The sequence below is a fragment of the Thiomicrorhabdus sp. 6S3-12 genome (genome assembly GCF_017571475.1).
Classification (GTDB): domain Bacteria; phylum Pseudomonadota; class Gammaproteobacteria; order Thiomicrospirales; family Thiomicrospiraceae; genus Thiomicrorhabdus.
Window position 1 is genome coordinate 173,015 of sequence record NZ_JAGETW010000001.1, and the last position, 230,686, is coordinate 403,700.

Sequence of the window (230,686 nt, forward strand, 5' to 3'; positions counted from 1 at the left end):
TATGAGCGAACAGGAACTGACCGATTTTCAAAAACTTCTGGTTCACTTTACCGAACAGAACGGTTCCGACGTATTTGTAACCGCCGGTCGACCGATTGTCATGAAAAAAGACGGTGGACTGGTTAATCTGACCAAAGACATCGTCACTCAGGATATGGCTCGCGAACTCTGTTACGAGATCATGAACCATGATCAGCTGACAACTTTTCAGACCACTTCGGAAGCCAACTTCGCCTACCGTATTTCCGGTCGCGCCCGCTATCGTGTTAACGTTTTCGTGCAGCGCGGTACTCCGGGAATGGTCATCCGTTCGGTACATACTGAAATCCCTGATTTTCACTCCCTGAACCTGCCGCCGGTTCTTAGAGAACTGGTTTTGAAAAAACGCGGACTGATTCTGATCGTCGGTGGAACCGGTTCCGGTAAATCAACCACTCTGGCCAGTATGATCGGGGTACGCAACCATGAAACTCAGGGGCATATCATTACCATTGAGGATCCGATCGAATTTATCCACCGTCATGCCGGATGCATCGTGACGCAGCGCGAGGTCGGCGTCGATACGGACTCATACGAAAACGCTCTGAAAAACACCCTGCGTCAGGCGCCGGACGTCATTCTGATCGGGGAGATTCGCGCCAGGGAAACCATGGAACATGCGATCGCTTTCGCCGAAACCGGACACTTGTGTTTATCGACACTGCACGCCAACAACACCAACCAGGCACTGGACCGGATTATCAACTTCTTCCCGGTTACCCATAAAAACCATCTTTTACTCGATCTTTCTTTGAACTTACGTGCTATCATCTCGCAGCGACTTATCCCTAAGATCGGCGGGGGAATGATCGCGGCGGTAGAAGTTCTGATCAACTCGCCGCGCATCGCCGAACTGATTCTTCAGGGAAGTGTCAGTGAAATCAAAGAGATTATGGCCAAGTCGACGGCTCAGGGAATGCAGACCTTTGACCAGCATCTGTTCGAACTTTACGAGACCGGACAGATCAGCTACGAAGAAGCGCTGAGAAATGCCGATGCCATGAATGATCTGCGCCTGAACATCAAACTTAACAGTAAGCGCCCGCCACCAATGGCAATGGGAGATACCTCCGAAGAACAGGGCTTTACCTTAAGAGAAACCAGTACGGAATGATCTTTTCAAAAACAAAAAAAATAATTAACCAATCGCTTCTACTCGGAATGGCCGGTCTCTGCCTGGGGCTGGCAACCACTTCCGCTCATGCTTTAAGCGGGACTCAAACTTCAATCGACGGCTACTGTAAAGAATGGGCCGAAAAACTGCGCACGATTCAATACCAGGGCTGCAAGGAATTAGATCTGCAGGTCGCCGATCAACGCAGTTTTGAAAAACGTCTGCTTACTTATAAAGAGTTCGTGCCTCTAAACAGCGATCCCGACAAAGAAACCCCAGCGCTTCCGAAAGGGAAAATCCTTTTTATCAGCGGTATTCATGGCGACGAATATTCGGCGATCAGTATCACCTACCTGTGGATGCAGGCGATGCTCAATAATCGGGAATCGACGCAACACCATTGGCTTTTCCTGCCGATCGCCAACCCGGACGGACTTTTCCGCAGCGATCCGGCCACCCGTGTCAACGCCCGCGGAGTGGATCTGAACCGCAACTTCCCGACACCGGATTGGGATGACGCCGCCCTGAACTTCTGGAAGCAGTACTACCGTAAAAATAAACGCCGTTATCCCGGCCCAACAGCGGCTTCTGAAGTGGAAACGCGCTGGCTGGTCGATACCATCAAACGCTTCCAACCGGACGCAATTATCTCGATTCACGCGCCTTACGGTCTTTTGGACTACGATGGTCCGGAACATGCAACACCAACCAAGATCGGCATCCTGACCCATCGTGAGCTTGGGACCTATCCGGGATCCTTGGGGCGCTATGCCGGCGAGTTTCTAAAGATTCCGGTTCTGACGCTTGAATTGCGCTCGGCCGGCAGTATGCCGAAAGAAGAAGATATCGTACAGATGTGGCAGGATATCGAACAGTGGTCCAACGAAAAGATTGAGCATCAGGAAAAGGATTTCTAAATTACTGCTTGGCTCTCTTGCAACCAATAAAAAAGGCCGTTATTGCAACGGCCTTTTTTATTACTGAACGATGTATCCCGACTAACGACGGAAGACATATTTGATTTCATTGTTTTCAGTGTCTTGAAGCACCACTTTCCAATCCCCTTCCATATCCCGGCGCCAGAACTGGTGCACCATCTTATCCTCCTCCTTGGCAGGATAAGTCACATAGAACAGGTCTTTTTCGTTCGGATAAAGGTAAACACTAACCTGCGACCAATCGACTTCCGGCTGATTGTCGCCCAACCATGCCCGAACCTCTTTAACCAGATACTTGGAATCCAGACTGAAATTCAGGTTTTCGCTCTCCTCGTCGACGATCAGAATCGGCGTACTCAGCGGCAGCTTGTATTCGGATAGCAGTTTCTGCATGGCGCTGTTATTCAGAACCACACAGCCCCGACTTGAACGCGGTGCACGAGTATAAGTATTACGCGGAACGCCATGCAACCAGATACCGGAACCGGTTTTACCCAGAGACTGATCCCATTTATTCGGATAATTCAGCGGTAGAGCGCCAACACCGTACAGATCCGGCAACTTGTCATCTGAAATCATATCAACGACATGATATACCCCGATCGGAGTACGCTGATCACCTTCACGCTGTTTACCGGCACCTTTCGCACCGATGGTGACATAGTAGTCAGCCAACTGCTCAATCTGCTGTTTTGCGTTGCGCCCGAACAGATACAGGCGGCTCTCTTGCAAATTGACAATGACAATATTTTTTTGTGGCCCGGCCTTAAGCACATAATGATCAAAACCGGAGTTTTGCTGCAGCGCACCTTGGGCAAATTCCCAGCGCACCTTGGCTTCGTCTTCCAGCTTGCTGATTTCGTCTTTATGCGCCTTGCGATAGGCATCGATCATACTCGGCTGCCCCGCTTTCAGAGCCAGCAGATCCGCTTTGACCAACTGCACCAGTTTGTAAGTGGGATGCTCTTCGCTGAGCTGATCAAAAGTATTCAATGCCTGTTCAAACGACAGGGACTGCATGGATTGCAACCCGGACAGTAGTTTCTGCTCAACCTGTAAAACTTCGTCAGCCTGCGCCACCTGAAGGGAGGCCGCCAGAGACAAAGCGAAAACAAGTTTAGTTTTTCTTAGCATAAACTACTTCCTCTTGAATGATCTTCCAGTCGCCGCGATCTTTTTTCCATAACAGCACTTTATGGATTGTATCCTGAAAGCGGTCAGACTTGTAGCGCTGTCTGAAATCCACTCTGACTAATTCACTTGTGATTTCAATTGCTTGAACATCATCCAGATACACTTTAATGAATTCCGGATTGCGCAGACTGCGGTGACGACTGCGTTCCCAGGCTTCATAATCCATACCGTTTTTGGGCATGAACTGACGATCGTCGTAGAAACTCAGATAACGATCAACATCCTGGCTGGCCCATGCCTGACGCCAGCCCTCCACCAGACCGGTCACCTCAAATGCGGCTTCGCTGAAGCGGTTCTCGGGCGCGCCCTTCTTATCCTGACGAGTGTTTTCCGTTTTCGCCAATCTGTTTAGATCAATGACCAGCCAATCGCCCTTCGGCTCTTTGAGTTTGCTTTTTTCAAAAACACGGTTATAGGCCTTCTGTGCCTGATAAGCGTATATTTGATTTAAATTATCCAGTGTTTTGGCAACCTGTTGATCGGCCTGCAAAGCGGCGTCAAGGCGTTTTTGCGCCTGATCGTACTTCTTCTGACGCATAAGCACCACCGCCAGATTGTTTTCCAAGGCTCGCTTTAATTCCGGCGCATTAGAGGGATTCTGACTAAGCTGGTTCCAAATCTTATAGGCTTTTTTCAAGTCATCACGTTGCGCGGCGACCCACCCTTCCTTAAACGCCTGCGCCTGCTGTTTCGGCGTCAGAAAAGACTCCTGAGCGGCTGCATGAGCGGCGCTTAGCGGCAAGGCGGACGCGACTGCAAACGCGAGCACAAAAGACGTTTTCCGAATGTATTGATATGACTTTCGACAAGACTTTTTATATGCCGACAAGAAACCGTTATCCATTTCTATCCCAAAGTAAAAAATTTCCATCAAGCGGGCTATTCTAGCCTAAATCTCCAACTCCGACCATGCTCGATTTAAGAGATTTAATCTGATCACGCAGACCGGCGGCCGTTTCGAAATCGAGATCTTTGGCCGCCTGATACATTTTTTTCTCTAACTTCTTGATATGGCTCGCAATCTGTGCCGGGGTCATCTGCTCTTCTGCATGATAATCCGAACTGCTTTCCGCCACTTTTGCCGTACTGCTCCGGCTGGTGGATTTGGCGGCGTAAGGCGATCCTTCAAGGATATCGGATACTTTCTTGTTCAACGGCTGCGGCGTGATCCCTCGCTCTTCGTTATAACGGATCTGCTTTGCACGACGCCGTTCGGTCTCGTCCATCGCCGCTTTCATCGAACGGGTAATTTTATCGGCATACAGAATCGCCTTACCATCGACATTTCGCGCCGCACGCCCGATTGTCTGTATCAGCGAGCGCTCGGAGCGCAGGAAACCTTCCTTATCGGCATCCAGAATTGCCACCAGTGCCACCTCGGGAATATCCAGCCCTTCTCGCAGCAGGTTAATCCCGACCAGAACGTCGAATTCTCCGAGACGCAGATCGCGAATGATCTCAATCCGCTCAACCGTATCGATATCCGAATGCATATAGCGCACCCGAACATTGTGGTCCTCAAGGTATTCGGTCAGGTTTTCTGCCATCCGCTTGGTCAAAACGGTCACCAGAATGCGCTGTCCTTTTTCCGCGCGGACTTTGATTTCACCCAGCAGATCATCAACCTGAGTCAACGCCGGACGCACTTCCAGCTCCGGATCAACCAGACCGGTCGGCCGCACTACCTGCTCGATAATCGTATCGGTATGCTCGCCTTCATAGGTTCCCGGCGTCGCAGAAACAAAAATGGTCTGCGGCATGAGTCGCTCGAACTCCTCGAACTTCAACGGGCGGTTATCCATCGCCGACGGCAGACGGAAACCATAGGTCACCAGATTCTCCTTACGAGATCGGTCTCCCTTGTACATCCCGCCGATCTGAGGAATGGTGACGTGACTTTCATCAATGACCATCAAGGCGTTTTTGGGCAGATAATCCATCAGAGTCGGCGGCGGTTCGCCCGGCCCTCTTCCGGAAAGATAACGCGAGTAGTTCTCGATCCCCTGACAGTATCCGAGTTCCATCATCATTTCGATATCCAGTTTGGTGCGCTCTTCGAGACGTTGGGCTTCGACCAGCTTGCCCATTTCGCGCAACTGGCTCAGACGCTCTTTAAGCTCGACCTTAACCTGCTCGATCATTTCCAATACGCGCTCGCGCGGCGTAACATAGTGGGTTTTCGGGTAGATTGTGACGCGACTCGGCTTACTGAGCGTTTCACCGGTTAAAGGATCAAACCAAACAATCTGCTCAACTTCATCGTCAAACAGCTCAATACGTACCGCATACTCTTCCGCTTCAGCCGGAAAGATATCAATCACGTCGCCGCGAACACGGAAAGTACCACGCCACAGTTCGATATCGTTGCGGGTGTATTGCATGGAGGTCAGACGCTGCAGAATATCTCGCTGAGAAATTTCATCGCCGAGACGCAACTGCAGAATCATCTTCAAATACATTTCCGGGTCACCAAGACCATAGATGGCCGAGACTGTCGCGATCAAAATAACGTCCTGACGTTCCATCAATGCTTTGGTTGCCGACAAACGCAACTGTTCTATCTGCTCGTTGACCGATGAGTCCTTGGCGATATAGGTGTCAGAAGCAGGGACATAAGCTTCCGGCTGGTAATAGTCATAATAGGAGACGAAATATTCCACAGCATTGTTGGGGAAAAAGCTTTTCATCTCGCCGTATAACTGGGCGGCCAGCGTTTTGTTATGCGCCAGAATAATGGTCGGGCGCTGAACTTGAGAAACCACATTGGCAACGGTAAACGTTTTACCGGAGCCGGTTACCCCAAGCAAAGTCTGATACGCTTCGCCATGCTGCAAACCTTCAACCAGTTGCTGAATCGCTGTCGGCTGATCGCCGTTCGGGGCGTAGGATGAGACTAATTCAAATTTCTTAGCAGTTTTCGCCACAATTATTCCTTTTTAACTACCCCTAAATCCAGTAAAATGCCCAGTAATATTTTTGTAATAGAGCAATGATTTTACGCCCCTTCCCGACAGGGCATCTCGAAAAACCCATTGTAGGAATTTTTATGGGTTTTGATCCCGCACTTTAAAGAGGAAAGCCGAGTCTTTCGCAAAGACTTGAACACAGCAACTCTAATCGATCCTACCGGAAGAGCTCCGGAGCAGATCAGGGACTTTTCGAGATCGCCTCTTTTACCCTTCCGGCGTGCGTATTATACAAGCTCGAGAATTTGTGGAGAACAACAATACAATGGCCCTTCTATCCGATCGCGTGAATCGAGTAAAGCCTTCTCTTACTCTTGTTATTACCGCTAAAGCCGGCGAAATGAAACGTGCCGGCAAAGACATTATCAGTCTCGGTGCAGGAGAGCCTGACTTCGATACGCCGGATCATATTAAAGCCGCGGGGATTGCCGCCATTGAAAACGGAGAAACCCGTTATACCGCGGTGGACGGAACTGCCGACCTGAAAGAAGCGATTCAGGCTAAATTCAAGCGCGATAACAATCTGGAGTATGCAGCCAACCAGATTCTGGTCTCCTCCGGCGGAAAGCAAAGTTTCTATAATCTATGCCAAGCCGTCCTGAATGACGGCGACGAAGTAATCATTCCGGCGCCTTACTGGGTTTCCTATCCGGACATGGCATTGCTGGCAGGCGGTGAACCGGTCATTATCCACGCCGGTATTGAACAGGGCTTTAAAGTTACCGCCGAACAGATTGAAGCCGCCATTACCCCGAAAACCAAACTGCTGGTGCTGAACAGCCCGTCCAACCCGACCGGTGCCGTCTACAGTGCTGACGAGTTGAAGGCGATCGGTGATGTATTGGCCAAGCATCCGCAGATCCTGATTGCATCGGACGACATGTATGAACACATCATGCTCAGCGACAAAACTTTTACCAATATCCTCGAAGTGTCGCCGGAACTGTATGAGCGTACCATCGTCATGAACGGTGTTTCCAAAGCCTACTCCATGACCGGCTGGCGTATCGGTTATGCCGGAGGCCCGGTGGATATTATTGCGGCAATGCGCAAAGTTCAATCGCAAAGCACATCGAACCCTTGTTCTATTTCGCAAGCGGCCTCGGTCGAAGCGCTGAACGGCCCTCAGGATTGTATTCAGACAATGCTGGTGGAGTTCAAGAAACGCCACGAATATGTCGTCGAGCGCGTTAACCGCATTCCGGGCTTTAAATGCTTGCATGCCGACGGTGCTTTCTATGCATTTATGGATATCTCAGAAGCCATGAAAATGAAAGGTTTTGCAACGGATGCCGACTTCGCCACCGCCATTCTGGAAGAAAAACTGGTTGCCGCGGTTCCGGGTTCCGGCTTCGGCAGCGAAGGTCACTTGCGAATCTCTTTTGCAACCAGCATGGAAAACCTGGTCGCCGCTCTGGATCGCATCGAGGCCTATATGCAGGCTTAACAGTTAATTCGATCCTTAAATAAAAAGCCGCCTTTGTGGCGGTTTTTTTATTGTGCTTCGAACGGCTGGCTCTCCAGATTTAAACTGCGAACTTCCTGAGCGGAAAACCTCTGTCGAATGTAAACTGCAAAACGTGGCAGACCATGCCGAGTCAAACCACTATACTTAAATGTAACCATCGCGCCAACTTCAGGAGGATCCATGCGCTCTCGATCACTCAGCCCTGAACCGAGATAAATAATCGTCTGCGAAGAAACCGGTAACTCGGGGAACAGGCGAGACTTCTGGTGATTCAGCAAAGCACACGACAAAGAACCGACCTTACCCTGCAACCGCCCTTTACCCGGCCTATAGCCGACAACAATACATTCTGCATCACTGTATGGCTTTACTTTAACCACACTTTCTAATCGACCCGTCTGATACTCTAAAACCCCATTACGGAGAATAACCCCTTCCCCTCCTGCGTCCACGATTTTTCGGAAGTACGACCTTAGCTGTCTGGAGGAACTGATTCGATACTGCTCAACCGGCTTCAGATATTTAGACGGATACGCCCGCAGATAATCTTTAAGTATAGACATCCTTGCCATAAGCCCTCCCGCCTGATTTGGAACCTCAAACACTCGGTAGGTCACAGCTCGCCAACCCTCCTCCCATTGCCTACTGTCGACTGAAGAGCGAATCAATCCACTAATAAACGAAAAATGACCTGTCGCACTCCATAATTCGCCGTCCAGCGCAAAAGAGGGAAACGCATCGGTAAACCAGACCGGAGCAGAGATCCGGTTTCCTTGCCGGGTCAACAAATCTGTTCCATTCCAGTAGGCCCGGACGCCATCATACTTACGGCTTAAAAACCACTCGTCCGCTCCGTCTGCGGAAACTTCTATCAAACGGCCTGCTTCCGATAAAGACAATGACGTCGGCAAAAATAATTCCGGTCTGGTCGCTATTTCCGCACTGGCGACACCACTCGACATGCAACCGGAGAAGGTTACAAAAAAGCCCAGCAGGGCCGGGCTTAGCGTAAGCGATCTCATATGTTTCAATCCGTTAATCCTCGAAGCGTAAATCTTCACGGATTTTCTCCAGCGTTTTAACACCAATTCCTTTGACACTCAGCAGATCCTCCGGCTGCTTGCATTGAACTTCCTGGCAGTACTCCACAATTCTCTGGGCTTTGACGCTACCGATGCCATTCAATGCCTGAGCAACTTCTTCACCGGAAGCGGTATTCACATTGACCGGACTGGCATAAACAAAATGACTGAAAACCAACATAGACAACAATAAAAAAATTCTCATTAGACCCTCCTAAAACAACAATTATCTACATGCATATACAACACTATATACATACGCATTTTATACACATAAACCCTGCAGATTTACAAACAGTATTTTTTATACAACGCAACAAATATACTTATTAAAATGTATTTTTATTAACGATAAAGGAAACTTTATTATCAATATAAACTTAGAAGGCAGCTTAGTACCGTGCTTTTCCAGGTAAAGATCAGCAATAGCCAAAAGATAGCGATAAAATAAATGAGTCAATGAACCACTCTGCATTTTCAACAACTTTAAAGGATTCACAATGACCCCTAAAGAGCGTTACCAGAAACTGGAACAGCTTCTCAGCCTGGAAAATCCGGTTCTGTTGGAAATCATTCAAAGTTACAAAAATCTTGATAAGGTGGGATATAAAACCGGCCTATTAGCGCGGACAGAGTCCTATGCGGAACATATTTCGTGGTGGCCACTGATTTCAGTACTAGGAACCTTTTCAGCGGGCAAATCCAGCTTTATTAATCAATATGTCGGCAAAAAATTACAGGCTACCGGGAATCAGGCGGTAGACGATAAATTTACCGTGATCTGCCACGGAAACAGCGACGAAATCACCACCCTGCCGGGACTCGCACTGGACTCCGATCCACGCTTTCCGTTTTACGGCATGAGCGATCAAATCGATCAGGTCGAATTCGGAGAAGGAAGTCGAATCGACAGCTACCTACAGTTGAAAACCACCAAGGCGGACGCTCTGCGAGGGAAAATTCTAATCGACTCTCCCGGATTTGACGCCGACTCGCAAAGGGACGCAACGCTGCGCCTGACAAACCATATCATTGACTTGTCGGATCTTGTCCTGGTCTTCTTCGATGCCCGCCATCCAGAGCCAGGGGCTATGCGCGATACCTTAGAACACTTGGTCGCCTCGACCAGAACCCGTCATGACGCCGACAAAGTACTGTACATCCTTAACCAGATCGACACTGCCGCCAAGGACGATAACCTGGAAGAAATCATCGGTTCCTGGCAGAGAGCCTTGTCTTCGAAAGGGCTGATCGGCGGAAACTTTTTTGCCATCTATAATGAAGAAGCCGCCGAATCCATTTCCGACCCTGCGGTTAAAGAACGCTTTCAGCGCAGACGCGATAAGGATATTCAAAAGATCGTGCAGCGCATGGACAAGGTCAGTATAGAACGCAGTTACCGTATTGCCCGCACCCTGGAAAATATCGCACATGAAATCACACAAACCCAGGTTCCGCGCCTGAAACAGGAACTCGCTAAATGGCGACGACGAGTGTTGTTGACGGACGCTGCCGCATTTACAGGGATTTTTCTACTCCTGACTTTTATCCTTTCAAGCTTCGGCGCTTTAGACACCCCGTTTTCCGAATGGTCAATCGTCACCGCAATCGGCGAATCATCGATTTTTGCCAGCCTGTTTTTCATCGCAATTTTAACGGCTGGTTTCAGCCTGCATCAGTTTATCCGTCTGAAATTATCGCAGTGGCAACAGAAAACCTTGCGCCAACAGGATGAGTCGCGTCTGGCAAATGCTTTAGCCCACAGCACACGTTTTTGGCGCGGCCTGTTTAATGAAGATCCACGAGGCTGGAGCCGAGGTACACAAAAATTGCTCGGCAAAATCGGACAGGCGTCGAAAAAATCGATACAAAAACTTAACGATCAGTTTACCAACCCATCCGGGCAAGATAACGGACCATCGAAATCAGAAAGTGTTGATAAGGAAATACTGAGCGAAAACATCGACAGCACGCCGAAACCGGACGTTAAAACCGAGTCGGAAAATCAATCGGAAGAAAAAGAAGAGAAACTTAAATAACAGAACGAGGAGATCGAGCAGAAACCTGAATTCAGGAATTATCAGGCAATATCGTTCGACCCCTCAAACAGAAAAACCAGCGCTTACGCGCTGGCATAACATATCAATTTAAGGAGCCAAACAAAAGCAATTACATCAAGTCAAATGATTTGCTTAGACCCACTACGAAGTAGGTATCGTCTTCAGCATTTTCGCCGCTGAAGATCAGGTTGGCAGTAAAGTCCAGACCGTAATCCAGAGTTGTGCCGTAAGCGATGTCAAAGTAGCTCGCACCATCTTCGAAATCATCATTTTCATAAACGGTCGTACCGTAAGTCAAAGAAACACCGGTAATATATGGGTCTAGATCAAGAGAAGCGGCATAGTGGTTGTAATCAAGCTCATCAGGACCGGTATTATCTTTACCTAGATCCAGATTGAAAGACAACATGCTCACGCCAACAGACAGGTTAACTTCTTCAAACGCCTGGAAATCAGAGTCGCCCACCTCTTCCGAGTAACTGTATGCGGTATAACCTACGCCGAAGTCAAAATCAGAGATTTTGCCGGCCCAACCGATATACAAATCGTATTCGTTCTGATCCGCACCCATAGTAGAACCCCAGATACCTGCATAGATACCCATGTCGTTCTGGTAGTCGATACCACCCTGCATAGACAGGCCACCGGTTTGGTCAAAACCACGGAATACATAGTTCGTTACACCACCCAGATTCGCCGTAACACTTGCTTCTGCATGCGCTGCCGGAGCTGCGGCAAATGAAGCCGCGCCAGCAATGGCCATTGCTGCCATTAAAGGCTTGATAGATAATTTTTTCATATACACTCTCCCAATCAAGATGTCATTTAAATTAAAACAAAAACAACTTAAATACCAGTTTTCGTTTCTATTACATTATCAATAAGTTACTTTAAACTAAACAAAACCCGCCTGATTTAAAGTCTTTTTTGAGTATTTTAACTTAAGGTTTTGGTGCAAACAATGCACCCTATTAAAATCTGCCGCCAATCCATTACAAATCTAAATTGAAAGCTTTAATTTGCTGGCTGGCCTGCTGTAAAAAGGTTTCAAAATCCTTTTCCATCTTCCGAAAAAGAGCGATCAACGCCTTCCCTTTGGGCGTCAGAACACTCCCTCCTCCAGATTTGCCCCCCTGCGCTTTAACCACAAGCGGCTCATCATATATCTCATTCAGTTCGTCGATCAGTTTCCAGGCTTTTTTGTAAGACATGCCCATCTCTTTTGCCGCGCGGTTCATTGAGCCGAAACGCTCTATATTCTCCAGCAGCTCAACCCGCCCGATACCGACAAAACTGGCATTTTTCCCTTTAATCCAAAAACGCGCGTGAACCCAATCCGAATAGGCTCCGCCCGGGATCTTTTCACTCGCTTTAATCTCTTCGTCCAGTTTAGGCTGACTCATACCAATTAAAACTACCTCATATTATTCTTCGAAACCATTGGATTATCAGAGAAAACGCATAAATCACGCTCAACCACGATCCAGATCAACTTTAAAAAGCAAAGTCCCTTAAAAACCGTTCTAAATCAGGACTTAATTTATCAAAAAAAACCTGAAAAGATTGACAATCTTTGCAGGAATTAGCACGATAATAACGCCTCCAAAACCTCGATTCCAAAAGCAGGTTTAAAGGAAAAGAAAACCAATATACAAATTACAAAACCTTAACTCAAAGGAATACTCTTTATGAACGTTGGCTTAGTTGATCGCATTATCCGCATCTTGATCGGTGCGCTGCTTATCGCGCTTTCTTATTTCGATATTATCGGCGCATGGGGTTATATTGGTGTTATCCCGCTTGTTACCGGTTTAATTAAATGGTGTCCGCTGTACACGCTTCTAGGCATTCAGACCTGCCCGGTACACGCTAATATTAAATACGACAAGTAAAGATTCCGGCAGTCACTACGACTGCCGAATTCTCTCCACATTCAATTCTCTTGCATGACATCATCAAACCGCCCCAGCTGTAAAATCAACTTAATTTGCGGAACCCTGGGTGCAGGGAAAACCACCTTATTGCGACACCTCTTAACGCAAAAACCGATTGCCGAAACTTGGGCGATCATCGTTAACGAGTTCGGCGCGATCGGTCTTGACGGTGCCATACTCAGTAGTCAGAATTCAGCAACCGTTCACGAGATTCCCGGGGGCTGCATTTGCTGTAGCTCCATGCCCGAGCTGCAGAAAACACTGGATGCGTTACTTCGCGAGAACAGATTCGACCGAATCCTGATCGAACCGACCGGTCTCAGTGAACCCGAAACGCTGGTTGATCTCTTGAAAAACCTGAAGCAGGAACTCGATGCACAACAATCCGTTTTTCTTGAAAACATCCTTTGCGTATTTGCCGCCAACGAGCTAAACCCGGAGCTATGGCAGGAAAAATTGAGTTACCGCAATCTCAGCCATATGGCTGACATAATTATTTTAAATAAAAGCGACCTGTGCAGTGATGAACACCTCGCATCCCTCACTGAGTATGCCTCCGGACTCTACCCCCCGAAACAGGCAGTCGAACTGACCCAACAGTCCGCCGCAGATGTAACGCTACTCAAACCTGCTCCAAAAGCAGCTGAGCTGTATTTTTTACGCGATTCGCAAACGACTAAGATCACCTCTTCAAACCGCAAAGCACTCCATCAACCGCTTCACACCGTCCAGGAATCGATGCCAGAGCACCCTCAACTTCTCGATTACCAACAGCAACAAAGCAGTACAACCCTCAGTTACGGCTGGCTGTTTTCTCCGGAAGCAGAGTTCGACTGGCAAAAACTGCACACCCTGTTCGAAGAATTCAACAGCAAACCTGCCTTTACCGGAATGAGACGAATGAAAGGGGTTTTTCGTGTCGGCAAACCATGGATGCTTTTTCAATGGAGACAAAAACAACTCAGCCGCGAATTGATCAGCTACCGAAAAGATTCGCGGATCGAAATCCTTGTCGCGGCACACGAGAGCGACAAACCATTTAATCCCGTTGACTTCTACCTAGCACTGCTGAGCTGCCTAAAAACGCAAGACTGATTAAGTTATAAAATTGCAAGCCCTTAAGACCAATAATCAGTCCGTTTTGACACTAAAATTTTTTAAAAGTAAATAAAAAAATTTTTCTTTTTTTAATTTTTGTATTCACAAAGTTATCCACAAGTTATCCTTAACAAAAAAGCACTGAAAACTCGGGGTTTAGAGATTATTTCCACAGAAATCCGTATCGCGACCTGTGAATTATCCCCACATTTTAACCTCTTGCGATTCATATAAATTTACACTATATTCTGTGTAACCGAGCAGACGCATCACCATATCTTGTAGAGCTTCTTTACCTTTAACACTATAGATTAAGGCACACAGTTCACAAGCTACTGCTCATCTAGGCGCTAAGCCTATGAAATAGAAAATAAATCTGTTAATTCCATCAGAATTAACGATGTTTTATTTATACACAGGTTAAAAGATCCGTTCATGAGTCAGCCAAACATCCTAGTTACTAAGCGCAATGGTGCCACCGAAGCCATTGATCTGGAAAAAATTCACCGCGTCATCCGCTGGGCCGCTGAAGGCCTGGAAAACGTTTCCGTTTCCGAAGTCGAACTGCGCTCGCACATCCAGTTCTACGAAGGCATTAAAACCGCCGACATCCACGAAACGATCATCAAGTCTGCAGCAGACCTGATCTCCGAAAGCGCCCCGGATTACCAGCACCTTGCCGCCCGTCTTGCCATTTTCCACCTGCGTAAAAAAGCATTTGGTCAGTTCGAACCACCACACCTGGAAACCCATATTCAGGCAATGACCGATAAAAAGGTCTACGACAGCCAAATCATGGAAGACTACACTTCCGAGGAACTGGACGAACTTAACAGCTATATCGACCATAGCCGTGACATGAACTTCAGCTACGCCGCCGTAAAACAGCTTGAAGGGAAATACCTGGCTCAGAACCGTGTCACCAAGCAAATTTATGAAAGCCCGCAGTTCATCTACATGCTGATTCCTATGTGCCTTTTCGGTCATTACCCGAAAGAATCACGTCTGCAGTATGTCAAAGACTTCTATGATGCGGCGTCTCTGTTCAAACTGTCTCTGCCGACACCAATCATGTCCGGCGTACGTACCCCGACCCGTCAATTCAGCTCCTGTGTACTGATTGAATGCGGCGACTCACTCGACTCGATTAACGCGACCTCTTCATCCATCGTGAAATATGTCTCGCAACGTGCAGGGATTGGTGTCAACGTCGGACGAATCCGCGCCCTAGGTTCGGAAATCCGTGGCGGTGAAGCTTATCACACCGGCATGATTCCTTTTATCAAGCACTTCCAGACAGCCGTTAAATCCTGCTCGCAGGGCGGTGTTCGCGGCGGCGCTGCAACCCTGTTCTATCCTATCTGGCACTTGGAAGTCGAATCCCTTGTGGTCCTGAAAAACAACCGCGGCGTCGAAGAAAACCGAGCCCGCCATCTGGATTACGGCGTGCAAATCAATAAGCTGATGTACCAACGCATGTTGGAAGGCGGCATGATCACACTATTCAGCCCGTCCGACGTACCAGGATTGTATGACGCTTTCTTCGCCGATCAGGATGAATTCGAACGCCTGTATAAAATTTACGAAGCCGATCCAACAATCCGTAAAAAACAGCTTAAAGCGATCGAACTGTTTACCCAGGTTGCCCAAGAGCGAGCACAGACCGGCCGTATCTACATTCAGAACGTGGATCACTGTAACAACCACAGTCCGTTTGATGCGCATCAGGCGCCGATTCATCAATCCAACCTGTGCTTGGAAATTGCTCTGCCCACCAAACCGCTCAACTCTGTTGAAGATCCTGACGGTGAAATCGCTCTGTGTACACTATCGGCATTCAACCTGGGCGCGCTGGAAAACCTTGATGAACTGGAAAAACTTTCCGATCTGATCGTACGCGCTCTGGACAGCCTGCTCGACTATCAAGACTATCCGGTTCCGGCAGCGGAACGTGCCAGCATGGGGCGTCGCACACTGGGTGTCGGCGTAACCAACCTGGCTTACTATCTGGCCAAGAACGGAACGAAATACTCCGACGGTTCCGCTAACGGCTTGGTTCACCGCGCTTTCGAAGCAATTCAGTACTACCTTCTTAAGGCCTCCAACCAACTGGCACAGGAGCACGGTGCTTGCGATTATTTCAATGAAACCACCTATTCGCAAGGCATTCTGCCGATCGACACCTATAAAAAGGATATCGACACTGTCTGCAATGAGCCGCTGCACCTGGACTGGGAAGCACTGCGCAGCGACATCAAACAACACGGCCTGCGTAATTCGACCCTAACGGCTCTTATGCCTTGCGAAACCTCCTCGCAGATCACCAACTCGACCAACGGAATCGAACCGCCTCGAGGTTACGTCTCGGTCAAGGCTTCCAAAGACGGCATCCTGAAACAGGTTGTACCGGGCTTTAAAGAATGTCGCGACAACTACGAGTTGCTATGGCACATCCCGAACAACCACGGCTATCTGCAACTGGTCGGAATCATGCAAAAATTCGTCGACCAGGCGATTTCCGCCAATACCAACTACGACCCATCACGCTTTGACGAAGACAAGGTGCCAATCAAAGTCATCCTTCAAGACCTTCTGTACGCATACAAGATGGGATTGAAAACGCTTTATTATCACAATACCCGTGATGGCGCTGACGACGCGCATGAAGACGACGGCTGCGCTGGCGGAGCCTGTAAACTGTAACCCTCGGTTACTTAGAAAAAGCCCTTTTAACCAAGGGCTTTTTTATTCCCGCAGCATATCTCACCTTTGCAAACACCTCCTCAAAACCCTGTCCCTAAAAACCGAAAACAGACCACCAACTCAAAAAGTTCACCCTTCCGAATAAGAAGTAATAAGCCGCTGTATCTGCCGATCAATTCTTGATCCAGAACAAAAAAACCAAACATTGCACCAATAATAAAAAAACCTCACCAATAAAGTGCGGAATAAACCTTTTAAACCAAACAAAAACCAATTCAAACATTGTATTTCAAAGACTTATAAAAAATGGCATGCTCAATGCTTAAACAGAGGCGAAATTTTCTTCAACCACTCAATCTAAGGAAAATTCTATGGATAACAAAATTTCGCCAGCAACAATGAAACGACGAAAAGTTCTTAAATCACTCCTTGCCATTCCAGCAGCCATGGCTCTGGCAGGCGGAACTTTCGGTTCTCTTGCTCACGCTTCAGAAGTTAACACTACAGGCCTGGCCGTCACTGACGACACGGTAAAAGTGGGGATTCTTCACTCTGTAACAGGGACTATGGCAATCAGTGAAACCGGTTCCGTTCAGGCAGAAAAACTGGCCATTGAGCAAATCAACGCAATGGGCGGTGTTTTAGGCAGAAAGATTGAATATATTCAAGAAGATGGTGCAAGTGACTGGCCAACCTTCGCTGAAAAGTCTAAAAAACTATTGGTTAACGACAAAGTTGCGGCGGTATTCGGATGCTGGACATCTGCTTCACGTAAAGCAGCACTTCCAGTATTTGAACAATACAACGGTATGCTTTTCTACCCGACTTTCTATGAAGGGCTAGAGCAATCTCCTAACGTAATCTACACAGGTCAAGAAGCGACTCAGCAGATCCTGAAAGGTATCGACTGGGCGAAAGAAACCAAAGGCGCTAAGAAATTCTTCCTACTTGGTTCTGACTACATCTGGCCTCGTACTTCAAACAAAATCGCGCGTAAACACATCGAGAAACTTGGTTTGAAAGTTGTCGGTGAAGAGTACTACCCTCTGGGTCACACTCAGTTCAACTCTGTAATCAACAAGATCAAACTTAAGAAGCCAGACGTTATCTTCACAACCGTTGTTGGTGGTTCTAACGTTGCATTCTACAAGCAGCTTAAAGCAGCCGGTATCGATCTAACTAAAGAGAAGCCATTAGTACTGACTCTATCTGTAACCGAAGATGAAATCCTAGGTATTGGCGGTGAAAACGTTGAAGGTCTATACGCTTCAATGAAGTACTTCCAAAGCTTGCCTAACGACAACAATAAGAAATTTGAAGCTGCATTTAAGAAAATGTGGGGAGAGAAGAGCGTTATTGGTGACGTAACTCAAGCGGCATATCTTGGTCCTTGGCTATGGAAAGCAGCTGTTGAAAAAGCAGGTTCTTTCGATGTTGACGCAATCAAGAAAACACTTCCAGGCATCGAGTTGACGACTGCACCAGAAGGTTATGTAAAAGTTCACCCGAACCATCACCTATGGTCTAAATCTCGTATCGGTCATGCTAAAGCAGACGGTACTTTTGATGTCGTTTATGAATCTAAAGAATTGATTGAACCAAATCCATTCCCTAAAGGTTATCAATAAGCACTTAGTGCGCGTGCAGCTAACAACAGGCTGCCGCGCCTAATTAAATACTTTCTATAGAGAGTATTTAATTAGGCGAATTCAAAATAACAAGATCCTTTTTTTCACTTCCGAACAACTCACTTTATCCACTAGGAGGAAAGTACATGTTTGCCGATTATACATGGGCTGAACTCGGCTCAATCTTTGCAATGCAAGGCTTCTCTGGATTAATACTGTTTGCAGTATTACTCCTGATGGCCTTAGGTCTAGCGATCATCTTCGGACAGATGGGCGTAATCAATATGGCACACGGGGAATTTATGATCCTGGGCGCTTATATCACATACCTCACATCCAACCTTTTTGCCGACTTTCTTCCTAGCCTGTTCGACATCTATTTCTTCATCGCCATGATCTTTGCCTTTATAGGGACTTTCCTCTTAGGCATGCTCGTGGAATGGAGTCTAATTCGCCATCTATACAAAAGACCACTGGACACGCTTCTAGCGACATGGGGACTGAGTCTAATCCTACAACAACTTTACAGAACCGTTTTCGGGCCTCGTGAAGTAGGCGTAAGTCTTCCGGATTGGATGATGGGATCTTATGCACTGACAGATACCATCGAAATTCCGATTAACGGGATTATCGTTATGGTCATCACTTTCGTTATCACCGTAGGCGTATTCCTGTTCCTACAAAAATCACGAAAAGGCAAACAAGCGCGAGCAGTCGTTCAAAACCGTGCCATGGCCGGTGCTGTTGGTATTAATACCGCTAAAGTCGACCGTTTCACCTTCGCACTGGGTTGCGGGATTGCCGGGATTGCCGGAGCGACTTTCACCATGATCGGCTCGACAGGACCAACTTCAGGCCAGCTGTATATCGTAGATACCTTCCTGGTCGTCGTATTCGGTGGTGCAGCAAGCTTACTTGGAACCATTGCATCTGCGTTCTCAATTGCACAAGCACAATCCATTATGGAGTTCTTCTTAAGTGGCTCTATGGCAAAAGTATTAACCCTACTAGCGGTCATCGTAATTTTGATGCTACGTCCGCAAGGCTTGTTCTCGCTTAAAGTGCGTAAATAGGAGGCATGATGTTACAAAGTAAATTTAAATCGTTAACCCCAAGAAATGACGTACTGTCATTTGTTGTACTCGCAGTTTTACTGCTTGTCCTACTGCCTCTATTGTTTGATATTTTCCGACTAAACTTGATCGGAAAATACCTAACCTTCGCATTCGTGGCAATCGGCCTGGTTTTATCCTGGGGTCTTGGAGGAATTCTGAGTCTGGGGCAAGGGATCTTCTTTGGTATCGGCGGCTATGCCATGGCGATGTTCCTTAAACTGGAAGCATCGACACCGGAAAATACGGCAATCCAATCAACTCCTGGGATTCCTGACTTTATGGACTGGAACCAGCTAACGGCTCTGCCATGGTTCTGGGAACCCTTCCACAGCTTTGGCTTCACACTTGTTGCAATCATCGTCTTACCGGCAATTTTTGCTTACATTATCGGTGCTGCAATGTTTAAACGACGCGTGGGCGGGGTGTATTTCGCGATCATCACTCAGGCAATCGCTGCTATCTTGACCATCCTTATCATTGGTCAGCAGGGGTACACAGGTGGTGTTAACGGTATTACTGACTTAAGAACGCTACTTGGCTGGGACATTCGTACCGATTCAGCCAAATATATACTCTACTTCGTCAACGCCATCTTACTTCTAGCGGTTCTAGTTGCTGCACAGTACATTCGTAAAAGCAAACTGGGGCGCCTACTGGTCGCAATGCGCGACAGTGAAGACCGTGTCCGCTTCTCCGGATATGACGTAGATAACTACAAAATTTTCATCTTCTGTATCGCAGGGATCTTCTCTTCGATCGGTGGCGCCATGTTCACGCTGCAAGTCGGATTCATGTCGCCTTCACTGATCGGTATCGTTCCATCGATTGAAATGGTTATCTTCGCAGCCGTAGGTGGAAACCTGTCTATCTTCGGTGCCGTTTACGGAGCGCTGATCGTCAACTGGGCAAAAACCATCTTGTCCGAATCCTACCCGGAAGTCTGGTTGTTTGCGATGGGTGCACTGTTCATCGCGGTTGTACTGGCATTCCCTAAAGGTTTGGCAGGACTGTATGAGACTTACCTTCAGCCAAAAGTCGACAAACTTCTCGACAAGAAGCTAAAGAAAGATAAAGCAGAGTAAAAAGGAAATTTGGAGAAGACCATGTATCAACAAAAAGATTTTGTACTCAGTGTTGAAGGCTTAACGGTTTCATTTGATGGATTCAAAGCGGTGAACAACGTTTCCTTCTACATCGAAGAACAGGAAATTCGCGTCATTATCGGCCCTAACGGTGCCGGTAAGACCACCATTCTGGATCTTATCTGCGGAAAAACCAAATCAACAGAAGGATCCATTAAATTTAAAGGTAAAGAACTTACCAAACTGCGTGAGCACGAAATTGTTCACGCTGGTGTCGGCCGTAAATTTCAGAACCCGTCAATCTATGAAGATTTAACGGTATTTGAAAACCTGGAGCTTTCTTACCCTAAGGGCAAGAAAGTATGGGGTGCTCTAACCTTCACTCGAGACCAAGCGGTTATCGACAAGGTAAATGAGATTGCCGAAATGATTTTCTTGAAAGAAATGCTGCAAAGCAAAGCCAGCCTACTGAGCCACGGCCAGAAGCAGTGGCTGGAAATCGGCATGCTATTGATTCAAGACCCTGAACTTCTAATGCTGGATGAGCCTGTCGCCGGTATGTCGGTTTCGGAAAGAAAGCAAACCGCGGCACTACTGCAAAAAATTACCCAAGACCGTTCAGTACTTGTTATCGAACATGACATGCACTTCGTTGAAGAGATTGCTGACCGTGTAACTGTAATGCACCAAGGTCAAGTACTTTCGGAAGGTTCAATGGATCACGTTCAGTCGGATCCGAAAGTTATCGAAGTCTACCTAGGTCATTAAGAGGAGATCTACAACATGTTAGAAATTAAAGACTTACATGTCGCCTACGGAGAGAGTGAGGTCGTAAAAGGGTTAAATCTTTCTCTTAAAGAAAACGAAATCATCGCGGTACTGGGACGAAACGGGATGGGTAAAACCACACTCATGAAATCCCTGATCGGCATGATCCCAACCAAAAGCGGTTCAGTTCAACTGAAAGGAAAAGAGCTCAGCGGAATGAAAAGTCATGACCGCGTTGCCGCTGGCGTCGGCTTCGTTCCTCAGGGGCGAATGATTTTCTCGACCATGACCGTTGAGGAAAACATTGAAACCGGCCTGACGACGACTAAAGAATCCAAAGTACCGGAAGAACTGTACAACATCTTCCCGATCCTGCGCGATTTCCGCAAACGTCGCGGCGGAAACCTATCCGGTGGTCAACAGCAGCAGCTGGCGATTGCCCGCGCGCTGGCCAGTAACCCGGACGTACTGCTTCTGGATGAACCAACAGAGGGTATTCAGCCATCGATCATCAAAGAGATGGCGCACACCCTGAAAGAGATTCGCGATTCGCACGGACTATCCATCATCGTTTCTGAGCAGGTTTTGAGCTTTGCACTCGATGTTGCAGACCGAATCATCGTCATCGAAAAAGGCAAAATCATTCACGATCAGCCTAAAGACGAAGTCGATGAAGAACAGATAGCGAAATTCCTGTCGGTTTAACAACAAACGGAATTCCTCTCAACCACTAACTTCTCACAACCACAACGGAGCTTTTAAAATGGCTGAAACGATAGTTAAAATCGACCTTTCAAAGTCTGCCTACGACAATGAACAGGTTCATAACCGCTGGCACCCGGACATCCCGATGGCTGCAACCGTCAAACCTGGCGATGATTTCATTCTTGAATGTTATGACTGGACAGGTGGACAGATCAAAAACGACGACGACGCATCGGATATCCGTGACGTTGACCTGTCTCAGGTTCACTTCCTCTCCGGTCCGGTCGGTGTTGAAGGCGCACAGCCTGGTGACCTTCTTGAAGTCGATATCCTTGATATCGGTACTTTCGAAGAAAGCAACTGGGGGTTCAACGGACTTTTCTCGCTTAACAACGGTGGCGGTTTCTTGACCGATCACTATCCTGATGCTCAGAAAACCATTTGGGATTTCAACGGCATCATGACCAAATCCCGTCACATTCCAGGCGTTGAATTTGCAGGTCTGCTGCACCCGGGTCTAATCGGATGCCTTCCATCAAAAGAGATGCTTAAAGAATGGAACGAGCGTGAAAAAGCGCTTTACGATACTGAGCCTGATCGTGTTCCTGCACTGGCTACCCTTCCGTACGCTGAAACCGCACACATGGGGCAGATGAAACCGGAAGCAGCGAAAGAAGCGGCTAAAGAAGGTGCACGTACCGTACCGCCACGTGAGCACGGCGGTAACTGTGACATCAAAGATTTGACCAAAGGTTCAAAAATCTACTTCCCTGTATACGTAGATGGTGCCGGCCTATCCGTTGGTGACCTTCACTTCAGCCAGGGTGACGGCGAAATCACCTTCTGTGGTGCGATTGAAATGGCCGGTTGGATTCACCTGCGCGTCAATCTGATTAAAGACGGTATGAGCAAATATGCCATCAAGAACCCAATCTTCAAGCCAAGCCCGCTAACGCCTCGTTACGACGACTACGTTGTCTTCGAAGGTATCTCGGTTGACGAAGAAGGTAAACAGCACTATCTGGATGTTAACGTCGCATACAAACAGGCGTGTTTGAATGCCATCGAGTATATGAAGAAATTCGGTTATACCGGTGAACAGGTTTACTCGCTACTGGGTACAGTTCCGACTCAAGCGCATATCAGCGGTATCGTTGATATTCCAAACGCCAGTGCGACGCTTTGGATGCCTACCGGAGTATACGACTTTGATATCAACCCTAACGCCGAAGGACCGACTAAACAAGTTGATGAAAGCGTAACGGTTCCAATCGCTCCAGACGAGAAATAATTTAAGGAGTTTTGCCAATGCCTGTTTATGATTACAAATGCCAAGAACATGGAATTTTTCATGAGTTAGCGACCATTGATGATGCAGCTGAACCCATGCCATGTCCACACTGTAAAGAACTTGCGCCAAGAATCCTGATGGTTCCGCCGGAAATTCTCGACATGGCCCCTGAAAAGCGAAAAGCCATTGAGAGAAACGAAAAAGCCCAGCATGAACCAAAAATGTCGACTAAGGAAAGTCGTGCAGAGGACGAAGAACGCCGCAAGTTTGAAGAAAAGCTCCACAAACACCATCACAAGGGTTGTGGTTGCGGAGGCCATCATAAGAAAAAGGCTTCCAAGCTGATGTGGACTGCAAATGGCGAGAAAATGTTCCCGTCAATGCGTCCTTGGATGATTAGTCACTAAACAGCTCCGGCAAAGAAAAAGCCTCGAATATTCGCCTGAATATCGGGGCTTTTTTCATCTATACATCCAACGATTCCTGGTTACTTTACCGGCCTGCCTCTACTTATTCTGATTATCCCGACTCACTTCACAAGGTTAATCAACAATTATCGAGTTCAGCATTTATTGGGAATATCATCGCGGCCCGAACCGACCTCAAGCTTCAACGTTATTAAAAGGATAGATAATTGAAAATCACAACATGGTTACTCCTGCTTTCAAGCTTCTTTGCGACTCAGAGTCTGGCAAGTGACACTGACGATAAACAACAGCAAATTGAAATCGGCAAACTTTACTACCAGAACCTGTTCGACAACCAGCCTGGCAAAAGTTACGAACTGCTCTCATCCAAGGACAAGGAATCCTTTAGCAAGGAACAATTCACTCGAGTCATCGCTTTGAAAACCTCTGTTTTGGATAAAAACAGAGTGGTCACCATCAAAGGGGCAAGCATTACCGAATCCGATGAAAGCATGGCTGTCGTCCAGGTAACCGCTGAACTCTCAACCCCGGGCAGCATGGAAGTGAAAACCGTAAAAGCAACGCAATTACTGTTAAAAGAAAATAATGAATGGAAAGTGTATTCTGCGCACGCGATCGCTTCGATCCTCATGCAAGCTAAATATGCCTGTGATAAGGACACCACTATCGCCCAGCAACTAAAAGAAGAAGCTTGTAACCTCTATTACGGAACAAAAACCCCGAACGAAGGGCAAAAGTAATCAATTAATTATCGGACCCGCACGGGAACATAGACATGCCCAGCTATTTTTGAATCTGCAACTGGCGCCAAGAATGAGAAGAAAACGTCTCTCCGCCCCCTTCCCCTCGCGTAGAAAAGCGCATAAAGCCTAACCAAGACATTGGCCAAGCATCAGGCCATCAGGCCAGAAATGACTTAAAGACCTTTAAATACAGCTTAGTCAGGATTTGCGGAAGCTTCTCCGCATGCTCGACCACCTCATAATGCCCTTTTCTGAAAATTTTCTGCACATAATCATCCGCATTCTTATCCAGAGAAAGACAGAAAGTCTTACAGCCGGCCGATTCTATGTCTTTAATCGCCACCGCGCTATCTTCAATCAAATACTGCGGGTCGTACACATCGATATCGGAGGGTTGACCATCAGTAATAACCAGAATCAGTCTATGTCGCTCAGGGCGGCGGCTGATTTTGTGGAAGGCATGACGGAGAGCAGTCCCCAGACGCGTTGAATAAGCCGCTTTGGCCTGTCCCAAAGCTGCCAGAGAGGTTTCCGATTCGCCATCAAAGTCTTTAAAATTGTAATAGGACACTTCGCCACGACCATTGGAATTAAACCCCTGAATCGCATACGAATGCCCGAGGCCGTCCAGCAGCTGGGAAAGCACGACGGTGGAATCCAAAGTCAGATCCAGCACACTCTCGGCCCCTTCGGCATGCGGATCGTTCATCGATTCGGATAAATCCAGCAACACCAGCAGAGAGAGCTCATGCTGACGCTCGCGAACATGATCGATATAGATACGCGACTCCGAAGCCGCACCGCCCTTTTTCAATTCTACCAGCTGGTCTACAAGCGCCTCGAAATCCAGTTCTACGCCGTCTTCCTGCTTCTTTCGGCGATGCATCTGCGACTGATAGGACTGAATAATATGCTGCAGTTTGTTTACGAAGCTACGATAGTGCTCTATCCGCTGTTCAAGCGCATTTGAATCTTGTTCGTGAAAGGTAATTTCATCCAGCGAACACCACTTCTGCTTCCAGCGGGCGATCTTATAGTCCCACTCGGGATAGGCAAACATTTCATGCGTCGGCGTATGCTTTAACAGCGAGGACTGAACCTCTTCGTCGACGGTCGTAAAAACCAGACCGTCAACTTCGCCGGCACCTTCTTTATAACTGGAAACCGACTTGCCATCCAGAACCTCTTCGTAGCCGATTCCGGTCACACTGACCGATTCGTCATCTCCGCTGGCCTGTTCACTTTGGGTCGCGACTTCCTCATAGGCGTTCCACAGATAGGAATTATCATCGCGGTAATCAACCAGCCTGAATTCGTCTCTTTCATTCATACTGATGCGCATCTGGCCAACATCGTTAGCCAATGCAAGACCGATTGCACGGAAAAGCAATGGATTCTCCACATCCTCTTCTACCGCCTCCTGAAAAAGCCGGCGCGCTTTGCTGACAAAAGGATTATCCGCAATATCCACCTCATTCACCAAGGCATAAGCGACGGCATAGGCAATCTCGGCGAACTGCAACGAGTTAGACGGTTTTTTCGTGTAATTCCTGCGGAAAAGCGAGCGCATGCCCGGAAAGACCTGAGAAGCCAAATATTCCACTCTGGCATCTTCCAGCAGCGAAATAAGAACCAGCTGACGATTATTCAGCCCGGAGGAGTCTTGCGGTACGGAATACACAATATGTGCAGCCGCATGTAAAGCCGAGCTTAAGAAACGCTGACGGGCTTCTTTATCGGTCTCGGCTTCAATAAATTCGGGAAGGAAAATGGTACCGGCTCTGACAAGCGGTACCACTTCATTATCATTTAGTGGAAGCACCCTGAATGAGCGCCCCCAGAAGGCTAATAATGTAAGTTCTAATTGACGCTGTACATCATTTAATAAAACGTTATAACTCATGCATACATCGTCAATTCAGAGGAGCTTAGCGATGCTCGGTTGTAGTCTCTTCGTTAGGAATTCCGTCGATAGGACATTCAGCCGTACCAACAGTCTTACGGGTAATCTTCTCGACCTGCTCTTTGGCTTTTTCAGGATCATTGATCCAGGTTGAGTAGAATTCGTAAGGACACGCAGCCACACCCTGATCGCCTTCACCGGAGTTGATCTTGCCGGTATAACCGCGGTGCAGAAGTTTGAACAGGTGGTTCTGAGACTGAGCATTTTTGCGGAAGTCACGGATCTGAGAAACAGACAGCTCGGCATACTGAATACCGTAATCTTCTTCACCACACTCACCCAAAGTATGACCGTCGAAACCGATGATTGCAGAGTGACCGAAGTATGAGTAAACACCGTCGAAACCACTGGCATTGGCAACCGCAACGTAGGTATTGTTCATCCAGGCCATCGCTTTGGAAACCATAACCTGCTGTTCTTTAGCCGGGTACATGTAACCCTGACAACGAACAACCAATTCAGCACCTTTCATTGCGCAGTCACGCCAGATTTCAGGGTAGTTACCGTCATCACAGATGATCAAACTGATCATCATGCCTTTAGGTCCTTCAGTTACATAAGTCTTATCACCCGGGTACCAGCCTTCAACCGGACACCAAGGCATGATTTTTCTGTACTTCTGAACAATCTCACCTTCGTCGTTGATCAGAATCAAAGTGTTGTATGGCGCCTTGTTAGGATGCTCTTCATGCTGTTCACCAGTCAGAGAGAAAACACCCCAGGTTTTCGCTTTCTTACAGGCTTCAGAAAAAATTCGTGTTTCGTCACCAGGAATCGTTGATGCCGTATCGTACATTTCCTTGGCATCATACATAATGCCGTGAGTGGAGTACTCAGGGAAAATTACCAGATCCATCCCCGGCAACCCCTGTTTCATGCCAATAATCATATCGGCGATTTTCTGTGCATTATCAAGCACTTCATCCTTTGTATGCAGGCGCGGCATTTTATAGTTAACAACCGCGACACCTACTGTATCGTTACTGGAAGAGATATCTCCATGTCTCATGCTTAATTCCCCATAAACTCTGAATTACTAAATTAAAAACCTTAAACCTGCGTTATCGTTGCAATGGGCAATAGTTCACAGCCCCAACGCAGTACATAGGAACTATCATTAACAAAAGACATGCCAAGAACCTCAATTTAAAACCCGATGTAAAAAATTAACTATCTACTTGATTTAAAAGAAAAAAATATCACTATTACAAAATAGCAGCTCAAGTGAAAAATTCAATACACATTACTACATGGTTGAATGACAAGACTGCACCATAAAAGTGCATTCAAATTCAAAAACGAAACATCGCCCAAATCACTTTAGTTCAAAACACCGTTCCGTGTTGCAAAAACAAAAAAACAGGCCGGAGCCTGTTTTTTTTAAGAAGCATTTGCAATCAACCAAATAGGAGATAACCGCCAACGCCGATAGAGGTCACCCCCATAAGCGAATAACCGCCGCGCAGCAGCGCTTTAGACTGCATCAGCTTTTGATTCAGAAGCATGAGCGCAAAGCCGAAAAGTACAAAAATAATCGCCACGCCCAAGGTAAAACTAAGAATCATCATCGGGCTGACCGCCTGTTCAGACAAGGCCGCTAAGGAAACCAACATACCGCGTGCCCCGCCGATTCCCATCAGCACACCCAGCGTCGCCGCCATTGCCCAGCCTTTTTTCGTCACATCGACCGTCTTTCCGTCGGCATGGCTGTGTGATTTTCCGTACCAGATATGAATATGCTCACGACCATTATGCGAGTGCTTACTAAGGTGAATACGATCGGCCAGCACCAGATACAGCAGATAAGCCCCCATAATAATTAACAGCGAAACACCGGCAATATCCCCCCAAGCCAGTAACTCGTCGGACAAAGCAAACTGCTGCAACAGCAAAGCAAACAGATACAGACTGACACCATGGCCAATGGCAAAACCGAGCGCCACCTTAAACACGCGACGGCGCTCACGACCAATCGAAAAATCTGCAATTGCCGTAAGATGATCCGGCCCGAAAGCGTGCAGCATGCCGTAAAAAAAGACGATTAACAGGCCGGTTTCCAGCATCACAACATCCCTTTTTCAACAATAAAATCGACAACCGTCTGCAGGCCTTCGAGTTTTTTCAGATTGGTAAAAACATATGGCCGCTCGCCGCGCTGCATTTTAGTATCGCGATCCATCACCTCCAGACTGGCCCCGACATACGGCGCCAAATCGGTCTTATTGATAATCAGCAAATCCGATTGCGTAATGCCCGGACCGCCTTTACGGGGAAGTTTGTCGCCGGCAGCGACATCAATAACATACAACGTCAGGTCGGAAAGTTCCGGACTGAAAGTCGCGCTTAAATTATCACCGCCGGATTCGATAATCACCATATCAAGATGATCGAATTTTTCCTGAAGCTCTTCGATCGCCGTCAGATTCATCGACGCATCTTCGCGAATCGCCGTATGCGGACAGCCGCCGGTTTCAACCCCGACAATACGCTCTTCATCCAAAGCATTCTGACGAATCAGGATCTGCTGATCTTCCTTGGTATAGATATCGTTCGTCACGACGGCAATATTGTAATCGTCGCGCATCGCCTTACATAACATCTCAATCAGAGCTGTTTTTCCCGAGCCAACCGGCCCGCCAATTCCCAATCTCAAAGGACCTTTCATGCGTACTCCATCGTTTTCTTATGAACGAAATAATCGTGAATATTGAATTTCATGCTGGGCACTGAGAATGGCGTAATTCGGCAAACTCATCCCCAAAGCATCTTTAGGTAAATTTTGTGCCGTCTTAACCGCTTCCAGCACAACCTCGTCTAATTCGAGCATCATCACTTGAGCCTGCGTCTGGCCGATCGAACAAAGCTTCAACAAAGCGGCGATCTGATTTTCCAGCCAACTCCAGGCAAAGGCGGTCAGAGCCTGCTGCAGATCAACCCGCCAGACCTGTGCAAATCGGGCATAAACCACGGGAAACGAAGTCTTGCGGTTAAACCGATCATCGATCGGCACACCCATCGGCTCTGCCAGTCGTAGCAGAGCGCGACTTAAATGGGAATCTTCCTGTAAAAGCTCCTCGGTTTCTCTTAATGCCCGACTGGTCTTGGCCAGTAAATTAAGCTGCGCATAATCCTCTTGCTGCCAATGCGCATACGCCTGGGCAATCACGGCCAAATCATTGTTAGCCAGTGATTGCCTGAGCAGCAAGGTCATCCATGCCTTGGCTTGCTTGATATCCGCAACCTGACCTTGATGAACGGCAGCTTCCAAGCCTTGCGAATAGGCGTAGGCGCCAATCGGCAAGCTCGGACTATTAAGCTGCAGTAGTCTGAGGAGTTTTTGCTGTGACACTCGCAGCCCCCGTTAATCAGTGATGATGATGGTGATGATCATGGCTGTGTGAATGAGCATGAGAGTGCTCATGCCCGCCGTGATGATGGCCACCGCCATAAGCACCGCTCTCCGGCTGGAAACTTGCCATTTCGGAGGTAACGGTTCCGCCGAGCTGACGAACCATGTCGTCCAGAACATGGTCGTGCACATAGCGCAGCCATTCCGGCTCGACCTGCAAAGGAACATGACGATTTCCCAGATGATAGGCGATGCGCAGAAGCAGATGGGTGTCGGGTGCCGTAATCGTCGATACCGATTCCAATGCCGCTTTAACGACAACGCTTTCCCCCTGCTGGTTACTCAGAACATCGCCCTCTCGCAACACCGTACCGCGCGGCAAGAACAACCCGACCTCTTCTCCACTGTCCAAAGAGGCTTTTAAACGGCTTTTCTCCCGCTGACTGAAGTTCAGCGTCAGGGTCCCAAGATTCAGATCATCCTGTTTTACCTGATTGACAACAAAAAACTCTTTCATAAACGATTTCCTTAAAACAAAAAGTAGCGCTGAGCCAGAGGCAGCTGATCGAAAGGCTCGCAAATGATCAATTCGCCATCCACCCTCACCTCATAGGTTTCCGGATCAACCGTAATGTTCGGCATCAGATCATTCAGCACCATATCCTTCTTACGGATATTGCGCGTATTACGCACAGGCTTGACGATCTTTTGCAGCTTCAATTTATCCGCAATTCCGTCCTCATAAGCCGTCTGCGAGACAAACGTAATCGAGGTATTACTCATCGAAGGCCCTTGAGCGGCAAACATCCCTCTATAATGAACCGGCTGAGGCGTCGGGATCGAGGCATTGATATCTCCCATCGGCGCTGCGGCAATCATGCCACCCTTGATAATCATTGAAGGCTTGGCGCCGAAAAAAGCCGGTTTCCACAGCACCAGATCGGCAAACTTTCCGACTTCGATCGAGCCGACATAATCGGCAATACCGTGGGTGATAGCCGGGTTGATAGTGTATTTCGCGACATACCGCTTGGCTCGGAAGTTATCGCAATCCGCTCCCTCATCTTCCGGAAGAGCGCCTCTCTGAACCTTCATCTTGTGCGCCGTCTGCCAGGTACGGGTAACCACCTCCCCGACACGCCCCATCGCCTGCGAATCGGAGGAGATCATCGAAAAAGCCCCCAGATCATGCAAAATATCTTCGGCAGCAATGGTTTCGCGGCGAATCCTGGACTCGGCAAAAGCGACATCTTCGACAATATTCGGATCAAGGTGATGGCACACCATCAACATATCGAGGTGTTCGTCAATCGTATTCACTGTAAACGGGCGCGTCGGATTAGTTGAGGAAGGCAAGACATTCGGCAGCTTACAGGCCACGATAATATCCGGGGCGTGCCCGCCTCCGGCACCTTCTGTATGATAAGTATGGATAACACGATCTTTCAGGGCAGCGATCGTCTCTTCGACAAAACCGGATTCGTTCAAAGTATCCGTATGAATCGCAACCTGTATATCGTAGTCTTCGGCAACCGACAGACAGTTATCGATAGCCGCCGGCGTACTTCCCCAATCCTCATGCAGTTTCAGTCCGATGGCACCGGCTTCCACCTGCTCAATCAGCGGATCGGGAAGCGACACATTCCCTTTACCGAGAAAACCCAGATTCATTGGAAAAGACTCTGCAGAACGCAGCATCTGATGAAGATACCAAGGGCCTGGAGTACAGGTCGTCGCATTGGTTCCGGCTGCAGGACCGGTTCCGCCGCCGATCATGGTCGTCACCCCGGACATAAGCGCTTCTTCGATCTGTTGCGGACAGATAAAGTGGATATGCGCATCAATACCGCCCGCGGTCAGAATCTGACCTTCACCGGCGATCACTTCCGTTCCGGCACCGATCTCAAAATCCACACCCGGCTGAACATCCGAATTACCGGCTTTACCGATGGCGGCAATATTTCCGTCCTTAATGCCGACATCAGCTTTCACGATTCCCCAGGTATCCAGAATCAACGCATTGGTAATAACGGTATCCATAACCCTGTCAGAACAGGCTTGTCCCTGCCCCATGCCGTCGCGAATAACCTTACCGCCGCCAAATTTGACCTCTTCGCCGTATAAAGTGTAGTCCTGCTCGACCTTGATCCACAGTTCGGTATCGCCCAGACGCACCTTGTCGCCGACAGTCGGGCCATACATCTCACTGTAAGCTTTTCGATCCAATTTATAACTCATGCATCCTCCCCAAGCGGTCCCATGACTTTCTGTTGAAAACCGTAAACTTTGCGTTTACCGCCAATGGCAACCAACTCGACTTTGCGAACCTGCCCCGGTTCGAATCGAACCGCAGTCCCTGCCGGTATATTCAAGCGAAACCCCTTCGCCATTTCCCGCTCGAACTGCAACGCCGGATTCACTTCATAAAAATGGTAATGCGACCCCACCTGAACAGGTCGATCTCCCGCATTGGCAATTTCAAGCGTGATCAACTTTCGGTCGACATTCAGCTCGACATCGCCTTCGGCAACAACTATTTCTCCCGGAATCATTTCGACCTCCTATACGATTGGCTGATGCACGGTAACAAGCTTGGTTCCGTCCGGAAAGGTCGCTTCTACCTGCACTTCATCGATCATCTCGGGCACACCGTCCATGACCTGTTCCCGGCTAAGAACCGTGGTTCCAAAATCCATCAGCTCGGCAACGGTTCGTCCATCTCTGGCCCCTTCCAATATCGCACAGCTAATCAGCGCGATCGCTTCCGGGTAGTTCAACTTCAGGCCGCGGGCGAGCCTGCGTTCTGCAACCAGACCTGCCGTAAACAGCAACAACTTATCTTTTTCTCTCGGTAAAAGCTCCACTCCGCCTCCTTGTAACCTTACTTAACGAATACCGACCCTAAGTCTTCCAAATTCTCGGATAGACTGGAGGAACGCCAATAATTAAAGACCTTGAAATCTCCCAAGCGCGAATCAAACGGTTTTTCAAATCATCGAGATCGCAATCCAATGTTCGTAAAACCAACACCTCATCGACCAGTGAAATGCCGCACCTATCCGACCACGGCTCCTCAAGCAGCAGCGCCCTGATTTTTTTAAGAACGTTTTTATCCGCATGATAAAAAAGCATGGTCGCCATCAGCGTCTGCGCGGCAAGGGAAAAAGGACTGCTTAAAAGCTCCGACTGACCCGAAAATACAAACCGGTCGATAAAAATCGGCTCTTTATGCAAATTGACAGTCAAACTCTGCACAAGATGACCGTTCTCGAATGTTTCTTGCATGGCCGGACGACCCAGGCCGACGATATCCCAGGCAATCAACCGGCAATCTGTATCGTGCAAATTAAAGACCAGAGTGTTTTTGACACTGGAACGATCGAAAAACAGGGTTTCCTGAGGCAGCCACTCAAGCTCACAACCACCCGACACTTCGATCGTTTGCGATTGACAGGCTGTTTTGCCCAGACTCCGATAGAATTTCGTTGCCGCAGGCGTACTGATCAACGCTTTGGAGTCGGGCTGCATATCGACATTTAAAGACAGCTGATCTCCGGCAACAACACCGCCCGGCGGATGAATAACCAGAATCGTCGGCCGATCATCTTCCTGATAATAAGGCCTTTGCAGCACAAGAGGACCAAAGTGTTTCTTATCTTTTACAACGGTTTTATTCCATCGGTTGACCAATGAAAAAGATAAAAAACCTTTCCATCCCTGATTCAGTGAGGTATTAATCATTTTGAATAAAAAAAGGAGCCGCAGCCCCTTTTTTCCTTAACTAGGCTGACCAAAAGTCAGATTAGAAAGTAAAGCCGTAAGTAAGCTGAAGTAGAGGCTTCTCTAGTGCAGTATCGTCTACCGCATCACCGAACGCCTTGCTCAGTTTGAAGCTTAGGTTATCAGTTGCTGCATAGCTGATGTTTACATCGCTGTATTCAGCTGCATCGTTATCAGACAGAGTGGTACCGTAGTGAAGACCGATTGCACCCATTCCGTAGTCCAAAGAAATGTACTTGTAGTTATCTGCATCATCAGTCTCTGTATTGATATATGCAGTTGCAGAGAAATCTTTATAACCTAGACCAAGAACATATTCAGAGATCAAGTTCCCGTCGTCGCGATCATAGCTTGAACCACCTGCTGCAGGATAGAAATAAGCTGCATAACCGATATTCAAAGAAACATCACCAAAAGTTGGTGCATAACCACCGTAAACATCAAATTCAGTACTTCCTGAAGCACCTTCAGAAGAAGTCCAAGTACCTAGATACAAACCTGATTCATGAGAATAATCGGCTCCACCAAAAACAGTACCAGCACTCTCACTGATCTGCAGACCACGCCACAGATACATGTTACTTACTGCTGCGTTATAAGAAATCTCACCCGCTTGAACTGATGCAGGCGTTACTGCCATAGCTGCAGAACCAGCAACAGCAAGTGACAGAAGAAGTGGTTTTAGTTGTAGTGATTTTTTCATCTATTAAATCTCCAAGACGGGTTTGAGTTGTTATAAAAAAAGCAAATTAATTTCACAAACCCTATTAACCCGATATAGGCCAAAAAATAAATAAAGCTTATATTTCAATCACTTAAAATTTATTACCAAAAAACAAGGTTTTTACCACCCTGAATAGAGCACCAAAAAAGAACACAAAAAGAAAACACTTGGTGCAATATGAATTCGCTTCAATCCACTACAAAGTCGGATCCAAAGTGTTGTGAATTGACCGTATTTGCTCCGCCCTAAAACAAAAAAGCCTCCGGTAACCACCGGAGGCTTTTTCAACAACAACGCATAACTTTAGCGCTTTACATAACTTCGGGAATGGCCGGCCACGGGTAATCTTTCTGGCAAACCGAAATAAAGAAAGGATTTAACAGAGTCGGTGTCTGCACATATTCCAGAGGATGACCGGCGGCATTTAACACAGCCCCTCCGGCAGCCTCGAGAATGGCTTGCGATGCCGCCGTATCCCACAGAGAGGTCGGACCGAAACGGGGATAGACATGCGCCTTGCCTTCCGCAACCAGGCAGGTTTTTAACGCCGAACCCATTTTAACGGTTTCATTGCTGCCCAACTCCGCCATGAATTGCTGGGTTCGTCCTCCGTGGCGACGGCTGACGGCGACCTTAGTCACCTCTTCCTCACTTAGGCGAGCCGCTTTGATTGGCTCGGCTGCAGACAACAGACTATCCACATTCAGCTTGTCCAGATCCAGCTGATAAATATCCAGCGGCAGTTTATAAGCGGTCTCCTCATCACGAAGCGCATAATAAAGCGTTCCCACTTCCGGGCCGAATACCACGCCAAGGACGGGATGATGCCCGACAATCAAAGCAATATTCACGCTGTATTCGCCGGTACCGGCAATAAACTCTTTGGTTCCATCCAGTGGATCGACCAGCCAGAACACCGGCCAGTTACGTCGCTCCTCGAACGGAAAACGGGAAACACTTTCTTCGGTCACCAAAGGGATATCCGGAGTCAGTTTCTGCAAGGCTTGAAAAATCAGATTGTCGGCATGGCGATCGACTTCGGTGACCGGGGTTCCATCCTTTTTATGCTCGATATCCAATTCCCGGTTATCCCGGTACATTCTGGAAATTTCCAAACCGGCATTCAAAGCAATCCGACACACTTCCGGAAGCCATTCTTGAAGCTGGTTCAGCGGAATCGAATCCTGTTGCATTTAAATTTTCCCCAAATGTTTCAGAACCAATAAAAGTGCCGCATAAGCGCGCCCTTCGGAAAAATCCGGATGGGCAACCAGTTCCTGCCAGTCATCCAGATGCCACGGAACGACTTCCAACGGTTCCGGTTCATCGCCCGGCGCTTCGGAAGGATGAAGGTCGGTGGCCAACACTATATGTGTCTGGTGCGTCATATAACCGGCCGCCAGACTGACGCTGTCCAGCAATTCAACCCTTTTCGGCAGATGACTGATCTCTTCCTGGCTTTCTCTAATCGCAGCCTCTTTCCAGCCTTCGCCAGGATCGATCTTGCCTTTTGGGAAACCGAGTTCATAACGTCCGACACCGGCGCCAAACTCGCGGATCAACAGTAAAGTACCGTCTTCCAGTACCGGCACGATCAACACCGCTCCGCCACCGCCGGCAAGCAGGCGTTCATAGACTACCTCTGCGCCGTTCGAAAACGCCAGATGCTGCGATTGAACGGTAAAAATCCGCGACTTGGCCGCGATTTTTTCCGCTAGAATAGAGGGCAGTTTTTGACTCATACAACCTCATCAGGCTTTTGATATTAACGATCAAATAATCATACGCTAAAGGGGAAAGGCTTGCCAATGAACTGGAATCAGATCGACACCGTTTTGCTGGATATGGATGGCACTTTGCTGGATCTGCACTTCGATTATCACTTTTGGATGGAAAGCATGCCCGAAGCCTACGCACATCAGAACCATCTCTCCATCGAACAGGCCAAAGAGCAGATTCACCAGCAGATTCACTCGCAAACCGGCACCTTGAACTGGTACTGTCTGGACTACTGGAGCGAGACACTGAAACTCAATATTGCCGAACTCAAGCGGGAATTCAAAGACCAGATCAAAGTTCATCCGGAAGTCATCGACTTTCTGGCTGCTTTGCGCCGACACGGCAAAACCGTCGTAATGGTCACCAACGCGCACCGCGACAGCCTGGCCATTAAACTCGAGATGACCGAAATTGGTCAATACTTCGACCACCTGATCTCGGCGCATGACTTCGGCATCCCCAAAGAAGATATCCGCATCTGGAGCGAGATCCAGCATGTTCAGCCATACGATCCAGAGAGAACGCTACTGATTGACGATAACCTGCATGCGCTGCAAACCGCCAAGGAGTATGGTATCGCCTTTCCGCTGTGCGCAACTCATGTCAGCCCGAAACTGGATAAAATCGACCCCCAAGGCTTTGCGCACTTTGAGAAATACTCGGAAATCATGCCGCGCTGAATACAACCTCGTTCAGGGGCGGAGAATCAACACCTTTTCGACAACACGATTGCCTTTGCGCTCGAAAACTTCCTGATCAACGACCTCGATCGAAGAAAAACCGCCGAACAGCTGCCGGACTTCCTGTTCGCTCACTGAAAACGGCGGACCGGCCATCGAAGACTGATCGTATTCCATAACCACCATTAAAAACGGTACCCCTTTCGGCAAAATTCGTTGCAGATGCTGTGCATACTCCCGGCGCATCTGCGGCGGCAGAGCGACAATCGCCGCCCGATCGTAGACCGCGCCGACACCTTTGCAGTCTTCGGCCGTCAAACCGAAAAAATCACCGCACAAAAGCGTCATCTGCTCCAGTTCATAACCGCAATAGCAATCATGCTGTACCGGCTGAGCCGTCAGGCTGTTTTCCTGCAGAAATTCGTCCAAAGCTTTCTGCGACAGCTCAACACCGATGACATCATGCCCTAAGTCACGAAGCCAAAGCATATCCAGCGTTTTTCCGCACAGCGGCACCAACACCTGCTCATCCCCGCGCAAATCCAATCGGGGCCAAAAGTCCCGTAAAAAACGATTAATCTCTTTCTGATGAAAGCCAACAACTCCGCTTTCCCACATCTCGTGCCAAAAATCCGCCTGCACTGCGTACTCCCTGATAACTTGCTGCGTATGCGTTTATAATAAGCGCGCAAAATTGTGCCATATTTTACAAGGATCGGCGATGGAACAGACGCAAAACGCTAAAAGCTCAAAACTCTGGCATAAAGCCTGGTTCAAGAACCTGTTAACGGTTTTGGTTTTCGTCGCCGTCTTTTTGGCATTGCGCCCGTTTATGCAAGGTGACGTCCTCGAAGGTCAGGCGCCGAAACTGCAACTGACCAGCCTGAACGGACAAACGCTGGACCTGCAGAAAATGAATGCCGAAGGCGAAGTGGTACTGATTCACATCTGGGCTACCTGGTGTCCGATCTGCAAATTCAGCCGTGACGGCATTGAGGATATTGCCGCCGATTACAAAGTAATCAGTATTGCCACCCAGTCCGGCGATGACGAGCAGCTTCTGAGTTATGCCCGCCAGCACGAGATGAACGCCGACTATCTGGTTAACGATCTGGACGGCGCGCTCGCTGCGCAGTTCGGCGCCAAAGCGGTACCGGCGGATTTTGTCATCACCCCCAGTGGTGAAATCGCTTTTGTCGAAGTCGGGTTGACCAGTTCCATCGGTCTGCGCCTTCGTCTCTGGTGGGCAGGACTCTAGAGCATTCATATGAAATTTAACGGCATGATTATCCATACGGCGCGCGACGAGTACGGCCTGGTTCAGGTTGTCGAAAATCGCACTACCCGCAAACTGCACTTCGACTCACCTGTCGAGCAAAGCTGCATTTTCCGCAACGCGCCCATGACCTTGAACTTCGAATACCAGCAGAAAATGATCGCGCTGGTCAACGAACATTTCCAAGCCCGTAAACAGCCCAAAAACTATCGGGTATTGATGCTCGGCATGGGCGGCGGCACCATGGCGCACCACCTTTATCACAGCCTACCAAATCTGCAAATGACAATAGTCGAACTGCGCCGGATCGTGATCGATATTGCTTATAAATTTTTCGGTTTGCCGGATGCTCCGGAAATCGAAGCGGTGCAAGCCGATGCGATTGAGTACATTCAGGAATTAGCCGCAGAGTGCGAAAGCGACGCCATTTTTAAATATGACGCCATTCTGATCGACATCTTCGATTCCGAGGGACTGCCTTCCGAGCTGAGTTCACACCCCTTTCATCAGGCGATTAGCCGCTGTCTGAAACCCGGCGGCCGACTGATTTTCAACTTATGGAACCGTATCGAAGCAGGCAGAGAGCGAGAAAATACCGCAGAGAGCGCGGAAGTCCTCGCCTATTGGCAGAACGAAAAAACCCATAAAGCACAAAACCAGTATCTGATGCATTCAACCAGCAACCTGATTTTGTGCCTGGATTTTTAATCCTCAGTCGTTATCCGACAAACGCTGTCCCGTCATGCGTTTTAAAGTGACGTCCTTATCGATAAAGTGATGCTTCAAAGCCCCTGCAATATGCAGAACTACAGCCAAGATAATCAGATTACCGCCCAGCCCGTGCAATGTCTTTCCTAAACCGGCCAGAGTTGCATTCACCGCAATAACTTCCTGTGGGTTCTGCGGATCCGGGTTTCTGGCCATTAATTCCAGTCCGAAAAATGGAATGCCGTGACCGCCCAACCCTGACATCATCATGCCCGAAATCGGCATCAGAACCGTCCCGATAATCAACACCCAGTGAACAACTTTAGACAAAGTGATTTCCAGAGGCTTGTACTCGCGCACCGGCTCCAGCCAACCGTTTTTCACGCGCCAATAGATACGCCACAAAATGAAGGCCAACAGCAAAACTCCAAACGACTTATGCCACGGATAGAGCGCAAAAACCTCCGCTTCATCCATATAAATGCCGGAGGCCAGCATCGCAATCATTCCGAAAGCGACCAGCCAATGAAGAAAAAGAGTCTGTCTGCTGAGTTGTTGTTTTGTATCCATTTAATCCTCCTGGGAGCAGTGAGCTGAAGATAATAAAAAAGCCTTGAATATTTTAGGAAACGGCGGCCACTGAATATGAAACTTTTATTATGCCCGCCTGCGGCCGCCGGCTAATCATTCCCGCTTACGCTGCCGGAGCAAATGCTCTCTGCGGTAACTTGGCGCGCTGCTCGTCCGTTAACAGCTTATGCACTTCCTGGCGTGTCTGCTGACGCATCTGCTGCATATTCTGTTGTTTTTGCATCAGTACTTTACGAATTGCGTCCTGCTGCTGCGTGCTTAAATTCAGCTTGCGAGTCATGCGTTCGATGCGGTTTTCCACTTTCAACTGCATCAAGGCTTGACGTTTTTCGGCACTCATGGCGTTCTTGTGAAAACCGCCCTTGTGCATAGCCTTGTGCATAGCCTTGTGCATTGAAAAATGCCCCCCTGCATGAAAATTGTGACCGGTGCCTTTCAGACGATTGTGTTTATGCATCATGTATTGCTGATGGCCATAACTCCCTTCGCCTTTATACATCCCTTTGTTCTGACAGAAATCTCCGTTTCCGGCAAAAGCCACTGTGGTGATTCCAGCCAGGGCAACGATACCGATAATAGATGCTACTTTTTTCATTGTCATTCTCCTGAACAATTTATTGAAACCGAAGGGTTTGCTTCGGGTTGTGTTCAGTATGCAATCGAATCGTGCAAACTTTATGCAAGGAAAAAGAGATGCTGTGCAAGATTATGCACCGGAAGCCGATTCACTCTCCGCAAAAGCATTGGCGGCAAACTTGTAACCGACGCCATAGACCGACTGAATCCAGTCATTTTCCCCTAAGGCCGCACTCAGCTTCTGGCGCAGTTTTTTAATATGACTGTCAATGGTACGATCGGAGACGATCCGGTGATCGTGATAAATGCTGTCAATCAACTGCGCGCGGGAAAAAATTCGCCCCGGCGCCTGAGACAAAGTACGCAAAATCTCAAATTCCACCGCCGAAAGATCCACCTTGTCACCCTGATAACGAACCTGATAACGTTCGCCATCCAGAATCCAGCCGTTATCCTGAGGGTGTTCGCTGCTCGGTTTGGCCCGGCGCAAAAGCGCTTTGACTCGTGCGACCACTTCCCGCGGACTAAAGGGTTTACAGATATAATCATCCGCCCCCATCTCCAAGCCGAGAATTCGGTCAACCTCTTCGACTCTGGCGGTCAGCATCATAATCGGAATCTGACTGAATCCACGGATCTGCTGACAGAGTTCAATGCCGTCGCTATCGGGCAACATAATATCCAGAATAACGCAGTCGGCCCGATTCTCCTTGAGCCACGATACTACCTGTGCACCACGTTCGAAGTACTGTGTCTCGTAACCAAAACTATGCAGATATTCGATTAAAATTTCGGCAATTTTGGCTTCATCTTCGACGATGACAATCCTCTCCTGGCTCATCCATGCTCCTTTTTCGGTAACCTAACCGCAACTTGTAAACCACCTGATTCGGAAGCGTCGAATTGCACCGATCCGCTATGCGCTTCAACGATGCGACTGACTATCGCCAATCCCAGCCCGGCTCCTCCAGAGCGACGATTGCGCGACGGATCGGTACGGAAAAAACGCTCTGCCAGCTTCTGCATGTCTTTGGTTTCCACGCCCGGCTCCGAATCTTTGATCAGGATCAGCCAGCTTCGATTCTCTTCCTGTAACGATAATTCAATCATCCCTTGATCTCCATTGCTGCGTTCGGCATCCGTATAGGCCACCGCATTGTGCAACAGGTTATTCAACATCTGCGTCAGGCGCTTTTCATCACCATGCACCAACACCTTCCGCGATGCGGGAATGTTCAGTTTGAAAGCGATGCCCTTGGCTTGCGCTTTGGCTCGATAATTCGCCGAAACCATTTGCATCAGCTCCGTCAGATCCACCGTCTGCATCACATACTGCAAGGCGCCGACATCGCTTAAACTCAGCTGATAAAGGTCTTCGATCAAATGCTGTAACAGCTCCACTTCCTGATGCAGGTTGTGCAAACTTTTCTCATCCAGCGGACGGATACCGTCACGCATGGCCTCAATGGAACCTTTCAATACCGTCAAAGGCGTTCGCAGTTCGTGCGAAATATCGGCAACCCACTGATTACGGCTCTGCAGAGAAGCCTGCAAAGTATTAGCCAGATGGTTGAAGTCTCTTTGCAAAGCACCGAACTCGTCCGAGCGACTGACTTTAGTGCGCTTCTGATAATCTCCTTGAGCCAGAGCGCGAACCGACCCGGTCAATTCACGAATCGGCACCAGAAAATGGTTAGCCAGCGGCCAGAGAATGACCAGAACCAGCAAGGTGATCAGAATCGCCCCCAGCGTTAAAATTTTAAATTGTGTCTGGGCGAATTCGATATCCGCCTGCTCGATCAATTCACGCAAGGGGTGATAACCGATCTGTGCTACGACCTTGCCGTTTACCTGGACCGGAAGGCGCATGCAGGCTTTAGTCATTTTCGGACCGAGAATCACTTGCCCGTCGTTACTCATCAGACTGACACGTTCTTCAAATTCATCCGGCGCATACGGTCGTCTTTTGGGCTCACGTTTGAGAATAAACGGCAATATTCCCGGGTTCTGACTTAAATCGATACGATGCGAGAGGTGCAGCAGCCGCTGCCAGTTGGAAAGCGGGAGACCTTCGGCCTCATCGGTCGACTCATACTGCAGATAGATTTCCAGGTTGTTTTTCAAACGTTCCAACCGCTGCTGATCCCGCTGGTCGACATAGTGCAGAATCGTCTTGTGCAGAACATATTGGTTACTCCACAGCAAGGTGCCGAGAATGACAAACCCGAACAACAGCAGAAAACCGACCAGTTTTAAACGAATCCCCATAGCCTTCCCTTTGGCACTAATTCAATTACTTTACCGTAAAACCGACGGGCAAAATTGCAAAAAATATGCAACCCGAACCGGGGCGAACTCCGCTTAATCGCGAACAATAAACTGCTATACTCATAACTTGATCAGTTATCCCGAAACAAACCACAGCAGGCATCAAAGAGTCCGCGATTCCATGAAACGATTTTCACATTTATTCAGCGCTTTTCTGACGATATTTCTTTTTATTAACCCGCTCAATTTGGCTCAGGCCAACCCGGCTGCAGAAGGTCATTCGGAATCGAACCATACTCCGAAACTTGCCTATCTGGTCTCCGATATCCATATCCCTTTCTGGGAAATCATGAGCCGAGGCATTCAGGAGCAGGCGCACACGCTCGGCTATCAGCTGGAAATATACAGCGCGCACAACGAAGCTAAACGCGAGCTGAAAAATACCATTCAGGCGATCAAACAGAATGTTTCCGGAATCATCGTTTCGCCAACCAACTCTTCCGCCTGTGTCACCATTCTTGAACTCGCCCGCAAGGCCGGCATTCCCGTGGTTATCTCGGACATCGGAACCGAAAGCGGCGACTATGTCAGCTATATCTCTTCGGATAATTTTCAGGGGGCCTACCAGATCGGACAGGTTCTGACCGAAAAAATGCAAGCACTCGGCTGGCAGAACGGCAGCGTCGGCATCATCGCGATTCCTCAGGCAAGAGAAAACGGCAAAAACCGGACCGCCGGATTCCTGAAAGCGCTGGAAGAAGCCGGTATTAAGGGCGGCGGTCTCAAACAGCAGATTACCTTCTCCTATCAGGAAACCTATGACTACAGTAGCGAACTGATCAACCAGACGCCGAACCTGAAAGCGATCTGGCTGCAGGGTTCCAACCGCTATCAGGGCGCACTGGATGCCATCCGCGACAGCGGTAAAGAAAACGAAATCCTGCTGCTGACCTTCGACGCCGAACCGGAGTTTCTGGAATTGATTCCGCAAGGCGTCCTGATCGCTTCCGCCATGCAGCAACCATTTCTAATGGGCTCCACGGCCGTCTCGGTATTGGATAATTTTTTACACGGGAAAAAGGTTGAAAAAGAGATTAAACTTTCCGTCTTGCCGATTTCGATGGCGAATATTAAAAAAATGCAGCCGACCATCAAACGAAATGTACTGGGAATACTGAAGTAACTTGTGAACGTGAAAAGCAAACCGATCAAAAACAATTCAATCTACCTGAGATCCGGACTGATCATTATCACTTCAGTGCTGCTGGTTATGGCCGTCACAACCCTTTTTGCCTATCAGGGCGAAAAACAGCGCCTCGATCTAGAAATCAAGGAAAGCGCGCATCGAACCATGATTGCCGCCGAAGATCATATTACCGACATGATCGCCTCCTACTCGGTCAACGAATACAGCAAAATCGTTCACAACGAGATCGAGCACAACGGTCTGTTTGCGATGATCATCCAGGACAGCAACATGAGCACCCTCCTCGGAGAGAGTGTTTATTACAAAGGCTATATTCGCAATCATAAAGGGGAAATCGTCGAATACGACCCTGCCGACAGCCGACAGGCGCAGCAGCTTCACGACGCCTATTTCTCCCAGAAAAAAAATCTGACCGATGCTCAGGGAAATCCGCTCGGCACCATCACGGTCTATATCTCCGATGACGAGCTGCACAAGCGGCTGGATAATCTGCTGGTCGAAAACCTGCTCAGTGCCTTGGCGATTTCACTTTTACTGGTCGCGACCCTATTTATTATGATGCGCATGCAGCTTTTGCGCCCGCTGACGGAGATTATCGAAACCATTTCTCACCGGGATTCCGACGGCCTGCCCAAACACTTTGTACCGATCAAAGGGCCTAACGAGATCCAGACGCTGGGCCGAACCCTTAATCACATGGTCGGTGCCATCAAAGCCTCACAGGGCCAGCTGCTGCAACAACAAGAGGCATTGAAAGCCGCGACCAACCGCTTTCAACTTGCCATTGAAGGCTCCCGCGACGGACTTTGGGACTGGCTCATCAAAGATAATGACATCTACTTCTCGGAGCGCTTCGCCAATATGCTCGGTTACTCTCCGGACGATTTTATTTCGACGCCCGAAGCTTGGATGCAGCTCATCCACCCCGATGACCTCGACAAGGTGCGCTATCGCATTAACCAATACCTGAGCGGCAAAGGCGACAAAACCTACGAGAACACTTTCCGCATGCAGACCAAACAGGGCGAATGGCGCTGGATCAGCGCACGAGGCAAAGCCCTGTTTGACGAAAACGGCGAGGCTACCCGTTTTGTCGGCTTTAACTCGGACATCACCAAAGCGATACAACAGCAGGAAGAGCTGCAGGAACAGAAAAACATTCTGCAGTATTACGCCAGCCACGACCCGCTGACCGGTCTGGCCAACCGCAGTCTGTTTTATGACCGGCTCGAACAGGCCATCAGGAAATCACAGAGAAATTCCGAGAAACTGGCCGTCTTCTTTATCGATCTCGATAACTTCAAAGAGATCAATGACTCTCTGGGGCACGATATCGGCGACGAAGTGCTCAAAGCGGTTTCCGAACATCTCAAAAAGCTGATCCGCTCCGGCGATACTTTCGCCCGTTTGGGCGGCGATGAATTCACCATTCTGATTGAAGAACTCAAACAGGAACAGCACGCCTCTATCCTGGCGGAAAAGATCGTTAAAGACCTCAATCAGCCGATCCTCGTGCGTAACCACGAGCTCCATCTCGGTTGCAGTATCGGTATCAGCATCTACCCGGAAAACGGCGACAACCCGACCGACCTGCTGAAAAATGCCGATGCCGCCATGTACCGCGCCAAGAATCAGGGGCGCAACAACTTCCAGTATTATTCACGGGAGATGACCGAAGAAGCTTTCGACCGTTTGAATATGGAAGCCAATATCCGCTCCGGAATACAGAACGGCGAGTTTGTAGTGTATTACCAGCCGCAGATCGATTTTAGCAACCGTAAAATTCTCGGCATGGAGGCTTTGGTCAGATGGAATCATCCGGAACTGGGCTTTATTCCTCCGGCGAAATTTATTCCGGTAGCGTCCAGTACCGGGGTGATTGTCGATCTTGATCGTCATGTCATGCACAAAGCGGTGCAGGACTTTGCCGGCTGGCATAAACAGGGATTGGAACCGGGTCGTCTGTCGATGAATCTGAATATCAAACAATTGCAACGCGAAGACTTTGTCGAGTTCCTCAAATGGCTGATTACCGATTCCAACTGTCAGGCTCGGTGCCTGGAACTTGAAGTGACCGAGGGCGAGCTGATGAATAACCCTCAGCAGTCGATCCAGCTCCTGAAACAGATCGATCAGCTTGGCATCACCCTCTCTCTGGATGATTTCGGAACCGGCTATTCGTCACTGTCGTACCTGAAACGACTGCCGATCTCCAAACTGAAAATCGACCAGTCCTTCGTACGCGACCTGCCGGACGACAAAGAAGATGCTGCCATTACCGGTGCGATTATCGCTCTGGCGAAGAGTCTGAAGCTGGATATTCTGGCCGAGGGTACCGAAAACGAAGAACAGGTTCGCTTTTTGAGTGAACAGGGCTGCTCGAACTTCCAAGGCTACTATTTTGCCAAACCGATGCCTGCCGATAAGATCAAAGACTATCTGAACCAATTCCGCTCCGAAGCGTTCGCGGAAGATAAAGGGTAATGACACAGAAACGGCTGAGCGCTCTGTCAAAAAGATAAATCAAAAATAAACCGAGGCAAGCGAAGTTTTAAAAAGCGCAATCGGCGAAGCGGGAACAACGTCTCCCGGAGCAGAGTCCGCTTCCGGAAAGACGCCAAAAAGAATGCTCGGGAGCGATTATTCTTTTGATCTGAAAATGCAGTTTTCAGCGTAGGATTTCGCTTCGTTTGCAGACCACTCCCCTTTCGGCTTCTGATCCATCTCTTCACACCAGGCCTGACTACCGACTTCAGCCGAACAGCCACCAAGAATCAGTCCACTCAGCAAAACCGTTAAATAGAAACTTTTTTTCATTTTCTTTCCTCTATGTAAATACACCGGCGGAGACGACCGTCCACTCCGCTTGAAAATATGCTATCACTATCCGCATAAAACTTCGCAAAATCATATCCCTAAAAACCGCATGGACACTGTTTTTCCGCGACAGATCCATTCCCGTTTCCGTTTCCGCAAAAGAAGCCGGACAAATCGAATCCTCTGCACTCGACGCAATACAAGGTTTATAATCTGCAAATTCTTTATTGAGCACTAAGGTATTTGTATGGCACTGCTGTTTCTACGCGATATTCAACTCAGCTTCGGCTCGGCGCCGCTACTCGACAAAGTCAGCTTGCAGATCGAACCAAATGACCGGGTCTGTATTGTCGGACGAAACGGTGAAGGCAAATCCACCCTGCTTAAAGTAATTGAAGGCATTATCCCGCCGGACGACGGGACGCGCATCGTTCAGGATGGCGTACATATCGCCAAATTACAGCAGGAAGTACCGCACGACACCCACGGTTCGGTATTCCATATCATTGCTCAGGGACTCGGCGACATCGCTCCGCTGCTGGAAAAATTCCATAAATTGAGCGTCAAAATGGAGCAGGATTACTCCGACGAGGTTTTGGCGCATTTCACCCAGGTGCAACAGGAAATCGATGCCAAAAACGGCTGGGAGCTGAATCAAAAAGTCGATACCGTCATATCCAAACTCGGTCTGCCGCCGGATGTCGAATTCTCAACCCTTTCCGGAGGAATGAAACGCCGCGTCCTGCTCGCCAAAGCTCTGGTTCAGGAACCGGACATACTCTTGCTCGACGAACCGACCAACCACTTGGACATCCCTTCGATTCAGTGGATGGAAAACTTTTTAACCTCGATGCGTTGTGCACTGGTTTTCATAACCCACGACCGTTCGTTCCTGCAGGCGCTTGCCAATCGCATCGTCGAACTGGATCGCGGCAAGCTCTCCAACTGGGAATGCGACTACCATACTTACCTAGAACGCAAGGCTGAATGGCTTGCGGCCGAAGCCAAGCAGAACGCAGAATTCGACAAAAAGCTGGCTCAGGAAGAAGCCTGGATCCGTCAGGGAATCAAAGCACGCCGTACCCGCAACGAAGGTCGTGTGCGCGCCCTGAAGCAACTGCGCGATGAACATAAAGCGCGCCGTTCGCAGCAAGGCAAAGCCAATCTGCAGACCAATATTGCCGACACCTCCGGAAAACAGGTTATCGAAATCAAAGAGCTGGGCTTCAACTATCCGAATAAACCGATCGTTAACGGCTTGTCGAGCGTGATAATGCGCGGAGACAAGGTCGGCATTATCGGTGAAAACGGCTGCGGTAAATCCACGCTGATCAATTTGCTGCTTGGCAAACTGGAACCTCAGGAAGGTTCGATCAAACTCGGGACCAACCTTAAAATCGCGTACTTCGACCAGCATCGTGCGCAGTTGAATGAAGAGTTGCCGGTCATCGAAAGCGTCCTCGAGGAAAGCGATCATGTCGAAATCAACGGTCAACGCAAGCATGTCATGGGCTACCTGGGCGACTTCCTGTTCAGCCCGGATCGAGCACGCCAGCCGGTCAAAGCGCTCTCCGGCGGGGAACGAAACCGACTTCTGCTGGCGCGCGTCTTTGCCAAACCGTCCAACCTGCTGATTCTGGATGAGCCGACCAACGATCTGGACGTCGAAACACTGGAACTGCTTGAAGAGCTGTTGATGAACTATCAGGGTACGGTGCTGATCGTCAGCCACGACCGTGAATTCCTCAATAATGTCTGCACCAGTTCACTGGTCTTCGACGCGCCGGGCGACGTCAACGAATACGTCGGCGGCTACGACGACTGGTTGCGCCAGCGTCCGAGACACTATACGGAACAGAATAAAACCGAAAAACCGGAAAAGAAAACCGAGAAAAAATCGGAGACTCCAACTGCGGCCAAAAGCGAAAATAAACCGCCGCAAAAGAAAAAACTCAGCTACAAAGACCAGCGCGAATACGACGCGCTACCGCAATTGCTGGAAGACCTGGAAGCACAAATCGAGACTCTGAACGAAGAAATCTCCCAGCCGGATTTCTACTCTCAGGATCAGGAGACGATACAAGGCGTGCTGGGCAAACTGCAGGAAAAAGAAGCCGAACTCGAAGCCGCCTTTGAACGCTGGGAAGAGCTGGAAGCGATGATTTCGTAAGACCACAGAGGCGGCTCATTCATGAGCCGTCTTGCACTTAGTTAAAATCTATCACACATTGTAAAAACCATTGTATTTTCCTATACAACCTTGAAATAGAGCTTTCACTTTGTTAGTGTATGCACCAACTTTAAGCAACCAAGACTTAAATTATCTTTTTTCATACTGCAATTACATTGCTGTCTTTTGCGTTTAGGCGCACTTTTTTAGGCCGTGAAAACCGGTCAAGTCTAATCCCTAGGGCAAAACCCTCAGGATCAATCGTAAGGCATATGCAGCGAGGGGCAACCCTGCCTCAGTCAATTCACCGACTTTACGCTGTTTCGAATATGCTCTTAACGTCTTTTGTGTTTCTCAAATTAACTTTTGTTTCAGCGCGATTGGTCAAAGACTCATCTTTAACCGAAGACTTCTACTATGGAGATCGATACAGATAATTCCCTGATTAAATATCGCCGTCCCCGCTTGGAAGACGGTCTCAGAATTTACCAACTGATTGCCGATTCACCTCCTCTGGATCTGAATTCGAGCTATCTGTACTTTTTGCAAAGTTCACATTTCGCCGACACTTGTGTTGTTGCGGAGAGTGACGGCGAATTGCTGGGCTTCATTTCCGGCTATTTACGTCCAGACAAACCCGAAGAGTTGTTTGTCTGGCAGATGGTCGTCGCCAAAACGGGCCGGGGCCGGGGCATCGCCAAAGGTTTGGTCAAGCAATTGATCAAACAGAGCCTGGCTTTCAGCCAAACGCCTTTGCAATCCCTAAGCTGCACAATCAGTCCGAGCAATCAGGCATCGCAAGGCGTATTCAAAAGCCTGGCAAAGGCTTTCGGACTGACCTTACGCAGCGAAACCTTCCTGACTGAGGCGCATTTTGCCGGTCAGGAACATGAAGCGGAGGATTATTACTTCCTGACCGCTCCCGATGGCCAGAGCCTGAATGATTACTTAACCGATACTTAAATAGATCTATTGCCTTATCGCAATTGCGCAGTAGTGAAACTGCCCTATTTAAACCGTTTTAAACAAATTTAAGATTGAGAGAAAACTATGTCAGATTTAGAAATTTTTAACACTTATGAATCCGAAGTTCGCGGGTACATTCGTTCTTTCCCGACCATATTCGATACCTCCAAGGGTGCCGAAATCTGGGATACCCAAGGAAAACGTTATATCGACTTTTTCGCCGGTGCCGGTGCCTTGAACTACGGACACAACAACCCGAAAATCAATGCCGCAATTATCGAATACCTGCAACGTAACGGCATTGGTCACGCACTGGACATGGGAACGGTCGCCAAGAAAGAGTTTATCGAAGCTTTCGTTACCAAAATCCTGCAGCCGCGTCACTTGAACTACAAACTGCAATTTGTCGGCCCGACAGGTACCAACGCCATTGAGACGGCGCTAAAAATTGCGCGTAAAGTGAAAGGCCGTAAGCAGGTCATGAGTTTCACCAACGGTTTCCACGGCATGTCAATGGGTTCTTTGAGTATTACCGGTAACCAGTATTATCACGACGACAGTTACGGCGTTCCGGGTTATACCTATCAGGTACCTTTCCATAACTATCTTGGCGATAAGGTCGATACCATCGCTTATCTGCGCAAAATTCTTGAAGATGCGTCTTCGGGTACCGAGCTGCCGGCAGCAATCGTACTGGAAACCATTCAGGCTGAAGGTGGTATTAATGTTGCCGGTCCGCAGTGGTTGAAAGACCTTCGTAAAATCTGTGATGACTTTGACATCCTGATGATTGTTGACGACATTCAGGTTGGTAACGGTCGTACCGGCGACTTCTTCAGTTTTGAACGCGCCAACATTCAGCCGGATATCGTTACGCTATCGAAATCCATCGGTACCGGTCAACCTATGTCGCTGGTATTAATGAAGCCGGAACTCGATAAATGGTCACCGGGCGAACACTCAGGAACCTTCCGCGGTAACAACCTGGCATTTGTCGCGGCAGCCACCGCTATCAACGAATACTGGTCGGACGACGACTTCGCCAACGAAAACAAAGAAAAATCCAAATTGATTGAAGAGCGTATGCAAGATTTGGCGCTTTCGTACCCGCACCTGACCAAAGATGTGCGCGGACACGGCTTTATCTGGGGGATCGAATTCCGTGACCCGGACTTGTGCGGCAAAGTATGCAGCGAATGTTTCGAAAAAGGTCTCGTGATTGAGACGGCCGGTTCGGAAGGCAACGTCATCAAATTCTTAGGGCCTCTAGTCATCACGGAAGAACTGATTAACGAAGGTTTTGACATTCTGAAGAACGCGATTAAAACCTGCTCGGCAGACTACTAATCCATAAACGATGAATAAGAGAAGGCTTGCCGCTTGGCGAGCCGAAAACAAGGAATTTCCATGATTGTAAAAAACCTATATGACGATGTTATCGGTACCGACGCCGATGTTGACAGTAAACAATGGACCAGCCGCCGCTTGCTGCTGGCCAAAGACGGCATGGGCTTTTCCCTGCACGATACTTTGATCAAGGAAGGCGAAGATCTTCACCTCTGGTATAAAAACCATCTTGAAGCGGTTTACTGCATTGAAGGCGAAGGTGAAATCTACGATAAAGCGACCGGAATTACTCACCCGATCCGAGAGGGAACCGTCTATGCACTGAACGAACATGACCAGCATATCCTGCGCGCTAACAAGGGTTCGCAGATGCGCATGGTCTGTGTATTCAATCCTCCGGTTACCGGTCGTGAAACGCATGACAAAGACGGATCCTACAACCTTCCAAGCGAAGACTAAGCGTTTTTAAGGTTCCCTTCGGGAAGCGGCAATTTTTTTATTGATTAGTGCTTTCCGGAGAAGATTAATTCTTCCCTTGAGAAAAGTGTGGCGGTAAAATATCGCCCATTTTTCTCAGGCAAGTAAATGGCCCTTAAAAATCGTTTTAGAGATCGCTAAACCTATGTCAAACCAAGAAAATTCACAAAGCGCGCCCCGTCAACTGAGTGTTGAAAAAATCGGCGGCACCTCGATGAGCGCCTACGAAGCGGTGCGCGACAATATCGTGCTCTACCCGGCATCCCCTTACAATCGAGTTCTGGTCGTCTCGGCCTACGGCGGCGTGACCAACCTGTTGCTTGAGCACAAAAAAAGCGGACAGCCCGGTGTTTACGGCCTGTTTGCCCGTGGCGACGACAGCCATAACTGGCAGGAAGCGCTGGAAACCTTGCGTGCCGAACTGCTAAAAATCAACAGCGAACTGTTCAGTGACGGCGAACAGCTGAAGCATGCCAACGCCTTTATCGACGCGCGTATCACCGACACGCGCGAGGTGCTGGTTCATCTGCATGAAATCTGCCGTCACGGCCATTTCGAACTGCGCGAACATCTATTAACCGTGCGCGAGCTGTTGGCCTCGATCGGTGAAGCCCATTCGGCCTATAACCTGGCCGAACTGCTGAAGAACCAAGGGGTCAACAGCGTATTTGTCGACCTGACCGGCTGGGATCGCAAAGAAATCCTGCCTTTGGACGAGCATATCGAAACCGCTTTTGCCGATATCGACTTTGCCACAACCTTACCGATCGTCACCGGTTATGCACACTGTGAAGAAAACCTGATCAGTACCTTTGACCGCGGATACTCGGAGATGACCTTCAGCCGAATCGCCGTCATGTTGAAAGCGACCGAAGCGGTCATCCATAAAGAATTCCACCTTTCTTCCGCAGATCCTCGTCTGGTCGGCGAAGAGAATGCCGTACCGATCGGAAAAACCAGTTACGACATTGCCGATCAACTGGCCAATCTCGGTATGGAAGCGATTCACCCGGGCGCAGGTAAAGGCCTGCGTCAGGCACGAATCCCGCTGCGCATTATGAACACTTTCGAACCGGAGCATCACGGTACCCTGATTACTGCGGACTATAAGAGCGAAGAACCGAAAGTCGAAATCATCGCCGGTATGGATTCACTGATTGCTGTCGAAATCTTCGACCAGGAAATGATGAACGAGCAGGGCAACTACGAAGCGCAAATCCTGAAAGTGACCAATCGCAATAAATGCCAGGTGGTCAGTAAGGATTTCAACGCCAACACCATCACCCTGTATATCAACAGTAACTTGAACAAGGTGAACCACGCGACCAGCCAGCTGGAAGAACTGTTCCCATCGGCGCAGATTACCACCAGCAAACTGTGCATGGTTTCGGCAATGGGCAGTAATATGCGCGTCAAAGGGCTTCTGGCCAAAGCAATTCAGAGCCTTGCCGACGAAGGCATCAATATCGAAGCCATGCATCAGAATACCCGTCAGGTGGAGATGCAGATCTTTGTCGATGCCGACTGCTACGCGACTGCCGTCAAAGCATTACACCAGAAACTGATCGAGGTGCATGACCACGGTATGGCAATCGCCTCGCACTAAGCTTAAATAGGCGCCGACGTTCGCTCGGCCTTAAAAAAGAAAGCGATGTCGGACTCTCCGCCATCGCTTTTTTTCTCTCTGCTCCCCTGAAAATAACGGATACTATCCGTCTGAATCCGTTTACGGACCGAAAATCGAACCGTCAGCAAAAAGCCACATACAACACTCGCTATAACCACTATAAATTGTTACCATACAAACCAAAACACACAACCTATAGTAAGAAGACGCAAAAGAGAGACGCTTTTCTGAAATATTTTAAATGACAATTAATCTCATTCAGTACTAAAATAGTCAATCTCTTAAAATTTCGGGGCGCAAACCCCTGTTTCGATGTAGAAGGAATAAACGGAAATGAGTTGCCAAGATAAAAACACCTACTCAACTTTTTGTCAGAGTCACAATGACCCAATGAAAGAGCCGATGTTCTTTGGACAAAATGTGAATGTGGCGCGTTACGATCAGCAAAAATATCCGTTTTTCGAAAAGCTGATCGAAAAGCAACTTTCCTTCTTCTGGCGCCCTGAAGAAGTGGATATCTCGACTGACCGAGCCCAGTATTCACAACTGCCGGCAAACGAGCAGCATATCTTTGTCAGCAACATCAAATATCAGACCCTTCTGGACTCGGTTCAGGGACGCAGCCCAAACGTAGCTTTGCTGCCTTTGGTATCCATTCCCGAACTGGAGACCTGGATCGAAACCTGGGCCTTTTCCGAAACGATCCACAGCCGCTCCTATACTCACATTATCCGCAATATCTTTACCAATCCGTCCGAAGTCTTTGACGATATTGTCGATAACGATGAGATCACCAAGCGCGCCCTGGCCGTCACTTCGCACTATGACGAACTGATCGCCTTGACCAACAAAATGTACGCCGAAGAGATCGACCTGAATGAGAACCCGGAATTCCGCAAGCAGATCAAGAGCCAGCTCTATCTGACCATGGTTTCGGTCAATGTCCTGGAAGCAATCCGTTTCTACGTCTCCTTCGCCTGCTCGTTCAGTTTTGCCGAAAGATCGCTGATGGAAGGTAACGCCAAAGTGATCAAACTGATTGCCCGCGACGAAGCCCTGCATCTTTCCGGAACTCAGAACATCCTTAATCTGATGGCCGATGGCAAAGACGATCCTGAAATGGCTATCATCGCCAAAGAACAGAAAGAAGCCGCCATCGACATTTTCCGCTCCGCGGCGCAACAGGAAAAAGAGTGGGCCGAATACCTGTTCAAGGACGGTTCGATGATCGGGCTGAATGCCAGCATTCTGAAAGAGTATGTCGAATACATTACCAACGTACGCATGAAAGCCCTGAATCTGGAACCGATTTTTGAAAACCGCAGTAATCCGCTGCCATGGATGAATAACTGGCTGGTCAGCGATAACGTGCAGGTCGCACCGCAGGAATCGGAAATCAGTTCCTACCTGGTCGGGCAGGTCGACTCCAAAGTCGATACCAACGACTTCAGCGACTTCTCCCTGTAACGGAATTCCCTCTCTTTTTCCATCGGCGGCAGCTCTTCTGCCGCCCTTCCCCCGTCATAAATTTTTCACCTAGGTGTGACATAAGCGTCATTCGTGCTCACTAAACTGGCCGAATGAAACGATGTTATTTAGCTTTTTTACGCCACGCACAGTACGAACAGCAGCCGCAGATGCCGAGCGCTCTGCAACCCTACGGATTGACCGAAGAAGGGTTTGCGCAAAGCAGTAAAGCCGCCAAAGCGCTGCAGAAACTGATCAAGCACCAGAAGTGGCAACTTTACCCAAGCATTTACAGCTCGAATCTGTTGCGCTCCTGGCAGACGGCAACCGAAATCAAACACCAACTCAAACAGTCCTGTCAGATTGAAACAACCGCCGCTTTGAACGAACGTTCCGTCGGCGCTCTGGCCAATCTGACGCTTGAACAGATTGAAGCGGTGATTGACCAGGATCCGCGGTTCGCGCCTCTGCCGCCGCACTGGAAAAGCAATTCCGACTTCTGCCTGCCGGTGGACGGCGCCGAATCCTTAATGCAGGCCGGCACCCGTGTCAGCCAATTCATTCAGCAGACACTGCTTCAGGTCATGGCCAACAGCGAGTCGAATAATCAGTTGATCGTAATGGTCGGCCATGGTGCAGCCTTTCGACATGCTGCCTACAAACTCGGTCTGCTGGAAAAAGCGGAGATCGGTCGTTACTCGATGCACTATGCGCAACCGATGGTTTTCGAATGCCGCCTCAAGGCACACCAACTGGAAATCGACCTGCTCGCCGGAAAATGGAAAGTGCGCCAGGAAGAAGAACGTCCGGATTAAACGGATCACAAGATTTTAGTGGAGGACTTCCAATGAATGCCCTGACAGAGAGTTGGTCGACTACCGGCGAATTCAATCACCCTCACGGCTGGCAGACGCCGCAAAAAGAGATCTACTTTTTCTGCGACCTGCATGCCGATGCCGACGCCTTGCTTAACTCCCTGAAATTGAGTGGTCTGATCGAACAGCGTTCGACTCATGAAACGCTTTATCTCTCGCCCGGAGCTGAAAACGCACAGATTCTGATCGGCGGCGACTGCTTTGACAAAGGCCCGAGCAATCTGGCGCTATTCCGCCTGTTGAATAAACTGCGTGCACAGCATCCCGATCTGGTTCTGCTTTCAGGCAATCACGATCTGAGAGTTTATGCCGGGCTTTTAGCGACCAATCATCTGGACGATCTTCGACAGGCTCACTTTTTCGTGCGTATGGGTCGAAAAACTGCGGCTTTTTTCGCCGAAATCTTCGAGCAGTATTGCCGGGATGAAAAAATTGCATCCATACCGCAAAGCTTGATCGAAGCTCAACTGATGCCCGATGAACAGTGGTTCGAACTTTTTCCGCAGTACGCCTGTAACTTTATGAGCGCTAAGCAGCTCAAGAAAGAGCTCAAACAGATCCGCAAAAAGAAACAGGATTTCATCGAGGCGTGGAACTCATACGGCTATGACTGGAACCAGCTGATGATGGCGGTCACTACGGCCAAACAGTTGTTCATCGAACAAGATGGTGAGTTTTTCTGGTTCTTCCAAAACCTGCAGTTAATGCAGCGTCACGGCAGCTATCTTTTCTGTCATGCCGGAATCGACGACCGGATCGCGCATCGCCTGCTGAAAGAACCGGTCGAAGACATCAACCAACAGTTCAATCAGGCATTACAGCTAGGCAAGATTTTCGAGATCTACTACAGCGAACTGGGCAATGTCGTGCGCACAAAGTACCGCAATAAAGACTGGGCCTTTTCCGAACTGGGCGCACAGGCTCTGAAAAACCAGGGAATCTATGCACTGGTTAACGGACACCGAGCGCATCACGACGGTCAGCAGCTGATTATTCGCCAGGGAATTCTGCATTTTGAATGCGATACGGAGCTCAACGCCAACTGCCGTGCCAAAAGCAACCTGCCGGCAAACGGTCAAGCTGTTACAATATTCTCTTCCGACGGCACGGTTCAGGCGTTAAGCAACGACCTCACGGCGCCGAAACGGTTCCACCCTTCAAGGTTTACAAACCCGAACGTTAGGTTCAATTAATTAGCGGGCAAAAGAGGGAGTTCATAATGGCAAAGAAACCGCAATACTTCGAACATGAATCTCTGCAGGACAAAGAGTCCGTTGTTAATTACCTCAAAGCCTTGTCCAAAGGAATCGAAAAGGGTGAAATTCTGCTGTCGGACGATGAAGACACCCAGATCCTCAATACCAGCGAACTTACGCAAATGAGTATCAAAGCCAGCAAAACCAAAAAAGAACAGAGCCTGCGCATCAAACTCAGCTGGACCAACGATACCGATGACGACGATCCGGATAATGCTCCGCTTTTTATAAAAGCGAAAAAGCCCAAGAAAAAGAAATAAGCCACTTGTCACCTGATCTGTCTTGTCAATTTCACGGTACACAACCACTATGAATCATTTTCCCGAGGTCTATGAAAGTCTGCGCTTTCTATTGATCGATCTGCAAAAACAGCTGCAAGCCATCTACGACGGCATAGCGGAAAATGATCCGAGCCTGTTCCTCAAAAGCCTCGAGCGCATCGACTATATCGAAAACGCCCATCTCAGCTTACTGAACCGTTCTTATAACAGCAGCCTGCGCCAAGACCGCGAATATCAGGCGCAACTTCAGGGCTTTGAACATATTTCCTACAGCCTGCATCACCTTTCCTCGCAACTCGAAGCCTTATGCTTTCAGCTGGAACAGTGTAAATCGCTGAAGCTGTTGCAGAAAAAGCGCATCTTCGCCGCGCTTGAAGACCTCAATAAGGGATTGTTGCTGATTGAACCGGCCGTCGAAAGCGAAGAGCTGACCCTGTCGATCGACATCTGTCAGCTTCAGGGGCGGATTGAAAAAAGCTGTCGCCAGCAACTGGACCGTTATCAGGACAACCTGAAAACCGGACAGTACAGTCAGGCGCTGATGCAGAGCAGTTTTATCGTCCGTGACATCCTGAATATGGCCGATGCCCTGCTCAAAGTCGGAGAAGGCATTATCTCCGGGAAACTCGGCCAGTTCATTCAGATCGATCGCTATCAGACGCTGGAAGCCAGCTTGTCTGAGCTGGATTACGATCTGACCGAGCAGAGCATCAATATCCACTCCATGGGCGAAACCAAATCCGGCTGCACGATTTCCGGCGTCACTTCGGCCAGCGAAGCGCAGGAAGAAATTCTGGCAATCTTTAAACAGGGACGTAAAGACAAGCTGCTGGAAGAAAAAATCGGCATCGAAAGCTGGCACGAGAAATTCCCCGGCATTGCTCCGGAGGTGTATTCCTATCAGAAACAGGGCGATAAAGCCGCCCTGCTGTTCGAATACCTGACCGGGAAGACCTTCGACAAGCTGCTACTGGAAGATCGTCAGGCACTGCAATCAGGACTGAACCGACTGTTTGCCACCCTTAGCGAAATCTGGCAAGCCACCGAAAAAAGCAAACCGATCAGCGCTAACTTTATGCGACAGCTGCAGAAACGCCTGAAAAGCGTCTACGCGGTACACCCTGAATTCAACCTTAAAAGCAAGGGGCTGCGCATCGGCGATGCTCAGCAAGCCTCATTGGAACAGCTGATTAAGCAGGCCGCCAAACTGGAAGAGAAGTTTGAGGTGGCCAATGCTGTCTATATCCACGGCGACTTCAACGTCGACAACATCCTTTACGATGCCGATAAGGACGATATCAGTTTTATCGACCTGCATCGCTCCGAATACCTCGACTATACGCAGGATCTCTCGGTACTGATGGTCTCTTTCTACCGTCTGACCAACTATGATCCGAAAGTACGTCAGCGCATCCGTCTGACCATCGAAGCTATTTACGACTTCGGTGCCGACTATGCCGAACAGAATAACGATAATGACTATGCAAAACGCATGGCGCTCGGGTTGGCGCGGTCTTTTATCAGCTCGACCCGTTTCGTGCTCGATAAGGAACACGCCAAATCCATGCTCTTTAAGGGGCGTTACCTCTTGGAACAACTGATAAATCTTCCGAAAAAAGAACTGCCCAACTATCAGCTACCAAAGGAGCTCTTCCGTGACTAATCTGAAAATTGGCGTTGTCGGCATTCCCGGCAAATGGTCAACCGAAGTCCTGGCCGACGAAATCGAAGCGAAAACCGGTTTCCGAATGGTCATCGATATCGAAAAAGTCGTCGCCGATCTCTCGACGCCGAAAGTCACCTATCAGGGGCAGTGCCTGTGCGAACTCGACGCTATCATTATCAAAAAGATCTCTCAGACCTACAGCCCAATGGTAATTGACCGTCTGGAAATCCTGCGTTTCGTCGAATCCTGCGGCGTCAAAGTCTATTCCAAACCAAGCGAGATTATCCGTCTGGTGGATCGCATGAGCTGCACCATCTCCCTGGCACGGGCAAAAATCCCCATGCCGAAAACCTGTATTACCGAAGATCACGACGCCGCCTTCAAGACCGTCAAAGAATTCGGCGAAGTAGTGCTCAAGCCGCTATTCTCCACCAAAGCGCGCGGCATGGAAGTGATTAAAGCGGATCAGAAAGACGACTTAATCCGCAAACAACTGCAGGCGTTCTATCGCACGCATCAGTTTTACTATATTCAACAAAAAATGAATTTACCCGGTCATGACATGGGGCTGGTTTTCCTCGGCGGAGAACATCAGGGAGCCTACGCCCGGGTCGCCAACGGCGACAGCTGGAACACCACCATTCACTCCGGCGGGAAATATGCCGAAGTGAAACCGTCGCAGGACATCATCGAGATGGCGCAAAAAGCGCAAGCGCAATTTGACCTCTCCTATACCACGGTCGACATTGCCGAAACCGATCAGGGCCCGGTCTGTTTTGAAGTTTCCGCATTCGGAGGATTCAAAGGCGCCAAAGAAGGATTGAATCTTAATATGGCGCAGGCCTACACCGATTACGTCATTCAGGATTTACAGAAAAGCGGTGCCAATGATTAATGCGACCCTGATTTCGGAATTGATTGACCGTCAACCCGCGACCTCTGCATCCAGTCTGGAGCTGCGCCTCAGTGAAGTCAGTTATCGGCTGCAAAGCAACAGTGAAGTCCTGTTGCAGGAACTGGCCGACTATTTCGGTAATCAGGCTGTGTGGAGCGACAAGAACACTGATAGCGATAAGACGCAGACTCGAGAGACGGTATTTATCTACGAATCATCCCTTGCGGACAAACTGATTGCCGCCACCGAATGGCAGGACTGGAAACGCGAAGCGGGTAAAAGCGGACGCAAAGATGCGGTTTACGACCTCGATACCGCACACGGCAAACTGCGCCTGCTGTATAAGGTCAAAACCGGGATGCTGTTCCTGCAACCGGCCGAAGCGAATCCACAGTTCCCTCTTATGGCCTTCGGCCCGGCGGAAAAACATCCTAACCAGATTATCAACTTTATCCTGACTCAGTATCTGAACCGGCATATCCGGAGTAACTGGCTGCTCGGACATGCCGCCGGATTACAGATTAAACAACAGGGTGTCGCCATCGCCGGACTCTCCGGCGGCGGTAAATCGACTCTGATGCTGCACCTACTGGAAGAGGGCGAGCACTTTATCAGCAATGACCGCCTGCTGTTCAAAGCGGATGCATCAGATCGCATGCAGATGCGCGGCATTCCCAAGCAACCGCGAATCAATCCAGGCACGATTGTTCACAACCCGCGCCTGCATTCACTGATCAGTGAACGGCAACGCTGCGAATTTCTCGCTATGCCGCAGGAAGAGCTGCGCGCTCTGGAGATGAAATTCGATGCACCGGTGGACCGACTGTATTGGGGAAATTGCTATTTGCAGGAATGTGAACTGGACTGGATAGTAATTCTGAACTGGCAGGCGAGCAGCGATGAAAGCACTCAAGTGCATCGCACGACTCTGCAGGAATCGCCGCACCTGATCCCGGCACTGGTCAAAAGCCCCGGCCCTTTTTACAGCGATGCTTCGGGCAAATTTCTGAAAAACGGTCTGATTCCTGACCCTCTCGACTATCAGCAGGCTTTAGGCAAGGTAGCGGTTTTGGAACTGACGGGGAAAATCGATTTTACCCAAGCCAAATCGTTAATACTCGACCAACTGAATCATCCGCAAGAAAACGCGTAACCCATCAGAACTGCGGTAGATAAAGCGCCTGCCCGTTGTCGTCATGAAAGGTTTGCAGCTGCATCTCCAGCGCTTCCTGCAGAATCAGCGGCTGCAATACCTCTTTGGCTTCGCCCTCGGCGACAACCTGTCCCTGCTTCAACAAGAGAACCCGATCGGCCAGCTGCATGGCCAGAGGCAAATCATGCACCACCATAATCACACCCAGCCCCTGACGACACCATTGGCGTAACATTGCCGCAAAACATTGCTGATGACGCATATCCAAAGCAGCATTCCACTCGTCCATGAACAGCCATCTGCCGCTGAAGTCCATCTCTTCACCCTGCTTTTCGCAGTCCCCCAGAGGCCATATCTGCGCCAGAGCTCGCGCCAGCTGCGCCCGTTTAAACTCCCCTCCGGACAGACTTAAAATCGAGCGATCCAGCAGATTATCTAGATCACAAACTGTAATAATCCGCTGCAGACAGCGCTCGAAACGACCTTCATGCCGATAGGCTTCCAGCAGTTCACTGCTGTACTGAATTTCCAGTCCCAGACTGACGAGCTGGCGGACGGTGAAATCAAACTGCACCCCCTGCTGCTGCTCAACGACCGCTCTTTGTCGCGCAAGCGCCTGCAGACTCAGACTGGAAAGCGGTTCATTCTGCCACACAATATCGCCCGCGCTCGGATCGAGGCTTTTTGCCAGCAGGCTCAGCAAGGTTGATTTACCCGCGCCGTTCTGTCCTAGAATGACATTGATTTGTCCGCTCTGGAATTCGGCATTGATCTCATCAAGCAGTTCCGTTTTCGCGATACGATAAGCAAGGTCCTGACAGACAATCCGTTTCATTGGCGCCATCCTCTGCGCTGTTTAAGCAACATCATCAGAAAAAAAGGCGCACCGATCAGAGCCATCAAAAGCCCGATCGGCAACTCGAGAGGATGCAGCAGGACTCTCGCCAGCCAGTCAGCCAGAACCAGCAGTATTGCTCCGCCCAAGGCACTCAAAGGCAAAACCAGACGATGATCGGAACCGACCCATAAACGGACGATATGCGGCACCACCAGACCGACAAAACCGATAACGCCGACCACCGAGACGGCACTGCTGACCATCAGCGCACTGAAAATCATCACCTGCCATTTAAAACGACCTGTATCGTACCCCATATAACGGGCACTGTTTTCCCCTAGAACAAACGCGTTCATCGCTCGGACCAGACGCCACAGAACCGCTGTACAGAACAGCACGACCGTTGAAACACCCACGACCGACGGCCATGAAAGATTGACCAGCGAGCCCATCAACCAGAAGGTCACCGTCCGTAACTGCACCAGATCCGCGACACTGAGCAGTAGCTGGGTGGCCGCCCCCATGATTGCGTTAACCGCCACCCCGGCCAGCAGCATCAGCGCAATATCGGTCTGACCCGACTTGGTCGCCAACCGGTAAATCAGCAGAGTCGCCAGAAGCCCGCTCGCAAATGCGAAAAAACCGATCTGCCATAATGCGACCTGTTGCCACAGCCAGCCGCCAAGCACCATAATCGCTACCGCACCAAATGCGGAACTGCTGGCGACGCCAATCAACCCCGGCTCGGCCAACGGATTGCGGAAAAGCGCCTGCAAAGCGACACCGGCGACTGCCAGACCGGCTCCGACAATGATTGCCATCAGTACGCGCGGCAAACGGAACTCTTGCAGAATAAACCACTGCTGGCTACTGACTCCTTCCGTCAACAAGCTATTCCAGTTCAGCGAACTGTGTCCCACAAACAGATGTCCGATCACAGCCAGCAGCAGAATCCCGCCCAATATCACCGATCTGCGTGTCGGAAACGCCCCCGCAGAATTTTTCATGCCTGCGCCTCAGTCGCCTGCGCTTTTAATCGCGCCTTTTTCCAGCCCAGATACTGTTCGCTGAGCGTTGCAACCACGGCACCGTTCCAGATCACGATAAACCAGATCAGATAAAGCCAAAGCAGAAACAGCGGCACGGCAGCAAAAGCGCCGTAGACAAGATCATAAGTCGGGAAGAGTTTGACGTAGACTCCAAAACCGACTTTAAGCAATTCCATCTGCAGCATGGCCATAAAACCGCCTAAAAAAGCCGCACGAGTGGAAACCTGGCAAGCGGGAACGAATTTATACAGCAAGGTAAATCCGAGCCAGCTCAAAGCAACCGGAATAATTTTCAAACCGAACAACAGCTTCTCGATAAAAGGCGTGGTATCGCTGACCAAAGGCAATGCCAGAATCGCCGAACTGACCAGCAGGCTCAATCCGAGGAGAATCGGTCCAAACAGGCTGATGCCGAGATAGTGCAGCAAACTGACCCACCAGCGTCTTTTCGCGCCCTCCGGCCAAAGCTGATTGAGTTTTTGATCCACTTTCCACAGCAGCATCACGGTGGTTATAAACATCATAATCAACCCCGGCCATTTCAGATGCGTTGCCTGAAACGAGAACTGCAACAGATAATCCTGAATTACCGGCTGGGAACTGGGCATCAGATTTTTTACGACCTGATCCATCACCAGCGCCTCGAAATCGTAGAAGTAACTCGATACCGAAAACAGTGCCAGCATCACACCCAGCATCGGCACAATACCGATCAGCGAGGTGTACGCCAGAATCGCGACGGCATCGGAGCCTTTCTGCTGCTGAAAACGCACCGCCGACCTGAACCAGAAACGCCAGTGGGCAATGTTTTTAAACACGGAAAAGGAACTTTTATAATCTGCTTGTCGTGCCGAAGGCATAGTCGGAAGGATCCTTGGAACAGTTTTTAGACATTTGCGCCTATAATAACGCCGCTGGAGCTTTTTTTCTTGCTCTGCGTGCCATTGAAGGCAAAAACAGAGACAACTTTTTCAAACGGAAAATCAACGGGGAAATAGAGTGGGTGTAAAACAGTGGCAATTCTGGATAGACCGCGGCGGAACCTTTACCGACATCGTCGCTCAAGCTCCTGACGGCAAGCTGCACACCCATAAACTGCTTTCGGAAAATCCGGAACGCTACCAGGACGCCGCCATCGCCGGTATCCGCTATTTTCTACAGGTCTCCGAACCGGCACCGATCCCGGTTGAACAAATCGCTTGCGTGAAAATGGGCACAACCGTCGCCACCAACGCTCTGCTGGAACGCAAAGGCGAAGCGGTGGCGCTGGTTACCAACCAGGGATTTGCCGACGCGCTCAAGATCGGCTATCAGAACCGCCCGGACATTTTTGCTCTGGAAGTTCGCACCGCGACGCCCCTGTACCAAAAGAGCATTGAAATTCCCGGGCGAATGAACGCCGACGGTAAAGAAATCGAAGCACTCGACGAAGCCGTAACCAAAAAGGGGCTACACGCCCTTAAACAGGACGGCTATCAAGCCATTGCGATTGCATTGCTGCACAGCTATCTCAACCCGCAACACGAAAAACAGGTAGCCCAATGGGCGGAAGAGATCGGTTTCACTCAGATATCCACATCGGCGGATACATCGGCACTGATCAAATATATCGCGCGCGGGCGCACAGCGGTCGTTGACGCCTATCTTAGCCCGATTTTGCACCGCTATGTACGTCAGGTTGCCGCTCAACTGCCCGGAGTGGATCTGCAGTTTATGCAATCACACGGCGGTCTGTGTCAGGCGGAGCGTTTCCAGGGAAAAGACGCCATTCTATCCGGCCCTGCCGGCGGCATTGTCGGCGCAGTGAAAACCGCGAAAATGGCCGGTTTTGATGAAATCATCGGTTTCGATATGGGCGGCACCTCGACCGATGTCTCGCACTATGCTGGGGAGTTGCAACGCAACTTCGAAACCGAGGTCGCCGGCGCGCAAATGCGCGTGCCCATGCTCGACATCCACACGGTCGCGGCCGGAGGCGGATCGATTATTCACGCCCACCACGGCGAGTTACGAGTCGGCCCGGAATCTGCCGGTGCCAATCCGGGACCGGCAGCATACCGACGCGGCGGCCCTCTCAGCGTGACCGACGCCAATCTCCTTCTCGGCCGCATTCAAAGCCAACATTTCCCGGCCGTTTTCGGAGCCGACGGTACACAGCCATTGGATAGAGAGATCGTCGCGCAGAAATTTTCCGACCTGGGCCAAGCGCTGAACATGACGCCCGAATCACTCGCCGAAGGCGCTTTGCAGATCGCCGTCGAGACCATGGCGAATGCGGTACAGACGATTTCCACCCAACGCGGCTATGACCTGAAAGACTACACCATGGTCAGTTTCGGCGGTGCCGGAGGACAACATGCCTGCGCCGTCGCCGAAAAACTGGGGATTGCCCAGGTTTTACTGCACCCCTACTCGGGCGTTCTCTCTGCTTACGGTATGGGACTGGCGCAGAATTCGGTGCTGATTACACGCTCTCATCAGCAGTCTCTTGAGCACCTCGACAAACTGCAAAGCAGTCTGGAATCACAGAGAGCCGAAGCCAGAGAAGAGCTTGAACAACAAGGTGCGCAATTCGCCGAAGACAAGATCACACTGCATCTTAACTATCAGGGCAGTGACACTACTTTGGATGTCCACTGGCGGGAAAAGGCCGGCGCTGACGACTATCGGCACGCCTTTGAAGTTCAGCATCAGCGTCAGTTCGGTTTTCGCCTGGATGCAGACATTCATATCCATAGCATCAGCGTTGAGGCTTTGAGCACGGCCCATCAGGCCCGTAAACTGGCGCCAGCCGAGCAGGAAGCCGCCAAAGCGGAAGAACAGGTGCAAACCTACCATCATGGCCAATGGCACGATACGCTGGTTTTTCAACGCGACCGGCTCGCTTTGCAGCAGATCTTACAGGGACCGGCGCTGATTCTGGAACCAACCGGTACCATCTATCTACAGCAAGGATGGCAGGCGAAACTGCTGCAAGACGGACAGCTGCTTCTGGAAAAATATCTGCCGCAAGATGTTGCACGCGAAACTGCACCAGGCAGCGGTTCGCTGGATATCAACACCGAGATCGATCCGGTCAAACTCGGACTTTACAATCACCGTTTTATGGCCATTGCCGAACAGATGGGGGCGGTTCTGGCAAAGACCGCACACTCGGTCAATATTAAGGAACGTCTGGATTTCAGCTGCGCACTCTTCGACAGTCACGGCCAGTTGATCGCCAACGCCCCGCATGTTCCGGTTCACCTTGGTTCGATGGGCGAATCGGTTAAAACCGTCATTCAGCGGCATGCCGAACAGCTTCAGGAAGGCGACTGCTTCGCCCTGAACAACCCTTACGCGGGCGGAACCCACTTGCCGGATATAACCCTGATCTCGCCGGTATTTATTGACGGAATCTGTCGTTTTTATGTCGCATCACGCGGGCATCATGCCGATGTCGGCGGCCTGACCCCCGGTTCTATGCCGGCTGACAGCCGTCATATTGAAGAAGAAGGCGTTCTGCTTGACTGCGTGCAGGTTGTTAAGGCGGGTGAACTGCAGTCCCTGATCATTCACAAAGCGTTTAGCCAAGCACGCTATCCGGCGCGTAATCTGACCCAGAACCTGCACGACCTGCAGGCGCAAATTGCCGCTAATCAGACCGGAATAAGCGGTTTGCAGAAACTCTGCGCCAAAACCGGCGTGGCCGAGGTCAGTGCTTATATGGCGTTTGTTCTGCAACATTCTGAACAGGCGGTCAAAGCATTGCTTGCGCAATTAAACAACGGACACTTCTGTTACGATACCGACCAGCAAACACAAATTTGCGTGCGCATCGATATTGATCGCCGCGCCGGTAAAGCCCGTATTGACTTTAGCGGGAGCAGCGCGCAACAGAACAACAATTTCAATGCCCCCTATGCTATTACCCGCGCAGCAACTCTGTATGTCCTGCGCACCTTGATCGATCAGCCTATTGCGCTGAACGACGGTTTTCTTCGCCCTATCGAACTGGTTGTTCCGCCGAACTCGATGCTCAATCCGAGCTATCCGGCGGCGGTAGTCGCGGGCAATGTCGAAACCTCGCAAGTGGTAACGGATGCACTCTACGGCGCCTTGAAAATTCAGGCCGCCTCACAGGGAACCATGAACAATCTGACTTTCGGTGACGAAACCTGGCAGTATTATGAGACGCTGTGCGGAGGAACCGGCGCCGGAAAGCATTATCACGGTGAAGACGCCGTTCACAGCCATATGACCAACTCTCGCCTGACCGATCCGGAGATTTTCGAGCTGCGCTATCCGGTTCGTTTAAAACGTTTTGCGATTCGCCACAACAGCGGCGGAGAAGGTCGTTTTAACGGTGGTAACGGCTGTGAAAGGCACATCGAATTTCTGAAACCGATGACCGTCTCGGTGCTGAGCAATCACCGCACCGTCGCACCTTACGGTTTGGACGGCGGCGCTCCGGGAAAAACCGGACAACAGGGCTATCTGGCGAGAGAGAGTGACCATGTCGAATGGCTGAAGAGTACCTTTACACAAACCTTCAACCCCGGCGATCAGCTATGGATGCACACACCGGGCGGCGGCGGTTACGGTAAAAAGTAGAACAACAAGAAACGTTTCCTTGTATCGAATTCAAACAGGGAAACGGCTGCGGTTAATGCTTCGCTTACTGTAATCGATCCCGGAAAATTCGGCGAAATCCTGCAGACTCCTTTCGCTTCCCAAACCGAAAGCACCCAACGGCTTACCGTAATACAGCAGATCGGCCATTCTTTGCCGCGCCAAATCCTTTAACTCATACCAGCGGTAATCTCTCTGTGAATCCCATTTCTCGTGCCAATGATGCGAATCGTAAGCATTGTCCGGCATCTTATAAAGGTGATACAGAGGAATATGCGGCGGGTGAAAAATATCCCAGCCACGGGTAAAGGCACGAATTGCTAGGTTTTGCTCTTCGCCATGGAAGTATAAACGCGGGTCGTAGGGCACTTCGTCCACAAAACGTCCCCAGGTGAAGATAAAACCGCCTGCCAGATGAAATCCGCGAACCATTTCGCGCGTCATCAGATGTTCCGCGCGAAAATGCAGAACCGGATCGTCGTCTTTTAGTACTTCCTCCGCCTTTGGTCTTAGCACCAGCACCGTTTCTTCGGAAGGTTTGGACTTGATTACCGGTTGAGTGCCTTCGAACTCGAAGGCATAAGGATAGGTTGACAGAATCGGCTTGGACGACAGGCGATCAAGCGCATGAAACTGCTCGATTAAAACCGAATCCCAGCCCTGTTCGAAATAGGTATGTGAATCGATCTGCAGTAAATAGGTTTCATTCTGGTAAAGCGAAAAAACCAGTGACCGAGCCCAGGAAACACCTCGACTTTGCACCGGATCGATATGCACATAGCGGATCTGTTTCTGGAACTTGAAACGGCGGATAATATCACTGCGGCTTTGCGGGTGTTGATCAACCACGCCGAATACCAAGCGTTCCGGTTGATCCGCCTTGGCATAGGCCTGAGCCAGAGTAAACAGCAAAACCGGGTCGACATAAGATGCCAGAGACACAAAAATCTTATCCATTCCCGTGACCCTGTTTACGCTCTAACCAATCCGGCCTCGACAGTTTGCCGTACATCCGCCCCCTGCAGTTTCTGCAGAAGATGCAAAGCAAAATCCATTGCTGTCCCCGGGCCTCTGGAGGTAATAACCTGACCGTCTTCCACGACGGCCTCGTTCGAAAACTGCATGTCATGCGCAGGCTGTTTTTCAATTACCCCCGGATAGCTGGTGGCCTGCTTGCCATCCAGCAAGCCAGCAGAAACCAGAACCTTCGGCGCCGCACAGATTGCGGCCGCCAAACCGCCCATTGCGACCGTACTTTTGAGTTTTGCAATAATCCGAGAATCCGCCTGCAGATAATCCGCACCTGGCAAACCACCGGGTAGAACGATCAAATCATAATGATCATCGATCACTTCATCCAGCGTGCTCTGGGCAACTAATTGCACACCGCGACTTGCGGTGATGGTGGTATTGTCGTCCAGACTAGCGGTCACGACCTCTACGCCGCCGCGCACTAGAATATCGATAATGGTAACCGCTTCGAGCTCTTCACACCCTTGTGCCAAAGGAACCAGTACTTTGCTCATTTTTCACACCCCTATGCCGTTTTTTCATCCTGACAAATAAAAAAGCCACCGTCACATTCGTTCGGGTGGCTTTATTTCGCTCATACGCGCTGCTTATTTAAGCTGCTGGGCCAGAATCATGGTTCTGACAATACGCATGGCCTCGCTCAATTCAAAGTCTTTATCCAGCAGCGCTTCCGTTTCCTTGGAAACTCTTTCCTGCTCGGTCAGTTCTTCTTCCTCTTTATCGCCATTGCCGTTAGACAGGTGCCCGGAAAGATCCTTCTCTTTGATATTACCGATCTTGGACTTTTCGACCTTCTCGACTTTCAGCAGATCAATCTTCACATCCGGCTGAATCCCTTCGGCCTGAATCGAACGTCCCGACGGCGTAAAATAACGGGCCGTGGTAATTTTCATCGCCGCACCGTTATTCAGCTGCATCAGCGTCTGCACCGACCCTTTACCAAAGGTATCGCGACCGGCAATAATCGCGCGTTTCTGGTCCTGAAGCGCTCCGGAAACGATTTCGGAAGCCGAAGCCGAACCTTCATTCACCAGCACGACAATCGGCTTACCTTTCATAAGATCTCCACCCTCGGCTTCGAAACGCATCTGCGAATTGCGAATACGTCCTTCGGTGTACACAATCAGTCCGTCGTCAAGGAAAGCGTCGGAAACTTCAACCGCAGCGGTCAGAACACCGCCCGGGTTGTTACGCAGATCCAACACCAGACCCGATAAAGGCTTGCCGTTCTCTTTTTCCAAAGTTGAAATCGCTTTACTCAGATCCTGACCGGTACGCACCTGGAACTGGCTGATACGGACATAACCGATATCGTCTTTAAGCATACGCTGCTTAACGCTTTTCACCTTGATGATAGCGCGCGTCAATTCGACCGTAAAAGGCGCATCAACACCATCTCGCACGACGGTCAATTCGATTTTGGTTCCGGGCTTACCGCGCATAATCTTGACCGCTTCGCTCAAGGTTTTGCCTTTAACCGGTTCTGAACCGAGCTTGATAATCAAGTCGCCGGCTTTCATACCCGCTTTCTCGGCAGGAGTATCGTCGATCGGAGAGATGACCTTCACAAAGCCATCTTCCATCCCGACTTCCATCCCTAAGCCGCCAAACTCGCCTCGCGTATGCTCTTCCATCTCCTTGGCATCGACCGGAGGCAGATAAGCCGAATGCGGATCCAGACTGGAAAGCATGCCGCTGATTGCGCCTTCAAGCAATTTTTTATCGTCAACCTGATCAACATAATCCGTGGAGATTCTTTCATAGACTTCAACAAAAGCGCGCAGCTCCTGCAAAGGAATGGAATTGGTCTGTTGAACAGTCGTTTCGTCGCGATCCGCCCACACAGTGGTTCCGACAGCAATCATAGCCCCAAAGATTACGCCGGTTCCGACCCACATGACTTGTTTTATTTTCGATATAGCCACAAGGCTCTCCAATTAGATAAATCTTCACAATAATCTAGCATTTATAATGTTTTAAACCACAGGATTCAAGTTTGTTCGCCATTTTTCCACAAAAAAATATTAGCAACTCATAAAATATCCTTGAGGTGACTTATTCAGGTAAGTTCTATAGAATTTACATAAATTTTCAGTAATATCGTTATATAGTGAATTGATCAGAATGAGTGAAGAAAACGTCCCATTTGAAATGAAAGAAGACAATATCAATAAAGCCTCTAAAGCATTAAAAGCGATGGGGCATCCTCTTAGGCTGAAAATTCTTTGTGTTATCGGACAAAACGAATTGCCTGTAATGGAAATTGTCAAGCAAGTGGGTACAACTCAAAGTAACATTTCCCAACACATCGATATTCTGCGTGAAAAAGAGATTATCACCTCCCGCCGGGAAGGCAGCAAAATCCTTTGCCGAGTCCGCGATCATAACATTCTCACTCTAATGAGTGCGATGCAGCAGACTTTCTGCCCGACCGAAAGCTAATATAATTCTGCTCTCGGTTCAAAGCGAAAGGCAACGTCAGCCTAACGCTTAAACGCCCATTTTCTACAAATGTTTATCATACCGTGGAAGCATTAAGCACCGTTCAGATTCATACGCAGATCAAACTGCGCTCTTGCCGCCTGAAGCTGGTCGGATCTCTGCGCTAAATTAGCGGCCTCAACCGGAGTTGACCGATTCTCCATCTGCGCCGTTTCAGCCTTAGGAAGAATAGTAGTCGCCGTTTCCATACGAGAATCACTGTCAGAATCCTGCATGGAATCGGCTTCCCTTATCTCAGAAGATTCAGCTGTATCGCCATAACTCTCTGTCGTTTGCCGAGCCATTTCCGCGCGTGCCTGCATCATCATCTGTGAAGCTGCAGATGCAACCCGCATATCTTGCGCAGAAGGTTCGGCTGGCGCCAAGGCAGCATTTTGTATCACTATCGCTTTTTGCAGAGTCGCTTCCGGATTATTGGCCACGGCCGAAGTATCTATGCCAACTTCTCCACCAATAGCATAGCGTTTACCATCCGGACCTGTCTGATAGGTAAAACTCATTCCCCGTGCATAGGCTCCGGCAACACTTAAGTGTGCCATTTCATGCGCCCGCACTTCCCTATCACGAGATTTCAGCTGACTGATCACCTGTTCGACTTGCTGCTGACTGAGTCGCTGCTCTTGGGTCTCTTGAGGTGCCTGATTGCCGGAAACAGTCTGCTGCGGCTGATCGGAAACGGTTTCCCGATCCGGCACTCGCTGCGAAGGCTGAGATTTTAGGTTCTGTTCTGCGGCAGAATTCGTTTTCGAAGACAGCAAGTCCGCAGCACTTTCCTGAGGCAGCACTTTACCCTGTCCGGTAAAAGCCGAACTTAAAGGTATCAAAGTTGCAGGTTGTGATGAGACAGTGCTGAATGAAATCGCCATCGTTTTACAAAACCGTTAAAAATCACAGTCGATAAATTGATTATAATAAAAACGGTTGGACTTGATAAATAAAAGTCACTTACGAATCATAGACTTAGTTTTTCGGAGGTCTATTATGGCGATTTCTACAGACGGATCAGTGAATGCGTTGCAGATGCAACCGGCTTATGGTCAGCAGCAGGCGCAAGTCGGCATGCTGAAAAAATCCATTGACCTGCAAAGCCAGGCAGCAATGATGCTAATCAACAGCATTCCGCAAGTTTCACAAGTTTCCAGCAATCCGACACCGCAGGGAAATCTGGGACAGAATATCGACGTCAAAGCTTGAGTGGCTCGAGCAAGAAAACGACAAAACCGATCAGTCTTACATAAAACTGACCGGTTTTTCTCGCAACGCCTGCCTTACTCGACCGTTACCGATTTAGCCAGATTACGCGGCTGATCGACGTCGGTACCCTTTATCAGGGCAACATGATAGCTCAATAATTGCAGCGGGATATTGAAGGTGATCGGCGCGGTAATCCGTCCGACATTAGTGGTCGCCTTAACGACATGAAAATTATCATTATCACTGCTGACACAAGAACCTTCGTCTTCAAAAACAATCATCTGACCGCCACGCGCCTTAACTTCCTGAAGATTGGATTTCAATTTCTCCAGTAACTCGTCCTTCGGAGCGATGGCAACCACAGGAATCTGCTCGTCGATCAACGCCAGAGGACCGTGTTTCAACTCGCCCGCCGGATAGGCTTCAGCATGAATATAGCTAATCTCTTTAAGCTTGAGCGCCCCTTCCATGGCAATCGGGAACATGGTTCCTCGCCCGAGGAAAAGAGCGCTGGTTTTATCCGCAAAGGAGAGCGCGATCTCTTTGATCGTCTCTTCATGCTTAAGCGCATTCTGAATCAGCGTCGGAAGCTTTTGCAGCCCATGAACAATGGTTTTTTCGCGTTGTTCCGTCAAACGCTTCTGTACCTGACCGATAGCGGTCATTAACAGGGCAAGCGCAACCAATTGAGTGGTAAACGCCTTGGTCGATGCCACACCGATTTCCGGACCGGCGTGCGTCAGGAATACCAGATTCGACTCACGCGTCAAACTTGATTCCGGCGCATTACAGATTGTCAGGGAAGCGATTCCCGGAAATTGCTGTTTGGCTTCTCGTAAAGCCGCCAGAGTATCGGCCGTTTCGCCGGACTGACTGATGGTAACCAGCAAGGTTTTATTGCGAATCACCGGGTGGCGATAGCGGAATTCGCTGGCAACCTCGACCGAGCAAGGCAATCCGATGATGTCCTCAAACCAGTATCTCGCCACCATTCCGGCATGGTAGCTGGTACCGCAGGCAATGATTTGAATATTCTCAATCTCGGAAAAAATGCTTTCCGCGCGATGACCGAATGCGGAAACCAGAACCGAAGAATCCGTTATACGCCCCTGCAAAGTATCGACAACCGCCTGCGGCTGCTCGAAAATCTCTTTGTGCATATAGTGTCGGTGCTCGCCAAGCTCGACAGAGTGGCTGCTTAAAGTGGAGGTTACAATCGAACGCTCAACCGGCTCGCCGTCTTTATCGAAAATCTGCAACTGATCGCGGCGGATGCTGGCGACATCTCCTTCATCCAGGAAAATAAATTGCTGCGTCACCGGCAGGAGTGCAGAGACATCCGAGGCGATAAAGAATTCACCGATACCGACGCCGATCACCAAAGGGCTGCCGTAACGGGTCGCCACTAACAGATCCGGCTCATCCAGCGCAATCACACCCAAAGCATAAGCACCTTCCAGATGTTCCACAGTGGCTTGCACGGCCTTCAGCAAGTCGCCGTCAGCTTTATCTAATTCGGAGTCCAGACAGTGGGCAACTACTTCAGTATCGGTTTCAGAGGTAAAGCGATAGCCCTGCTCAATCTGTTTTTCTTTCAGCTCGGCAAAATTTTCAATAATGCCGTTATGCACTACGGCAACGCGATTGTTACAGATATGCGGGTGTGCATTCTGCTCGGCCGGAATTCCATGGGTTGCCCAACGGGTATGCGCAATGCCAATTTGTCCTTGAAACGGGTGTTCCGAGCGTTCGATCTTATCATTTAACTGTCGAATCTTACCAATTGAGCGCACTCGCTCGATTTCTCCCTCTGAACTGATCAAGGCAATACCGGACGAGTCATAGCCACGATATTCAAGACGACGTAAACCCTCAAGTAGAATTGGAGTCAGATTCCTTTCCGTGACTCCCCCAACAATTCCGCACATAGTTATTTTTCTCGTATCAAAATTTACCGCTTATAGTAGCATTTTGCGGCCTAAAGCCCCAACCAAAACCTAGTTATAAGGTCAAAGATAATTACTGTTCAACCGACCACTTAAAAAAGAGAGACGAATAAACTAAAAAAGCAAAGCCGATTCATATCAGCTCTGCTTTTTTAAGGGGAATCTTACAGCAATTCCTAACAGGCAATGTCAACCGACCCGGTATCGATCGGCGTTAACCCCCAAATCTCGTCGTTATACTGCTGCATGGTACGATCGGTCGAAAAGATACCGCTGCGCGCGGTATTAACGATACTTTTACGCACCCAGCTTTCGCGATCCTGATAGGCGTGCGCCGCCTGCTCCTGAACGGAAATATAACTTTGGAAATCCGCCAAGGTCATCCACGGGTCTTGTGAAGATTTCATCGAACGGATAATCGGATCGAAAATCCTCGGCTCAAACTGATTGAAATGTCCGGATTCGAGCAGTCCCATCACCGCCTGCAGATCGTTGCTCTGATCGATAAAGATCTGCGGGTTGTAATAACGGCGCAGTTCTTCCACTTCCGGGGTTTTCAAACCGAAAAGGAAAAAGTTTTCTTCACCAACCGTATCCAGAATCTCGACATTGGCTCCATCCAAAGTACCGATGGTTAAAGCGCCGTTCATCATAAACTTCATATTGCCGGTACCGGAAGCCTCTTTACCCGCTGTCGAAATCTGCTCGGAGAGATCCGTCCCCGGACAGATGACCTCCATCGCCGAGACTCGGTAATTCGGAAAGAAGGCCACCTTAAGTTTATCGCCGACATCCGGGTCCCTATTGACCACATCGGCGACATTATTTATCAGCTTGATAATCAACTTCGCCATGGCATAACCCGGCGCCGCCTTACCGCCGAAAAGCACCGCTCGATTGGTCCAGTTATCGATTTGGCCACGTTTAATGCGTGAGTACAGATGAATGACATGCAACACATTCAGCAATTGGCGCTTATATTCATGAATACGTTTGACCTGAACATCGAACATCGACTCCAGAGGCAGATTTACACCGGTTTCTTCAAAAACCAGATCCGCCAGGCGCTTTTTGTTCTTCTGCTTTACCTCATGCCAGCGTTTACGGAACATTGCATCCTCGGCCAAAGGCTCAATCTGATGCAAATCCTCCAGGTGTGTAATCCAATTTTCGCCGATATGTTCTTTCAACAGAGAGCGCATATCCGGGTTACATCCCGCCAACCAGCGACGCTGGGTTACGCCATTGGTTTTATTATTGAACTTCTCCGGCCAGAGCTGGTAGAAATCATTAAACAGCCCTTCTTTAAGAAGATTGGAATGCAATTCCGCCACGCCGTTGACCGAGTGGCTGCCGACAATCGCCAAATAAGCCATAGAAATATTATCATTCTCGTCGACAATCGACATTCGACGCTGTCGTTCCGTATCCGCCGGCCACTTCATAGCGACTTCGGTCAGAAAACGACGATTGATCTCGTAAATGATATCCAGAGGTCGAGGTAATAACCTCTGGAACAGTTCCCTAGGCCATTTTTCGAGTGCTTCAGGCAACAACGTATGGTTGGTATAAGCCATAGTCTGCGTCGTAATGCTCCACGCTTCGTCCCATCCCATACGTTCCTTGTCGACCAGAAGTCGCATAAGTTCGACTACCGCCAAGCTAGGATGCGTATCATTCAACTGGAAAGCGTTATATTCTGCAAAATCGCTGAAATCGGAACCGTATTTTTCCGTCCATTGCGTCAGTACATCCTGAAGGGAGGCGGACACCAGAAAATACTGCTGTTTAAGGCGCAACTCCTTACCGTTTTCACTCGAGTCGTTCGGGTACAAGACCTTGGTAATATTCTCCGCTTCCGATTTTTTCGCAACCGCTTCGTGATAAGAGCCGGCATTAAATTCGGACAGGTCAAAACCTTCCTTAGCCATCGCCCACCATAGTCGCAAAGTATTGACCGTCTCGTTTTTGAAACCGGGAATAGGGACATCATACGGAATCGCCAATACCACATCGGCATGTTCCCAGTGCGCAATCAGATTGCCGGAAACCGGATCAATATACTCACGCGACTCCCCGCCGAACTTGACCACTTGCGTATATTCCGCCCGCTGAATTTCCCATGGATGCGGGCCAAATCCCAACCAGTGATCCGGCTGTTCGACCTGATAGCCGTTCTGAATTATTTGCCGGAACATCCCGTATTCATAACGAAGACCATATCCCATTACCGGAAGCTTCAGTGTCGCACAACTGTCCATAAAACAGGCGGCCAGACGCCCCAGACCGCCGTTTCCCAAGCCAGCATCGCGTTCGGTATGTTCAATCTCTTCAAAATCCAGACCGAGATCGTAAATCGCTTTTTCGGTCGCGTTCTCGATACCTAAATTCAATAGATTATTCGTCAGTGAACGGCCGATCAAAAACTCCATTGAAAGGTAGTAAGCCTTTTTGAGTTTTCCGTTATGATTGTAGGCAGCCCAGGTTCGCTTCCAATGCGTCATCAAGCGATCACGCGTTGCATAGGAAAGCGCTTTGAAAAGATAGTAATCCTCGGAGGTCAGCTGCCTTCCCAACGTATGACACAAATATTTCAAAAAATCCGCTTCGATCGCGTCTTTGTTCATACCGATATTAGGCAGCATATCGCTGATCACTTCCAGCCTTTTGGCTTCTATTTCCGTAGGCATCAGAGTATCTCCTTATAAAGGGATTCATACTGTTTGGCGCTTTCTTTCCAGTCGAACGTCTGTAGCATCCCCTGCTTTTGAATCTGTTGCCAGCGACGCTTTTTATTGGTAAACAGATAAAGCGCATGCAGAATCGTCGAAAGAAGTGCATGTCGGTTAGGCTCATAAAAGACGAAACCGGTCGCTTCCCCCGATTTCAATGCATCCTCGTTCGCATTCACCACGGTATCGGCAAGCCCTCCGGTATGATGGACAATCGGAGGCGTTCCATAAGCCAGACTGTACATCTGATTCAAACCACAAGGTTCGAAACGCGATGGCATCAGGAACATGTCCGTCCCGGCCTCAACCAGGTGCGCCAATTCTTCCGAATAACCGATATGGCACCAGACTCTTTTCGGGAAATCCCGTGAAATGCGGCATAACTCGGCTTCGAAATGTTTATCACCTGAACCGATAAACGCAAAATTGGCATCGGTTGTAGCCAGAATTTCCGGCAGCACAGACAGCACTAGATCAATACCTTTCTGCGCCACCAGACGACCGACGAAACCGATTAAAGGTCTGTCCAGCCATTCGTCAAAACGGTTTTCATCCGGCAATGATTGATCCGGGTGCAGAGCGCAAAACGTTTTTAGAAGCTCCGCTTTGTTTTTTCTTTTGGCACTGGTGCGCCCTTTCTTCTCGGAATAACGGTAAGGAATCAATGGATCACTGTGCGGGTTCCAGACATGCTCGTCAATCCCGTTAAGAATACCGATCAGTCGGCCTTGCCCGGCTCTTTCCTGAAGAATTCCCTCAAATCCGTACGCGTATTCATAGGTACAGATCTGCCGCGCGTAGGTCGGGCTGACCGTAGTAATCCAATCGGCATAAGCAACACCGGCTTTCAGCATCGAAAAATGCCCCCAAAACTCAACGCCATGCATTGACCACAGATTATTAGGCAACCCCAGTCCATCAAACAATTGTTTCGGAAAATTGCCCGGGTAAGCCATATTGTGGATCGTAAAAATCGTTTTTGGACGATGGATTTCGACACTCAGTAAGCCGGCGGCCAGACCTGTCTGCCAATCGTTCAGGTGCACCACATCCGCCGCCCACTTAAGGTTACAACGATCCATTGCCAGCTCGGTAATCACCTTGGAAAAAACACCGAAGCGCTCACCATTATCCCACCAGTCCGTTCCGTCCTCGGCTAAATAAGGGTTCCCGGCACGCCCGAAAAGCGCGGGAATATCCACCAGCCAGACCGGAACCTCTATCGAATCAAAAGCACCCGCCTTTAATTGCAGAATACGAACATCCAGCTGTTTGCCACACCCACCGATCTTAAAACTGGCAACCTGACGATAGGACTTATCCGGGAGCTTCTCCATCACATCGTGATAGGCGGGAAGCACCATACGAACCTGATGTTTAAGCTTTTTCAAGGCATTCGGCAAACTGCCGCTGACATCTGCCAGACCGCCGGTTTTAATTAAAGGATGCGCTTCCGAAGTGGCAAATAAAATTTTCATAATGGCTGTTCAAATCCGTTTTCTCAATCTTTTCTTTTTAAGACCAATACACCCAAAGGCGGCAGGGTTAAGTCCAGATGGAATGGCTGATTCATCCAATCACCCTCCTGTGCCGGAAGGTGGCCGCCATTGCCGAGATTACCGCCCCCGAAACATTCCGCATCCGAATTGATCAATTCCAGATACTCGCCCGCCTCCGGAACACCGATACGATAGTTTTCTCGTGGAACCGGCGTAAAATTGAAAAGGCAGATCACAGTCTCGTCATCACTGTGACGCATAAAACTCAAAACCGACTGCTGATAGTCATGACAATCAATCCAACTGAAACCATCGCCTTCAAAATCTCTCTGGTGCAAGGCGCTATGATCCTTATACAGGCGGTTCATTTCTCTGCTAAACAACTGAACGCCCCGGTTTAAAGGATGATCACACAAGTACCAATCCAGAGCATGCGACTCGGACCATTCTCCCCATTGTGCAAACTCCGATCCCATAAAGAGCAACTTTTTACCCGGATGCAGCATCTGATAACCTAGAAGCAGGCGTACATTGGCGGCTTTCTGCCAGTCATCTCCCGGCATTTTACCGATCAGCGAGCCTTTCAAATGCACCACTTCATCATGCGACAGCGGGAGAATAAAGTTTTCCGAATAGGCATACATCTGACTGAATGTCAGTTCACTGTGGTGGTACGAGCGGAAAACCGGCTCTTTTTCTATATAGGAAAGCGTATCGTTCATCCATCCCATATTCCATTTCATCGAGAACCCGAGTCCGCCCATCCAGGTCGGACGCGACACCATTGGCCAGGAAGTCGACTCCTCGGCCATAACCAATACGCCCGGAGCCTGAGCATGGACTTCGGCATTCATCGTCTGCAAAAATTCGATGGCGTCTAGATTCTCCCGACCGCCATATTTATTCGGCAACCAGTCACCGTCATTTCGCGAATAGTCCAGATAGAGCATGGACGCCACCGCATCCACCCGCAGACCATCGATATGCAACTCTTTAACCCAATAGAGCGCATTGGCAATCAGGAAATTTCGGACTTCGTTGCGTCCGAAGTTGAAAATATAGGTGCCCCAATCCTGATGCTCGCCCATACGGGGATCTTCATGCTCATACAACGCGGACCCGTCAAAACGCCCCAAGGCAAAACTGTCTTTCGGAAAGTGTGCCGGAACCCAATCGAGGAACACGCCAATCTGATTCTGGTGGCAGTGATCGACAAAATAGCGGAAATCGTCCGGTGTTCCGAAACGGCTTGTCGGAGCGAAATAGCCGGTCGTCTGATAACCCCAGGACTGGTCAAGCGGATGTTCGGAAACAGGCAAGAGTTCAATATGCGTGTAACCCATCCATTGCACGTATTCGACCAGACGATGCGCAATCTCCCGATAATTGAGAAAATTCCCGTCTTCGTCTTTTTGCCAGGAACCCAAATGCACTTCATAAATATTGATCGGCGCCTTATGCCAGTCGAAATGCCCACGTGCTTGCATCCAACTCTGGTCTTGCCAGCGATAATCCGATTCGGCAATTCGGCAGGCAGTCGCAGGGCGAATCTCCATCGATTGGGCATAAGGATCCGTTTTGACCATCACCTGACCGCTATCGCGGTTACGGATCTCAAACTTATACAAATCGCCCAGCTGCAAGCGCGGAATAAAGATTTCCCAGACACCGGAACCGCCCAAGACTCTCATTGAATGGCGCAAGCCATGCCAGCCGTTAAAGTCACCAACGACCGAAACACGTTCGGCCGAAGGGGCCCAAACAGCGAAACGCACACCGGGTATGCCGTCGACTTCCATAACCCGGGCGCCGAGAACTTCATACAGGTGCCAGTGACGACCTTCGGAAAACAGGTGTAGATCAAGCTCTCCAATCTGCGGTAAAAAGGTATAAGGGGATTCCGCCTTATGCCATTCGCCGTTGCCTTCACACCATTGAACCTCGTAATGCTGCGGCAGCTGACGGAACTGCTCCTCGTCCAACAGGGCATAAAACAGGTCGCTGTCCGGATAGCGCAGCAGATCGATAAAATCCTCTTGCCGCAGTTTCACCCTTGCTCTTTCCGCCGTCGGCAACCATTCGCAAATGACCCACTGTTGCGCAGAACCAGCTTGTACGGCATGAATCTTGTGAACCCCCAGAAAATCGTAAGGATCATGATGGCGCCCTTGTTCAAGACGATTAATATGATCTTTTACTTCTGGAATAAGACGGTCCATCGGTTCGGCAGCCTGAAAGCTATTTGGCATAATTTTTCCTTAAATCGAACTTTATTACCGCGAAATGATTAAAGCACTTTCGCGATCTGTTTTTATTATCACGCACTGTCACCGCGAGCGGTCAAGACAACTAAAGCAGCAATTTCCTTAGCCGTTTCTTTCGAAAGCTGAGACCAATCGAACTGCCAGCGCCAATTCCCCTCGGCGACGCCTGGAACATTCATCCGGTGTTGCGAATCCAGCATCAGAAAATCCTGCATCGGCACAATGACTCTTTGAGCGACTGAAGCAAAAGCGGCAACGATTAACGGCCATGGCATAGCGTTTTCAAAGCCAGATTCCTCCAAAAGCGATCCACAATGTTCTTCAAGCTGCTGCCATACCCAAGCCTTACCACCCTCATCGAGTGCTTCAAACCAGCCAATGGTCGTATCGTTGTCGTGTGTCCCGGTATAAGCCACCGAATTGACAACCTGCTCATCCAACGCATGCGGATTATCGGGCAAGCCGTTAAAACCGAACTGCAATACCGACATGCCCGGCAGATCGAATTTCTCCTTGAGTTCAACCACCTCTTCGGTGATAACCCCAAGGTCTTCCGCTATTAACGGTAAATGCGGAAACTCTTGCTGCAGCTTGTCAAGAAGGGCTTCGCCCGGAACCTCTTTCCAGTGTCCATTAATCGCCGTGTCTTCCTTGGCGTCAATCTGCCAGCACGCCTGAAGACCTCTAAAATGATCAATACGCAAAAGATCAAACTGTCGCAGGGCATGCTCGATACGTCTTATCCACCAGGTAAAGCCGTCTTTGCGCATCGCATCCCAGTCATAATGCGGATTCCCCCAACGCTGGCCGGTCTCGGAAAAATAATCCGGTGGCACTCCGGCGACCACCTTCGGCATCAGGGACTCATCCAATAGAAATTCTTCGGTATTCGACCAGACATCCGCGCTGTCCAGAGCAACAAAAATCGGCATATCGCCAAACAGCTGAATGCCTCTCTGGTTGGCATCACGCTTGAGTTTCTGCCATAAATAATCCAGTACGCACTGCTGTTTCTTTAGTTGCTCGATTCGCTCCTGATGCTGGCGGCTAAAACGTTTCAAACTCTCTGGATCGCGTCGCTTGAGTCCGTCTGGCCAGTTCACCCAACTGACGCCCTGCAATTGCTCACGGATCGTTACAAAAAGCGCATAGTCCTGTAACCAGTGTGGTTCATTCTGCAAAAATTGGGCATAACGCTCGGCGTTGAGGTACTGCATCCAATCGTCCGGCAAAAAAGCCGGATTAAACGCAAAGGCCGACAAGGCCGAATAAGGCGAAAGGTCGGCATGCGGATGATTCAATGGCAATGTCTGCCAGATACTGAGACCGGACTCCTGAATCCAATCCAGAAAACGCCATGCTTCGGAGTTCAATTGACCCGGTTTTTCCGCCGCATTCGGCAAGGAGGTAATATGCAATAAAACGCCGGCTTGGCGTAACGGTGAATCGGACGGCTCTGCTCTATCAATCATTTTTTTCACTGCAACCGCCTCCCGATACTAATTTCGACGCATGGTGCCGGAGTTTTCCATCTCTCCGCCCCCGAAAGAGATCGGAGTCTCCAGATTTACCGGCGGAGGCTCATCCAGAATCTGATACAGTTTGCGCAGGTGAGAACGGAACAACAGATCAAAATCACTGACACTGTCAGCCGGGTTATATCCGCCAAACCACCAGAACCAATCCGAACCTTCACAGATTGCCAGCTGCTCGGTCGCCTGCTTCTGTTGCTGGGCCGTCAACTGACCCGACGCGACTTTCTTATCATACGCCTGTTTCGCCTCAATCAAACGATCCCAGCCAACATTCTTATCCGGATCGCCCATCCAGGTCGAAAAAGAACCATAAACCCAGCTTCCTGCCTGAATTTCCGGCAACGGAATCGGGGTAACGCCCGATTGCAAAGCCTCACTGAAAGTCGTCAACTCCACATGAGAGTGATCAGAAAGTACCGAATATAGCTCAATCAGAAAGTGATAGGCGTTATCCGGGTAATATTCCCAGGCATTTTCACCATCGAGAATGACGCTGACGGTATGCGGCTGCCCGTCTTTACAGACAAAATTAGCGATATTGGTCAGATGATTTGCAAAATCGTTCGCCGCATCTTCAGCGCGCCAGTCTTTGTACTGAAAACCGATCAGATCGGAAAGACCGTCGTCACGGAAAAACAGCGAGCACTCTTTCCCTACCGGACGCATCGGACGGTAAAGTGCTTTTTTACTGTTAAGGTCGTGTTCATTAATGTGCGATTTTTCACAGGAATGGCGCCAAACCCCTTCACCCGAAGCACTCCACTTAATTTTATATTCATCCAGCAAAGCGATCGCGTCATTACTGATCGCGCCCTCAGACAGCCAGACTCCGCCCGGTTTACGACCGAAATAATGTTCGAAGACATCAAGTCCTTTCTTCATATGCCAATGCGCTCTTTCCCGACCGCCCGGATATTGCGGATAGGACGGCATAGGAGCATTCGGCATCGCTTCCAGCAGACTGTCGAAGTCCAGTAACAACGGAACAATCGGATGCCCGTATGGCGTCATCGACAGTTCGACCTGCCCTCTGTCCTGCAAAGCCTTGTAACGGGGAATAATCCCGGAAATGGCATCCGCCATAATCTGCATCAAAAGGCGCTGGTCTTCCGCAGAAAAATTACGTTTTTTGAACATCAGCGTCTGAATACGAGAGTCGTCCTGACGCAAACTTACTCCCATCCATGCGAGGTGGTACCAGACAAGCAGATCTGTAAAAAACTGGCTGTTAAGGTAAGTAATCAATGTCTGGTTCGGCTCATCCAGCAATTTGCTTTCATTCAGCAGATCCACCAGTTCACGGAAAGCGGGGAAAACATTAATAATGGTCGGTGCATGCGCTTTCTGACAGGCTTCCGCAATCGCAATACGCTTTTCGACATCTTCAGGAATCGCCTGTGCGCCGGAGACCCAATTCAACAACGGATCGGACATCAGGCTGCCATCATCCAACCACGTCTGAATCTGCGCCTGATAATCGTCGAGCTGCTCAAGCAGCACCGGAGCGAAATTCACCACCGCCTTCGCGGCAGGCTGCTGCTCAAGGTGCCAGACCATATCGGTATAGTCTTTAAGGGCATGCAGATAAACCCAAGGCAGTCGATAGATGCCATCCTCACCATCGCGATAGTGCGGCTGGTGCATATGCCAGCACAAGACAACTTTAAGTTTATTTTCCTGCATAATGCTTACCTTTTCTTAATATCTGAAAGTCCCTTAGCGAACGACATGCAATCGCTGGCCGAACATGTCCGGGGTCACCAGAACAATACCGGACGCTTCTTCAACATAAAAACGTTCAGCATCCGCTACCGGGTCTTCGCCGATAATGGTTCCCGGAGGAATAACGGTTCCTTTGTCGATCACGGCATTCTGAATACGACAGTTACGCCCGACCTCAACACGCGGCAAAATAACCGAATCCTTGATCAGACTGTAGCTGTGAATATGGCATCCGGTCGAGATAATCGAACGTTTAATGCGCGCACCGGAAACAATACAGCCGCCGGAAACGGATGAGTCGATCGCTTCCCCACGACGCCCTTCATCATCGAAAACGAATTTAGCCGGCGGATACTGAGCTTGGTAAGTCCAGATCGGCCAGTCACGGTTGTAGAGATTCAATTCCGGTTCGACCGAACACAAATCCAGATTCGCCTTCCAGAAAGACTCGATGGTTCCGACATCACGCCAATAAAGCGGCTCTTCTTTTTCATCTACAAACGGATAGGCGCGAACATACTGATCGTCGATGACCGACGGAATAATATCCTTACCGAAATCGCGGCTCGAACTTGGATTATCGCGATCTTCAATCAATTTCTGATACAGGAACTCGGTCGAAAAAATATAAATCCCCATCGAAGCCAACGCCATATCCGGTTTGCCCGGCATCGCTTCCGGATCCGACGGTTTTTCGGTGAATTTAGTAATACGCAGCGTCTCATCAACCGACATGACGCCGAACCCTTTAGCCTCTTCGCGCGGCACTTCGATGCACCCAATCGTTACATCCGCACCGGAATTAGCGTGATCGAGAAGCATTTTGCTGTAATCCATCGAATAGATATGATCGCCACCGAGAACCAGAACATACTCCGGATTATGGCGGCGCATAATATCCAAGTTCTGATACAGAGCATCCGCGGTGCCTTTATACCAGTCTTTATCGATACGCTGTTGCGCCGGAAGCAATTCGACAAACTCTCCGACTTCATAGCGCATAAAACTCCAGGCACGCTGAATATGGCGGATCAGCGAGTGCGACTTGTACTGAGTTAAAACCCCGATCTTGCGGATCCCGGAATTCACGCAATTGGAAAGTACAAAATCGATAATCCGGTATTTCCCGCCAAACGGCACAGCCGGCTTAGCTCGCCAGCGGGTCAACTCTTTCAAGCGGCTTCCTTCTCCTCCAGCCAGAACTAGAGCCAGGGTCTTGCGGGTTAAATCCGAGCTGGTTTTGGTCTCAGTGTAATATTTCATTCAATCTCTATCCTCATCTAGCTATCATCGCTTTAAAGAAACGTTCCATTTTGGTGTCGTGCACCAAAATGCATCGCAAAGGAAACCATTTAAAGCAAAAACATGCCTTGAAATGCCTACAGCAAAAAACAATCCTGATTTATTATTTTCTGTTTAACAGACCAGTTTTTTTAAGGTTTTATGACGTCTCAGTCACCTATTCAATAAACTTTTCAGGTTTCCGGTACGCTTTTAGACATGCATCTTTGGCTAGAATAGCAAAAGGAAAAATACTCGGTCCGGATTCTTTTCCGGAATCCGAGGAATCGTATAAAATCTTGATACTACGCAAATTCACATAATTCAATTTAAAAACGAAATCGATTAAAAACCGCAATAGGTCGCTAACAGATCGCTAATAAATTGCTAGGAAGACGGTAAAACCGACCTTGCATCCGGCTTTCACTTTTAGGCAAGCCGCCCGAGAATATCGGTATAATCTGAACCGTTTAAAAAGCAAACGCGATCTGTATTACGTTTTTCAGCAAGGACGCCACTGTCGATGACCAATCAATACCAAAACATAGCCAAACGAGTTTTCAATATAGAGGCCGAAGCCATTGCCAATCTTAGCCAGCAACTGACCGACGACTTCGATCAGGCGGTAACTGCCATTTTGAAGACCCAAGGCAGAGTGGTTATTTGCGGCATGGGAAAATCGGGACTGATCGGTAAAAAAATCATGGCGACACTGGCCAGCACCGGAACACCGTGCTTCTTCATGCACCCGGGTGAAGCCTTTCACGGCGATCTCGGGATGGTCGCACCGAACGATATTTTTCTGGCCTTGTCCAACTCGGGTGAAACCGAAGAAGTCATTCGCCTGCTGCCTTTCCTGAAGGACAACGGCAATACACTGATCTCGATGACCGGCAGACCGCAATCCACTCTGGCGACCAACTCCGATTACCATCTTAATATCGATGTTCCTCAAGAGGCTTGTCCGCACCAACTTGCACCAACCTCCTCGACTACCGCAACATTGGTGATGGGCGATGCGTTGGCCGTGGCACTGATGGAAGCGCGCGACTTCCAGCCTCATCATTTTGCCCGTTTCCATCCGGGCGGAAGTCTTGGACGCAAACTGCTGACCCGCGTCAAACACGAAATGAGCGCTCAGGTTCCATCCGTGGCTCCGGAAGCCCCGATGAGCGAAGTGATCCACGCAATCAGTCAGGGGCGCTTAGGACTGTGTGTTGTCGGTAACGGTGTAGGCATTATCACCGACGGCGACCTGCGCCGCCATATGGAACAGGATCCTGCAAGCCTGATGCAAAAAACCGCTCAGGATATTATGAGCCGCCAGCCGAAATTCATCTCAGCGGAAGCGCGTCTCTCCGAAGCGGAAGAGGTTATGAACCAACATAAAATTACCGCCCTACTGGTTCGCGAGAAAGAACAGGTTGTCGGCATCATTCAAATCTACGACCTGAAATAAACTTTCGTAGAGTGACATGCGAAATCTGCTCTATCTGCTACTGACCCATCTGGCCCTTCCCGCTGTCGCCTGGATCAGCTGGCGAAAATGCCTTAGAGCAAAAAAAGACAACCCGTTGCTGCCGGACTGTTTTGCTGATAAGTTCGGTTATATCCACCCACAGAAACGGCATGGCATTGTCATTCATGCCGTCTCGCTAGGCGAAACCCGTTCCGTACTCCCTTTAATCAGTGCCTTGCAGGAACAGCATCCCGACCTGCCGATCACCTTAACCAACGGCTCGGTACGCGGCGCAAAGCAATTGGCCGGTACCTTGCCCGAAGGCGTCGAGCACCACTTTCTGCCTCTCGACTATCCGTTTGCGGTCAAACGCTTTCTGCATGCCCTGCAACCCAAACTGGTCGTTGTTGTCGAAACGGAAATCTGGCCAAACCTGATTCGCACCTGCGAAAAACGAAACATCCCGATTGTTCTGGCAAATGCCCGCTTAAAGGCGAGTTCAATGCACTCTTATCGCAAATTCGGCGGCACCTGGCTACAAACCAGATTGCAGGCATTCAAGTGGATTGGCTGTCAGTTTGCGGCGGACAAGCAACACTTTCTCGAACTTGGCGTACCGGCCGATAAACTGAAAATTCACGGCAACCTCAAGTTCGACCTGAATCTTGACCCACAACTCGCACACAAGGCCAGCGAGTGGAAACGGCAATTTGCTTCGACCGCCGAAGAACGCTTTATCTGGGTTGCCGCCAGCACCCATGAGGGCGAAGAAGCGTTAATGCTTGAGGCTCACCGCGCCCTGCAGGCGCAACACCCGAACGCGCTTTTAATTCTGGTACCGCGCCAGGCCGATCGATTTACCGAAGTCGAGCAGCTTCTTCAGCAACAACAGTGCAATTACGCCACGAGATCTAGCAAAGCCCTCATACAGAAACAGACGGAAATCTTACTGGCCGATAGCGTCGGCGAAATGATGCTTTGGTTTGAACTGGCGGATGTCGCCTTTATCGGCGGCTCTCTGGTTCCTTTCGGCGGCCACAACATTCTGGAGCCTGCCGCAGTGGGGACGCCGGTTATCTCCGGAAAATGGCACCACAACCTGCAAACACTCTACGATGCCATCAAGCAGGACAACGGCGTAATTATTGTCGCTAGCGCCGAAGAGCTGGCCCAACAGCTATGCCTGTTTGCAGACGCACCCGATCAACGACAGCAGCAGGGCCTGCGGGGCTATCAGGCATTCCGTAAACACAGCGGCGCTCTGCACAACCTATTACAAGACATCGAACAGACCCTCCGGAACCGTTAAATGCCAATAAAAAAAGGAGCCGGAGGCTCCTTTTAAAAACAGACGGTTCTAATGAATTATCTTATTTCATTCCGTTGATCGTCTTATATTCAGCCATCAAAGCAATCGGCTTCTCTTTTTTGTTACTCTTATTGAGTACAAAAACCACCGTTTCGCCTTTAGGGCCCGCACCGATCTGCGTGTACATATAAGATGGTTCGCCAACTTGGCGCACAGCATCCATATCGTCTTTTGAAGAGAATACATAAATACGGCCGTGCTTTCTCATCTCACCGTAAAACTCGCCCTCAACCTGTGACTTGCCATCCCAGATCATCGCCGCAGGTGTTTCGGCACCTTTCTTTTTGTCCGCTTTCGCCAGACCGAAGACCAGTGTCTCGCCGTGCGGTCCGCCACCGATACGAGTCAGACGGTAAGCCGTTTCACCGACACTCAAAAAAGACTGATAGGTCGCAAAGTCGTAGAAACTGTAATAACGGCCGTCATGAACCACATCAAACAGCTGAGTCGTAACCGCTGCTTCCTGCACCGCCGGCGCTGCAACTTTTTGCTCTTGTGCTACAGGCGCTTCGCTTTTTACCTGTGTGGACTCACACCCTGCCAATAAGGCCGCACTGACCGCGGCACCGATTACTACTTTAGAAAACTGCATGGGAATACCCTTCTCTGATAATTTAAAATTCGTCAATACGCCTGAAAAACGTTGCGCCAAGAATAAATTAAATTAATAACAGACAAATAACAGCTTGATGACAGTTTTGTTTAACGGACAAGAACACCGGAACGACAGACAATAAAAAAACCCGCTTGGGTTCAACTCAAGCGGGTTTTGCCAAACAGGAAACCTGTTGATTCTAGTGCGAGTAGGCCTTATGCGAAAGATAAAGCGCCAGAGCGACTAACATGATCGCCAGAGAGTAGTACAGCAATTCCAGAGGCGCGGTCGGTTTAAGGAAAATCGCCTGCTCGAAGAACATGACCACCAGAATCATCAGAATCACTTTAGCCAGCTTATCCTTAAGATCGTCCAGCGAGTTGATAATCAGAATTTTACTGGTACTGTTGCCTTTCGCCAGATCAATCTTGGAAATAAACAGTTCATACAGCCCCAAAGCGAAAATCAACATAATCGCCCCGAGCAGAAAACCGTCGACCGAACCGACTACATGCGCCACCGTCTGTGCTTTCAAGATCGCACGATCGGCATCGCCCAGTTCATGATAGTGCGTCAAGTGAGCGATGGTATAGAAGACATCAATTGTCGTGGTATAGAAAATCGCAAAAGCCGTCAGCAGACTGGCAACAACCGCTACCATCACCACATAACGGCTGTTCCATAGAGCCGACTCCACGACTCTTTCGGTAACACCTTGTTCTCTTGGCGTACAGACCATTGCGGACTCGTCAGCCATCTCTTCGAACGTTTCTTGTTGCGCGTGTTTTGCTTGTTGCGCCATAAATTACTCCTTAAATCGAATAGACGGAAAACGCTTATCCTTCGCGTTTCAGACTCTCGATCGTCAAATTATGGTTAGTATAGATACACAGATCGGCGGCAATGGTCAGAGATTTCTCAACCACATCATGCGCACTGAGCTCGGTATTTTTCATCAGGGCCGCCGCTGCCGCGTAAGCGTAATTACCGCCGGAACCGATGGCAATAAAATCTTCCTGAGGCTCAATCACATCTCCGGTACCGGAAATCAATAGCATATTGTCCTGATCGGCAACCAGCATCATCGCCTCGAGTTTACGCAGCGCGCGATCGGTCCGCCAATCCTTGGCCATCTCCACAGCGGCACGCATCAAATGACCGCTGTGCGTCTGCAAACGCGCCTCAAAGCGTTCAAACAATGTAAAGGCATCCGCAGTCGCTCCGGCAAAACCGGCGATGACTTTACTGCCGTACAGACGACGCACCTTACGCGCATTGCCCTTCATCACAACATTGCCCAAAGTAACCTGGCCGTCACCGCCAATCACCATTTCACCTTCGCGTTTTGCACATAATATTGTGGTACCTCTGAAGGACATCGGCTCTCCTTTATTCCTGGTTTATTTCTGGTTCGCCGCCGCAAAACGACGGGGCGATATTTCCATAATCGTTCAATATTAGCCGGCACTATTCTAAAGGAAATCCGCAATAGAAACGAGATGAATAAAATAACGGTGCAAGGATTAAGCGTCTCTATCGCCCGCTTCGGGACAAAAACCGCTCATTATTACTGGCGGCGCTTCTTGGCTCGTGGGTGGGCCTGATCATAGACCTTGGCAAGATGCTGCAGATCCAGTTTGGTATAAATCTGCGTAGTAGAAAGGTTTTCATGGCCGAGCATCTCCTGAACCGCGCGCAGATCTCCGCTGGACTCCAGTACATGGGTCGCACAGGCGTGTCGCAACCGGTGCGGCGACATCTTGGTCGGCAGCCCGGCCTCCGCGGCACGCTTATCCAAGCGTGACTGGATTGAACGCACACTCAAACGGTTTCCAAACCGGTTCACGAACACCGCATCTTCTCCGGTTTTCGCATACTCATGACGTATTGCCAGCCACGCCTGCATTGCCTGCTGCGCTTTGGAACCGACCGGAGCCAAGCGCTCTTTGGCTCCCTTTCCGAAAACCTGAACCCAACCTGCGGAAAGATTATCCAAACCGGGCGACAAATCCAGCTGAGCGCACTCGCTGACACGCAATCCGGCCGAATAGAGCAGTTCGAAAATCGCCTGATCGCGCACATCTTGCCAGGAATGAAGCGGTTGATCCAGCAACTGAGAAGTCAGATCCACGTCCAGACTTTTCGGCAAAGGCTTGGGCAGTTTCGGGGCTTTCAGCCCTTCGGCCGGATTAATTTTGAGCTGTTTGCGTTCCAGCAGAAACTGAAAAAAACTGCGCAGGCTGGAGAGTTTACGCGCCAGGGAGCGCGCCTTGATTCCCTCGGCAAAACGCTGACTGATAAAGTGTTGGACATCTTGGGAATGTAGTCGCGACCAGTCGACACGACCGGATGCAGAGAAGATCTGCAGATCTGAATGCGCCAGATAGTCGATAAATTCGTTTAAGTCCGCGCGGTAATTTTTAATGGTATGAGGCGAACGGTTCTGCGCCTGCATCGATTCGCAGAAGCGGACAACGGCCGTGTCCAATTCCCGCGACAAAGCGCTCCCCTGCTCTTCCCGATACAAACCCGTCACTCCTTCTCCGAGGCGGTCGCAGGCTCCACTACACGTAACTTCGCTCGCTCACCGGAAGACGCTTTCGTTTTTCTCAAGGGCTGGGCCTCCTTGTTAAACAACCATTTCAGCCTGGCATCGACCATTTCGCAAATCAGGCGTAAAAAGAAGTGACCAAAGTCGTTTTCGAACCGCAAATCATGACTGCCCAAAACCAAGATGCCCCAAATCCGTTCTTCCCCTAAAGGCAGAATACACACGGAATGAATCGACTCGCCGTTTTCAAACAACCCTTGACGCCACTCCTTTTCCAGAGCGCCGCAGAACGGGGTCTTAGGCGTCAAGAGTGCGCTCAAGGCCGCGGTCCACTTTGCCGACATCCCGAGCTGGCGAATACCGGCAACGCTGCGAACCGGCATATCAAAAGAGTGAATCACGCTCTGATCGACCCGGAACAGCTCGCGTAGCTGATCATGCAGCAAACGAACCGCCTCTTCTTCCGTTCGGCTGGCCATCAACCCCGAATTCAATTGCATCACACGCTGAAACAGCTGACCGTTCTCTCCTGCGATATCCAGCATTGTTTCAACTTCGACCTGATAACGATCCCGCTGTTCGCGGAACTGGTGCAGCTGGCGTTCGATCAATGAAATGGCGTTGCCGGTCTGCGGATGCGGCAAACTCAGCGTTTCCAGTAATTCCGGATGACTATGAAAAAAATCCGGATGCGCACGCAGATAACGGCTGACCTCCTCCGGCAACAGAGTACGATCATTCATCGGCAATGACTCCCTCGAAAACCGTTTCCGCCGGTCCCGTCATCCAGACAACAGAATCGGGCTTACCGCTCCATTCAACCAAAAGGTCGCCGCCCGGGAGGCGAATTTTGACACGGTCACTGACCAGCCCCCAGTTGTGCAGTACAACCATCGCAGCACAAGCACCGGTTCCGCACGCCAGAGTTTCCGCCGCGCCGCGCTCGTACACGCGCAGGCGCACTTCTTCAAAATCCAGTACCTGGGCAAATCCGACATTGACCCTTTCCGGAAAAAGTTCGTGCGACTCCAGCGCTTCGCCAAGAGCTTCCACCGGCGCGGAATCGATATTGTCGACCTTAACCACCGCATGCGGATTCCCCATGGAAACCGCACCGAGTACCACATCTTCGCCAAGAACGGGAACCAAATAGCGCTGCTGCTGCTGCGGTACCAGAAACGGCAAGCTCTGCGGCGCAAAGTTCGGAACGCCCATATTCACTTTGACCCAGCCGTCGTCCTGAACATACAGCACGATAATGCCGGAAGCGGTCTCAACACGAATCTCTTTTTTATCGGTGAGCTCCTTGTCGACGACAAAACGTGCGAAGCAACGCGCGCCATTGCCGCACTGCTGAACTTCAGAACCGTCAGCATTGAAAATACGATAGCGGAAATCCACATCGGCCTGCTGCGCCGGTTCGACCACCAGTAACTGATCAAAACCGATGCCGAAATGGCGGTCGGCCCAACGGCGAACCTTTTCTTCGGAAAACGTCACCTGCTGGTTAATGGCGTCTATGACCATAAAGTCATTGCCAAGCCCATGCATTTTGCTAAAGCGTAACTCTTTCATCCTGTATTCTTTTTGTTAATTCTCTTAATTGTCACTTGCGCTGCGGATACTTAATACCGCCGGACAGCGCTGTGCCGTATGCCCGAGAAGGCATTTCACTTCCGCTGAATTTAGCAAACAAAGCGACAACAGGCAAACCGCCATAAAAACCGTTTTTCCGTTCAAGCAAGCGCCAGGCGACGCCTCGGAGGAAGCTTAGACAGCTGCCGGAAAAAACATTTTGCTTTGTAAGGAAGTATTATGACTTATTCACCGCTTCCTTAGCGACAAAAAAGCTTGATAAGTTTTATAATGCCCCCATTAATCCAATTCGGCGGCAAACTCCCGCCACATCGAAAACCAAATAAGCATTCCAGATTAAAACGAGATTTAAAGGACCCGAATCATGATGACGCCAAAAGAGATTGTGCACAGCTTAGACGCCCATATCGTTGGTCAGGCAGAAGCAAAAAGAGCCGTAGCGGTTGCGCTGCGCAATCGCTGGCGTCGCAGTCAACTGTCCGAAGAGTTACGCGCCGAAGTCACGCCGAAGAACATTCTGATGATCGGGCCGACCGGGGTTGGTAAAACCGAAATCGCTCGCCGTCTGGCCAAACTGACTAACGCCCCCTTCCTGAAAATCGAAGCAACCAAATTCACCGAAGTCGGCTATGTCGGGCGAGATGTTGATTCGATTATCCGCGATCTCGCGGAAACCGCTGTCAAAATGCAACGCGAGCAGGCGATGAAAGAGGTGCAGCGTCAGGCGGAAGATCGTGCCGAAGAACGTATTCTGGATATTCTGCTGCCTCCGGCGCGCGGCCGCGAAGAGGACAGCTATAACAATATGTCCGAAACCCGCCAGAAATTCCGCAAGCGTCTGCGCGAAGGCGATCTGGACACGAAAGAGATCGAAATCGACCTTAGCGCAGCGCCAAGCCATGTGGAAATTCTCGGTGCGCCGGGAATGGAAGAGATGACGCAACAGCTGCAAGGCCTGTTTGAAGGCATGGGTCAGGGCAAAAAAGAGAAGCGCAAGATGCCGATCAAACAGGCGATGAAAGCGCTGATCGAAGAAGAAGCGGCAAAAATGGTCAATGACGAACAGATTAAGGCGCAGGCCATCGAAAGTCTTGAACAGAACGGCATCGTCTTTATCGACGAAATCGACAAGGTAGCCAAAAATCAGGATAACAGCAGCGGCAGCGTTTCCCGCGAAGGCGTACAGCGCGACCTGCTTCCCCTGATTGAAGGCTGCAGCGTGTCCACCAAATACGGCATGGTTAAAACCGATCATATCCTGTTTATCGCGTCAGGCGCTTTCCATCTTTCCAAACCGTCGGATCTGATTCCGGAACTTCAGGGGCGTCTGCCGATCCGCGTCGAAATGAAATCCTTGAGCGTAGACGATTTCGTACGCATTCTGACCGAACCGAAAGCCGCCCTGACCACTCAGGCAATCGCCCTGCTGGAAACCGAAGGTGTCGAACTTTCGTTCACCGACGAAGGGATCCGTCGTCTGGCGGAAATCGCCTTCCAGGTGAACGAAGGCACGGAAAATATCGGCGCCCGCCGTCTGCACACCGTTCTGGAACGCCTGCTGGAAGACATCTCCTTCGAGGCGTCCGATATGCGTGGTGCGCGAGTGGAAATCACCGCTCAGTTTGTCGATGAGCGTCTTGGCGAACTGGCGGTCGACCAGGATCTGTCACAATACATTCTATAATTGGAGAGAATCCGTGCCGCATCCAATCGAAATCAAACTGCACCAGAAATCGCGTAAACTGGAAATCGGTTTCGATACCGGGGAAACCTTCGAGCTCAGCTGCGAGTTTTTGCGCGTCTACTCCCAGTCGGCCGAAGTAACCGGCCACGGCCCCGGGCAGGAGACTCTGCAACTGAATAAACAGAATGTGAACATCGAGGCTATCACGCCTGTCGGCAATTACGCCGTCAAGCTGCATTTCGACGACGGTCACGACACCGGACTTTATACCTGGGAACGCCTGTACGATTTAGGGAAAAACCAGCACAAGTACTGGATGGATTATCTGCGCCGTCTTATGCGCGAGGGGCATTCCCATCCTGAACTGGACGCATTAAAATCGCAACAAACCCATTAAATGACCGTCAGTACAGCCGGCTAGCAAAACGAGGAAAATTATGAGCGACAAGAAATCCACCATCGACTTTGGCTTCACCGAGGTTCCCCTCGAAGAGAAAGTCAAACGCGTCAAAGGCGTCTTCGACTCGGTTGCCGGCAATTACGACATTATGAATGATGTCATGTCGATGGGTGTTCACCGCCTGTGGAAGCGTCAAACGATCGATCTGAGCGGCGTGCGCCCGGGGCACAAGGTTCTGGATCTGGCCGGTGGTACCGGTGATCTGACCAAAGCCTTCGCCAAGCGCGTCGGCAAAAGCGGTCAGGTGGTTCTAGCCGACATTAACGAAAGCATGGTTCGGGTCGGCCGCGACCGCCTGATCAACGAAGGCATCATCGGCAATGTGGAATACACCATTACCAATGCCGAAGCGCTGGCTTTTCCGGACAACACTTTCGATCTGGCAACCATCGCCTTCGGTCTGCGTAATGTCACCAACAAAGACAAGGCTCTGGCCGAACTGTACCGGGTTTTGAAACCGGGCGGTCAGCTTATGATTCTAGAGTTTTCCAAAGTGACCAATCCGGCTTTCGCCAAGCTCTACGACTTCTACTCGTTCAATATCCTGCCCAAAATGGGCAAAGTCATAGCCGATGATGAAGAAAGCTACCAATACCTGGCAGAGTCGATTCGCATGCATCCGGATCAGGAAACCCTGAAACAGATGATGCTCGATGCCGGCTTCGACAAGGCCGAATACCTCAATATGACTCAAGGCATTGTCGCCCTGCACCGCGGCTGGAAGTACTAGACGATCAGGAATAAAACCATGAGCACCGAACTGCAAAGACTCCCGATTTTTCTCGCCGAAGCACTGGAGAAGACATTAAACGGCAGCTTACGACTCGACAGCGATCACGGCGCTTCGATCAAAGCCTTGCCGGAATGCATCATCACCTTGCAGATTCTGCCGCTGAAAACGCCTTTCTACTGCCTGATCAATGAACAACAGATCTCGGTGCAGACTCACCTTCAGGGAGAAAGCGACGCCTCCATCTCCGCTCAGGCGGCAGACTGGATCGCGCTCAAGCATGCGAAGGATCTGTCCTGCTTCGAACTTGACGGTAATCGCGACTTGGCGCAACAGTTCCTGCACGCTCTGGCCGCAATCGATATCGACTGGGAAGAGCACCTCTCCAAGATCACCGGTGATCTGATCGCGTTCAAAGTCGGTCACGGAGTACGATCCTATATGCAGCTCAAACGCGACCAGCGCGATTACATCATGCAAACCCTGAAAGAGTACCTGCAGTTCGAACTTCAGGCCGTACCGAGCAAACCGCAGATCGCCGCTTTCAGCCAGGAAGTCTCCGCTGTCGAGCAACGCCTGCAAGAGCTGGAACAGCGTTTTAACCAGCTCGACGCCTCTTCAGTCAACCGTTAACCCCATTTAGAAGCACATTCATGAAAGCCATCAAGCAACTGCGCCGCCTTATTAAAATCAACCGAGTCCTGAGCCATTACGAAATCGATAAAATGGTGCTGAGCGGCAGTAAATTCGCCTGGCTGGTCTGGTTTAACAAACTCTTTCCGTGGAACTGGAAAACGCCGTCCAAACTGAGCCGTGGCGAACGCATTCGCCTGGCTCTGGAAGAACTCGGACCAATTTTCATCAAACTCGGTCAGGCACTTTCGACCCGTAAGGATCTACTTCCGTACGACATCGCCATTGAACTGGCCAAATTGCAGGATGATTGCCCGCCGTTTGACGAACAGCACTCGCTGCAACTGATCGAAAAAGCATTGCAAAAACCGGTCGGCGAAGCTTTTTCGGAATTTGACCCTATGCCGATGGCCTCCGCGTCTATCGCTCAAGTTCATGCGGCCAAACTGCACGACGGCACCGAAGTGGTCGTCAAGGTTGTGCGTCCGGACATTAAGCCGGTGATCGAACAGGATGTGGCGATTATGTGTATCCTTGCCAGCCTCTTCGAAAAGGCCGTCAAAATCGCCAAACGCCTGCATCCGGTCGAAGTGGTCGCGGAATTCGAAAAAACCATTCTCGACGAACTGGATATGATCCGCGAAGCGTCAAACGCCGCGCAGCTGAAACGCAATTTCGAAGACTCGGATCTGTTGTATGTGCCGGAGATTTACTGGTCGCACACCGCCGAAAACGTCATGACGATGGAACGTATTTACGGCATCCGCATTTCGGAAACCGAAAAGTTGATTGAAGCCGGCGTCGATCTCAAAGACCTTTCTGCCAAAGGCGTAATCATCTTCTTCACTCAGGTCTTCAAGCATAATTTCTTCCACGCCGACATGCATCCCGGCAATATTTTTGTTCTTCCCGACGGTCGTTACGCCGCGATCGACTTCGGTATTATGGGAACTTTGACGCCGGAAGATCAGCGTTATCTGGCAGAAAACTTTCTGGCATTCTTTAACCGCGATTATCTGCGCGTTTCCGAACTGCATATCGAATCCGAATGGGTGCCATCCGATACCCGTGTCAATGAGCTGGAAGCGGCGATTCGTTCTGTCTGCGAACCGATCTGGGATCGCCCGCTGAAAGAGATCTCCTTCGGTCTGGTGCTGATGCGCCTGTTCCAGACTGCACGACGTTTCGGGATGGAGATTCAGCCGCAACTGGTTCTGCTACAGAAAACCCTGCTTAATATCGAAGGACTGGGACGCCAGCTGGATGACGAACTGGATCTGTGGGATACCGCCAAGCCTTTCCTCGAAGATTGGATGCAGGAACGTGTCGGACCTAAAGGCCTGGTTAAAAACATCAAGGCCAACCTGCCTTTCTGGATGGAACAAGCACCGACTTTACCGGGTCTGTTGCACACAACACTAAACAAACTTGCGCATCAGGGCGTAGGCCTGCAGTCTGAACAGTTACAGAAAATCGAACGCGAACTGGAAAAGCAGAACCGCCAAAACCGCAACCGCTGGATCGCCGTTGCTCTCGCCGCTGCGCCATTCCTGGCCGCCAGCCAGAATATGCCGCTGGATCAAAATGTCACCTTGGCAATCTGGCTTTTGGCTGTCTGGTTCCTGATTAAAAAATAAATGCGATCTTCGTGAATAGCCGGGCCAGACCCCGGCTTTTTACTATTTAGCGCACTGTATTTATGGAGAAAATTATGTTATCCCGTCTGGCCCTCTTGACACTGTTTTCCGTACTTTTAAGCGCCTGCGCCAGTTCAAACCCTCTAGGCATGAGCGATGAGCAATGGCAACAGCTTACGCCAGACGAGCGCAAAGAGCTGTTATTACGCGAACAGCAGATCCGTGCCGAGCGCAGCAAAGCTCAACAGATTGCGAACAATCAGGCTCGCAAACTGGAGCTTCAGCGACAGATTGAAGAACAGAAACGTCTCGATAAACTGTACGCTGCACCGCAGAACGGCAATGTCATTCGCGTTAATATTATGGGCGGCAGTTTCCAGCGCGATAAGCAGCACTATAAAATCATGCCGCAGAGCTACACGCTGGCTCGGGGAGAACGCTATGAAATTGATATCGAATTGCGTGATGCCGCTAACGGCCGCTTGAGGGATCTGCCAGCCTATCTTCATTATCGTCCCGACGGAGCCGGTGTAGAATTGAGTCTGCATTATCAGAACAGTTCGGATCAACTGCGCTTTCTGAATGATGGCGACTGGCAGTGCGGCAGCCACTATCAGCAGTCGCTGAGACTGGACAAAAAAGAACTGATCAAACTGAAAACCTATATCGAATACCTTGGCGGCAAGGCAAACCGCTGCAACCGATATCGATAACAAATACTAGTGAGGAGTCCTACCGATGCGAAATTACCATAAAAAAAGCTCGGTCAGCCTGAAAACCATCCTGCTCGGCCTGCTACTGAGCCTAAACCTTTCCCATGTAAGTGCCGGAGACGTACTTCCGCTGGCCGTCGACCTGCAGAAAGCGGGGCAATCCGCCGCCAAAAAGAATGTTCCGGTGGTTATTTTCGCCACGGCAACCTGGTGTAACTACTGCAAGAAACTGGAACAGAATATTCTCTACCCGCTTCTGCAGACGACCGATCTGGAAGAGTACGGGCATTTCAGTCAGCTGGTTCTCGACAAGGATCACTGGATGATGAAAGATTTCCAGGGACGAGACATCGAAATGAAAACTCTGGGACCGAAACTCGGCGTCAAGGTTGCTCCGACGACACTGATTTTCGACTCTCAGGGCAACCAGATCGCCGATCCGATTATCGGTCTTACGCTTGAAGAGTTCTATCCGGGAAATCTCGAACGCGCCATCAATCAGGCACTGGAAAAGCTGGGCAATCCAAAACGGGTCGACATCTATAAGATGGTTGAAGAGAGCAAAGTGGATTATCAGCCGCAATAATCTCTCTTACCCCCCGTGACCATATAACGCAAAAGGCTCGGAACTCCCGAGCCTTTTTACTTTTAAATGACTTTTAAACAGCTGTTAAACGCCTATTAAAACGTCCTAGACAACTAACGCAGCTGATAACGCGGTTCACTCATTAAAGGCGCAACCAGCTCGACATCGCGATCCTTATCCAGCATCTCGATCATATCGTCGTAGGACTGAATCGGTTTGACATCGATAATCACCGTATCCGGCTTCGGCAAGCGGGTCACCAGACGAAAACCGTAGCGTTCAATCACCTCATCAAGGTGCTTCGCCCGATAGGTTTTTAAAAGAAAAGTTCCGGTCAGAACGGCATTGCGCCCGGTCTTTTTATTCAAAAGCACCGGCATGAACTGAAAGTTTTTGCCCTGTACCGTTCGTAGCTGAGGCCCGCAGGTTCGGCGTTCAAACCACGGCTCCGGTGTCTGATAGATATACCAGCCGCCATGACGCTCGAGCAACTCCAAGCCCATCGCTGCCGGCAAATCCTCCGGCGCCGTCATGGAAGCAACCCGCTGCAACTTTGCTTCATACACATCAGACCCAGCCATCTGCGTTACCAGCTGACAAGGTAAGAGATACGCCTGTACCTGAAAAGAGAGGAATAAGCCGGCGATTGCCAGTAATTTCAAAAAGGTTCTTTTAAACAGCATATTTACGACTCATGCACATAGAATTTAAGAGACCAATCGACCAGCTTTCCTTCGCCGGTCAGCTCGGCTTGTGAATCCAGATCACGGACAATTAACTTCCAGTCGCCATTCAGGTTTTCACCATAAAACGCATGACTGATCATCGGAAAATTATTGATATCGTAGTTCTTATCAAATCCATGGAACGGAGTCATCACAATACTCTGGGTGCCATTCGGCGACTCGAGAAGTATTTGATAATCACTAAAGTCAAAATTGTGCCCGGCGGAACCGTTGGTCTGAGTGTCAATCCCGTTGAGCGAAATGGTTAACTGAACACTCTCGACAATCGGGTTCCCCGTCTCGTTAACGCTTAGAGTTTCACTAATCCCTGATGCAGATGCATCGGGGATCTCACCGGTATTGGTAACCGGACCGGCGAAACCGTTGTCTCCCGGAAGCAGTTGCATTGCCGGAAGGAGCGAGTAACCGTTCTTCGCCATACTGATAGCGGCATCCGCATCCAGAGCGCCAAAACCGAAATAATTGGAAAAATGATAACCTGCCGCATTATCGACCCAGCCATCTTCGAGCACAACCTGACTCAACCCAAGCGTCAAAGTTTTTTCGGCGTAGCCCGGATCGATCTTACGCGCCGTTGTTGCCAGAATATGCTTGATATCACGCCAGGTCAAAGCCGGATTCGCTTCCAGTAACAAGGCCGCAGCCCCACTGACAACCGGCGTAGCCGCGGAAGTTCCGTTAAAGATACTGATGTAATTACACTCAAGATTTTCTTGCGTATTACCATTATCGAAATCCGAAGTGCTATAGGAGGAATTGGTTTGGCTATAACCCGCGTCACAGCCGCTTTGATCCGTTGTCAGCATGGCTGGACTGAACTGCCCGTATTCACCGCCGGGAGCCGCAATCCAGATCGACGATCCTGTACTGGCATAGCTTGCTCTCTCGCCCTCTGCGTTAAATGCCCCGACCGGGATCACAAACGGATAGGCCTGATCACGCTCCAGGTTGGTATTGAAACAGGTCACGCCGTTTTCGATGGCCTGGGTACATTTCTCTACCGGTAACGGATTATCTGCCGGATTGGTGTATTCACTGTCTTCGTGACCGGAAAACTCATTCCCGGCGGCTTTGACATACAAAGCACCTTTGCCTTCTCTGAGGTTTTCCGTTCCCCACTGTTGCGCATACACTAAAACAACGTAATACAGCGCTTCCCCGCTCGGCAGATCATAAGTTATGGTTCGTCCGTAACTCAAATTGAAAATATCGACCTGAGGAGAAGTTAATTCCGGGTAATTGCCGTTATTGACAGTATCCTGATAGCCCAGCGCAGCCAATTCGTTCGGATAGTCCTGGGCCAAAAGCATATTGTACCCGCGCAGTTCTGCGCTCGGCGCCACGCCCGTTATACCGAGTGCATTCCCCCCGCGGGCAGCGAGATAACCGGCGACACTGGTGCCATGCCCACCGCTGGAATAGGTCGCGGTCGGGTTATGTAATCCCTGTCCATTGGAAGGAACCGTGTCTTCGGCGACATAAGTGAAGTTATAAGACGCATCGGGAACAACATTCTGCTGCAGGTCTTCATGGGCAATTTCCAGATCGGAATCAACGACCGCGATTTTGATGCAATCACCGCTGTACCCCTGAGCCATCTGACCGGCGGCGAAAATATTAATATCTTCACCGGCGACACCACCGCTTCCGTCAGCGGTCAAAGCTGTTTGGCCAGTATTTTCCAGATACCACTGATACCCGAACAGAGAATCATCAATCGAAGTTATCGGGGAATCTTCGCCGCAGGTTTCGTACTCAACTGCGGGTGTATCCGATGAACCGCCTCCACCGCCGCAGGCGGTTAAAACACTCGAACATCCCAACAGCAGCAACAAATTAAATCCGGACTTCATATATCAACTCCATGGCAGCCCGATTAATTGAGCGCCCAATTCCCCTGAAAACGGCTCTGTGCCGAAGAGTCCGAAGAGTCCGAAGAAGACTTCATCAGACTGGCCCAATTAGGCAAACTCTCAGCAGAGGGCGCCGAAACCTTGACTAACCCCTGATATTGAATCGATTGCAATCCCTTTTCCCGTTTAAGCGGCGTCAAAACAATTTCACCGCTCATCGTCCATTTTTGTTCGGCAGAGAGTTTAATAATGACCTGCTCATCCTGCTGACTGACGGTAATAAACACCGGCGGCAAGGATTCCCCCAGAAAGCTGAATCCGTTGAGACGCATGGCGCCCTGTGTTTTTTGCAACCATTGTCCGGCATCGACCCACCGGGTTTGCAGAGAAATCCCCTCGACTCGTCCGCTTAAACCGTTCAACCAGCGTCCGATATCCCGATTCAATGCCAGCAGCGGCATAATATCTTCAAACTGGAGCGTACCTTCACTGAGACTTAGCGCAAGGTCGCCCGACAAAAGAGACCACTCTGCGGAGAACGGCAATTCACTGCTTCGTCCGCGGAACTGCCCGTTCAGCTGCGGATGCAACAGCAACCAGTCGAGATAAGACTGCTGCCAGCGCAGAATACCCAAAGGCTGATAATCCGGATTCGCAAGCCCGATAGCCAGAGAACCCTGCGCCAAATCTCCGTTAAGTTCACTGAACTGAACAGGCTTGTTTTCCATGCCTATAAATGAATTCAAGGCACTGATTTTAAAAGAACTTATCAGTGAGATACAAAACAGCACTATTGCCAAAAATAATAGCAGAATTACCTGTTTCTTTCTAAAGAAATACATATAAATCAATCTTTATTATGAGTAAACCGGCGCGTTTCCAGCCACCAAACACCTGCACCTACTCCGGTACAACAAATTCAATCTGAGCCTCGACCACACCGCCTTCAAGAGGAACTATCTGCGCCCTTTGACTGACAACACCTTCCTGCTCCAGGGTCGCCAACCATTGCAAAAGCCTCGGGGCATCCGCCTGTTTGAATACCACTTTCACCCCCTTGGATGTCAGATCGACTTTGCTGATCTGTTTATGCAGATTAAGTTGGCGTAAAGACTGTTGAACCTTGCTCATCAACTGATTGCGGTTTGAAATCGCCGCCTGATTCTGCTCCTGTCCCTGACGCTGCCAAAGAGGTATCTGTTGATTAAGCCACTGCCATTGGTTCTGTGCATTCAACAACTGCTGATGCGCTTCCTTCTGCTGTTGCTGAATCGGCTGCCACAACAACGCGTACAGCAACACCCAGAAGAGGAAAATACCCAGCATCGCCAGCAACACTTTTTCCCGGTCGGCCAGCGGTTGCCAGAAAGCATTAAAGCGCAGCTTGATCGGCTGCAGAAGATTTTCAATTTGCGACCACATTTAACTCTCCCAGAGCCACTTCAGGCGTGACATTCTTAATGCTCAACTGCGCCTGCAGTTTACCTGCCCGCTGTTGAATCTGCTGCTGCAGCTTTTGCAAATCACCGCTCTGTTTCGCCGTCAGACGCAGATTCAATTTGCCGCCCTGAGCCTGGCGCTGCCAATTCAATTCATCGATACGAACTTTTGTCTGCCCGGATAACACCGGTTCGAGCTGGTAAACGAGCGGCATTAAACGCGCACTCGTTACATCTTGCGACGGCGCTCTCAGGCGGGTCATGGTCTGCGTCTTGATACTGACCACTCTCTTTACATCAGGAAACATCGCTTTAAAGAGCTGCTCGCTCTGAGAACGGTAAACCTGCGCATCCTGCAGCGCCTGCTCCTTTTCTAGCCAGTTTGATCCCAGCAATACCACGAACAGAAGCCCCGCGGCCAGATTCGGCCATAACCATTGACGCCAGAGATTTTGCGACTCCTTCAACGCGAACTCGCCGACCGCCAGATTGGTGCTCTGTAACTGCTGCCAGGCACTCGGCGAAAAGGCGATTTTCTGCCATTGCGCCTGCTGAGGCGTCAAATTGCGCACCTCCTCGGAAGAAGATGCCAACTGCTCGCTAAGCGTTTCGGGAATGGCAAAACCGCTATAACGCCCATCACGATAGATCACCACCGGCGCTCCGGGAAGCACCATCGCGACAGATACGTCAGTTTCCGGTTCAGGCAGAGCGAAACAATCGGCGCTCAACAGACAGTTATCCAGTTCGAGACGCTTAAGGGCTTGATACCATTGATTCATTAAAACCTTGGCGATCACGGCAACCTGTAACTGTGTTCCCTCTTGCGCCGGCTGTTTGTGCAAAATAACAAAATGGTAATTCTCGACCGCGTCGGACAGTTGCTCTTCAAGTGCATACGGCAGGGCTGCGCGCAACTCTGACTGACGGCTTCCCGGCAAAACAACCTGCGCTATAACCAACTGGGAAGTCGGAACCCAGACAACACCGATCTGTCGGAGCTGTTCCGAAGTGATACGCCCCTGCTGTAGAAGCGATTCAACGCTTCGCCCCTGCTGTAGAAGCGATTCAACGCTTTCCTCTTTGACATCCGCTGCCCCGTCGGCGAATTGCCGCAACAGCAACTCCCCCTGCAGATTGAAGCACAGAGCCTTAGCGTCGGCTTGTAAAGTTACATTCGAGTTATTCGGGGACACTTAACCACCTTTGCAGTATCTTCACCTGATTTTGCTCATTACGATAGAACAGCCCTGAAACCTGCTGCCGCGCCAGACCAAAATCAATTCGTCCGTTTAAAATAAAAAAATCACTTCTGACCGAAATCAGGCCTTCCGGCAAATCCTTAGCCACCTCTTCCAGAGTCAGCCCCGTAACGCCGATCAGAAAACGATGGAAATCATCCACCTTCTCGGCCGGATTGCCGATCCTCTGGTTTAACCAGGCCTGCACAACCTGCACCGTCATCCAGGGACTCAAACTGAGCAACACCGCTTCGGAAGCGGTATTAATATTGACCGCAGTCTCCTGCGGCAAGGCGCTTAAGTTCGCCACAAGCAGCGTTTTCTGCTGAAAAGTTAACGTCTGCACTCCTTGCAGATTGAACACTTCCTGCGGCGTAACCATCGGCTGATTGGCGGCACTGAAAGCCGGAGTATTCAATAGATATTGATCGCTTTCCGCGCCACCCGCCAACGGCTCTGAATCACGGTCAATCCAGTCCTCGATCAGATCCGCCAGATTCAAATTCAGGTTCTGCTGCTGGGCATAACGGTTAAAAACCGCATGCCACAACTCTTTACGCTTAGCGTCAACACTCAACAGAGCGTTTACATTCAGTTTTGCCTGAGCATCCAGCAACTCGCCGGAAATTTCGCCGTCCTCAAACGGAATCGGCGGCAAAGGCTGCGCCCAGAGTTCGCCCAGATGATCGGTTTTATTGTTTTTCCCATCCAGAGCCAATCCCTGTTTCACCCAGGACTCCAGCCCCCAGGCAACACTCAAAGCCTGTGTCTGATGCAGCATATAACCGCTGCGCTGAATCTGTGCCTGTTGCTTGCTTAAAAGCTCCGAACTGATAATCGCCACCAGAGCAGCCACCAGAATTACAGTAATCAAGGCGAAACCGGACTGAGTTTGTCGCTGCCGACTACTCATTGACTCCCTCCTGTCCGGAGACACTGTCCAATGCGGCTGCCGGATAAGGGTTAAACTCCATCCAATCCGTGCCTAAAAAAAGCCGCTTCACTTCACCAAGCCGATTAAGCATGCGCACCTCGACGGCCTTCGGCAGGAGATTATTTAACGGCGGTGTTTCACGGTTTTCCGGCGGCCAGTTTTCCCGCCATTGACTCTGCTCATCGAGAAAACGCAAATCAAACCTTTGCACATCCTCAAGCAGAACCCTTCTAACCGGAACCGAATCCGGCGCCCGATCCATCACCGGCCACAGCAGACGCACCAGCTGCTTGTTTTCCAGACGATAGGCCACACGATTCAGCCCATAAGAACCCGCCATCGCCATAGGACTTTGCGCATCACTTAAACGACTGAACTCCAAACCCAAATCAACGCGATAGGTCATAGCAGGAAGTGAACCGCCTAAACCGTCGTTGACCGCTCTTGGAGCCATCTGAATCAGATCCTGTTCCAGCCACCACCAGGCACCTTGCAGGCGCTTCAGTTCCTGCTGATGCGTCTCCAGAGACTGATTGACCCGTACTCCCGAATCGATCGTCTGGTAAGCCAGCATACTGATAATCGCGGCGATAGACATGGCGATCAACAACTCGATCAGGGTAAAACCTTTCTGCGATTTCATGGTACGCCCACCACAGTGACCAGACGAGTACTGACAGATGCGTCATCGCCTGTAGACGCTGTATCCGGCTTGACCTCTATCGTCAATTTTTTGAATTGCGCCAACTGTGTCGCTTCGATCTTCTGGGTAAGAAGCCAGTTTCGTCCCAGCATCTTCTCTTCACGGGAAAACTGGTTGCTGCCGGTTTGGATCTGTTGCTGCGTTAACGCATTTTGCGCGACCCAGGTCGCCACCACCTTCTCTTCTAGCAAAGACTGATTATGTGTAGTCACACCGAAACTTCGACTCAGCGCCGCCAATGCGATCGCCGCGATCACCAAAGCAATCAGCACTTCAATCAGCGTGAATCCACTTTGGCGCTGTAAAGTCTTCACCTGTGCCATGCCAGCCCCGTCAAACCGCATCATCCGCAACCAATTCAAATTCCAGCCACTGATCCCATTCTAAAATCGTGTCTTCATCCTCAGCATTTTTCAATCGCCAGCTGATCGAACCGGGTTGAACCTCACCGCTCGGTAGAACCCACCAGCCGCGGTTAAGCAGGTTTTCCTCGCGACTCTGCAATGCTGGCAACTGCCAATCAACCTCAAAAGGCGTCTTCCATGACAGTACCTTGGCCTTGTCATCTTTATGCCACTGGCCTTGCTGCCACTTGAAAAGCGTCACCCCCTTATTATCCGGAATCAGCAGATAAGTCCTCTGCTGCCATGTCGCCTGATCCTGAGCGTAATGAAACAGAGCCTGAATCTGGCTCGCCTGCTGGCGGGACAGAGCACTGTCGCTGTTTTTAAAACTCAGACTGGCGGCCGTCAACAAAAGGCCGATAATCAAAAGTACGACCATCAGCTCAATCAAAGTGAAACCCTTTTGCCGAAGACGCACCCGTGGCTCCAAATCGTCTATTTCTGCTGCCAGTTACCGATGGTGGCGTTGATATCTTCACCGCCTTCGGCGCCATCCGCCCCATAGGTGAACAGATCGAACTCCCCATGTTCGCCGGGAGAAAGATACAGATAAGGGTTCCCCCAAGGATCTAGGGGCAGAGTATCCAGTAGCTTTTTCCAATTCTTCGGCTGTGGATCATCGCTTGGTTGTGTAACCAGTGCTTCCAAGCCCTGATCGGTTGTCGGATACTGATAGTTGTCCAGCTTATACAGCTGCAGAGCGGAAGCGATCGCGGCGATGTCTTGCTTCGCCTTCACTATTCTCGCTTCATCCGGGCGATCCATCAGTTTCGGCACTACAAACCCGGCCAGAATCGCCAGTATGACGACCACAACCATCAATTCGATCAAGGTAAAACCTTTCTGACGTGACTGTTTCCACTGCTGTCTGTCTAATCTCATTTTCTTTATCCTAAATTTACAGTTAACCTATCATCTGATTCATTTCGAAAATCGGCAGCATAATCGCCAATACTATGACCAGCACGACCGCGCCCATCACCATAATCAAAATCGGTTCGATCAGGCTGACCAGAGTCGAAGCGGCATTCTCCACTTCGTTTTCGTAATGCTGAGCGCCGCGCAACAGCATTGAATGCAGCTGCCCTTTACCTTCCCCTGTTCCGACCAGGTTCAGCAGCAGCGGTGGGAACACCTTCGACTGTTGCATCGAATAGTGCACGCTTTTTCCCTGGCGAACCAGTTCGACCATATCCATCACCGACGCTTTCAGCGGCGCCAGAGTCATCACTTCGGCGGAGATCGCCATCGCATCGCGCACCGGAACACCGGAAGCCAGAAGGACGCCAAAGGTTCGCGCCCAACGCGCAGCAGCCGAATATAATAAAAATTTTCTCGCCCCCGGGAGACGCAACCAAATCTGATGGATCCGGTAACGGCTTTTTTCCCGCGAAAGAAGCCAGCGGTACAGCAACCATACGGAAATCAGCTCCAAAGCGATCCAGCCCCAGTTGGCCTGCACAAAATCACTGGTTGTCAACAGGCCTTGAGTCAAAGGAGGAAGCGTCTGCTGCATATTATCGAACACCGTAACCACTTTAGGCACGACATAAACCATCAGGAACAGCACAATCGCAATCGACACAACAACCATCAATACCGGATAGATCAGCGCGGTTTTAAGCTTTTTGTTCAACTGTTCACGCTGCTCGATCGTATCCGCCAGACGCGACATCACTTCAGTCAAATGACCGCTGTGTTCCCCAGCCTGAATAATGGCGATATAGTCGGACGGCACTTTATAGGGAGCTTTCTGCAACGCCTGCGTCAGCGAATACCCTTCCCCAACCTTGGCGTGCAAACTGCGGATAAAACGCATCATGACCTTTTTTTCGGCCTGTTCGGTCAGCGCTTTCAAGGCCTGATTGAGCGGCGTCCCGGCATCCAGAAGAGTATGCAATTCACGGGTAAACAGCGCCAGATCGGCTACCGCCAACTGACTCTGTAAAAATTTTGCCGAGCCGTCGGCCGTTTTACTGCTTTTGGCCTGAACCTCCTGCAGCGCAATTGGCGTCAATCCCTGATCGCGAAGCTGTTGGCGCGCCAGACGTTCGGAATCGCTCTCCAGCATGCCTTTCTGGGTTTTTCCGCGTCTGTTAAGCGCCTTGTATTCAAATACCGCCATATCGTTTTAAACCCTGAACTACGACTGGGTGACCCGTAAAACCTCTTCCAGAGAAGTTTTGCCGTCCAGCACCGCCTGATAACCGCTTTCGTTCAACGAAGGCGTGGTTTTGCGCAGATAAGCTTCGATTTCCGATTCGGAGTGGTTGGAGTGGATCATAGAGCGAACCTCTTCATCCACCAGAAGCAATTCATACAGTCCCATGCGCCCGGAATACCCTGTCTGCTGACAGTGATCGCAGCCTTTCGGTTGATACAGCGTCGCCTCCTGAACACCGAGCAACTCGCATTCCGCCTGATCGGCAGAGTGCGCCTGTTTGCAATGCGGACAAAGCCGACGAACCAGACGCTGCGCGAGCACGCCGTTCAGACTCGAGGCCAGAAGAAACGATTCGATGCCCATATCCCGCAGACGGGTAATGGCACCGATGGCCGTATTGGTATGCAAAGTAGACAGCACCAAATGCCCGGTTAAAGATGCCTGCACGGCAATCTGAGCGGTCTCATGGTCGCGTATCTCCCCGATCATGACGACATCCGGGTCCTGACGAAGCAGCGCTCGCAGCCCTTTGGCAAACGTCAGTTCCGCTTTGGTGTTGACCTGTGTCTGGTTAATGCCTTCGATGTTATATTCGACCGGATCTTCAATCGTCATAATATTGCGTTGAGAATCATTCAGTCGCGTCAATCCAGCATACAGCGTCGTTGTTTTACCGGAACCGGTCGGACCGGTCACCAGAAAAATTCCGTGCGCCTTGGACAGCGCCTGCTGCATACCCTCTTCCAGTCTTTCCGGCATACCGAGATCTTTGAGTGTCAGGCGTTCAGCGCCCTTATCCAGCAGACGCAACACCACCCGCTCGCCGAAACTGGACGGCAAGGTAGACACTCGCAGATCAACGGCGCGACCGCCGAGTTTCAAAGCGATACGGCCATCCTGAGGAATCCGTTTTTCAGCGATATCGAGACGCGCCATTACTTTGATACGCGACACCAGCATCGAAGCCAGCGCCGGTTTAGGCGACAATACGGTTTTGAGTACGCCGTCGACACGGAAGCGGATGCGCAACTGGTTTTCATAAGGTTCGATATGCACATCGGACGCTTCCGAACGAATCGCTTCGGTCAGCACCGCATTGAGTAATTTAATAATCGGCGCGTCGTCGGCACTGTCCAGCAGGTCTTCCGGCTCGCCGATTTCCGCCACCACGGAAGCCAGATCGTCAGTCTCGATCGAATGTGCGACCTCGATGGAATTGGAACCGCTGTCGGCATAAGCACGCTGAACTTTGGCTTTAAACGCCTGTTCGGAAATTTTCTGCCAGCGGATTTCAGCAATTCCCGAAGCCAGCAGACGCGCCTGAACATCTTGCAGTGCGACTCTTGGCGTCTGCTCGGTGAAAAAGACCTCCGGCCCGTTATCCGACTGCAGTAGAACCTCGTTCTTGCGGGCGAAACTGAACGGCAGATCAATAGTCGCCATTGGCAATCGCCTCATAAGCCTCATAGGCGCTCTGCGTTTTGATGTCTTCGACTTTCTCGACCTTCGCGGCTTTGTCCTCGGCGACTGGGGTCGTTTCGGATAACTGCGGCGCTCGATTCTGATCCGATTTCAACGGAATATTCTGAGGATTTTGTTCCGGCGTATTGTTCTGCCATTGCTGATAGTCCGGCAGCTTAGGACGTAATCCAGGCGTCACCCAGGACTTTTGCGGCTGATCCAGCAAACGCTGCTGCTGTTCATTGATATATTTATATTTCTGCTGGCTGTAGAAATCGCTCTTAAGATTGTCGCGTACGATTACCGGACGTAGGAACACCATCAGATTGACCTTCTCACGCGTGTTTTTGGTTGAACTGAACAAAGCCCCCAAGCCCGGAATATCCCCCAAGCCAGGAACCTTAGAATCAACCTGCGTCTCTTTCTCGTTAATCAGTCCGCCCAATACGACCACATTACCGTCTCCGACAATCACTCTCGTCTTGATCTGACGTTTGGTCGTTTGAATATCGACAGCCTCGCCTTTGGGAAGAACATCGGACACTTCTTGATCGATTTCCAGATAAATTTCGTCACCTTCGTTGATCTGCGGCTTGACCACCAAACTTAGACCGACATTTTTACGCTCAATGGTGCTAAACGGATTGGACACACTGGTTGTCGTCGACGTATAACTCCCGGTCTGAAACGGCACTTCACGCCCGACCAGAATTTCCGCCTCTTCGTTATCCAGCGTCAGCAACGAAGGCGTCGCCAGAATATTCGAGGCCGAATCACTGTGTAGAGCCTGCAATAAAGCACCCCAACCGCTGTTGGAATCATAGTCGCCGACGGCAAAATTGGCACCGGTGCTTAAAGCACCGACCTGCGCCAAAGGATTACCGACATTACCGAGAATGGTCGGTAAAGTACCGGAGAAATTAATTAACCCGGCGCCTTTCTCGCCCAAAGCTCCCCACTCGACACCCAAATTGGCAGCACGGTCTTCGGAGATTTCGACAAAAATCGCCTCGATCAAAACCTGAGCACGGCGAATATCCAGTTGGCGGATGACCTCTTTCAATGCGGTTAAAATCGGCGTCGGCGCGCTGATGACCAGTGCATTCATACGCTCATCGGCTTCAATACTGATCTGTTCCTTGAGTTGCTTTTGATTCGCCAGAGTCAAAGGGTTGGCCGAAGTTGCCGGTGACGCGCTTTTTGATTCGCCAACGCCATTATCTGCCGGCGTCGCAGGCGCAACATCGACAGGCGTATCGTTTGCTACCGCAGCCTGCGCCAAAGACTGATTTGAGGAAATTTTTTGCAGCACCGGAACCAGATCCGCCGCCTTCGCATAGCGCAGATAGATAACCTGAACCCGACCTTCGGAAGCCATCGGCACGTCCAGTTCCGCCAGCAATGCCCGCAGCATTATGCGTTTCTGCTCGTCTCCGGTCAGGATAATTCGATTGGAACGTTCATCGAAAGAGATCGTGACATCGGTACCGCCTTTGTTTTTCGGAATCAGGCCTTTCAGGGTTTTGGCCAGATCCTCCGCCGGCGCATGTTCAACCTGAATCACTTCAAATTGACCGTAATTATCGATATCCACTTTGCGCAATACCGATTTGATACGACGAATATTGGCAACGGTATCGGTAATGATCAAACGATTGCTTTCCGCCAGCCCGACCAGATGGCCTTCGCGCGCCACCAGCGGTCGCAGAACCGCAACCAGTTTGGTGGCCTCGACATGCTGCACATCCAGCACCTCGGTGACCCAATCTTCAGAGGTTTCCTGGTAATTTCGATAACTCAGCTGATCCTTAGCCAGGTTCGCCGGAACAACCTTGGTCACTCCGCCGGATTCCACCGCAACATAACCGTGAACACTGAGAATCGATAACAGCGTCTGATACAACTCCTGCGGGTTCATGCCTTCCGGAGCAATCAGCGTCACCTTCCCTTTTACCCGTGGATCAACCACAAAGTTATGTCCGGAAATTTTCGCTACCGCTTCGATGACCTTTTCCAGTTCAACATTCTGGAAATTACCGAAACTCTGCTCACTCATGGCGTCATCAGTCTGCGCAAAAATCGGCGCACTGTAACCTACAAAGCAGAGTGAACCGGCCAGTAAAACGCTTTGCAGCCATTTATGGGTCGAGTTGAAAAGCGGGGTCTGTTTCATGAAATCAAGCCTTTAAAATTAGCCGGTTTTATTAATCGTTTTGCGGTTCAATGTGTATGCTACTGCAATACCACGGACAGACTTTGCTGCTGTCCACTACGTTCAATCTGCAGATCAAAGCGGGATTTCTGCAACAGTTTCTGCATCTGCTGAGGATCACCGGCCAATGTCGAAACCGCGACACCGTCTACCTGCAGGATTTTGTCACCATTCTTAAACCCGAGACTCTCAAACAACTGCCGTTCTCTGCGCGGCCAGACCTGAATGGCATTCACCTGACCGCTCTCCTTCAACATACGGAAACGGACATAACGATTCAGAGCAAGTGGAGACTTACGAACTTCGTCACGAATCTTCTGCAAATCCGCTGTCTGACCTTGGTTTAAAGAAGCGCCACCCGCGATTGCAACCGCTTTGCCAGGTAAATCACTTTCTTCAAGCATCAACCGTTCCAAACCACCGCGGTTATTCAAGACCACAAAGTCCGGTTGAATCTGTTCAACCGTAATCCCTTGACGAAGCACTTCCCCCTCCTTCAAAACAAACGTCTCGCGCCCGGATTCGATAACCGCCACGGAAGATTGCGGCGTATAAATCACACCGGTCAGTTTGACATTCAAGCGGGTTTGTTTGATTTCGTCCTGGTTAAGCAATTCTGTCTTGTTCTTGGAATCACGTGCCTCCGGCTGACCGAAGAGGAAAGAGGGCTTTTGCGGCATCAGCTCGACTGAAGAAGTGTCCGACAACTTCTGTAAACTCGGCACCAATACCTTGACCGGCGGTTCGAGCCATACGGCAACCAAGTTTCCGACACCCCACACAGACAGTAAAAATAAGGCCAGAGTCGCGCCCTGAACGAAAAGAGTCTGAATGTTTTTTTGTAGAACGGAAAAACTCAAGATCACCTCTGAGCGACGGAAAACAAGAAATTAATCGTAAATTGTAGCTTAATCCCAACAGGGTTTGGTTATCAATAATCGAAGGATAGATGACGATTGCGTGACAAACGCAAGGAAAGGTAAGCAAAACTCATTTTTTTAATGGCGTTCTTTAGATACGACGCCGAGTGATATTTTGCCCGCCATGCCCATCCTGCATTGGCAATCTGCAGCATGGAAAAGAAATGCGATATTCAATCAATTAACGCATTTCTTAATAATTTACAAATGCTCTGTGAAGTTAACTAATGCCGCCAATTCTTCTATGGACGGCACCTCCAAAGCCTAATTACGAGTGCTTTTTCAACATCAAATCCCGCAAGAGTTTCGAGCGAAAAGAGACACGCATGTTATTTTTTTGCTCGACAAACTTCCTGAATTCTTCATTGCTGTGCACAACCTGACAACCATAGACGTTATGGTCATGTAACTCGGTAACATGCATCACTCTCAAGACGCACTCCACAGAATCCACGCCCAACTCGGTAATGCCGCCTATCTCGAGAATAATATGCTCATGCAACGAAAACTTTGAGCTCGAAATAAAACCGACCCCGTTTCCATCAAGAGAAAGATCTTTTAAGTGACAAGGATACTTAATCCCTCTTTTTTCGATGACACATTTTCTACGTGCGTTAATCCTGTCGGATAACCTACGGTTAGTACCCATACCCCTCCCAAAAAGTCACTATCCATGTAAATGGGCGTGTTCCAATAGTACACTTAGTTTTACGCAATTAGCAACCGGAGCCAACACCGAAGTTCGCTTGAATCAATTTCCTGTCTTGGATCGAACTGAAAGACTGAAAACCCAAAAGAGGTTCAAAAAAATCACCCTCGACTTGAGCGGCTTGAAACGACTCTCAAGAGTAAAAGCGTCCTTTCTCATCGCCAGAAATCCAGGCAATAAAAAAAGCCCGTAAACACAAGTGCTTACGGGCTTTTAAAATATGGTGGCTACACCGAGATTCGAACTTGGGACCCCATCATTATGAGTGATGTGCTCTAACCAGCTGAGCTATGTAGCCATAAATGTGGTGCGTATTATAAAGACTGTCGACCAGCTGTCAACCCAATTTTTAGAAAATTTTAAATAAAGCGGATTATTTTTTTCAACCCTACTCTACGTGATAAACCAAGGCGATCAGACGGCCCATTCAGACGCAAAACCCATTCGTTCACATACCTTCTCTTGATCAAGATCTCGCACAGCACATAACCGCTCGCAGCTTTGATCGTTTAATAATTCCGGACAGAGCTTGATTAATTGGGAAAATATTCCCAAATAAGTTGATTTTGGATTTTTTGGGAATATAATCCCAAACCATGAAAGAAAAAACACTGAACACCATCAACCGCAATATCAGCAAACTATTGCGCCCACTGGTTCGAATCCTGATTCGCCAAGGCATTCCGTCATCACACCTGGAATCGCTGGTTAGAAAGGCTTACGTTGACGAGTCCTTTGCTCTGAACGAAGCAAAGGGCAGTAAAACAACCGTCAGCAGTGTCGCCGCTCAAACCGGGCTATCTCGAAAAGAAGTTAAACGACTTAAAGAACTCCCGGAAAGCGATGCACAACAGCAGCAGCAAAAATACAACCGTGCAACACGCGTTCTTAGCGCTTGGGTGCATCACGACGCCTTTATCGACCAGGACGGAAAACCTCTTCCGCTGAACTTATCCGATAAAGAACCGAGCTTTGCACAACTGATTAAAAAATTCAGTGGGGATATCCCGGTTAAAGCGATGCTCGACCAGCTGACTTCTGCCGGGTGCATTCGAGTCGAAGACGATCAAGTCTATCTTCTTAAGATGTCTTACCTGCCTTCAAACGATCAGGAAGAACTCATCAAAATCCTCGGGGCCGATACCGCCGAGTTGCTCGACACCATAGACCACAACATAAATACGGCACTCACGGAAGATAAACGCTACCAACGAAAAGTCTCCACCAAACACCTGGATGTCAAACATCTGCAAGCATTCAAGGAATTAAGCTCCGAACAAGCCCAGTCTTTACTGCTTTCCCTGGATAAATGGCTATCCGAGCACGAAGCCGAAGAACCAGAAAACGGATGCTATGTCAGCTTAGGCATCTACTTTTACGAATCGAAAAATGAATTGAAGAAAGGAGACGCAAATGACATCTCTAGTTAAACGCCATCGCCTCAAACTTACCACCCTAAGCGGCGCGCTTGCGCTGGCATTGGCCGGATGCGGCGGCGGAGGCACAGCAGGCATTGGCGGCACGGGCTACATTTCAACCGGTACCATTACCGGCTTCGGTAGCGTCATGGTCGGCGGCGTCAAATACGAAACGGACAATGCAGTTTTCGAAGTCGACGGCAATACAGTTGACGCTACCCAGGATGACTTGAAAGTGGGTATGGTCGTACGCGTCGAAGGGACCATTAATGACGACGGTATCAGCGGAACAGCAACCAAGATTATCTTCGACGACGATCTGCAAGGACCGATTGCCAATTTGGCGGTAGATCCAAATGACGCCGACATCACTACTTTCACCATTTACGGCACAACCGTTATCGTCAAACGGACTCGTACAGAATTCGATGACGCCTTGACTTATGCCTCTCTGGCAAACGACCTTCCGGTAGAAGTCAGCGGTTACTACAATGCAGACGGCGCTCTGGTTGCCACCTATATCGATGATAAAAATGATGCCGAAAGCGACAGTAACGAATTCAAAATTAAAGGGGAAATCACGTCCCTTGATACTGCCAACGGCACTTTTGTCATCAACGGACAACAGATTCAGTACAACGATCAAACCGACCTGGATGACGACATTACCGCTCTGGCGGACGGTCTGATTGTTGAAGTCGAAGGACAAATTGATGGCACATCCGGTGCTCTTATTGCATCTGAAATCGAATTTGAAAGTCCTGACGACCTGTTGCAAGGCATGTCCGACGACGATGAGTTTGAACTTGAAGGCTACATCGAGAATTTCGACGGCACCAACTCAACCTTCTCGTTACACGGCATTACGGTTGACTTTACCGGCGTGGAAATCGAATCCGACTTTATCTCGCTAGCTGACAATGTCTGGGTTAATGTCGAAGGCTTCCTGCAAGACGGTACTCTAATCGCAACGGAAATCGATCTGCGCGATTCGGAAATTGATCTGGACGGAACCGTTAAATCGACAGAGCTTGATGCAAACGGCGTTGGCAGCTTCGTACTTACCGTTGCCGGTTCGGATTTAATCATCTATACCGGCTATGCAACCTCTTTCGATGACAGTGACGACCACCTCGACAACCGCCAATTGAGCGTAGGAGAGTTTATCGAAGTTGACGCCTATCGCACTGCCGACGGCGAGCTCTTTGCACTGGAGATCGAACGCGATGATGAAGGCAGCAGTTCCGATGACGGCTCCTATGAATTCCAAGGTGTTTATGAAGGAACGGTTGACTCCGAAATTACGGTTTCAGGCGTCACTTTCACAATCGACACCAGCGGGACCGATACGTTATTTGAGAACGACGAGCTCAGTGGACCGCAGAGTCTGAGCGAACTGCTCAGTTACGACACGACAACGCAACCGAAACTGCTGCTTGATCTTGACTACGACACCAACGGATTTGTTACCAAGATCGATGTCGAAGATACAGAGGATAACTAAGCAGTCGACCGCGATACGGAATGGCCCGACACAGCCGGGCATACCGTTTACGGCAATAAAAAAGGGAGCCAAAAGCTCCCTTTTTTATTATCGAGAAAAGCGACGCTTAAACATTGAAACGGAAATGCATCACATCGCCGTCCTGGACAATGTACTCCTTCCCTTCCAAACGCTGCTTACCGGCCGCTTTCGCTCCGGCATCCCCTTTACAGGCGACGAAATCTTCATAGGAAGTCACTTCGGCACGAATAAAACCTTTTTCAAAGTCGGTATGGATCACTCCGGCTGCCTGCGGTGCGGTTGCACCCTTCTTAACCGTCCAGGCGCGAACCTCCTTAACACCGGCCGTGAAGTACGTCTGCAGACCCAGAAGATCGTAGGCTGCGCGGATAACGCGGTTTAGACCCGGCTCTTCCTGACCCATCTCTTCCAGGAAATCCGCTTTATCTTCGTCGTCCAATTCGGCGATTTCCGCTTCAATAGCGGCACAAACCGGCACCACGATCGCACCTTGCGATTCGGCGATCTCGCGTACTTTGTCCAGCAACGGGTTATTTTCAAAACCGTCTTCATTGACATTGGCGATATACATCATCGGCTTAATGGTCAGAAGCTGAAGATCGCGCAACAGTAACTTTTCATCGTCAGTCAGTTCAACTAAACGGATCAACTTACCGTCTTTGATTTCATCCAGAACACGCTCATACAGCGCCTGACGGGTTTGCGCTTCTTTATTACCGCTCTTACCCAGCTTTGCTTGGCGCTGCGCATTTTTTTCCAGCGATTCCGAGTCGGCCAGAACCAACTCCATATTGATAATTTCAATATCGCTTACCGGATCCACCTGACCTGCAACGTGCACGATATCGTCATTCTCAAAACAGCGAACAACCTGCACGATTGCATCGGTTTCTCGGATATTCTGCAGGAATTTATTCCCCAGACCTTCACCTTTTGAAGCCCCTTCTACCAAACCGGCGATATCCATAAAATCAACCGTTGCCGACAGCACTCGTTCCGGCTTGACGATTTCCGCCAACGCATCTTCACGAGGGTCTGGAACCGCTACAACACCAACGTTTGGATCAATGGTACAGAACGGATAGTTTGCAGACTCGATTCCCGCATTCGTCAAAGCATTGAACAGAGTGGATTTACCAACATTCGGCAAACCAACAATACCGCATTTAATTGCCATGGAAGTCTCCTCGTGGGCAGATAAGGATAAGTAAAAAGTGGATTAAGATTTGGTGTGCAGCGTCATCATCGCCTTTTCAAGCTGGCCATTGACCAACTCAGGCACAACTTTCGATGCCGCGTAACTGGCATCATCGATCAACTGGCGATCGCTTTTGGACGGAGCCTTAAGGACATAGTCGACAACCTGATCACGATGGCCCGGATGACCGATTCCCAAGCGCAGACGGAGAAACTCCTTGCCCATCGCAGCAATCGTATCGCGCAAACCGTTATGACCACCGTGACCGCCCGCTTTTTTCAACTTCGCCGTGCCTGGCGGCAGATCCAGCTCGTCATGCACAACCAGAATCGATTCGACCGGAATCTTATAGAATTTGGCCAGAGCCGAAATCGACTGGCCGCTGCGATTCATAAAAGTAGCGGGCTTCAGGAGCCAGAAATCCAAACCGTTGGACTGGACTCGCGCCGCTTCACCAAGAAATTTGGTCTCTGGACGAAATACCGCACCGAACTGACGCGCTACTTCGTCCACAAACCAAAAACCAGCGTTATGTCGGGTTAAATCATACTTGTCGCCCGGATTACCCAAACCGACAATTAATTTAATCTGTGACATAAGCGCTGGCTCTCGATTTAAAGGTTAAGAGTGAATTAACCTTTACGCTTAGGCTTACCGATGTTTACAACCGCTTGGTCGTAGTCAGAGTTGCCGTGAGTCAATGCAGTCAGGATAACACCTTCAGGCATGTTCAACTCAGATAGACGCATGCTGGTACCGGCTTCCATTTTAGAAACGTCAACTTCGATTGACGCAGGAAGGTCTTTCGCCAAACAACGTACTTCAACAGTAGGCTGTAGGAAAGACATAAGACCACCCATTTTCACACCAGGAGCAGCGGCTTTACCGATAAAGTTAAGCGGAACTTTCTTAGTGATCATCTTGTTGTCAGACGCGCGCTGAAGGTCCATGTGCGCAACATCGTTAGTAGCTGGATGACGCTGAATGTCTTTTACGACGACCTGCTCTGCATCACCACCTTGAACATCAACAGTAACAACTGTGTTGAACAGGTCTACGTTTTCAAAAACGTGTGCAATGAAGTTAGCGTCGAAAGAAATTGAAGTTGCTGCCTTGTCACCACCGTAGATGATCGCTGGAACTTTACCAGCTTTACGAAGGCGGCGGCTCGCACCTTTCCCTTCTTCAGAGCGAATTTCTGCTGTCCAATTTTGGCTCATTGTTTTTTCTCCAATAGGATCAAGATCGTAAAGATCTTATCAATTAACAAAACTCATGTTCGCGACCAAACACAAGCAAAGCGCGGATTATACTAAAAACAGCAGAAATTTCCACAGATTTTTCAACACCTTGTCGCATTTCCAGACGAATTAAAGCTTTTACTATTGCCGGAAAACAAAAAAGCGCCAATTAAGGCGCTTTTCACAGGAGTCGAATGCAATCAATGCGACATCAAAGCAGTCACAGACTCTTCCTGGTTAATGCGGCGAATCGTTTCGCCCAGAAGCTCGGCAACCGACACTCGACGAATCTTCTCGCAGTGCAGCGCCGCTTCGCTCTCAGGAATAGAATCAGTTACCACCAGCTCCTTCAATACAGAACCTTTGACATTGTCCACAGCCGGACCGGACAACACCGCATGCACAACATAGGCAGATACACTCTTGGCACCACGATCCATCAACGCTTGCGCAGCTTTACACAGCGTACCCGCGGTATCGACCATATCATCGATAATAATGCAGTCGCGACCTTCGATATCACCAATGATATTCATGACCTGGGCGACATTCGCTTTAGGGCGTCGCTTATCGATAATCGCCATATCGGCATCAATCGCTTTCGCAACGGCACGCGCACGTACCACCCCGCCCATATCCGGCGAGACAATCGTGACATTTTCCAGATCCTGGTTCTTATGCATATCTTCGACCAAAAGAGGCGATCCGTAGATATTATCCACCGGAATGTCGAAGAAGCCTTGAATCTGGTCAGCGTGAAGGTCAACGGTTACCACACGGTTGGCACCGGCAATAGTAATCATATCAGCAGCAAGACGAGCGGTAATCGGAACACGCGCCGAGTGAGGGCGGCGATCCTGACGGGCAAAACCGTAATAAGGAATCACAGCGGTAATACGACCGGCTGACGCACGCTTTAGCGCATCGATCATCACCAGCATTTCCATCAGATTGACGGCTGGTTCCGGAGTACAAGTCGGCTGTAAAACATACACATCTTGTCCACGAACAGATTCTTTGATTTCAACCATGATTTCGCCGTCACTGAAACGACCAACGTCTGCTTTGCCGAGGGGGATATCTAAATACTGAGAGATCTTTTCTGCTAGACTGACATTTGCGTTTCCCGCAAAAATCATGACATTTTTTGTAGCCATTTAAGGCACTCCTGTTCAGAGGAAAAAATGATTTGGGGAATTCGGAAGGTAGATAATGGCAGGGATAGCAGGATTCGAACCTGCGGTACACTGGATCAAAACCAGATGCCTTACCACTTGGCCATATCCCTGTATATCTGTGTCGTTGAAGACAGGTGCGTATGATACAACGATTTTTTAGAAGTTCAACACTTTTTTCGAAAAAATTGTCATTTTTTTAACCCTATCAGAGCAACTTATAATTATTCCACCTTCTCGATCCACTCCTGTAAAGTTGTAAATTCTTGATTTAATTGCTGCTCTTCGCGGTAACGCTGCCAAAGAGCCTCTGCATCACTGCGCATGCCGGCCATCCAATAAGCGCGAATCAGGTGTTCCATCACCACCTCATCTTCATTAACGGCAAATGCTTTGCGCAGAAAATCCACCGCTTCAGCATATTCTTTAAGCTGATAATGAACCCAGCCCATACTGTCGAGAATGAAGTAATTATCCGGATCAAGTTCCAACGCTCGGGTAATCAGCTTTTTCGCTTCGTCCAACTGGATATGATTCTCTGCATAATAATATCCCAAGCCGTTAAGTGCATCGACATTGTCGGCATCCAATTCCAGCAGTCGCTGCATATTGGCGACATAACTGTCGTAGCGTTCGAGCTGAAAATACAGATTCCCCTGTTCCAGCAACGCACGCTGATTGTCAGGCTCGACTTCCAGCAACTCCTGTAAGACGTCCACCGCCTGCGAGTACTGCTTTTCATAACGATAGAAAATGGCTTTGGCTAAAAGCACTTTTTTCAGGCTGGCAACATTACTGGTATCGACACTGTCCAACGCTTCGAACGCTTTGGCAAGATCGCCCTGAGTAAAATAGATTTCCGCCTGATGCAATAACGAATCGGTCAGATACGCCGGAGAATAAACCTTCTGAAAATATTCGAGCGCCTCGTCAAGCTGCTGCATATTTTGCAGTACGTACCCCATATAATAGGTAGCGATATCCTGATAAGCCGGCACCTGCAACAAGGTTTCCAGTAGCGCTTTGGCCTGCTGGTTCTGATTGTTTTCCAGTTTCAGCAAAGCCAGTGCAAAGCGTGCCGAGTGCTGCTGAGGATTTTTATCGATAATCGACTGATAGCGCTGTTCGGCCTGCTGCACCATACCCGCCTGGACTTCGAGACGCGCCAGCTTCTCCTGCAAGGAAATGTTTTCCGGGTCTTCATCGACATATTGGCTGAACTGAGCGACCCCTTCCTGATACTTCTCCATCTGCAGGTAGAGCTTGGCGATCAAGTCATAGATACTGCCTTTCTGCTCCAAGCCATCAAAAGTCAACGCTTTCTGAAAGGCCTCCAGCGCTTTGGGGAGTTCCTGTCTTGCCATTAAAACCGTTCCAAGCCCCAATTGACTCGACCATTGATCAGGGTAACGCTCGGCGATCCGCTGCATAAATTCGGTCGAGGCATCCACATTGCCGATCATCGCCGAACCCAGTCTTTGAGCCGCCGTCAGAATATCCTTATCCAGAGGATCCACCGACAGATCCGCATAGGTCTGCCATTGCTGCAGCGCGCTGTCGACATCGCCGCTGCGCAGGCTCAACACGAAACTGGCCCGCCAGACCACCGGCTCATCCGGCTCGATCGAACGCCATAAAGAGGCCGCTTGAGCAATATTTTCCGGTTGATAGGTTGCCATAGCGACCGCAAAGGCACGCCGGGCAAGCTCGGGTTCGCGGGTTTCGTCCGCGAGCTGATAATAGGTATCAAAAGCTTCTTTACCCAATCCGCGTTTAAGCTGCATCTCCGCCCGCAATAGCAAAAACATCTGCTCAGCCGTCAGAAGATGGTCGGCTATGACATTGTGTTTAACCTCATCCTCTTTGAGGATTTCGTCCATCGCCTTCTCTTTACTCACTTCATCCATCGGGATCGACGGTGCCGCCTGAATAAACTGACTGCTGGAAGCACAGCCCTGCAACCCCATAAGACCGGCACAAAGCATCAAAGCACTCGGAAAGCGTCCCAAAGCGAAAGGTTTCAACTTGAATGTCGGCAGAGCTGGCACACAAAACTTCATAGTATTTTTTGATTCCGGATAAAGTAGTAGACCCGTTACATGAAATGACGGCCACAAAGGTCTAAACGACTGTCATAATTAAGTAATTTTATAAATCTTTGACTTTTCGACCCCGTACAAGGGCCTTCTTATAAAAACTTGCAATTGAGGGGATAATTTAGCAGAATTACGCCTCTTTAGTTGCATGTTCATGCGTTTTGATCAATGGTAAACAGTTAATATGAAGCTTATTACACTCGGTGTCAATCACGAAACGGCTCCTGTCGATATCCGTGAAACAGTTTCGTTTACCCCTGAGCAGGCGAAAAGCGCCCTGCATGAACTCAAATCCAATTCGTTGGTGGCCGAGTGTATCATTTTATCGACCTGCAACCGAACCGAAATCTACTGCACACCAAAGAAAGACACCGACGCCGACCTGATCAAAGAGTGGCTGCACCACTTCTTCGATCTGGAATCCAAAAGCATCAATCCGTTCCTGTACCAATACCAGAATATCGACGCCGTTAAACACATTATGCGTGTCGCTTCCGGTCTGAATTCATTGGTTCTTGGCGAACCGCAAATCTTCGGACAGCTTAAAGACGCCTATAATCTGGCGCATAAAAATGACAGCATCCATCAGTCGATGGACACGCTTTTCCAGCATATCTTCAAAACCGTCAAACAAGTGCGCACCGATACCGCAATCGGAACCAGCCCGGTTTCCGTCGCTTTCTCCGCCGTCTCGCTTTCCAAACAGTTTTTCGGTGACCTGAGCGAACAGACGGCCGTGCTGCTGGGCGCCGGCGAAACCATCGAACTGGTCGCCCGCCACCTGAAAGAAGCGAACATCGGCAAACTGATTATTGCCAACCGAACACTGGAACGGGCACACAGTCTGGCCGAAAGCGTTGCCGGTTACGGCATCCAACTGGACGAGCTGGACGACCACCTGCATGAAGCGGACATCGTGATCGGCTCGACCGGAAGTCCGCACGCCATCCTCAAACGAGATCAGGTCAAACAGGCGCTTAAAAAACGTAAGAACCGCCCGATGTTCATGGTTGATATCGCCGTTCCTCGCGACATTGAAGCCAGTACCGGCGAATTGGACAACGTCTATCTATACACCGTGGACGACCTTCAGGAAATTATCGAAAGCAACAAGCAATCGCGCCAGAGTGCAGCGGTTCAAGCCGAAGAGATCATTGACCTGCAGGCGGAAAACTTTATGGCGCAGCAAGACGCCATTGCACGCGTCAAACCGATTATCCGCGACTACCGCCGACAGGCGGAACAGATCAAACAGCACGCGCTTGAGCATGCCCTGCATCAGATTGAAGAAGGCGGCGACCCGCAAACCGTTATCAAACTGCTGGCCAACCAGCTGACCAACCGTCTGCTGCACACACCGACATCGCAACTGAACCAGGCCGGAATCGAGGACAATCAAACCTTGATTGATTCGGCCCAGCAGCTACTGATCTGTCCGGACCTTCAAAACAACAAACACTAGCCTGCCGTAACCGGAACTGCGCTGCCGAGTCTTGCTGCGCAAGGCGCAACTGAATATTTAAGAGATTACTACCGTGAAAGAGTCGATTCGTCAAAAACTGGAAAACCTGGTTGAACGCCTTGAAGAACTGAACCACCTGATTTCCGACCCGGAGATCATCAGCGACCAGAAAAAGTTCACCGCCCTGACCCGCGAACATGCACAACTCACTCCGGTCGTTAAAACTTTCACCGCATACAACGCAGCCGAAGGTGACATCGAAGAGGCCAAAGAGATGCTTCAGTCCGGCGATGCCGATCTGGAGGAGATGGCCAAGGAAGAACTGCCTGATCTGAAAAACCAGCTGGAAGAGCTGGAGCTGGAGCTGCAGAAAATGCTGCTTCCCAAAGACCCGCGCGACGATTCGAACATCTTTTTGGAAATTCGTGCCGGAACCGGTGGCGACGAAGCGGCAATTTTCGCCGGCGATCTGTTTAAGATGTACTCGCGCTATGCCGAATCCATGAAATGGCAGGTAGAAGTCATCAACTCCAGTGAAGGCGAACATGGCGGCTACAAAGAGATCATCGCCCGCATCATCGGTGCCGGCGCCTATTCACGTCTGAAATTCGAATCCGGCGCACACCGTGTGCAACGCGTTCCGGCCACCGAAACGCAGGGCCGCGTACATACCTCTGCTGCGACCGTAGTTATCATGGCCGAAGCCCCGGAAGTCGAGCAGGTTGAACTCAACCCAGCCGATCTCAAAGTTGATACTTTCCGCGCTTCCGGTGCCGGTGGACAGCACGTCAATAAAACCGATTCGGCCATCCGTATCACCCACCTCCCGACCGGAACCGTGGTCGAGTGTCAGGACGAACGTTCGCAGCATAAAAACCGCGCCCGCGCCATGTCGCTTCTGGCCGCTCGAATTATGGATGCCAAACAGCAGGCGCACGATGCGGAAATTGCCCAGGAACGTAAGAGTCTGGTCGGAACCGGCGATCGTTCGGACCGTATCCGAACCTATAACTATCCGCAGGGAAGGGTAACCGACCACCGCATCAACCTGACGCTGTACAAGCTGGACGAAGTGATGAACGGCGGACTCAATCATGTTATCGACCCTCTGATTCAGGAACACCAGGCAGAACTGCTGGCGAGCCTGAACTCCGACACCTGATTGCAGGTTTAAAGATGCCTTCCGCTTACACCATTCAACGGGCTCTGCTCGATGCGAGCGGGAAACTAGCCGCCTGCAATTTTATCGACAACCCGAAACTGGAGGCGGAGATCCTTCTGGGTCATGTGCTTGGGTGCACTCGCAGCTACTTCTATACCTGGCCGGAAAAACCGCTTTCGACGGCGGAAACCGAGCAATTTCAAACTCTGTACAATCTACGCCTCACTGGTCAGCCGATCGCTCATATAATCGGCAATAGAGAGTTCTGGGGCTTGGAACTCAAAGTGACCGCCGACACGCTTATCCCTCGTCCGGACACCGAGACACTGATCGAAACCGCACTCGAACTGCTGCCCGCAACCCCGCAAGCGAAAATTCTGGATCTCGGCACCGGAAGCGGAGCCATCGCACTGGCCCTGAAAAGCGAACTGCCGCAGGCCGAGGTCAGCGCCATCGACTTCTCTCCGGCGGCCCTCGAGGTCGCCAAGGAAAACGCCAAACGCCTGAATTTACCGGTAACCTTTATGCAGGGAAGCTGGTGTCAACCGCTTGCGGCCGAACAGCGCTTTAACCTGATCGCCAGCAACCCGCCTTATATTGAAGAGCAGGACCCACATTTGCAGCAGGGAGATGTCCGCTTCGAGCCGCTTAGCGCGCTGACCTCGGGCCGAGACGGACTCAACGACATCCGCCTGATAGCCGAACAGGCGCAGGCGCACCTGCAGGATAACGGCTGGCTGATTGTGGAACACGGTTACAATCAGGCACAGGCGGTGCAAGAGATCCTGCAACAAAACGGCTATCAACAGATACAGAGCCGCTGCGATTACGGCGGCAATCAACGGATTACCTTCGGACAAAAAACCGAACGCAAGAGAGAGGTAAGCGATGAACACGAATAAAACGGAACTGAACGATCAGGAACTCTCCCGCTACAGCCGGCAGATACTGATGCCGGAAATCGACTATGCCGGCCAACTGACTCTGGCGCAATCGCATGCGGTTATCTTCGGATTGGGCGGACTCGGTTCGCCGGCCTCGCTGTATCTGGCAGCAGCCGGGATCGGGAAATTAACCCTTGTCGACTTCGACGAAGTCGACGACTCGAACTTACAACGTCAGATCGTTCACAGGGAAGCCAATATCGGGCAAGCCAAGGTCGTATCGGCGAAAAGCAACCTGGCTCAACTGAACCGACACATCGAGATCGAAACCATTGCCCGGCACATGGACGAAAATGAGGTAAGCGAACTGGTTCGTCAGGCGGACGTGATTCTCGACTGTACCGACAATTTCGCATCGCGCTTCGCGCTCAATCGAGCCTGTTATGCCGCGAAAAAACCGTTGATTTCCGGTGCCGCTATCCGCTGGGAAGGTCAGCTGAGCACCTACGATTTCCGCAATGACGACTCTCCATGCTATCAGTGCCTCTATCCAGAAGATAACGGCCAGGAATTGACCTGCAGTCAGAACGGCGTCCTGTCTCCTGTCGTCGGAATGGTTGGTTCGATGCAGGCGATTGAAGCGATCAAAGCGCTACTGAAATTGCCGACCTTAACCGGAAAGCTGATGATTATTGATGCCTACAGCATGATGATCCGCACCCTGAATCTGAAAAAAGATCCAGGCTGCAAGTACTGCGCCGGCTAAGAGATTACTGGCGCCCTGCTTTAAAGGCGTTACCCTGCGGCGGCTGATAAGGATTGACCGTCGGCTCTTCCTTAGGCGTGGTCTTATCAACATAGATTACCACGCGGCGGTTCAGTGAACGTCCGTAGGCCGTATCATTACCGGCCACCGGATCGTTATCCCCTTTACCGGCAATTGTCACCAAGGCGGGATCCACCCCCATATAGATAAATGTTCGCGCTACGGTCGCAGCGCGTGCCGCGGACAACTCCCAGTTGGACGGAAACAGAATACTGCTGATCGGAATATTATCGGTAAAACCGGTAATCGTAATGTCCTGCTCACGCGATCCCAAGGTTTCGCCGAGCTTCTCCAACTCTTCACGTGTATTGTCACTGATCGTCGCCCGTCCGCTTTCGAAAAAGCTATCCGAACGCAGGGTAATCTTGGTGTATTCCGGCGTATCCTCGATATCGACATCTTTCGGATTAATATTGTCCAGCGCCTTTTCCACTTCCTCTCTTGAGACAGGAGGCTTCATCTCCAGATTAATCAGCGATTCCTGCGGCGGAAGCAGCTTCTGATCGTCGACCTCGGCACCGATCGGCGGCTCTCCCATCATACTGTTGACAAACGATTGACGGTCTTTCGGATCCACAACGGAAATCAGCCACAGTACCAGAAAGAAAACCATCAGAACGGTCATCAGATCCGCCAGGGCGATTTTCCAGGAACCACCATGCGCCCCGCCTTCGTCATGATCACGGCGACGCGACATATTCACATCCTCGGCAAGGGCTTACGCAAAACATCGGGGTTATTCTTCCTCTTCTCTCGGAATGGCGAATTCAGGCGGCACAATTTGCCGTCCGATCTCGATAGCCAGGTTCGGCGAAACACCGTTCGAATAGGCTTCCAGGAAAGCAGCCGCCATTTCAAACAGCGTACGGTCCTGACGGATCATGACCTCAACCGCATGCACAAAAGGCGCGACAACTGCAAAAGCGAAAAAGACACCGGTCAGGGTTCCGACCAGCGCGGCACCGATTGCCGTCCCGATCTTGGCTACATCCATATCGCCGCCCAGCAGCTCCATGGTCAGAATAACCCCCATGACCGCCGCGACGATCCCGAAACCGGGCAACCAGTCGGCGACCTTTCCGGCCGCCTTAGGCACTTCCATCATCGACTGTGAAATCGAGTAGATCTGATTCTCCATATGCGCGCCGAAACTCTGCGTCGCAGGCGGGTTGAGCATCAGGTAATTGAAATTATCAATAATGAATTTCTTAAGATCGGGGTGCTTGAGCACTCGCGGATATTCGGCGAAGATCGGACTGTCGTCAGGGTTCATAATATGCTTTTCGACGGCCAGCACACCCGAGCTGCGCGACAGACGGGCAAGATCTTCCAACAGACCCAGAGTTTCACGATACAGCTGTTTGGTGACTCTTTCTCCGGAAAAATAACGTCCTATGAAAAACAGCGTCCGCGCCCACACGTAGACGGGAGTCGACGCAAGAAACGCGCCCAGCGAGATACCGAGAATAACCAGCAGCTCGGACGGGTGCCATAAAGCTGACAAACTCCCGCCCATCAAGATAAAGCCGCCGAAAAAGCTCAACGCGATAACTAAAATTCCAAAAGGTTTTGCGAACATAAAATAACCTTACTAGCCTGTCTGAGCGCGCCATCCAGCACATACCTCAAACCTGACTCGACAAATTCTGATTCATTTACGAAATCCAATGATTAAGCAAATCTAAAACTACTCTTCTAAAGGTTAGCATCTGATTTAGCTTACCGAGAATAGTCTAAGCAAATGTCGTACCATTAGCCATTCACTCTATTTCGAAGGGCTTCATCTTATTGTCTCGACGGCCAATTCCTCTTGTTCGCTATCAACTTCCCAGAAAATTAAAACTCTTTTACTCGGCTGCCTCGATGGAATAAACCTTTTTCAAAGTTCTCGGCAAGACAATACCGCGTTTCGCCCGGCCACCCAGCGCCTCCTGCAGCGCTGTCGGCCCGAACTGTTTCTCGTATTTTTCAGTTTTGAGGTTCAGTTTTTCTCCGTCATTAAAGGCAAATACCGCATTCACTTTCTCGCCTTTAGGCAGTTGAATCAGTTTGTTGCCCTTTCCTTTTGCCAGTTCGGGCAACTCTTCCAGCGAGAACACCAACATCCGCGGCTCGGAGGTAACAACGGCAATAAACGCTTTATCTTTCACAGCGGCAGGTGTCAAAACTTCCGCACCCTTCGGCAGGGTAATCACGCCCTTTCCGGACTTATTTTTCGAATACAGATTTTCGAACTCGGTAATAAACCCGTAACCGGCGCTGCTGGCCAGAATAAATTTGTCTTTCGGATTCGCCAATAGAACCTGAGTAAACTGGCTCTCTGCCGGTGGACTCAAACGACCGGTCAACGGCTCCCCGTGCGATCGCGCCGAAGGCAGGCTGTGCGCCGCCAAAGAATAACTACGCCCGGTAGAATCCAGGAAAACCGCCATCTGACGACTCTGTCCCGCAGCCTGACCTCTGAACGCATCCCCGGATTTATATCCCAGACTTTCACCATCAATATCATGCCCCTTGGCCGCACGAACCCAGCCGTTTTCCGAAAGCACAACCGTAACCGCTTCGGACGGTAAGAGATCTTGTTCGCTCATCGCCTGAGCCCCTTTGGCTTCGACCACCGGTGAATTTCGTTCGTCACCGTACTCCTCGGCATCCGCAAGCAATTCTTTTTTCACCAGCGTCTTCAAGCGCGCGGCCGAATTAAGAATTTTCTCCAGTTTGTCACGCTCGGCAGCCAGCTCTTCCTGTTCGGCTTTGATTTTCATCTCTTCCAGACGAGCCAGGTGGCGCAATTTCAATTCCAGAACCGCTTCAGCCTGAATATCGGTCAAACCGAAACGCTCCATCAGAACCGGCTTCGGCTTTTCTTCTTCACGGATAATCCGGATCACTTCATCGATATTCAAAAAGGCGATCAGCATCCCTTCCAGAATATGCAGACGTGCCAAAACCTTATCCAGACGGTATTGCAAACGGCGACGCACGGTCTCTTTGCGGTACACCAGCCATTCATTCAGAATCAATGCAAGATTCTTGACCTGCGGCCGGCCGTCGAGACCGATCACATTGAAATTTCCGCGGTAGCTTTTTTCCAGGTCGGTAGTGGCAAACAGATGCAGCATCGCCGCCTCGACATCCACGCGTTTGGAGCGCATTTCCACCACCAGACGCACCGGATTCTCGTGATCGGATTCATCGCGCAGATCGACCACCATCGGCAATTTTTTGGCGCGCATCTGACTGGCAATCTGCTCCAGCACCTTGGCACCGGAAACCTGATACGGCAAAGCCTCAATAACCACATTGACACCGTCTTCCACCGAGTAGACCGCACGTTGCTTAATGGAACCGTTACCGGTTTCATACAACTTCGCCAGTTCTTCTTCGGTACTGATAATCTGCGCTTTATTCGGGTAGTCCGGAGCCGGAAGAAACTCCATCAATTCACGCGAAGTGGTTTTCGGGTTATCCAGCAGATGAACGCATGCGTTGGCGATTTCACGCAAGTTGTGCGGCGGAATATCGGTCGCCATACCGACAGCAATCCCCGAGGTTCCGTTCAGCAGAACATGCGGCACACGAGCTGGGAGTACTTGCGGCTCATCCATGGTACCGTCGAAATTCGGCGTCCAGTCAACCGTACCCTGGCCAATCTCTTGCAACAGGAGCTGACTGAATTTCGATAGACGCGCCTCGGTATAACGCATAGCGGCAAAAGATTTCGGGTCATCAAGCGACCCCCAGTTTCCCTGACCGTCGACCAGAGGGTAGCGATAGGAGAAGTTCTGTGCCATCAGAACCATCGCTTCGTAGCAGGCCGAGTCGCCGTGCGGGTGGAACTTACCAAGCACGTCACCGACGGTTCTGGCTGATTTCTTGAATTTTGCTGTCGCTTTCAAGCCGAGCTCTGACATTGCATACAAAATGCGACGCTGAACCGGTTTCAGGCCATCACCGATATGCGGTAAAGCGCGATCGAGAATGACATACATTGCATAATCCAGATAGGCCTGTTCGGCAAATTCCGCAACGCTGCGCTGTTCGATTCCATCGTAATTCATTGTGGTCTGATCCACCCGCTAACTCCTTGGATTCAAAAAAGTTAATTTCCGCTAAAAACTATTTCTGCGCCATTTTACCAACTGCGCAGGAAACAAACGACTTTGCCTTTGCACCCAATGCTTTGGTCCCCTCGACAGTACCGCTTTCCGGATACCCCATACTCAACAGCGCCTCCCTGGCCTGCTGTAGAACAGTATCATTCTCCTCAGCCGTTTCAAGGGTTACAATCCCTTCTTCAATCGCCACTTCAACCGACAAAACGCCCTCTATCGCCTGAAGCTTGTTACTGATTGAAGCGGCACAGCCACCGCACTTTATATTCTCGACATCCAACTGATAACGCATCCAATTTCTCCCATTAAACTCTAAGGGATTCCTAGCTTAGCACAGACTCCCGAAAGAACACGCCCTCATAGTGCAAATCCTCCTATCAATCGATAGCGACTCCGTTAAAATAGCCCTAAAAGTTAGTCAACCTTTATGCTCACTACCCACAAATCAAGCGAAGTGCCGTGAACCGTTTTACCAACCACTATCTCGAACTGCCAAGTCATTTCTATCGCCACATCGATCCGGAACCGCTTGTCGATGCGCGACTGGTGCATTACAACCAAACATTGGCGGAGCAGCTGAGAATCCGTCTGGAAAACAGTCAAGTCCTGCAGCTCACCGCCGGGCAAGCAATGGCACCCGGACTGGAACCGCTTGCGCAGAAATACACCGGGCATCAGTTCGGCTATTACAATCCGGATCTGGGCGATGGGCGAGGATTGCTGCTGGGACAGGCGATCGATTCCGAAAACCGTTCTTGGGATCTGCATCTGAAAGGGGCCGGAATCACTCCTTATTCGCGCCGTGGCGACGGTCGGGCCGTATTGCGCTCCGCTGTCCGCGAATATCTGATCGGGGAAGCGCTGCACCATCTGAATATTCCGACAACCCGCTGCCTGAGTCTCTGCCACAGTCCGGAGCCGGTGCGTCGCGAAAAAATCGAAGATCGGGCCAGCTACATCCGGGTTGCCAAAACCCATGTTCGTTTCGGACACTTCGAATGGCTGGCACAAAGAGGCGACCGCAGTGATTTTGAACAAATGGCTAACTATGTCGTTGAAGTCGTGTATCCGGAACTTATTGACGAGCCTCCCGCTAAACGCTACGCCGAACTTTTCCGCACCATCTGCATCCGAACGGCTGAACTGATTGCCAAATGGCAGGCCGCCGGATTCTGCCACGGCGTCATGAACAGCGACAATATGTCAGTCGCCGGAGAGACATTCGACTTCGGACCTTACGCCTTTCTGGACGACTTCAAAATTCATCACATCTGCAACCACTCGGATACCGAAGGCCGTTATGCGTACAGCCAACAACCCAACATCGGCTTGTGGAACTGTCAGGTACTCGGCCAGGCTTTCAGCATGCTGCTTAGCAGCGAACAGATCGAACAGGGCCTGGATGCTTATGTCATTCACTACAATGAGGCTTATCTACATGCCATGGGAAGCAAATTCGGTCTGCCGAATCTGGCGGAAGGAGACAAATACTTTATCGCCGACAGCCTGATTTTAATGGACAAAAGCGACATCGACTTCCACCACTTCTTCCATCATCTAGGTAAGCTGGAGAGCGAGCAGGAACATCAGTGGCTTGATTTCGTCGGCGACAGCAAAGCCTGGCGCGAGTGGCGACAGACCTATTTAAGTCGAACCGAGCAGATAGACAGGGAGCAAAGACGGCAGCAAATTGCTGAACAGACGGCATCTTTTGTTTTACGCAATCATATCGCCCAGGAAATTATCGAATCTTGTGAAGGAGGCGATTACGATCTTCTGTCTGCTGCGATGGCATGGCTGCAAACCCCCTTCTCCCCTCCTGCCGATCTGCGCGAAAACTATGCGCATTTTCTGCAGGCTCCGAGAGAAGAGCAGAAAGGCATTGCCTTAAGCTGTTCATCCTAAACACAAAAAATGGCAAGCTTTTCGCTTGCTACTTCTAATTGAACTGCACGCAACTCGTTTAAAACCGGACGGTCTTATGTTGAAGAATACCCACGATACAGAAAGGCGCTGCTCGCCACGAATCGCCATTAACCTCCCCGTTTCACTGGCGTGCAATGAGCAACTGCTGAAATGCAAACTGATCGACATCTCAATGTGCGGCATCGGGCTTATCAGCAATACGGAACTCCCTGTCTGTACCCCGGCACTCATTCACTTGAAACTGCCGAATGAAGACGGTTTTATCGACATGAAACTGCAAGCGAAGATCACTCGCTGTACTAAAATCCGCGACCAGCATTTGATCGGTTTGCAATTCGTCGATCTGAGCGGCTTTCATGAATACGAGCTCAGCGCTTTTTTTAGTTACCACAGCCGCTTTAGTGCATAATAAGGGCTTACCAGTAGAATCTGGGTCTGATAGTTAAGGGATTGATTATGGATTCAATCAGTGTCAAAACTGATCGTTCAGTTACCCTGATCGGAAAAAACGGTCAGGCAAGCGGTATTTTGGCCGATCTCTCGACAGAAAGCGCTGGCGTCCAATCGCCGCGAGGTGCGCGCATCGGTACCGAACTGGAACTGGTCTTTGAAATCCCGACCGCTGAATACTTCCGGACACTGCGAATCCTAGGCAAAGTAACCCACCGTCACAATAACGCCGACGGCTCCTATCTTAAACTGCATTTTGACCGCATCACCCCAACCCAGCGGCAATATATTATGGAGTTTATCGAATACAAACAGCGCCTTGCCCTAATGGGAAAAAAGAGCCGCGTTCGCAGCTACTGAGCGACGAATTTCCCCGCAGTATTTCCATTTCGCCTCGGCACCTCATCCCGAAATCTGTCAGCAAAACCGAAAATCAAATTGACGCCCCTCAATCTTTTCCCCCAAAGATTCCTAATACAAGCTTATCCATACAGTTTATAATGACTTTTACGTAAAAAGCATTAACCAAGGTAGCCCCCATGCGCGACAATGGACCTGTCACTCAAAAAGAGCACATTCTTCCGCCTGATACAAAAATCGTCTCCCATACCGATCTACAGGGCAATATCATTGCCGCCAACGAAGCCTTTATCGATGCCAGCGGCTACAACTGGAAAGAACTGGTGGGACAGCCGCACAACATTCTGCGTCACCCGGACGTTCCGGCCGAAGTTTTCAAAGACTTCTGGCAAACCATTCAAGCCGGAAAACCTTGGTCTCAAATTGTTAAAAACCGTTGTAAAAACGGCGACCACTACTGGGTTTACGCCAATGCTACGCCGACATTCGAAAACGGCAAAATTACCGGTTATATGTCATTAAGAGTGCCTGCCAGCGATGAAGAAAAACGTCAGGCAACACATGCATATAAAGAGATTGCCGCCGGCCGAATGCAGATTAAAAACGGCATTATTCTTGATGCGGAACATCGTTTAAACCCGCTTCGCCATATCAATACCGCATCACAGGTCATTTTCTTTGCCGTCATGTTATTGTTGAGCGCATCGGTTTCATCGATGATTCCCGCAATTCATGACTGGCTTCCGACATGGCTGTTTGAAGCCTTCGATTTCTTAATGGTTGCAGCAATCATTTTCGTGATGTTTAAACACAATCAGAAACTGACCCTGATCGAAAATCTTCTGACCTCGATCTCCAGCGGTAAATTCGACAATAAAATCGATAGCTTCGGAAAAAACCATGTGCAGCATATATTGGGACGTATCCAGTCAATGCAGGTGAAACTCGGTTCGGATCTTGATCATGCCCGTGCAGCTCTGCTGAAATCGACGCGAATCGAGCAGGCGCTGAAGTCGGCCAATACCAATATCATGGTTGCCGACCGCTTTCGCAATATCATTTTCATCAACGACTCGCTGATGAAAATGCTCAAAACCGCTGAAAAAGATCTACGCAAAACTCTGCCGAACTTCGATACCGAGAATCTGATGTATCAGAGTATCGACATTTTTCATGTCAATCCGCAGCACCAGCAGAACATTCTGGACAACCTTAGCGGAACGCATCATGCGCGCTTCAACATCGGCAAAGTGATTATCGATCTAACCGTTGATCCGATCTACGACAATGACGGTCAGCGAATCGGAACCATTGCCGAATGGAAAAACATGACCGATCAGCTGGAAATCGAGCGCGGCATCGAAAGTCTCATTAACGAGGCGGCTCTCGGTGAACTTGGACACCGTATCGATGTCTCCAAACTGAACGACTTTGAACGCGAACTTTCCGGCTCGGTGAATACACTGCTGGAGAAGTTCTCGGGAACCCTGAACAATGTCACCCAGGTATTGGCCAGAATGAGTCAGGGCGATCTGACCGATCGCATGGATGGCGCTTTTGCAGGCCAGTTGAACTCGATCAAACTGGCGATCAACAATTCGCTAAACAACCTTGAACTGACGCTCGGCAACGTCAAAAGCGGTGCGGAAGAGATCGGCACCATGTCCAAAGAGGTCGCCACCGCCAGCGAAGATCTTTCCGAACGCACCCAGCAACAGGCCGCTTCTCTTGAACAGACCGCCGCCAGTATGGAAGAGATCACCTCTACGACCAAGCACACGGCGGAAAACATGCAGGCTGCAAACGAGATTTCGCATGAAACAGCACGCAATGCCCAAGAAGGCATTGCAGTAATGAAACAGACCATTGAAGCCATGCAGGGTATCAGCGAGCTGAGTCAGAAAATCGGCGAAATCACTTCTGTGATCGACAGCATCGCTTTCCAGACGAACCTTCTGGCCTTGAATGCCGCAGTCGAAGCTGCACGTGCCGGAGAGCACGGTCGTGGTTTCGCCGTGGTAGCCGGAGAGGTTCGCAGTCTGGCTCAGAAATCAGCGGAAGCCGCCAAGGACATTTCCAGCCTGATTAACTCGGCCACAACACAGATTAAAGCCGGAACTGAACAGGTGGAAAACACCAATAGCGTTTTTGCCGACATGGTCGAAAAAATCAACAATCTGGAAACGCTGATCTCGGAAGCATCGCAAACCTCTTTTGAGCAGGCGAAAGGAATTGAACAGGTCAACCAGGCGATGGCCCATCTGGATCAGACGACGCAACAGAACGCGGCGCTGGTGGAACAGCTTTCAGCCACGGCAAACAATATGAGTGAGCAGGCGGAAAATCAGGCAACCTTTATTTCGCGCTTCCAGCTACACCAGCAAAGCGGAATCCGCTCGGCTTTAAGCGCCAAGTTTGCCGAAGCCAAAATGGCGCATAACACCTGGATTATCCGCATAGACAGCTATCTTGCCGGAATGCAGAGTGACATTAATAAAGAGCAGGCTCGTCTGGATAACGTCTGTGCACTGGGCCAATGGATTTATTCAGACGGTCAGAACCTGCTGCATATGCAGGAAATGCAGAACTTGCAGGAGACACACCGTGAATTCCATGCCATGGTCGGACGCATTATGGATGCGAAAGAGATCGGTGATGAAGACACTGCACAACAGCTCAAAGAACAACTGATGACGCTATCGACCGAGATCACTTCTCTTCTGGATGAACTCGACAAAAAAATTGCCGGCTCGGGCACAATCGCTTCCGTGCCTTCACAACCTTCGACAGCGGCAACAACGCCGAAGCGTCTAGCCTCGTCGCAACCCGCACCGAACAAAAGCGATGAATGGAGTGAGTTCTAACGCTCAGACATAAAAAAAGCACCTAAGGGTGTTTTTTTATGTCTAAATTTATCCATCCGGAAGAACTAACGGCAGACCCTCTGGTAAGGCTGCAAAACCGTTTTAAGCCCTTGCAGAGAAAACCGATAGCTCTTTTTTCCGGTATGTCTATGCTCGACCGTCAGCTGAATCGTTTTTCCCTGCTCCAACTCATCCAGCAATCGATGATAAGCTTGCTTCATCAGATCCATTCGTTTCTGCACCTTCGTCGTATCAACCTCGAAGCGCAATCTATTAACAAAACGATCCGCCGTTAAATCGGCTTTAAGAATTGCCTGGAGAGGAACTTCCCCCGGTTTGCCGTCGATCTGATAGGACGCATCCATCAATCGTGGAAACTCACTGATGATCTCATCTTCGAAAAGCAAAATCTGCATGGATGGAAAAGGCGACATGGCCGAACAAGTCACCCCGAAAAACACATCGTTATCGGACTGTTTGGTAAACGCCTCCAAATCCAGAACATCGCCCTGAATATCCGGATAAAGCGTCAAATGGTAATCACCCAGTTGCTTACTGACACTTTCCTGCGCTACGGTATCGGAAATTACAACAAGCCCCAAAAACAAGCTGAAGACTGTTTTTACGACCGCGAATCGACTCACTTTCATATCTTTATGCACCTCTTTTGGCGGTGCATCATAACTGAAAAAAGGCCATAAAACACAATTAACCGTCATAGGTAGAGGCATTTCCATTGCAATAAAAAAACCGGCATAGTCGCAAAAGACTATACCGGTTTTCTTTAAGCATGCGGTATTTAGAGCAGAAACGTCTAAACAGGAAACCGCGACTAAACTTTATTTCTTTTTAACCAGACGGGCATAACTGTCACAGCCTTTCTGGTTTTGATTACCGCAAGACAGGCCATACCATTTTTTCGCTTCATGGCTGTCTTTACGGGCGCCCTTACCGTTTTCGATCAGGAGCCCTAACTTGTATTGCGCATCCGGATTACCCTGCAACGCCGATTTTTTCAGCCAGTTAATCGCCGTAAAAAAGTCCTGTTGGACACCTTCACCTTCAAGGTACATCAGTCCCACATACAATTGAGCACGCGGATACCCCTGATCAGCTGCTTTCTGAAACCAGTTCAACGCCCTTTGCTGATCGACTTTAAGGCCGCGGTTTTCAAGATACATGGTCCCCAAGGCAACCTGAGAATAGACATCCCCCTGATTTGCCGAATCCTCAAACTGCGTCGCGGCTTCCTGATAGTTGCCAGCCATATAGGCATCAAACCCTTTATCAAAATCGGCATAAACCAATGAAGACACCAGCATTGAACAAAATAGCCAGGTAAATTTCAAAGGAGCTTTCATTCTTTTCACCCTATGCAGTTTTAAACCGCAGAATAATTAATGACACGTGTCAGTCTGCGCTGAGCGATCAAAGCTTTATGCTCCTCGGAGCACTCAGGCATCTTTCCATTAAAACTTTTAAAACCGCCCTGCTTAATCTCGGCAATTTTCTGCTTTTGCAGCGCGCTCACTTTCAAAGAGGTCGCTTTTTTCGACAACTTGGCCGAAGCCCCAGCAATCTTGTCAGCGGTCTGCGCCGACATTTTTACAATCTGCTTTTTCGCCGCCCGGATATAACTTGCGACCCTTTGCAAGAATTCAAAATACTCCAGCGGTTCAAACTCGTGACAAACGACGCACTCATCCAATAAACCGGCATGATTTCGATAATGTGGTCGTAGCTTTCTAGAAAGTAGCAGTTTCTGTTCCAAAGCATCCTTAAGAACATAGGGTTCTTTACGGCATCGTTCGACCGCGCGGAAATGCTCGAGCAAAACGAAAGCCGATACGACGACGAAAAGCAGTAGTTCGACAAGCAGAATTAATCCGTTGTTCCATCCGAAGGCGAGACTGATCAGTACCGAAAATAAATAGAGCATGACCAGCGCCCCGGCAATTCCCCACACAAACCAGCTAGTGGCGCGCACAGAACCCTGAAGATAATAGGCCTCGGTGAAGAATTCTTTTCGCAAACCCGACAGAGCCGCCACGGCATCCCGAGTCTGTTCAAGACTCGCAACCACGTTTTCTAGAATTTGTTCATGACTTCTTTTCATCCTTGGCTTCCTCGCTAAGGCTAAATATCTGTCTCCGGACGACGACAGAAAAAAGCTCATATATCAAACACTTGCAAAACCAGCCCATCGAATCTCGCCCTGTTACACAAGGTTTAATTTATGAACCGAATAAGAAAAAGTTATTGACATCATATAAAAACCCCAATATAAAGTAAACATTGTTTACAATAAATAATGTTTACATAGTATAAAATTTCTAACATGACCGCATAAAGTCATGAAAAACAAAAGAAAAATTTGGCAAATTTATTCGTAAAAGTTCGTACAAAAAGGATGCCAAATTTGAACCAGTAATAACGGCAGGCGATTGAAGCCTACCAATGAATCTGCAGGACGACAGCTCAAAATCCCAAAACGGGGTTTCCAAAAAAGGCTAACGGACAGGCCGCTGAAAAAACTAAAGCCATCCGGATCAATTCCGGCTTTTTTAACCTTTTAGACAAGAACTCAGGACAAAAGAGTTCGCCGCTTTATCTCAGGAAATCGATAAAGCTTTGCAACTACAGGGACAGCAATGATAAAGCACCTAGCATCCGTTTTAGTAATGATGCTTTTGAGTACGCATGCCTCGAAAGCAGATAACCAGACCTTTAGTAAACTTCTGACTCAGGTTATTGACGAAATAGAAGGAAAAGACGAAACAGCCAAAGCGATTACGATAAATCGGATCGTCAACCGTTATCAGTATATTGACGATCACCAATTGTATCGTTCAAGAGATTACTGGGCGCAACCAGAAGAGTTTCTGGCAAACCGGGGCGGAGACTGCGAAGACTTTGCCATATTAAAACTGACATTACTGCAACTGATCGGTATCGACTCGACACTGGTCAATTTCAGAAAAAACGGTGAAAATCATGTGGCCGTGGTCGCTATTGCCGATAAAAAACTGGTGCTTCTGGATCTTGAGAATCAGGAGAGCGTTTTGAATAAGCGGAACGTCAAAAACTACCGTTTCTTCCGTTTGAAGGAAGTCTCTGTCCACCAGAATTCTGCATTTAACAACACTCCACAGGTGCGTATTCAAAACGGACTGCCAAGCCTGTAACCAGGCATAAAAAAACCGGTTCTTCTTAAGAAGAACCGGTTTTTTACTATTCAGATTTAAATTTTCAAACCTGACTATACGCTGGCAAGGTCGCCTTTCTGTTCCAGCCAGCTTTTACGGTCCGGACTGCGCTTTTTCGCCAACAGCATATCCATGATTTCCGTCACCGCATTTTCACCATCCAGCTGCAGTTGCACCAATCTGCGACTCTCCGGCAACATCGTGGTTTCACGCAACTGTATCGGGTTCATCTCACCCAAACCTTTGAAGCGCGTTACCTGAACCTTGCCCGGCAACTTCTCGGCAACGATACGATCCAGTACCCCTTGTCGTTCGGCTTCGTCCAGCGCGTAGAATACGCGCTTACCGACATCGATTCGATACAAAGGCGGCATAGCAACATACACATGTCCCTTTTCGACCAACTGCGGAAAATGGCGTACAAACAACGCACAGATCAATGTCGCGATATGCAAACCATCCGAATCGGCATCTGCCAGAATACAGACCTTGCCGTAACGCAGACCGCTCAAATCATCCGAACCGGGGTCCACGCCGATCGCAACCGAAATATCATGAATCTCCTGAGAAGCCAGAACCTGAGCGGACTCAACCTCCCAAGTATTCAAAATTTTGCCGCGCAAAGGCATAATCGCCTGAAAATTTTTATCGCGCGCCTGCTTGGCGGAGCCTCCGGCGGAATCCCCTTCAACCAGAAACAGTTCGGTCCGCGTCAGATCGGTATCCACGCAGTCGGCCAATTTCCCCGGCAAAGCCGGCCCGGAGGTGATTTTTTTACGCACCACTTTTTTGGCTTTGCGCACTCGGCTACTGGCGTTCTGAATAACCATTTCGGCAATTTTTTCGGCCACTTCGGTGTGCTGATTCAGCCATAAACTCAAGGCGTCTTTCACCACTCCGGAAATAAACGGCACACACTCCCGCGAAGAAAGTCGTTCCTTGGTTTGCCCGGCGAACTGCGGTTCTTTGAGTTTGGCCGACAGTACAAACGCCACGTTTAGCCAAGCATCTTCCGGCGTGATCTTAATGCCACGCGGTACCATGTTGCGGAATTCACAAAATTCTCGGATCGCTTCGGTCACACCGGCACGCAAACCGTTTACATGGGTTCCGCCCTGTGGAGTAGGAATCAGATTGACGTAGCTTTCACTGAGCATTTCGCTCGGCTCTTCCAGCCAGGCGACCGCCCAGGAAACTTCTTCATTGTCCGAACGGCTCTCGCCGACAAAACCTTCCTGAGGCAAGCGCTCGCGTCCGTCCAGAGCATCGTTCAAATAGTCTTTCAGTCCGTTCTCATACTGCCAGACCTCTTTCTTTCCGTTCGTCTCATCCACGAACGTTACTTTAAGCCCCGAACAGAGAACCGCTTTGGCTCGCAAAAGATATTGCAGACGACCAATGGCAAATTTCGCCGTATCGAAGAACTGCGCATCCGGCCAGAAACGCACCATCGTTCCGGTATTGCGTTTGCCGACCTTGCCGATCACCTCCAACTTCTGCTGCAGATCACCATTCGCAAAGGTGATCTGATGCAGCTTGGCATCGCGCCGAATCTGCACTTCGACTTTGGTCGAAAGCGCATTCACTACGGAGATACCGACCCCGTGCAAACCACCTGAGAAATTATAGGATTTGTTGGAGAATTTCCCCCCGGCGTGCAGGCGGGTCATAATGACCTCGACACCGGGCACCCCTTCTTCCGGATGCACGTCCACCGGCATGCCTCGACCATTGTCGAGCACGCTCATGGAGCCATCGGCATGATGGGTAATGGTGATTTCCGAAGCATGTCCGGCGAGCGCTTCATCGACGCTGTTATCGATGACTTCCTGAGCCAGATGGTTCGGGCGGGTGGTATCGGTGTACATCCCCGGACGTTTGCGGACGGGTTCCAGTCCGGTTAAGACTTCAATTTCGGCAGCATTATAGTTTTCGGCCAAGCTCAAACTCCTGATGATAGAATGACGCAAATTCAAAAATTGGCATAACGCCGATAATACCATATTCTGCCGGCCAACCGACAGAAGCGCGGCAATAACCCATACAGGATCAGGTTTTAGGAATACATATGAGTCAGATTCAACTGGAGAGCAGCTGGCTGTCCCATCTTGAAACGGAATTTTCGCAACCTTATATGCTGCAGCTTAAAAGCTTTCTGCAGCAGGAAAAGGACGAAGGTAAACAGATTCTGCCGCGCGGTAATCTGTGGTTTAACGCCCTGAACTCCACCCCTTTGAATAATGTGAAAGTAGTCATTATCGGCCAGGACCCTTACCCTACGCCGGGACATGCACACGGCTTGTGCTTTTCGGTGCAACCGGAGGTTTCCCCTCTGCCGAAATCGCTGGTTAATATCAATCAGGAACTATGGGATGACCTCGGGGTCGACAACCGGCATAACGGCAATCTCCAGCCTTGGGCCGACCAGGGCGTTCTGCTTCTTAACGCCGTGCTGACGGTGGAAGCGCGCAACAGTAACTCGCACCAGGGAAAAGGCTGGGAAGTCTTTACCGACAGAGTCATCGAACTGGTCGACCAATACTGCGATCATTGCGTGTTCATCCTATGGGGAAGCTACGCGCAGAAAAAAGGCGCGAAAATCGACACATCGCGCCATCTGGTCATCAAAAGCCCGCACCCATCGCCCTTGTCGGCCTATCGCGGTTTTTTCGGCAGCCGGCCGTTTTCCCGGGCCAATGCCTATCTTGAAGAGCACGGCAAAACGCCGATTAATTGGCAACTGCCTCAACTTCCTGAAGCTTCTCAAATCCCGCAGTAAGCAGAATCTCGATACGCCGGTTCAACTCTTTACCGGCTTCATTGCCATTATCTGCAACCGGATGGTATTCGCTATAGCCGGAGATCGAAAACAGATCGGCCGGCAGCTGCGAAACCTTGAAGAGTTCACCCATCACCGTCTGCGCACGCATCGCACTCAAGAACCAGTTATTTCGCAAAGGGGATGTCGGCAGAATCGGATCATTATCCGTATGCCCCTCTATGACAATTTCCGCTTTCCATTGCATCCCCTGTTCCAGGGCGTAATTAATGACCTTCGCTTCCTGCGGCAAATTTTGCAGATTAAACAAACGATTTTCCCTTAACAAACTTCCCAGATATTGCAGTTCACCCAACAGTTGCTGCGAAGGATAATAGTCTGCGCTGTTGAAAGCGGCCGAACTCTGCACTGCAAACAGAATGCCCTGCGGGGTCTGGGTAACCGAAATCACCTGCAACCCCTGGTTCTTGATCTCCTCAGCAAACGACTGGTAAGCGATTGTGATCTGCTGATCAGTCCAGCTCTGCAACTTACTGACCTGAGCATTGTTCAATGCAATCACCATAATAAAAAAGGTAATCAGCAAAGTAATGACATCCCCGAAAGCCAACAGCCAGGAACTGCGCGCTCTTCTGTCCGCGGTCACATTCATCGCTCACCCCCGTCACCCTCTACGGAAGCTCTCTGCGTCGATTTAAGCTGTAACTTCGGAAGCAGATAAATTTCGACACGGCGATTTTCCGCTGAATAAGCGTCTTCAACCAGCGGATGAAAACTGCCGTAGCCGGCAATCGTGAAATAGCGTTTCGGCAAGCGGCTGTAGAGGCGCAGAAAATCCATCACGGCATAAGCCCGGTAACTGCTGAGTTCAACATTGTCCTTGAATCGCGATCCGGGATGCAAAGGGTGCGCATCCGTATGCCCTTCAATACGGACAAAAAATTCCACCTGCATACCGGAGCGTTGCAAATTATCGACCCAGCGCTGGTAGTAAAGAGAGGATTGCGGCAGATCAATTCGTGAAATCAGATTCGCTATCTGCCGCAGATAAGGCGTCTGCTGGGGATTGATGTTAGCCTGAGCGGAGTCGAACAGATTTTTATCTTTCAGCAACTGATAGTCCAGACTGAGTTTAACGCCCTTGGTCAGCGTGTTTTCCACCTTCAGCCAGTCCAGCTGCTCCTGTTCTTTAATCGAAAGCGATTTCTGATACAGATCCGCGACGATATTCTGATAAGCGCGCTTTGGAGGAACCGTTTCCAGCTGAACACGGGTCAGAATAAACAGAAAAATCGCCAGCAAAGAGGTGAACAACCCGATGTACACCAGAAGCCAGACCGGCACTGAACGGATCGGATTGCGGTCTCTCAGCAGAGTTCCGTTGCGGTTTGAGCGGCTGATAATCGTTAACATGGACAACTCCCCCGTTACGGCGGTCTACGCCATCTCGCCGAGGCGCTGCTGGGTTTTCTCGTGAACGAAAGACTTCAATTGTTCTTTAATCAGCAGCGGCGACTCCTGCGCTTTCATGGCAACCACGGCATGGATGATCATTTCGTTGCGCAGCAATTCCTGCTCGCCCAAAACTTTCAATTTCCCGGCAATCGGCAGAAACAGCAGGTTAGCCAGAAGCACACCGTAAAAAGTAGTCACCAACGCCAACCCCATACCATGCAGCAAACCGGAAAGCATGTCGTTACTTTGCGCAGCGACCAGCGAATACATATCGGCGTTAATCTGCGTTGTCATCATGACAATCAACCCCATGACCGTTCCCATCATCCCGAAGGCAGGCGAATAAGACGCCATGTTGATAAAGACTTCCTGAGAATTAAGATCCTGAAGGCGATTGGTCATCAGGCGTGTCTGCAAACTGCTGCGCAGTTTTTCCGCATCCTGATACAGCAACATCTCGTTCAGCGAATGACGGAAAAATTTATCCTCCACATCGGTCAACTGATTTTCGATTGCCAGAGGCCCTTTGCGTTTCGCCAGAGTCGCCAGATCGAAAATTTCGGTAATCAGCTCTTCATCCGAACGGGATTCAGTAGCGAAGACTTTATAAATCCCGGGGAAAATCGACACAACCTGATTCAGCGGATAGTTAATCAGGGCGGCGGCAAAGGTTCCGCCTAAGACAAGGAGCAGCGCCTGCCAGTTCAAAAAGGCGCTGATAAAACTCTGTTGCTGGTAATCGAACATGGTTGACGCAAGCAGCACAACCCCCAAAAGAATACCTAAAAAACTGGCAAGACGACTCATCTAAAGTCCCTCTCTACTTTTCTGGCCCTCCTTCGGACAAGGAGGACTCGTCAAAATGCGTTTGATACCAATCGGCTATCATCTGATTCAATTCGGCAGTGGATAGGTCGCTGACATCATCCAGACGTTTAATATAAACGTCAATCGTACCCGGTTTTTTAATAAAACCGTTTTTCGGCCAGAACTTTCCAGCATTATGCATCACCAGATAGATCGGCACCTGAGCCTGCTTGGCAAGCATTGAGCCGCCGATATTGATTTTACCCAGTTCATTCGGCGGCATACGGGTTCCTTCCGGAAAAATGACCACCCAATTACCGCCATCCAAACGCTGCTGACCTTCGGTCAAAATCTGCTTCAGCGCCTTGCGCCCCGCTCCACGGTCAATCGCGATCGGGTGCAACAAAGCCATTCCCCAACCGAAGAACGGAATTTTCAGCAACTCCTGCTTCAAAACATACGCCTGACGCGGGAAGATTGTCTGAAATTTCAATGTCTCCCAAGCCGATTCATGTCTAGCAAGGATTAAGCCAGGTTTTTCATGATCGACCTGATCCAAACCGTGAACCCGCGAGCGGATTCCACAGGTCATACGCAGCCACCAAAGACAGAAATAAGCCCATTGAGACATGACCCCATAGCGCACTCTATAAGAGAACGGACGGGTAAACTGCCCAATGAGCGAGAAAAAAACCAAAGAAATCATCTGCCCTATGGCAAATAGCGTTGATCGTACAAACCAGATCAGCTTCACAAATTTTCCTCCGCTAAAAGATGGCGCACCAACGCCAATAAGTTGACATGCACCGGAATCGACTGCAGCAAGGGATCCTGTGTAGATAGTGTTCGTTCGCCCTTACCGCTTCGAACCAGATGGGGCCGCATCCCCTGCCGTAAAGCAGCCTTAATATCGCCGAGCGTATCGCCGACCATCGGAGCGCCCTGCAAAGAGCAACCTAAGGCTTTCTCGATCGACTGTAACATACCGGTTCCCGGCTTACGAGCCGGAGATCCATCCTCGCCAAGATAAGGGGCAAAACTGATCCAGTCAACCGAGTAGGGTGCCAGCAAACGCTGCATTTTCTGATGCATTGCACTCAAAGTCGCACGATCGTAATAACCGCGTTTGATACCGGACTGGTTAGTCGCAACCGCGACTTTCCACCCGGCCTCTTTAAGCATGCGGATCGCCTCCAGACTTCCTTCGACCGGCCCCCACTCGTCAGCCGATTTGATAAAGGCGTCCGAATCTTCGTTAATTACGCCGTCGCGATCGAGAACAATGACTTTTGTCATAAGAACAATGCTTCACAGTGCCTTCAAAACAAAAAGTCCCGCCAAATGCGGGACTTCGCCAGACCTAACGTCTTAATTACAGGCGCGAAATATCCGCAACCTGCATAAACAACTGATAGATCTGATTCAACAACGCCAAACGGTTGTTACGAACCGCTGCATCGTCAGCCATCACCATGACGCTATCGAAGAAGCTATCAACTTCTTCGCGAATGGTCGCCAGCTGCTCCATCGCCGCAATGTAATCTTTGGCGGCAATCAAATTGCTTACCGATTCACGCAACTGATCCAACTTGGCGAACAGCGCGCTTTCAGCATCGTCTGCAAACAGTCCGGTATCGACCGTTTCCGCAATCTCGCCCTCGACTTTTTTCAGCAGGTTGGCAATACGCTTGTTGGCCGCACTCAAACTTTCCGCTCCGTCAATCTGTGCAAACGCCTTGACGGCATCAATACGTTTGGCGAAATCCAAAGGATGCGTCGGGGCACAAGAACGAACTGCTTCAAACTGTTCGGCAGTAACACCCTGATCGGCAAAATAGGCTTTCAGACGGCTGACAATAAAGTCATAGATATCGGCAACCAATTCGTCTTCGGCATTCACCTGAGGATGCAAATCAAGCGCGAAACGGATCATCAGCATCAGATCCAGATCCAACTCTTTTTCGATAATGATACGCAACATACCCAGAGCCGAACGGCGCAGAGCAAACGGATCCTTGTCACCGCTCGGTACCTGACCGATGCCGTAAATACCGGTAATGGTATCCAGTTTATCGGCAATCGCCAGCGCCTGCGCAACAGCGGAGTTCGGCAGCTCATCACCGGCAAAACGCGGCTGATATTGCGCATCCAGAGCGTCGGCCACCAGCTGATCTTCTTTCTGCTCCATGGCGTAGTAACGCCCCATAATCCCTTGCAGTTCTGGGAACTCGCCGACCATTTCCGACATCAGGTCACATTTCGACAGACGCGCAGCGCGCTCAAGAATCTGTGATTCGGCACCCAGCGGCTTGCCAACTTTAACGGTTAGCGTTTCCAGACGCTCAACCTTGTCAAACAGGGTTCCAAGCTGCTGCTGGAAGACGACTGTTTTCAAGCGCGGCAGGAAATCGTCCAACGGCTGCTTGCGATCCTGATCCCAGAAGAATTTCGCATCCGACAGACGCGGGCGAATCACGCGCTCGTTACCCGATTTCACCGAAGCCGGATTCGAGCTTTCGATATTCGAAATGGTGATGAACTTCGCCATCAGTTTGCCGTCGGCATCCAGCATATGGAAATATTTCTGGTGCCCTTTCATGGCTGAAACCAAGGCTTCCGAAGGCACGCTCAGGAAAACCTCGTCAAAATCGCCGACAATCGCCTGCGGCCATTCATTCAGAGCGGTAACTTCTTCCAGAAGATCTTCGTCGATCTGCGCAATTCCGCCTTCAGCTTTCGCCGCCGCTTCGACCTGCGTACGAATCATATCGGCACGCGTATCGAAGTCCGCTTGAACATAGCCTTGAGTACACAGAGTATTGATGTAATCTGCCGGTTTGGCAATCTCGATCGCCTGCGGCGCATGGAAACGGTGGCCGCGAGTGACGTTACTGGTCTGGTGGCCGAGAATGGTAGCCGGAACGACCTGATCATCCATCAGCATCAACGCCCAATGCACCGGACGCACGAATTCCACATCCGAAGCCCCCCAGCGCATACGTTTCGGAATCGGCAACTTGGCCAGCGACTGATTGACGATTTCAGGAAGCAACTCGGCCGCATTCTGCCCTTTCTGCTCCTGCATAAACGCCATCCAGACACCTTTATCGGTATCAATCTCGACCAGATCGGAAACCTCCGCACCGCAGCCGCGGGCAAATCCCTGCAACGCTTTGGTCGGATTACCGTCAGCATCAAATGCCGCTTTTTTCGCCGGTCCTTTCTTCTCAACGGTTTTATCGTCCTGCTTGGCCTGCAATTCCTGAATACGAACCGCCAAACGACGTGGAGACGCGTAAAGAGAGACTGCACCATAGCTCAGTTCCGCATCGGTCAGACCGGCTTCGATGCCTGTGCCAAAAGCCTGGCTCAGTTTTTTCAACGCCTTCGGAGGCAACTCTTCGGTTCCAATTTCTACTAGAAAATCGACAGTCTGAGTCATTATTTTGCCTCCCCTTGTGAATCTTTAACTAATGGGAAGCCTAAAGCTTCACGTCCTTCATAATATGCTTCGGCGATCTGACGCGCCATGGTGCGCACTCGACCGATAAAACGGGCACGCTCGGTGACCGAAATAGCGTGACGGGCATCCAACATGTTGAAAGCGTGCGACGCTTTCAAAACTTGCTCGTAAGCCGGTAAAGGAAGCTTGTCTTCAACCAGCTTGGCAAATATCTCTTCACATTCGTCGAAAGTACGGAACAGTTTTTCGGTGTCCGCCTTTTCAAAGTTATAGGCCGACATCTCCACTTCGTTCTGGTGGAAGACATCACCGTAAGTGACTTTTCCGCCCGGCCCGTCAACCCAAGTCAGGTCGTAAACCGAATTCACGCCCTGAAGATACATGGCGATACGCTCAAGACCGTATGTAATCTCACCGGTTACCGGACGGCACTCCAGACCACCGACCTGCTGGAAGTAGGTGAACTGGGTAACTTCCATACCGTTCATCCACACTTCCCAACCCAAACCCCAGGCACCCAGCGTAGGTGATTCCCAGTTATCTTCAACGAAACGGATATCGTGCTCCAATGGATCGATTCCCAGACGTTTCAGGGACTCCAGATACAACTCCTGAATATTATCCGGCGACGGTTTTAACATCACCTGGAACTGGTAGTAATGCTGTAGACGGTTCGGGTTTTCGCCATAACGACCATCGGTTGGGCGACGGCAAGGCTGAACGTAAGCAGCGCGCCAAGGCTCCGGGCCGATCGAACGCAGGAAAGTCGAAGGGTGAAAAGTCCCCGCGCCCATTTCGTTGTCATAGGGTTGCATGACGACGCATCCCTGTTCCGCCCAGAACGCTTGAAGGGTTTGAATCAGACCTTGAAAGGTACGAATATCTGTTGCTGCTTGTGCCGACACAGGATTAAACCTCTTGATAAATTTTGTACAATGCTTGCATCGCCCGCCCTTTTGAGTGGAAAGAATTCAGGCCGACGATAAAATTTTAAAAATTGGCTGATTATAGCGCATTATCGAATAGGGTTTAACTCTAAGGAGAAAAAGTGAGTACAGAGATAATAGATGCCAAAGGGCTTAAATGCCCGATGCCGGTCATTAAACTGCAACAAGCGGTGCGAAAATCCCAAAACGGGGATGAGCTGAGCATCGCTTGCACCGACCTCGGAGCGGAAAAAGATATCGCCAGCTGGGCTAAAGTCAATAAACACCAGCTTCTGACGGTCGAAAAAACCGATTACGGCCTGCTTATCTCAATCAAAGTGGATGCCCTGAAATAGCGTAATAAATAGAAGCCATCAAGCAATAACTATTATCTATAAAAAACAATAAAACGCTCACCATTTCATATTGAAGATGATTTGACTATAATCAATAGATAAATAACGGTTTTTGTGCACAACCGTTAACCGGAAACGAGAGAGAGTCCTTCGATACGCTTATGAAAAACTGGCCAATTTCCTTTCATATCGCAACGCTAGCCGTCCTGTCAGGATTGCTGGTTTTCTTGCTAGCCGCCATCCCTTCCAAATCCGATGCCAATCTACCGGTCGAACCGGAATCATTGCCGCTACCGAAGCTTGATTTGAGCAAATCGGCAGCCATTGGCGCGGCACAAGCGGACGAGATGAAAACCCCGCAAAACAACTGGATTCAAAAAACCGTTACCATTAAACGTAATGACGCCTTAAGTACCGCACTTGAGCGTGTCGGTGTCGGTGCATCGACTGTTTATAAAATCAGTCAAACCAAAAACAGCGGCCTGATGACCAACCTTAAAGTCGGTGACAAGCTGACTGTCTGGCTGGATCAGAACAGCGACCTGCAACGCATCGTTTATCCGAAATCGAAAACGCTGGATCATGAACTGATTCGCACCGATACCGGCTTCCGTATCAACAAGGTTGAAAAGTCGGTGGAAATCCGCACCAAAACCGCTTACGGCGAAATCAAAGGGGCGTTCTACCCGGCGGCCGAGCGTGCCGGATTAAGCCCTAAAAGTATTATGCAATTGGCCGAGATGCTCGCTTGGGACGTTGACCTTTCCCGAGAACTGCGCGACGGCGACTACTTTAAAGTCATCTACGAAACCCGCTATCTGAACGACGAATACATCGGCGACGGCGATATTCTGGCGGTACAGATCACCTCTGACGGCGGCAAACAGATTCACAACGGTTTTATCCTGCGCGACGGCGATGAAGTGATCGGTTACTACGACGAAAACGGCAATAACCTGAAAAAAGCCTTCCTTAAGGCGCCATTGGATACCGTCAGAATTACTTCGCGCTTCAACCCGAAACGACTGCACCCGATTTTCGGCAAGCGCCGACCACACCGAGGCGTTGACTATGGCGCGCCAACCGGCACACCGATTAAAGTAACCGGTAACGGTCAGATCGTCTATCGCGGCTGGAAAGGCGGCTACGGCAAGGTAGTCAAAGTCCGCCACAATAACACCTACACCACTATGTATGCGCACATGTCGCGTTTTGGTAAATACAAAAAAGGCCAGATGGTCAAACAGGGTCAGGTTATCGGTTATGTCGGCAGCACCGGTAACTCAACCGGAGCGCACCTGCATTATGAATTCCTGCTTAACGGCAAACATGTTGACCCGCTAAAAATCAAATTTCCGGCCGCAGGCCCGGTCAATGCCAAATACAAACAGGATTTCCTGCGTCGAAGTCACTTCCTGCTAGGCCAGCTTGACCGCTTGGACCAGAGTACGCAGTTGGCTTTCAATTTTGAGTAAAACACCTTCAAGTCAGGCCGAGGAATTCTATATCGGCCTGATGTCCGGCACCAGCGTTGACGCCGTTGATGCGGCGCTGATTGCCATCTGCGATCAATCACTTCAACTCAAACATTTCACGACCACCCCTATTCCCGACAACCTTAAACGGTTACTGCTCGAATGCAACAGCGAGCAAAAGCTCAGTTTAAAGTCGTTCAGCCAGTTACACAGTCAAACGGGGCAGCTCTTTACCGCAGCGGTAACTCAGCTGTTATACGAAACCGAACTCGAAGCAAGCGACATTGCCGCCATCGGCAGCCACGGACAGACCATTTATCATGCGCCGGATTTAATGATGAGCTTGCAGATTGGGCATCCGGCCATTATCGCCAAACACAGCGGCATCACCACTGTCGGCGATTTCCGGGTTGATGATATGGCACTCGGCGGTCAAGGCGCGCCTTTTGCCCCGGTTTTCCACCAGTGCCTGTTCTCCGAACCGGAACAGACAGCCATTGCGGTTAATATCGGCGGCATTGCCAATATCAGCGTGCTTCCTGCAATGCACTCCGCTCATGCGGCTATCGGCTGGGATACCGGACCGGGGAACGCGCTGATTGACGAGGCCTGCCAAAAACTGTTTGCCTGCCCGTACGATAGAAACGGCGCTCTGGCCAGACAAGGTTGTGTGCAAACAGCCGCACTGGACACCCTTCTGCAAGACGACTATTTCCAGCAGTCCGCACCGAAAAGCTCCGGCCGCGATTACTTTAACTGGCAGTGGCTATTACAGAAACTGGGCAGTGATTTTGTCGAGCAGCTAGACGCACACGACCTTTTGGCAACCTTGAGCGAGCTGACCGCCGCCAGCATTGCGCAACAGGTTCTCCTCTCGCTCGGCAAGCAAGCCGAAAGTAACGTCTGGATCTGTGGCGGAGGCGCCTTCAACCGTTACCTGCTTGAACGGATTCAGGCTCACCTGCCTGCTTGTATGGTTCGTTCAAGTGCTGATGCCGGCCATGACCCGAACGCGATCGAAGGGATGCTGTTTGCCTGGCTGGCGCACGAACGCCTTAACAATCGTCCAGTCAAGCTTAGCGCGGTAACCGGGGCCGAACGGGATGCTGTTCTTGGCGGCATCTGGCACCCTTAATCCGATTCCAAGCCGAATAAAAATTATTTCTTAACGACTATTTCTTTTTGAAATCCCGATAGGCATTAACGCTGGAGCGCAAAGCCAGTTCCGCTGGATAGGGATGAATGATTTTCTGGGTCGCCAGATAATCGCTGCCGAAGTGGTGAATCCACTGCTCAATCAATTTCATCACGCTGACCAGCGGCACTATGCCCAACTTAAACTCCGCCAGCGTCTGCTGATAAAATTCCTTCTCACTCTCACCGAGCTGATCCTTAAAGTAGCCGTACATATGCTCGATGGTATTAACCATTTTACCGCGCGAAGTCGAGGTACCCACCGCCTGCAAAAACAGTTCACCATAACGCTGAAGACTCTCGGCCAGATTGGCTGTGCCGGCCTCGGCGACAATCGGCCCCATTTTGCGGTAAAGCCCTTCGTTTTTGGATAACAAAAGATATTTATGATCGCGATGAAACGCCTGAAAATCGGCAACCGAAGGGTCGCCATGCACAAACTCACGCCAGCGCGCCGCAGAAAAAATATGCAGCATAAAATTTTCCCTCAGCCAAGCGTCCTGCAAACGCCCCTCCTCTTCAATGGCAATCATCGGAAACTCGCGCCGCAGGTTCTTGGTAAACAGGCCCGCATCCATCGGGTCTTGCGATCCGAACCATTCACCCGTCGGCCGATACACCTTGATCCGTTCCAAACCACAACTCGGAGAACGCGATTTAACCACCGCGCCGTCGATCTCTTGCTGATGAAAGAAACGCATCTTCTTGTCGGTATAGTCCTGCAGTCCGTCGGTGTAGTCGGAACCGGATTTCGGACCCATGACACGAATTTGTCCGTCGACACCAACCAGACGAACCGTTTCGCGCGGCGTCCCTATCACCGCCGCCTCCGGGCAGAAGCGTTTAAATTCGACATAATCAGCCAGCTTGTAACGCACAAAATCATATTGCGCATGCCCGCCGTTATAACGACACTCCGTGCCCAATAGGCAATCAGAGACGGCAATTTTCGGTTTTGGAAATGCCACTTGCGGATATCTTCTGTTAATCGCCTGATTCATACTGCAAATCTCCTGCTACGCTATCCAAAAACAGATGCGCTATTTCATTAAACGCACGCCACCATCCACCGGTATGCTGACCCCGGTTATATAGGGATTATGCATCAGATACTGAACGGTGTGCCAGATCACCTCCGGCCCGGGCTCAATCGGTATAAGTTGATTTTGCAGGCGCTGCTGTTTATAGCTTTCGCTATCATCCGGATGAAACATCAACAGCCCCGGAGCAATATCATTGACTTTAATCTGCGGCGCAAACTTACTGGCAAACACACGCATCTGATTCTGCAGCGCCGCCTTGGAACTCAAATAAGCGATATAGTCACTACGGTTCAACTCGCAATTCGCGTCCGACAAACTGATAATATCTTTCAATCCCGAAGCCGCGTTTTCCAGCAGGCCGGACAATGTCATATTAATCCGGTACGGCGCTTCGACATGAACCTTGAACAATTGGTCGTACAGTTCGGACCGCTCGGCGATTTGCGCATCGGTGACCCAGATGGAGGCATTATGAATGATCGCCCGCAGACTGCCGATTTCATCGCGCAGATTTTCGAGCCAGTCCCGAAACGATTCCTGATCACAAAAGTCCACCTGATAGGCGATTGCGCCCCGTTCGACCAGTTGATCGATTTCCGGGCGCGGCTTGCGATAGGTAATCAGAACCGGATAGCGTCCCTGAGCGAGAAACTGCTCGGCCAGATGGAAACCGACTCTCTGCCCGGCACCGGTTATTAAGACCGCTTGTTCGATATTTGCCACAATTCATCCTTGCTGTTTCTGCGTTTCCCTATAAAGAATGGTACATTAAAAACGGCAAAAGTGAACACGCTCATATCCCAAAGGAGATTCGTATGCAGATCACGATTCTGGGCGGCACCGGCATGATCGGTCAAGCGCTTAAACAACATTTGAGTTCGCAACACACGGTAGAGTTATACGGTCGGCAGGTTTTCGCGCAGCCGGAAAAACTGCTAGAGGCCATCAAAGACGCCGAAATCGTCATCCAGCTCGCCGGCGCTAATATCGGTGCTCGCTGGAATCCGGTATACAAACAGGAAATCTGGGACAGCCGCATCGACACCACGCGAATGCTGGCGCTGGTATTGCAGGAAACCGTGAATCCGCCACGTGTTTTTTGCGCCTCGGCTATCGGTTTTTATCCGCAGGCCGAGGAGTGCGAGCGTCATTACACGGAAAAGGATTTACAACCCGGCGATGATTTTCTGGCCCAACTTTCAATCGCCTGGGAAGAGGAAGCCAAAAAACTGGTTGCACCGGAATTACTGACAATTACCCGTTTCGGCGTAGTGCTTTCGCCAAAAGGCGGAGCACTGGCCAAAATGCTGCCGGCGTTCAAATTTGGTCTTGGCGGCCCGGTTGCCGGCGGCAGACAGTGTTTCAGCTGGATAGATATCGACGACCTGTGTCGCGCCTACGCCTGGCTTATCCAGCAACCGCAGATGCACGGTACTTTCAACCTGACCGCCCCCAATCCTCTGCCACAAAAAGCGTTTGCCGAAACACTCGGTGAGATTCTACATCGACCGACAATACTTCCACTCCCTTTGTGGCAGTTAAAACTGATGTTCGGCGAAGGCGCGCAGGTGCTGACGCACAGCGCCAGTGTCTATCCGCAACGTTTGCTGGACGAAGGATTCGAGTTTAAATATCCGGATGCCAAAAGCAGCCTGAAACACCTGCTGTCATAAGATAAGGAAGTTACATAACCGACCCCTTCAGGTCGGTTCATATGACTCAGGCCATCATAGATCGCAACTTAGGCCGCCGCAACACTCGCCGGCTGGCGGATTTTTCCGGCCAAGAGCCCGGCCAGCAGAACAAAAACCGCCGCCGTCATCAGACAGGCTTCCATTCCGACCACCTGATAGACATAACCGGACAGAAGCGTACCGACCAGACGCCCGGCGGCGTTTGCCATATAGTAAAAACCGACATCCTTGGAGGCTCCGTCTGCATCCGCGTAGGAGACGATGAGATAGGAATGAACTGCGGAGTTGAGCGCAAACACAATCCCGAAAACCACCAAGCCGATCAATAGAATCCACTGCGGTTCTTTATGCAGGAAAAGCGCCATCAGAAACGGAATCGCCCCGAGCGCAAAAGCCAATAGTTTGGCGGTATTGGCGGTTGGATTGTGAGACTCGCCAGCGCCGCCTTTCTTAATCCCTGTCAAAGCCGGTGCACTGGCCTGCACCATGCCATACCCAATAACCCAGAAAGCCATGTAGGCGCCAATCGCGGTATGCTCCCACTGCAGCACCGTTGCCAGATACAACGGCAAAGCCACCACAAACCAGATATCGCGTGCGCCGAACAGAAAAAAACGCGCTGCGGACAGCATATTGATCGGCTGGCTCTTAGAAAAAATTTCGCTGAATTTATTTTTCTGTTTCGCCTTACCGATTTCCGATTGCAGCATCAGGAGTGACAACAGCCAGATCACCGTCAGCACCGAAGCCATTAACAGCATCGCATCCGCAAAACCGACCAGCTCCAGCAGCAGCGCGCCAACAAAAAAACCGGCACCTTTCAGCGCATTTTTCGAGCCGGTCAGCAAAGCCACCCAACGGTACATCTGGCCGTTTTTATCCTGAGTCAGCGATTTAATCGAACTCTTGGCACTCATCTTATTGAGGTCTTTGGCGATCCCGGACAAGGCCTGCGCCAGCATCACATAAGCGACCGAAAGCAAACTGGGATCAACCGTCAACATCAATAAAGCGACAACCTGCAACGCCAGCCCGAGATTCATCGTCACTTTCAAGCCAAGATGCGCGCCGAGCCATCCGCCGAACAGATTGGTTACAATGCCGAAAAACTCATACAACAGAAACAGCATGGCGATTTCCAGCGGGCTGTAACCGAGCTGATGAAAGAACAGCAGCACCAGCATGCGCAGGGCACCGTCGGTTACAGTAAAAGCCCAATAGTTGGCGGTCACCATCCCGTATTGCGCAACGGGCGAATGCAATGGCATAAAAACTCCTTGGGAAGGGTTAGGTCTCAACTGACCCGGACTGAACAGCGGTTGCCGTCCAAGCTCAATGGTCGCTCACTCCGGCCCTTGCGGCTTTGGCAACAGCGCCTGATTCAAACGGCCAACCTTGGCCGCCAGCTCCATCATACGCACCACATAACCGGTTTCATTGTCATACCAGGCCAGCACTTTCAACTGCGTGCCGTTCACAACCAGCGTCGACAGTGCATCAATCACCGACGAGCAGGTCTCGCCTTCATAATCGACGGAAACCAGCGGGCGAATCTCATAACCAAGCACGCCTTGCAAATCGTTCTGTGCGGCATCGGCAAACAGCAGATTCACCTCCTCCGCCGTGACTTTGCGTTTCATCTCCAGAGTCAGGTCGGTCAGTGACGCATTCATAAAAGGCACGCGTACCGCCAGACCGTTCAAACGACCGTTCAATTCGGGGAAAATCGTTCCGATTGCCTTAGCCGAGCCAGTGCTGGTCGGGATCAACGATTCAAAACTGGATCGGGCACGACGCAAATCCTTGTGACCGTGATCAACCACCTTCTGAGTATTGGTACGGTCATGCATGGTCAGAATCGAGCCATGCTCGATACCGATCTTCTCCTGCAGCACCTTAATGACCGGAGCGATACAGTTGGTAGTGCAGGATGCGGCGGTAATGATTCGATCCTCTCCGGCCACGAAAACGTCATCATTAACGCCCATAACAATATTTTTGATTGGTTCTTTCATCGGTGCGGCGACGATTACCTGAGGAATCCCCTGATCCAGATACGGCTGCATGCTTTCCGGCGTACGAAACTGTCCGGTTGCTTCAATCACCACGTCCACCCCGAATGCAGCCCAATCGGTGGCATCAATTTCCTCATGCTGGGAATAACTGATCGCATGGCCGTTAATCACGATCTGACCATGATCTTCCTTAGCCTCATGCTGCCAGCGTCCGTGGGCCGAATCAAAATTCAGAAGATGTGCCGAACCGTAAGCGTCGGTCGCGATTTCATTGATATGCACAAACTCAATTTCCGGCCAGTCGAATGCCTGTCGCAGCGCCAGACGTCCCATGCGCCCAAAACCGTTAATCGCCACTTTAATCGTCATTTATCTATTCCTTAAAATCATAGGTTTAATTCAATTGGCCGCATTTAAACGCCCCAAAGTGACACCCGCATGACAAAAGAGTGAATATTTATCCTGAATTCAGTTAACTTTCCGACTGCAACCAACCGGCAACCTGGTCATGCGTTGGAACGCCACCGGAATGAACAACCTTGTCATTCACCACAACGCCCGGCGTACTCATAACCCCGTAGGAAGCAATTTCTGCAACATCTTCGATTTTGCTGACTTTAACGCATACGTCCAACTCCCCGGCAACCTTTTCGATCAGCGCAACCGTGTTGTTGCAGTTACTGCAACCGGTTCCCAATACCTTGATCTCCAAGGCGTCATCGCAACAAGCGGATTTCTGAGAATCGCCGCAGCATGACGATTTCTCGCCGGCCGGGCTGCAGCAGGAATCTTCATCGGAACAGCAGGCGCTTTTTTTATTCTTGTCCGCAGCACTGGAATCACAGCAACTGTCATCGGAACAGCAGCTTTTATCCCCGGCGTCGGCATCACAGACCACTCCACAGGCAACGCACTCGCCGCGTGAATTTTTAAACATCGGGCAGAATCCGGTATAGGATGCCTGAATCGCGTTCAGAGCCATCAGGATCATCAACCACAGAAACGAGATCTGAGTCAGATCAATCTGCCCCATAAAATGCGAAACAGCCAACAAAATCAGCATCAACACGGCAAAGATGCGCAGTGGACGATTCCCCTTAATTGCAACACTCATGTACTTTCTCCCTCATTACAATTTAGCGTAAAAATAATTAAAGCCGTACCCGACCAGAATAAAAGCCACCACCAATACTGCAACAAACAGCAGTAGAGCCGGCCAGCGAATCACTTTTCTCAAAATAAGCAGTTCCGGCAAGGACAGAGCGGCAATGCTCATCATCAGAGCCAGACTGGTGCCAAGCGGTACGCCCTTGCCCAGCATGGCTTCGATGACCGGAATCACGCCGGTGGCATTGGAGTACAAAGGCACCCCAAGCAGAACCGCCGCCGGAACACTCCACCAGTTATTCGCATCCGCCAGCGTTTCGGTTACCCAAACCTGAGGCACATAACCATGAAAGGCTGCGCCGACACCAATACCGATAATCACCCAGTGCCAGATGCGTTTAACAATAACTTTCACCTCGTTCCAGGCAAAACCGTGTCTGGCACGCCAACCGTTGGCAAGCGCTTCCTGCTCCTGAGCCTGGCGCATCTTGATATCCCAGACATAAGCCTCAATCCAGCGCTCCGGCTTAAACCAGCCGATGACCACTGATCCGATATAGGCGACGATCAATCCGGCTAGTACATACCAGAAAGCGACTTCCCATCCCAATAGAGAAATCAACAGCACTACGGCCACTTCATTAATCATCGGACTGGCAATAAGAAAAGCAAAGGTAATACTGAGCGGAATTCTGGCTTCGACGAAGCCGATAAACAAAGGAACCGACGAACAGGAGCAAAAAGGCGTCACAGACCCCAGACCGATCGCCATGGAGCGACCTAGCCACAATGGCTTGCCGACAACCACGCTGCGCACCCGTTCGGTAGAAACAAACGCTCGCAGCAGCCCCATCAGATAAATAATCAGTACCAGCAGAAAAAAGATTTTCAGCACATCCATGACAAAGAAATGCACGGCCTGCCCTAATGCCGTCTGGGCATCTATGTTCAAAATCCCATACACAAACCAGCTTGCTGTGCTTTCAAACGGTGTCATGGTCAAAGCCCCTGCTCAAATTGCAAGTAAGTACGATTAAGAATCATTTTATGCCAGGAGTCATAATGCTCCAGGTGTTTAAATTCCGGCCAATCCTTATTCTCGGCAACCGCCTGGTCGACACCAAGCATTTCATCCGCCGCCGCAGACATGACATCAACCAGTTTGTCCAGATAGGCTCCAGTGTCCTGACGCGCCTTATCCCAATCACAAACCTGTCCGTGTCCGGGGACAATTTTTACCGCCGGCAAGGCTTCTGCCTGGTGAAAGGCGTTGCGCCAACTCGCAACCTTGGAAAACGGATGGACTCCGAGCATTCGATCGACATAAATCAGATCTCCTGAAAACAGCACCTTCTGCTGCGGCAGCCAAACAACGGCATCGCCGGGAAAATGCGCATCGCCGAAAAACTTAAGTGCAAAATCCACGCCACCGATATTAAACTGAGCCTCGTCCCCTTGGAAAGGCTTTGCAGCATGCTCAGGCGAAGTTCCGGCAAAAATTGCAGAAACGCCGGCCATCTTTTCGATCAATTCCGCAGCCATCTTCTTCTGAGTTTCTACCGTCCGTGCAAGCGCATAAACGGGAATTCCTTTGCGAGCAAAGTAGTGATTTCCTAACCAGCGATGGTCCTGACTTCCGGTATTGATCACTGCGATAATCGGCTTATCGGTCACATTTCCGGCCGCTTTTTCCAACGCTTTGGCGGAAACATCTCCTGCACCCGAGTCAATCAGCACGGCGCCATCTCCGGTTACAACAAGGCCGATATTATTATTCAAGCCCAAATTTTCTTCCGAGCGGTTCGTCAAAGGCCCGATATAAGCATAAACCTGATCCGCAACCGGCTTGAAATGAAATTCCATGGCCTGCGTCGGAAAAGCAAACAGACTCAGACAGAACGTGAATAGCACTGAAATTTTTTTAGACCAATCCACTAGATACCTCCAGAATTCATATATACGCATAGGCAAATATATTAAAACTCAAAGCGGGAATTTGCAAAGCCTTTTTAAAAGTTTTAGAAAAATCCGTGCATTTGCTTCAAAATAGAGGCTCATCGGAAAACGTCCGTCGAGATTGATACATAAATAGAACCCGTCAAAACCTATGACACTAGAAATCGTCACCCAAACCTTTAAAGCCCTGTCGGAACCGGTCCGGCTGCGTATCGTTCACCTTCTGCTGCAACGCGACTCGCTCTGTGTCTGCGATCTGGTCGAAACACTGGAACTGAATCAAAGCACCGTCTCCCGTCATCTGGCTTATCTGAAGAACTCCGGACTGGTTACTTCCTGGCGCGACGGAACCTGGATGCACTATGCTCTGATTCCCGAAGCCTTACAGATGTTAAATATCGATGTACTCAAGCAGCACCTAGCCGATCAGTTGAATCTGGATTTGCAAAAACTGCAGGCTTACGAACAAAAACCGAGAAGCTGTAATCTGTAAAAAGAGCGGCGGAAAAAAATTAAGAAAAAAAGCACAAAAAATCATCCACTTGCCCATTTCAGGCACGATCTTTTATATAATAGCGTGTTTTCCTGCTTAAACACTTAAGAGTGCGTAAATGAAGAATAGAGTTTTTGATGTGGTCATTGTCGGCGGCGGTATCTCGGGTTGTGCCTTGACCTATATGCTGTCGCGTTACACCGATGTAAAAAAAGTGGCCATGCTTGAAAAGTACGGCAGCCTGGCACCGTTGAATTCCAGCGCAAGATCCAATAGCCAGACCCTGCACTGCGGCGACATCGAAACCAACTACACACTGGAAAAAGCCAAAGTCGTTAAGCAACAAGCGAGTATGATCGAATACTTTGCCCAGCAGGTGGAAAAGAACGACTTCCTGTATAAATTCCCGAAAATGATTCTTGCCGTCGGTGATGACGAATGCGAACGCTTGGAAAAACGTCACCACGAGTTTGCCGAAGCCTTCCCGTATATGGAACTGTGGGACGCAGACAAGATCGCCGAAGTCGAACCGGCGGTCACCATGAAAGACGGCGAACGCCGTCCGGAGCGCATCCTGGCTTCCGGTTGTACCGACGAATATTCTGCGGTGAACTATGGAAACATGTCCAAGGCCCTGATCAATCAGGCGCGTAAAACCAATACCGAAATTCAGGTTTCCCTAAGCACGGAAGTGCAGAAAATCAGCAAAGTTGAAGACGGCTACGAGCTGAATACCTCACAAGGCACTTTCTTTGCCGATTTCGTTGTAGTCTCCGCCGGCGGTCACAGCCTGCTACTGGCTAATCAGCTTGGGCACGGTATGGACATGTCGATTCTGCCGATGGCCGGAAGTTTCTATTACGTACCAAAAATTCTTAACGGTAAAGTTTATACCATGCAGAACGACAAGCTGCCGTTTGCCGCACTGCATGGCGACCCGGATCTGGTTGAACTGAGCAAAACCCGTCTTGGGCCGACCGCTCTGGTTCTACCGAAGCTGGAACGCTATACCGGCGGAACCTATCTGGATTTCTGGCGCAGTCTGAAACTTGATCGCAAGGTTATCAAAGTCTTCTGGGATCTGATGAAAGACAGCACCATCCGCAACTATATTCTGCGCAACTTCGCCTTCGAGATTCCGTGGCTGCGTAAACGCCTTTTCGCTAAAGACGCACAGAAGATCATTCCTGACCTGAAACCGGAAGATCTCGAATATGCCTCCGGCATCGGCGGTCTGCGCCCGCAGGTCATCGACAAAACCACGATGCAACTGAAGCTGGGTGAAGCGAGTATTGTCCCGGAAAACGAGCGTCTGATTTTCAATATGACACCTTCACCGGGCGCCACCACCTGTCTTGGTAACGCCTACCGCGACGCACAAATCATCTGCGAACGTCTGAATATTCAGATGCACAAGCAGCAGGCGATCGACGAACTGCTTGGCGGAAAAGACCTGCCGTAACAGAGATGACCGGCATTCCGACATATTTAATCAGTGGCCTTCTCGGCAGCGGTAAAACCACCTGTCTGCGGCAGCTGATTAAACAGAAACCGGAAAACGAAAACTGGGCGGTTCTGATCAACGAATTCGGCGAAGTCGATATTGACGGCGCGACCCTGTCGCAAAACAACGACATCACGATTAAAGCCGTTTCCGGAGGTTGCATCTGCTGCTCGGCGCAGTTCAATCTGGCTCAAGCACTCGGAGAGCTAAGCCGCCAGCCAATCGATAAACTGTTTATCGAACCGACCGGACTCGGCCATCCGGCCAAGGTGCTCGACACCCTGAAACAGTTTCCTCAATACACGCTACACAAAACACTGTGCGTTATCACGCCGCAGCAATTGACCGAAATCCGCTGGCAAAAATCGCAAGTCATGCGTGATCTGGTGACGCTGGCCGACCTGATCGTACTTAATAAAACCGATCTGAGCTCGGAACAAGAGATTGCGCAAAGCCGGGCGATTCTTGAACGGCTGTATGCTCAAAAAACCCTATTGCCGACGCAGTTTGCCCAAATCGCCATCGAGCAACTCAAGCCATCCGGACAAACCCACCCCATTTTCCAGTTTCAAGCCGTTACAGCAGATTTCACCCTTAAACAGAACACCGGCACACTCCATGCGAGCGAAAACCGCGACTGGAACAGTGCTCTGCCCGGTGTCGAACAGGCTTTTCTGCAAATCGACCCGCAAAACGGTCATCTGCTCGCTATCGGCTGGCAATTTAGCGCCAAAGTGCAGTTTAACCGCATCGCGCTGAAAGCCTGGATAGACAACTTCTCCCCTTTACTGGCCCGTGCCAAAGGCCTGCTGCGCACCGGAAAAGAGTGGCAGCTCTTGAATTATATTGATAACCATTTACAATTAGAAGATATTGCCTGGCGACAAGATAGCCGACTGGAATGTCTATTTACAGAAGCACCAAACAGCATCCCACCGCATAAAGACACTATTATTTCTATGGAATCTCAACTGCTTAGCGCCATCCTGCTTCGTTAAATTCCAATAATAAAGCCGCCGGTTTTTTAAATTTTTGTTAAAATCGCAGCTCATTTTTTAATCACGAGACGTGCCCCACTTGCTTTTGCCAATAGGACCCGTCCACAACAGCCGAAGGAAATTGCATGACTAAGCACATGCCCGATATCGCGTGTCAGCCGCACCAAACACCACAAGGGACCCTGAACTGGGTCGGAATGAGCGGCATTGAACTGCCTGTTTTGGTTCAACAGGGAACAGACGCGTCACAAAGCGTCCGTATGTCCTCTTTAGCTCAAGCCTACGTCAATCTGGAAAACCCGCTCAGCAAGGGTATCCATATGTCACGTCTGTATCTGATTCTCGATCAGATGGCGACCGAAGAGCCGCTTTCGCCGAACCGCGTTAAAGCCGTTCTCGACAAATTCATCGAATCACACGAAGGTTTGAGTTCGCATGCGTTTGTTGAATTCAAATTCGATTACTACGAACGCCGTAACTCGCTTAAAAGCGGCAACAGTGGCTGGAAACATTACCCGTGCACTGTCCGCGGTGAAATGCGCGACGGCGATTTCGACTGCGAAATCTCGATCGAGGTACCTTACTCATCCACTTGCCCTTGCTCGGCAGCGCTTTCTCGCCAGCTGATTCAGGAAGCCTTTGAACGTGACTTCGACGGTAAAGATCTCAGTTATGACGATGTCATGGCTTGGTTGGGCACTCCGGAAGGCATCTGTGCCACACCGCACAGCCAGCGCTCTTATGCTCAGGTCAAGGTTAAAGTCGAAGAAAGTGATTCATTAGGCATCTCTAACCTGATTAACGATATTGAAGCCGCGCTGCAAACGCCGGTACAAGCAGCGGTTAAACGCGAAGACGAACAGGAATTCGCACGCCTGAACGCTTCTAACCTGATGTTCTGTGAAGATGCCAGTCGTCGTTTGCAGGCTGCTCTAAGCGCTCAGGAAGAACATTATCTGGATTTCTGGGTACGCGTTAACCATCTGGAAAGTCTGCATCCGCACGATGCGGTGGCGATTGTCACCAAAGGGATCGACGGCGGTTATACCGACGAACCGAACCTGATGGATCCGATGAAGTAATCCACCTTACTTCTCCGCCCCCAAAAGAGACCCGCCCGGACCAAGTTCCCGGCGGGTTTTTCTTTTTATGTACGACAAAAAGTACGTTACACTCTAGGATAAGACTTTCTTACAAACGAATGAACACAAATCAAAAGAGCCCAAGGCTCTTGGTGTTATTCAAGCCAACTGCGCCTCAACAATCAGGCACTTGAATCCGTTTTATTTGGTAAATGAAATGTCCGCTAAGATCCATAACGAGTCTGCGCAAACCGTATCTCCTAAACAGTGGTTTAGATTGGCTTTGGTGTACCTGTTAATCCCGTTAATACTGTTTATATGCGCAGGAGACCTTAAATGGTGGCAAGCATGGATCTACGCCTTTCTTATCTTGAGCACAGGCATGGGTGGACGTATTTTGGCCGAACACCGTCATCCCGGATTAACCGCCGAAAGACAGAACCTCGAAAATTTCCAAAATACCAAGTCGTGGGATAAGGTGCTCGCCCCGCTGATGGCTGTGAGTGTCGGGTACCCGATGGTGATCGTGGCGGGTCTAGACCATCGCTTCAACTGGTCACCCGAGTTTGCGCTCTGGGTCAGTCTTCTTGGTTTCTTTTTTATCGCGCAGGGGTATGCTTTTGCTGCCTGGGCTTTGATAGAAAACCGCTTTTTTTCCGCTGTCATGCGCATTCAGACGGATCGAGGACATACGGTTTGCGACAGCGGCCCATACCGGATTGTGCGCCATCCCGGCTATGCAGGGAATGTGCTTGCGCTATTCGGCATTGTTCTGGCTCTGAATTCACTATGGTCACTGATCCCGGCACTGCTTGCATTGGCTATTGCCGTCATCAGAACCGCACTCGAAGATCAGGCTCTGCTGGAGGAGTTACCGGGGTATCGGGAGTATGCACGACAGGTACGCTATCGCTTAATTCCAGGAATATACTAAAAACCCTCCATGAACATCCGATCAGGCCATGCGGATTGTATTTCATTCAGCAGAGCGTTCCATTCAAAACCGGAGAATTCAAGGCGATGCAAAGAGACGATATCTTAAGGTTCCGAGACATTCCCAATGTCGGCGCAGCCATTGAGCGCAAATTCATGACACTAGGCCTCAAAAGCCCTCAGGAACTGGTCGGTAAAGACCCTTATCAACTGTACGAAGACCTTGGCCTGATTATGCAAAAAAGACTCGATCCCTGCCTGCTTGATGTTTTTATCTCCGCGGTCCGCTATATGCAAGGCGAACCGCCACGGAAATGGTGGCACTATACACCAGAGCGCAAACAGAAAATGTCGTCAAAAAAATGACGACCGTAAAATCAAAGCGTTTCTGAATGCTGAATCGGCCTGTTTCTTAGTGACTTTGCACAATTCCAATAGAAAACCAATCTCTCTTAACCGATTGTTTTTAATCATAAAAATAAAAAACAACTTACCTTTCTACGGCACAGAAAAATCTCTGGCATGGCTTATGCTCAATACCCATTAAAGAGGTTATTAAGCCTGCGTTTTGAGCAAAGCAAAACGTTTATTCCCAAGAGTAGAAAGGATACAAAGATGAGTCGTTTAAAGTTTCTGAAAGAGGTTTTTGAGTTACGCAACCAACAGGCACTGAAAAATAAACTGGCGAATGCACATGTGATTTGCCAGCAGTCCGCGTTTAAACAGCTTAGAAGAGCTTAAAGAGACTCTTCTTTCCATAAAATCATATCCTTGACCGATTGCTTAATTGCTCTGGCAATCACCTCGCATTTAACGATAAACAGATAATAAACATCACGCGGGGTCTGTCGGTAAAGGCTCTCAAAATTGCCCATTCCTTTGGCGAGAACAATATCCGCGTTTTTAAACAGTTCAAAAGAACGCTCATTGACTTCGCTCAGATCATAGCCGGGCGTGGCGACACCGGAATCAATAACCTCCGCAGTTCCTTCGAAGATCTGTGCTTCCGCGACGGTCACATCATTGATCACCGGTCTGCCGCGCACGAAAAAATACAACTGCAAATGCGGGTATCTCTGCTTAATGATTTTAAGCAGGTGCAGATCAAGAATATGCTCGCCGACATTGTCGCCGATCAGAACCAGCGAACGAGCGGACACTAAATCGGCTTCCAGTTTAAGGATATCGTTTCTGGCAAAAGGTTCATGAAAATGCGAATCGACGGTTGCCTGGAGGTTAAACTGGTTGGGCGCTCCGAAATCGATCACATTGCCGATCACGCTGAGCTTAAGTGCCTCTTCCAGCGAGGTGACTGGTGAAGTATCAAGCTTGAGTGCCTGCTTAAGCGCGATCTGTTTCGCTTCCTTGACCGGATCTTCAATACCACTGATCTCGCTGACCGCCTGATAAATCTCTTTAGCCATCTGCGGCGCAGTAGAATCCAATGAATGCGATTGCAGAATCTCGGCTGCCCGATCCAATACTGCTTTACAATCGTCATCGCTTAGATTCAACAAACGACTGGTTTTCAAAGCCTGTGCGTATAGACAGGAAAAGCATTCTGGCTGGGATTTCATGGCGGACACTCTCAATAAAATATCAGAAAAAACCATCGAACCGCGATGTAGACGCAACGGACGGTCTACCTTAAACAAAAGCAGTTCAAGATTTCTATTGGATTTTATCAAGAAAAGAGGACATACAACCTTTTCAAACCCTTAAGATCGAATAAGGTCTTTGTCAGATCAAGAGACGGTGAGGCGCTTAAATCGCTAAAGGATTGTTTTCCTCGCCCATAAAAGCTGCGGATTCGAAGGCGTCAATTACTTCTTTGGATTGCAGGGCTTTGCGCAGGGTATTCATGGTTTCCGCCGCCGGTGCCAGGAACTGACAGGAGATCTGATAAAAGCCCATATCAGGGTGCTCATCGATACGCACCACTTTCACCTTCTGGTGAATCACATCATAGACATTCTTATCCGGATCGTCGGAAAGATCGAGTTGAAAGAACAACTCCAGAATATCGTTAACGCTGACCAGAAATTCACTGTAGAACGAAAAGCCGACCGGCGAAGCGTCATGGTAATGCTCGGACCAGTACTCCGGAAAAATAATAATGTAGTTACTGGCCGAAATATTGTTATAGATCTTTTCCAACAGCTGCGCATAGTTGTACAGATCGATAAAGGAAGAAAGCAGATAGGAGCGGTTTTTCTCACGTTTCTCCTGATAATCGACAATATCCTTATCGATTTTCAACTTTTTCAAAACCGGTCCATCATACAACTGATGCGGCGTCGATTTTTCTAAAAGCGTCAGAGTACTGGCGCTGATCTGATCGATTTTCTCCTCGAAGTCCCGCAGAATGCTTTCGGTACGGATATTCCCGCTCAATGAAGCGTAATCGAGCGGTTGTTCCACTCCTTGACGCAGAGAACGTTTCGCCTCTTCGATCGGCAAAACCCCAACCGAAATACCGTTCAACACCTTGCGCAGATATTCCAACCGCTCAATGACCACCATAAACAATTGATAAGCCGCCGGAAAGGGCTTGGCCAACGCCTGACGGATATTGGTATGGTAGTTGGCGTGCAGGATATCCAGCTTTTCGTTAACGATTTTGGTGAAATGCTGAATCCCCGTGGTATAGATATCGCCGGTCAGCTCCTCTTTGCCTTCCTGCGAGCCGATACGGATGAAATGGTATTTCAGCTTTGCTCTATAGCGAAAGTAACGGCGCGTGTTCTGAAAACGTTTACGGATCGCCAAAGTCCGGCGATCTTCATTATCCGACTTGTGCAGCCATTGATAGGTTTTCGAGTGCGCCAGCTTAAGATAGTCCAGCAGCGTTTCGTCACTCTCGTCGGTAAACTCCAAAGCGCGCTTGGAAAGAAAGCGCAGCGACTTGAACAGCACTTCGTTAATGAAAACCTCATGGTCCGAATTGATATACAAGGTTTTATCAAGTCCGGTGATCTTAGCGACAATGCAAGCGTGTATCGTGCGCTCTTTTTTCTCGTCGCTGACCTGCCCCAGTTTGGGAAAGGCGTCAAACTCTTTGGAATGCTGACTGCGCAGATTGAGCAACATGGTTTCCAGAGAGTCTTTACGGATAATCCGATAGGCGACCAGCTTTAATTCTGTCGGCAGACTTTCAATAAAAGAGTGGTCATTGTCGTAATGAGTGCCCGGCATAGTGGAATCTTAAAGGGAAATCGATTTTTAATATTAACAGAGATTTTACCCTTTCTAGCCGAAGAGAAAAGAACTCTTATCCAAGAAAATTAAAACACTTTATCCTTGGTATTTATACAGCTTGCATCAGGCGCTCTTTTTCCGCCTTGGACAGGCGTTTAATCTGATACTCCCTCTGACTTGCATGGCTGCGACTGAGTGCCTGTTCAGAGTACACCAGTCGGCATGGCTGTCGGCTCTTGGTGTATTTCGCACCGCCGACCAACTCCCCGTTGTGCTGTTTCAAGCGCTTGGAAAGATTATTGGTAATGCCGCAATAGAGCGAATTATCGGCGCAACGCAAAAGATAAACCGACCAGCAGGATTCGGACAACTGAGTATCCGTATTAATATCGTGATTAGACATACAGGGAAGATTAAAGAACTTTACCGCATTTTTAAAGTGCTTTCGCTACAGAGAAGGCCAGACAAGACCGAAAGCAATAAAACCGAATATGATTTTCTAAAAAGCATTGATGCCCTTTTCGAGGAAGCTTTGGCGCAACTCAAGGCAGCGCTTGGTGACGTTTAGTAAAACCTAAACGAGCCTAACACTAATACAAATTTTCTTTAAAATTTGGGCGATAATTTTCAGGGATTTCCAGGCAAGGTATTTTGACCTAATTTGAGAGATGATTTGAGGAAAGTTCGCGGCGGGAGTAGACGAAGTTAAGTATCACTTAATGAGTCTGCTCCCAACAAAGAAATTTACCAAATCAGACTCAAATTAAAAGTCGCCCCCGGTGATTTCAATGTAAATATGCTCCGCATTATTGGTCGCCGCCTGCTGGAAAACCGGACGATCTTTATACATCGATTGATCGACCTTCACGGCGTCCTCCATCTTGCCGCCGGCATCCACGACTTTTTGCACTTCCTGATGCATATAGACCAGATAATCATACATCTGTTTCTTAGCCGTCTGCATATCGGTCGGCGTACCATGACCCGGAACAACGATCGTGTCCGACGGAATTGCATCCATCATCCGTTTGAACGAGGCTTCCCAGGCGAAAGAATCCGTATAGCTGAAGAATACCGGCATGCGCTCGTTAAAGCCGAGATCGCCGGTCAGGATCACCTTACGCGACGGAATATAAGCGCTGGTCGAAGCCGGTGTATGCCCGGGGCCGAAATCCTTCAGTATCACTTTCTCGCCGCCGCCGACATCGATTGCCAACTCGTTCTCGAACGTCGTGAACTTATCGGATACATTGCGTGCATGCAAGGTTAACTCCTTGCCGACGCGAGCACCCCACTCCGCTTTGATCATATCAAAGGCAGCATCAAACTGATCATTCGCCAACTGGCTCGAATAGAGGTTTTTCACACCGACATCAACCCAGTAGCTGGCACCGAGATAGGCGTGCCCCTGGTTATTCTCAACCGCAACCCATTTGACCGGTTTGTTGGTTACCTTCTTGATCTGCTGGTGCAAACTGTACGCCAGAGCCGGATTGGCTCCGGCATTGAAAACAAAGACTCCGTCCTCGAAAACGATAAAAGAAAGGTTGTTGTTCAGGCCGAAATTCGCCGGATTATGCCAGATCATGCTGCCAACCACCGTATAGACGCCATCGGTGACCTTTTGCGCTTTGGGAATCGGCAATACGCGTCCAATATAGCCAACCGATTTTTCGGTGCGTTCAGCGTCGGCAACATAACTGTTGACCGCCTGATACAGACTGTCGGTATAACTTCTCACCTCCTTGGCATAGGCCTCGAAGCCCGCCAGATAAGGATCCTTTTCCTGCGCAAGCGCATTATTTGCCGTCAATCCTAGAGCGATTCCGGCAAACAGGGCACCGGTTTTACTGACAAAAAAACGAGATCGGTTCAGCAACTTCATTGTGTTCTCCCTTCAATTGCTTCACCCAAATCATAACACCAACCCTGCGCTGCTCAGCACCCCGGAAAACTTCAATTTTTTTTATGAACGGTCTAACCGCTCTGAATGCATCTCTTCATACACATCGAAAATGGTAATCGCCATAGCGGCGATAACCGGACCGAAGAACAGACCGATCACGCCAAAATGGATCAAGCCGGCAAAGGTGGACAGCACGGTAATCAAAGTGTGATTGGCCACGGCCATATCACTGCTACCGCCACCGACCACCGCCGTCAACCGCTTAATCAGAATCGGACGCACAACATTATCAATAATGAAACCGGTGACCACAATCCCCCAGACAGCGATGACAACAGCGCTGATATATTCACCCTGCAGGCCGGTATAGATTACCAGAGGCACCCATACCAGCGCCGCGCCGACAATCGGCACAAACGAAGTAACGGCAATTGCCATACCGATAAACATCCCCGGCAACCCAAGAATCCACGCCAGTACCGCAAAGGAGACACCTTGCAGAACAGCGATCCCCAGCACACTCAACGTCAAAACGCTGGAGAGACTGGAAAAACGATTCATAATCATGCTGTCAAACTTGTTTTCCAGAGGGGAAAGCACTTTAAGATGCCCGGCGATCGCACTGCCGTCACGATAGAAAAAAAACAGCGCAAAAACCGACAAGCCAAGGAAAGTAATAAAAGAAGAAGTTGTACCCAACACCCCCTGCAATAGAAAAACGGTCACTTTCTGAACAAAGTCGAGGATCTTCTGCGAATGCGCTTTCAGTTGCGCCAGCAGATCCATCTGGGTATTTTCGCTGATCGGCAGATAAGCGATCAGTGAAGCATTCAGCTTGGCCAGAGATTCCGGGCTCTGCTGGCCGAGCCAGGTCTGGGCCTGACCATACAACTGTCCGACCTGCAAACTGATTTCCACCAACAGATAGGTTACCGGCGCGATGACACCTAGAAAGATCAGCGTGCTCATCACCCCAGAAGCAACCGTCGGCGAATAGTCGAAACGTTTCTGCAGCTTGAGATAGTAAGGATAACTGGCGGTTGCGACGATCATGGCGAAAAACAACGCTTCCAGAAAAGGGTTAAAAAGCCAGAAGAGGCCGACAATGGCCAACAGCAGCAAAATAATTAAAAAACCTTCCTCATAAGGACGACTGTCACGCATAATAGACCCTCAACAGATGAACGCTGTTTAGATTACGTAAAATTCTTAATGAATTCCAATTAAAAAGACATCTCTATGAATACCGATATCGCTGAAGTCATTATTCGTCCGGAAGGCTCACTGCAAATCCTCTCCTATCAGGAAGCCAATCAGTTGAGCGATGCAACCCAGAGCGGTTTGAACGAGGTTTTGCGCCAGTGTGCATTGGCCGTACTCAATACCGGCTCAAACGAAGATAACATGCTCACGCTACTGGAAAAATATCAGGACTTTGACATCATGGTCAGTGTCAAAGGCCGCGGCGTTCAATTAATTATTAAAAACGCGCCACGTCACGCCTTTGTCGATAACCAGTTGATTGTCGGCCTTAAAGAGCATCTGTACGCGGTTATCCGCGACCTTGTCTATGCCCGCAACGATGTGCTCGACAGCGGACAGTTTAATCTGTTGCGCAGCCACGGCATTACCAACGCCATTTTCCATATCGCCCGCAATGCTCAATTACTCAAAGCCAATACCACGCCGAATATTGTCGTCTGCTGGGGAGGCCATTCGGTATCCGGCGAAGAGTACAAATACAGTAAACATCTCGGCTATGAACTCGGACTGCGTAATCTGGATATCTGTACCGGCTGCGGCCCGGGTGTTATGAAAGGCCCGATGAAAGGCGCCATGCTCGGCCATGGCAAACAACGCTATCAGCACGGCCGTTATATCGGCATTACCGAACCGGGCATTATCGCGGCTGAAGCCCCGAACGCTTTTGTCACCGAACTGTGTATCATGCCGGACATCGAAAAACGTCTGGAAGCCTTTGTCCGTCTCGGGCACGGCATCGTTATTTTCCCGGGCGGCGCCGGCACCATGGAAGAGTTGCTGTATCTGATCAGCATCCTGTTACACCCGGAAAACCAGGACATTCCGATGCCGGTTATATTGACCGGAAATGAAGCCAGTCGCGAATATTTCGACGCCATTATGGAATTCATTAGCGAAACGCTTGGCGCCAAAGCCTGCGAACTGTTCGAGGTCATTATCGAGCACCCGCGCGACGTTGCGACCAAAATGAAATTCGCGATGGAAACCGTGCGTCAGGATCGAAAAGCCTCCAGCGACGCTTATTATTTCAACTGGCGTCTGACGCTGGAATTGGATCAGCAGCAGCCGTTTATTCCAACCCACGAAAACATGGCCAATCTGGATCTGCACAAAGATCAGCCGGCATACAAACTCGCCAGTCAGCTGCGTAAAGCGTTCTCCGGCATTGTTGCCGGGAACGTCAAAGCGGAAGGCCTCAGAGAGATCGAACAACATGGCCCTTTCCGCATCAGCGGAGACGCCGACATTATGCATGCAATGGACAAGCTGCTACAGAAGTTCGTCGATCAAAAACGCATGAAACTCGACGCCAGCGACTACAACCCCTGTTATACAATAGTGCACCAAGAATAAGAACAATAAAAAAAGACAGCAACATGACCTTTGACGAATTCGACCTTGACCCGATTCTGCTCAGCGCGATTGAGAAAATCGGCTACCACAAACCAACCCCGGTACAGCAGGAAGCGATCCCGGCAATGCTGGATCGTACCGATGTACTGGCAGGCGCGGCAACCGGTACCGGTAAAACCGCGGCCTTTGTCATTCCGGCATTGCAGTATCTGCTCGACGAGCCGAGAGCGGCGAGATTCCCGAGAGTATTGATACTGGCACCGACACGCGAACTGGCCTTTCAGATTCATAAAACGGTCAAACAGCTCGGTACCCACTGCGAGTTCCCGACAGCCGTTATTACCGGTGGTTTCAACCAGGGTAAACAGGCTCAGACACTGAGTAACCCAACCGACATTCTGGTCGCCACTCCCGGCCGTCTCTCGAAAATGATGGAAGAGGATCAGGTAAACCTCTCCTATGTCGAACTGCTGATCATTGACGAAGCCGACCGTATGCTCGACATGGGTCAGGGACCGACAGTCAGAACGCTTCTTGAAGCCATTCCGGGGGATTTCCAAGCCGGGCTCTTTTCGGCGACCCTGTCCGGAAGCGGCGTGCGTAAATTCGCCGACGAAATTCTCGACGAGCCGGTGGAAATCCAGATTGACGCGCCGAACCGGAAGTCGGAACAGATTCAACAGGTCAGCTATCTTGCCAATGACAAAGACCATAAGCACGCGCTTCTGACCAGTCTGCTGAATGACGCTTCCTGCCAGAGCGCGATTGTCTTCTGCAACAAAAAAGAACGCGCCATTGCCGTTACCGATTTTCTGCAATCGCAGAATATCAGTGCGCAGGTGCTGCACGGCGACTTTATTCAGGCGGTTCGCCTTGAGAAAATGCACAAATTCAAAAGCGGTAAGATCAAGGTCCTGGTTGCGACCGATGTTGCCGCGCGCGGATTGGATATGCTCAATATCACGCATGTCATTAACTATGACCTGCCTTATCGCGGCGACATCTATATTCACCGCATAGGCCGTACCGGTCGTGCCCAGCAGGTCGGTATCGCCGTCAATCTGGTCGAACGCCACGATCTTAAAGCGCTGGAGCGCATCGAATATCATCTGCAGCAGAAAATTCCGGAAGCCAAAATCGCCGGACTGGAGCCGAACTTCACCATTAAATCGGCAATCAAAGTTCAATCTAAGGCTCAGAAAAAGAAACCTAAGAAAAGCGCCAAGAAGAAAACTTCTACCAAGAAAAAAAGCAAAAAATAAATCGATGGGCTCACCACTCCAGGTGAGTCTTTCCTCTCCCTGAAACAGTCCTTAACGACACGGTTGCAGATAGATAAAATTACCCTGCATCAATTTCCCGGACTCTTTTATAGGGTAAACACAACTTACCTAATGAACTTTTATACCTTTAAAGCTATTTTAAAAAGGTCAAAAGCACAGTGAAGGAAGTTGTATGTTATTTATCACCAACCGATTCCCTAAAGGCTCGATCCGCAGCCGTAAAAACCGCCCTTTCAAATTTGACCTGAATAATAACGCGCCAAGCAACTCGGTCTTCTACTGCCAGCGACATCCCGACGGCAGCATGAATGAAATCATGGGCGAAAACCTGATGAGCGAACTGAAAAAATCCGCTTACCGGCAGGTACTGTTATATATTCACGGCTACTCGAATCTTCCGGACGACGTTTTCGAAGCCGCTCAAGAATTTCAGCAACTCTGCGACCGCGAAAAACCGAAAGAAGTTCTGGTGGTTCCTGTCATCTGGCCTTGTGACAACGATCTGGGCATTATCAACGACTACTGGGACGATCAGAAATCCGCCGATAGCAGTGCCAGCTCCTTCTCGCGGGCGCTGAACCATTTTATGCAGTGGCGCGATCAGGAAGCCCATAAACCCGATTACGCTCCATGCCTGAAAAGAATCAATGTTCTCGCCCATTCCATGGGGAACCGGGTCTTGCGGGAAACTCTGCAGGCCTGGAACAAATACGATCTCGGAGACGGGGTTCCAATGCTCTTCCGCAATACTTTTCTGGTTGCGGCTGACATCGAAAACGAATCGGTTCACCGTGACGAGCGCGGCCGTCTTATCAGCGACGCTTCACGCAATGTAGTGGTCTATTTCGCCGGTGACGATCTGGCTCTCAGAGCCAGTAAAGTGGCGAATGTCAGAAATAAAGTCGCCTCGCGCCGTCTTGGCCATTCCGGCCCTGAAAACATGAATAAGACGCCGCAGAATGTCTATAAAGTGGACTGCGACGATGTCAACAGCCGCTACGATCTCAAGGGACACAGTTACTTCAGAAGCGATCAGGACGGCAACCCCGGACTGGTGTTCAAACACATCTTCCAGTGCATTCACAGCGGACGCGTTTTCCCCGAAGATCCGGATCAGCGCTCGACCGTTATTCGTTTCGAAGACTAATCCAGCACCAAGCGATCAATTGAGATTCTTAAAGGAGCGGAGATGACTTATCCAACACTACAAAGACACGCTGTCAGCGATGCGGTCAAGCCCTTGCAGTCGTTGCTTAACCGCATTGGAGCCATGCTTACCGTCGACGGGGATTTCGGCCCGGGAACCGAACGTGGCGTGCGTTTTGCGCAAAAAACCGCCAATCAAAATATCACCGGAATCGCCGATGGCGAATTATGGCAGTGGCTGGAAACCCAGCCTGAACCCTTTGAACGTCTGGATACGGACGGAATTGCCTTTATCGCCCGGGAAGAGACCGGTGGTCTGGCTTTTTATGAACGTTTTACCAAATGGCCGCACTACCCGGGACATGCCAGCGGAATCACGATCGGCGTCGGTTATGATCTGCGTTTTCATTCATCCGACGCTTTTGAAAATGACTGGGGACAACTTCTATCGCAGGAGGTTCTAAATGAACTGAGCAAAGATATCGGGCGCAAAGGCAACAGACAAAGAACGGACGAACTCAAGGAGCTTGAAATTACCATTCCTTTTACGGCCGCCTGGCAGGTGTTTTCCCGCCACACCATCCCCAATTTTTTTTCACAGACCGAATCGATCTACGACTCCATTACGGCATTGCCCAAACCGCTCCGTTCCGTGTTGGTAAGTCTGGTGTACAATCGCGGTACTTCGCTTAGTGGTTCGAGACGCCGCGAAATGCGCAATATTCAGCAAATCCTGCAAGAAGCGGAAAACTCCGAGCTTTCACAAACCGAACGCAAAGTGGTTCTGAACCGTGTCGAGGATGAAATCCTCTCGATGCAGCGTCTATGGTCGACGAGTTCTGGATTGAATAAACGCCGTCAGGCGGAAGCAAATATGTGGCGTCAGGCGCTGCATCAATGGCAGGCTGTGTGAATCTGAAAAGAGACTCGTTGGAAGGTGAGAAATCCGTCAATTCAACGCTTTGTGCTCGGCGGATAACATTTTCTGTTCGTGCCGCGCTTTGGATTCCAGCGGAACGCCAAGCAATAGATTTTTCAGCGTTCTTTTGATCTGATCGCGCATCATCTGATCGATCGCCGGGTCGTAATGAACCTCAATCCCTTTAGGTTTTTCGAAACGCTCTTCAGGGGGATTTTCCTGACGGACTTCAACCGCTTCTTCTACCGAAGTGACGCCCATGATCTGACTGATGGTCTTGAGCGGAAAACCGGTACCGGAGATTGTAAATACCTTGACTCCGGTTGCACTGGTCATATCGCAGCGATAACCATGCAGAGTGAGAATGTCTCTCTGAACTGTCCCCTGCATGCCTTTCAACAGGTAAACCCCGTTTTTACCGGCATTTTCGGCTATCTTGGCCTGCTCTTCCGCCGTGTACTTCTCCAATTCCTGTTTAAAGATCTTGGTGGGGTTACTGGTTTTAACCGCAGAACGGTTCACCATATCAAAAGTATAGATCCATTCCGGCTCGGTAATGACGATCTCTTTCTGCTGCTGCTTCATACCGAATATGCTCATCGACAAATCGCTGTACTCCGCGCTTTTTCGGCCATATTCGCGAACGTAAACGGTCTTGGTTCCACTCATGGTTCCCTGAATCTGGTACGTGACCACTGCTTCCTTAAAAGGCAACTTTGGATCGTACCAGGTTCCGGAGAAAGCAAGATGGGAAATTGCCAGCAGCCCAACGGCAACCATTGATCGAAAAAACATTACGCCATTACCTTGCAGAAAACGATGCTGACAGCATACCTCTAAAAAACAGGGAAATGTATACCGAAAACTGGTGTCTCCTTGCTTTGTGCACACTAAATTGACAGTCATCAATTCGCACTCTATACAGAGGATTTCATAAAAGAATCAAGGTGATAGGAAAATTCTCTCTATAGTAAAAACGCGTACCCGGAAACCCCTGCTCCCAGGCTAAAACCATTTACGCCATTTAAAAATAACCAGCTGGACGGCAATCAAAACAACCACCAACCAAATAAAATAACGGAATGCCTGCGGGTTGTCCGCCCCGGGAATGCCGCCGACATTAATGCCCAGAAGCCCGGTTAAAAATCCCAACGGAAGAAAAACCGCCGTAATAATCGACAACAGATACATGCGGTTATTGAGTTGTTCACTGAGACGGTTCTGAAGCTCTTCCTGACCGACAACAGCTCTTTCCCGCAAGGCTTCCAGATCTTCCAGCGTCAAGGTGATTCGGTCAACCACTTCGCGTAACTCCACACGCTCTCCGGCCGTCATCCACGGCAATTTTTCCAGCGAAAACCGCAGTAACGCCTCTTTCTGTGGCGCCAGATAGCGGCGCATCGCGATCACCTGACGGCGCAAGCTGCTGAGCTCGGAACGCAGGCGCGCTCCGCTGTGCTCAATCACCTGATCTTCCAGATTTGCCATATGCTCTTCGAACTCATCGACCACTTCGCCGATTCTCCATACCATACGGCCAGCCAGATTCACCATCAGTTCGGCCAGCGTCGTCGGCCCTTTATTCTTCATCAACGCCTGAGAAACCTCTTCCACGGAAGCCAGATCACGGCGCAAGGTGGTGATTAAGCGCCCTTCCTCATACCATAAACGCAGAGCGATCATATCTTCCGGATCGGCGTTGGGGTTCATATTTACGCCTCGCCACGCCATCAGGGTACCGTTATCGAATTGACTGAAACGCGGCCTGGATTCGCTGCTCAACAGGGTTTCGGCAACCGAAATATCCAAATTCGATCCATGGAACAACCACTCTTTAACAGAGAACACACTATAATCCAGGTGAATCCATAATTCGCCATCTCCCGGTTTCCAGCTCTGTAACTGCTGCCATTCCAGTTTTTTGGCACCACCTTGCCCATCCAGCAATAAAGCGTGAATTAAACCGTCCTGCATGTACACCCCCTGGCAAATATGCATAAAAAAACCCCGGCGATGCCTCTATTCTGCATGACCGGGGTTTATTTGAAAACGCTTTTTAACGGTAAGAATCAGACTTCGATAATTTCAAAGTCGTGCGACATTTCAACCGTTGCTTCCAGCATTTTGGAAACTGAGCAGTATTTTTCCGCCGAAAGATCGACAGCGCGCTGAACTTTTTTATCGTTCAATTCGGTACCGTAAACTTTAAAGTGCACATGAATTTTAGTGAACACTTTAGGAACTTCCGCGGAGCGTTCCGACTCGATTTCGATCTGTACGTCTTTGATATCCTGACTCATCTTCTGCAGCATCATCACCACATCAATACCGGTGCAGCCACCAAGCCCCATCAGAACCATCTCCATCGGGCGCGGGCCGGTATTTTCACCACCGACTTCCGGCGCCGCATCCATACGTACAGTGTGCCCTGTGCTGGCCGTTGCATCAAATGCCATACCAGAACCTTGCCATTTCACAATCGTCGTCATTGTCGCTCCTCGTTATTCTTAGCGCTCTTAAAGAGCTTCGGTTTCCGGGTCGAAGATATCTTCGACTACAACCACTTTCGGCTTAGGATAGTAGTTGAACTCGGTAGCCGATGCAATAGTGTAGGCCCCCATCTGCTTGCCGATCAGAATATCGCCTACTTCCAGTTCTGGCAGTTCGATATCTTCGGCAACCACGTCGATCGAGTCGCAGGTCGGTCCTGCCAGCACGCTCGGGAAGAACTCACCGGTCGGATCAAACGGCTTTAACGGAGCGATCGGATAAGCGGCATGGTCAAACATCTGACCGCTGAAACCGCCGTAAACACCGTCATCCAGGTAGTACCACATACGTGCGCCGCGTTTCGCTTTACCGACAACCGAAACGACTTCGATCATCGACGGGCCGGAGATAAAACGCCCCGGCTCGGCAAAAACTTCAACCCCTTCCGGCAGTTCAGCCAAGGCTTCGTTAATCGGCACACAGAAATCGGCAATCGGAGATACCGACTCCTGATACACAATCGGAAAACCACCGCCGATATCCAGGAACTTCCAATCCACATGGCTCATCACTTTCATCGCCGCAACACTGGAACGAACCGCGTTGACATGCGTCATCGGCGACATCGACTGCGAACCGACGTGGAAAGACAGACCGACCACACTGATACCGTGAGCCGCCGCATCATCTACCAGGCGTGGCAGTTCTTCCAGAGTACAACCAAATTTACGCGACAGATCAACCACCGCCTGCGGGCTGCGGAAACTGACGCGAATAATCAATTCAACCTGTCCGGCATAAGGATAGAACTTCTGCATTTCGGCAAAGTTATCGACTACAAAACGGGTACAGCCGAATTCCAGAGCGCGTTTGATCTCTTTATCTTTTTTAATCGGGTGCGTATGAATACACTGATCGCCTGTAATCCCCAGGGATTCGACCAGTTCCACTTCCCCAATGGTCGCCAAATCAAAGTAAGAGCCCAATTTCTTCAGGCGCTTGATCAACTCTGGATGCGAAAGCGACTTCAAAGCATAAAACAGCTTGGTGTTCGGCAGCGCCGCTTGCAGAGATTTGAACTGGTAATCAACCTCTTCCAAGTCCAACACCATAAACGGTGTTTCGTGCTTGGCGACCAATTCTTGCAGGCTGGAGCGGTCAAACTGTTCCAGTTCATCAGGGTGGGTTTGTTCAGCGAAGTGCTGAATAATATCTTGAGTGTCCATTCGACTCTTTTTAAACCTCAAAAACGAGAGAACCCATTGGCTCAAAACCGCCGTTTGAAAGGCGGTTTAGTGTTACTGTGGCTCAAAATTAACTGCAATTTATTTAAAAATTAGCAGCTTAAGCAATGGCATCCAGCACATATTGAGGCAGTGCGAATGCGCCCTTATGCACTTCAGGAGTATAGAAGCGCGTTTTGATTCCGGACTGCTTAAAACGCTGCTGCAGAGTTTCCAGAGAAACCTCTTTAAGCGCTAAGTTATCGGTTGCCCATGCAAAGGTCATAATACCTCCGACATAGGTCGGTACAGCACCGGAATAAAAACTCGCTTGCGCAAACAATGGAGACAGACGTTTATGTGTCGTTGACACTTCGTCGGTCTGCATAAAACTTACGCCGTTCTGGGCTACAAAGACACCGCCGTCGTTCAGACAGTTTTTGATTCCCTGATAGAAACGCGAGGTGAAAAGCACTTCACCAGGCCCCATAGGATCCGTCGAATCGGAAATAATCACGTCGAATTTTTCCGTACACTCGTTGACGAAATCGACACCGTCGGCAATAACAATATTGGCTTTCGGATTATCGTAGGCGCCCGCCGAGTGGTTCGGCAGATATTTCACACACATATCGATAACCTGCTGGTCAATTTCCACCTGAGTTACCGAATCCACGTTTTCGTGTTTAAGCACTTCACGCAGAATTCCACCGTCGCCGCCGCCGATAATCAGTACTTTCTTGGCATTGCCATGCGCCATCATCGGCACATGCACCATCATCTCATGGTAAACAAACTCGTCTTTTTCCGTTGTCTGGATCACGCCATCCAACGCCATCACCGTGCCCCACTGCTCATTTTTGAAAATAATCAGGTGCTGGTGACCGGTATTAACTTCAAACAGAACTTCATTCATCACAAAGCTCTGTCCCCAGGTCGGATAAAGTGTTTCCAGATAAGTTTGCTGACTCATTAGACTGTCCTTTTGCTTGCCTTACTGTTTCGCGTTCTCGACTTCGCCGCGCAGAATGGTATCGACTTTAACGTCGCTCGGCGTAAATGCCGCCTGCAACACTTCAATCGCTTTTTCCGGCTCGGAATCGCCGCACATAAAGACGTCGAAAGCCGCATAGTTGCGCTCCGGCCATGAGTGAACCGAAATGTGCGATTCGGCAAGCACTGCAACACCGGAAATTCCGCCGTTCGGCGTAAAGTGATGCAGGTGAATATGCAACAGAGTCGCTTTGGCTTTTTCCACCGCTTCACGCAGCGCGCTTTCCATCACTTGAAGATTATCCAGGTTGCTTGCGCCCCAAAGGTCGATAATCAGATGAGTTCCGGCAAAGACTTTACCGTCACGGCAGATGAAGTGATCCAATGTCTGATCTTCAACCGCTTGATCGTGGGTTGGCCAGGTATCGTCGATAATCGTAGTTTTTTCAACGACTTCAAAATGGTCATTACTGGTGACCAGAATATTTTCTGAATGCGGCATTCTAGGAGTACCTTTATTAAAACACCCGCTAAAAAAGGGAAGTAACGGATGAATGATTAATTATTAGTCCGACAAACAAAGGCTAGTTTGCCAAACCCCAGCCACGCCGCTTCGCTTATCCATTTTGCAAAAGCATTACGTGAGGTGTTAACCATTTTTCTTTCTGTTGCCTTCAACTCGGAGGGAGTCACACGAAGGTTTCTGTGTGAAAAAGGAAGTGGGTATTATTCTTCTTTTTGGAAAATATGCAAGCAGATTTTTTCTTTTTCTAAAGCGAAATAAAAAGCGTCGAAAAAATGCATCAACCAATTGATTTAACTTAGGAATTCCATTGCCGAAAAAAGCCGTCGTACAATGTCGTTTTCAATGACTTGCGGTTACAAAGGTGGCGGAATTGCCCCATTTCTTCAAGGCGGCGCAGGCCGAGGCAATTGCCGTATCGGGAAGTTTCAGATACTGCTTGCCCAGATAACCGTAATCCTTAAGCTCCTGAGTAATGTATTGCGCATTATCGCTACCGCTGACCAGATAACTTGAAACCACGCCCAAAGCAGCCAGATCGCAAACTTTTTTGTTGGCCGACAGCTTGCGCTCAAAGTCCGGATCATGATGAAACAGCACCGACTTGACGACCTTGTCCGGCATATTCCATTTACTGCCCAGAATACTGCTGAAAACCGCATGATTCGTGTTATATCGCTGATCTTCTTTGAGAAACTGGGAAACGGGATTGATACGGAGACTGTTAATCATTCCATCATAGCCGTCGGGATCGTGACGGCGCATGAAAATATATCCGGTATTCTGCAACAAACCGAGCATATAGGCCTCCGAACGCGACACGCCGTACACCCAGTAGGACAGTTCGGCGGCAACAATGCCGATTTTCATACACTCGTTAAGAATCTTTTCTTCTTCCGCTGAAGAACTCAGCAAACGGGCAAAAAGTGTGGAAACAAAAAGGTTAAAAACATCGTCCAGTCCGATGAGATTCACGGCCGCTTTGGCATCCTGAATCGCGCCCTTTTCTTCGGCGACACAAGCGTTGGCAATTTTCAGAAAGCTGGAGAGGTATTCGGGATTTCGGCTGATAAGATTGGCGATCGTAACGCTGTTGGGATACGGTTTATCGAACTCTTCTTTGAGAAGCAACACCTCCTGAGGAACCGACGGCAGCGACTGCTGCGCCAGAATCGCCTTGGCAATCTGAATTTTGTCCTGAAGAGATGGGTTCAATACGTTTTGCTCCTCGATAAAAAGCCCATTCATTATAAGGAATTATTTACAGTCACTCATTAAATGTAATTATTAGTAAACAATATCCCTTTATCCAAAACAAACGAAATCAACTAGATTTTTGGCTTTTCCCATTCCTTTTATGGCATAAAACCCATCTCACCCGACACGCGAAACTACTTCGGCAAAGCGTGCATTCTTTCTACAGCAACTCGAATCGCTTGGAAGATAAAATTCCGGGAGATTAAGAAAATGTTTTAAGTACGACGGGGCGTTCCGCTATGGTGAAATGCTGAAAAATTTTGTACAGATGCGCCGCCGAAGAGGGGACGACGCACACAGGAAAGGAACCTTATTTGAAAAGCTCGGCCAGCTTCTCGCCCGGATTTTCGGCGCGCATAAAAGCTTCGCCGACCAGGAAAGTATTGACATGATGCTCGCGCATTAAAGCGACATCTTCCGGAGAATGAATACCGGACTCGGTGACCACAATACGGTCATCCGGAATTTTATCGAGCATATTCAAAGTCGTTTGCAGACTGACATCAAAGGAATGCAGATCCCGGTTATTAATGCCAATCATCGGCAAAGGCAGACGCAGAGCGCGATCCAGCTCTTCTTCGTTATGCACTTCGATCAAAACATCAAGCCCCAGCTGCAACGCCGTCTCAGTCAGCTCATACATCTGCGCATCGCCGATCGCCGCAGCAATCAACAGAATACAATCGGCTCCGATTACACGTGCTTCATACACCTGATAATCATCGATAATGAAATCTTTACGGATAATTGGCAGATCGACCGCAGCACGAACCTGCTGCAAATACTCGTTGGAACCCTGAAAGAAATCGCGATCGGTCAGTACCGACAGACAAGCCGCACCGTTTGCTTCATAGCTTTTGGCAATTTCGACCGGATCAAACGGGTCGCGCAATACGCCTTTGGATGGCGACGCTTTTTTGATTTCCGCGATCACCGCCGACTTCCCTTCATCCAGTTTGGCCTGCAAAGCATCGGCAAAACCTTTGGTCGGACTGGTAGTCATCATCAGCGCTTTTTGCTTCATCTCGCGCAACGGAATCTTATCGCAGCCTTCCTGAATCTCTTCCATCTTACGGAAAATAATTTTTTTCAAAATCGTTGGCGTACTCATCTTTCAACCCTATTTCTGTATTTGCGCGCTAGTTTATCAGATTTGCCCTCTTGAGACACCGAGGTGCACTGTTTTTAAACCGTGAATTCATGCACTTGAAGAAGTGGCCGAACGTCCTGTTTATGAAATCGATTGGCACAAAAAAGCCGCGTCCTGGCAAACGCGGCTTAGGTTGAAAACCTCTAGCGATAAAATCGACTCAATCCGGCCAGACGCGACTCGAAGGCATACGTTGAATCGTCTCTTCCTTGGAAACGGAAGATTTCGTGCCTGTTTCCTGCGGCACTTTATCCTCTGCCGTTTTCGCCGCCTGAGTGGTTTTGGCCCGTCGGACACTACTGGCCAGTTTGGACGCGCTGGTCTTAGCCCGAGTTTTCGCCGGAGTCGTATTCGGTGACGGTGTGCTGGTGCTTGTACTTTTTTCTGTGGTCATAATACCTCCTGAATAATTCCTTCAATCTCTTCAACCGCCGTTTGGCCACGTTTTCCAATGCAATAGACGCTTAAGCCTTCCATTGCGGAATTACGATAAACGGCACGGCGGCGAAGTCCGTTCTCTAAAGCCGGAATGTCGAACTCCTCCAGCGCCTGTTGCATCGCTTTCGACAAAGCACTGCGGGGTTCTAACTGGTTCACGACAATATAAGGTTTAAGAGTCCGATTACGAATTCGTGCCTGTTCGAGCACTTCGACAATGCGAATGCTGGCCCATAAATCCACCGGGGAAGGCAGAACCGGAATCAGCGCCGCTTCGGAAATATCCATAGCCGCCTGCATTACGCCGGTTTCCAGCGTCGGAGGGCAATCAATCACAATAAAATCGTAATCCCGGGCAAAGCGTTCGACTTCACGCTTTAAATGCCCACCCACCGAAATCACCGAAACCGGAAACGGCTTACTGTCCGAGGAAAGACCGCTCCACAAAGAAGCGGATCCCTGAGGATCGGCATCAATCAGCAGAGCGCGTCCCTGCCGGGCCAAACCCGCTGCCAGATTCATACTCAGAGTCGTTTTACCTGTTCCGCCTTTTTGATTTGCAATCGAAAAAATACGTGCCGCCATAGTCCTTCCAGATAATTTATTTTCGGAGCACGCTGTAGCGGGCGCTCCGCAAGATTCGACTTAAACTTCGACTTACACTAAATGCTCGTTGATCAAGGTATCCACAAAATTCTCATCAAAATTCGAACTCAGGATATCGTCGATCCATACCGGCTGCGGCTGATAGCCTTCAAACATGGCAAAGCCCACTTTGTACTCGTCGCCGAACTTTGCCAGCATAAACTTGAACTTAATCCCGTTGCTTTTGTTACTGACCGTACAGGAACCGTTTTCTTCGCTTTCAAAGGAAAGCGCGGCCGAAGTATCATCTTGCGCCGGGTAATTTTGCAATTGTGTCGCAATTAACTGATGCAGTTGCTCGTAAGTTTGAATCACAATTCCTTCCAGTAATGTGTTCTCACATTGGTTATCGAAAATAACGGAAAATGCAAATAAGCGAAATCGGCTTACCCCTTCTCAACGATGTTGCCTTATTTGCACACTTCTTTCAGCTGATTCTAGCAACGCTATAGATTGAAACTATCGATAATACAAATCACTACCAAAGACCCCAATCTATGCTTTTGCCTCCCACCCCCCTCAAAAGGGCGCTAAATCACGAAAAAACCGCGGCAACAGAGACCTATTGATATCGTCTATAGGTTGCAGTGGGATCATCAATTATTAATCTCATCGCCCTCTCTCTAAGATAACTTCGCTGAACAACCTCTTCATTTGAACGAGCACAACCGCAGCGAGCCTCGCCGAAAATTTGAATTTTTCAACGGCTGCGGCAAATCGAACGTAGAACCGTTGTCCTTCTTAGCGGCGACTTTTCCGAAAAGTCATTACCGATGACTGAACAAAACGACTAAGGCACACAAGCAACCATGGCAAACGAAACGATAAAAACTTCGGTATCTGATTCCGGCTCCGCGGCTTTTAGAAAAGAGTATGCATTAAGAGATATTCAGGCGGGCGTCATTACCGCCACTATGGCGATTCCGCTGTCGATCGGAATCGCTTTGATGTCCGACTACCCGATCCAGGTCGGTCTGGCGACTGTCGCTTTCGCTTCGTTTATCGGCTTCCTGTTCGCCTGGTTCCGTCCGGGCAACTTCATCGGCGCCCCCGGTATCGCCGCCGGACTGGCGCCAATCCTCGCGATGGGCGTCGCCACTTTCGGCATCGAAAATATGGCTTTCATTGTCTTCTTGACCGCCGCTTTTCAGGCGATCATCTGGAAATTTAACTGGCAACGCTATCTGCTGATGGCGGTGCCGGGCTATCTGGTTGAAGGCCTGCTGGCGGGAATCGGCTTAAAGATCGCTTTGAAATTCCTGCCTTTCCTGTGGATGCTGCCGGTTGCCGCGGCAACAGACGTTTTCTGGACCGAAGAGCGGATTAACGTCGTCGCGCTGTCCGTGATAGGCGCGATTATTTTCTTTGGACTGTTTCAGCACTTTAAGGACAGCAAACCGGCGCTGCCGTATTTCTCGCTGATCCTTTTCGGTATTGTTTCCGCACTGTTCATTGAAGTGAAAATGCTGCACATCGAAGATATCGACTTCAATATCGGCTTCCCGGTGCCGTCATTTGACAGCGCATGGATGTGGCTGTATGCCATTTTCTTTGCCTTAATGCTGGCCGTGGTCGATGTCATCGAACAGGTCATGAGTAATGCGGCGATTGAAAAAATCGACCCGTTGAAGCGGCCATGTAATTCGAACAACTCCCTGCTCTCAATCTGGGTCGCCAATATGGGTTCTTCCTTCTTTGGCGGCATGACCAATCTCGACGGCCTGGCAAAATCGTCTACCAACCGTCTGGCCGGCGCCTATACCAAACTGTCGGTTCTGGTCATCGGTTTACTGATCAGCTTTTTACTCTTTAATCAGGAGTATCTGCACAACCTGCCGTATTTCGCGCTCGCCATCATCATGTCGTTTGTCGGCATCAAAATGGCGCTGGGCATTCTGCATATCGCCCACCACGGCCCCTATGCCATGTTGCTCGCCACTCTGTGCGCCATTTTGGTCTTCAAAGTCGGAATCTTCGAAGGCTTGATTATTACCCTCGCGGTCCACGCGATTATCTATTACGTGATCTTTAAAAGGGTCAACTGCGAGCCGAATGGACGCATTATCCGTCGCTATTTCAAGAAATTTAAAAAAGACGAACAAGAGCTTAACTGAATTAATAATCGCCTTTACCGGGCGATTGAATAATTAACAAGGAACTATCTGTATGAGCAATCGTTACCCAATCAGCGGGACTGTCGGCATCGAATGGGATACCGGCCGAAATGTCAGCGTCAGCGGCTTTCAACGCACTCAAGAGGGTCGCCGTGTGACCCAGCGGGATTTACACGCACCGATCGACACCCCTGTCGCCAATGAGTCGTGTAGCTGTGCGCCCTCTTCGGAAAAACTGGCCCAGGAACTGTTTAATCTGTGGAATAACTCCCTGCAGAGCGGCGACCCGCAGACAGTGGCGCAGCTCTATTGGGAAGATGCCATTCTGCTGCCGACCGTCTCAAATGTACCGCGCGTCAATCACGCAGAGATCGAAGATTACTTCCGGCATTTTCTGCAGTCGAAACCGTTCGGTACGATTGTTTCACGGAATCTGAAACAGGGCTGCAACAAGCTGACCGATGCCGGTATCTATGAATTCAAAGTCACTAAAAACGGTGAGCAGACAATGGTTCCGGCGCGTTACACCTTTGTATACGAATACCGCGACGGTCTCTGGAAAATCAGCCATCACCACTCATCAATGATGCCGGAGAAGTAATCTCCGAACAAGGAATCGCGTCAGAGGCCTTTCCAACTTCCTTCCTCGGGCATCTGGCGCCCCTTTATCAACTCTTCCACCCTCTCATACTCGATAGCCGACAGCAAAACCGAAAAGCCGTTTTGTCTCCTGCCCGGCTGACATCTACTCGGACAAATACTGGACAAAAAAAGACCTCCAGAAGGAGGTCAATTACCGGCTTGCGAATCAAAACGGATTGAATCGCTTTTAACGGTTTTTTAGTTATGCCAGCTTTGATTGAGATAACGTTCGATAGTGCCGTCTCGATCCCAGCGGAAGCAGTATAGCCATTCGTTATCAATCAACTGACGCACCACTTCGTGTTCGCCGACGACTTGTTCGATAAAATCGCGCGGCGCGTCGATATAGACGCTCAGACGCAGAGGTTCATGCATCCAGTTATTACCGTTATGCAGCGACTGCAACGGCAAACCGATACGCAGGTCGCCGCCGTTGCCCTCAAAGACACCGATCGAGCCGTCAACGACATTGTGCAACACCTTGTTACCGCTGCCGTACACATAGTTATCGCACACGGAGGCGTAATACTGCAGATTGATCCAGTTGGTCACAACCATCGGCGCGGTCATGATCTGGGTCAGCAAGGAGACATCATCGTCTTTCTGCCAGTCATAATCGTGCAGGAATGCCCGCCCTTGGAAGTTTTGCCCGCGGCTGCGCTTACGCGGCGCAACGATAAAGGAGGCGTTGCCGGACAGGCCCCATTCCGGGCGAACCTGCGACCAGTCTTTGGCACGGCGGCGAATCGATTCATACACCGCCTCACCCTGCAGATGGTCTAACCCCAGATTCATGGCACGTTCCTGCATCGACAGTTCCGAAGCACGGACAAACCAGCCTTTCATTTCCTCGTCCAGCTCTTCTGGGCCGTAGAAGGTAAAGGCATCGGTGGTGGTGTTGTGCATGGCCGCCACAAAACGCGTATTCTCAGGAATCTGTATGCCCTTTTCTTTAAGTCCTGTACGCAATTCCGGGTCATTCAGCAGGAAGCTCAACACCCGCACATTGATTTCACCGGTCTGTCCGCCACAGGCACCACAGTCATAACTTGCCGCGTGCGGGTTATTACAACTGCTACTGCCGTGGCCGACCAGCATAACGGTTTCCGCCAGATTCTGATCCAGCCCCAGACCGTGCAAGATACCGGCCGCCAGATTAACCTTATCATCCAGACTCAAAGGCGAGTTATCGGATGACAGCTCATAGGCGTCCGCAGTCGGCAGATGGTTGATCGGGTGTTCATGCTCCTGCGGGAAGAAGCTGTTACGCAGCATCTTAAAGGCATACAGCAACCCGGTCGCTTCAACCATACTGAAAGTTGCCGGTGGCGCATTCCCCCACTCAATCCAGCGCGCTTTTTTATTAAGCGATTTTTTAGTGCCTTGATCGGTCTCTTGCGACAAGATCGCCTTAACCTGCAATTGCGGTTTCAACAATGCCGGCAACTGCGAGCGCAGTTCTTCAGTCCCCACTGGTTGATAAGCGATCGGCAGACCGAAGAAACCGGCAAACCCGATCGTTTCAATGCGCGGGTCCTGCGCTTCCAGAGCACGACGAATCACCTCGGAACGCACATCGATACAGAAAGCCGCCTGCAGTTTCGGCTGGGCTTGCTGTTTTTGAGCGTTCTGCTGATCCGCCTGCTCCAACTGTTGATGCAGTGCCGATTGATAGGCTATTTCCGCCGCTCTCTGCCAGATCCAGCCTTTTGCCTGCGCCGCTTTATGCGTCTCGATCAATTCCGGCAGAATATTCATCTGATGACGCCACATCACTTTCAGTTCATTAAATACGGAACGATCGTGAAATTTCTGGTGCCGCCAAAGTACGCGTTCCCAGGCGATACGGATCGCCAGTAGATCGAGCATCAGATTGTTTTCCACACCGTCGAGACGATCCTGCCAACGCAGATAGGCAACCCAGGATGCCCAGCCGTTAATATCCAGCAACAGGGCGTGCGCATAATCTTCAAGACTTTCGTCGGTCACACGCAACACCGTCAGCGCTTCGGCCACAAGCTCTTCCGCCGTATCCGGAAGACTCATAAACTGCTCGGTCAGACCGTCTTCGGCCATCAGAATCTCAATCCCTTTGTCCTGACGCGTCGTCGCCAGCCATTCGCTGTACAGCCCTTGATAGGTCTCGGCATAGGACGCCGTGTGCTCGCGATAACGGAAAAAGTCGGCGCAGAACTGGCTGATCTGATGAGTAATCTCGTCACGCCACGCCATCTTGTATTTCCGATCACGGCCGCTGTCAACAAAGTCACTGATATTGTGCCAATGCGTATGCTCGTCGTCTTCAATCAGAAAACGTTCGAGATTTTCAATCGTATAGTCTGCACCGGACTCTTCGATCGCCTGCTTCAAGTGCTGCGGAGAGACCATCTCCATCCACACCTCTTGAAAGTAAGATTTCGGCATCAAGCACTGCGCCTGACTCAAGGCGGTCAATTTAGCGGAAACTTCGGTAAAGTGCTGCTCTCGCATCTCCCACCAAGGGTTTACCGCCACTAACTCGTCCAACGGCCAGGTCGGCGCAATTTTGCTGCACGCAGATTTAAGCTTTTCCCTCTGCCCTGCTGATAAATCCGGAATCAACGGGCGGGCTTGTGCCTCCCCATAAGAGGTCGGCGATTTATTCATCGCTGTCATTAGTGATATAACTCCTCTTTAGGAACCTGTAACTTTTTAGGCTTAAAACGCACCGGCAAACGAGTCGGGTAAATACGCAAATTCAAACGCGTTACCAACTCATCGAGATAAAAACCGGCGTAGAATGCGCGGCGAACTTTCGCCATCCACGGTAGATGCTGGAAGTAGCGCAACAGAATGTATCCCGCCATGAACAGCATCAATAGGAAAGCGATCCATAGATCTCCGGCCCAGCCGACACTGGTCGGCAGATTTTCGACAAAGAAACTCAAGCTCGATTTCTGAATGCTGTAGACGATCAACAGGAATGCCGCCAGACCGATAATTTCCGGCAAACCGGCCGTCCAACTGCGACCGCGACGCTCGGCGATCAACAACGTTAGAGCAATGGCAAACAGTAACCACGGGCTATAAGGCTCCGGAACCTGCATCGCGACAGCCAGACCGCCAACCAAGCCGATTGAAACCAATCCGGCAATCGCCCAGTCTTTGACCTTTGGGGTTTCCGACTGTGCCAAACGGCGTTTCATGCTCGCTTCCACCTCGGAACCGGAGTTGAGGAAGGCGTAGGCCTTGTAGCAAGAGTGCGCAATCAAGTGCAGCAGCGCCAATTCAAATAAGCCCAGAGCGCACTCGACCATCATCAAGCCCATCTGCGACATGGTTGACCAGGCCAGACGTACCTTGACCGACGCACGGGTCATCATCACCAAAGCAGCCAGTACCGTAGTGACCCCACCAACAATCAGCAGCATCCACTGAGCGACATCAGACATGACAATCAGCGGCGCAAAGATAATCAGCAAGTAACCGCCAAGGTTGATAATCCCGGCGTGCAGCAGCGCGGAAACCGGTGTTGGCGCTTCAACAACCTGAATCAACCAGCCGTGCAACGGCAGTTGCGCGCATTTAATCAAAGCGGCTAACGCCAACAGGAGCGCGGCAAACTTGTCCCAGTTACTCAAAACATCCGATGCCTGAACATTGCCGTAAATCTCGCTGATGAACCAGGTATTGTGCTCGTAATACAGAATCAACACGGCACCCAGCAGACATGCCTCGGCAATGCGCGCGAAGATATATTTCTTATAAGCGGCCAGCACCGCTCTCTGACGGTTCGGGTAGAAGATCAGCAGTCGATGCAGGCTCAGAGTGATCGCCAGCCAGCCGGACGCCAGAACCAGCATATGGTTGGTGGTAATAACGATCGCCACGCTGCCCAAGGTCACCAGCAGCCAGCGCAGATAGCGCTTCTCGTCTTCGGAATTTCCGGACATGTAGCTGCGCGAATAACCGATATTGATGAAACCGATAAACGTCACCAGACCTAACACGATCAGACTCGCATCGGACGCTACGGTCCAGCGGCGATCGTCGCTGAGCGAGATCCAGTCAAACGAGATGGCGATTCCCAGAAACACCGCCAGCATAAAGCCGACAAGGGTAACGCCTCTGGCCAGACTCCAGCTTGCTCTTCGCTCATTGGTGATCGCCGCCACAAATAAACTTAACGGGATAAACCATGGCATTAAGGTGCCAATCCACTGCATGCTCATAGCGAACTCCTTTCAGTTGAAATTGGTTTATGACACGAATGTCATGTGAATTTCCGACACGCAAATCGGCCGGACATAAATTTGATTTCAATATTAAAAGAAGTCGTTATTGATGAAAAATTGGGAAATCGAATGCAACCCATAGACTCTATAAAATGATTGCCTGGTGCGGGTTTGGACGCCTAAAGAAGGCGGACAGGGAAGGTTCTCCGAGCAGATCAGCACCTTATTCAGGAATGCTTCTTGGCCGTCGGATAATTTAAAAAAAGGTACGCGATCCGCCGTCTGGACCGGTACCCAAAGGATGAATTCTGATCGTTTGTGCGCAGCGCCGGATTACAAAACCCGGCTCATGGCTTCCTGTTCGAGCTGAATATAGTTACGGCCCTCTTCCTGCAGAAACTCGAGGAATTCCGAAGCCAGTAGCGAAAGTTCCTTTCCGGACGGATAAACGATATTCCACTGTTTCTGAATCGGGAAGCCTTCAACGTCCAGTTCGACAACCGGACCTTCACGATCCTCAAGATAAAGGGCATGTCGCGAAACGCAGGCGACGCCCAATTCTCCGACCACGCAATGCTTGATCGCTTCGTTCGTATTCAGCGTCAGGCGTTCATTCACCACCAACTCTTTTTCCGCGAAGACTTTCTCAATCGCCCGACGAATCCCCGAGCCCTCTTCACGCATAATGAACGGCTCTTTCGCCAAACGTTTCAGGCTGACCTTTTTACCGACCAGCGCATTATTGCGGTTAGCGATAATGACCAGCGGATTCGGTGCAAACGGCAAGACTTCCAGGTCCTGGCTGTTATGCGGAATCTGCCCGAGAATATACAGATCATCCATATTGTGATCGATACGCTTGTGCAGGGTTTCGCGATTACAGATCGTCAGATCAAGATCGATATCGGGATATTTCTTACAGAATTTACCCAGCGCGATCGGAATAAAGTACTTCGCCGTCGAGATAACCGCGACACGCAGCTGCCCTCGCTTCATGCCGCGAAAATCATCCAGCATAATCTCCAGGTTCGAGAAATGGTTTATTACCTCGCGACAGCTGCAGGCAACCTGTTCGCCGACCTCGGTCAGATAGATATTTCGCCCGATCAGTTCGTACAGAGGCATATCGATGGCCTCAGCCAGACTTTTTACCTGCGCTGAAACCGTCGGCTGGGTCAAATGCAGCTCTTCGGCCGCACGGGTAAAACTCAAATTACGTGCAACCGATTCAAAGACCTGAATCTGGCGTAAAGTCGCATGCCTGATTAAAAAGTTTTTCTGTACCGGAAGATTGTCGTTCATAGTAAAAACCCTTTATTTCGCATGCCCGCGGCACGTTAGTTTAGACAGAGCTTCATTCGCCGCTCTTGCCGCTTCATTAATATCTTCTTCCTTACCGCACATCAGCAGTCGACCGTAAGCCCCGACCGCGCGCGCCTCGACCAGAGTCACATTGGCCGCCTTTTCCGCCTCGTTCGCCGCATAGATAATATAGCCGGCTGGTTCTGTCTCCATAATGAACATACTTTGCCCCGGCAAAATCATCGAGCCCTTGCGGTTGTCGCGGTTGATCAGGGTCGCATGGTCTGCAGTGACCCCTCTGATCACTTCGCTCCACATCACCACACACTGCTGACGGTCATACTCATGCGTATTAAGATGCTTAAGCATGTGCTTTCCGCTCTCGAGAACATCGCTCTGATCACGGTGGTGGATTACCGTCGATCCGTAGGCCCTTTCAACAATCTGCTGGGCCAGACGGACATTCGAAGCCTTAAGTGCAATGTCCGACAGACGATGCACCGCCATTCCGGGAGCGACTTCAACCCACAGACAGGAGTCGCCCGGAATCGGCAGGAATCCCATAGAAGCCGTCGCCATATAAGAGGCGAGCTGCGGCTGCAGAGAATCCAAAAACACATAGGTTCTCAATTCAATCATTGCTCAGTCCTCTTTCCCAACTGCTCCATTACGGAGAGTACGGCTTGTGCACGGTGGCTTATCTTGTTTTTCACGTCAAACGGAATCTCGGAGACCGTTTTTACTAATTTGGGGATCCACATAATATCGTCGTAACCGATCCCTTGACCGGTTCTTCTTTCCATTAAAATTTCGCCGTGCCACTGTCCGATACCGATAACCGGCATCGGATCTTCGGCATGTTCAACATATACCGCCACGCAGCAATAGCGTGCCTGGCGCTGCGAATAAGGGCGCTGGCCCAAATCCGCCAATACTTTTTGTAAATTCTCTTCGTCGCTGCTTTTAGCGCTTGCATCGTTGGCGCCGGCCGCATAGCGTGCCGAATAAATTCCCGGCTTTCCGCCCAGTGCGTCAACCTCAAGTCCGGAATCGTCTGCCAGAGCGGGAAGACCGGTCATGCGGCTGGCGAAACGTGCCTTCTTAAGCGCGTTTTCGACAAAACTCAAACCGTCTTCTTCAACTTCTTCCTTGAAAAAGTCGGTTTGAAGTTTGACTCTGAAACCGGCCTGTTTTAATAGCGGCTCAATTTCAGCGACCTTGTACGGATTACCGGTTGCTAAAACAATCATTCACCTACCCGCGTCCGTTCGGTACCACCAACTGCTCTTTGGCTGAAAACATCATCACCGGAAAATCGTCATCGGAAATCTGTTTCATTTTCTGTTTCAGCGTCAGTTGTTCTTTCTGATTCACATTGAGCATAAACATAATGCTTCTGCCCGAGCCTTGCTTTTTGATCGCTTCGAACTCCGGGCCGGGATCTCCGTGCACGTCGCAAACGGTAAACGAACCCAATCCGAGTTTTTTCAAAGCCACCGAGATCTTGCCCTCCATCAGGCGGTTGGCAAGAATCTGAATCATATCTCCGGGTCTGGAAGGCGGCAGATCATCCGCCTGAGTCATTGACGAAGCTGTCGCTCGATCAACACTCGAATTAAAACTCCACATTTCCCCATCGTAATTATCTTCTATCCACTTCATACCAGATCCTACTTTCGTTAATACTGTCTATAAACAGTTGTCTATGTTTAACTAAGGTAGCGACTCTTCAGTTCGCGAAATCTATCCTATTGAATTCTTTACAATTATAAAAATTGAAGATTCCTCTCCAGTGCATAGACCCGAGTCAATGAATAAAAATTCAGGGATAAACGGATGCCTCTTCAATCAAGAAGCTGGCGCGCTGTATGAGGTGGGAAAAAGGGGTAGAACCGGCACTACCCCAAGCGGAATCGTCAAATCAGTTAGAGGTAAGCTTTTGGAGGTTGCCTGCAAAGCAGACCTTGGATCAGTCAACCAAAAACCCGTTAAAGAGGTCAAAACCTATTTGACGTTCCCAGACAAAGACCATCCGGTTAATCCACCCGAAAAACGGGCGGGGTATATCGCTTAATCAGGCCAAACTCTGTTTCGGGGCATGACTTTGATCTGATCAGCAATATGCTGTGATGCCGTATCCGCTTTGCTGCTTGCAGCTGAAGTGGCGGCAGAAGTCGGCTTTCGAGCCGTTGACGGCTTCCGGGTTGCGGTTGTCGTCTTACTCGCACTCGCCTTGTTCGCAGTGCTTTGCGTCGCAGGCGTTTTTGAATTCTGTTCAGTGCTCATGCCTGTGCTCCTTCGATAAGACTACCGGTGACACGATGGAAACCGTCATCAATCCCTTTTGCCAAGGCAAAATCCACATCGTCAAGCTCATCGGCCTGTGAGTAGATAATCACCGAGACGTGCTCTCTCCCGAAACTGATATTCGGGTGATGTTCGAGTTGATCCGCCTGTTCTGCAAGTTCATCCAAAAAACTGCGCAGTTTTTCAAAGTTGTCAAATTCAAAACGTGCTTCCATGCTCGCGGGTTTCTGTTTCAGTTTCCATCGTTCATTCATACAAAGCTCCTAGTTGGCTGATAAGCCTGTGTCATATTGTGGAAGTACTCTTCCAACCAAGACTGTACTCTCATCAACTGTGTATGCTCTTCTTCCAGTAATCGGCTAAAAAGTGCATGATCTTCATGAGCGCCAAAATTGGCGCAATACTGCGAAGCTTCAGAGTAAAGCTGAATCAGAGCGACTTCGCGCTCTTCACAACTTCTTAAAGCTTCAGCGATATTAGTCGCTGGACCGGCAGGACGTAAAACGCTCCCTGCCGGCAAAGCTCCCTGCGCAACCATTCGATCAGTGATCAGATTGGCGTGCTGGAACTCTTCATTTGCCAAGGTGACAAAACCTTCCGCAAAAGAGATTTCTTGGCGGAATTTTGCCAACGAAGCCTGTGCGAGATAGTGCTGACCGGCGGAGAATTCAAGACTCAAAGCGCGTCCAAGATAACCAAGAATCTGACTGTTTACAGAAACCGTCTGAGCCTGTGGTACTTGAGGGTGAGCGCCTAGTCCCGGCATCACACTGCCCGGCATTCTAGAAGAATAATGCATGTCTCCCTCCTAACTTCTTAAATGAGGGCTAAACCGTAATTTAGCCCGATGAGTCCGTTCAGCTCAGCTGCTTAGCTGCGGTCAGCGCCTGAGTTACCGATTGTCAGAACCGGCTCAACTTCTTTGTGCGGACGTGCAATGATGTGCGCAGCAACCAGACCGTCACCAACGCGTTCACAAGCATCTGCACCGGCACGAACCGCTGCGTTAACCGCACCTGTCTCGCCGCGAACCATAACCGTAACGTAACCGCCTCCGACGAACTCGCGAGATACCAGACGTACTTCTGCTGCTTTAGTCATCGCATCGGCCGCTTCAATCGCTGGAACCAGACCGCGTGTTTCAATCATGCCTAGGGCAATACCGTATTCACTCATAATGTTTCTCCTTTAAGGAATCTTTAATACTTGAGTTAATCGCGCCAAAGCCCGTTATGGAACCTTGCGCGATTTAAAATTATTTCTGCTCTACAGTCAGAACCGGTTCAACTTCTTTGTGCGGGCGTGCAATGATGTGCGCCGCAACCAGACCGTCACCAACACGCTCACAAGCATCTGCACCGGCACGAACCGCTGCGTTTACCGCACCCGTCTCACCACGAACCATAACCGTAACGTAACCGCCGCCGACGAACTCGCGAGATACCAGGCGTACTTCTGCTGCTTTAGTCATCGCATCAGCCGCTTCAATCGCTGGAACCAAACCACGCGTCTCGATCATTCCTAGTGCAATACCGTAATCACTCATAACTTTTCTCCTTAAAGGGATGTTTAATAACTTATTTGATTGTTTTGGTTAATCGCTTCGAAAAAGCTTCGAAGCGATTCAAAAATTATTTGCTTTCTACTGTTAGAACCGGCTCAACTTCTTTGTGCGGACGTGCAATGATGTGCGCCGCAACCAGACCGTCACCAACACGTTCACAAGCGTCTGCTCCGGCACGAACCGCTGCGTTTACCGCACCTGTCTCGCCGCGAACCATAACCGTAACGTAACCGCCGCCGACGAACTCGCGAGATACCAGACGTACTTCCGCTGCTTTAGTCATCGCATCAGCCGCTTCAATCGCTGGAACCAAACCACGCGTTTCGATCATACCTAGCGCAATACCGTAATCACTCATAACTAATCTCCTTTGAGTTGCTACTTTTTTAAAACTTACATTTGATCTGGTTGCCAGTCATCGATGATGCCCCCAACCGTTAAATCTGTTAAATATCGCTTATCGCCTGCCGCATCTCGTGCTGCAGAGTTGGCGATGGTAAAAACCCAGTCGCCGTTTTTCGTTCCGATCGGATCCATCGCCACAAAGACTTCACCCGATGCAGTGGTTAGAACTTTGATAGGCAGATGCCCCATATCGTCTAACCGGCTGGTTAAAACCAGTTGTTGCCTAACTTGTAGTATTTGCATCCTCAGGCCCTTCCCATTTGTCGATAATTCCAACGATGGTCAGGTCACTTGGATAACCTTTAACCCCGGTCGCATCACGCGCTGCCGAACTACCACAACAAAGAACCCAATCCCCTGGTTTGCACCCTACCGGGTCTACTGCAACCTGAGGTGTACCGCCATCCTTTTCGCGTACTACCAGAAGAGGCTTATGCTCCATCATGGCAATACGGTTAGTTGAAACGAGGGTCTTATCGACTTTATAAATTTTCACCATTTACCTCCTTTCTAAGCGGTTCTACGTTTTAATGCAGAATCCATCTCTTTTGCCACCAACTCCGCTGGCTTGCTGTCAGTGAAATCTCGCAGAGTCGCCATGGTTTGCAATAAACCTGACTCCGCCAGTTCCTGATAGCGGCTACGCAGAGCCTTCTCTATGCGCAAAGCCTTCGCCCGCGCGCGGTCTTTTGACCCCGGAACCCGTCCGTCGTAATCGCAACGGATAATGATTGGAATCGGTAGCAGGCGCTTGATATTCAGACCTTTAAAGATCTTGATACCCACATCTACGTCATTGACCCCTTCTTCAACCGTGTCGAGGAAGCTGTAGTAGGTCAGATTACGCAGCTGTACCTCTTCAAATCCATTACCGATTCCGATAAATCGTTCGGCATGTCCCAAGTCACTGTAGCAACCGTTTTCATATTGATTGACATAGGCAATCTGCGAAAAATTGTTGCTGATCAGCCAGCGAATCAATTTCATGACTCCCGGCTGTGGAGCCGAAGCTCTCATTAGCTGGTTACAGCTGCTAATCGCTGTTTGCAAAAGTTCATTTGCTTCGTCTTCAGACAGGTCCATGGTTGCCTGATAGAGCTGATCGGTTTCCACATAACGCTGCAAATCGATCTCGCCGTTGCCATCAGGAATATGCACCTTCATGCTGTCGTCGTCGGTATTGAGCCCTAACAGGATGGTCTGTACCGTTGAGCCACAACCGAAGCGGTTTTCAATCGCCTGTCTGAAGTCCTGTAATTTCTGTAAAGCGGCTTTCGCTGCTTTGTGGTCATCACTGCCGTGTGCTGCACAACCCTGATGAGTTGGATCAGCCTTTGAAAAGTGATATACCGCTATCTTCAAATAACGCGTCGGTTCGTCAGCCGAATTCGGCTTGCCGTCTCTAAAACGCGTATGTTCAATAAATACCCAGTTTCGAACGCTTTCGCTGATATCGAAGAGTGATCCCGCATGGGCCTTTCTTCGCACCGCCGCGTAAGGCAGTCTGAGTACGTAGCTCACGATATGGGCAAGACGTCCGTCTGCACATGGCGCGATACCTACTGCATGAAACCCAGCTTCTCGAAAGAGTTGCTCAGCTTCTTGTGTCCGTTGTCCCGCGAGGGGATCGTTGTTAAAGAACTCTTGCGACATTCTTAAAAATTGTGCAAAGAGGGTTTTCGCATACAGTTCCTGGAAGCCAGTCTGAAATTGCATATTCAATCCCGCCTGCCAATCCTGATCTGTTAAGGTCACACCCAGCTTTGCATACAGCTGTTGGTTTGCCCAACCGATAAAACCGTTCTGTCCACGTTGTAATAAAATGTCTTTTAAGGTCGTTTCGATTTCATCGAACCGCGCTTTTATTTCCACTTCATACTGCCGAAGCAGCTGGTTTTGTCTCTCGTCAACTAAAGCATGGGCGCCTGTCATCAGCGCTGAGAGAGACTCTCTTGTATTGGTTTGCTTCTTACTGCCTAAGCTCTCCCCGGAAACACCATGAGCGATTGGCATCTCCGGTTGTGAACGCTTAGGGGGCGTAATCGGCCTCCAAAACAATGACCTTTGACGATGACTCTTTTTATTTCGATTCATCACAACACCCATTTTTTAGTATTAAAGTTAAGCTCTGGCACCACCTGATAAAGTTACTTTCGCCCCCGTATCGGTATTACCTGAAGAGCCTGTAATCGGGCTCATAGGAACCTCACTGTTCTGTGGTCGGAACTGGCTGGCTCCCATAGGAGATTGCCCTCTTTGACCGCGAACTGATGAGTTGCGTTGCGCAGCCCATGGACCTTCGGTACCAGTGACTTTGCTTCCGCGATCCCAACCGTCGCCGGTAATTTTTGCGCCTTGTTCGACTGCTTCTTCAACAGTCGGCATAGGTGCAGCTTGTGCCATAGCCGGAGCTATTGGCTGAGCCTGAACTGGAGCCTGTGCTGCGCCCATCATCTGCGGAAAATCCGATTCACCTGGAATCGCCGCATTGTTGGAGTCACATACCATGGCCGTTTGCTCAGGACCCTGATAGTTCGTACCGGATACCAGCTGGCAAGCCCCTTTTTGTGCTCCAGTCAGCCCCTGTAATCCAGGTTGAACACCTGAGACAGCTTTGTTAGCGCCTTGACGCTGACGCACTTTCATCTCATTTTGTTGATCGACTGAACACAGTTGCGACTGTTCGGCACCGGTATAGGGCGTACCAGTTACCGCTTGGCAGTCACCTGCTTCCGCGCCAGTCATTCCAATCGAGCCACCGCTACGTTCACCGGTAATTGACTGTCCACGAGTCGTCGCAGAGGCTGTCACTTTAATGGCTGGTTTCGGCATTTCGACGTCACACGCCTCAGCTTCTTCCATCCCTTGATAGCCGGTTCCCGTTACGGATTTACACGCTCCCTTTTCACTCCCGGTGACCGCTTCAAGTCGCCCTACCTGGGTACCTGTCGTGGTGTTACCGAGAGACGTCTGCGAAGGCATCACTTTTTTTGGCGCCTGTGCAGGAGTCTTTGGTTTAATTGTTGTTGATTGCGAGCTGCGGTTTTCGCCGCCGCTGGTAATCTTGTTTGCCTTACTCTGCGCCGGCTGAGACATTACCGAAAACCCGGTTTTCTTAGCTTTTGCAGGCTCGCCACCGCAATACATCTGGCTTTGATCAGCCGGCAGATACTCTGTACCTGTAATCGCTGAACAAGTCCCTACTTCATTGCCGGTCATGCTTTCACCGCGTCCAACCTTGGTTGAACCGCTTACAATCTGGCCGCGAGTTGTTTGCGTTTGCGTTACTTTTGCCGGCTGGGCGCTTGGCTGAGTCTGGCAGTTTTTTGCAAACTCTTCAGAACCTAGATATTCGGTTCCGCTGACCAATTGACATGCACCGGTTTCAGCGCCTGTCATCTTTTTTTCGCCCTGACCTACCATCGTGCCTGAAACAGTCTGACCACTCAGGGTCTGCGATTCCTCTACTTTAGAGGGCGCCGCAGTTTGACTGTTGCGTTGCTGACGCGTTGGACGGGTCGTACCAGTCGAACAAGTCTTGCCGCGTGAACATCTTTCTGCACGTACTTGCTTGGCAATATCGCGAGCGGATGCATCCGGGTTAGCCAATTTGGCTTTGGCACCCGATTGGTTGCCGCCTTTTGACTTGAATGCATCTTGCGCAGCCTTACCTTTAGCCTGTGCTTGACGATACGCTTTTGACTGCAGACGTCCGCCGGATTGAACTTGATTCGCTTGCGGTTTCACTTGCGCTCGACCGTTACTTGCACGTTCTGCGCGTGGTGCTGGCGCAATCGTTTCAGTTCTTTCTTGCTTGGCCTCTACAATCGGCTCAACGGGTTTACGTTGCGCTCTTGTTCTTTGAGGTTGAGTCGTATTTGCTGAAGTTGCACTCTTCCCATTCTTCTGCTGCTGTCTGCGTGCCTTAGCCGCGTTGCGGCCAGCCGCCGATGCTGTGTCAGCAGCGGCAACCGGATTTACTCCACGACGAGGACGACGAGACGGTTCAGATGAAGTAGAAGTTGTGGCAACCGGCTCGACTGCCGTCTCAACTACAGGTTCCGGACGCTGTCGGCGACGCGGTACTGCCGGAGCAGCTGCCGCTTGCGAACCTTTTCCTTGTACCTGAGCTTTACGACGTGCAACCGCTGCAGCTCGACCGCTTTGAGCATTACTTGTACTCATGCTAAAGCCTCCTATTCGTCTTTCTGACTCTTAAATCACTCGTTAATTTATGGCTAATGCCGCAAATTACATTCCGCGAGGACGGTAAACTACGAAGTTGTGCCCTTGGCACTGAGTGTAGTTGTCGTAACCGATCAGACGGATAACGTGATTTGGGTAAGCTGAACGACACTGGTCGATTTCAGCCAATACTGCGTTCGGATCACGCTCACCGAACATTGGAAGCTTCCACATACCCCAGTAATGCGCTGAAGTATTTGCCGGATCTTCGTGTTCGATTGAACAGTTCCAACCCTGGTTAATGATGTATACGATCTGGTCGTAGATTTCATCAGCCGTGAACTCAGGAAGGAAACCGAAAGTTTCTAGCGTCGATTTAGTACGGTAATCATCAGTTTGGATTGACATCTCTATCTCCTTAAATTGTTAGGATTGATTCAAATAAGCGTGGCTAATTAGCCCACATCCAATTTGTCAACGGTGTCGAACTCAAACTTGATCTCTTTCCAAGTTTCCAGAGCGACGGCCAATTCTTTGCTGTTACGAGCCGCGTCACGCAGGATATCTCCACCTTCACGTTCCAGGTCACGACCTTCGTTACGCGCTTTAACACAAGCTTCAAGCGCAACACGGTTAGCTGCCGCACCCGCTGCGTTACCGCCTGGGTGACCTTGCGTACCACCACCGAACTGAAGTACAGAATCATCACCGAAGATGTTTACCAGTGCCGGCATGTGCCATACGTGGATACCACCGGAAGCAACCGCCATAACACCTGGCATTGAACCCCAATCCTGATCGAAGAAAACACCACGTGAACGGTCTTCAGGAACGAATGACTCACGTAGCTGGTCAACGAAACCTAGCGTTGACGCACGGTCACCTTCCAACTTACCAACAACCGTACCGGTGTGCAGGTGGTCACCACCAGACAGACGCAGACACTTAGCCAGTACGCGGAAGTGAATACCGTGTAGCGGGTTACGGTCGATTACCGCGTGCATTGCACGGTGAATGTGAAGAAGCATTCCGTTCTCACGACACCAGTTAGCCAGCGTAGTGTTCGCAGTGAAACCAGCAGTCAGGAAGTCGTGCATGATGATTGGTTGACCTAGTTCTTTAGCGAACTCGGCACGTTTCATCATCTCTTCAACCGTACCGGCGGTAACGTTCAGGTAGTGCCCTTTACGCTCACCCGTTTCGGCAGTCGCTTTATCAACCGCTTCGGCTACGAATTCAAAACGATCTCTCCAGCGCTGGAACGGCTGAGAGTTGATGTTTTCATCATCTTTGGTCAAATCCAGACCGCCGCGAAGACACTCATATACCGCACGACCGTAGTTCTTAGCAGATAGACCCAACTTAGGCTTGATAGTACAACCCAACATCGGACGACCGTATTTGTTAAGCTTGTCACGCTCTACCTGAATCCCTGATGGTGGCCCACCGCAAGTTTTGATGAATGCCATTGGGAAACGCAGATCTTCCAGACGAAGAGAACGAACCGCTTTAAACCCGAATACGTTACCAACCAAAGAAGTTAGTACGTTTACAACCGAACCTTCTTCGAAAAGGTCTAGTGGGTACGCGATAAAAGCGTAGAATGCGTTCTTATCACCCGGTACGTCTTCGATACGGTAAGCACGACCTTTATAAAATTCCATGTCAGTCAACAGGTCAGTCCAAACAGTTGTCCAGGTACCCGTTGATGATTCAGCCGCAACGGCAGCCGCCGCTTCTTCACGTGGTACACCTTCTTGCGGTACTACTTTGAAACAAGCAAGTAGGTCTGTATCCAGTGGAGTGTAGTCTGGAGTCCAATAAGTCAGCTGGTAATCCTGTACACCAGCGTTAAACGTTTTATTAGCCATTAATGCTCTCCTTGGTTTTTGGAGTTGAAGTAAATTCGAGTGCAATCTTAGGAAATAAAGTGACCTATTGACTAATTGAAAGAAACGATACTTAAGATTGAGAGAACTCTATATACATCGCCTTAAAAACAAATAAATCATTGATATAAAAGGAATTTTTATTTTTCGGAAAAAAGTCAAAAATGACTTTCCTGCACCATTAGAGAGCAAAATATTTTTCTTTTGTTAGGTTTTATAACGATTTTTTACCGGATGATTTCCGTATTAATAACCGTAAAAAGATGCGATTTACCGAAACTGGAAAATCGTTTAAGAAAGGTGAATTTGCGTAAAAATACTAAGCAAGAAGGCGCGACCGATTTAACTTCGGCCATCGCAAGATATTAAGAATTCACAGAGGACCGGTTTTCAGGAACACGCCATAAAAAGAACAGCAGAACGGCAGCAAGGCCAAGCAACATCAGTTGCAACCAATGGCGGTCGTAGAGAATGGCTATCGAGATAGAAAAAGTGGCGATAATGACCCAGGTCGCGCGTTTTTTAGTCGCTCTGGACATGGTGCCTTCACGCTCCCAGCGCCGCAGATCGGCACCGATCCAGCGGTTATTGATGAGCGCTTGATGAAAACGTGGTGAACTTTTGGCAAAGCAACCGGCCGCCAGTATCATAAAGGGCGTCGTCGGCAATAACGGCAGAAAGATACCGACAAATCCCAAGCTGAATGCAAGGCTGCCGACGGTAAAACAGAGTGGTTTTTTCATTGATTGAATCGTTTATGAAGGTGCTTTCATCGCCCTCTAAAAGCAAGGCGTCCGCGCTCGACCTAACCGGCGACGCCGAATACCAGACCGACACCGGTCGTAACCGCCATGGCAACCGCCCCCCAGATCAAAACGCGCAATCCCCCTTTCACCATATCCGCACCACCGGTTCTGGCGGCGATAGCCCCCAGAATGGTTAACAGCAATAAGGAACTGGCAGCAACGATATACCCTAAGTTCTGCATAGGAAGCAGCGCCACCAGTAGTACCGGGATCCCAGCGCCTGAGATAAAAGAAGCCGCCGAAGCGAACGCCGCTTGCAATGGACGGGCGGTATGAATTTCCGACAACCCCAGTTCGTCTCGGGCATGGGCACCGAGCGCATCGTGCGCCATCAATTCTTTAGCGACCTGATGCGCGGTTTCCGGGGTCACCCCTCTTTCCCGATAGATCAGCGCCAGCTCGGCCATTTCGGTTTCCCAGTCCTCTTCCAGCGCTTTGCGTTCAATTTCCAAATCGGCTTTTTCGGTATCGGACTGAGAGCTGACCGACACATATTCGCCCGCGGCCATCGACAAGGCTCCGGCCACCAGAGCCGCAATGCCCACCAGCAGAATATCTTCCTTACTTGAGCCGGCGGCAATCACCCCAACCAGAATACTGACGACGGAGATAATACCGTCATTGGCACCCAAGACAGCAGCACGCAGCCATCCCATACGGTGACTGTAGTGTTTATTGCTCAGATGTTCGTCTAACATCTCTTCGGTAAAGTGACCCATTCGCGCCTCCGGAAACTCTTGTACGGGATAATCATCGGTCAGAGCCGGAAATCAATGTTCGTGACATTGCCCCGATCTCTTTGGTAAATCACTTCATTACGACTTGCCGTTCCCGGCCAAGCCGACGAATGCCTGCTGTGTTAAAAGGCCTGAGTTTTGGCGACAAAGTCGTTTAGCTTTTGCTGCGCACGGCCATCAACAATCACTTTACGCGCCAGCTGAACGCCCTCAGCATAGGTTTCCGTCAGTCCGGAGACATAGATTGAAGCCCCGGCATTCAGGCAGATAATATCTTTGGCCGCACCGTCGCTATTGGCGAAAGCGGCACGAATAATATTCAGGCTTTCCAGAGCCGATTCCACCGACAAGTCGCGCAAATCAACATGATCCATGTCGTAGTCGCTCGGATCAATTTCCCACTCTGTGATCTCGCCGTCTTTCAATTCGGCAACATAAGTCTTAGCCGCGACCGAAATTTCATCCAGACCGTCATCGGCAGCAACAATCATTACATGTTTGGATCCCAGGTTTTTCAACACTTCGGCAAAGACCGGACCCAGTGCCTTATTGAAGACACCGATTACCTGATAGGGAGCTCCCGCCGGATTGGTCAAAGGCCCGAGCATATTGAAAAGAGTACGCACACCCATCGCCTTACGCGCACCGATGACATGCTTCATTGCGCTGTGATGCGCCGGCGCGAACATAAAACCGATACCCAGTTCATCAATACATTCGGCAACATGTTCGACTTCCAACGCTAAATTTACGCCGGCCGCTTCCAAAACATCTGCGCTGCCCGATTTACTGGAAAACGAGCGGTTACCGTGTTTGGCAACCGTTGCGCCTGCCGCAGAGACCACAAAAGCGCTGGCGGTGGAGATATTAAACGTATTGGCGCCGTCGCCGCCGGTTCCGCAGGTATCGACCAGATGCGTTTTGTCTTTAACCTCAACCGCCGAGGCCAGCTCGCGCATGACTTCAACCGCTGCAGTCATCTCGGTTACGGTTTCACTCTTCATTCGCAAAGCGGCAAGAATTGCGCCGATCTGCGCATCATGCGCCTGTCCCGTCATCAGCTGCTGCATCACCGAACGCATCTCATCTGCACTCAGATCCTGACGGTTGAGAAGTTTTTCCAAAGCGACTGTTAAATCCATTTTTTATCCTTTTGAATCTAAAAAGGCCCGGCAAGCGGTTTAAAGCTAACCAAAATTTTCGACAAGGCGCACGACCATACGGAAGCGGTCTATAGAGCGACGCGGGATGCCAAAGCCGAGTTTACAAATCTCGGAACAGCTTGCCCAGCCTTAACTGGCGTTTTGTTCGAGGAAATTCTTTAACATCTGATGACCCTGATCGGTCAGGATCGACTCAGGATGAAACTGCACGCCTTCAATCGGCAACTCTTTATGACGCACGCCCATAATCTCATCGAAATTACCGTCTTCATCCTGCGTCCAGGCGGTCACTTCCAGACACTCCGGCAAGGTCTCTTTCTCGATTACCAGCGAGTGGTAACGGGTGGTCTCCACCGGATTCGGCAACCCCGCAAACATACCGGCATCCTTATGAAAAACCGGTGACGTTTTGCCGTGCATGACCTGCTTGGCGCGCACAATCTTACCGCCGAAGGCCTGACCGATCGACTGGTGACCGAGACAAACGCCCATAATCGGAATTTGTCCGGCAAAATGTTTAATCGCCTCAACGGACACGCCGGCTTCAGTCGGCGTACAAGGCCCCGGCGAAATTACCAGATATTGCGGGTTCAGGGTTTTAATGGTTTCCAGATCGATCTGGTCGTTACGATACACCTCAACCTGTTGCCCCAGCTCGCCGAAATACTGAACCAGGTTATAGGTAAAGGAGTCGTAGTTATCAATCATTAACAACATGGTGTCTTAATCTCTGTCTTTTTCGATAAGCGCTGTGCTTGATTATTTATGCTGGTTCGGATTGGCAGTTTGCAGCCCTTCCGTCACAAACTGAACGGCACGGAAAATCGCCCGTCCTTTGTTCATTGTCTCGTCCCACTCCGATTGCGGTACGGAATCGGACACCACGCCGGCACCGGCCTGCACAAACAATCGGTTGTCCTTAATGACCGCGGTTCGGATGGCAATGGCGGTATCCATATTTCCGTTCCAGCCCAGATAGCCGACGGCTCCGCCATAAATGCCGCGCTTGACCGGTTCCAGCTCATCAATGATTTCCATTGCGCGAATTTTCGGCGCGCCGGAAAGCGTTCCCGCCGGGAAAGTGGCACGCAAAGCATCCATTGAACTCATACCCGGTTTGATTTTACCGTTCACGTTGGACACGATATGCATGACATGCGAATAGCGTTCCACGACCATCTTCTCGGTCAGTTCAACCGACCCGATCTGCGCGATACGGCCGACGTCATTTCGCCCCAGATCGATCAGCATCAAATGCTCGGCAATCTCTTTCGGATCGCTCAGCAGGTCTTTTTCCAGCGCCAGATCTTTCTCTTCGGTAGCACCACGGCGGCGGGTTCCGGCAATCGGACGCACCGTGACGATATCGTCTTCAAGACGTACCAGAATCTCCGGTGAAGAACCAACCACGTAAGTATCGCCCAAATCGAGATAGAACATATATGGGGAAGGATTCAAATGGCGCAGCGCACGATACAGATCCATCGGGCTTTCTTTGAAATCGACCGACATCTGCTGGGAAATGACCACCTGCATGGCGTCGCCGGCAAGAATATAGTCCTGAATTTTCTGCACCGCGTCTTTAAAGCTCTGCTCACCGAAACTGGATTTAAAATCTGCTTCTTCGATCTGTACATCGCTCGGCAGGTCTTTCGGCATCGCCTGCGGCGACGAAAGCTGCTCGCAGATATCATCCAGACGTGCCAAGGCCGTATCATAGGCGTTTGCCTGCGTCAGGTCGGCATGCACAATAACATGCACCTGTCCGCTCAGGTTATCGAAAACCACCAGCTCTTCGGAAACCATCAGCAGAATATCGGCGGCGCCGATATCGTCCTTCTCCGGCGTAGACTGTGCCAGACGCGGTTCGATATAACGCACGGTATCGTAGCCGAAATAGCCGACCAGACCGCCGGTAAAGGCCGGCATATCCGGCTTATGCAACACTTTGAAACGGTTCTGATAAGCTTCGATCCAGGCCAGCGGATCGTCTGCAACCTGTTGTTGCAGCAGGGTCTCACCGTCGTATTCGGAAATCTGTTGACCGTGAACCTCTATTCGCTTGCGGCAAGGCAAGCCGATAATCGAATAGCGACCCCACTTTTCTCCGCCCTGCACCGATTCCAGAAGGTACGAGTAGGCACCTTTGGCAAGCTTATGATAAACACTCAGAGGAGTATCAAAATCCGACAACACCGTCCGCATTAGCGGAGCACGGTTGTAGCCTTGTTGGGCAAGGGTAGCAAAAACGGCTGGGTCCATGAAAATCTGCCTTGATTTGAAATTACGAAGTTACGGGGGTTTAACGTTTTTTCGAGTCCTGTTTTAACCAGCGCTGAAACTGCCAGTAGCGGTAGATTCCGCCTAACGAACAGGTCACAGGTCGAAACAACTGAAGGATCAATGTTTTAAAAAAAGAAAGCAAAGCATTCATCGTTTAATTGTCTCTTAAAAAAGCCGATGACGGTTTTTCGTTATTCACCGTCATCGGCCTTAACGGGTTTTATTTCGCTTCCAGATAGTCTTTCAGCTCAACAAAAGAGTCCATTACGACATCCGGGTTGTAGTCGCGGATATCTTCGCCGTGGTTGTAACCGTAGGTCATGCAGAAGATATGGAAACCAGCCGCACGCGCCGCTTTAACGTCGGAACGAGAATCACCGATCATCAAGGCATTTTCCGGTTCGACGCCCAACTGTTCCGCTGCGTACAGCAACGGCATTGGGTGCGGTTTTTTCTCGGCACAGGTATCGCCGGAAACCACCACTTCAAAGTAATCGTACAGACCTTTGTCTTTCAGTAGAGGAATCGTGAAAGCTTCTGCTTTGTTGGTCACACAGGCAACACGATATCCCTGCGCTTTCATCCACTCGATCCCTTCAACTACGCCGTCGTAAACGCAGCTGCGCTGGGAAGTGTTCTCTTTGTAAAGTTCCAGGAAAATCGGGTACGCCTTATCCATCAGTTCCTGATCCGGCATGCCGTCAACCGAGTTAATCAATGCGCGTTCGGTCAGGCGCTGAACACCGTTTCCGACCCAGTTACGTACAGCATCTTCACCACGCACCGGCATACCCAGCTGCTTCATCATTTCGTCTACGCAGTACGCCAGATCCGGCACACTGTCGATCAAGGTTCCATCTAAATCTATTAGCACAAAGCCCGGTTTAAATTTTTCCATTTATTGTATCTCTTCTTATATTCCAAGCGGTTCAGACAAGCCGACAGCATTGACTAAAACCACTTTCTAAAACGACAAAACGCCGGCGGGCACCAGAGGTGACAAACGCCAGCGTTTGGAGGTCTAGTCAATATTTTGATTAGAATTAAGCCTTTGCAAGTTCATCTCGCATCTGCTTAATAATCGTGTCATAACGGTTTGCATCATTTGCATTTGCGTTACCGAAGATACCAGAACCCGAAACGAAGGTATCACAGCCGGCCGCTGCAACTTCCGCGATATTATCCGCTTTAACACCACCGTCGATTTCCAAACGGATATCACGACCGGAAGCGTCGATCAGCTGACGCGCCTGACGCAGTTTTTCCAGCGCCTGTTCGATAAACGCCTGACCACCGAAACCAGGGTTAACCGACATGATCAGAATCATATCGATTTTATCCATAACGTGCTCAAGATAGCTCAGAGGCGTCGCTGGGTTGAAAACCAGACCCGCTTTCAGTCCCTGACTTTTGATCAGCTGCAAAGAACGGTCGATATGCTCGGAAGCTTCCGGGTGGAAAGTAATGTAATCTGCACCGGCGTTACCGAAATCGTTGATCATCTGATCAACCGGCTTAACCATAAGGTGAACGTCGATTGGCGCTTTAACACCTTCGTTATCCATGAACTTTTTCAAGGATTCACAAACTAGAGGACCGATGGTCAGGTTAGGAACGTAATGGTTATCCATTACATCAAAGTGGACCACGTCTGCGCCCGCCGCAATCACGTCTTTTACATCTTTACCCAGCTGAGCAAAATCTGCAGATAGGATTGAAGGAGCGATCCAGTTTTCTTGCTTTGCCATCTTTTAGCACCTATTTATTAAATGTTTAAAAATAATTCGTGCATTTTAACAGTATCCATTAAAATGGCAAAAAATCTTTGCCGGAATAAGCTTTATCTCAGGCTTTTGGCAGCCAAGGAGCCGATACATGTCCGACTACGAAATTCATCAAGAATCCGACAAAAAAACAGACCAACAGAATTTCGCGCATAGCAACAAACCGACGGATCGTCGTCCCATCCAAGACAGAGTTCTCAGCGGAATCATCCATGTCGCCGAATACTTCGGCCTGCTGGTCATTGCGATTGCGACGATATTTGCCGGTATGACGGAAGTGTATCAAATGGCTCAGGCCGGTGAAGTCACCCTGGGCGACCTGCTTTTGCTGTTCTTATACCTTGAAGTTCTGGCGATGGTTGGAATTTACCTGAAATCGGGTAAACTGCCGATCCGTTTCCCGATCTATATCGCCATTGTCGCTCTTGCGCGACTGCTGATACTGGATCTGAAATCACTCACCGAATGGGAAATGATCGCTATCGCCGGAACCATTACTTTACTGTCCTTCGCAGTACTGGTCTTGAGATATGGTCACATTCAATTCCCTTACGTCATGAATCGCAAAAAAGACGATTAATAAAGTTTCATTTTATTTAGGACTGAATATGCACGCACTTTATGAGTCAAACCTAACCAGCCTTCCACTTATCGGCAAGGGTAAAGTCAGAGACATCTACGATATCGATAAACAGCACATGCTGATCGTAACGACCGACCGCATATCGGCCTATGATGCGATTCTTCCGACACCGATTCCGGGCAAAGGCCGAATCCTGACCGAAACTGCGCAATTCTGGATGAAGAAAACCGAATCAATCGTGCCGAATCAGCTGGTCACCGATAAGAGTCTGGCGGACTATCTGACTGCGGACGAATTGATCCAGCTCGACGGGCGCGGCATGATCGTCAAAAAACTTAAACCACTGCCAGTCGAAGCGATTGTTCGCGGCTATCTGGTCGGTTCCGGCTGGAAAGAGTACCAGCAGACCCAAAGCGTTTGCGGCATCGCTCTGCCGGCGGATCTGCAGCAGGCCGACAAACTGCCTGAACCGTTATTTACCCCTTCGACCAAGGCGGAACAGGGTGACCATGACGAAAATATCAGCTTTGAACAACTAGTCAAAATCATGGGCGAAGAGAAATCCCAGCAGGTTAAGGAAATTGCTCTGAAGCTGTACCAGTTTGCCGCAGACTTCGCATTGGAGCGCGGGATTATTATCGCCGACACCAAATTCGAGTTCGGTGAAGACGAAAACGGCGTTATTCACCTGATCGACGAAGCGTTGACTCCGGATAGCTCACGTTTCTGGCCAGCATCGAGTTATGCGGTCGGTTCAAACCCGCCGAGTTTCGATAAACAGTATATCCGCGACTATCTGGACTCTCTGGATTGGGACAGAAATCCGCAAACGGCACCGGAACTTCCGGACGACGTGGTCAAACGCACATTCGAGAAATACCAGGAAGCGCAGGCGCGTCTGACTGAGAATCTGTAATGGTACGGATAAGGCAAAAACTGATGACAAAGCGCTGTTTACAAATAGTAAATGAGCATTTGGAAGAGGTTTTTAACAAAGAATTTGCCTTTCGGAATAGTTTTTTATGACCGGTTTTTTTATCACCGGCACCGACACCGATGTCGGTAAAACCTTTATCGGCGCCAGCATTGCTTACACTTTAAGCGAGCTCGGTCATCCGGTCTCTCCGCGCAAACCGATCGCCTCGGGGTGCATTCCGCAAAGCGACGGTTCGCTTCTGAGCGAAGATGCGCTTGCCTACTATAAAGCGATACAAGAAAGAGAGTCTATGGTGACCATCTGCCCGAATCGCTTTGAACCGCCGATCTCCCCGCATCAGGCTTTACTTCAGGCCGGAATCACCCTAACAACGCGACAACTTGCCGATGACTGTGCCGTTCCGGAGACACATCTGCAACTGGTCGAGGGCGCCGGCGGCTGGTATTCGCCCTTAAGCAGCGACGGTCTGAATGCCGATCTGGCAGAAACCTTACAGCTTCCGGTTATTCTGGTCGCCGCCAATCGTCTCGGCACCATCAACCAGATTCTGCTCAGTCAAGAAGCGATCCTGAACCGCGGTCTCTCTTTGGCGGCGGTAATTATCAATCAACCCGAGCCCGGCAACGACTTTACATCAGACATTGAGCCTTATCTCAAAGTACCGAAAATAATGGTCTCCCATCAAAAAAACGGCCAGCCGCTCTTTTTAGAACAACTGGCCGTTTTATTGGACTCGATGTAAAAACACCGCCTGCGAGACGGACTCAATCAATCTTCAAGTCTTAAGAGCATTTTATCCGCCTCTTCCAGACTGCCGACACTGACGTTCAGGTTATGCAGACGACCGTCTTTAATTGCGTAGATAAACCCGTGAACAGCCAATTCCTGGCCATTCTCCCAAGCCTTTCTCACCGCCGGAACATGACAGATATTGCGCACTTGCTCGACGACATTGATTTCGCACAAACGATCGATTCTTTCCGATTCCGGCAACAGATCCAAGGTCTCCTTGGCTCTCTGGTAATACTTGCGAATCGGACGAACCCAGTGGTCAATCAGATCAGGGTTGCCCGGCTTCATCGCTGCTGCGACCCCACCGCAACCGTAGTGGCCATTGACAATAATATGCTTAACCTTAAGGACTTCAACGGCATACTGAATAACACTCAAAGCGTTCATATCACTCGAATTGATCAGGTTTGCAATATTACGATGAACGAAAATCGTCCCCGGATCCATCTTGACCAGCTCATTCGCCGGCACTCGACTATCGGAGCAACCTATCCACAGATATTCAGGATTCTGCTGCGCAACCAGACTCTGGAAAAAGCCCGGGCGCTCCTGATTTACCTGTTGTACCCAAGATTCATTTCTGTCCAGAAGATCCTGAATCTTTTGGTCGCAGTCACACTTCTCGCACATCCCTTTTCACTCCTATTTCGCGTCGTTCCCGCCCCGAACGGCAAACAGTTTCATAATCAATAACACGGCCAGCACGCCCGATAAAAAAGCAAAGGCTCCGGCCTGCCACAACACCCCAAGAACTTCCCAGCCCTGTGCTATCTGAACAAGCTTGCCGTCGAACGACTCGCTGAGTATCAGACTTTCAAGCTCTCCGGAAAGGCCGTAAAGCAATATCATCATCAAGGCAACAATAATCAGGCACATTGAGAACCTCTTTGGAATTTGTGGGAAACACAGATATAAAAAAGGCCCGTAAATAAATTTACGGGCACTTTTTCAATCGCCGTGCTATAGCAATATTCATGACAAAGACGGATCATCCATAGACAATCATCTTTCTCTAATGTTCGCTATTACACACTGAAGCGTCGCATTGGTCAAGAAACCTGCTTCGAACCGATTACCACCAGGTCGTCGCCTGAGGTTTCTCTTTTGGCTTATGTCGATTTCCCAACAGGTAAGCTTCCTTAAGCGCTTTAGCCAATTGCGGACTGGCCTGAAGATCAAGTTGATGCTCTTCGGCAATCACGGCAAGATGCGCGTCAGGCCCGATCTCTTCGTATAACTCAAGAAACCGGTCAACTCGCATTGGCAAGTCCGTGATGCTGGACTCAATCTTTGACTGAAATTTAATAACTTCAATCTCGCTTGATTCCAACATCTCAAACTTATAAGAGAGGGTCGTTAAATCATTTAGCTTGGCAAGGCGATGCGGCAGCTGTTCCAAAAACAGGTCAAAATCACCAAACGAATCCGGCAATGCGATCTCACCTTCATAGCAAAAGCTTTCACCACGAAAATCAAATTTTGAACGAACTGTAATGGTCGATTTCACGAACACACCTCTTACGCTGTTAGCTTCATAAATACTTGCGGGAGCAGTTCCGGTAATTTATCAACATGGTCAATAACCGTATATTGATTACCAAAGATATCCGCTACATACTCATCCGCTTTCGGGTCAACCGTAATACAGTAAGAGTAGATACCCTGACTCTGCAACTCTTCAACCGCTTTACGAGTATCTTGAATTAACGTTTGCGGGTCTTTGGCATCGATATCCGCCGGCTCACCATCGGTAAGAATCAACATCAGTTTCTTCTCAGCCTGTTGCGCTTCCAGATAATGTGCCGCATGACGCATCGCAGACCCCATACGCGTTGAGTAAGAGGCTTCCATACCGGCAATACGCGCCTTAACCTCGTCACAATAACGCTCAGAGAAGCCTTTAATGTGTTGATAACGTACTTCATGACGCGTATCGGAACAGAAACCGGCAATCGCGAACTTATCACCCAACTGATCTACCGTCCAAGCGGTAATCGCTAGTGCTTCTTCCGAAAGCTCCAGCAAGGTCTGACCCGTTTGATCATTACGTTCATTCAAAGATTGCGAGGTATCCACCAACAGGGTCACCGCGATATTACGGCTATCGGTCGTGTGGCTGTAGTTGATACGCGGATCCGGTGCTTGACCACTCTTAAAGTCGATAATCGAACGCAGCGCAATATCCAAATCCAACTCTTCCCCTTCCTCTTGGAAACGGATACGTTTTTTGTTCTGCGGTTTCAGTGCTTCAATCATCTTCTTCAAGCGATTCGCCAAATCACTGTGTTTTTCCATCAAGCGGTCAATCTTAGCGGCATCTTTCGAAGGGTGAAGACGCTCATAAACCGTCGTCCAATCTGGACGGTAGCTTTCTGAAATGTAGTCCCACTCATCATAATGACGTGGCGGAAGACCACCGTCATCGGCAATTTTCGGCTCTTCGTTCTCATACTCGTTCGGCATAATTTCGTCCGACTCATCATACTCTTCGTAGTAGAACCAGATATAACGGTTATCGTCGCGGTAAGAAACTTCGGTATCGTCAAAGAATACCGTTGGCTGGCTATCCGAAGACTGCTTACGTGTCTTCACATAGAAATCGATACCCAGCTCCGCCATATCCGCAGTGGTTGACTCTTCACCTTTCTCGGCCATGACCTTATGGAAACGCTCGCGGAAGCTTTCCAGCAATTCATTTTGCGGATCAAAGCTCTCATCCAAAAGCGCACGCGACATACGCGTTGCACGGTAACGCAGACACGACATTTTCTTATCATCACACGCCCCTTTTTCAGGATAAGGGTGTAGCGACAGGAACAGCTTTTTCAGACCCGGGTAGCGTTGAATCGCCAAGTGTTCAACACGACAATCCTCAAATACCGAGATAAACAGCTGCATATGCGGAGCATAGTTATCTGCCATTAACTGACCAGACCACTTTTTGTGCGCCATCATATGCGCAATGGTTGCGCGGTAACGATCCGTTCCCGAAACACCATTTTCAGCATCATACACATCCGGTACAGCAATAATGTCGTCATCCAGATAAGGAACCGGCTTACGCAACTGGTCAAACGCAGTTGCAAAAGTCTGGAACGGTAGCTCACAATCCCACATACACTCTTTGAGCATATCCATGTGACGCTCGACGTCTTTAAAGGTAGTCCCTTTACGCTCACGGGTGATAATCGATTTCGCATCGTGCGATTCCAACTCAAAATAAGCGATCTGCTCATCAGGCGCATTTAGATAGTTACGCGCTCCGTAATCGATAAAGTTACGAATACCATTTAGACACAACTTAGAAATAAGTTGCGGCATGGAGTTCATTAACGACACCATACCCGGACTTTCATGAATTGAATGATGCCCATGGATGACAGTCTGGGTTTTATCGACAAACTCATCGATAATATCGAAATACAGCTGTAAATCTTCAATGCGGTCAATACGACGACAAACGTGACCTAAGGTCGATAAAAAAGGAACCAACGCTTTTTTATTCGGACTACGCGCCATTAGATAAGCGTAGTCGGCAACCATTTTGTTAGTTCCCTTACCGAAGTGCGACGCGATATCGGGCATCACTTCCATATAAACCAAGACCGGCTCGACACCCTGCCCGATTTTACATAAGAAGTTCGCACCTTCTAAATACGCCTCGACCCCTTCCTGCGACAGCTTGGAAACCGCATATTCGATCAGCTCCGGAAAGAGCTCAACTGCTTTAGGAAACTTACAGGTAAACTTTTCCTGATATTCGGCAAACAATTCTTCATTCATACTTAAACGTTCTCATTCGTTCAGTTGAAAAACATCCCTTCTAAAAACAATTTTAGAAAGAATAATCATCAGATTGAGGTTCTCGATTTTGGGTGCTGTGCAAAGCGGGTTGAGGGTGTGTACAAAAGGTACAGGACCGAAATCAATACAGCACAGCGCCAAAAGCGATAGAGCTCAATGATGATTAGCCGAAAATCATTTCGATTGCGTTGTCTAGGGTCTCGCGGATATCAGCGTCATCGGTAATTGGACGAACCAAAGCCATCTTACAAGCTTCAACCGGAGTGATACCTTTGTTGATCAGCGTTGCCGCGTAAACCATTAGACGAGTAGAGATACCTTCATCCAGACCGTGACCTTTCAGGTTACGAGCGGTTTCACCGATCTGCACCAGTTTCTTAGCCGTCGCATCATCAACACCACCCTCTTTTTGCAGGATGTGCGCCTCGGTTTCTGGATCTGCGTAATCGAAATCCAACGCACAGAAACGCTGTTTAGTCGATTGCTTAAGATCTTTCATTAGCAACTGATAACCCGGGTTATAAGAGATAACCAACTGGAAATCAGGGTGTGCTTTGATCAGCTCACCTTTTTTATCTAGCGATAGTTCACGACGGTGGTCAGTCAGCGCGTGGATAACAACCATCGTATCCTGACGCGCTTCTACGATCTCATCCAGGTAACAGATTGCACCGTAACGCGCAGCCATAGTCAGAGGCCCGTCAACCCAACGAGTACCGTTAGCGTCCAGCAGGTAACGACCGACAAGGTCGGAAGCGGTGATATCTTCGTTACAGGAAACCGTGATGATCGGCTTGCCCAATTTCCACGCCATGTGCTCGACAAAACGCGATTTACCACACCCGGTAGGCCCTTTTACCATAACTGGCAGACGAGCATCGTAAGCCGCTTCGTATAACTCAATTTCGTTCGATTGAGCATCATAAAATGGTTCGTTATCAATTTTGTATTGTGAAATATCCATGTTAGTTCCCCGAAAACTAGTAGATAAAAACAGAAATTTTTGCCTGAAAGCAGACAGAAATGAAATTAAAGTAATTTGAATTTAAGCCCTGCAACCCCAGAAAATTCTTCGAAACTCCCTAAGATTCTTACCTAAAAAGGCTTAAATCGAAGCTACTTCATTACAACTTTTTTGATGTGAAATCAGTACGTAAAATTTACAAAAAACCCTGCTCAAGAGCAGGGTTTTTTATAGGTTCACATAAACAAGTGTTTATACACTTAGATTATTTATGTACACCTAGTTTCTCACGCCAATCTGGGAATAGCTTGTCAGCATCACCAGGGAATGATTCGAACGCACGAGCGAATTCTGGGTGCTCTTTAGCGTATTCGATTGGGTCTGCACCAGTTTTCCAGCACTCATATGCTTGACCTAGTGAAGTACCACCAGCAGCAGGGCTGTCGATGTGACCGAATGAACCACCACCACAAGTGTTGATTACGTTACCGTGACCTAGGTTTTCGAAGAAACCAGGTAGACGTAGCGCGTTCATACCACCAGAGATGATTGGAGTAGTAGGCTTCATGCCGTACCACTTCTGATAGAAGTAGTGACCTTGACACTCGTCACGCTCAAGCATGTAAGCTAGTACGCGCTCATCACCGTGACCTTCCATTTTACCGTAACCCATAGTACCAGTGTGGATACCAGAAGCACCCATTAGACGAGCTAACTTCATGTAACATAGTGGATCCATACCCATAGGTGACTTATAAGAAGTCAACGCACCGTGACCTGCGCGGTGGAAGTGTAGGTAAGTATCAGGGAAGTTACGACGTGCAGTAGTAACACCAGCTGGACCAGTTACGAAACCGTCAACAAGGAAAGCAACGTGTTTTTCGTTACCGTACTTAGCGAATTCACCTAGGATGTACTCACCACGCTTGATCATTTCTTCGTGGAAGTCAGCAGTTACGTTAGCTGAGAAAAGCTTAGCTTCACCAGTTTCTTGCTGTGCACGATCCATAGTTTCCGCAACCATAGGAATAACAGTTTCCATTGGGCAGAAAGGCTGGTTAGCTTGTGGCTCATCGTTTTTAATGAAGTCACCACCAAGCCAGAAGTCATAACATGCTTTCGCGAATGGCTCTGGACGCAGACCTAGTTTAGGCTTGATGATCGTACCAGCGATGTAACCACCGTCAACTTCTGGACGACCTAGAACGCGCCATAGGTCAGAGATGTCAGTAGCTGGACCGTCGAATTTCTTAACCATTTTCTCTGGTACTAGGAAGTCAAGCATACGTAGACCTTCGTGGTCACCCATACCTTGGTTGTTACCTAGGATTAGAGACCACATGTGAGATACGTTGTAGTGACCATCGATTAGGTTAGGATCGAATAGATCTACTGGGTAAGCGATCTTCATCAGACCACCTTTGTCACCAAACGCAGCTTCGTCAACTTCATATACTAGAGCGTCAACACCACGAGTGAAGTCATCAGTAGTAGATACTTCAACGTTAGTACCAGTTGAAGATTCAGCAGCAACGTGAGCAGCTACTTCAAGGAAACCGTAACCAGCAGCTGGTTTTAGACGGTATGCAACTAGAAGGTGATTACCATCAGCAATCAATTTTTCTTCTGATAGAGTTAAGTCAGCGTAACGATTCGACTGATCCATTTTTCTTACCTCAATATATAGGGATGCCTGAGCTTAGTCGCTCGAAGTGAACATCCTTTATTTTTGTCGAATCAAACTCTTAGAATTTGATCCGACCCCGAAACTTGAGAGGCCATTATAAAGATCCAACCGATAACTTCCAATCAATAATATTGATTAATCCTATTGCTTTAGATCTATACCAGATTCTGATATATATTGACGGAATACAATACTTTTACCCATTCTTGAAGCAACAACTGATATCAATCAATTTTGCACACTTTTATAGCGATAAATTTATCTTTTACGCACAACCAAACGACTCGAAAAGAGACAGAAAAGCGTTTATCTTTTTGATTCTAATCAATAACTTACCGTATTAAGAAAAACCGACAGGGCTTAAATCTCAATCCAGTTTCTGAAACGCTTTGCGACTTAATTTTTCCCCTTCGGAACGAAGCAGTTCAATCAGCTTTTCGGCAGCGATGGACAAAACCTTGCCTTTGGAATAGACCAGATACCAGTGGCGATTAATCGGAAAGCCTTCGACATCGAGAATGGATATCTCACCCTGATTGATTTCATTCATCAAAGTCGGTACCGAAGCCACGGTAATCCCCAGATTTTGCAAAAGCCCGAGGCGGATCGCCTCGTTCCCGCCCAATACCATCTTGATATGCGGCTGAAAGCCAAACTCTTCGAAGACCTTTTCGATATGCGCGCGAATACCCGAGCCGGTTTCCCGCATCAAAAAAGGCTCATCTTCAAGATCTGCAATGGTCAATTTCTTGCCGACAAGCGGATGCTTGCTGTTGGCAACAAACGCCAAAGGATTGATAGCCAGCTGCGAGGACTCGACATTCAAGGCTTCCGGCGGCTGACCCAACAGATAGAAGTCGTCTTTATTGTTAGCAATACGCTCAAGCAAGGTTTCCTTATTGCCGACACGCATAATAACCGTAACATCCGGATAAGCCTGGGTGAAATCATGCACCACTTTCGGCACGAAATACTGCGCGGTAGAGATGACCGATAACTTAACGCTCCCCCCGGAAAAGCCCTTGATATGATTAATCTTCTGCTCGGCAAAAGAGAGTTGATTAAGAATAATGCTGGCGCAATCGTACAAAACCTGACCGGCATCGGTCAGATAGACTTTACGGCCAATCTGTTCAAATAAGGGCGTTTCAAGGACTTCGACCAGCTTTTTGACCTGCATGGAGACGGTCGGCTGGGTCAAGTGCAACTCCTCAGCCGCTTTGGAAAAGCTGTGATGGCGGGCAATACTTTCGAAAACCTGCAACTGGCGCAGGGTCGCATTACGGGCTAGAAGGGAGATTTTTTCAGGCATAATGGAAACGCAAATTCAATAAGAGAGAAGCTTATTGTACTGCGCCCCGCCTGAAGGTGTGAAGCATCGTAAATAACTTAACGCGTATCGGACATCGCCAACAGCTTCTTAATATCCACACTCTGCAAAAAGTCGGCAAACGCTTGAGCCTGAGGCATCAGTGTTTTGTCTTTCATCTTGGCGCAATACCAGTCTCGAATCACCGGGAATCCCTGTACATCCAGAACCACCAGATGACCGTATTTAACCTCAATGCGGATGGCCTGCTTGGGCAGGATGGAAATCCCCAGATCGGCCATTACCGCCTGTTTCATTGACTCGGTACTGCCCAGTTCCATATAAGGTTCGATATGCACGCCGTGCTCACCGAATTTCTCAACCACCGAAGAACGAATACCCGAACCGACTTCACGCATCAGGAAGCGCTCATTGGCAATATCTTCAATCGCAATATTCTTCTGCTTGGCCAGCGGGTGGCTCGGGTGCGCAACTACGACCAGTTCGCTTTCGAAGAAAGGGAAGGCTTCCATCTTCAACTCTTCGGGAACCCGTCCCATAATCGACAAGTCGTACTGATTATTCTTCAGCTCGTCGATAATGCGACGCCGATTGATGACCGTCACCGAAGGACGCACATCCGGAAAACGATTCAGAAACGCCTTCAAAATATACGGCATAAAATATTTTGCCGGGGTCACAACAGCAATTCTCAGCTCACCTTCGATGGAGTTCTGTGCGGACTTGATCGAAACATTCAGCTCCTGCAACTCTTCGAGGATTTTCTGACAGCTTTTATACATCTGTTCGCCGGGCGGCGTCAGATAAAGTTTCTTGCCGACCACTTCGATCAGCTTGACGTCATTGTTCTCTTCCAGTCTTTTTATCTGGATTGATACAGCCGGTTGGGTTAAATTTAACTCTTCCGCAGCCCGGGTATAACTCCCTAAACGGACTACCGCTTCAAAAATTCTTATTTGTTGCGCGGTAATGTGCAAATTTTGCATAAACCTACTCCAAGCATGACCTTTACTCTTATCAGGCTTTCCGCCAGTTCCATAAACATTTGTTTATTTACACTATAACAAAGCATGTGCGAAAAAAAATTTGATTTTTCATAACATAGCTTTCAACGAAATTTGACGGGCACAAAGAAGCCGAGAAGTTCTCCGAATTTTATCAGCCGAGCTCATCAAATTTTATTTAGCTAAGGGCATCACAAAAATTAATGATTATCAAATTCATTAATATTATTGATACCCATAATATTTAAACCATTATTAACCGTTAAAGAGGTCAAATATGGCAAAGACGTATAACGCTGGTGTAAAAGAATACCGCGAAACTTATTGGATGCCGGAATATGAGCCGAAAGATTCAGATTTCCTAGCATGTTTCAAAGTAACTCCACAAGATGGTGTTCCTCGTGAAGAAATCGCTGCTGCGGTAGCTGCAGAATCTTCAACTGGTACTTGGACTACAGTATGGACTGACCTTCTAACTGACCTGGATTACTACAAAGGTCGTGCATACCGAATTGAAGACGTTCCTGGTGACGATACTTGTTTCTACGCTTTCATCGCTTACCCAATTGACCTTTTCGAAGAAGGTTCAGTTGTATCTGTTATGACCTCTTTGGTTGGTAACGTATTCGGCTTTAAAGCTCTACGTGCATGTCGTCTAGAAGATATCCGTTTCCCACTTGCATATGTAATGACTTGTGGTGGGCCTCCACACGGTATCCAGGTAGAACGCGACAAGATGGATAAATACGGTCGCCCAATGCTAGGTTGTACTATCAAGCCTAAGCTAGGTCTATCTGCTAAGAACTACGGTCGTGCAGTATATGAGTGTCTACGTGGTGGTCTAGACTTCACGAAAGATGATGAAAACGTAACTTCACAGCCATTCATGCGCTGGAGAGACCGTTTCCTATTCTGTCAAGACGCTATCGAGAAAGCTTCTGCAGAAACTGGTGAGAAAAAAGGTCACTACCTAAACTGTACAGCTGGTACTCCAGAAGAAATGTACGAGCGTGCGGAATTCGCTAAAGAGATCGGTACTCCGATCATCATGCACGATTACCTAACTGGTGGTTTCACTGCTAACACCGGTCTTGCTAACTACTGCCGTAAGAACGGCCTGTTGTTGCACATTCACCGCGCAATGCACGGTGTAATCGACCGTAACCCGCACCACGGTATCCACTTCCGTGTACTAACTAAAGCACTACGTCTATCTGGTGGTGATCACCTTCACTCAGGTACTGTTGTAGGTAAGCTTGAAGGTGACCGTGACGCAACTCTAGGTTGGATCGACATCATGCGTGATTCATTCATCCCAGAAGACCGTTCACGCGGAATCATGTTCGACCAAGACTTCGGTGCTATGCCTGGTGTTATGCCGGTTGCATCTGGTGGTATCCACGTATGGCACATGCCTGCGCTTGTTACCATCTTCGGTGATGACTCTGTACTTCAGTTCGGTGGTGGTACTCTTGGTCACCCATGGGGTAACGCTGCTGGTGCGGCTGCGAACCGTGTTGCGCTTGAAGCTTGTGTACAAGCACGTAACGAAGGTCGCGAAGTTGAGAAAGAAGGTAAAGACATCCTTACTAACGCTGCTAAATCTAGCCCTGAGCTTAAGATCGCAATGGAAACTTGGAAAGAAATCAAGTTCGAATTCGACACTGTTGACAAGCTAGACGTTAAGCATAAGTAATTTAAATTTAGGAGAAAATACTAATGAGTATTCAAGATTACCCTTCTCGTATCTCTGATCCAAAGTCACGTAAGGCTGAGACTTTCTCATACCTTCCAACAATGACTTCTGACCAGATCAAAGCACAGGTTCAGTACATCATCGATAAAGGCTGGAACCCAGCGATCGAACACTCTGAGCCAGAGCGTGCGACTGACTACTACTGGTACATGTGGAAACTACCGATGTTCGGTGAAACTTCTGCAGACGCAGTACTAGCTGAAGTTGATGCTTGCATCAAAGCGAACCCAAACAACCACGTTCGCTTGATCGGTTACGACAACTTTGCACAGTCTCAAGGTGCAAACATGCTAATCAAACGTGGTGATATGTAATATCCCCCGCTAATTAGCAACTCGTCACACAAGGCAACCGCCTTGTGTGGCAACCCAAATTCTGAGGGGTGACATTAAAAGCGATTGATGCGCACCTCTTAACCTCGTCTTACCCGTTTGGATCTTACCTCCCGGGCGGGTAAAACAAACGTCGGCCAGCCCCCGAAACCTGGCCGACTTTTCATCTCTTTTAGACTTGTTCATTTGACACAAGTGACCAACTCTAAAACTTTTGGAATCTGAATCGACTTACCAAGGAGAGTTCAATCATGTCAGAAATCAACACGTTAGATCCTTCTCAGTACCTAATTAAAGAAGAACCTTTTTATCAGCCAGTTGCCGACGAGATCGAACTGTTCGAGTCCGGCTATGCGTCGCGTATGCCGATCATGCTGAAAGGCCCGACAGGTTGTGGTAAATCGCGTTTTGTTGAATATATGGCGCACAAGCTAGGTAAGCCGCTTATCACCGTTGCCTGTAACGAAGATATGACCGCTTCCGACCTTGTCGGTCGTTACCTGATCGATATTAACGGTACTCGCTGGCAAGATGGCCCTTTGACCGTTGCCGCCCGTATCGGTGCGATCTGTTACCTGGATGAGGTGGTTGAAGCGCGTCAGGATACAACGGTTGTTATTCACCCGCTAACCGACCACCGTCGCGTACTACCTTTGGATAAGAAAGGTGAGCTGGTTGAAGCGCATCCTGACTTCCAGCTGGTTATCTCTTATAACCCGGGTTACCAGTCAATGATGAAAGACCTGAAACAATCGACTAAACAGCGTTTCGGTGGTTTCAAGTTTGACTATCCTGAAGAGAAAATTGAAGCAGAAATCGTTTCCAAGGAAGCCGGTATTGATCTGGCGATCGCAGAGAAACTGGTGCAAATTGCCCAACGCTCTCGTAACCTTAAAGGTCACGGTCTGGATGAAGGGATCTCGACTCGTCTAATGGTTTATGCAGGTCAGCTTATTAATAAAGGGGTTGATCCGAAGAAAGCTTGTACTATGGCGCTGATCACTCCACTAACGGATGACGACGATATCCTAGATACCCTAATGACAACCGTCGATACATTTTTTGAATAAGCATTAACTGGAGTCGGCGCAGAGACAAGAGACACTGCACCGAGCCGATCAAAAAAAATGTATAGGATAATGTTATGAGTTTTGATCTAGAAGAAGTCAAAGCATCTTTGATAAAAGCCGTTCCCCAGTTGGAGGAAATGCTGGATTCATTGATCCAAGAAGCTTCTCACTACATGAACGAGCACTCACGTGAAGAGTGGTTGGATAACGCCAACGCCCTGGCCTATCTGGGTAAGGGTCAAGATGTAGTTGTGAGCTATCTTGAAGCAGTACCGCAAGTTATTGCCAAAGTAGACGACGAGATTCTGGACGATATCCATGAAACCGTTATGAAACTGTCGTCGGTAACTTCCGGTGAAGTTATCGCGCTGGTGCTCGATTCTTTGCCGACGATTGCGGATAAAACCCGTGATATTGATCTGACTCGCCAGTATCTAGCTCTGATTTACCAAATCGGTTCGAAAACACCGCGCGGTATGCGTCCAATGTTAGCCAACATGGACGAGCTAATGTCAAAGCTGACCGTATCAGGTCTACGTCGCTGGGCACAATGGGGTGCACAAGCGCACGCCCGTAACTTCCCGGCGCAGATTAAATACTTCGGGCTGGAGTCAGAAGATTCGAAAGCGGTATTCCAACAACAGCGTAAAGGTTCATTGTTTATCGATTTCCATCGACCAATCAATTTCTACCTGCGCGCTTTTTGGGCCCGTGATTTCTTTATTCGTCCTGCTGCGGCGGACTTTGAAGATTTCAAACCCTATTTTGAAAAAATGGCTCTGCACCTGCCTGACGCCCTGAATGATATTGGCGAAGTGAAAGGTGGTGAAGTCTATCGCGCGATGGCGGCTCACTTGGCATCGCACATCTGCTACAGCAAATGTGCCATTTCAATGGAACAGTTAACCCCGCAGCAGATGTTCTTTATCGAGATCATGGAAGATGCGCGTGTGGAATATAACGCCATCAAAAACTTCCCAGGCTTGAAAAACCTGTGGATGAAGGTGATTCGCGCCAGCCAGGAGCAAACGCCGCTGGATCCAAAAAGCAATGCTTACCGCATTGAGCAGTTAGCATTGAAGTTAATGAATCCGGAGCACGAGCTCAATGATGAACAGTTAACTGTGGTCGCCGATCGTTTCTATGCCGAGATCGAAGACAATCTGGACAATGAAAAGTGGTCGTGGGATATGGGTATCCTGCTGCACAATGTTCTGAATATATCGACCAACAAGTGGGTTTCGCTTACCGAGTTGAACAAACAGCGCTTCGGCTATCGCGATGATAACCGTCTGGTTTGGGATTCGGACGAATGGGGTGACATGGATGCCGGCGGAGCCGCTTACCAGGAACCCGTTCGCAAACACGTATCCGTTATGGAGATGATCAACGAGATCGATTCCGAGCTGGTTGACGTTGACCATGACGAAGTCTGGGTACTGGGTTCCGAACTTTACCCTTACGAAGACAATGGTGTCTCCTATAACGAAATGGAAGGCGTGGAACCTATCTCTGATCCGTTCCACTACCATGAATGGGATTACCGCGTGCAATTGCATCGTCCAAGCTGGGTAACGCTGTACGAGCGCCGTGCCAAGAAGGGCGATCCGGAATTGTATAACCGTATACTGGATGCTAACAAAGGTATCGCGCACCGCATTAAACAGATTGTTGATAAGCTGCAAGCGGTTGGTCTGCAACGCATCCGTCGTCTCGAAGACGGTGACGAGCTTGACCTGAATGCCTGCGTTGAAGCGATTACCGACATTCGTATGGGTCAGGAACCTGATCCGCGCATTACCATGAAAAACGTGATTCGTTCGCGAGAAGTATCGGTAGTGGTACTGCTTGATTTGTCTGAATCGACAAATGAAGAAATTCCGGGCGTGGGTAAAACCATTCTGGAAGTGACGCAAGAATCGGCGATTCTGGTATCGCACGCGATTAATGGTATCGGCGACCAATTTGCGGTACACGGTTTCTCGTCCGACGGTCGTCACGACTTGCAGTATGTACGATTCAAGCAGTTTGATGAGCCATTTGACCAAGAAGTACATGCGCGTTTAGCCGGCATGCAAGGCGGACTATCGACTCGTATGGGTGGTGCTATGCGTCACGCGGGTCATTACCTGGCACAGCAAAACAGCAAGCAGAAACTGTTGTTGGTGATTACCGATGGGGAACCTGCAGATATCGATGAACAAGACGGTCAGTATCTGAAACAAGATGCCAAGAAAGCGGTTGAAGAACTGCAAACCAATGGTATCTACTCATACTGTCTGACCATTGACCAATATGCAGATAAATATGTGCAGAATATTTTCGGTCAGAACCGTTACGCGATTGTCGATGACGTACTGAAACTGCCGGAAAAACTACCGCAACTATTTGCAAACCTGACGACCTAACCTTAACTAGTATTTTTGGTTACAATCGAGCCCTAGTCAGGAAACTGGCTGGGGCTTTTTATTAGATATTTATTTTCGGGGAATATATCGATGAATGCAGAACAATTTACACAAGCACTGACTGAGTTTTCCGATGAAAACTATCAAGCCATTCTGGATGGTGCTGCACTGATTATTGAACAGGATAAAGGCCTGACTCTGGGGAAAACTGAACAGGCATTTGTGATTTTTGAACTGGGTGACGAGTCATTTGATTCCGTTGCAGAGTTAAAAGCCTCACTGATTGATCGCGCCGAAGCGCTGATTAAGGAATATTATCAATTCAATCCTGTCAGCAAGCTGCACTTTAATAATCAGCTGCAGCGTCTGATCCAGGAACATGGCGCCAATGCCTTTGTCAGCATGCCGGGGCAGGAAGCGACCGTGAAAGTATTTGTCGATGACGATGCCGTGGTCGCTGAAGGCTCGGAAAGCCCGAGATTCAAATACGGCTTTTGTATGGTTTTAAGCGAGAAAATGTTGCCACAGGCAATTGAGAACAAAGTTAAAAACTGGGTGCAATCCGGCAGTGCTTACGATGACTACATCAGTGTCAATGTCTGTCGTTTCAGTAGTGCAGACATGGAAAACATCGAACACAGCGACTATATCTAATCCGATACTGCGCTAGGCGCTATAAAAAGCCATCCGAACGGATGGCTTTTTTATTCCTAAAATAATTTAATGAATCGCTTCAATCAGAACTCGGAAAGCAGTTGAATCGCTTCGTCAAAATCGTAATTCTGTATCGCATCTTCAATTTTCTTACGCGCTTCGCCGGCGATCACTCGATTTATTAACAGCCGGTTTTCGCTCCATAACTCCAAAACCCCGCCATCGAGTTCTTCCAGTCCCTCAAGCAACTGCTGTTTGAGCACAGACCATTCATCGGCATCAAACTCACCGACTTCCTGAACGGTTTCAGATTCATCTTCGTCATCTTTAGAGGCCCTGTTTTCATAGGCTTCCATAAAACCTTGCGACATTTTCCAAGCATTCGTATGCCCTTGTTTGACCTGCTCCAGAAATGCCACTAACTCCTCTTTTTGGACCTGCTTTAACAGATTCATCTCCAGATCAGCCAGATAAACGTCCAACTGCTTTTCCAGGGTGGCAAACAACTCCGAAAGCGCTTTAAAACCGACACTGGCCGACAGACCTTTCAAAGTATGCACAAAACGTTTGGCCTCATCCCACTGTTGATCGGCAATGTATTCCTGCAAATCTGCCGGTGCATTGCGATAAGTGTCCAAATAGCTATAAAGCATCTTTTCAAAAAACGCATCTTCGCTATTAAGCAGTTGTTTTGCCGCCTGGATATCCAAACCATCCCCAACAGGAAGCGCCAAGCCATCACCTTCCGGCACAGCATCGCTCTTACCTTCCTGCGAGTTGTCCAACTTATCAACAAACTTATCCACATTCAGCGTCTTGGCCAGAATCTCATACAGCTTTTCAGGAAGGATCGGCTTGGGTATATGCGCATCCATTCCGACAGCCAGACAGCGTTCGACCTCTTCTTTAAAGGCATGGGCGGTCATGGCAATAATCGGCAAACTCGAAAACTGTGCATAGCTGCGGATTGCACGGGTGGTTTCAATACCATCCATCACCGGCATCTGAATATCCATCAACACCAGATCAAAACTCTGATGACAGCGCAGCAACTGATACAGCGCCTGTTCGCCGTTATCGGCAAGCGTGATCCGCGCGCCAGTCCGGGAAAGCATTTCTTCGGCAATCTGTTGGTTAAGAATGTTATCTTCCACCACCAGCAAGTGTTTATTCTCTAGGTTCGGTACTGACGGCTGCTCACCCGAAGAAAGCGAACGGTCATCCTGCCCTTCCTTGAAAAGGCGAGCCAGATGGCCCGGCAAAATCGGCTTGTGCAGGCAATAACCGATGCCATTCAGTTCCGCCAGCTCCTGCAGCTTATTCCAGTCGTAAAACGAGTTAAGCACAACCTTTTCCAGCAATTCGGGATGCAGTTTCTTAATCGCCTGCACAATTTCGATACCATCTATCTCAGGCATCATCCAGTCGATAAAAAACCAATCGGGTAACGATTGATCTTGTGACAGAGCCTGTAGCAATTCCTCTCCGGACGCAAACAATCTCACCTGCATACCGAAACTTTCAAGTTGATAACACAGCTGTTCGCGAGCCATTGGAATATCATCCACAATCCATGCCGACTGACGCATTTGCAGCGACTCGGAAACCGGCGACTCCCCGAGCTTGGCAAACGGAATACTCAGCGAGAAAATACTGCCGCGATTCAGCGCACTGGCAACCGTCACGTCACCGCCCATTTCGCGTGCCAGGTTACGGGAAATAGCCAAGCCCAATCCGGTCCCACCATGTTTTCGGGTGGTAGAAGCATCCGCTTGTGTAAAGGCATCAAAAAGCTGATCCAGTTGCTCGTTACCGATTCCGGCTCCGGTATCTTCGACATGAAAGGCCACCGTCCAGCGATCCTGTGCCTGCTCGGTCACTTCAACATATAAAAGAACATAACCCTCTTCGGTAAATTTAACCGCATTCCCCAGCAAGTTAATCAGAATCTGTCCGATGCGAACCGGATCCCCGACCAGAACCGGCTGTTTGCACTGATATAAAGACGTCGCCAAATGAACAAAGACTTCAAGCCGTTTCTGAGCCGCGAGCGTTTGCACCGCGATCATACTGTCTTCAATCACTTCTTCAATCTGTACCGGGATATGCTCTAACGACAATTTTCCGGATTCGATTTTGGAGAAGTCCAAGATATCGTTAATGATATGCAGCAGACTGTTTGCCGAGCGGTTAATCTTCTCAACATAATCCTTCTGCTGAAAATCCAGATCGGTGTTTAACGCCAGATGCGACAAACCCAATATCGCATTCATCGGAGTACGGATTTCATGACTCATGTTGGCCAGGAAATCGGACTTTAACGCCGTCGCGGATTCCGCCTGAACCTTAGCCTCTTCCAGATTGTTCACTAACTCCTGCTGCTTACAAGCCTGGCGAATTCCGGCGATCATGACGCCGCAGGTGGCATGAAAAGGCTCAAGGAATTCGGCCAGTTCATCGCAGTATTCATCCGCACGATTGGCGATGCCATATACGCCGACCAGCTCTCTGCCCTGAAAGATCGGCACCCCCATATAACGTTTCAACCCGGGAAGTTCCGGAGCCATACGACCGGCGCTCGGATCATTCGCCACGTCGTTACTGATAACGCGCCGCTCTTGATACATTACTTGACCGATCAAAGTATCGGAATCACACAGCAGCATATCCTGGGACAGGATCTTTTCAAACATCTGTTTGGATTCGCCGTTCCAGGCAATATTGCTCAAGGCACGCAGCTTGAGACAACGAGAGCCGTCTTCTTGAAAAATTACCTCACCGATAAAGCCGTACTCACTCTCTGAAATATCCAATAGCGAATTCAGCAATTCATCCCAAATATGCGCGCTATCCAGCGTATTGGCCATAAAATCTTCAGTCGCCTGACGCAGTGCGTTCAGCAGTTTATTTCGGGTCTGGATCTCCTGACGTTCATACTCCCTTTCACTTAAGTCCGTCACTACGCCGATAAAACTGGTTTCATTGTCCGAGTCAATCCGGCTGATCGCCAAATGCATAGGGAATGAGCGTCCATCACTTTTTACCCCGATCACCTCTCGGCCGGTACCGATAATCCTATTCTCACCGGTTTTCAGCTGTCTGCGGATAAAGCTGTCGTGCTGATCCGCATCCTTCTCAGGCATCAAAATCTTGACGTTCTGTCCCAGCAATTCATCTTCGGCAAAACCGAAAATCTCCAACGTCTTGTTATTAATCCGGTTGATGATCCCTTTACTGTCAATCTGAACAATCCCCGAAGCCGCATTATCCAGAATTGCCTGGTTTTGCTGTAACGGCAACAACGCATCGACACGAATCCGGTGAATAACTCTACGACTCATCAGGAACAGGAAAATAATGATGAACAGCCCGGCCACAAATATGATCAGATCGTAGCGCTGATATTTGTGGTACTGCTGCAATGAATGCTCGTAAAACAGCTTAATGGTCGCCGCACTCTCTTCGAGTAGCGGCAGCGCAAGCGTTGAACGGAACGGCAGTTCGGTGACGACTGGCTGTTCGTTAATCAGAATTTCATAGGTGAAACGGGTATTGAGATAATCAAAGCGGTTGATCAGCGACATTAACGCCTGCTTCACGCTCGGCAGAAGATCGTCTTCGTAAATCTCCAGCATTTGCACCAGAATCCGGTGTTCAGTCTGCAATTCTGTATTGGCTTGCTGGATCATCGGCAAAATTTTCTGATCACTGGATTCCTGATAACTGCGGATCATCGA

The 230,686-nt window shown here is 49.6% G+C and carries 219 protein-coding genes, 2 tRNA genes and 3 pseudogenes (1 of these 224 only partly in view); 84 read left to right on the plus strand and 140 right to left on the minus strand.

Going from position 1 to position 230,686, the window contains the following annotated elements; all coding sequences use genetic code 11:
* Position 1 precedes the first annotated feature (1 nt).
* Entirely contained in the window at positions 2–1,153 is a 1,152-nt protein-coding gene (locus tag J3999_RS00830) for a PilT/PilU family type 4a pilus ATPase (RefSeq protein ID WP_173285982.1), read from the plus strand.
* A gap of 47 nt (positions 1,154–1,200) precedes the next feature.
* On the plus strand, positions 1,201–2,070 hold the full coding sequence (locus J3999_RS00835) for a M14 family zinc carboxypeptidase (RefSeq protein WP_243755218.1): 870 nt from the start codon (positions 1,201–1,203) through the stop codon (positions 2,068–2,070).
* Positions 2,071–2,151: 81 nt separating this feature from the next.
* Here the strand turns inward: J3999_RS00835 and J3999_RS00840 are convergent, their stop codons facing one another.
* The 3 genes from J3999_RS00840 to uvrB form a co-directional block, all read right to left on the minus strand.
* On the minus strand, positions 2,152–3,225 hold the full coding sequence (locus J3999_RS00840; protein ID WP_208126021.1) for a murein L,D-transpeptidase family protein: 1,074 nt from the start codon (positions 3,223–3,225) through the stop codon (positions 2,152–2,154).
* Entirely contained in the window at positions 3,209–4,054 is an 846-nt protein-coding gene (locus J3999_RS00845) for a hypothetical protein (protein ID WP_208126022.1), read from the minus strand. Before J3999_RS00845 ends, J3999_RS00840 begins: the two co-directional genes overlap by 17 nt.
* Before the next feature lie 115 nt (positions 4,055–4,169).
* Positions 4,170–6,209, minus strand: a complete 2,040-nt coding sequence (gene uvrB, locus J3999_RS00850; protein WP_208126023.1) for an excinuclease ABC subunit UvrB — start codon at positions 6,207–6,209, stop codon at positions 4,170–4,172.
* A gap of 307 nt (positions 6,210–6,516) precedes the next feature.
* On the opposite strand from uvrB, the gene J3999_RS00855 reads away from it, so the two are divergent.
* Entirely contained in the window at positions 6,517–7,698 is a 1,182-nt protein-coding gene (locus tag J3999_RS00855) for a pyridoxal phosphate-dependent aminotransferase (RefSeq protein WP_208126025.1), read from the plus strand.
* Between the two features lie 47 nt (positions 7,699–7,745).
* On the opposite strand, the gene J3999_RS00860 is transcribed toward J3999_RS00855, so the two are convergent.
* Positions 7,746–8,741, minus strand: a complete 996-nt coding sequence (locus J3999_RS00860; RefSeq protein WP_208126027.1) for a DNA ligase — start codon at positions 8,739–8,741, stop codon at positions 7,746–7,748.
* 13 nt (positions 8,742–8,754) lie between these two features.
* Positions 8,755–9,006, minus strand: a complete 252-nt coding sequence (locus J3999_RS00865; RefSeq protein ID WP_243755220.1) for a helix-hairpin-helix domain-containing protein — start codon at positions 9,004–9,006, stop codon at positions 8,755–8,757.
* A 295-nt stretch (positions 9,007–9,301) separates the two neighbouring features.
* Between J3999_RS00865 and J3999_RS00870 the strand changes: the two genes are divergently transcribed.
* The gene (locus tag J3999_RS00870; protein ID WP_208126029.1) at positions 9,302–10,840 is read left to right on the plus strand and encodes a dynamin family protein; all 1,539 of its coding nucleotides are present in this window, start codon (positions 9,302–9,304) and stop codon (positions 10,838–10,840) included.
* 130 nt (positions 10,841–10,970) lie between these two features.
* On the opposite strand, the gene J3999_RS00875 is transcribed toward J3999_RS00870, so the two are convergent.
* Entirely contained in the window at positions 10,971–11,660 is a 690-nt protein-coding gene (locus J3999_RS00875; RefSeq protein ID WP_208126030.1) for a TorF family putative porin, read from the minus strand.
* 193 nt (positions 11,661–11,853) lie between these two features.
* Positions 11,854–12,264 (minus strand): winged helix-turn-helix domain-containing protein, encoded by a 411-nt coding sequence (locus tag J3999_RS00880; RefSeq protein WP_208126031.1) that lies wholly within the window; start codon positions 12,262–12,264, stop codon positions 11,854–11,856.
* A gap of 285 nt (positions 12,265–12,549) precedes the next feature.
* Between J3999_RS00880 and J3999_RS00885 the strand changes: the two genes are divergently transcribed.
* From J3999_RS00885 to J3999_RS00935, 11 genes are all read left to right on the plus strand, one after another.
* A complete protein-coding gene (locus J3999_RS00885) occupies positions 12,550–12,753 on the plus strand; it encodes a DUF2892 domain-containing protein (protein WP_208126032.1) in 204 nt (67 codons plus the stop codon).
* Between the two features lie 54 nt (positions 12,754–12,807).
* Entirely contained in the window at positions 12,808–13,890 is a 1,083-nt protein-coding gene (locus J3999_RS00890; RefSeq protein WP_208126033.1) for a GTP-binding protein, read from the plus strand.
* A 438-nt stretch (positions 13,891–14,328) separates the two neighbouring features.
* Complete coding sequence (gene nrdA / locus J3999_RS00895) at positions 14,329–16,596, plus strand: class 1a ribonucleoside-diphosphate reductase subunit alpha (RefSeq protein ID WP_208126034.1); 2,268 nt, start codon at positions 14,329–14,331, stop codon at positions 16,594–16,596.
* A gap of 371 nt (positions 16,597–16,967) precedes the next feature.
* Positions 16,968–18,224: an urea ABC transporter substrate-binding protein gene (gene urtA, locus J3999_RS00900; RefSeq protein WP_243755222.1), complete on the plus strand. Its 1,257-nt coding sequence runs from the start codon at positions 16,968–16,970 to the stop codon at positions 18,222–18,224.
* Positions 18,225–18,460: 236 nt separating this feature from the next.
* The gene (urtB, locus tag J3999_RS00905) at positions 18,461–19,297 is read left to right on the plus strand and encodes an urea ABC transporter permease subunit UrtB (protein ID WP_243755223.1); all 837 of its coding nucleotides are present in this window, start codon (positions 18,461–18,463) and stop codon (positions 19,295–19,297) included.
* 8 nt (positions 19,298–19,305) lie between these two features.
* On the plus strand, positions 19,306–20,421 hold the full coding sequence (gene urtC, locus J3999_RS00910; protein ID WP_208126036.1) for an urea ABC transporter permease subunit UrtC: 1,116 nt from the start codon (positions 19,306–19,308) through the stop codon (positions 20,419–20,421).
* Positions 20,422–20,442: 21 nt separating this feature from the next.
* Positions 20,443–21,189: an urea ABC transporter ATP-binding protein UrtD gene (urtD, locus tag J3999_RS00915; RefSeq protein ID WP_173286013.1), complete on the plus strand. Its 747-nt coding sequence runs from the start codon at positions 20,443–20,445 to the stop codon at positions 21,187–21,189.
* A 15-nt stretch (positions 21,190–21,204) separates the two neighbouring features.
* Complete coding sequence (gene urtE, locus J3999_RS00920) at positions 21,205–21,894, plus strand: urea ABC transporter ATP-binding subunit UrtE (RefSeq protein ID WP_208126037.1); 690 nt, start codon at positions 21,205–21,207, stop codon at positions 21,892–21,894.
* Positions 21,895–21,952: 58 nt separating this feature from the next.
* The gene (gene fmdA / locus J3999_RS00925; RefSeq protein ID WP_208126039.1) at positions 21,953–23,185 is read left to right on the plus strand and encodes a formamidase; all 1,233 of its coding nucleotides are present in this window, start codon (positions 21,953–21,955) and stop codon (positions 23,183–23,185) included.
* 17 nt (positions 23,186–23,202) lie between these two features.
* A complete protein-coding gene (locus J3999_RS00930) occupies positions 23,203–23,592 on the plus strand; it encodes a zinc ribbon domain-containing protein (protein WP_208126041.1) in 390 nt (129 codons plus the stop codon).
* A gap of 227 nt (positions 23,593–23,819) precedes the next feature.
* The gene (locus J3999_RS00935) at positions 23,820–24,353 is read left to right on the plus strand and encodes an NTF2-like N-terminal transpeptidase domain-containing protein (protein ID WP_208126043.1); all 534 of its coding nucleotides are present in this window, start codon (positions 23,820–23,822) and stop codon (positions 24,351–24,353) included.
* 160 nt (positions 24,354–24,513) lie between these two features.
* Here the strand turns inward: J3999_RS00935 and J3999_RS12000 are convergent, their stop codons facing one another.
* The 13 genes from J3999_RS12000 to nudE form a co-directional block, all read right to left on the minus strand.
* On the minus strand, positions 24,514–26,178 hold the full coding sequence (locus J3999_RS12000) for a VWA domain-containing protein (RefSeq protein WP_208126045.1): 1,665 nt from the start codon (positions 26,176–26,178) through the stop codon (positions 24,514–24,516).
* A 106-nt stretch (positions 26,179–26,284) separates the two neighbouring features.
* On the minus strand, positions 26,285–27,328 hold the full coding sequence (locus J3999_RS00945) for an aliphatic amidase (RefSeq protein ID WP_208126048.1): 1,044 nt from the start codon (positions 27,326–27,328) through the stop codon (positions 26,285–26,287).
* 388 nt (positions 27,329–27,716) lie between these two features.
* Positions 27,717–28,382, minus strand: coding sequence for a hypothetical protein (locus tag J3999_RS00950; protein WP_208126050.1), 666 nt, complete (start codon positions 28,380–28,382; stop codon positions 27,717–27,719).
* Complete coding sequence (gene ureG / locus J3999_RS00955; protein WP_208126052.1) at positions 28,382–28,984, minus strand: urease accessory protein UreG; 603 nt, start codon at positions 28,982–28,984, stop codon at positions 28,382–28,384. The genes J3999_RS00950 and ureG overlap by 1 nt, the downstream gene beginning before the upstream one ends.
* A gap of 18 nt (positions 28,985–29,002) precedes the next feature.
* The gene (locus tag J3999_RS00960; protein ID WP_208126054.1) at positions 29,003–29,668 is read right to left on the minus strand and encodes an urease accessory UreF family protein; all 666 of its coding nucleotides are present in this window, start codon (positions 29,666–29,668) and stop codon (positions 29,003–29,005) included.
* 16 nt (positions 29,669–29,684) lie between these two features.
* The gene (gene ureE, locus J3999_RS00965) at positions 29,685–30,185 is read right to left on the minus strand and encodes an urease accessory protein UreE (protein ID WP_208126056.1); all 501 of its coding nucleotides are present in this window, start codon (positions 30,183–30,185) and stop codon (positions 29,685–29,687) included.
* Positions 30,186–30,196: 11 nt separating this feature from the next.
* On the minus strand, positions 30,197–31,906 hold the full coding sequence (ureC, locus tag J3999_RS00970) for an urease subunit alpha (RefSeq protein WP_208126058.1): 1,710 nt from the start codon (positions 31,904–31,906) through the stop codon (positions 30,197–30,199).
* Positions 31,903–32,220 carry an urease subunit beta gene (locus J3999_RS00975; RefSeq protein ID WP_208126068.1) on the minus strand — a complete coding sequence of 106 codons (318 nt, stop codon included), beginning with the start codon at positions 32,218–32,220 and terminating at the stop codon, positions 31,903–31,905. The genes ureC and J3999_RS00975 overlap by 4 nt, the downstream gene beginning before the upstream one ends.
* 9 nt (positions 32,221–32,229) lie before the next feature.
* Positions 32,230–32,532, minus strand: coding sequence for an urease subunit gamma (ureA, locus tag J3999_RS00980; RefSeq protein WP_173286036.1), 303 nt, complete (start codon positions 32,530–32,532; stop codon positions 32,230–32,232).
* Positions 32,533–32,569: 37 nt separating this feature from the next.
* Complete coding sequence (locus J3999_RS00985) at positions 32,570–33,301, minus strand: urease accessory protein UreD (protein ID WP_208126069.1); 732 nt, start codon at positions 33,299–33,301, stop codon at positions 32,570–32,572.
* Between the two features lie 169 nt (positions 33,302–33,470).
* The gene (locus J3999_RS00990; protein WP_208126070.1) at positions 33,471–34,151 is read right to left on the minus strand and encodes a TorF family putative porin; all 681 of its coding nucleotides are present in this window, start codon (positions 34,149–34,151) and stop codon (positions 33,471–33,473) included.
* 332 nt (positions 34,152–34,483) lie between these two features.
* The gene (cysQ, locus tag J3999_RS00995) at positions 34,484–35,365 is read right to left on the minus strand and encodes a 3'(2'),5'-bisphosphate nucleotidase CysQ (RefSeq protein WP_208126071.1); all 882 of its coding nucleotides are present in this window, start codon (positions 35,363–35,365) and stop codon (positions 34,484–34,486) included.
* Positions 35,366–35,914: an ADP compounds hydrolase NudE gene (gene nudE / locus J3999_RS01000; RefSeq protein ID WP_208126072.1), complete on the minus strand. Its 549-nt coding sequence runs from the start codon at positions 35,912–35,914 to the stop codon at positions 35,366–35,368.
* Between the two features lie 66 nt (positions 35,915–35,980).
* On the opposite strand from nudE, the gene yrfG reads away from it, so the two are divergent.
* Positions 35,981–36,631: a GMP/IMP nucleotidase gene (gene yrfG, locus J3999_RS01005; protein WP_208126073.1), complete on the plus strand. Its 651-nt coding sequence runs from the start codon at positions 35,981–35,983 to the stop codon at positions 36,629–36,631.
* A 12-nt stretch (positions 36,632–36,643) separates the two neighbouring features.
* On the opposite strand, the gene J3999_RS01010 is transcribed toward yrfG, so the two are convergent.
* Entirely contained in the window at positions 36,644–37,273 is a 630-nt protein-coding gene (locus J3999_RS01010; protein ID WP_208126074.1) for a thiopurine S-methyltransferase, read from the minus strand.
* Between the two features lie 79 nt (positions 37,274–37,352).
* Between J3999_RS01010 and J3999_RS01015 the strand changes: the two genes are divergently transcribed.
* Both J3999_RS01015 and J3999_RS01020 read left to right on the plus strand, forming a co-directional pair.
* On the plus strand, positions 37,353–37,889 hold the full coding sequence (locus J3999_RS01015) for a protein disulfide oxidoreductase (protein WP_208126075.1): 537 nt from the start codon (positions 37,353–37,355) through the stop codon (positions 37,887–37,889).
* A gap of 9 nt (positions 37,890–37,898) precedes the next feature.
* Positions 37,899–38,615 carry a spermidine synthase gene (locus J3999_RS01020; RefSeq protein ID WP_208126077.1) on the plus strand — a complete coding sequence of 239 codons (717 nt, stop codon included), beginning with the start codon at positions 37,899–37,901 and terminating at the stop codon, positions 38,613–38,615.
* Between the two features lie 3 nt (positions 38,616–38,618).
* On the opposite strand, the gene J3999_RS01025 is transcribed toward J3999_RS01020, so the two are convergent.
* The 4 genes from J3999_RS01025 to J3999_RS01040 form a co-directional block, all read right to left on the minus strand.
* Positions 38,619–39,185, minus strand: coding sequence for a cytochrome b (locus J3999_RS01025; RefSeq protein ID WP_208126079.1), 567 nt, complete (start codon positions 39,183–39,185; stop codon positions 38,619–38,621).
* Positions 39,186–39,309: 124 nt separating this feature from the next.
* On the minus strand, positions 39,310–39,801 hold the full coding sequence (locus J3999_RS01030) for a hypothetical protein (protein WP_208126081.1): 492 nt from the start codon (positions 39,799–39,801) through the stop codon (positions 39,310–39,312).
* A 111-nt stretch (positions 39,802–39,912) separates the two neighbouring features.
* On the minus strand, positions 39,913–40,623 hold the full coding sequence (locus J3999_RS01035; RefSeq protein ID WP_208126083.1) for a response regulator: 711 nt from the start codon (positions 40,621–40,623) through the stop codon (positions 39,913–39,915).
* Positions 40,620–42,050: an ATP-binding protein gene (locus J3999_RS01040; RefSeq protein ID WP_208126085.1), complete on the minus strand. Its 1,431-nt coding sequence runs from the start codon at positions 42,048–42,050 to the stop codon at positions 40,620–40,622. The genes J3999_RS01035 and J3999_RS01040 overlap by 4 nt, the downstream gene beginning before the upstream one ends.
* Before the next feature lie 181 nt (positions 42,051–42,231).
* On the opposite strand from J3999_RS01040, the gene J3999_RS01045 reads away from it, so the two are divergent.
* Together J3999_RS01045 and J3999_RS01050 are read left to right on the plus strand one after the other, a co-directional pair.
* Positions 42,232–43,233: a substrate-binding domain-containing protein gene (locus J3999_RS01045; RefSeq protein WP_208126088.1), complete on the plus strand. Its 1,002-nt coding sequence runs from the start codon at positions 42,232–42,234 to the stop codon at positions 43,231–43,233.
* Between the two features lie 3 nt (positions 43,234–43,236).
* Positions 43,237–45,741, plus strand: a complete 2,505-nt coding sequence (locus tag J3999_RS01050; protein WP_208126090.1) for a GGDEF and EAL domain-containing protein — start codon at positions 43,237–43,239, stop codon at positions 45,739–45,741.
* Positions 45,742–45,897: 156 nt separating this feature from the next.
* On the opposite strand, the gene J3999_RS01055 is transcribed toward J3999_RS01050, so the two are convergent.
* Positions 45,898–46,074 carry a DUF3012 domain-containing protein gene (locus J3999_RS01055; protein WP_173286083.1) on the minus strand — a complete coding sequence of 59 codons (177 nt, stop codon included), beginning with the start codon at positions 46,072–46,074 and terminating at the stop codon, positions 45,898–45,900.
* 247 nt (positions 46,075–46,321) lie between these two features.
* Between J3999_RS01055 and J3999_RS01060 the strand changes: the two genes are divergently transcribed.
* The 12 genes from J3999_RS01060 to J3999_RS01115 all read left to right on the plus strand — a co-directional run bounded on the left by J3999_RS01060 (position 46,322) and on the right by J3999_RS01115 (position 60,254).
* Entirely contained in the window at positions 46,322–48,244 is a 1,923-nt protein-coding gene (locus tag J3999_RS01060; RefSeq protein WP_208126094.1) for an ATP-binding cassette domain-containing protein, read from the plus strand.
* Positions 48,245–48,661: 417 nt separating this feature from the next.
* Positions 48,662–49,207, plus strand: a complete 546-nt coding sequence (gene ectA / locus J3999_RS01065; RefSeq protein ID WP_208126096.1) for a diaminobutyrate acetyltransferase — start codon at positions 48,662–48,664, stop codon at positions 49,205–49,207.
* An 87-nt stretch (positions 49,208–49,294) separates the two neighbouring features.
* Positions 49,295–50,557, plus strand: a complete 1,263-nt coding sequence (ectB, locus tag J3999_RS01070) for a diaminobutyrate--2-oxoglutarate transaminase (protein WP_208126099.1) — start codon at positions 49,295–49,297, stop codon at positions 50,555–50,557.
* A gap of 60 nt (positions 50,558–50,617) precedes the next feature.
* A complete protein-coding gene (locus J3999_RS01075) occupies positions 50,618–51,016 on the plus strand; it encodes an ectoine synthase (RefSeq protein ID WP_173286091.1) in 399 nt (132 codons plus the stop codon).
* A 163-nt stretch (positions 51,017–51,179) separates the two neighbouring features.
* Positions 51,180–52,640, plus strand: a complete 1,461-nt coding sequence (locus J3999_RS01080) for an aspartate kinase (protein WP_208126101.1) — start codon at positions 51,180–51,182, stop codon at positions 52,638–52,640.
* A gap of 354 nt (positions 52,641–52,994) precedes the next feature.
* A complete protein-coding gene (gene nrdB, locus J3999_RS01085; protein ID WP_208126103.1) occupies positions 52,995–54,128 on the plus strand; it encodes a class Ia ribonucleoside-diphosphate reductase subunit beta in 1,134 nt (377 codons plus the stop codon).
* A gap of 113 nt (positions 54,129–54,241) precedes the next feature.
* The gene (locus J3999_RS01090; RefSeq protein WP_208126105.1) at positions 54,242–54,943 is read left to right on the plus strand and encodes a histidine phosphatase family protein; all 702 of its coding nucleotides are present in this window, start codon (positions 54,242–54,244) and stop codon (positions 54,941–54,943) included.
* Between the two features lie 32 nt (positions 54,944–54,975).
* Positions 54,976–56,196: a metallophosphoesterase gene (locus J3999_RS01095; RefSeq protein ID WP_208126107.1), complete on the plus strand. Its 1,221-nt coding sequence runs from the start codon at positions 54,976–54,978 to the stop codon at positions 56,194–56,196.
* Positions 56,197–56,222: 26 nt separating this feature from the next.
* A complete protein-coding gene (locus tag J3999_RS01100; RefSeq protein ID WP_208126108.1) occupies positions 56,223–56,519 on the plus strand; it encodes an amphi-Trp domain-containing protein in 297 nt (98 codons plus the stop codon).
* 49 nt (positions 56,520–56,568) lie between these two features.
* The gene (locus J3999_RS01105; protein ID WP_208126109.1) at positions 56,569–58,203 is read left to right on the plus strand and encodes a phosphotransferase; all 1,635 of its coding nucleotides are present in this window, start codon (positions 56,569–56,571) and stop codon (positions 58,201–58,203) included.
* Positions 58,196–59,101: a GAK system ATP-grasp enzyme gene (locus J3999_RS01110; protein ID WP_371811826.1), complete on the plus strand. Its 906-nt coding sequence runs from the start codon at positions 58,196–58,198 to the stop codon at positions 59,099–59,101. Before J3999_RS01105 ends, J3999_RS01110 begins: the two co-directional genes overlap by 8 nt.
* Positions 59,094–60,254: an HprK-related kinase B gene (locus J3999_RS01115; protein WP_208126110.1), complete on the plus strand. Its 1,161-nt coding sequence runs from the start codon at positions 59,094–59,096 to the stop codon at positions 60,252–60,254. Before J3999_RS01110 ends, J3999_RS01115 begins: the two co-directional genes overlap by 8 nt.
* Positions 60,255–60,258: 4 nt before the next feature.
* Here J3999_RS01115 and J3999_RS01120 read toward each other — a convergent pair whose 3' ends face one another.
* Genes J3999_RS01120 through J3999_RS01130 form a run of 3 tightly spaced genes read right to left on the minus strand, consistent with a single transcriptional unit; the run spans position 60,259 to position 62,959 of the window.
* A complete protein-coding gene (locus J3999_RS01120; RefSeq protein WP_208126111.1) occupies positions 60,259–61,089 on the minus strand; it encodes an ATP-binding cassette domain-containing protein in 831 nt (276 codons plus the stop codon).
* Positions 61,086–62,099, minus strand: a complete 1,014-nt coding sequence (locus tag J3999_RS01125; protein WP_243755224.1) for an iron ABC transporter permease — start codon at positions 62,097–62,099, stop codon at positions 61,086–61,088. The genes J3999_RS01120 and J3999_RS01125 overlap by 4 nt, the downstream gene beginning before the upstream one ends.
* Positions 62,096–62,959 (minus strand): YihY family inner membrane protein, encoded by an 864-nt coding sequence (locus tag J3999_RS01130; protein ID WP_208126112.1) that lies wholly within the window; start codon positions 62,957–62,959, stop codon positions 62,096–62,098. Before J3999_RS01130 ends, J3999_RS01125 begins: the two co-directional genes overlap by 4 nt.
* Before the next feature lie 181 nt (positions 62,960–63,140).
* Here J3999_RS01130 and J3999_RS12005 point away from each other — a divergent pair, with 181 nt between their 5' ends.
* Entirely contained in the window at positions 63,141–66,734 is a 3,594-nt protein-coding gene (locus J3999_RS12005) for a hydantoinase B/oxoprolinase family protein (RefSeq protein ID WP_208126113.1), read from the plus strand.
* A gap of 30 nt (positions 66,735–66,764) precedes the next feature.
* On the opposite strand, the gene J3999_RS01140 is transcribed toward J3999_RS12005, so the two are convergent.
* From J3999_RS01140 to J3999_RS01150, 3 genes are all read right to left on the minus strand, one after another.
* Complete coding sequence (locus J3999_RS01140) at positions 66,765–67,709, minus strand: GlcNAc-transferase family protein (RefSeq protein WP_208126114.1); 945 nt, start codon at positions 67,707–67,709, stop codon at positions 66,765–66,767.
* 14 nt (positions 67,710–67,723) lie between these two features.
* Complete coding sequence (locus J3999_RS01145) at positions 67,724–68,278, minus strand: DJ-1 family glyoxalase III (protein ID WP_208126115.1); 555 nt, start codon at positions 68,276–68,278, stop codon at positions 67,724–67,726.
* A gap of 93 nt (positions 68,279–68,371) precedes the next feature.
* On the minus strand, positions 68,372–69,682 hold the full coding sequence (locus J3999_RS01150) for a S41 family peptidase (protein ID WP_208126476.1): 1,311 nt from the start codon (positions 69,680–69,682) through the stop codon (positions 68,372–68,374).
* Between the two features lie 226 nt (positions 69,683–69,908).
* Here J3999_RS01150 and J3999_RS01155 point away from each other — a divergent pair, with 226 nt between their 5' ends.
* Positions 69,909–70,226 carry a helix-turn-helix transcriptional regulator gene (locus J3999_RS01155; protein WP_208126118.1) on the plus strand — a complete coding sequence of 106 codons (318 nt, stop codon included), beginning with the start codon at positions 69,909–69,911 and terminating at the stop codon, positions 70,224–70,226.
* 92 nt (positions 70,227–70,318) lie between these two features.
* Here J3999_RS01155 and J3999_RS01160 read toward each other — a convergent pair whose 3' ends face one another.
* Complete coding sequence (locus J3999_RS01160; protein ID WP_208126120.1) at positions 70,319–71,152, minus strand: putative metalloprotease CJM1_0395 family protein; 834 nt, start codon at positions 71,150–71,152, stop codon at positions 70,319–70,321.
* 115 nt (positions 71,153–71,267) lie between these two features.
* Here J3999_RS01160 and J3999_RS01165 point away from each other — a divergent pair, with 115 nt between their 5' ends.
* The gene (locus tag J3999_RS01165) at positions 71,268–71,480 is read left to right on the plus strand and encodes a putative motility protein (protein WP_208126122.1); all 213 of its coding nucleotides are present in this window, start codon (positions 71,268–71,270) and stop codon (positions 71,478–71,480) included.
* Between the two features lie 74 nt (positions 71,481–71,554).
* Here J3999_RS01165 and glmS read toward each other — a convergent pair whose 3' ends face one another.
* The 7 genes from glmS to glgC all read right to left on the minus strand — a co-directional run bounded on the left by glmS (position 71,555) and on the right by glgC (position 84,441).
* Positions 71,555–73,408 carry a glutamine--fructose-6-phosphate transaminase (isomerizing) gene (glmS, locus tag J3999_RS01170; RefSeq protein ID WP_208126124.1) on the minus strand — a complete coding sequence of 618 codons (1,854 nt, stop codon included), beginning with the start codon at positions 73,406–73,408 and terminating at the stop codon, positions 71,555–71,557.
* Positions 73,409–73,602: 194 nt separating this feature from the next.
* Positions 73,603–76,116: a glycogen/starch/alpha-glucan phosphorylase gene (locus tag J3999_RS01175; RefSeq protein WP_208126126.1), complete on the minus strand. Its 2,514-nt coding sequence runs from the start codon at positions 76,114–76,116 to the stop codon at positions 73,603–73,605.
* A complete protein-coding gene (glgA, locus tag J3999_RS01180; protein ID WP_208126128.1) occupies positions 76,116–77,636 on the minus strand; it encodes a glycogen synthase GlgA in 1,521 nt (506 codons plus the stop codon). Before glgA ends, J3999_RS01175 begins: the two co-directional genes overlap by 1 nt.
* A 23-nt stretch (positions 77,637–77,659) precedes the next feature.
* Positions 77,660–79,876 carry a 1,4-alpha-glucan branching protein GlgB gene (gene glgB, locus J3999_RS01185; RefSeq protein WP_208126477.1) on the minus strand — a complete coding sequence of 739 codons (2,217 nt, stop codon included), beginning with the start codon at positions 79,874–79,876 and terminating at the stop codon, positions 77,660–77,662.
* Positions 79,877–79,974: 98 nt separating this feature from the next.
* Positions 79,975–81,393, minus strand: coding sequence for a 4-alpha-glucanotransferase (malQ, locus tag J3999_RS01190; protein ID WP_208126478.1), 1,419 nt, complete (start codon positions 81,391–81,393; stop codon positions 79,975–79,977).
* A 27-nt stretch (positions 81,394–81,420) separates the two neighbouring features.
* Positions 81,421–83,139, minus strand: a complete 1,719-nt coding sequence (locus J3999_RS01195; protein WP_208126129.1) for a glycoside hydrolase family 57 protein — start codon at positions 83,137–83,139, stop codon at positions 81,421–81,423.
* Between the two features lie 33 nt (positions 83,140–83,172).
* Positions 83,173–84,441 carry a glucose-1-phosphate adenylyltransferase gene (glgC, locus tag J3999_RS01200; protein ID WP_208126130.1) on the minus strand — a complete coding sequence of 423 codons (1,269 nt, stop codon included), beginning with the start codon at positions 84,439–84,441 and terminating at the stop codon, positions 83,173–83,175.
* A 541-nt stretch (positions 84,442–84,982) separates the two neighbouring features.
* Between glgC and J3999_RS01205 the strand changes: the two genes are divergently transcribed.
* A complete protein-coding gene (locus tag J3999_RS01205; RefSeq protein ID WP_208126131.1) occupies positions 84,983–85,918 on the plus strand; it encodes an SIS domain-containing protein in 936 nt (311 codons plus the stop codon).
* 16 nt (positions 85,919–85,934) lie between these two features.
* A complete protein-coding gene (gene waaA, locus J3999_RS01210) occupies positions 85,935–87,227 on the plus strand; it encodes a lipid IV(A) 3-deoxy-D-manno-octulosonic acid transferase (RefSeq protein WP_208126132.1) in 1,293 nt (430 codons plus the stop codon).
* A 61-nt stretch (positions 87,228–87,288) separates the two neighbouring features.
* On the opposite strand, the gene J3999_RS01215 is transcribed toward waaA, so the two are convergent.
* The 6 genes from J3999_RS01215 to dapF form a co-directional block, all read right to left on the minus strand.
* On the minus strand, positions 87,289–87,879 hold the full coding sequence (locus tag J3999_RS01215; RefSeq protein ID WP_208126133.1) for a hypothetical protein: 591 nt from the start codon (positions 87,877–87,879) through the stop codon (positions 87,289–87,291).
* Positions 87,880–88,081: 202 nt separating this feature from the next.
* Complete coding sequence (locus tag J3999_RS01220) at positions 88,082–88,684, minus strand: YqhA family protein (RefSeq protein WP_243755227.1); 603 nt, start codon at positions 88,682–88,684, stop codon at positions 88,082–88,084.
* A 34-nt stretch (positions 88,685–88,718) separates the two neighbouring features.
* Positions 88,719–89,261 (minus strand): ATP-dependent protease subunit HslV, encoded by a 543-nt coding sequence (gene hslV, locus J3999_RS01225; RefSeq protein ID WP_208126134.1) that lies wholly within the window; start codon positions 89,259–89,261, stop codon positions 88,719–88,721.
* A 188-nt stretch (positions 89,262–89,449) separates the two neighbouring features.
* Positions 89,450–90,418, minus strand: a complete 969-nt coding sequence (xerC, locus tag J3999_RS01230; RefSeq protein ID WP_371811827.1) for a tyrosine recombinase XerC — start codon at positions 90,416–90,418, stop codon at positions 89,450–89,452.
* Positions 90,415–91,176, minus strand: a complete 762-nt coding sequence (locus tag J3999_RS01235) for a DUF484 family protein (RefSeq protein WP_208126135.1) — start codon at positions 91,174–91,176, stop codon at positions 90,415–90,417. The genes xerC and J3999_RS01235 overlap by 4 nt, the downstream gene beginning before the upstream one ends.
* On the minus strand, positions 91,169–92,008 hold the full coding sequence (dapF, locus tag J3999_RS01240) for a diaminopimelate epimerase (RefSeq protein WP_208126137.1): 840 nt from the start codon (positions 92,006–92,008) through the stop codon (positions 91,169–91,171). Before dapF ends, J3999_RS01235 begins: the two co-directional genes overlap by 8 nt.
* A 385-nt stretch (positions 92,009–92,393) precedes the next feature.
* On the opposite strand from dapF, the gene hslU reads away from it, so the two are divergent.
* The 7 genes from hslU to J3999_RS01275 all read left to right on the plus strand — a co-directional run bounded on the left by hslU (position 92,394) and on the right by J3999_RS01275 (position 98,472).
* Entirely contained in the window at positions 92,394–93,713 is a 1,320-nt protein-coding gene (gene hslU / locus J3999_RS01245) for an ATP-dependent protease ATPase subunit HslU (RefSeq protein WP_208126139.1), read from the plus strand.
* 13 nt (positions 93,714–93,726) lie between these two features.
* Positions 93,727–94,110, plus strand: coding sequence for a gamma-butyrobetaine hydroxylase-like domain-containing protein (locus tag J3999_RS01250; protein ID WP_173286148.1), 384 nt, complete (start codon positions 93,727–93,729; stop codon positions 94,108–94,110).
* A gap of 40 nt (positions 94,111–94,150) precedes the next feature.
* A complete protein-coding gene (gene ubiE / locus J3999_RS01255) occupies positions 94,151–94,903 on the plus strand; it encodes a bifunctional demethylmenaquinone methyltransferase/2-methoxy-6-polyprenyl-1,4-benzoquinol methylase UbiE (RefSeq protein WP_243755228.1) in 753 nt (250 codons plus the stop codon).
* Positions 94,904–94,921: 18 nt separating this feature from the next.
* Positions 94,922–95,536 (plus strand): SCP2 domain-containing protein, encoded by a 615-nt coding sequence (locus J3999_RS01260; RefSeq protein ID WP_173286152.1) that lies wholly within the window; start codon positions 94,922–94,924, stop codon positions 95,534–95,536.
* 20 nt (positions 95,537–95,556) lie between these two features.
* Positions 95,557–97,173, plus strand: a complete 1,617-nt coding sequence (gene ubiB / locus J3999_RS01265) for a ubiquinone biosynthesis regulatory protein kinase UbiB (RefSeq protein ID WP_208126143.1) — start codon at positions 95,557–95,559, stop codon at positions 97,171–97,173.
* A gap of 74 nt (positions 97,174–97,247) precedes the next feature.
* On the plus strand, positions 97,248–97,886 hold the full coding sequence (locus tag J3999_RS01270) for a hypothetical protein (protein ID WP_208126145.1): 639 nt from the start codon (positions 97,248–97,250) through the stop codon (positions 97,884–97,886).
* Positions 97,887–97,911: 25 nt separating this feature from the next.
* Positions 97,912–98,472, plus strand: coding sequence for a thioredoxin fold domain-containing protein (locus tag J3999_RS01275; RefSeq protein WP_173286158.1), 561 nt, complete (start codon positions 97,912–97,914; stop codon positions 98,470–98,472).
* A gap of 113 nt (positions 98,473–98,585) precedes the next feature.
* On the opposite strand, the gene J3999_RS01280 is transcribed toward J3999_RS01275, so the two are convergent.
* The 16 genes from J3999_RS01280 to J3999_RS01355 form a co-directional block, all read right to left on the minus strand.
* Positions 98,586–99,134: a hypothetical protein gene (locus J3999_RS01280; protein WP_208126147.1), complete on the minus strand. Its 549-nt coding sequence runs from the start codon at positions 99,132–99,134 to the stop codon at positions 98,586–98,588.
* Positions 99,135–99,157: 23 nt separating this feature from the next.
* Entirely contained in the window at positions 99,158–101,071 is a 1,914-nt protein-coding gene (locus tag J3999_RS01285) for a S8 family serine peptidase (protein ID WP_208126149.1), read from the minus strand.
* A 23-nt stretch (positions 101,072–101,094) separates the two neighbouring features.
* The gene (locus tag J3999_RS01290) at positions 101,095–101,799 is read right to left on the minus strand and encodes a hypothetical protein (RefSeq protein WP_208126151.1); all 705 of its coding nucleotides are present in this window, start codon (positions 101,797–101,799) and stop codon (positions 101,095–101,097) included.
* 172 nt (positions 101,800–101,971) lie between these two features.
* Positions 101,972–102,493 (minus strand): type II secretion system protein GspM, encoded by a 522-nt coding sequence (gene gspM, locus J3999_RS01295; RefSeq protein WP_208126153.1) that lies wholly within the window; start codon positions 102,491–102,493, stop codon positions 101,972–101,974.
* Entirely contained in the window at positions 102,477–103,706 is a 1,230-nt protein-coding gene (gene gspL, locus J3999_RS01300; RefSeq protein ID WP_208126155.1) for a type II secretion system protein GspL, read from the minus strand. The genes gspM and gspL overlap by 17 nt, the downstream gene beginning before the upstream one ends.
* On the minus strand, positions 103,693–104,664 hold the full coding sequence (gene gspK, locus J3999_RS01305) for a type II secretion system minor pseudopilin GspK (RefSeq protein WP_173286170.1): 972 nt from the start codon (positions 104,662–104,664) through the stop codon (positions 103,693–103,695). The genes gspL and gspK overlap by 14 nt, the downstream gene beginning before the upstream one ends.
* Complete coding sequence (gene gspJ, locus J3999_RS01310) at positions 104,657–105,328, minus strand: type II secretion system minor pseudopilin GspJ (protein WP_173286172.1); 672 nt, start codon at positions 105,326–105,328, stop codon at positions 104,657–104,659. The genes gspK and gspJ overlap by 8 nt, the downstream gene beginning before the upstream one ends.
* The gene (gspI, locus tag J3999_RS01315; protein WP_208126157.1) at positions 105,325–105,711 is read right to left on the minus strand and encodes a type II secretion system minor pseudopilin GspI; all 387 of its coding nucleotides are present in this window, start codon (positions 105,709–105,711) and stop codon (positions 105,325–105,327) included. Before gspI ends, gspJ begins: the two co-directional genes overlap by 4 nt.
* Before the next feature lie 10 nt (positions 105,712–105,721).
* Positions 105,722–106,210, minus strand: coding sequence for a type II secretion system minor pseudopilin GspH (gspH, locus tag J3999_RS01320; RefSeq protein ID WP_208126159.1), 489 nt, complete (start codon positions 106,208–106,210; stop codon positions 105,722–105,724).
* A gap of 17 nt (positions 106,211–106,227) precedes the next feature.
* Positions 106,228–106,674: a type II secretion system major pseudopilin GspG gene (gene gspG / locus J3999_RS01325; RefSeq protein ID WP_208126161.1), complete on the minus strand. Its 447-nt coding sequence runs from the start codon at positions 106,672–106,674 to the stop codon at positions 106,228–106,230.
* 22 nt (positions 106,675–106,696) lie between these two features.
* Positions 106,697–107,917 (minus strand): type II secretion system inner membrane protein GspF, encoded by a 1,221-nt coding sequence (gene gspF, locus J3999_RS01330; protein WP_208126163.1) that lies wholly within the window; start codon positions 107,915–107,917, stop codon positions 106,697–106,699.
* An 18-nt stretch (positions 107,918–107,935) separates the two neighbouring features.
* Complete coding sequence (gspE, locus tag J3999_RS01335) at positions 107,936–109,399, minus strand: type II secretion system ATPase GspE (protein WP_371811828.1); 1,464 nt, start codon at positions 109,397–109,399, stop codon at positions 107,936–107,938.
* A complete protein-coding gene (gspD, locus tag J3999_RS01340) occupies positions 109,386–111,590 on the minus strand; it encodes a type II secretion system secretin GspD (protein ID WP_243755230.1) in 2,205 nt (734 codons plus the stop codon). Before gspD ends, gspE begins: the two co-directional genes overlap by 14 nt.
* A 59-nt stretch (positions 111,591–111,649) precedes the next feature.
* The gene (locus J3999_RS01345) at positions 111,650–112,489 is read right to left on the minus strand and encodes a type II secretion system protein N (protein ID WP_208126167.1); all 840 of its coding nucleotides are present in this window, start codon (positions 112,487–112,489) and stop codon (positions 111,650–111,652) included.
* A gap of 328 nt (positions 112,490–112,817) precedes the next feature.
* Positions 112,818–113,198 carry a PilZ domain-containing protein gene (locus J3999_RS12010; protein WP_208126169.1) on the minus strand — a complete coding sequence of 127 codons (381 nt, stop codon included), beginning with the start codon at positions 113,196–113,198 and terminating at the stop codon, positions 112,818–112,820.
* Between the two features lie 281 nt (positions 113,199–113,479).
* A tRNA-Met gene (locus tag J3999_RS01355) sits at positions 113,480–113,556 on the minus strand.
* 298 nt (positions 113,557–113,854) lie between these two features.
* Here J3999_RS01355 and J3999_RS01360 point away from each other — a divergent pair.
* Positions 113,855–114,688 carry a DUF6502 family protein gene (locus tag J3999_RS01360; RefSeq protein ID WP_243755231.1) on the plus strand — a complete coding sequence of 278 codons (834 nt, stop codon included), beginning with the start codon at positions 113,855–113,857 and terminating at the stop codon, positions 114,686–114,688.
* Positions 114,672–116,180, plus strand: a complete 1,509-nt coding sequence (locus J3999_RS01365) for a DUF5666 domain-containing protein (RefSeq protein WP_208126170.1) — start codon at positions 114,672–114,674, stop codon at positions 116,178–116,180. The genes J3999_RS01360 and J3999_RS01365 overlap by 17 nt, the downstream gene beginning before the upstream one ends.
* A gap of 106 nt (positions 116,181–116,286) precedes the next feature.
* Here J3999_RS01365 and ychF read toward each other — a convergent pair whose 3' ends face one another.
* From ychF to J3999_RS01395, 6 genes are all read right to left on the minus strand, one after another.
* Positions 116,287–117,378, minus strand: coding sequence for a redox-regulated ATPase YchF (gene ychF, locus J3999_RS01370; protein ID WP_208126173.1), 1,092 nt, complete (start codon positions 117,376–117,378; stop codon positions 116,287–116,289).
* A 42-nt stretch (positions 117,379–117,420) separates the two neighbouring features.
* On the minus strand, positions 117,421–117,996 hold the full coding sequence (gene pth / locus J3999_RS01375; RefSeq protein WP_208126175.1) for an aminoacyl-tRNA hydrolase: 576 nt from the start codon (positions 117,994–117,996) through the stop codon (positions 117,421–117,423).
* A 35-nt stretch (positions 117,997–118,031) separates the two neighbouring features.
* Positions 118,032–118,619 (minus strand): 50S ribosomal protein L25/general stress protein Ctc, encoded by a 588-nt coding sequence (locus J3999_RS01380; protein ID WP_208126177.1) that lies wholly within the window; start codon positions 118,617–118,619, stop codon positions 118,032–118,034.
* 221 nt (positions 118,620–118,840) lie between these two features.
* Entirely contained in the window at positions 118,841–119,797 is a 957-nt protein-coding gene (locus tag J3999_RS01385; protein WP_173286220.1) for a ribose-phosphate pyrophosphokinase, read from the minus strand.
* Between the two features lie 56 nt (positions 119,798–119,853).
* Positions 119,854–119,928 (minus strand) — tRNA-Gln (locus J3999_RS01390).
* 111 nt (positions 119,929–120,039) lie between these two features.
* Positions 120,040–121,875 carry a tetratricopeptide repeat protein gene (locus J3999_RS01395; protein WP_208126179.1) on the minus strand — a complete coding sequence of 612 codons (1,836 nt, stop codon included), beginning with the start codon at positions 121,873–121,875 and terminating at the stop codon, positions 120,040–120,042.
* Between the two features lie 220 nt (positions 121,876–122,095).
* Here J3999_RS01395 and hemA point away from each other — a divergent pair, with 220 nt between their 5' ends.
* The 4 genes from hemA (at position 122,096) to J3999_RS01415 (ending at position 126,185) form a co-directional block, all read left to right on the plus strand.
* Positions 122,096–123,373 carry a glutamyl-tRNA reductase gene (gene hemA, locus J3999_RS01400; protein WP_208126181.1) on the plus strand — a complete coding sequence of 426 codons (1,278 nt, stop codon included), beginning with the start codon at positions 122,096–122,098 and terminating at the stop codon, positions 123,371–123,373.
* A 73-nt stretch (positions 123,374–123,446) separates the two neighbouring features.
* On the plus strand, positions 123,447–124,535 hold the full coding sequence (gene prfA, locus J3999_RS01405) for a peptide chain release factor 1 (protein WP_208126183.1): 1,089 nt from the start codon (positions 123,447–123,449) through the stop codon (positions 124,533–124,535).
* 14 nt (positions 124,536–124,549) lie between these two features.
* The gene (prmC, locus tag J3999_RS01410) at positions 124,550–125,437 is read left to right on the plus strand and encodes a peptide chain release factor N(5)-glutamine methyltransferase (protein ID WP_208126185.1); all 888 of its coding nucleotides are present in this window, start codon (positions 124,550–124,552) and stop codon (positions 125,435–125,437) included.
* Positions 125,424–126,185 carry a molybdopterin-synthase adenylyltransferase MoeB gene (locus J3999_RS01415; protein ID WP_208126187.1) on the plus strand — a complete coding sequence of 254 codons (762 nt, stop codon included), beginning with the start codon at positions 125,424–125,426 and terminating at the stop codon, positions 126,183–126,185. The genes prmC and J3999_RS01415 overlap by 14 nt, the downstream gene beginning before the upstream one ends.
* A 4-nt stretch (positions 126,186–126,189) precedes the next feature.
* Here the strand turns inward: J3999_RS01415 and J3999_RS01420 are convergent, their stop codons facing one another.
* The 4 genes from J3999_RS01420 to J3999_RS01435 all read right to left on the minus strand — a co-directional run bounded on the left by J3999_RS01420 (position 126,190) and on the right by J3999_RS01435 (position 130,652).
* Positions 126,190–126,942 (minus strand): flagellar motor protein MotB, encoded by a 753-nt coding sequence (locus J3999_RS01420; protein ID WP_208126190.1) that lies wholly within the window; start codon positions 126,940–126,942, stop codon positions 126,190–126,192.
* Between the two features lie 39 nt (positions 126,943–126,981).
* Positions 126,982–127,824 carry a motility-associated protein gene (locus tag J3999_RS01425; RefSeq protein ID WP_208126192.1) on the minus strand — a complete coding sequence of 281 codons (843 nt, stop codon included), beginning with the start codon at positions 127,822–127,824 and terminating at the stop codon, positions 126,982–126,984.
* Positions 127,825–128,092: 268 nt separating this feature from the next.
* Positions 128,093–130,306, minus strand: a complete 2,214-nt coding sequence (gene parC / locus J3999_RS01430; RefSeq protein ID WP_208126484.1) for a DNA topoisomerase IV subunit A — start codon at positions 130,304–130,306, stop codon at positions 128,093–128,095.
* Between the two features lie 58 nt (positions 130,307–130,364).
* On the minus strand, positions 130,365–130,652 hold the full coding sequence (locus J3999_RS01435; protein WP_173286237.1) for a heavy-metal-associated domain-containing protein: 288 nt from the start codon (positions 130,650–130,652) through the stop codon (positions 130,365–130,367).
* Between the two features lie 167 nt (positions 130,653–130,819).
* Here J3999_RS01435 and J3999_RS01440 point away from each other — a divergent pair, with 167 nt between their 5' ends.
* From J3999_RS01440 to J3999_RS12025, 6 genes and pseudogenes are all read left to right on the plus strand, one after another.
* Positions 130,820–132,265: a protein adenylyltransferase SelO family protein gene (locus J3999_RS01440; protein ID WP_208126194.1), complete on the plus strand. Its 1,446-nt coding sequence runs from the start codon at positions 130,820–130,822 to the stop codon at positions 132,263–132,265.
* A gap of 76 nt (positions 132,266–132,341) precedes the next feature.
* Positions 132,342–132,695: a PilZ domain-containing protein gene (locus tag J3999_RS01445; RefSeq protein WP_208126196.1), complete on the plus strand. Its 354-nt coding sequence runs from the start codon at positions 132,342–132,344 to the stop codon at positions 132,693–132,695.
* A 47-nt stretch (positions 132,696–132,742) separates the two neighbouring features.
* Complete coding sequence (locus J3999_RS01450; RefSeq protein ID WP_208126198.1) at positions 132,743–133,096, plus strand: PilZ domain-containing protein; 354 nt, start codon at positions 132,743–132,745, stop codon at positions 133,094–133,096.
* Between the two features lie 179 nt (positions 133,097–133,275).
* Positions 133,276–134,232 (plus strand): annotated as a pseudogene (locus J3999_RS12015) (PAS domain-containing protein); the annotation flags it as partial.
* Between the two features lie 192 nt (positions 134,233–134,424).
* A pseudogene (locus tag J3999_RS12020) lies at positions 134,425–135,474 on the plus strand (methyl-accepting chemotaxis protein); the annotation flags it as partial.
* A 69-nt stretch (positions 135,475–135,543) separates the two neighbouring features.
* Positions 135,544–135,960, plus strand: a pseudogene (locus J3999_RS12025) (CZB domain-containing protein); the annotation flags it as partial.
* A 65-nt stretch (positions 135,961–136,025) separates the two neighbouring features.
* On the opposite strand, the gene J3999_RS01460 reads toward J3999_RS12025, so the two are convergent.
* The 3 genes from J3999_RS01460 to J3999_RS01470 form a co-directional block, all read right to left on the minus strand.
* Positions 136,026–136,610, minus strand: coding sequence for a hypothetical protein (locus J3999_RS01460; protein WP_208126201.1), 585 nt, complete (start codon positions 136,608–136,610; stop codon positions 136,026–136,028).
* 189 nt (positions 136,611–136,799) lie between these two features.
* Positions 136,800–137,321, minus strand: coding sequence for a tetratricopeptide repeat protein (locus J3999_RS01465; protein WP_208126202.1), 522 nt, complete (start codon positions 137,319–137,321; stop codon positions 136,800–136,802).
* Positions 137,322–137,341: 20 nt separating this feature from the next.
* Positions 137,342–138,076, minus strand: a complete 735-nt coding sequence (locus J3999_RS01470) for a hypothetical protein (protein WP_208126203.1) — start codon at positions 138,074–138,076, stop codon at positions 137,342–137,344.
* Positions 138,077–138,611: 535 nt separating this feature from the next.
* On the opposite strand from J3999_RS01470, the gene J3999_RS01475 reads away from it, so the two are divergent.
* On the plus strand, positions 138,612–139,145 hold the full coding sequence (locus J3999_RS01475; RefSeq protein WP_208126204.1) for a transglutaminase-like cysteine peptidase: 534 nt from the start codon (positions 138,612–138,614) through the stop codon (positions 139,143–139,145).
* 74 nt (positions 139,146–139,219) lie between these two features.
* Here the strand turns inward: J3999_RS01475 and parE are convergent, their stop codons facing one another.
* Positions 139,220–141,106 (minus strand): DNA topoisomerase IV subunit B, encoded by a 1,887-nt coding sequence (gene parE, locus J3999_RS01480; protein WP_208126205.1) that lies wholly within the window; start codon positions 141,104–141,106, stop codon positions 139,220–139,222.
* 128 nt (positions 141,107–141,234) lie between these two features.
* Between parE and ung the strand changes: the two genes are divergently transcribed.
* Positions 141,235–141,945, plus strand: coding sequence for a uracil-DNA glycosylase (ung, locus tag J3999_RS01485; RefSeq protein WP_208126206.1), 711 nt, complete (start codon positions 141,235–141,237; stop codon positions 141,943–141,945).
* Here the strand turns inward: ung and J3999_RS01490 are convergent.
* The 7 genes from J3999_RS01490 to glyQ all read right to left on the minus strand — a co-directional run bounded on the left by J3999_RS01490 (position 141,896) and on the right by glyQ (position 148,575).
* Positions 141,896–142,597, minus strand: coding sequence for an OmpA family protein (locus J3999_RS01490; RefSeq protein WP_208126207.1), 702 nt, complete (start codon positions 142,595–142,597; stop codon positions 141,896–141,898). The genes ung and J3999_RS01490 overlap by 50 nt on opposite strands.
* Positions 142,594–143,358 (minus strand): OmpA family protein, encoded by a 765-nt coding sequence (locus tag J3999_RS01495; protein WP_173286261.1) that lies wholly within the window; start codon positions 143,356–143,358, stop codon positions 142,594–142,596. Before J3999_RS01495 ends, J3999_RS01490 begins: the two co-directional genes overlap by 4 nt.
* A gap of 24 nt (positions 143,359–143,382) precedes the next feature.
* Entirely contained in the window at positions 143,383–144,207 is an 825-nt protein-coding gene (locus J3999_RS01500) for a motility protein A (RefSeq protein WP_173286263.1), read from the minus strand.
* A 13-nt stretch (positions 144,208–144,220) separates the two neighbouring features.
* Complete coding sequence (locus J3999_RS01505) at positions 144,221–144,961, minus strand: lysophospholipid acyltransferase family protein (protein ID WP_208126209.1); 741 nt, start codon at positions 144,959–144,961, stop codon at positions 144,221–144,223.
* On the minus strand, positions 144,958–145,503 hold the full coding sequence (gene gmhB, locus J3999_RS01510; RefSeq protein WP_208126211.1) for a D-glycero-beta-D-manno-heptose 1,7-bisphosphate 7-phosphatase: 546 nt from the start codon (positions 145,501–145,503) through the stop codon (positions 144,958–144,960). The genes J3999_RS01505 and gmhB overlap by 4 nt, the downstream gene beginning before the upstream one ends.
* Before the next feature lie 76 nt (positions 145,504–145,579).
* On the minus strand, positions 145,580–147,649 hold the full coding sequence (gene glyS / locus J3999_RS01515) for a glycine--tRNA ligase subunit beta (protein ID WP_208126213.1): 2,070 nt from the start codon (positions 147,647–147,649) through the stop codon (positions 145,580–145,582).
* Entirely contained in the window at positions 147,649–148,575 is a 927-nt protein-coding gene (gene glyQ, locus J3999_RS01520; protein WP_173286267.1) for a glycine--tRNA ligase subunit alpha, read from the minus strand. The genes glyS and glyQ overlap by 1 nt, the downstream gene beginning before the upstream one ends.
* A gap of 143 nt (positions 148,576–148,718) precedes the next feature.
* On the opposite strand from glyQ, the gene J3999_RS01525 reads away from it, so the two are divergent.
* The 3 genes from J3999_RS01525 (at position 148,719) to J3999_RS01535 (ending at position 151,562) form a co-directional block, all read left to right on the plus strand.
* Positions 148,719–148,952 (plus strand): sulfurtransferase TusA family protein, encoded by a 234-nt coding sequence (locus J3999_RS01525; RefSeq protein ID WP_371811829.1) that lies wholly within the window; start codon positions 148,719–148,721, stop codon positions 148,950–148,952.
* A gap of 161 nt (positions 148,953–149,113) precedes the next feature.
* On the plus strand, positions 149,114–150,427 hold the full coding sequence (locus J3999_RS01530) for a peptidoglycan DD-metalloendopeptidase family protein (protein WP_208126216.1): 1,314 nt from the start codon (positions 149,114–149,116) through the stop codon (positions 150,425–150,427).
* The gene (locus J3999_RS01535; RefSeq protein ID WP_243755232.1) at positions 150,420–151,562 is read left to right on the plus strand and encodes an anhydro-N-acetylmuramic acid kinase; all 1,143 of its coding nucleotides are present in this window, start codon (positions 150,420–150,422) and stop codon (positions 151,560–151,562) included. Before J3999_RS01530 ends, J3999_RS01535 begins: the two co-directional genes overlap by 8 nt.
* 37 nt (positions 151,563–151,599) lie before the next feature.
* On the opposite strand, the gene J3999_RS01540 is transcribed toward J3999_RS01535, so the two are convergent.
* Positions 151,600–152,622: a DUF523 and DUF1722 domain-containing protein gene (locus J3999_RS01540; protein ID WP_208126218.1), complete on the minus strand. Its 1,023-nt coding sequence runs from the start codon at positions 152,620–152,622 to the stop codon at positions 151,600–151,602.
* 39 nt (positions 152,623–152,661) lie between these two features.
* Positions 152,662–153,387 carry a dihydromonapterin reductase gene (gene folM, locus J3999_RS01545; RefSeq protein ID WP_208126220.1) on the minus strand — a complete coding sequence of 242 codons (726 nt, stop codon included), beginning with the start codon at positions 153,385–153,387 and terminating at the stop codon, positions 152,662–152,664.
* A gap of 92 nt (positions 153,388–153,479) precedes the next feature.
* On the opposite strand from folM, the gene J3999_RS01550 reads away from it, so the two are divergent.
* On the plus strand, positions 153,480–154,337 hold the full coding sequence (locus J3999_RS01550; RefSeq protein ID WP_208126222.1) for a TIGR01777 family oxidoreductase: 858 nt from the start codon (positions 153,480–153,482) through the stop codon (positions 154,335–154,337).
* A gap of 68 nt (positions 154,338–154,405) precedes the next feature.
* Here the strand turns inward: J3999_RS01550 and arsJ are convergent, their stop codons facing one another.
* From arsJ to J3999_RS01575, 5 genes are all read right to left on the minus strand, one after another.
* Positions 154,406–155,626: an organoarsenical effux MFS transporter ArsJ gene (gene arsJ / locus J3999_RS01555; RefSeq protein WP_208126224.1), complete on the minus strand. Its 1,221-nt coding sequence runs from the start codon at positions 155,624–155,626 to the stop codon at positions 154,406–154,408.
* Positions 155,627–155,701: 75 nt separating this feature from the next.
* Positions 155,702–156,742, minus strand: a complete 1,041-nt coding sequence (locus tag J3999_RS01560) for an ArsJ-associated glyceraldehyde-3-phosphate dehydrogenase (RefSeq protein ID WP_208126226.1) — start codon at positions 156,740–156,742, stop codon at positions 155,702–155,704.
* A 103-nt stretch (positions 156,743–156,845) separates the two neighbouring features.
* Entirely contained in the window at positions 156,846–157,487 is a 642-nt protein-coding gene (locus J3999_RS01565; protein ID WP_243755233.1) for an MTH895/ArsE family thioredoxin-like protein, read from the minus strand.
* Between the two features lie 15 nt (positions 157,488–157,502).
* Positions 157,503–158,477, minus strand: coding sequence for a permease (locus J3999_RS01570; protein ID WP_208126229.1), 975 nt, complete (start codon positions 158,475–158,477; stop codon positions 157,503–157,505).
* A gap of 2 nt (positions 158,478–158,479) precedes the next feature.
* Positions 158,480–159,415, minus strand: coding sequence for an MBL fold metallo-hydrolase (locus tag J3999_RS01575; protein ID WP_371811831.1), 936 nt, complete (start codon positions 159,413–159,415; stop codon positions 158,480–158,482).
* Between the two features lie 172 nt (positions 159,416–159,587).
* Between J3999_RS01575 and J3999_RS01580 the strand changes: the two genes are divergently transcribed.
* From J3999_RS01580 to J3999_RS11960, 7 genes are all read left to right on the plus strand, one after another.
* Complete coding sequence (locus J3999_RS01580; RefSeq protein ID WP_208126233.1) at positions 159,588–159,929, plus strand: helix-turn-helix transcriptional regulator; 342 nt, start codon at positions 159,588–159,590, stop codon at positions 159,927–159,929.
* 118 nt (positions 159,930–160,047) lie between these two features.
* On the plus strand, positions 160,048–161,391 hold the full coding sequence (locus J3999_RS01585) for an FAD-dependent oxidoreductase (RefSeq protein WP_208126235.1): 1,344 nt from the start codon (positions 160,048–160,050) through the stop codon (positions 161,389–161,391).
* A 5-nt stretch (positions 161,392–161,396) separates the two neighbouring features.
* Positions 161,397–162,431 carry a GTP-binding protein gene (locus J3999_RS01590; RefSeq protein WP_208126237.1) on the plus strand — a complete coding sequence of 345 codons (1,035 nt, stop codon included), beginning with the start codon at positions 161,397–161,399 and terminating at the stop codon, positions 162,429–162,431.
* Between the two features lie 125 nt (positions 162,432–162,556).
* Positions 162,557–163,513, plus strand: a complete 957-nt coding sequence (folE2, locus tag J3999_RS01595) for a GTP cyclohydrolase FolE2 (protein ID WP_208126240.1) — start codon at positions 162,557–162,559, stop codon at positions 163,511–163,513.
* A 217-nt stretch (positions 163,514–163,730) separates the two neighbouring features.
* On the plus strand, positions 163,731–164,447 hold the full coding sequence (locus J3999_RS01600; protein ID WP_208126242.1) for an isoprenylcysteine carboxylmethyltransferase family protein: 717 nt from the start codon (positions 163,731–163,733) through the stop codon (positions 164,445–164,447).
* Between the two features lie 35 nt (positions 164,448–164,482).
* Positions 164,483–164,812, plus strand: a complete 330-nt coding sequence (locus J3999_RS01605; RefSeq protein ID WP_243755234.1) for a helix-hairpin-helix domain-containing protein — start codon at positions 164,483–164,485, stop codon at positions 164,810–164,812.
* A gap of 249 nt (positions 164,813–165,061) precedes the next feature.
* Positions 165,062–165,187, plus strand: coding sequence for a hypothetical protein (locus tag J3999_RS11960; RefSeq protein ID WP_256438065.1), 126 nt, complete (start codon positions 165,062–165,064; stop codon positions 165,185–165,187).
* On the opposite strand, the gene J3999_RS01610 is transcribed toward J3999_RS11960, so the two are convergent.
* From J3999_RS01610 to J3999_RS01630, 5 genes are all read right to left on the minus strand, one after another.
* Positions 165,184–166,023: a DUF89 domain-containing protein gene (locus J3999_RS01610; RefSeq protein WP_208126244.1), complete on the minus strand. Its 840-nt coding sequence runs from the start codon at positions 166,021–166,023 to the stop codon at positions 165,184–165,186. The genes J3999_RS11960 and J3999_RS01610 overlap by 4 nt on opposite strands.
* Positions 166,024–166,210: 187 nt before the next feature.
* A complete protein-coding gene (locus J3999_RS01615; RefSeq protein ID WP_208126245.1) occupies positions 166,211–167,641 on the minus strand; it encodes a hypothetical protein in 1,431 nt (476 codons plus the stop codon).
* A gap of 112 nt (positions 167,642–167,753) precedes the next feature.
* Positions 167,754–168,047: a GIY-YIG nuclease family protein gene (locus tag J3999_RS01620; protein ID WP_208126247.1), complete on the minus strand. Its 294-nt coding sequence runs from the start codon at positions 168,045–168,047 to the stop codon at positions 167,754–167,756.
* Positions 168,048–168,407: 360 nt separating this feature from the next.
* Positions 168,408–169,529: an MBL fold metallo-hydrolase gene (locus J3999_RS01625; RefSeq protein WP_243755235.1), complete on the minus strand. Its 1,122-nt coding sequence runs from the start codon at positions 169,527–169,529 to the stop codon at positions 168,408–168,410.
* Between the two features lie 81 nt (positions 169,530–169,610).
* Entirely contained in the window at positions 169,611–170,714 is a 1,104-nt protein-coding gene (locus J3999_RS01630) for an AI-2E family transporter (protein ID WP_208126248.1), read from the minus strand.
* 75 nt (positions 170,715–170,789) lie between these two features.
* Here J3999_RS01630 and ppnN point away from each other — a divergent pair, with 75 nt between their 5' ends.
* The 4 genes from ppnN to J3999_RS01650 all read left to right on the plus strand — a co-directional run bounded on the left by ppnN (position 170,790) and on the right by J3999_RS01650 (position 175,508).
* Entirely contained in the window at positions 170,790–172,166 is a 1,377-nt protein-coding gene (ppnN, locus tag J3999_RS01635; RefSeq protein WP_208126249.1) for a nucleotide 5'-monophosphate nucleosidase PpnN, read from the plus strand.
* 23 nt (positions 172,167–172,189) lie between these two features.
* The gene (locus tag J3999_RS01640) at positions 172,190–173,428 is read left to right on the plus strand and encodes a DEAD/DEAH box helicase (protein ID WP_208126250.1); all 1,239 of its coding nucleotides are present in this window, start codon (positions 172,190–172,192) and stop codon (positions 173,426–173,428) included.
* A 193-nt stretch (positions 173,429–173,621) separates the two neighbouring features.
* A complete protein-coding gene (locus J3999_RS01645) occupies positions 173,622–174,596 on the plus strand; it encodes an alpha/beta hydrolase (protein WP_208126251.1) in 975 nt (324 codons plus the stop codon).
* A 42-nt stretch (positions 174,597–174,638) separates the two neighbouring features.
* Positions 174,639–175,508, plus strand: a complete 870-nt coding sequence (locus J3999_RS01650) for a peptidoglycan-binding protein (RefSeq protein WP_208126252.1) — start codon at positions 174,639–174,641, stop codon at positions 175,506–175,508.
* Between the two features lie 36 nt (positions 175,509–175,544).
* On the opposite strand, the gene J3999_RS01655 is transcribed toward J3999_RS01650, so the two are convergent.
* The 11 genes from J3999_RS01655 to J3999_RS01705 form a co-directional block, all read right to left on the minus strand.
* Positions 175,545–176,309: a hypothetical protein gene (locus tag J3999_RS01655; RefSeq protein WP_208126253.1), complete on the minus strand. Its 765-nt coding sequence runs from the start codon at positions 176,307–176,309 to the stop codon at positions 175,545–175,547.
* 210 nt (positions 176,310–176,519) lie between these two features.
* Positions 176,520–177,488, minus strand: a complete 969-nt coding sequence (locus J3999_RS01660; protein ID WP_208126254.1) for a zinc transporter ZntB — start codon at positions 177,486–177,488, stop codon at positions 176,520–176,522.
* A 95-nt stretch (positions 177,489–177,583) separates the two neighbouring features.
* The gene (locus J3999_RS01665; RefSeq protein WP_208126255.1) at positions 177,584–178,003 is read right to left on the minus strand and encodes an OsmC family protein; all 420 of its coding nucleotides are present in this window, start codon (positions 178,001–178,003) and stop codon (positions 177,584–177,586) included.
* Between the two features lie 27 nt (positions 178,004–178,030).
* Positions 178,031–179,230, minus strand: coding sequence for a type III PLP-dependent enzyme (locus J3999_RS01670; protein ID WP_208126256.1), 1,200 nt, complete (start codon positions 179,228–179,230; stop codon positions 178,031–178,033).
* 118 nt (positions 179,231–179,348) lie between these two features.
* Positions 179,349–180,200 carry a polyamine aminopropyltransferase gene (speE, locus tag J3999_RS01675; RefSeq protein ID WP_173286322.1) on the minus strand — a complete coding sequence of 284 codons (852 nt, stop codon included), beginning with the start codon at positions 180,198–180,200 and terminating at the stop codon, positions 179,349–179,351.
* Between the two features lie 21 nt (positions 180,201–180,221).
* Complete coding sequence (gene speD / locus J3999_RS01680; RefSeq protein WP_208126257.1) at positions 180,222–180,722, minus strand: adenosylmethionine decarboxylase; 501 nt, start codon at positions 180,720–180,722, stop codon at positions 180,222–180,224.
* A gap of 363 nt (positions 180,723–181,085) precedes the next feature.
* Positions 181,086–181,958, minus strand: a complete 873-nt coding sequence (locus tag J3999_RS01685) for an HDOD domain-containing protein (protein ID WP_208126258.1) — start codon at positions 181,956–181,958, stop codon at positions 181,086–181,088.
* Positions 181,959–182,310: 352 nt separating this feature from the next.
* The gene (gene trpC / locus J3999_RS01690) at positions 182,311–183,111 is read right to left on the minus strand and encodes an indole-3-glycerol phosphate synthase TrpC (RefSeq protein ID WP_208126259.1); all 801 of its coding nucleotides are present in this window, start codon (positions 183,109–183,111) and stop codon (positions 182,311–182,313) included.
* Between the two features lie 199 nt (positions 183,112–183,310).
* Positions 183,311–183,544 (minus strand): hypothetical protein, encoded by a 234-nt coding sequence (locus tag J3999_RS01695; protein WP_208126260.1) that lies wholly within the window; start codon positions 183,542–183,544, stop codon positions 183,311–183,313.
* Positions 183,541–184,173 carry a ParA family partition ATPase gene (gene parA / locus J3999_RS01700; protein ID WP_208126261.1) on the minus strand — a complete coding sequence of 211 codons (633 nt, stop codon included), beginning with the start codon at positions 184,171–184,173 and terminating at the stop codon, positions 183,541–183,543. Before parA ends, J3999_RS01695 begins: the two co-directional genes overlap by 4 nt.
* Positions 184,174–184,245: 72 nt before the next feature.
* Complete coding sequence (locus J3999_RS01705; protein ID WP_208126262.1) at positions 184,246–184,548, minus strand: hypothetical protein; 303 nt, start codon at positions 184,546–184,548, stop codon at positions 184,246–184,248.
* Between the two features lie 494 nt (positions 184,549–185,042).
* On the opposite strand from J3999_RS01705, the gene J3999_RS01710 reads away from it, so the two are divergent.
* Both J3999_RS01710 and J3999_RS01715 read left to right on the plus strand, forming a co-directional pair.
* On the plus strand, positions 185,043–186,347 hold the full coding sequence (locus J3999_RS01710) for a SulP family inorganic anion transporter (protein WP_208126263.1): 1,305 nt from the start codon (positions 185,043–185,045) through the stop codon (positions 186,345–186,347).
* Between the two features lie 52 nt (positions 186,348–186,399).
* Positions 186,400–186,948, plus strand: a complete 549-nt coding sequence (locus tag J3999_RS01715) for an SgcJ/EcaC family oxidoreductase (RefSeq protein ID WP_208126264.1) — start codon at positions 186,400–186,402, stop codon at positions 186,946–186,948.
* 239 nt (positions 186,949–187,187) lie between these two features.
* On the opposite strand, the gene J3999_RS01720 is transcribed toward J3999_RS01715, so the two are convergent.
* The 6 genes from J3999_RS01720 to J3999_RS01745 all read right to left on the minus strand — a co-directional run bounded on the left by J3999_RS01720 (position 187,188) and on the right by J3999_RS01745 (position 194,167).
* Complete coding sequence (locus J3999_RS01720; protein ID WP_208126265.1) at positions 187,188–189,644, minus strand: YbcC family protein; 2,457 nt, start codon at positions 189,642–189,644, stop codon at positions 187,188–187,190.
* Complete coding sequence (locus J3999_RS01725; protein ID WP_208126266.1) at positions 189,644–191,200, minus strand: NADH-quinone oxidoreductase subunit L; 1,557 nt, start codon at positions 191,198–191,200, stop codon at positions 189,644–189,646. Before J3999_RS01725 ends, J3999_RS01720 begins: the two co-directional genes overlap by 1 nt.
* 336 nt (positions 191,201–191,536) lie before the next feature.
* Positions 191,537–192,505, minus strand: a complete 969-nt coding sequence (locus tag J3999_RS01730) for a LysR family transcriptional regulator (protein WP_208126267.1) — start codon at positions 192,503–192,505, stop codon at positions 191,537–191,539.
* Between the two features lie 12 nt (positions 192,506–192,517).
* Positions 192,518–193,144: a BMC domain-containing protein gene (locus J3999_RS01735; RefSeq protein WP_208126268.1), complete on the minus strand. Its 627-nt coding sequence runs from the start codon at positions 193,142–193,144 to the stop codon at positions 192,518–192,520.
* Positions 193,141–193,755: an RdgB/HAM1 family non-canonical purine NTP pyrophosphatase gene (rdgB, locus tag J3999_RS01740; protein ID WP_208126269.1), complete on the minus strand. Its 615-nt coding sequence runs from the start codon at positions 193,753–193,755 to the stop codon at positions 193,141–193,143. The genes J3999_RS01735 and rdgB overlap by 4 nt, the downstream gene beginning before the upstream one ends.
* Positions 193,756–193,759: 4 nt before the next feature.
* Positions 193,760–194,167, minus strand: coding sequence for a hypothetical protein (locus J3999_RS01745; protein WP_208126270.1), 408 nt, complete (start codon positions 194,165–194,167; stop codon positions 193,760–193,762).
* A gap of 148 nt (positions 194,168–194,315) precedes the next feature.
* Between J3999_RS01745 and J3999_RS01750 the strand changes: the two genes are divergently transcribed.
* Positions 194,316–194,579 carry a hypothetical protein gene (locus J3999_RS01750; RefSeq protein WP_208126271.1) on the plus strand — a complete coding sequence of 88 codons (264 nt, stop codon included), beginning with the start codon at positions 194,316–194,318 and terminating at the stop codon, positions 194,577–194,579.
* On the opposite strand, the gene J3999_RS01755 is transcribed toward J3999_RS01750, so the two are convergent.
* The 19 genes from J3999_RS01755 to rpe all read right to left on the minus strand — a co-directional run bounded on the left by J3999_RS01755 (position 194,576) and on the right by rpe (position 209,592).
* Complete coding sequence (locus tag J3999_RS01755) at positions 194,576–194,791, minus strand: hypothetical protein (protein ID WP_208126272.1); 216 nt, start codon at positions 194,789–194,791, stop codon at positions 194,576–194,578. The two genes, J3999_RS01750 and J3999_RS01755, sit on opposite strands and share 4 nt — an antisense overlap.
* Positions 194,788–195,066 (minus strand): 4a-hydroxytetrahydrobiopterin dehydratase, encoded by a 279-nt coding sequence (locus J3999_RS01760; protein WP_208126273.1) that lies wholly within the window; start codon positions 195,064–195,066, stop codon positions 194,788–194,790. Before J3999_RS01760 ends, J3999_RS01755 begins: the two co-directional genes overlap by 4 nt.
* Positions 195,063–195,611 carry a bacterioferritin gene (locus J3999_RS01765; protein WP_208126274.1) on the minus strand — a complete coding sequence of 183 codons (549 nt, stop codon included), beginning with the start codon at positions 195,609–195,611 and terminating at the stop codon, positions 195,063–195,065. Before J3999_RS01765 ends, J3999_RS01760 begins: the two co-directional genes overlap by 4 nt.
* A gap of 71 nt (positions 195,612–195,682) precedes the next feature.
* On the minus strand, positions 195,683–195,991 hold the full coding sequence (locus J3999_RS01770) for a BMC domain-containing protein (RefSeq protein WP_275284715.1): 309 nt from the start codon (positions 195,989–195,991) through the stop codon (positions 195,683–195,685).
* Positions 195,992–196,067: 76 nt separating this feature from the next.
* A complete protein-coding gene (locus J3999_RS01775) occupies positions 196,068–196,358 on the minus strand; it encodes a BMC domain-containing protein (RefSeq protein WP_208126275.1) in 291 nt (96 codons plus the stop codon).
* An 85-nt stretch (positions 196,359–196,443) separates the two neighbouring features.
* Entirely contained in the window at positions 196,444–196,734 is a 291-nt protein-coding gene (locus tag J3999_RS01780) for a BMC domain-containing protein (protein WP_173286364.1), read from the minus strand.
* Positions 196,735–196,769: 35 nt separating this feature from the next.
* Positions 196,770–197,024, minus strand: a complete 255-nt coding sequence (locus tag J3999_RS01785; RefSeq protein WP_173286366.1) for a carboxysome peptide B — start codon at positions 197,022–197,024, stop codon at positions 196,770–196,772.
* On the minus strand, positions 197,005–197,280 hold the full coding sequence (locus J3999_RS01790) for a carboxysome peptide A (RefSeq protein ID WP_243755236.1): 276 nt from the start codon (positions 197,278–197,280) through the stop codon (positions 197,005–197,007). The genes J3999_RS01785 and J3999_RS01790 overlap by 20 nt, the downstream gene beginning before the upstream one ends.
* Positions 197,281–197,291: 11 nt before the next feature.
* A complete protein-coding gene (locus tag J3999_RS01795; protein ID WP_243755237.1) occupies positions 197,292–198,794 on the minus strand; it encodes a carboxysome shell carbonic anhydrase in 1,503 nt (500 codons plus the stop codon).
* Between the two features lie 108 nt (positions 198,795–198,902).
* Positions 198,903–200,966 carry a CsoS2 family carboxysome shell protein gene (locus J3999_RS01800; RefSeq protein WP_208126277.1) on the minus strand — a complete coding sequence of 688 codons (2,064 nt, stop codon included), beginning with the start codon at positions 200,964–200,966 and terminating at the stop codon, positions 198,903–198,905.
* Between the two features lie 66 nt (positions 200,967–201,032).
* Positions 201,033–201,374 (minus strand): ribulose bisphosphate carboxylase small subunit, encoded by a 342-nt coding sequence (locus J3999_RS01805; protein ID WP_173286371.1) that lies wholly within the window; start codon positions 201,372–201,374, stop codon positions 201,033–201,035.
* Positions 201,375–201,421: 47 nt separating this feature from the next.
* A complete protein-coding gene (locus J3999_RS01810; RefSeq protein WP_208126278.1) occupies positions 201,422–202,837 on the minus strand; it encodes a form I ribulose bisphosphate carboxylase large subunit in 1,416 nt (471 codons plus the stop codon).
* 383 nt (positions 202,838–203,220) lie between these two features.
* Positions 203,221–203,598: a YbaN family protein gene (locus tag J3999_RS01815; protein ID WP_208126279.1), complete on the minus strand. Its 378-nt coding sequence runs from the start codon at positions 203,596–203,598 to the stop codon at positions 203,221–203,223.
* Positions 203,599–203,660: 62 nt separating this feature from the next.
* Positions 203,661–204,380 carry a VIT family protein gene (locus J3999_RS01820; protein ID WP_208126280.1) on the minus strand — a complete coding sequence of 240 codons (720 nt, stop codon included), beginning with the start codon at positions 204,378–204,380 and terminating at the stop codon, positions 203,661–203,663.
* 140 nt (positions 204,381–204,520) lie between these two features.
* Positions 204,521–205,540, minus strand: a complete 1,020-nt coding sequence (gene trpD, locus J3999_RS01825) for an anthranilate phosphoribosyltransferase (protein ID WP_208126281.1) — start codon at positions 205,538–205,540, stop codon at positions 204,521–204,523.
* 150 nt (positions 205,541–205,690) lie between these two features.
* A complete protein-coding gene (locus tag J3999_RS01830; RefSeq protein ID WP_208126282.1) occupies positions 205,691–206,278 on the minus strand; it encodes an aminodeoxychorismate/anthranilate synthase component II in 588 nt (195 codons plus the stop codon).
* A gap of 42 nt (positions 206,279–206,320) precedes the next feature.
* Positions 206,321–207,823, minus strand: a complete 1,503-nt coding sequence (gene trpE, locus J3999_RS01835) for an anthranilate synthase component I (protein WP_208126283.1) — start codon at positions 207,821–207,823, stop codon at positions 206,321–206,323.
* 241 nt (positions 207,824–208,064) lie between these two features.
* Entirely contained in the window at positions 208,065–208,742 is a 678-nt protein-coding gene (locus J3999_RS01840; protein WP_208126284.1) for a phosphoglycolate phosphatase, read from the minus strand.
* A 145-nt stretch (positions 208,743–208,887) separates the two neighbouring features.
* Entirely contained in the window at positions 208,888–209,592 is a 705-nt protein-coding gene (gene rpe, locus J3999_RS01845; protein ID WP_208126285.1) for a ribulose-phosphate 3-epimerase, read from the minus strand.
* Positions 209,593–209,719: 127 nt separating this feature from the next.
* Here rpe and J3999_RS01850 point away from each other — a divergent pair, with 127 nt between their 5' ends.
* The 3 genes from J3999_RS01850 (at position 209,720) to bioD (ending at position 211,890) form a co-directional block, all read left to right on the plus strand.
* Positions 209,720–210,208 carry a phosphate-starvation-inducible protein PsiE gene (locus J3999_RS01850; protein ID WP_208126286.1) on the plus strand — a complete coding sequence of 163 codons (489 nt, stop codon included), beginning with the start codon at positions 209,720–209,722 and terminating at the stop codon, positions 210,206–210,208.
* A gap of 28 nt (positions 210,209–210,236) precedes the next feature.
* Entirely contained in the window at positions 210,237–211,127 is an 891-nt protein-coding gene (locus J3999_RS01855) for a phosphoribosylaminoimidazolesuccinocarboxamide synthase (RefSeq protein ID WP_208126287.1), read from the plus strand.
* Between the two features lie 106 nt (positions 211,128–211,233).
* The gene (bioD, locus tag J3999_RS01860; RefSeq protein WP_208126288.1) at positions 211,234–211,890 is read left to right on the plus strand and encodes a dethiobiotin synthase; all 657 of its coding nucleotides are present in this window, start codon (positions 211,234–211,236) and stop codon (positions 211,888–211,890) included.
* Between the two features lie 26 nt (positions 211,891–211,916).
* Here bioD and J3999_RS01865 read toward each other — a convergent pair whose 3' ends face one another.
* The 8 genes from J3999_RS01865 to J3999_RS01900 all read right to left on the minus strand — a co-directional run bounded on the left by J3999_RS01865 (position 211,917) and on the right by J3999_RS01900 (position 220,711).
* A complete protein-coding gene (locus tag J3999_RS01865; protein WP_208126289.1) occupies positions 211,917–212,570 on the minus strand; it encodes a carbonic anhydrase in 654 nt (217 codons plus the stop codon).
* Between the two features lie 12 nt (positions 212,571–212,582).
* Entirely contained in the window at positions 212,583–212,816 is a 234-nt protein-coding gene (locus J3999_RS01870) for a hypothetical protein (RefSeq protein ID WP_208126290.1), read from the minus strand.
* Between the two features lie 196 nt (positions 212,817–213,012).
* A complete protein-coding gene (locus J3999_RS01875; RefSeq protein WP_208126291.1) occupies positions 213,013–213,447 on the minus strand; it encodes a hypothetical protein in 435 nt (144 codons plus the stop codon).
* Between the two features lie 11 nt (positions 213,448–213,458).
* The gene (locus tag J3999_RS01880) at positions 213,459–215,723 is read right to left on the minus strand and encodes a nitric oxide reductase activation protein NorD (RefSeq protein WP_208126292.1); all 2,265 of its coding nucleotides are present in this window, start codon (positions 215,721–215,723) and stop codon (positions 213,459–213,461) included.
* 184 nt (positions 215,724–215,907) lie between these two features.
* Entirely contained in the window at positions 215,908–216,708 is an 801-nt protein-coding gene (locus J3999_RS01885; protein WP_208126293.1) for a CbbQ/NirQ/NorQ/GpvN family protein, read from the minus strand.
* A gap of 265 nt (positions 216,709–216,973) precedes the next feature.
* On the minus strand, positions 216,974–218,374 hold the full coding sequence (locus tag J3999_RS01890; RefSeq protein WP_173286403.1) for a ribulose-bisphosphate carboxylase: 1,401 nt from the start codon (positions 218,372–218,374) through the stop codon (positions 216,974–216,976).
* 388 nt (positions 218,375–218,762) lie between these two features.
* A complete protein-coding gene (locus J3999_RS01895; RefSeq protein ID WP_173286405.1) occupies positions 218,763–219,707 on the minus strand; it encodes a LysR substrate-binding domain-containing protein in 945 nt (314 codons plus the stop codon).
* Between the two features lie 77 nt (positions 219,708–219,784).
* Positions 219,785–220,711 carry a LysR family transcriptional regulator gene (locus tag J3999_RS01900; RefSeq protein WP_208126294.1) on the minus strand — a complete coding sequence of 309 codons (927 nt, stop codon included), beginning with the start codon at positions 220,709–220,711 and terminating at the stop codon, positions 219,785–219,787.
* A gap of 295 nt (positions 220,712–221,006) precedes the next feature.
* On the opposite strand from J3999_RS01900, the gene J3999_RS01905 reads away from it, so the two are divergent.
* The 5 genes from J3999_RS01905 (at position 221,007) to J3999_RS01925 (ending at position 226,949) form a co-directional block, all read left to right on the plus strand.
* The gene (locus tag J3999_RS01905; protein WP_173286409.1) at positions 221,007–222,425 is read left to right on the plus strand and encodes a form I ribulose bisphosphate carboxylase large subunit; all 1,419 of its coding nucleotides are present in this window, start codon (positions 221,007–221,009) and stop codon (positions 222,423–222,425) included.
* 23 nt (positions 222,426–222,448) lie between these two features.
* Positions 222,449–222,799, plus strand: a complete 351-nt coding sequence (locus tag J3999_RS01910; protein ID WP_208126295.1) for a ribulose bisphosphate carboxylase small subunit — start codon at positions 222,449–222,451, stop codon at positions 222,797–222,799.
* A 269-nt stretch (positions 222,800–223,068) separates the two neighbouring features.
* Entirely contained in the window at positions 223,069–223,887 is an 819-nt protein-coding gene (locus J3999_RS01915) for a CbbQ/NirQ/NorQ/GpvN family protein (RefSeq protein WP_173286413.1), read from the plus strand.
* 74 nt (positions 223,888–223,961) lie between these two features.
* A complete protein-coding gene (locus J3999_RS01920) occupies positions 223,962–226,295 on the plus strand; it encodes a nitric oxide reductase activation protein NorD (protein ID WP_208126296.1) in 2,334 nt (777 codons plus the stop codon).
* 90 nt (positions 226,296–226,385) lie between these two features.
* Positions 226,386–226,949 carry a hypothetical protein gene (locus J3999_RS01925; RefSeq protein ID WP_208126297.1) on the plus strand — a complete coding sequence of 188 codons (564 nt, stop codon included), beginning with the start codon at positions 226,386–226,388 and terminating at the stop codon, positions 226,947–226,949.
* Positions 226,950–227,032: 83 nt separating this feature from the next.
* On the opposite strand, the gene J3999_RS01930 is transcribed toward J3999_RS01925, so the two are convergent.
* A protein-coding gene (locus J3999_RS01930) for a response regulator (RefSeq protein ID WP_208126298.1) crosses the window boundary here: on the minus strand, positions 227,033–230,686 show its 3' portion. The gene runs 579 nt beyond the window's last position; 3,654 of the gene's 4,233 nt are visible here — the last part of the coding sequence; the start codon falls outside the window, past its right edge; its stop codon occupies positions 227,033–227,035.

What these genes read in the sequence shown, in the direction of transcription:
- gspF (WP_208126163.1), bottom strand. Translation starts at nt 107,917, where the DNA reads ATGGCGGTATTTGAATACAAGGCGCTTAACAGACGCGGAAAAACCCAG.
- J3999_RS01850 (WP_208126286.1), top strand. Translation starts at nt 209,720, where the DNA reads ATGTCCGACTACGAAATTCATCAAGAATCCGACAAAAAAACAGACCAA.
- J3999_RS01275 (WP_173286158.1), top strand. Translation starts at nt 97,912, where the DNA reads ATGCGAAATTACCATAAAAAAAGCTCGGTCAGCCTGAAAACCATCCTG.
- J3999_RS01450 (WP_208126198.1), top strand. Translation starts at nt 132,743, where the DNA reads ATGGATTCAATCAGTGTCAAAACTGATCGTTCAGTTACCCTGATCGGA.
- yrfG (WP_208126073.1), top strand. Translation starts at nt 35,981, where the DNA reads ATGAACTGGAATCAGATCGACACCGTTTTGCTGGATATGGATGGCACT.
- J3999_RS00860 (WP_208126027.1), bottom strand. Translation starts at nt 8,741, where the DNA reads ATGAGATCGCTTACGCTAAGCCCGGCCCTGCTGGGCTTTTTTGTAACC.
- gspJ (WP_173286172.1), bottom strand. Translation starts at nt 105,328, where the DNA reads ATGAAATCGCAGAAAGGTTTTACCCTGATCGAGTTGTTGATCGCCATG.
- J3999_RS01695 (WP_208126260.1), bottom strand. Translation starts at nt 183,544, where the DNA reads ATGACCACAGAAAAAAGTACAAGCACCAGCACACCGTCACCGAATACG.
- J3999_RS01465 (WP_208126202.1), bottom strand. Translation starts at nt 137,321, where the DNA reads ATGAAAGCTCCTTTGAAATTTACCTGGCTATTTTGTTCAATGCTGGTG.
- J3999_RS01360 (WP_243755231.1), top strand. Translation starts at nt 113,855, where the DNA reads ATGAAAGAAAAAACACTGAACACCATCAACCGCAATATCAGCAAACTA.
- J3999_RS01460 (WP_208126201.1), bottom strand. Translation starts at nt 136,610, where the DNA reads ATGAAAGTGAGTCGATTCGCGGTCGTAAAAACAGTCTTCAGCTTGTTT.
- J3999_RS01815 (WP_208126279.1), bottom strand. Translation starts at nt 203,598, where the DNA reads ATGAAAAAACCACTCTGTTTTACCGTCGGCAGCCTTGCATTCAGCTTG.
- gspD (WP_243755230.1), bottom strand. Translation starts at nt 111,590, where the DNA reads ATGAAACAGACCCCGCTTTTCAACTCGACCCATAAATGGCTGCAAAGC.
- ychF (WP_208126173.1), bottom strand. Translation starts at nt 117,378, where the DNA reads ATGGCAATTAAATGCGGTATTGTTGGTTTGCCGAATGTTGGTAAATCC.
- J3999_RS01425 (WP_208126192.1), bottom strand. Translation starts at nt 127,824, where the DNA reads ATGTTCGCAAAACCTTTTGGAATTTTAGTTATCGCGTTGAGCTTTTTC.
- J3999_RS01895 (WP_173286405.1), bottom strand. Translation starts at nt 219,707, where the DNA reads ATGCCTGAAAAAATCTCCCTTCTAGCCCGTAATGCGACCCTGCGCCAG.
- J3999_RS01890 (WP_173286403.1), bottom strand. Translation starts at nt 218,374, where the DNA reads ATGGATCAGTCGAATCGTTACGCTGACTTAACTCTATCAGAAGAAAAA.
- J3999_RS01220 (WP_243755227.1), bottom strand. Translation starts at nt 88,684, where the DNA reads ATGGCGCAACAAGCAAAACACGCGCAACAAGAAACGTTCGAAGAGATG.
- J3999_RS01810 (WP_208126278.1), bottom strand. Translation starts at nt 202,837, where the DNA reads ATGGCTAATAAAACGTTTAACGCTGGTGTACAGGATTACCAGCTGACT.
- ureC (WP_208126058.1), bottom strand. Translation starts at nt 31,906, where the DNA reads ATGAGTTATAAATTGGATCGAAAAGCTTACAGTGAGATGTATGGCCCG.
- prmC (WP_208126185.1), top strand. Translation starts at nt 124,550, where the DNA reads ATGCCTTCCGCTTACACCATTCAACGGGCTCTGCTCGATGCGAGCGGG.
- J3999_RS01910 (WP_208126295.1), top strand. Translation starts at nt 222,449, where the DNA reads ATGAGTATTCAAGATTACCCTTCTCGTATCTCTGATCCAAAGTCACGT.
- J3999_RS01870 (WP_208126290.1), bottom strand. Translation starts at nt 212,816, where the DNA reads ATGTGCCTGATTATTGTTGCCTTGATGATGATATTGCTTTACGGCCTT.
- J3999_RS01040 (WP_208126085.1), bottom strand. Translation starts at nt 42,050, where the DNA reads ATGGGGATTCGTTTAAAACTGGTCGGTTTTCTGCTGTTGTTCGGGTTT.
- J3999_RS00875 (WP_208126030.1), bottom strand. Translation starts at nt 11,660, where the DNA reads ATGAAAAAATTATCTATCAAGCCTTTAATGGCAGCAATGGCCATTGCT.
- J3999_RS00855 (WP_208126025.1), top strand. Translation starts at nt 6,517, where the DNA reads ATGGCCCTTCTATCCGATCGCGTGAATCGAGTAAAGCCTTCTCTTACT.
- J3999_RS00885 (WP_208126032.1), top strand. Translation starts at nt 12,550, where the DNA reads ATGAACGTTGGCTTAGTTGATCGCATTATCCGCATCTTGATCGGTGCG.
- J3999_RS01670 (WP_208126256.1), bottom strand. Translation starts at nt 179,230, where the DNA reads ATGGACACTCAAGATATTATTCAGCACTTCGCTGAACAAACCCACCCT.
- J3999_RS01905 (WP_173286409.1), top strand. Translation starts at nt 221,007, where the DNA reads ATGGCAAAGACGTATAACGCTGGTGTAAAAGAATACCGCGAAACTTAT.
- J3999_RS01215 (WP_208126133.1), bottom strand. Translation starts at nt 87,879, where the DNA reads ATGCAGTTTTCTAAAGTAGTAATCGGTGCCGCGGTCAGTGCGGCCTTA.
- J3999_RS01900 (WP_208126294.1), bottom strand. Translation starts at nt 220,711, where the DNA reads ATGCAAAATTTGCACATTACCGCGCAACAAATAAGAATTTTTGAAGCG.
- parA (WP_208126261.1), bottom strand. Translation starts at nt 184,173, where the DNA reads ATGGCGGCACGTATTTTTTCGATTGCAAATCAAAAAGGCGGAACAGGT.
- J3999_RS01775 (WP_208126275.1), bottom strand. Translation starts at nt 196,358, where the DNA reads ATGAGTGATTACGGTATTGCACTAGGAATGATCGAGACGCGTGGTTTG.
- J3999_RS01035 (WP_208126083.1), bottom strand. Translation starts at nt 40,623, where the DNA reads ATGAGCCAGGAGAGGATTGTCATCGTCGAAGATGAAGCCAAAATTGCC.
- cysQ (WP_208126071.1), bottom strand. Translation starts at nt 35,365, where the DNA reads ATGCAACAGGATTCGATTCCGCTGAACCAGCTTCAAGAATGGCTTCCG.
- J3999_RS01660 (WP_208126254.1), bottom strand. Translation starts at nt 177,488, where the DNA reads ATGCAGGACGGTTTAATTCACGCTTTATTGCTGGATGGGCAAGGTGGT.
- J3999_RS01720 (WP_208126265.1), bottom strand. Translation starts at nt 189,644, where the DNA reads ATGACAGCGATGAATAAATCGCCGACCTCTTATGGGGAGGCACAAGCC.
- J3999_RS01365 (WP_208126170.1), top strand. Translation starts at nt 114,672, where the DNA reads ATGACATCTCTAGTTAAACGCCATCGCCTCAAACTTACCACCCTAAGC.
- J3999_RS01725 (WP_208126266.1), bottom strand. Translation starts at nt 191,200, where the DNA reads ATGAGCATGCAGTGGATTGGCACCTTAATGCCATGGTTTATCCCGTTA.
- J3999_RS01435 (WP_173286237.1), bottom strand. Translation starts at nt 130,652, where the DNA reads ATGCGTTATCAGTTGGATGTCGAGAATATAAAGTGCGGTGGCTGTGCC.
- J3999_RS01285 (WP_208126149.1), bottom strand. Translation starts at nt 101,071, where the DNA reads ATGAAGTCCGGATTTAATTTGTTGCTGCTGTTGGGATGTTCGAGTGTT.
- pth (WP_208126175.1), bottom strand. Translation starts at nt 117,996, where the DNA reads ATGTCACAGATTAAATTAATTGTCGGTTTGGGTAATCCGGGCGACAAG.
- J3999_RS01055 (WP_173286083.1), bottom strand. Translation starts at nt 46,074, where the DNA reads ATGAAAAAAAGTTTCTATTTAACGGTTTTGCTGAGTGGACTGATTCTT.
- J3999_RS01920 (WP_208126296.1), top strand. Translation starts at nt 223,962, where the DNA reads ATGAGTTTTGATCTAGAAGAAGTCAAAGCATCTTTGATAAAAGCCGTT.
- J3999_RS01855 (WP_208126287.1), top strand. Translation starts at nt 210,237, where the DNA reads ATGCACGCACTTTATGAGTCAAACCTAACCAGCCTTCCACTTATCGGC.
- bioD (WP_208126288.1), top strand. Translation starts at nt 211,234, where the DNA reads ATGACCGGTTTTTTTATCACCGGCACCGACACCGATGTCGGTAAAACC.
- J3999_RS01620 (WP_208126247.1), bottom strand. Translation starts at nt 168,047, where the DNA reads ATGTCTAATCACGATATTAATACGGATACTCAGTTGTCCGAATCCTGC.
- arsJ (WP_208126224.1), bottom strand. Translation starts at nt 155,626, where the DNA reads ATGCCATTGCATTCGCCCGTTGCGCAATACGGGATGGTGACCGCCAAC.
- J3999_RS01645 (WP_208126251.1), top strand. Translation starts at nt 173,622, where the DNA reads ATGTTATTTATCACCAACCGATTCCCTAAAGGCTCGATCCGCAGCCGT.
- J3999_RS00840 (WP_208126021.1), bottom strand. Translation starts at nt 3,225, where the DNA reads ATGCTAAGAAAAACTAAACTTGTTTTCGCTTTGTCTCTGGCGGCCTCC.
- gmhB (WP_208126211.1), bottom strand. Translation starts at nt 145,503, where the DNA reads ATGACAAAAGTCATTGTTCTCGATCGCGACGGCGTAATTAACGAAGAT.
- J3999_RS01610 (WP_208126244.1), bottom strand. Translation starts at nt 166,023, where the DNA reads ATGAAATCCCAGCCAGAATGCTTTTCCTGTCTATACGCACAGGCTTTG.
- J3999_RS01885 (WP_208126293.1), bottom strand. Translation starts at nt 216,708, where the DNA reads ATGGATATTTCACAATACAAAATTGATAACGAACCATTTTATGATGCT.
- J3999_RS00870 (WP_208126029.1), top strand. Translation starts at nt 9,302, where the DNA reads ATGACCCCTAAAGAGCGTTACCAGAAACTGGAACAGCTTCTCAGCCTG.
- J3999_RS01095 (WP_208126107.1), top strand. Translation starts at nt 54,976, where the DNA reads ATGAATGCCCTGACAGAGAGTTGGTCGACTACCGGCGAATTCAATCAC.
- J3999_RS01380 (WP_208126177.1), bottom strand. Translation starts at nt 118,619, where the DNA reads ATGAGCCAAAATTGGACAGCAGAAATTCGCTCTGAAGAAGGGAAAGGT.
- J3999_RS01490 (WP_208126207.1), bottom strand. Translation starts at nt 142,597, where the DNA reads ATGAATGTGACCGCGGACAGAAGAGCGCGCAGTTCCTGGCTGTTGGCT.
- fmdA (WP_208126039.1), top strand. Translation starts at nt 21,953, where the DNA reads ATGGCTGAAACGATAGTTAAAATCGACCTTTCAAAGTCTGCCTACGAC.
- J3999_RS01260 (WP_173286152.1), top strand. Translation starts at nt 94,922, where the DNA reads ATGAGCACCGAACTGCAAAGACTCCCGATTTTTCTCGCCGAAGCACTG.
- ppnN (WP_208126249.1), top strand. Translation starts at nt 170,790, where the DNA reads ATGAATACCGATATCGCTGAAGTCATTATTCGTCCGGAAGGCTCACTG.
- urtE (WP_208126037.1), top strand. Translation starts at nt 21,205, where the DNA reads ATGTTAGAAATTAAAGACTTACATGTCGCCTACGGAGAGAGTGAGGTC.
- J3999_RS01800 (WP_208126277.1), bottom strand. Translation starts at nt 200,966, where the DNA reads ATGAGTACAAGTAATGCTCAAAGCGGTCGAGCTGCAGCGGTTGCACGT.
- J3999_RS00890 (WP_208126033.1), top strand. Translation starts at nt 12,808, where the DNA reads ATGACATCATCAAACCGCCCCAGCTGTAAAATCAACTTAATTTGCGGA.
- glmS (WP_208126124.1), bottom strand. Translation starts at nt 73,408, where the DNA reads ATGTGCGGAATTGTTGGGGGAGTCACGGAAAGGAATCTGACTCCAATT.
- glgA (WP_208126128.1), bottom strand. Translation starts at nt 77,636, where the DNA reads ATGAAAATTTTATTTGCCACTTCGGAAGCGCATCCTTTAATTAAAACC.
- J3999_RS01585 (WP_208126235.1), top strand. Translation starts at nt 160,048, where the DNA reads ATGAAGAATAGAGTTTTTGATGTGGTCATTGTCGGCGGCGGTATCTCG.
- gspM (WP_208126153.1), bottom strand. Translation starts at nt 102,493, where the DNA reads ATGTGGTCGCAAATTGAAAATCTTCTGCAGCCGATCAAGCTGCGCTTT.
- J3999_RS01765 (WP_208126274.1), bottom strand. Translation starts at nt 195,611, where the DNA reads ATGCATTATTCTTCTAGAATGCCGGGCAGTGTGATGCCGGGACTAGGC.
- J3999_RS01020 (WP_208126077.1), top strand. Translation starts at nt 37,899, where the DNA reads ATGAAATTTAACGGCATGATTATCCATACGGCGCGCGACGAGTACGGC.
- J3999_RS01730 (WP_208126267.1), bottom strand. Translation starts at nt 192,505, where the DNA reads ATGAACGACAATCTTCCGGTACAGAAAAACTTTTTAATCAGGCATGCG.
- J3999_RS01125 (WP_243755224.1), bottom strand. Translation starts at nt 62,099, where the DNA reads ATGAAAAATTCTGCGGGGGCGTTTCCGACACGCAGATCGGTGATATTG.
- J3999_RS01615 (WP_208126245.1), bottom strand. Translation starts at nt 167,641, where the DNA reads ATGCCGGGCACTCATTACGACAATGACCACTCTTTTATTGAAAGTCTG.
- J3999_RS01145 (WP_208126115.1), bottom strand. Translation starts at nt 68,278, where the DNA reads ATGAGCAAAGTACTGGTTCCTTTGGCACAAGGGTGTGAAGAGCTCGAA.
- hslU (WP_208126139.1), top strand. Translation starts at nt 92,394, where the DNA reads ATGATGACGCCAAAAGAGATTGTGCACAGCTTAGACGCCCATATCGTT.
- J3999_RS01115 (WP_208126110.1), top strand. Translation starts at nt 59,094, where the DNA reads ATGATTAATGCGACCCTGATTTCGGAATTGATTGACCGTCAACCCGCG.
- J3999_RS01665 (WP_208126255.1), bottom strand. Translation starts at nt 178,003, where the DNA reads ATGACGACGATTGTGAAATGGCAAGGTTCTGGTATGGCATTTGATGCA.
- J3999_RS01500 (WP_173286263.1), bottom strand. Translation starts at nt 144,207, where the DNA reads ATGAGTCGTCTTGCCAGTTTTTTAGGTATTCTTTTGGGGGTTGTGCTG.
- J3999_RS01060 (WP_208126094.1), top strand. Translation starts at nt 46,322, where the DNA reads ATGGCACTGCTGTTTCTACGCGATATTCAACTCAGCTTCGGCTCGGCG.
- J3999_RS01025 (WP_208126079.1), bottom strand. Translation starts at nt 39,185, where the DNA reads ATGGATACAAAACAACAACTCAGCAGACAGACTCTTTTTCTTCATTGG.
- J3999_RS01080 (WP_208126101.1), top strand. Translation starts at nt 51,180, where the DNA reads ATGTCAAACCAAGAAAATTCACAAAGCGCGCCCCGTCAACTGAGTGTT.
- J3999_RS00830 (WP_173285982.1), top strand. Translation starts at nt 2, where the DNA reads ATGAGCGAACAGGAACTGACCGATTTTCAAAAACTTCTGGTTCACTTT.
- J3999_RS01075 (WP_173286091.1), top strand. Translation starts at nt 50,618, where the DNA reads ATGATTGTAAAAAACCTATATGACGATGTTATCGGTACCGACGCCGAT.
- J3999_RS01415 (WP_208126187.1), top strand. Translation starts at nt 125,424, where the DNA reads ATGAACACGAATAAAACGGAACTGAACGATCAGGAACTCTCCCGCTAC.
- J3999_RS01030 (WP_208126081.1), bottom strand. Translation starts at nt 39,801, where the DNA reads ATGAAAAAAGTAGCATCTATTATCGGTATCGTTGCCCTGGCTGGAATC.
- J3999_RS01420 (WP_208126190.1), bottom strand. Translation starts at nt 126,942, where the DNA reads ATGTCGCGTCGCCGTGATCATGACGAAGGCGGGGCGCATGGTGGTTCC.
- folE2 (WP_208126240.1), top strand. Translation starts at nt 162,557, where the DNA reads ATGACTAAGCACATGCCCGATATCGCGTGTCAGCCGCACCAAACACCA.
- J3999_RS01785 (WP_173286366.1), bottom strand. Translation starts at nt 197,024, where the DNA reads ATGCAAATACTACAAGTTAGGCAACAACTGGTTTTAACCAGCCGGTTA.
- J3999_RS01780 (WP_173286364.1), bottom strand. Translation starts at nt 196,734, where the DNA reads ATGAGTGATTACGGTATTGCGCTAGGTATGATCGAAACGCGTGGTTTG.
- J3999_RS01165 (WP_208126122.1), top strand. Translation starts at nt 71,268, where the DNA reads ATGGCGATTTCTACAGACGGATCAGTGAATGCGTTGCAGATGCAACCG.
- J3999_RS01140 (WP_208126114.1), bottom strand. Translation starts at nt 67,709, where the DNA reads ATGGATAAGATTTTTGTGTCTCTGGCATCTTATGTCGACCCGGTTTTG.
- J3999_RS01205 (WP_208126131.1), top strand. Translation starts at nt 84,983, where the DNA reads ATGACCAATCAATACCAAAACATAGCCAAACGAGTTTTCAATATAGAG.
- J3999_RS00880 (WP_208126031.1), bottom strand. Translation starts at nt 12,264, where the DNA reads ATGAGTCAGCCTAAACTGGACGAAGAGATTAAAGCGAGTGAAAAGATC.
- nrdA (WP_208126034.1), top strand. Translation starts at nt 14,329, where the DNA reads ATGAGTCAGCCAAACATCCTAGTTACTAAGCGCAATGGTGCCACCGAA.
- nrdB (WP_208126103.1), top strand. Translation starts at nt 52,995, where the DNA reads ATGAGTTGCCAAGATAAAAACACCTACTCAACTTTTTGTCAGAGTCAC.
- J3999_RS01175 (WP_208126126.1), bottom strand. Translation starts at nt 76,116, where the DNA reads ATGCCTACGGAAATAGAAGCCAAAAGGCTGGAAGTGATCAGCGATATG.
- J3999_RS01385 (WP_173286220.1), bottom strand. Translation starts at nt 119,797, where the DNA reads ATGGCTACAAAAAATGTCATGATTTTTGCGGGAAACGCAAATGTCAGT.
- parC (WP_208126484.1), bottom strand. Translation starts at nt 130,306, where the DNA reads ATGAATTACGATGGAATCGAACAGCGCAGCGTTGCGGAATTTGCCGAA.
- J3999_RS00865 (WP_243755220.1), bottom strand. Translation starts at nt 9,006, where the DNA reads ATGAGAATTTTTTTATTGTTGTCTATGTTGGTTTTCAGTCATTTTGTT.
- J3999_RS01915 (WP_173286413.1), top strand. Translation starts at nt 223,069, where the DNA reads ATGTCAGAAATCAACACGTTAGATCCTTCTCAGTACCTAATTAAAGAA.
- J3999_RS01160 (WP_208126120.1), bottom strand. Translation starts at nt 71,152, where the DNA reads ATGGCGATTTCATTCAGCACTGTCTCATCACAACCTGCAACTTTGATA.
- J3999_RS01795 (WP_243755237.1), bottom strand. Translation starts at nt 198,794, where the DNA reads ATGCCAATCGCTCATGGTGTTTCCGGGGAGAGCTTAGGCAGTAAGAAG.
- ureG (WP_208126052.1), bottom strand. Translation starts at nt 28,984, where the DNA reads ATGAAAGGTCCTTTGAGATTGGGAATTGGCGGGCCGGTTGGCTCGGGA.
- J3999_RS01550 (WP_208126222.1), top strand. Translation starts at nt 153,480, where the DNA reads ATGCAGATCACGATTCTGGGCGGCACCGGCATGATCGGTCAAGCGCTT.
- J3999_RS01195 (WP_208126129.1), bottom strand. Translation starts at nt 83,139, where the DNA reads ATGCAGGAAAATAAACTTAAAGTTGTCTTGTGCTGGCATATGCACCAG.
- J3999_RS01600 (WP_208126242.1), top strand. Translation starts at nt 163,731, where the DNA reads ATGTCCGCTAAGATCCATAACGAGTCTGCGCAAACCGTATCTCCTAAA.
- J3999_RS00835 (WP_243755218.1), top strand. Translation starts at nt 1,201, where the DNA reads ATGGCCGGTCTCTGCCTGGGGCTGGCAACCACTTCCGCTCATGCTTTA.
- J3999_RS01760 (WP_208126273.1), bottom strand. Translation starts at nt 195,066, where the DNA reads ATGAATGAACGATGGAAACTGAAACAGAAACCCGCGAGCATGGAAGCA.
- gspG (WP_208126161.1), bottom strand. Translation starts at nt 106,674, where the DNA reads ATGAGATTAGACAGACAGCAGTGGAAACAGTCACGTCAGAAAGGTTTT.
- J3999_RS01745 (WP_208126270.1), bottom strand. Translation starts at nt 194,167, where the DNA reads ATGAAGTGGATAGAAGATAATTACGATGGGGAAATGTGGAGTTTTAAT.
- J3999_RS01715 (WP_208126264.1), top strand. Translation starts at nt 186,400, where the DNA reads ATGAGCAATCGTTACCCAATCAGCGGGACTGTCGGCATCGAATGGGAT.
- J3999_RS01475 (WP_208126204.1), top strand. Translation starts at nt 138,612, where the DNA reads ATGATAAAGCACCTAGCATCCGTTTTAGTAATGATGCTTTTGAGTACG.
- urtD (WP_173286013.1), top strand. Translation starts at nt 20,443, where the DNA reads ATGTATCAACAAAAAGATTTTGTACTCAGTGTTGAAGGCTTAACGGTT.
- trpD (WP_208126281.1), bottom strand. Translation starts at nt 205,540, where the DNA reads ATGGATTTAACAGTCGCTTTGGAAAAACTTCTCAACCGTCAGGATCTG.
- J3999_RS00990 (WP_208126070.1), bottom strand. Translation starts at nt 34,151, where the DNA reads ATGAAAAAATCACTACAACTAAAACCACTTCTTCTGTCACTTGCTGTT.
- rpe (WP_208126285.1), bottom strand. Translation starts at nt 209,592, where the DNA reads ATGGCAAAGCAAGAAAACTGGATCGCTCCTTCAATCCTATCTGCAGAT.
- J3999_RS01650 (WP_208126252.1), top strand. Translation starts at nt 174,639, where the DNA reads ATGACTTATCCAACACTACAAAGACACGCTGTCAGCGATGCGGTCAAG.
- trpE (WP_208126283.1), bottom strand. Translation starts at nt 207,823, where the DNA reads ATGGACCCAGCCGTTTTTGCTACCCTTGCCCAACAAGGCTACAACCGT.
- J3999_RS01495 (WP_173286261.1), bottom strand. Translation starts at nt 143,358, where the DNA reads ATGTTAACGATTATCAGCCGCTCAAACCGCAACGGAACTCTGCTGAGA.
- J3999_RS01580 (WP_208126233.1), top strand. Translation starts at nt 159,588, where the DNA reads ATGACACTAGAAATCGTCACCCAAACCTTTAAAGCCCTGTCGGAACCG.
- ubiE (WP_243755228.1), top strand. Translation starts at nt 94,151, where the DNA reads ATGAGCGACAAGAAATCCACCATCGACTTTGGCTTCACCGAGGTTCCC.
- J3999_RS01155 (WP_208126118.1), top strand. Translation starts at nt 69,909, where the DNA reads ATGAGTGAAGAAAACGTCCCATTTGAAATGAAAGAAGACAATATCAAT.
- ubiB (WP_208126143.1), top strand. Translation starts at nt 95,557, where the DNA reads ATGAAAGCCATCAAGCAACTGCGCCGCCTTATTAAAATCAACCGAGTC.
- J3999_RS00945 (WP_208126048.1), bottom strand. Translation starts at nt 27,328, where the DNA reads ATGAGACATGGAGATATCTCTTCCAGTAACGATACAGTAGGTGTCGCG.
- J3999_RS01150 (WP_208126476.1), bottom strand. Translation starts at nt 69,682, where the DNA reads ATGTGGGTCGGAACCGGCGTAATCTTTGGGGCTATGATTGCTGTCGGA.
- J3999_RS01290 (WP_208126151.1), bottom strand. Translation starts at nt 101,799, where the DNA reads ATGGAAAACAAGCCTGTTCAGTTCAGTGAACTTAACGGAGATTTGGCG.
- J3999_RS01235 (WP_208126135.1), bottom strand. Translation starts at nt 91,176, where the DNA reads ATGAATGATCGTACTCTGTTGCCGGAGGAGGTCAGCCGTTATCTGCGT.
- J3999_RS01735 (WP_208126268.1), bottom strand. Translation starts at nt 193,144, where the DNA reads ATGATTGAATTGAGAACCTATGTGTTTTTGGATTCTCTGCAGCCGCAG.
- glgB (WP_208126477.1), bottom strand. Translation starts at nt 79,876, where the DNA reads ATGGACCGTCTTATTCCAGAAGTAAAAGATCATATTAATCGTCTTGAA.
- J3999_RS01880 (WP_208126292.1), bottom strand. Translation starts at nt 215,723, where the DNA reads ATGAATGAAGAATTGTTTGCCGAATATCAGGAAAAGTTTACCTGTAAG.
- J3999_RS01540 (WP_208126218.1), bottom strand. Translation starts at nt 152,622, where the DNA reads ATGAATCAGGCGATTAACAGAAGATATCCGCAAGTGGCATTTCCAAAA.
- J3999_RS01840 (WP_208126284.1), bottom strand. Translation starts at nt 208,742, where the DNA reads ATGGAAAAATTTAAACCGGGCTTTGTGCTAATAGATTTAGATGGAACC.
- J3999_RS01790 (WP_243755236.1), bottom strand. Translation starts at nt 197,280, where the DNA reads ATGGTGAAAATTTATAAAGTCGATAAGACCCTCGTTTCAACTAACCGT.
- J3999_RS01830 (WP_208126282.1), bottom strand. Translation starts at nt 206,278, where the DNA reads ATGTTGTTAATGATTGATAACTACGACTCCTTTACCTATAACCTGGTT.
- J3999_RS01470 (WP_208126203.1), bottom strand. Translation starts at nt 138,076, where the DNA reads ATGAAAAGAAGTCATGAACAAATTCTAGAAAACGTGGTTGCGAGTCTT.
- J3999_RS01560 (WP_208126226.1), bottom strand. Translation starts at nt 156,742, where the DNA reads ATGACGATTAAAGTGGCGATTAACGGTTTTGGGCGCATGGGACGTCTG.
- gspE (WP_371811828.1), bottom strand. Translation starts at nt 109,399, where the DNA reads ATGGCGACTATTGATCTGCCGTTCAGTTTCGCCCGCAAGAACGAGGTT.
- speD (WP_208126257.1), bottom strand. Translation starts at nt 180,722, where the DNA reads ATGCCGCATTCAGAAAATATTCTGGTCACCAGTAATGACCATTTTGAA.
- trpC (WP_208126259.1), bottom strand. Translation starts at nt 183,111, where the DNA reads ATGAGTACGCCAACGATTTTGAAAAAAATTATTTTCCGTAAGATGGAA.
- J3999_RS01590 (WP_208126237.1), top strand. Translation starts at nt 161,397, where the DNA reads ATGACCGGCATTCCGACATATTTAATCAGTGGCCTTCTCGGCAGCGGT.
- ung (WP_208126206.1), top strand. Translation starts at nt 141,235, where the DNA reads ATGAGTCAGATTCAACTGGAGAGCAGCTGGCTGTCCCATCTTGAAACG.
- hemA (WP_208126181.1), top strand. Translation starts at nt 122,096, where the DNA reads ATGAAGCTTATTACACTCGGTGTCAATCACGAAACGGCTCCTGTCGAT.
- J3999_RS01750 (WP_208126271.1), top strand. Translation starts at nt 194,316, where the DNA reads ATGAATAAAAATTCAGGGATAAACGGATGCCTCTTCAATCAAGAAGCT.
- J3999_RS00975 (WP_208126068.1), bottom strand. Translation starts at nt 32,220, where the DNA reads ATGATTCCGGGAGAAATAGTTGTTGCCGAAGGCGATGTCGAGCTGAAT.
- J3999_RS01530 (WP_208126216.1), top strand. Translation starts at nt 149,114, where the DNA reads ATGAAAAACTGGCCAATTTCCTTTCATATCGCAACGCTAGCCGTCCTG.
- hslV (WP_208126134.1), bottom strand. Translation starts at nt 89,261, where the DNA reads ATGTCCTTCAGAGGTACCACAATATTATGTGCAAAACGCGAAGGTGAA.
- urtC (WP_208126036.1), top strand. Translation starts at nt 19,306, where the DNA reads ATGTTACAAAGTAAATTTAAATCGTTAACCCCAAGAAATGACGTACTG.
- ectB (WP_208126099.1), top strand. Translation starts at nt 49,295, where the DNA reads ATGTCAGATTTAGAAATTTTTAACACTTATGAATCCGAAGTTCGCGGG.
- J3999_RS01445 (WP_208126196.1), top strand. Translation starts at nt 132,342, where the DNA reads ATGTTGAAGAATACCCACGATACAGAAAGGCGCTGCTCGCCACGAATC.
- J3999_RS01630 (WP_208126248.1), bottom strand. Translation starts at nt 170,714, where the DNA reads ATGCGTGACAGTCGTCCTTATGAGGAAGGTTTTTTAATTATTTTGCTG.
- J3999_RS01865 (WP_208126289.1), bottom strand. Translation starts at nt 212,570, where the DNA reads ATGTGCGAGAAGTGTGACTGCGACCAAAAGATTCAGGATCTTCTGGAC.
- rdgB (WP_208126269.1), bottom strand. Translation starts at nt 193,755, where the DNA reads ATGATTGTTTTAGCAACCGGTAATCCGTACAAGGTCGCTGAAATTGAG.
- J3999_RS01090 (WP_208126105.1), top strand. Translation starts at nt 54,242, where the DNA reads ATGAAACGATGTTATTTAGCTTTTTTACGCCACGCACAGTACGAACAG.
- urtA (WP_243755222.1), top strand. Translation starts at nt 16,968, where the DNA reads ATGGATAACAAAATTTCGCCAGCAACAATGAAACGACGAAAAGTTCTT.
- speE (WP_173286322.1), bottom strand. Translation starts at nt 180,200, where the DNA reads ATGAGTCAGCAAACTTATCTGGAAACACTTTATCCGACCTGGGGACAG.
- J3999_RS01570 (WP_208126229.1), bottom strand. Translation starts at nt 158,477, where the DNA reads ATGACACCGTTTGAAAGCACAGCAAGCTGGTTTGTGTATGGGATTTTG.
- J3999_RS01015 (WP_208126075.1), top strand. Translation starts at nt 37,353, where the DNA reads ATGGAACAGACGCAAAACGCTAAAAGCTCAAAACTCTGGCATAAAGCC.
- J3999_RS01395 (WP_208126179.1), bottom strand. Translation starts at nt 121,875, where the DNA reads ATGAAGTTTTGTGTGCCAGCTCTGCCGACATTCAAGTTGAAACCTTTC.
- glgC (WP_208126130.1), bottom strand. Translation starts at nt 84,441, where the DNA reads ATGAAATATTACACTGAGACCAAAACCAGCTCGGATTTAACCCGCAAG.
- J3999_RS01045 (WP_208126088.1), top strand. Translation starts at nt 42,232, where the DNA reads ATGAAACGATTTTCACATTTATTCAGCGCTTTTCTGACGATATTTCTT.
- J3999_RS01120 (WP_208126111.1), bottom strand. Translation starts at nt 61,089, where the DNA reads ATGAAACGGATTGTCTGTCAGGACCTTGCTTATCGTATCGCGAAAACG.
- J3999_RS01640 (WP_208126250.1), top strand. Translation starts at nt 172,190, where the DNA reads ATGACCTTTGACGAATTCGACCTTGACCCGATTCTGCTCAGCGCGATT.
- J3999_RS00950 (WP_208126050.1), bottom strand. Translation starts at nt 28,382, where the DNA reads ATGCTGGAAACCGGCCTGTTAATCGTCTTTTTTTACGGCATGCTGCAC.
- ureE (WP_208126056.1), bottom strand. Translation starts at nt 30,185, where the DNA reads ATGAAAGAGTTTTTTGTTGTCAATCAGGTAAAACAGGATGATCTGAAT.
- dapF (WP_208126137.1), bottom strand. Translation starts at nt 92,008, where the DNA reads ATGAAAGAGTTACGCTTTAGCAAAATGCATGGGCTTGGCAATGACTTT.
- J3999_RS01805 (WP_173286371.1), bottom strand. Translation starts at nt 201,374, where the DNA reads ATGTCAATCCAAACTGATGATTACCGTACTAAATCGACGCTAGAAACT.
- J3999_RS00930 (WP_208126041.1), top strand. Translation starts at nt 23,203, where the DNA reads ATGCCTGTTTATGATTACAAATGCCAAGAACATGGAATTTTTCATGAG.
- J3999_RS01655 (WP_208126253.1), bottom strand. Translation starts at nt 176,309, where the DNA reads ATGTTTTTTCGATCAATGGTTGCCGTTGGGCTGCTGGCAATTTCCCAT.
- glyS (WP_208126213.1), bottom strand. Translation starts at nt 147,649, where the DNA reads ATGACTCAGACTGTCGATTTTCTAGTAGAAATTGGAACCGAAGAGTTG.
- J3999_RS01105 (WP_208126109.1), top strand. Translation starts at nt 56,569, where the DNA reads ATGAATCATTTTCCCGAGGTCTATGAAAGTCTGCGCTTTCTATTGATC.
- J3999_RS01270 (WP_208126145.1), top strand. Translation starts at nt 97,248, where the DNA reads ATGTTATCCCGTCTGGCCCTCTTGACACTGTTTTCCGTACTTTTAAGC.
- J3999_RS01755 (WP_208126272.1), bottom strand. Translation starts at nt 194,791, where the DNA reads ATGAGCACTGAACAGAATTCAAAAACGCCTGCGACGCAAAGCACTGCG.
- gspK (WP_173286170.1), bottom strand. Translation starts at nt 104,664, where the DNA reads ATGAGTAGTCGGCAGCGACAAACTCAGTCCGGTTTCGCCTTGATTACT.
- urtB (WP_243755223.1), top strand. Translation starts at nt 18,461, where the DNA reads ATGGCCTTAGGTCTAGCGATCATCTTCGGACAGATGGGCGTAATCAAT.
- J3999_RS01925 (WP_208126297.1), top strand. Translation starts at nt 226,386, where the DNA reads ATGAATGCAGAACAATTTACACAAGCACTGACTGAGTTTTCCGATGAA.
- nudE (WP_208126072.1), bottom strand. Translation starts at nt 35,914, where the DNA reads ATGAGTCAAAAACTGCCCTCTATTCTAGCGGAAAAAATCGCGGCCAAG.
- waaA (WP_208126132.1), top strand. Translation starts at nt 85,935, where the DNA reads ATGCGAAATCTGCTCTATCTGCTACTGACCCATCTGGCCCTTCCCGCT.
- J3999_RS01710 (WP_208126263.1), top strand. Translation starts at nt 185,043, where the DNA reads ATGGCAAACGAAACGATAAAAACTTCGGTATCTGATTCCGGCTCCGCG.
- J3999_RS01565 (WP_243755233.1), bottom strand. Translation starts at nt 157,487, where the DNA reads ATGAGTGTTGCAATTAAGGGGAATCGTCCACTGCGCATCTTTGCCGTG.
- J3999_RS01100 (WP_208126108.1), top strand. Translation starts at nt 56,223, where the DNA reads ATGGCAAAGAAACCGCAATACTTCGAACATGAATCTCTGCAGGACAAA.
- J3999_RS12010 (WP_208126169.1), bottom strand. Translation starts at nt 113,198, where the DNA reads ATGGGTACTAACCGTAGGTTATCCGACAGGATTAACGCACGTAGAAAA.
- J3999_RS01625 (WP_243755235.1), bottom strand. Translation starts at nt 169,529, where the DNA reads ATGAAGTTGCTGAACCGATCTCGTTTTTTTGTCAGTAAAACCGGTGCC.
- malQ (WP_208126478.1), bottom strand. Translation starts at nt 81,393, where the DNA reads ATGATTGATAGAGCAGAGCCGTCCGATTCACCGTTACGCCAAGCCGGC.
- J3999_RS01820 (WP_208126280.1), bottom strand. Translation starts at nt 204,380, where the DNA reads ATGGGTCACTTTACCGAAGAGATGTTAGACGAACATCTGAGCAATAAA.
- J3999_RS11960 (WP_256438065.1), top strand. Translation starts at nt 165,062, where the DNA reads ATGAGTCGTTTAAAGTTTCTGAAAGAGGTTTTTGAGTTACGCAACCAA.
- gspI (WP_208126157.1), bottom strand. Translation starts at nt 105,711, where the DNA reads ATGGCACAGGTGAAGACTTTACAGCGCCAAAGTGGATTCACGCTGATT.
- ectA (WP_208126096.1), top strand. Translation starts at nt 48,662, where the DNA reads ATGGAGATCGATACAGATAATTCCCTGATTAAATATCGCCGTCCCCGC.